Origin of the sequence: Paenibacillus sp. NPDC093718, from assembly GCF_050279985.1 — a bacterium.
In the GTDB taxonomy this organism is placed as follows: Bacteria; Bacillota; Bacilli; order Paenibacillales; family Paenibacillaceae; genus Paenibacillus_AQ.
Genome location: NZ_JBNNUS010000002.1, coordinates 1 through 230686 on the forward strand (window position 1 = coordinate 1; position 230686 = coordinate 230686).

Annotated in this window: 191 protein-coding genes and 4 pseudogenes (1 of these 195 cut by a window edge); 67 read left to right on the forward strand and 128 right to left on the reverse strand. The window is 47.4% G+C overall.

Features of this window, described 5'->3' with window-relative positions:
• Positions 1 to 253: 253 nt before the first annotated feature.
• The gene (locus tag ACQKPA_RS05900) at positions 254 to 613 is read right to left on the reverse strand and encodes a winged helix-turn-helix transcriptional regulator (RefSeq protein WP_427490299.1); all 360 of its coding nucleotides are present in this window, start codon (positions 611 to 613) and stop codon (positions 254 to 256) included.
• Positions 614 to 1037: 424 nt separating this feature from the next.
• On the opposite strand from ACQKPA_RS05900, the gene nfsA reads away from it, so the two are divergent.
• The 4 genes from nfsA to ACQKPA_RS05920 all read left to right on the forward strand — a co-directional run bounded on the left by nfsA (position 1038) and on the right by ACQKPA_RS05920 (position 3903).
• The gene (gene nfsA, locus ACQKPA_RS05905; protein ID WP_427490301.1) at positions 1038 to 1778 is read left to right on the forward strand and encodes an oxygen-insensitive NADPH nitroreductase; all 741 of its coding nucleotides are present in this window, start codon (positions 1038 to 1040) and stop codon (positions 1776 to 1778) included.
• 311 nt (positions 1779 to 2089) lie between these two features.
• Positions 2090 to 2494, forward strand: coding sequence for a hypothetical protein (locus ACQKPA_RS05910; RefSeq protein ID WP_427490303.1), 405 nt, complete (start codon positions 2090 to 2092; stop codon positions 2492 to 2494).
• Between the two features lie 280 nt (positions 2495 to 2774).
• Positions 2775 to 3509: a polyprenyl diphosphate synthase gene (uppS, locus tag ACQKPA_RS05915; protein WP_427490305.1), complete on the forward strand. Its 735-nt coding sequence runs from the start codon at positions 2775 to 2777 to the stop codon at positions 3507 to 3509.
• Positions 3510 to 3594: 85 nt separating this feature from the next.
• Positions 3595 to 3903: a hypothetical protein gene (locus ACQKPA_RS05920; protein WP_427490307.1), complete on the forward strand. Its 309-nt coding sequence runs from the start codon at positions 3595 to 3597 to the stop codon at positions 3901 to 3903.
• 1118 nt (positions 3904 to 5021) lie between these two features.
• Here ACQKPA_RS05920 and ACQKPA_RS05925 read toward each other — a convergent pair.
• Positions 5022 to 5540 (reverse strand): DJ-1/PfpI family protein, encoded by a 519-nt coding sequence (locus ACQKPA_RS05925; protein WP_427490309.1) that lies wholly within the window; start codon positions 5538 to 5540, stop codon positions 5022 to 5024.
• Positions 5541 to 5675: 135 nt separating this feature from the next.
• On the opposite strand from ACQKPA_RS05925, the gene ACQKPA_RS05930 reads away from it, so the two are divergent.
• Positions 5676 to 6056 (forward strand): winged helix-turn-helix transcriptional regulator, encoded by a 381-nt coding sequence (locus ACQKPA_RS05930; protein ID WP_427490311.1) that lies wholly within the window; start codon positions 5676 to 5678, stop codon positions 6054 to 6056.
• A gap of 128 nt (positions 6057 to 6184) precedes the next feature.
• Positions 6185 to 6499 (forward strand): annotated as a pseudogene (locus ACQKPA_RS05935) (effector binding domain-containing protein); the annotation flags it as partial.
• Between the two features lie 422 nt (positions 6500 to 6921).
• On the opposite strand, the gene ACQKPA_RS05940 reads toward ACQKPA_RS05935, so the two are convergent.
• The 4 genes from ACQKPA_RS05940 to ACQKPA_RS05955 all read right to left on the reverse strand — a co-directional run bounded on the left by ACQKPA_RS05940 (position 6922) and on the right by ACQKPA_RS05955 (position 12848).
• Complete coding sequence (locus tag ACQKPA_RS05940; protein WP_427490313.1) at positions 6922 to 9234, reverse strand: helix-turn-helix domain-containing protein; 2313 nt, start codon at positions 9232 to 9234, stop codon at positions 6922 to 6924.
• Between the two features lie 88 nt (positions 9235 to 9322).
• Complete coding sequence (locus ACQKPA_RS05945; RefSeq protein WP_427490315.1) at positions 9323 to 10960, reverse strand: extracellular solute-binding protein; 1638 nt, start codon at positions 10958 to 10960, stop codon at positions 9323 to 9325.
• Positions 10961 to 11001: 41 nt separating this feature from the next.
• Positions 11002 to 11886, reverse strand: coding sequence for a carbohydrate ABC transporter permease (locus tag ACQKPA_RS05950; RefSeq protein ID WP_427490317.1), 885 nt, complete (start codon positions 11884 to 11886; stop codon positions 11002 to 11004).
• A complete protein-coding gene (locus tag ACQKPA_RS05955) occupies positions 11880 to 12848 on the reverse strand; it encodes an ABC transporter permease (protein ID WP_427490319.1) in 969 nt (322 codons plus the stop codon). Before ACQKPA_RS05955 ends, ACQKPA_RS05950 begins: the two co-directional genes overlap by 7 nt.
• Before the next feature lie 830 nt (positions 12849 to 13678).
• Here ACQKPA_RS05955 and ACQKPA_RS05960 point away from each other — a divergent pair.
• The 10 genes and pseudogenes from ACQKPA_RS05960 to ACQKPA_RS06005 form a co-directional block, all read left to right on the forward strand.
• The gene (locus ACQKPA_RS05960) at positions 13679 to 14038 is read left to right on the forward strand and encodes a DUF3221 domain-containing protein (protein WP_427490321.1); all 360 of its coding nucleotides are present in this window, start codon (positions 13679 to 13681) and stop codon (positions 14036 to 14038) included.
• Positions 14039 to 14260: 222 nt separating this feature from the next.
• On the forward strand, positions 14261 to 14632 hold the full coding sequence (locus ACQKPA_RS05965; protein ID WP_427490323.1) for a hypothetical protein: 372 nt from the start codon (positions 14261 to 14263) through the stop codon (positions 14630 to 14632).
• A 389-nt stretch (positions 14633 to 15021) separates the two neighbouring features.
• The gene (locus ACQKPA_RS05970) at positions 15022 to 15858 is read left to right on the forward strand and encodes a helix-turn-helix domain-containing protein (RefSeq protein WP_427490325.1); all 837 of its coding nucleotides are present in this window, start codon (positions 15022 to 15024) and stop codon (positions 15856 to 15858) included.
• A 115-nt stretch (positions 15859 to 15973) separates the two neighbouring features.
• Positions 15974 to 16549: a dihydrofolate reductase family protein gene (locus ACQKPA_RS05975; protein ID WP_427490327.1), complete on the forward strand. Its 576-nt coding sequence runs from the start codon at positions 15974 to 15976 to the stop codon at positions 16547 to 16549.
• Positions 16550 to 16746: 197 nt separating this feature from the next.
• Positions 16747 to 17889, forward strand: coding sequence for a DUF120 domain-containing protein (locus ACQKPA_RS05980; protein WP_427490329.1), 1143 nt, complete (start codon positions 16747 to 16749; stop codon positions 17887 to 17889).
• A 925-nt stretch (positions 17890 to 18814) separates the two neighbouring features.
• A complete protein-coding gene (locus ACQKPA_RS05985; protein WP_427490331.1) occupies positions 18815 to 20500 on the forward strand; it encodes an ABC transporter ATP-binding protein in 1686 nt (561 codons plus the stop codon).
• Complete coding sequence (locus ACQKPA_RS05990) at positions 20493 to 22202, forward strand: ABC transporter ATP-binding protein (RefSeq protein WP_427490333.1); 1710 nt, start codon at positions 20493 to 20495, stop codon at positions 22200 to 22202. The genes ACQKPA_RS05985 and ACQKPA_RS05990 overlap by 8 nt, the downstream gene beginning before the upstream one ends.
• Before the next feature lie 626 nt (positions 22203 to 22828).
• Positions 22829 to 23077, forward strand: a complete 249-nt coding sequence (locus ACQKPA_RS05995; protein ID WP_427490335.1) for an SgrR family transcriptional regulator — start codon at positions 22829 to 22831, stop codon at positions 23075 to 23077.
• Between the two features lie 6 nt (positions 23078 to 23083).
• A complete protein-coding gene (locus tag ACQKPA_RS06000; protein WP_427490337.1) occupies positions 23084 to 23215 on the forward strand; it encodes a hypothetical protein in 132 nt (43 codons plus the stop codon).
• Positions 23209 to 23385, forward strand: a pseudogene (locus ACQKPA_RS06005) (GNAT family N-acetyltransferase); the annotation flags it as partial. The gene ACQKPA_RS06000 and the pseudogene ACQKPA_RS06005, both read left to right, overlap by 7 nt.
• Positions 23386 to 23698: 313 nt before the next feature.
• Here the strand turns inward: ACQKPA_RS06005 and ACQKPA_RS06010 are convergent.
• Positions 23699 to 24418 carry an alpha/beta hydrolase gene (locus ACQKPA_RS06010; protein ID WP_427490339.1) on the reverse strand — a complete coding sequence of 240 codons (720 nt, stop codon included), beginning with the start codon at positions 24416 to 24418 and terminating at the stop codon, positions 23699 to 23701.
• 922 nt (positions 24419 to 25340) lie between these two features.
• Positions 25341 to 25757: a transposase gene (locus ACQKPA_RS06015; RefSeq protein ID WP_427490341.1), complete on the reverse strand. Its 417-nt coding sequence runs from the start codon at positions 25755 to 25757 to the stop codon at positions 25341 to 25343.
• Positions 25758 to 26358: 601 nt separating this feature from the next.
• On the opposite strand from ACQKPA_RS06015, the gene ACQKPA_RS06020 reads away from it, so the two are divergent.
• On the forward strand, positions 26359 to 26850 hold the full coding sequence (locus ACQKPA_RS06020; protein WP_119851200.1) for a hypothetical protein: 492 nt from the start codon (positions 26359 to 26361) through the stop codon (positions 26848 to 26850).
• Between the two features lie 321 nt (positions 26851 to 27171).
• Here ACQKPA_RS06020 and ACQKPA_RS06025 read toward each other — a convergent pair whose 3' ends face one another.
• Positions 27172 to 27588 carry a DUF3888 domain-containing protein gene (locus tag ACQKPA_RS06025; protein ID WP_427490343.1) on the reverse strand — a complete coding sequence of 139 codons (417 nt, stop codon included), beginning with the start codon at positions 27586 to 27588 and terminating at the stop codon, positions 27172 to 27174.
• Between the two features lie 198 nt (positions 27589 to 27786).
• Here ACQKPA_RS06025 and ACQKPA_RS06030 point away from each other — a divergent pair, with 198 nt between their 5' ends.
• The 3 genes from ACQKPA_RS06030 (at position 27787) to ACQKPA_RS06040 (ending at position 29325) form a co-directional block, all read left to right on the forward strand.
• Positions 27787 to 28314, forward strand: a complete 528-nt coding sequence (locus tag ACQKPA_RS06030) for a DUF6886 family protein (protein ID WP_427490345.1) — start codon at positions 27787 to 27789, stop codon at positions 28312 to 28314.
• 161 nt (positions 28315 to 28475) lie between these two features.
• Complete coding sequence (locus ACQKPA_RS06035; RefSeq protein ID WP_427490347.1) at positions 28476 to 28982, forward strand: NUDIX domain-containing protein; 507 nt, start codon at positions 28476 to 28478, stop codon at positions 28980 to 28982.
• Between the two features lie 133 nt (positions 28983 to 29115).
• Positions 29116 to 29325 carry a hypothetical protein gene (locus ACQKPA_RS06040; RefSeq protein ID WP_427490349.1) on the forward strand — a complete coding sequence of 70 codons (210 nt, stop codon included), beginning with the start codon at positions 29116 to 29118 and terminating at the stop codon, positions 29323 to 29325.
• A gap of 994 nt (positions 29326 to 30319) precedes the next feature.
• On the opposite strand, the gene ACQKPA_RS06045 is transcribed toward ACQKPA_RS06040, so the two are convergent.
• The 14 genes and pseudogenes from ACQKPA_RS06045 to ACQKPA_RS06110 all read right to left on the reverse strand — a co-directional run bounded on the left by ACQKPA_RS06045 (position 30320) and on the right by ACQKPA_RS06110 (position 53529).
• A complete protein-coding gene (locus tag ACQKPA_RS06045) occupies positions 30320 to 31699 on the reverse strand; it encodes an extracellular solute-binding protein (RefSeq protein ID WP_427491674.1) in 1380 nt (459 codons plus the stop codon).
• A 39-nt stretch (positions 31700 to 31738) separates the two neighbouring features.
• Positions 31739 to 32608, reverse strand: a complete 870-nt coding sequence (locus ACQKPA_RS06050; RefSeq protein WP_071220686.1) for a carbohydrate ABC transporter permease — start codon at positions 32606 to 32608, stop codon at positions 31739 to 31741.
• A gap of 61 nt (positions 32609 to 32669) precedes the next feature.
• Positions 32670 to 33620, reverse strand: coding sequence for a carbohydrate ABC transporter permease (locus ACQKPA_RS06055; RefSeq protein WP_216531627.1), 951 nt, complete (start codon positions 33618 to 33620; stop codon positions 32670 to 32672).
• Between the two features lie 275 nt (positions 33621 to 33895).
• Positions 33896 to 35569, reverse strand: a complete 1674-nt coding sequence (locus ACQKPA_RS06060; protein WP_427490352.1) for a ribonuclease J — start codon at positions 35567 to 35569, stop codon at positions 33896 to 33898.
• A 136-nt stretch (positions 35570 to 35705) separates the two neighbouring features.
• Positions 35706 to 35801, reverse strand: a pseudogene (locus ACQKPA_RS06065) (MerR family DNA-binding transcriptional regulator); the annotation flags it as partial.
• Positions 35802 to 35994: 193 nt separating this feature from the next.
• On the reverse strand, positions 35995 to 37596 hold the full coding sequence (locus ACQKPA_RS06070; protein ID WP_427490354.1) for an S-layer protein: 1602 nt from the start codon (positions 37594 to 37596) through the stop codon (positions 35995 to 35997).
• Positions 37597 to 37863: 267 nt separating this feature from the next.
• Positions 37864 to 41043, reverse strand: coding sequence for a glycosyl hydrolase (locus ACQKPA_RS06075; protein WP_427490356.1), 3180 nt, complete (start codon positions 41041 to 41043; stop codon positions 37864 to 37866).
• A gap of 54 nt (positions 41044 to 41097) precedes the next feature.
• On the reverse strand, positions 41098 to 43110 hold the full coding sequence (locus tag ACQKPA_RS06080) for a glutaminase domain-containing protein (RefSeq protein ID WP_427490358.1): 2013 nt from the start codon (positions 43108 to 43110) through the stop codon (positions 41098 to 41100).
• Positions 43111 to 43270: 160 nt separating this feature from the next.
• On the reverse strand, positions 43271 to 44929 hold the full coding sequence (locus ACQKPA_RS06085; RefSeq protein ID WP_427490360.1) for an extracellular solute-binding protein: 1659 nt from the start codon (positions 44927 to 44929) through the stop codon (positions 43271 to 43273).
• 71 nt (positions 44930 to 45000) lie between these two features.
• Positions 45001 to 45897 (reverse strand): carbohydrate ABC transporter permease, encoded by an 897-nt coding sequence (locus tag ACQKPA_RS06090; RefSeq protein WP_071220677.1) that lies wholly within the window; start codon positions 45895 to 45897, stop codon positions 45001 to 45003.
• 12 nt (positions 45898 to 45909) lie between these two features.
• On the reverse strand, positions 45910 to 46836 hold the full coding sequence (locus ACQKPA_RS06095) for an ABC transporter permease (RefSeq protein ID WP_074961845.1): 927 nt from the start codon (positions 46834 to 46836) through the stop codon (positions 45910 to 45912).
• Between the two features lie 47 nt (positions 46837 to 46883).
• Entirely contained in the window at positions 46884 to 49955 is a 3072-nt protein-coding gene (locus ACQKPA_RS06100) for an alpha-mannosidase (protein ID WP_427490363.1), read from the reverse strand.
• Positions 49956 to 49995: 40 nt separating this feature from the next.
• Positions 49996 to 52215 (reverse strand): hypothetical protein, encoded by a 2220-nt coding sequence (locus ACQKPA_RS06105; RefSeq protein WP_427490365.1) that lies wholly within the window; start codon positions 52213 to 52215, stop codon positions 49996 to 49998.
• Positions 52216 to 52380: 165 nt separating this feature from the next.
• The gene (locus tag ACQKPA_RS06110; protein ID WP_427490367.1) at positions 52381 to 53529 is read right to left on the reverse strand and encodes a GntR family transcriptional regulator; all 1149 of its coding nucleotides are present in this window, start codon (positions 53527 to 53529) and stop codon (positions 52381 to 52383) included.
• 319 nt (positions 53530 to 53848) lie between these two features.
• Here ACQKPA_RS06110 and ACQKPA_RS06115 point away from each other — a divergent pair, with 319 nt between their 5' ends.
• From ACQKPA_RS06115 to ACQKPA_RS06130, 4 genes are all read left to right on the forward strand, one after another.
• A complete protein-coding gene (locus ACQKPA_RS06115) occupies positions 53849 to 55903 on the forward strand; it encodes a GxGYxYP domain-containing protein (protein ID WP_427490369.1) in 2055 nt (684 codons plus the stop codon).
• A gap of 527 nt (positions 55904 to 56430) precedes the next feature.
• Positions 56431 to 57519 (forward strand): GerAB/ArcD/ProY family transporter, encoded by a 1089-nt coding sequence (locus ACQKPA_RS06120; RefSeq protein ID WP_427490371.1) that lies wholly within the window; start codon positions 56431 to 56433, stop codon positions 57517 to 57519.
• A gap of 3 nt (positions 57520 to 57522) precedes the next feature.
• Positions 57523 to 59052, forward strand: coding sequence for a spore germination protein (locus tag ACQKPA_RS06125; RefSeq protein ID WP_427490373.1), 1530 nt, complete (start codon positions 57523 to 57525; stop codon positions 59050 to 59052).
• The gene (locus tag ACQKPA_RS06130) at positions 59021 to 60253 is read left to right on the forward strand and encodes a Ger(x)C family spore germination protein (RefSeq protein ID WP_427490377.1); all 1233 of its coding nucleotides are present in this window, start codon (positions 59021 to 59023) and stop codon (positions 60251 to 60253) included. The genes ACQKPA_RS06125 and ACQKPA_RS06130 overlap by 32 nt, the downstream gene beginning before the upstream one ends.
• A 143-nt stretch (positions 60254 to 60396) precedes the next feature.
• Here ACQKPA_RS06130 and ACQKPA_RS06135 read toward each other — a convergent pair whose 3' ends face one another.
• From ACQKPA_RS06135 to ACQKPA_RS06185, 11 genes and pseudogenes are all read right to left on the reverse strand, one after another.
• Positions 60397 to 60567 carry a hypothetical protein gene (locus ACQKPA_RS06135; protein WP_194542573.1) on the reverse strand — a complete coding sequence of 57 codons (171 nt, stop codon included), beginning with the start codon at positions 60565 to 60567 and terminating at the stop codon, positions 60397 to 60399.
• A 155-nt stretch (positions 60568 to 60722) separates the two neighbouring features.
• Positions 60723 to 61913, reverse strand: coding sequence for an epoxide hydrolase family protein (locus ACQKPA_RS06140; RefSeq protein ID WP_427490380.1), 1191 nt, complete (start codon positions 61911 to 61913; stop codon positions 60723 to 60725).
• 163 nt (positions 61914 to 62076) lie between these two features.
• Positions 62077 to 62931, reverse strand: a complete 855-nt coding sequence (locus ACQKPA_RS06145) for a protein phosphatase 2C domain-containing protein (protein WP_427490382.1) — start codon at positions 62929 to 62931, stop codon at positions 62077 to 62079.
• 29 nt (positions 62932 to 62960) lie between these two features.
• Positions 62961 to 63710, reverse strand: a pseudogene (locus ACQKPA_RS06150) (DUF4184 family protein).
• A 139-nt stretch (positions 63711 to 63849) separates the two neighbouring features.
• The gene (locus tag ACQKPA_RS06155) at positions 63850 to 64842 is read right to left on the reverse strand and encodes an LLM class flavin-dependent oxidoreductase (RefSeq protein ID WP_427490384.1); all 993 of its coding nucleotides are present in this window, start codon (positions 64840 to 64842) and stop codon (positions 63850 to 63852) included.
• 21 nt (positions 64843 to 64863) lie between these two features.
• On the reverse strand, positions 64864 to 65346 hold the full coding sequence (locus ACQKPA_RS06160; protein WP_427490386.1) for an RrF2 family transcriptional regulator: 483 nt from the start codon (positions 65344 to 65346) through the stop codon (positions 64864 to 64866).
• A gap of 323 nt (positions 65347 to 65669) precedes the next feature.
• Positions 65670 to 66542 carry a sugar phosphate isomerase/epimerase family protein gene (locus ACQKPA_RS06165; RefSeq protein ID WP_427490388.1) on the reverse strand — a complete coding sequence of 291 codons (873 nt, stop codon included), beginning with the start codon at positions 66540 to 66542 and terminating at the stop codon, positions 65670 to 65672.
• Positions 66543 to 66557: 15 nt separating this feature from the next.
• Complete coding sequence (locus ACQKPA_RS06170) at positions 66558 to 68228, reverse strand: ABC transporter substrate-binding protein (RefSeq protein ID WP_427490390.1); 1671 nt, start codon at positions 68226 to 68228, stop codon at positions 66558 to 66560.
• Between the two features lie 31 nt (positions 68229 to 68259).
• Complete coding sequence (locus ACQKPA_RS06175) at positions 68260 to 69156, reverse strand: carbohydrate ABC transporter permease (RefSeq protein WP_427490392.1); 897 nt, start codon at positions 69154 to 69156, stop codon at positions 68260 to 68262.
• 16 nt (positions 69157 to 69172) lie between these two features.
• Entirely contained in the window at positions 69173 to 70045 is an 873-nt protein-coding gene (locus ACQKPA_RS06180; RefSeq protein ID WP_427490394.1) for an ABC transporter permease, read from the reverse strand.
• Between the two features lie 198 nt (positions 70046 to 70243).
• The gene (locus ACQKPA_RS06185) at positions 70244 to 72553 is read right to left on the reverse strand and encodes a helix-turn-helix domain-containing protein (protein WP_427490396.1); all 2310 of its coding nucleotides are present in this window, start codon (positions 72551 to 72553) and stop codon (positions 70244 to 70246) included.
• 228 nt (positions 72554 to 72781) lie between these two features.
• On the opposite strand from ACQKPA_RS06185, the gene ACQKPA_RS06190 reads away from it, so the two are divergent.
• The 4 genes from ACQKPA_RS06190 (at position 72782) to ACQKPA_RS06205 (ending at position 76951) form a co-directional block, all read left to right on the forward strand.
• On the forward strand, positions 72782 to 73978 hold the full coding sequence (locus tag ACQKPA_RS06190; protein ID WP_427490398.1) for a cytochrome P450 family protein: 1197 nt from the start codon (positions 72782 to 72784) through the stop codon (positions 73976 to 73978).
• A gap of 315 nt (positions 73979 to 74293) precedes the next feature.
• Positions 74294 to 75484, forward strand: coding sequence for a styrene monooxygenase/indole monooxygenase family protein (locus tag ACQKPA_RS06195; protein ID WP_427490400.1), 1191 nt, complete (start codon positions 74294 to 74296; stop codon positions 75482 to 75484).
• A gap of 146 nt (positions 75485 to 75630) precedes the next feature.
• Positions 75631 to 76119 (forward strand): DUF2243 domain-containing protein, encoded by a 489-nt coding sequence (locus ACQKPA_RS06200; protein ID WP_427490402.1) that lies wholly within the window; start codon positions 75631 to 75633, stop codon positions 76117 to 76119.
• Positions 76120 to 76123: 4 nt separating this feature from the next.
• Positions 76124 to 76951 carry a cytochrome c oxidase assembly protein gene (locus ACQKPA_RS06205; RefSeq protein ID WP_427490404.1) on the forward strand — a complete coding sequence of 276 codons (828 nt, stop codon included), beginning with the start codon at positions 76124 to 76126 and terminating at the stop codon, positions 76949 to 76951.
• Here the strand turns inward: ACQKPA_RS06205 and ACQKPA_RS06210 are convergent.
• The 4 genes from ACQKPA_RS06210 to ACQKPA_RS06225 all read right to left on the reverse strand — a co-directional run bounded on the left by ACQKPA_RS06210 (position 76948) and on the right by ACQKPA_RS06225 (position 81966).
• Positions 76948 to 77880, reverse strand: coding sequence for a VanW family protein (locus ACQKPA_RS06210; RefSeq protein ID WP_427490406.1), 933 nt, complete (start codon positions 77878 to 77880; stop codon positions 76948 to 76950). The two genes, ACQKPA_RS06205 and ACQKPA_RS06210, sit on opposite strands and share 4 nt — an antisense overlap.
• A gap of 178 nt (positions 77881 to 78058) precedes the next feature.
• Entirely contained in the window at positions 78059 to 79309 is a 1251-nt protein-coding gene (locus tag ACQKPA_RS06215) for a multidrug effflux MFS transporter (protein WP_427490408.1), read from the reverse strand.
• Between the two features lie 127 nt (positions 79310 to 79436).
• Positions 79437 to 80999: an ATP-binding protein gene (locus ACQKPA_RS06220; RefSeq protein WP_427490410.1), complete on the reverse strand. Its 1563-nt coding sequence runs from the start codon at positions 80997 to 80999 to the stop codon at positions 79437 to 79439.
• A 184-nt stretch (positions 81000 to 81183) separates the two neighbouring features.
• The gene (locus ACQKPA_RS06225; protein WP_427490412.1) at positions 81184 to 81966 is read right to left on the reverse strand and encodes a YqzG/YhdC family protein; all 783 of its coding nucleotides are present in this window, start codon (positions 81964 to 81966) and stop codon (positions 81184 to 81186) included.
• Between the two features lie 160 nt (positions 81967 to 82126).
• Here ACQKPA_RS06225 and ACQKPA_RS06230 point away from each other — a divergent pair, with 160 nt between their 5' ends.
• The 5 genes from ACQKPA_RS06230 (at position 82127) to ureC (ending at position 88416) form a co-directional block, all read left to right on the forward strand.
• Positions 82127 to 83632 carry a spore germination protein gene (locus ACQKPA_RS06230; RefSeq protein ID WP_427490414.1) on the forward strand — a complete coding sequence of 502 codons (1506 nt, stop codon included), beginning with the start codon at positions 82127 to 82129 and terminating at the stop codon, positions 83630 to 83632.
• A gap of 6 nt (positions 83633 to 83638) precedes the next feature.
• A complete protein-coding gene (locus ACQKPA_RS06235) occupies positions 83639 to 84715 on the forward strand; it encodes a GerAB/ArcD/ProY family transporter (protein WP_427490416.1) in 1077 nt (358 codons plus the stop codon).
• Positions 84716 to 84720: 5 nt separating this feature from the next.
• Positions 84721 to 85827 carry a Ger(x)C family spore germination protein gene (locus ACQKPA_RS06240; RefSeq protein WP_427490418.1) on the forward strand — a complete coding sequence of 369 codons (1107 nt, stop codon included), beginning with the start codon at positions 84721 to 84723 and terminating at the stop codon, positions 85825 to 85827.
• Positions 85828 to 86062: 235 nt separating this feature from the next.
• Positions 86063 to 86707 carry an urease subunit gamma gene (ureA, locus tag ACQKPA_RS06245; RefSeq protein ID WP_427490420.1) on the forward strand — a complete coding sequence of 215 codons (645 nt, stop codon included), beginning with the start codon at positions 86063 to 86065 and terminating at the stop codon, positions 86705 to 86707.
• Complete coding sequence (gene ureC / locus ACQKPA_RS06250; protein WP_427490422.1) at positions 86704 to 88416, forward strand: urease subunit alpha; 1713 nt, start codon at positions 86704 to 86706, stop codon at positions 88414 to 88416. Before ureA ends, ureC begins: the two co-directional genes overlap by 4 nt.
• A gap of 113 nt (positions 88417 to 88529) precedes the next feature.
• On the opposite strand, the gene ACQKPA_RS06255 is transcribed toward ureC, so the two are convergent.
• Complete coding sequence (locus tag ACQKPA_RS06255; protein WP_427490424.1) at positions 88530 to 89603, reverse strand: acyl-CoA dehydrogenase; 1074 nt, start codon at positions 89601 to 89603, stop codon at positions 88530 to 88532.
• Between the two features lie 75 nt (positions 89604 to 89678).
• Positions 89679 to 91490, reverse strand: a complete 1812-nt coding sequence (locus tag ACQKPA_RS06260; protein WP_427490425.1) for a DUF3658 domain-containing protein — start codon at positions 91488 to 91490, stop codon at positions 89679 to 89681.
• Between the two features lie 208 nt (positions 91491 to 91698).
• Here ACQKPA_RS06260 and ACQKPA_RS06265 point away from each other — a divergent pair, with 208 nt between their 5' ends.
• The gene (locus ACQKPA_RS06265; RefSeq protein WP_427490427.1) at positions 91699 to 93057 is read left to right on the forward strand and encodes a glycosyltransferase family 2 protein; all 1359 of its coding nucleotides are present in this window, start codon (positions 91699 to 91701) and stop codon (positions 93055 to 93057) included.
• Here ACQKPA_RS06265 and ACQKPA_RS06270 read toward each other — a convergent pair.
• Both ACQKPA_RS06270 and ACQKPA_RS06275 read right to left on the reverse strand, forming a co-directional pair.
• Positions 93031 to 93234, reverse strand: a complete 204-nt coding sequence (locus tag ACQKPA_RS06270) for a hypothetical protein (protein ID WP_427490429.1) — start codon at positions 93232 to 93234, stop codon at positions 93031 to 93033. The two genes, ACQKPA_RS06265 and ACQKPA_RS06270, sit on opposite strands and share 27 nt — an antisense overlap.
• Before the next feature lie 24 nt (positions 93235 to 93258).
• Positions 93259 to 93690, reverse strand: coding sequence for a hypothetical protein (locus ACQKPA_RS06275; protein WP_427490431.1), 432 nt, complete (start codon positions 93688 to 93690; stop codon positions 93259 to 93261).
• Between the two features lie 241 nt (positions 93691 to 93931).
• On the opposite strand from ACQKPA_RS06275, the gene ACQKPA_RS06280 reads away from it, so the two are divergent.
• Entirely contained in the window at positions 93932 to 96541 is a 2610-nt protein-coding gene (locus tag ACQKPA_RS06280; protein WP_427490432.1) for a glycosyltransferase, read from the forward strand.
• A gap of 73 nt (positions 96542 to 96614) precedes the next feature.
• Here ACQKPA_RS06280 and ACQKPA_RS06285 read toward each other — a convergent pair whose 3' ends face one another.
• The 14 genes from ACQKPA_RS06285 to ACQKPA_RS06350 all read right to left on the reverse strand — a co-directional run bounded on the left by ACQKPA_RS06285 (position 96615) and on the right by ACQKPA_RS06350 (position 108207).
• A complete protein-coding gene (locus tag ACQKPA_RS06285; protein WP_427490434.1) occupies positions 96615 to 97379 on the reverse strand; it encodes a glycosyltransferase in 765 nt (254 codons plus the stop codon).
• A gap of 16 nt (positions 97380 to 97395) precedes the next feature.
• Positions 97396 to 98094, reverse strand: coding sequence for a galactosyltransferase-related protein (locus tag ACQKPA_RS06290; protein WP_427490436.1), 699 nt, complete (start codon positions 98092 to 98094; stop codon positions 97396 to 97398).
• 24 nt (positions 98095 to 98118) lie between these two features.
• Complete coding sequence (locus ACQKPA_RS06295) at positions 98119 to 99072, reverse strand: glycosyltransferase family 4 protein (RefSeq protein ID WP_427490438.1); 954 nt, start codon at positions 99070 to 99072, stop codon at positions 98119 to 98121.
• Positions 99073 to 99255: 183 nt separating this feature from the next.
• Entirely contained in the window at positions 99256 to 99441 is a 186-nt protein-coding gene (locus ACQKPA_RS06300; RefSeq protein ID WP_427490440.1) for a hypothetical protein, read from the reverse strand.
• A 17-nt stretch (positions 99442 to 99458) separates the two neighbouring features.
• A complete protein-coding gene (locus ACQKPA_RS06305; protein ID WP_427490442.1) occupies positions 99459 to 99968 on the reverse strand; it encodes an NUDIX hydrolase in 510 nt (169 codons plus the stop codon).
• Between the two features lie 32 nt (positions 99969 to 100000).
• Positions 100001 to 100528, reverse strand: a complete 528-nt coding sequence (locus tag ACQKPA_RS06310; protein WP_427490444.1) for a GNAT family N-acetyltransferase — start codon at positions 100526 to 100528, stop codon at positions 100001 to 100003.
• 130 nt (positions 100529 to 100658) lie between these two features.
• Positions 100659 to 101561 (reverse strand): metal ABC transporter permease, encoded by a 903-nt coding sequence (locus ACQKPA_RS06315; protein WP_427490446.1) that lies wholly within the window; start codon positions 101559 to 101561, stop codon positions 100659 to 100661.
• Entirely contained in the window at positions 101558 to 102496 is a 939-nt protein-coding gene (locus ACQKPA_RS06320; protein ID WP_427490448.1) for a metal ABC transporter permease, read from the reverse strand. The genes ACQKPA_RS06315 and ACQKPA_RS06320 overlap by 4 nt, the downstream gene beginning before the upstream one ends.
• 3 nt (positions 102497 to 102499) lie before the next feature.
• Positions 102500 to 103228 carry a metal ABC transporter ATP-binding protein gene (locus tag ACQKPA_RS06325; protein WP_427490450.1) on the reverse strand — a complete coding sequence of 243 codons (729 nt, stop codon included), beginning with the start codon at positions 103226 to 103228 and terminating at the stop codon, positions 102500 to 102502.
• 1 nt (position 103229) lies between these two features.
• On the reverse strand, positions 103230 to 104201 hold the full coding sequence (locus ACQKPA_RS06330; protein WP_427490452.1) for a metal ABC transporter solute-binding protein, Zn/Mn family: 972 nt from the start codon (positions 104199 to 104201) through the stop codon (positions 103230 to 103232).
• Between the two features lie 439 nt (positions 104202 to 104640).
• Positions 104641 to 105237 (reverse strand): AAA family ATPase, encoded by a 597-nt coding sequence (locus ACQKPA_RS06335; protein ID WP_427490454.1) that lies wholly within the window; start codon positions 105235 to 105237, stop codon positions 104641 to 104643.
• Positions 105238 to 105256: 19 nt separating this feature from the next.
• On the reverse strand, positions 105257 to 105685 hold the full coding sequence (locus tag ACQKPA_RS06340) for a GNAT family N-acetyltransferase (protein WP_427490456.1): 429 nt from the start codon (positions 105683 to 105685) through the stop codon (positions 105257 to 105259).
• A 9-nt stretch (positions 105686 to 105694) separates the two neighbouring features.
• Complete coding sequence (locus ACQKPA_RS06345; protein ID WP_427490458.1) at positions 105695 to 106087, reverse strand: VOC family protein; 393 nt, start codon at positions 106085 to 106087, stop codon at positions 105695 to 105697.
• A gap of 77 nt (positions 106088 to 106164) precedes the next feature.
• Complete coding sequence (locus tag ACQKPA_RS06350; protein ID WP_427490460.1) at positions 106165 to 108207, reverse strand: penicillin-binding transpeptidase domain-containing protein; 2043 nt, start codon at positions 108205 to 108207, stop codon at positions 106165 to 106167.
• A gap of 515 nt (positions 108208 to 108722) precedes the next feature.
• On the opposite strand from ACQKPA_RS06350, the gene ACQKPA_RS06355 reads away from it, so the two are divergent.
• Entirely contained in the window at positions 108723 to 110087 is a 1365-nt protein-coding gene (locus tag ACQKPA_RS06355; RefSeq protein WP_427490462.1) for a PLP-dependent aminotransferase family protein, read from the forward strand.
• Between the two features lie 43 nt (positions 110088 to 110130).
• On the opposite strand, the gene csaA is transcribed toward ACQKPA_RS06355, so the two are convergent.
• From csaA to ACQKPA_RS06370, 3 genes are all read right to left on the reverse strand, one after another.
• A complete protein-coding gene (gene csaA, locus ACQKPA_RS06360; RefSeq protein ID WP_427490464.1) occupies positions 110131 to 110460 on the reverse strand; it encodes a chaperone CsaA in 330 nt (109 codons plus the stop codon).
• 180 nt (positions 110461 to 110640) lie between these two features.
• A complete protein-coding gene (locus tag ACQKPA_RS06365) occupies positions 110641 to 111516 on the reverse strand; it encodes an arylamine N-acetyltransferase family protein (RefSeq protein ID WP_427490466.1) in 876 nt (291 codons plus the stop codon).
• A gap of 102 nt (positions 111517 to 111618) precedes the next feature.
• Positions 111619 to 113040 (reverse strand): PLP-dependent aminotransferase family protein, encoded by a 1422-nt coding sequence (locus ACQKPA_RS06370; RefSeq protein WP_427490468.1) that lies wholly within the window; start codon positions 113038 to 113040, stop codon positions 111619 to 111621.
• Between the two features lie 332 nt (positions 113041 to 113372).
• Here ACQKPA_RS06370 and ACQKPA_RS06375 point away from each other — a divergent pair, with 332 nt between their 5' ends.
• Both ACQKPA_RS06375 and ACQKPA_RS06380 read left to right on the forward strand, forming a co-directional pair.
• Entirely contained in the window at positions 113373 to 113942 is a 570-nt protein-coding gene (locus tag ACQKPA_RS06375) for a thioredoxin family protein (RefSeq protein WP_427490470.1), read from the forward strand.
• Positions 113943 to 114193: 251 nt separating this feature from the next.
• Complete coding sequence (locus tag ACQKPA_RS06380; protein WP_427490472.1) at positions 114194 to 115126, forward strand: L-lactate dehydrogenase; 933 nt, start codon at positions 114194 to 114196, stop codon at positions 115124 to 115126.
• 87 nt (positions 115127 to 115213) lie between these two features.
• Here ACQKPA_RS06380 and ACQKPA_RS06385 read toward each other — a convergent pair whose 3' ends face one another.
• Positions 115214 to 115801, reverse strand: coding sequence for a LysE family transporter (locus ACQKPA_RS06385; RefSeq protein WP_427490474.1), 588 nt, complete (start codon positions 115799 to 115801; stop codon positions 115214 to 115216).
• Between the two features lie 118 nt (positions 115802 to 115919).
• Here ACQKPA_RS06385 and ACQKPA_RS06390 point away from each other — a divergent pair, with 118 nt between their 5' ends.
• On the forward strand, positions 115920 to 116474 hold the full coding sequence (locus ACQKPA_RS06390; protein WP_427491676.1) for a helix-turn-helix domain-containing protein: 555 nt from the start codon (positions 115920 to 115922) through the stop codon (positions 116472 to 116474).
• 69 nt (positions 116475 to 116543) lie between these two features.
• Here ACQKPA_RS06390 and ACQKPA_RS06395 read toward each other — a convergent pair whose 3' ends face one another.
• From ACQKPA_RS06395 to ACQKPA_RS06430, 8 genes are all read right to left on the reverse strand, one after another.
• Positions 116544 to 117320: an ABC transporter permease gene (locus ACQKPA_RS06395; RefSeq protein WP_427490476.1), complete on the reverse strand. Its 777-nt coding sequence runs from the start codon at positions 117318 to 117320 to the stop codon at positions 116544 to 116546.
• 15 nt (positions 117321 to 117335) lie between these two features.
• Complete coding sequence (locus tag ACQKPA_RS06400) at positions 117336 to 118115, reverse strand: ABC transporter ATP-binding protein (RefSeq protein WP_427490478.1); 780 nt, start codon at positions 118113 to 118115, stop codon at positions 117336 to 117338.
• 13 nt (positions 118116 to 118128) lie between these two features.
• On the reverse strand, positions 118129 to 119082 hold the full coding sequence (locus tag ACQKPA_RS06405; RefSeq protein ID WP_427491678.1) for an ABC transporter substrate-binding protein: 954 nt from the start codon (positions 119080 to 119082) through the stop codon (positions 118129 to 118131).
• A gap of 52 nt (positions 119083 to 119134) precedes the next feature.
• The gene (locus tag ACQKPA_RS06410; RefSeq protein WP_427490480.1) at positions 119135 to 120589 is read right to left on the reverse strand and encodes an aryl-sulfate sulfotransferase; all 1455 of its coding nucleotides are present in this window, start codon (positions 120587 to 120589) and stop codon (positions 119135 to 119137) included.
• Between the two features lie 28 nt (positions 120590 to 120617).
• Complete coding sequence (locus tag ACQKPA_RS06415; RefSeq protein WP_427490482.1) at positions 120618 to 121160, reverse strand: MarR family winged helix-turn-helix transcriptional regulator; 543 nt, start codon at positions 121158 to 121160, stop codon at positions 120618 to 120620.
• A gap of 288 nt (positions 121161 to 121448) precedes the next feature.
• A complete protein-coding gene (locus ACQKPA_RS06420; protein ID WP_427491680.1) occupies positions 121449 to 122822 on the reverse strand; it encodes a TolB family protein in 1374 nt (457 codons plus the stop codon).
• Between the two features lie 237 nt (positions 122823 to 123059).
• Positions 123060 to 123599 carry a hypothetical protein gene (locus ACQKPA_RS06425; protein ID WP_427490484.1) on the reverse strand — a complete coding sequence of 180 codons (540 nt, stop codon included), beginning with the start codon at positions 123597 to 123599 and terminating at the stop codon, positions 123060 to 123062.
• Positions 123600 to 123633: 34 nt separating this feature from the next.
• The gene (locus tag ACQKPA_RS06430) at positions 123634 to 124116 is read right to left on the reverse strand and encodes a GNAT family N-acetyltransferase (RefSeq protein ID WP_427490486.1); all 483 of its coding nucleotides are present in this window, start codon (positions 124114 to 124116) and stop codon (positions 123634 to 123636) included.
• Positions 124117 to 124248: 132 nt separating this feature from the next.
• On the opposite strand from ACQKPA_RS06430, the gene ACQKPA_RS06435 reads away from it, so the two are divergent.
• The gene (locus ACQKPA_RS06435) at positions 124249 to 125370 is read left to right on the forward strand and encodes a DUF4261 domain-containing protein (protein ID WP_427490488.1); all 1122 of its coding nucleotides are present in this window, start codon (positions 124249 to 124251) and stop codon (positions 125368 to 125370) included.
• A gap of 149 nt (positions 125371 to 125519) precedes the next feature.
• Here ACQKPA_RS06435 and ACQKPA_RS06440 read toward each other — a convergent pair whose 3' ends face one another.
• The 9 genes from ACQKPA_RS06440 to ACQKPA_RS06480 form a co-directional block, all read right to left on the reverse strand.
• Positions 125520 to 126257, reverse strand: a complete 738-nt coding sequence (locus ACQKPA_RS06440; RefSeq protein WP_427490490.1) for an ABC transporter permease — start codon at positions 126255 to 126257, stop codon at positions 125520 to 125522.
• Positions 126254 to 126985, reverse strand: coding sequence for an ABC transporter ATP-binding protein (locus tag ACQKPA_RS06445; protein WP_427491682.1), 732 nt, complete (start codon positions 126983 to 126985; stop codon positions 126254 to 126256). Before ACQKPA_RS06445 ends, ACQKPA_RS06440 begins: the two co-directional genes overlap by 4 nt.
• A complete protein-coding gene (locus ACQKPA_RS06450; RefSeq protein WP_427490492.1) occupies positions 126985 to 127425 on the reverse strand; it encodes a helix-turn-helix domain-containing protein in 441 nt (146 codons plus the stop codon). Before ACQKPA_RS06450 ends, ACQKPA_RS06445 begins: the two co-directional genes overlap by 1 nt.
• 157 nt (positions 127426 to 127582) lie before the next feature.
• On the reverse strand, positions 127583 to 127810 hold the full coding sequence (yedF, locus tag ACQKPA_RS06455; RefSeq protein WP_015735163.1) for a sulfurtransferase-like selenium metabolism protein YedF: 228 nt from the start codon (positions 127808 to 127810) through the stop codon (positions 127583 to 127585).
• Positions 127800 to 129008: a selenium metabolism membrane protein YedE/FdhT gene (gene yedE / locus ACQKPA_RS06460; protein ID WP_427490494.1), complete on the reverse strand. Its 1209-nt coding sequence runs from the start codon at positions 129006 to 129008 to the stop codon at positions 127800 to 127802. The genes yedF and yedE overlap by 11 nt, the downstream gene beginning before the upstream one ends.
• 193 nt (positions 129009 to 129201) lie before the next feature.
• Entirely contained in the window at positions 129202 to 129702 is a 501-nt protein-coding gene (locus ACQKPA_RS06465) for a DinB family protein (protein ID WP_427490496.1), read from the reverse strand.
• Positions 129703 to 129850: 148 nt separating this feature from the next.
• On the reverse strand, positions 129851 to 131020 hold the full coding sequence (locus ACQKPA_RS06470; protein WP_427490498.1) for an MFS transporter: 1170 nt from the start codon (positions 131018 to 131020) through the stop codon (positions 129851 to 129853).
• Complete coding sequence (locus ACQKPA_RS06475; RefSeq protein ID WP_427490500.1) at positions 131017 to 131847, reverse strand: MerR family transcriptional regulator; 831 nt, start codon at positions 131845 to 131847, stop codon at positions 131017 to 131019. The genes ACQKPA_RS06470 and ACQKPA_RS06475 overlap by 4 nt, the downstream gene beginning before the upstream one ends.
• A gap of 167 nt (positions 131848 to 132014) precedes the next feature.
• On the reverse strand, positions 132015 to 133601 hold the full coding sequence (locus tag ACQKPA_RS06480; RefSeq protein WP_427490502.1) for a bifunctional metallophosphatase/5'-nucleotidase: 1587 nt from the start codon (positions 133599 to 133601) through the stop codon (positions 132015 to 132017).
• A gap of 160 nt (positions 133602 to 133761) precedes the next feature.
• Between ACQKPA_RS06480 and ACQKPA_RS06485 the strand changes: the two genes are divergently transcribed.
• The 7 genes from ACQKPA_RS06485 (at position 133762) to ACQKPA_RS06515 (ending at position 139530) form a co-directional block, all read left to right on the forward strand.
• Positions 133762 to 134769, forward strand: coding sequence for a phosphate/phosphite/phosphonate ABC transporter substrate-binding protein (locus ACQKPA_RS06485; protein ID WP_427490504.1), 1008 nt, complete (start codon positions 133762 to 133764; stop codon positions 134767 to 134769).
• 20 nt (positions 134770 to 134789) lie between these two features.
• Complete coding sequence (phnC, locus tag ACQKPA_RS06490; protein WP_427490506.1) at positions 134790 to 135563, forward strand: phosphonate ABC transporter ATP-binding protein; 774 nt, start codon at positions 134790 to 134792, stop codon at positions 135561 to 135563.
• Entirely contained in the window at positions 135560 to 136384 is an 825-nt protein-coding gene (gene phnE / locus ACQKPA_RS06495; protein ID WP_427490508.1) for a phosphonate ABC transporter, permease protein PhnE, read from the forward strand. The genes phnC and phnE (ACQKPA_RS06495) overlap by 4 nt, the downstream gene beginning before the upstream one ends.
• Positions 136381 to 137184 carry a phosphonate ABC transporter, permease protein PhnE gene (gene phnE, locus ACQKPA_RS06500; RefSeq protein WP_427490510.1) on the forward strand — a complete coding sequence of 268 codons (804 nt, stop codon included), beginning with the start codon at positions 136381 to 136383 and terminating at the stop codon, positions 137182 to 137184. The genes phnE (ACQKPA_RS06495) and phnE (ACQKPA_RS06500) overlap by 4 nt, the downstream gene beginning before the upstream one ends.
• Before the next feature lie 76 nt (positions 137185 to 137260).
• The gene (locus ACQKPA_RS06505; RefSeq protein ID WP_427491684.1) at positions 137261 to 137443 is read left to right on the forward strand and encodes a DUF2524 domain-containing protein; all 183 of its coding nucleotides are present in this window, start codon (positions 137261 to 137263) and stop codon (positions 137441 to 137443) included.
• A gap of 466 nt (positions 137444 to 137909) precedes the next feature.
• The gene (locus ACQKPA_RS06510; RefSeq protein ID WP_427490512.1) at positions 137910 to 138485 is read left to right on the forward strand and encodes a sigma-70 family RNA polymerase sigma factor; all 576 of its coding nucleotides are present in this window, start codon (positions 137910 to 137912) and stop codon (positions 138483 to 138485) included.
• Positions 138475 to 139530, forward strand: coding sequence for a hypothetical protein (locus ACQKPA_RS06515; RefSeq protein WP_427490514.1), 1056 nt, complete (start codon positions 138475 to 138477; stop codon positions 139528 to 139530). Before ACQKPA_RS06510 ends, ACQKPA_RS06515 begins: the two co-directional genes overlap by 11 nt.
• 109 nt (positions 139531 to 139639) lie before the next feature.
• On the opposite strand, the gene ACQKPA_RS06520 is transcribed toward ACQKPA_RS06515, so the two are convergent.
• The 5 genes from ACQKPA_RS06520 to ACQKPA_RS06540 all read right to left on the reverse strand — a co-directional run bounded on the left by ACQKPA_RS06520 (position 139640) and on the right by ACQKPA_RS06540 (position 150374).
• Positions 139640 to 142375: an Ig-like domain-containing protein gene (locus ACQKPA_RS06520; RefSeq protein ID WP_427490516.1), complete on the reverse strand. Its 2736-nt coding sequence runs from the start codon at positions 142373 to 142375 to the stop codon at positions 139640 to 139642.
• Between the two features lie 60 nt (positions 142376 to 142435).
• A complete protein-coding gene (locus ACQKPA_RS06525) occupies positions 142436 to 142669 on the reverse strand; it encodes a hypothetical protein (RefSeq protein WP_427490518.1) in 234 nt (77 codons plus the stop codon).
• A gap of 235 nt (positions 142670 to 142904) precedes the next feature.
• Positions 142905 to 143987 (reverse strand): peptidyl-prolyl cis-trans isomerase, encoded by a 1083-nt coding sequence (locus ACQKPA_RS06530; protein WP_427490519.1) that lies wholly within the window; start codon positions 143985 to 143987, stop codon positions 142905 to 142907.
• Between the two features lie 305 nt (positions 143988 to 144292).
• The gene (locus tag ACQKPA_RS06535) at positions 144293 to 145645 is read right to left on the reverse strand and encodes an amino acid permease (RefSeq protein ID WP_427490521.1); all 1353 of its coding nucleotides are present in this window, start codon (positions 145643 to 145645) and stop codon (positions 144293 to 144295) included.
• A 274-nt stretch (positions 145646 to 145919) separates the two neighbouring features.
• Positions 145920 to 150374, reverse strand: coding sequence for a glycosyl hydrolase family 8 (locus ACQKPA_RS06540; protein WP_427490523.1), 4455 nt, complete (start codon positions 150372 to 150374; stop codon positions 145920 to 145922).
• Between the two features lie 286 nt (positions 150375 to 150660).
• Between ACQKPA_RS06540 and ACQKPA_RS06545 the strand changes: the two genes are divergently transcribed.
• Positions 150661 to 151446, forward strand: a complete 786-nt coding sequence (locus ACQKPA_RS06545) for a helix-turn-helix domain-containing protein (RefSeq protein ID WP_427491686.1) — start codon at positions 150661 to 150663, stop codon at positions 151444 to 151446.
• 259 nt (positions 151447 to 151705) lie between these two features.
• Here the strand turns inward: ACQKPA_RS06545 and ACQKPA_RS06550 are convergent, their stop codons facing one another.
• The 4 genes from ACQKPA_RS06550 to ACQKPA_RS06565 all read right to left on the reverse strand — a co-directional run bounded on the left by ACQKPA_RS06550 (position 151706) and on the right by ACQKPA_RS06565 (position 155464).
• On the reverse strand, positions 151706 to 152416 hold the full coding sequence (locus ACQKPA_RS06550) for a lipase family protein (protein ID WP_427490525.1): 711 nt from the start codon (positions 152414 to 152416) through the stop codon (positions 151706 to 151708).
• 130 nt (positions 152417 to 152546) lie between these two features.
• Entirely contained in the window at positions 152547 to 152927 is a 381-nt protein-coding gene (locus ACQKPA_RS06555) for a c-type cytochrome (protein WP_427490527.1), read from the reverse strand.
• Between the two features lie 32 nt (positions 152928 to 152959).
• Complete coding sequence (locus ACQKPA_RS06560; RefSeq protein ID WP_427490529.1) at positions 152960 to 154672, reverse strand: GMC family oxidoreductase; 1713 nt, start codon at positions 154670 to 154672, stop codon at positions 152960 to 152962.
• A gap of 30 nt (positions 154673 to 154702) precedes the next feature.
• The gene (locus tag ACQKPA_RS06565) at positions 154703 to 155464 is read right to left on the reverse strand and encodes a gluconate 2-dehydrogenase subunit 3 family protein (protein WP_427490531.1); all 762 of its coding nucleotides are present in this window, start codon (positions 155462 to 155464) and stop codon (positions 154703 to 154705) included.
• A gap of 125 nt (positions 155465 to 155589) precedes the next feature.
• Here ACQKPA_RS06565 and ACQKPA_RS06570 point away from each other — a divergent pair, with 125 nt between their 5' ends.
• The 3 genes from ACQKPA_RS06570 to tatC are packed head-to-tail and all read left to right on the forward strand — an operon-like array spanning position 155590 to position 157213.
• The gene (locus tag ACQKPA_RS06570; RefSeq protein ID WP_427490533.1) at positions 155590 to 156270 is read left to right on the forward strand and encodes a hypothetical protein; all 681 of its coding nucleotides are present in this window, start codon (positions 155590 to 155592) and stop codon (positions 156268 to 156270) included.
• Positions 156271 to 156287: 17 nt separating this feature from the next.
• Positions 156288 to 156473: a twin-arginine translocase TatA/TatE family subunit gene (gene tatA, locus ACQKPA_RS06575; RefSeq protein WP_071221680.1), complete on the forward strand. Its 186-nt coding sequence runs from the start codon at positions 156288 to 156290 to the stop codon at positions 156471 to 156473.
• Complete coding sequence (gene tatC, locus ACQKPA_RS06580) at positions 156470 to 157213, forward strand: twin-arginine translocase subunit TatC (protein WP_427490536.1); 744 nt, start codon at positions 156470 to 156472, stop codon at positions 157211 to 157213. The genes tatA and tatC overlap by 4 nt, the downstream gene beginning before the upstream one ends.
• 104 nt (positions 157214 to 157317) lie before the next feature.
• Here tatC and ACQKPA_RS06585 read toward each other — a convergent pair whose 3' ends face one another.
• Positions 157318 to 158112, reverse strand: a complete 795-nt coding sequence (locus ACQKPA_RS06585; RefSeq protein WP_427490538.1) for an SDR family NAD(P)-dependent oxidoreductase — start codon at positions 158110 to 158112, stop codon at positions 157318 to 157320.
• A 140-nt stretch (positions 158113 to 158252) separates the two neighbouring features.
• Positions 158253 to 159311 carry a helix-turn-helix domain-containing protein gene (locus ACQKPA_RS06590; protein WP_427490540.1) on the reverse strand — a complete coding sequence of 353 codons (1059 nt, stop codon included), beginning with the start codon at positions 159309 to 159311 and terminating at the stop codon, positions 158253 to 158255.
• A 397-nt stretch (positions 159312 to 159708) separates the two neighbouring features.
• Between ACQKPA_RS06590 and ACQKPA_RS06595 the strand changes: the two genes are divergently transcribed.
• Both ACQKPA_RS06595 and ACQKPA_RS06600 read left to right on the forward strand, forming a co-directional pair.
• Positions 159709 to 160281, forward strand: a complete 573-nt coding sequence (locus ACQKPA_RS06595) for a TetR/AcrR family transcriptional regulator (protein WP_427490542.1) — start codon at positions 159709 to 159711, stop codon at positions 160279 to 160281.
• Positions 160278 to 160721 carry a DUF5367 family protein gene (locus ACQKPA_RS06600; RefSeq protein WP_427490544.1) on the forward strand — a complete coding sequence of 148 codons (444 nt, stop codon included), beginning with the start codon at positions 160278 to 160280 and terminating at the stop codon, positions 160719 to 160721. Before ACQKPA_RS06595 ends, ACQKPA_RS06600 begins: the two co-directional genes overlap by 4 nt.
• A gap of 80 nt (positions 160722 to 160801) precedes the next feature.
• Here the strand turns inward: ACQKPA_RS06600 and ACQKPA_RS06605 are convergent, their stop codons facing one another.
• Complete coding sequence (locus ACQKPA_RS06605) at positions 160802 to 161152, reverse strand: GNAT family N-acetyltransferase (RefSeq protein WP_427490546.1); 351 nt, start codon at positions 161150 to 161152, stop codon at positions 160802 to 160804.
• Entirely contained in the window at positions 161112 to 161354 is a 243-nt protein-coding gene (locus ACQKPA_RS06610) for a GNAT family N-acetyltransferase (RefSeq protein WP_427490548.1), read from the reverse strand. The genes ACQKPA_RS06605 and ACQKPA_RS06610 overlap by 41 nt, the downstream gene beginning before the upstream one ends.
• Positions 161355 to 161568: 214 nt before the next feature.
• Between ACQKPA_RS06610 and ACQKPA_RS06615 the strand changes: the two genes are divergently transcribed.
• Genes ACQKPA_RS06615 through ACQKPA_RS06625 form a run of 3 tightly spaced genes read left to right on the forward strand, consistent with a single transcriptional unit; the run spans position 161569 to position 165542 of the window.
• Positions 161569 to 163167, forward strand: a complete 1599-nt coding sequence (locus tag ACQKPA_RS06615) for a spore germination protein (RefSeq protein ID WP_427490550.1) — start codon at positions 161569 to 161571, stop codon at positions 163165 to 163167.
• A 34-nt stretch (positions 163168 to 163201) separates the two neighbouring features.
• Positions 163202 to 164416: a Ger(x)C family spore germination protein gene (locus tag ACQKPA_RS06620; RefSeq protein ID WP_427490552.1), complete on the forward strand. Its 1215-nt coding sequence runs from the start codon at positions 163202 to 163204 to the stop codon at positions 164414 to 164416.
• Between the two features lie 34 nt (positions 164417 to 164450).
• Positions 164451 to 165542 carry a GerAB/ArcD/ProY family transporter gene (locus tag ACQKPA_RS06625; protein WP_427490554.1) on the forward strand — a complete coding sequence of 364 codons (1092 nt, stop codon included), beginning with the start codon at positions 164451 to 164453 and terminating at the stop codon, positions 165540 to 165542.
• Positions 165543 to 165690: 148 nt separating this feature from the next.
• On the opposite strand, the gene ACQKPA_RS06630 is transcribed toward ACQKPA_RS06625, so the two are convergent.
• Positions 165691 to 167043 (reverse strand): sensor histidine kinase, encoded by a 1353-nt coding sequence (locus ACQKPA_RS06630; RefSeq protein ID WP_427490556.1) that lies wholly within the window; start codon positions 167041 to 167043, stop codon positions 165691 to 165693.
• Between the two features lies 1 nt (position 167044).
• A complete protein-coding gene (locus tag ACQKPA_RS06635; RefSeq protein ID WP_427490558.1) occupies positions 167045 to 167731 on the reverse strand; it encodes a response regulator transcription factor in 687 nt (228 codons plus the stop codon).
• A gap of 205 nt (positions 167732 to 167936) precedes the next feature.
• On the opposite strand from ACQKPA_RS06635, the gene ACQKPA_RS06640 reads away from it, so the two are divergent.
• From ACQKPA_RS06640 to ACQKPA_RS06655, 4 genes are all read left to right on the forward strand, one after another.
• Complete coding sequence (locus ACQKPA_RS06640) at positions 167937 to 168155, forward strand: hypothetical protein (RefSeq protein ID WP_339223865.1); 219 nt, start codon at positions 167937 to 167939, stop codon at positions 168153 to 168155.
• A 19-nt stretch (positions 168156 to 168174) separates the two neighbouring features.
• Positions 168175 to 169215, forward strand: coding sequence for a DJ-1/PfpI family protein (locus ACQKPA_RS06645; RefSeq protein ID WP_427490561.1), 1041 nt, complete (start codon positions 168175 to 168177; stop codon positions 169213 to 169215).
• Between the two features lie 19 nt (positions 169216 to 169234).
• Entirely contained in the window at positions 169235 to 169873 is a 639-nt protein-coding gene (locus tag ACQKPA_RS06650; protein WP_427490563.1) for a DUF2306 domain-containing protein, read from the forward strand.
• 107 nt (positions 169874 to 169980) lie between these two features.
• Positions 169981 to 170694 (forward strand): DJ-1/PfpI family protein, encoded by a 714-nt coding sequence (locus ACQKPA_RS06655; protein WP_427490565.1) that lies wholly within the window; start codon positions 169981 to 169983, stop codon positions 170692 to 170694.
• Positions 170695 to 170920: 226 nt separating this feature from the next.
• Here the strand turns inward: ACQKPA_RS06655 and ACQKPA_RS06660 are convergent, their stop codons facing one another.
• The 9 genes from ACQKPA_RS06660 to ACQKPA_RS06700 all read right to left on the reverse strand — a co-directional run bounded on the left by ACQKPA_RS06660 (position 170921) and on the right by ACQKPA_RS06700 (position 183455).
• Positions 170921 to 171676 (reverse strand): alpha/beta fold hydrolase, encoded by a 756-nt coding sequence (locus tag ACQKPA_RS06660; protein WP_427490567.1) that lies wholly within the window; start codon positions 171674 to 171676, stop codon positions 170921 to 170923.
• A 165-nt stretch (positions 171677 to 171841) separates the two neighbouring features.
• Entirely contained in the window at positions 171842 to 172888 is a 1047-nt protein-coding gene (locus ACQKPA_RS06665; RefSeq protein WP_427490569.1) for a DUF1835 domain-containing protein, read from the reverse strand.
• A gap of 37 nt (positions 172889 to 172925) precedes the next feature.
• Complete coding sequence (locus tag ACQKPA_RS06670; protein ID WP_427491688.1) at positions 172926 to 173411, reverse strand: RrF2 family transcriptional regulator; 486 nt, start codon at positions 173409 to 173411, stop codon at positions 172926 to 172928.
• A 208-nt stretch (positions 173412 to 173619) separates the two neighbouring features.
• Complete coding sequence (locus ACQKPA_RS06675) at positions 173620 to 174774, reverse strand: AI-2E family transporter (RefSeq protein ID WP_427490571.1); 1155 nt, start codon at positions 174772 to 174774, stop codon at positions 173620 to 173622.
• A 240-nt stretch (positions 174775 to 175014) separates the two neighbouring features.
• A complete protein-coding gene (locus ACQKPA_RS06680) occupies positions 175015 to 177231 on the reverse strand; it encodes an AAA family ATPase (RefSeq protein ID WP_427490573.1) in 2217 nt (738 codons plus the stop codon).
• Between the two features lie 73 nt (positions 177232 to 177304).
• The gene (locus ACQKPA_RS06685; RefSeq protein ID WP_427490575.1) at positions 177305 to 177790 is read right to left on the reverse strand and encodes a DUF6530 family protein; all 486 of its coding nucleotides are present in this window, start codon (positions 177788 to 177790) and stop codon (positions 177305 to 177307) included.
• Between the two features lie 318 nt (positions 177791 to 178108).
• Entirely contained in the window at positions 178109 to 179398 is a 1290-nt protein-coding gene (locus tag ACQKPA_RS06690) for a class II aldolase/adducin family protein (RefSeq protein WP_427490577.1), read from the reverse strand.
• Positions 179399 to 179512: 114 nt separating this feature from the next.
• Complete coding sequence (locus ACQKPA_RS06695) at positions 179513 to 182701, reverse strand: FtsX-like permease family protein (protein WP_427490579.1); 3189 nt, start codon at positions 182699 to 182701, stop codon at positions 179513 to 179515.
• Entirely contained in the window at positions 182688 to 183455 is a 768-nt protein-coding gene (locus ACQKPA_RS06700; RefSeq protein ID WP_427490581.1) for an ABC transporter ATP-binding protein, read from the reverse strand. Before ACQKPA_RS06700 ends, ACQKPA_RS06695 begins: the two co-directional genes overlap by 14 nt.
• A 241-nt stretch (positions 183456 to 183696) precedes the next feature.
• Here ACQKPA_RS06700 and ACQKPA_RS06705 point away from each other — a divergent pair, with 241 nt between their 5' ends.
• On the forward strand, positions 183697 to 184368 hold the full coding sequence (locus ACQKPA_RS06705) for a response regulator transcription factor (RefSeq protein ID WP_427490583.1): 672 nt from the start codon (positions 183697 to 183699) through the stop codon (positions 184366 to 184368).
• A complete protein-coding gene (locus ACQKPA_RS06710) occupies positions 184365 to 185390 on the forward strand; it encodes a sensor histidine kinase (protein ID WP_427490585.1) in 1026 nt (341 codons plus the stop codon). Before ACQKPA_RS06705 ends, ACQKPA_RS06710 begins: the two co-directional genes overlap by 4 nt.
• Positions 185391 to 185515: 125 nt before the next feature.
• Here ACQKPA_RS06710 and bahA read toward each other — a convergent pair whose 3' ends face one another.
• The 4 genes from bahA to ACQKPA_RS06730 all read right to left on the reverse strand — a co-directional run bounded on the left by bahA (position 185516) and on the right by ACQKPA_RS06730 (position 190446).
• Positions 185516 to 187780, reverse strand: coding sequence for a bacitracin amidohydrolase BahA (gene bahA, locus ACQKPA_RS06715; protein ID WP_427490587.1), 2265 nt, complete (start codon positions 187778 to 187780; stop codon positions 185516 to 185518).
• A gap of 97 nt (positions 187781 to 187877) precedes the next feature.
• A complete protein-coding gene (locus ACQKPA_RS06720) occupies positions 187878 to 189029 on the reverse strand; it encodes a HAMP domain-containing sensor histidine kinase (RefSeq protein ID WP_427490589.1) in 1152 nt (383 codons plus the stop codon).
• Positions 189026 to 189739: a response regulator transcription factor gene (locus tag ACQKPA_RS06725; RefSeq protein WP_427490591.1), complete on the reverse strand. Its 714-nt coding sequence runs from the start codon at positions 189737 to 189739 to the stop codon at positions 189026 to 189028. Before ACQKPA_RS06725 ends, ACQKPA_RS06720 begins: the two co-directional genes overlap by 4 nt.
• A gap of 134 nt (positions 189740 to 189873) precedes the next feature.
• The gene (locus ACQKPA_RS06730) at positions 189874 to 190446 is read right to left on the reverse strand and encodes a TetR/AcrR family transcriptional regulator (RefSeq protein ID WP_427490593.1); all 573 of its coding nucleotides are present in this window, start codon (positions 190444 to 190446) and stop codon (positions 189874 to 189876) included.
• A 241-nt stretch (positions 190447 to 190687) separates the two neighbouring features.
• On the opposite strand from ACQKPA_RS06730, the gene ACQKPA_RS06735 reads away from it, so the two are divergent.
• On the forward strand, positions 190688 to 191632 hold the full coding sequence (locus tag ACQKPA_RS06735) for a ketopantoate reductase family protein (protein WP_427490595.1): 945 nt from the start codon (positions 190688 to 190690) through the stop codon (positions 191630 to 191632).
• A gap of 156 nt (positions 191633 to 191788) precedes the next feature.
• Here the strand turns inward: ACQKPA_RS06735 and cntE are convergent, their stop codons facing one another.
• The 15 genes from cntE to ACQKPA_RS06810 all read right to left on the reverse strand — a co-directional run bounded on the left by cntE (position 191789) and on the right by ACQKPA_RS06810 (position 213287).
• Positions 191789 to 193003 (reverse strand): staphylopine family metallophore export MFS transporter CntE, encoded by a 1215-nt coding sequence (gene cntE / locus ACQKPA_RS06740; protein ID WP_427490597.1) that lies wholly within the window; start codon positions 193001 to 193003, stop codon positions 191789 to 191791.
• Positions 193004 to 193033: 30 nt separating this feature from the next.
• Positions 193034 to 193780 carry an ABC transporter ATP-binding protein gene (locus tag ACQKPA_RS06745; RefSeq protein ID WP_427490599.1) on the reverse strand — a complete coding sequence of 249 codons (747 nt, stop codon included), beginning with the start codon at positions 193778 to 193780 and terminating at the stop codon, positions 193034 to 193036.
• A 1-nt stretch (position 193781) separates the two neighbouring features.
• On the reverse strand, positions 193782 to 194591 hold the full coding sequence (cntD, locus tag ACQKPA_RS06750) for a staphylopine uptake ABC transporter ATP-binding protein CntD (protein ID WP_427490601.1): 810 nt from the start codon (positions 194589 to 194591) through the stop codon (positions 193782 to 193784).
• The gene (cntC, locus tag ACQKPA_RS06755) at positions 194578 to 195459 is read right to left on the reverse strand and encodes a staphylopine uptake ABC transporter permease subunit CntC (protein ID WP_427490603.1); all 882 of its coding nucleotides are present in this window, start codon (positions 195457 to 195459) and stop codon (positions 194578 to 194580) included. Before cntC ends, cntD begins: the two co-directional genes overlap by 14 nt.
• Positions 195459 to 196391, reverse strand: a complete 933-nt coding sequence (gene opp1B / locus ACQKPA_RS06760; RefSeq protein ID WP_427490605.1) for a nickel/cobalt ABC transporter permease — start codon at positions 196389 to 196391, stop codon at positions 195459 to 195461. The genes cntC and opp1B overlap by 1 nt, the downstream gene beginning before the upstream one ends.
• 32 nt (positions 196392 to 196423) lie before the next feature.
• The gene (gene cntA / locus ACQKPA_RS06765) at positions 196424 to 198028 is read right to left on the reverse strand and encodes a staphylopine-dependent metal ABC transporter substrate-binding lipoprotein (RefSeq protein WP_427490607.1); all 1605 of its coding nucleotides are present in this window, start codon (positions 198026 to 198028) and stop codon (positions 196424 to 196426) included.
• A 37-nt stretch (positions 198029 to 198065) separates the two neighbouring features.
• On the reverse strand, positions 198066 to 199361 hold the full coding sequence (locus tag ACQKPA_RS06770; RefSeq protein WP_427490609.1) for an opine metallophore biosynthesis dehydrogenase: 1296 nt from the start codon (positions 199359 to 199361) through the stop codon (positions 198066 to 198068).
• Between the two features lie 27 nt (positions 199362 to 199388).
• Positions 199389 to 200186: an SAM-dependent methyltransferase gene (locus ACQKPA_RS06775; protein WP_427490611.1), complete on the reverse strand. Its 798-nt coding sequence runs from the start codon at positions 200184 to 200186 to the stop codon at positions 199389 to 199391.
• Positions 200167 to 201048, reverse strand: a complete 882-nt coding sequence (locus ACQKPA_RS06780; protein ID WP_427491690.1) for a diaminopimelate epimerase — start codon at positions 201046 to 201048, stop codon at positions 200167 to 200169. Before ACQKPA_RS06780 ends, ACQKPA_RS06775 begins: the two co-directional genes overlap by 20 nt.
• 256 nt (positions 201049 to 201304) lie before the next feature.
• Positions 201305 to 201961, reverse strand: a complete 657-nt coding sequence (locus ACQKPA_RS06785) for an SGNH/GDSL hydrolase family protein (protein ID WP_427490613.1) — start codon at positions 201959 to 201961, stop codon at positions 201305 to 201307.
• 427 nt (positions 201962 to 202388) lie between these two features.
• Positions 202389 to 203258 carry a methyl-accepting chemotaxis protein gene (locus ACQKPA_RS06790; protein ID WP_427490615.1) on the reverse strand — a complete coding sequence of 290 codons (870 nt, stop codon included), beginning with the start codon at positions 203256 to 203258 and terminating at the stop codon, positions 202389 to 202391.
• Between the two features lie 18 nt (positions 203259 to 203276).
• Positions 203277 to 204731 carry an aldehyde dehydrogenase family protein gene (locus ACQKPA_RS06795; protein ID WP_427490617.1) on the reverse strand — a complete coding sequence of 485 codons (1455 nt, stop codon included), beginning with the start codon at positions 204729 to 204731 and terminating at the stop codon, positions 203277 to 203279.
• Between the two features lie 356 nt (positions 204732 to 205087).
• Entirely contained in the window at positions 205088 to 205786 is a 699-nt protein-coding gene (ric, locus tag ACQKPA_RS06800) for an iron-sulfur cluster repair di-iron protein (protein WP_427490619.1), read from the reverse strand.
• A 372-nt stretch (positions 205787 to 206158) separates the two neighbouring features.
• The gene (locus tag ACQKPA_RS06805) at positions 206159 to 211627 is read right to left on the reverse strand and encodes a pectinesterase family protein (protein WP_427490621.1); all 5469 of its coding nucleotides are present in this window, start codon (positions 211625 to 211627) and stop codon (positions 206159 to 206161) included.
• Between the two features lie 88 nt (positions 211628 to 211715).
• Positions 211716 to 213287 (reverse strand): glycoside hydrolase family 28 protein, encoded by a 1572-nt coding sequence (locus ACQKPA_RS06810; RefSeq protein ID WP_427490623.1) that lies wholly within the window; start codon positions 213285 to 213287, stop codon positions 211716 to 211718.
• A 300-nt stretch (positions 213288 to 213587) separates the two neighbouring features.
• Here ACQKPA_RS06810 and ACQKPA_RS06815 point away from each other — a divergent pair, with 300 nt between their 5' ends.
• Positions 213588 to 214430, forward strand: a complete 843-nt coding sequence (locus ACQKPA_RS06815) for an AraC family transcriptional regulator (protein ID WP_427490624.1) — start codon at positions 213588 to 213590, stop codon at positions 214428 to 214430.
• A 58-nt stretch (positions 214431 to 214488) separates the two neighbouring features.
• Here ACQKPA_RS06815 and ACQKPA_RS06820 read toward each other — a convergent pair whose 3' ends face one another.
• Together ACQKPA_RS06820 and ACQKPA_RS06825 are read right to left on the reverse strand one after the other, a co-directional pair.
• The gene (locus ACQKPA_RS06820; protein WP_427490626.1) at positions 214489 to 216075 is read right to left on the reverse strand and encodes a glycoside hydrolase family 43 protein; all 1587 of its coding nucleotides are present in this window, start codon (positions 216073 to 216075) and stop codon (positions 214489 to 214491) included.
• 16 nt (positions 216076 to 216091) lie between these two features.
• On the reverse strand, positions 216092 to 217204 hold the full coding sequence (locus ACQKPA_RS06825) for a glycoside hydrolase family 88/105 protein (protein ID WP_427490628.1): 1113 nt from the start codon (positions 217202 to 217204) through the stop codon (positions 216092 to 216094).
• A gap of 285 nt (positions 217205 to 217489) precedes the next feature.
• On the opposite strand from ACQKPA_RS06825, the gene ACQKPA_RS06830 reads away from it, so the two are divergent.
• Both ACQKPA_RS06830 and ACQKPA_RS06835 read left to right on the forward strand, forming a co-directional pair.
• A complete protein-coding gene (locus ACQKPA_RS06830) occupies positions 217490 to 218416 on the forward strand; it encodes a pectinesterase family protein (protein ID WP_427490630.1) in 927 nt (308 codons plus the stop codon).
• Complete coding sequence (locus tag ACQKPA_RS06835) at positions 218416 to 219849, forward strand: serine hydrolase domain-containing protein (protein WP_427490632.1); 1434 nt, start codon at positions 218416 to 218418, stop codon at positions 219847 to 219849. The genes ACQKPA_RS06830 and ACQKPA_RS06835 overlap by 1 nt, the downstream gene beginning before the upstream one ends.
• Positions 219850 to 220037: 188 nt before the next feature.
• Here the strand turns inward: ACQKPA_RS06835 and ACQKPA_RS06840 are convergent, their stop codons facing one another.
• The 6 genes from ACQKPA_RS06840 to ACQKPA_RS06865 form a co-directional block, all read right to left on the reverse strand.
• Positions 220038 to 221531 carry an extracellular solute-binding protein gene (locus tag ACQKPA_RS06840; RefSeq protein ID WP_427491692.1) on the reverse strand — a complete coding sequence of 498 codons (1494 nt, stop codon included), beginning with the start codon at positions 221529 to 221531 and terminating at the stop codon, positions 220038 to 220040.
• A 138-nt stretch (positions 221532 to 221669) separates the two neighbouring features.
• A complete protein-coding gene (locus ACQKPA_RS06845) occupies positions 221670 to 222542 on the reverse strand; it encodes a carbohydrate ABC transporter permease (RefSeq protein ID WP_194542446.1) in 873 nt (290 codons plus the stop codon).
• A gap of 46 nt (positions 222543 to 222588) precedes the next feature.
• On the reverse strand, positions 222589 to 223560 hold the full coding sequence (locus ACQKPA_RS06850) for an ABC transporter permease (protein ID WP_427490634.1): 972 nt from the start codon (positions 223558 to 223560) through the stop codon (positions 222589 to 222591).
• Positions 223561 to 224134: 574 nt separating this feature from the next.
• Positions 224135 to 226453: a helix-turn-helix domain-containing protein gene (locus ACQKPA_RS06855; RefSeq protein WP_427490636.1), complete on the reverse strand. Its 2319-nt coding sequence runs from the start codon at positions 226451 to 226453 to the stop codon at positions 224135 to 224137.
• A 266-nt stretch (positions 226454 to 226719) separates the two neighbouring features.
• A complete protein-coding gene (ilvD, locus tag ACQKPA_RS06860) occupies positions 226720 to 228411 on the reverse strand; it encodes a dihydroxy-acid dehydratase (RefSeq protein WP_427490638.1) in 1692 nt (563 codons plus the stop codon).
• A 19-nt stretch (positions 228412 to 228430) separates the two neighbouring features.
• Positions 228431 to 229096 (reverse strand): GntR family transcriptional regulator, encoded by a 666-nt coding sequence (locus tag ACQKPA_RS06865; RefSeq protein WP_427490640.1) that lies wholly within the window; start codon positions 229094 to 229096, stop codon positions 228431 to 228433.
• A 171-nt stretch (positions 229097 to 229267) separates the two neighbouring features.
• Here ACQKPA_RS06865 and ACQKPA_RS06870 point away from each other — a divergent pair, with 171 nt between their 5' ends.
• Positions 229268 to 230686, forward strand: the 5' portion of a protein-coding gene (locus tag ACQKPA_RS06870; protein WP_427490642.1) for a spore germination protein. The gene runs 216 nt beyond the window's last position; 1419 of the gene's 1635 nt are visible here — the first part of the coding sequence; the start codon lies at positions 229268 to 229270; its stop codon lies beyond the right edge, outside the window.

Sequence of the window (230686 nt, forward strand, 5' to 3'; positions counted from 1 at the left end):
AGTTGATTTTGCTTCTCCTGTGCCTTAAACTTCATAGTAGAGCGACCTCCTGATGGGTTTTTTGAGGCTATGACCTCGTGTGCAACCCCATCGTACCGAGGCGCTCGTTTTTGTTCAAACGCCAAATCTTTCGTTTTACAGGAATTCTAACGGGAAACGATAGCTCAATAAAAACAAGAAGGCAGCCGATCAACGTGGATCGGCTGCTTTTGTTCAACTAACGGGCAGTTTAGTTTAAAAATACCTAATAAGATTAATCAAATTTATCTCCAAACTTCTTTCCGAATTCCTCCATTAGATCAATAATTGGAATTAATTGCTCACCTTTTGATGTTAATGAATATTCAACACGCGGTGGCACCTCGGGATAAACTTTGCGACTTATTAAGCCATCTGCTTCTAATTCTCGAAGTTGTTTTGTAAGTGAACCTTGTGAAATATTCCGTAAAAAAGCTTTGATTTCACTATAACGACGCTCTGTGGGCTTCAAAAACCAAAGAATGAGATATTTCCAACGTCCGGAAAGTGCATTCTGGGTATAGGCAATACCATATACTTCTCTCTGTTCCTTTACATACTCTCTGTCAAATCCATCCTTACATATTTTAGACACCTTTTCACCTACTTTCTACTGTTAAGTACAAAAAAATGTACTACGGCAATTTTTATTGCCCTCTTCAAAGAAAGGAGAATTGATTATATTCTAGTGCATGTAATCAAATTATTAAAACGGGAGAAAAGAATTTTTTAGAATAGAGATAAATTTAGAAGGAATGAAAATGCGAGGGGAATGTAGGTTCAACTATTTCTAAAAAAAGCGGAAGACGCGCTGAGTGGTGTTGATGTTGCGATCCTGTCCATGCCTCATACAGGCTTCGAGAAAATCAGGCACCTGATGGTGGCATTGCCCGAGCAGACGGTGATAATCGACATCTCTAAATTTCCCTGGCCGCGACGACGATACGCGATAATATGGGAGTTTCTTACCAATATGGAGTACAGAAATAATAAAAACACAAATAGAGGAGATGTTTAAAATGAATAATACACTTGAATTGCTTCACAATCACACATCCATTCGGTCTTTTACAGATCAACCACTAACAGAGGAACAACGAGAGGCAATCTTTAAGGCAGCTATTCAAACTTCGTCTTCCAGCCTTCTACAGGCCGTTTCCATTATTAGAATTACAGATCGATATCTTCGAAAAAAGGTGATGCAACTTTCTGCCAACCAACCTTATATTGAAGAAGCGGCAGAGTTTTTGGTTTTTTGTGCAGATTTTAACCGAAATCATCAAATTGCCCCGAATGTTGACCTTGAATATATTGAATTTCTTTTAATCGGTTCATTCGATGCTGGGCTAATGGCTCAAAATGCTTTAACTGCAGCTGAATCAATGGGACTCGGTGGTGTATTTATCGGTGCAATAAGACTTAATATTAAAGAATTAACTGAGGCATTAAATTTACCAAAGTATGTGGTTCCTTTAGTAGGACTGTGCATCGGTCATCCTGCTGGAGAGAAGCCAGGACTAAAACCACGCTTGCCTCAATCAATGGTCATGTTTGAAAATCAGTATCAACCACTGGATGAAGAAAAATTAGCAATTTATGATCAACAGATGCGTGAGTATTACCAAAATCGTCCTGTTAGCGCTCCTTTCACAGTGAAGAGAGTAAAGGGATGGAAAGATCATATCGAAGATCATCTTGAAAGAAGTAAACTGCCCTCCATGCTTGAGTATTTGAATAAACAAGGCTTCGCAAAAAAATAATCCATTATATTGAAATATAAGGAGATATAGAAGTGAAGGAGCGGTACCATCTTGGCGTCGCTATTAAACTAACGGGAAACTGATAGTTGAATAAAGAAGAGGAGGCAGCTGGTCAGAGCGATCAGTTGCCTTTTTAAGCTAACGGGCAGGATAGTTCGAATATCCAATATGTGGTATTATAGGGCATACAACACTAAATATAAATTTCTCTCTATTGTTGGGAGGTGGGTATAGTACGAAGGAAATGGAGGATTTTTATAATATCGATAGTAGTACTTTCTATATGCATTGGATACATTCAGTTCCAAAGAATGGTTCAAGACAGTCAAATAAAAGCATGGAGCTCGAATTGGGGATTCGAAGCACCACCGCCAGAAAAGGTTACTACCGTTTTTCATAATGTTGGTCGGGACCCAGACTATTACTTAATATCTGACTATGATGAAGTGCCTATTCAAAAACTCATTCAACAAAATGATTGGACAAAAATTGAGAACAATGGTGGCATTGTATCAGATCATATAAATGTATACAAAAAGCAAATACAAAATCTACACCAAGAATACGAACGTTATGAGAAGCTATTCTTAGACAATCCGGTAAAATTTAATCATGATTCACTATACTTCACAAAGAAAAAAGCAGATGGAAGTTATATTGTTGCTGTGCTTAATATAGAGGAAAGAAGGCTCTATACAATGGAAGTTTTTTATTAATGTGTGAACTTTGCCACATATAACTGATTCATCTAATAGGACACATTAGTTGAAGAAAAACGGGCATAGGATCATTGAGAGTTCCAAGGGTATCTCTTGATTGTTCCACTAACGAAGAACGATAGTAAACAAAACAGGGAGCAGATCACCTTTGATATGCTAACAGCGCCGATTCAGGTGAAGATGACTTTCTTCGAACGCAAGGATCAGATTCTGCTTGAGGCTGCAGCACAGTCAGATAACGGCCGAGCGGAACGAAAGAAACGAAGGAGGGGGAGAAATGAAGTGGTTTGGTTTAAGCCGTGTCAGGGCCGTAAAAGAAAAAATTGATTGGAATAGCCCTACTCCAAAACATATAGCAATTATGATGGACGGGAACGGTCGATGGGCGAAACGAAGAGGGCTGCCGAGATCTGCCGGACATTATGCTGGAATGCAAACGATGCGAGAAACCATCAACATGTGTCACAGAAACGGGATAGATTCACTTACGTTGTACGCTTTTTCCACGGAAAACTGGAAAAGGCCGAAAGATGAAGTGGATTACATCATTAGTTTAGTGGGCGAATTTGTTCAAGATACAAACGTTCAAGAGTTAAATGAGAACAATATTAGGGTCTTCTTCATCGGAGATATTTCGAGATTTCCAGAGGAAACGCAAGAAGCGATGCGCAAAGTCGTAGGTCTGACCTACAACAATAGTGGATTGAAAATCTTTTTTGCAATGAATTACGGAGGAAGAAGCGATATTCTCCAAGCAGCCAGGTCAATGTTGGAGACAAATAAGGGGAAGGAAATCACGGAGGAAGAGTTCGAACGTTTCCTCTATACAGGGCAGAACCCATGCCCCGATTTGCTTATTCGAACTAGCGGCGAGAAACGGTTGAGCAATTTCTTATTGTGGCAGTCAGCCCATACCGAACTTTGGTTTACTGATGAAATGTGGCCTGATTTCAGTGAGGAGCTTTTTTATCAGTCCATTTTGGATTATCAAAATCGAAAGAAAAGAGCTTGACCAAGTGATCGGCTGTTTTTGTTCAACTAACGGGCTGGATAGTCGAACAAGAAAGAAGAAAATTTACATAAAAGAGGGATTAGATATGATTGCTTGGCTTAATCTTGGTAGCCTCGTCCTTGGGGCAATCGCATGGATTCTTCCAGCTATTAATATATCTAGATATGATAAGCGCTCTAGAAATTGGGTTATTCTTTCTATTGTGAGCATTAGTGCTTGTTCTATTTCGTTGTTTTTCCAGATTTGTAGTTTCTATGAACGTGTAAAGGCTGAGGAATGGTATGCTCTTATGGATACAGTAAGTGTTATCGCATCTGTTCCAGCAATTCTGCTCATCGGTACAATCATATTAAATGTAATTACATTGTATATCTATCGTGACAGAGAAACATAATAGATGTCAATTTTAGAAGGATTGAGCCTGTCGGGGGACAAGAACATAGTCCCATTAGAAGTCGCTATTTTAGCGGCTTTTTTATTTTATCGGGAATAGCTATAGTGGATACAAATATTAATTCTGGACAATTGTCGAGGGACAAAAACATAGTAACATTAGAAGCCGCTGATTATGCGGCTTTTTATATTTATGTTATCAAGTTCTTGTCAAAACACAATGACAAGAACTTGATAACATTCCCGACTGATGACAAGATCATGGTTACATTCCCGATATGAATTCATCGACGGCGTTTAATTAAGTAACTGAAACCGGTTCCTTGTCTCTTTTATGGATATCTTCCGTTCCAGCATCCAAAGCAGATTTGTACGTTCGCCAGATGATCATTCCCTCGGATATGACCATAAAAGAAGCCGCCAAACGACTTGGTATTAGTCGGCAGGTGCTGTCTAACTTATGTTCTTGTCCTCCGACATGTGTCGAGGGACAAGAACATAGTCCCATTGAAAGTCGCTATTTTAGCGGCTTATTTATTTTATCGGTTCTTGTCCCGAGTCGAGGACAAGAACTTGTACCGATTGCCGAAAAGGACAAGAACATGTTCCGATTACCGATTAGATAAGTATTTAACTACTTTCCACTTTTTTTCTTCATTAAGCTAACGGGCAGGAAAGTCAAGAAGGGTGGGGAATGTTATCAAGTTCTTGTCATCCGTCAACAATCCATTTGTCGAGGGACAAGAACATGGTACCATTAAAAGTCGCTATTTTATCGGCTTTTTTGTTTTATCGGTACAAGTTCTTGTACCGATTACCGTAATGGACAAGAACTTGTACCGATTACCGTAATGGACAAGAACTTGATCCGATCACCGATTAGATAAGTATCTAACTATGTTTCCATGCAAATTCATTAACTAACGAGCAGGATAGTTGAATATTAATTCCGGTGAACCGTACCACAAGTGATGGTACACACGATCAGAAAAGAAATAGTACTTGATAATCAGTGGTTAGATAAGTTATTTACTAACATAAAATAAGGGATAAGGGAAGATTAAGCATTGAAAAAGCCTCTGTTATAAACCAGAGGCTTTTATCATCTTTTAAGTTAAGTTAGTTTATTGCATTAACTAGCGCTTTTCCAAATTCTTCGGCGCCATCTGGGCCGTCACCTGTGATAATGTCACTATGTGCAATAACATGTTTCTCAACATACTTTACATTATTTGCTTTCAATTGTTCTTTTTGTACGTCAACAGGGTAGCAAGTTGCTTCTCTACCTTCAAGTAATCCGGTTTTCACGACAGAGACTGAACCAGCACAAATTCCAGTAACAAGAATATTATCATTATGTGCTTTCTTTAAATACGTGGATAATTCTTCGTTATCCCAAAGATGATCATTTGTGCCGGAACCGCCAATGACAGAAATAACGTCAAAATCGGATGCTGTAGTATCGGAGAAGACCTTTTCGGAAATTGCCTTACCTTCAAAATCGCCAATAATTTCGCCAGTTTTTGTGCTTGCAATTGTTACTTCTATTCCTGCTTTTTCAAGTGCCTCTTTTGGTTTAAATAATTCATCTTCATTAAATCTTTCGGGTGGTATAATTAAAAGTGCTTTTTTACTCATAATTGTTATTCCTCCTAAAATAGTTTATGTTTAACTCACAAATTTATATTACAACCTGTTTGTTGCTCTGAGAAGAATGCACTTTTTTGTAACAGGGTAACCTTAAAGTAACAATTGAAAGCGGAGGCAGAAAATATGTCGGATACACTTAGAGATGAAATTAAAGAGAAGATAATAAATGGTGATTACAACTGTGAAAAAGAACTTACTTTATCGATTATCAGTGGAAAGTGGAAAGTTGTGATTCTATGGCATTTAGGTGTTGAAGGTCCGCACCGCTTTAGTGAATTGCAAAGGCTATTTCCAAAAATATCCCATAAAATTTTAACTAATCAATTAAAGGAATTGGTGGAAGACGGCATTGTGTATCGAGAGGTTTATCCAGAAGTTCCGCCTAGAGTGGAATACTCCATGACTGGGTTGGGAATGACATTACTCCCAATTGTGGAGATGATGTATGATTGGGGAAAAAAACGAATAGAAGATATCAAAAGAGAAATAGGGAAATCAAGTTAACAGTGATAGAGTGTGTATTTTTGTAGTAAATAACTTATCATTGCATTTCATTAGAGCCGAATCCTACCATAAGTGACGGCAAGTTTTTTTAATATGAAACGACTTAGACCTATTGTCAAGAACATGGCTATGAGATGTGGGTAACGGTAACTGACGAGATCGAGCCATCAAATGATGTTCAAATCAAGCAATTCGATGGAGGATTATATGCTGTGTCGAGTTTATACGGGAATGATATTCCTGTTGCTTGGCAGCGCTTAAACGAATGGGTTCAAGATAGTAAATATCAAGCAGGATCGCATCAGTGGCTGGAGGAACATAAGCCACGTAAAAGGGCTGTAAAACAGCTTATGGATGATATGGATTCATTCAAACAGATCAAGATTAACCGTGACCTAGAACGTGTTAGACAGCGTTATATACAGTCCACAAAACTCACCTGACTAAATTCGTCATTCAATCATTCAGTCCAACATAAATATCATAATAAGTGAATCATAGGAGAAAAAATGGCCGCAGCTGATCCGAAGGATCAGCTGCTTTTTCGTTCATCGGAAGATCTCGGCGGAGCAGAGCCGGAGAGCGAAAGGAGCGCGAAACCTTGGAACTTATAATTTTGATATCTGAAAAAGAATGTATATGTCGAGGGGCAAGAACATATTCCCATTGAAGTCGCTATTTGAGCGGCTTTTTTATGATATCGGTACAAGTTCTTGTCCCGAGCCAAGGACAAGAACTTGTACCGATTGCCGTAATGGACAAGAACATGAGCCGATTTCCGATTAGATAATCATCTAACTATGTTTTAGATGCGGTTTTTTTGTGTTACCGGGGACTCGAGACCTGCTTAAAATGCAGAACATCCTTAATTCATAAGATTGCGGTACTGAATAGGCGTCAGACCTTCATTTCGTTTGAATTTACGAATAAAGTTAGTGGAATCAATATAACCAACCTCGTAGAGAATATCTTTCAGCGTAAGCTCAGTTGTTTTTAACAACTGCTTAGCCTCCTGCATTCGCAAGCAATCAATATAACGCATTAGGGGTTCACCGGTCTGGTTTTTGAAGAATCGAGTAGCATAAGAAGCCGATATGCCGAACTGGTCAGCAATGCATTTTAGAGAGAGTGAGTGGTCTTTGTAGTTTTCCTCAATATATGCTTTAATCTCATCAAGCAGTTCTGTATTCCCGCTTTCTTTCTTACTGCTGGTGGTAATGCAGACTCGAAGGCAGATGTCAGTGATTAATCGCTCCAACTCCTCAATCGTTTCCAGATGGGGAACGAATAGTTTACCTAAAGTCTCGTTGGTTGCTTCATCAAGTTCGATCTCCAGCTCAATGAGCGTTTTGGCCACATTATTAACGATATCAAAGCAGATAAACAAAGCGACTTCCACACTCATGTTCTGATCACGGATGTATGTCATGGCTTTTTGAACCGCATCTGTCACCGCCAGTTGATCGCCCTGTCGAATGGATTTTACCAACTGATCCAAAATCTCAACAGGATAAGACCGTTTGGATACATGGTTTTGGTCGATGTCAGGGTAATAAATGATCCGACAGCCGCCATGCATCAGCCGATAGCGCGCAGCATGGCTTGCTTCGATAAAGGACTGTGAAATCTGATTAACCTCCGGATAAGTGCATCCAACACCAATTGTGACGGTAAATCGGAAATAATGCCGGATGAGAGACATAACTTGTTCAGCGTATTGACGCAGAATAGCTTCTGTATCCTGGCCGTCTTTCAAATTCAGTACGAAGACCATGCTGCGTCCGTCTATGAGCTCTGCGCCGCAGCCTTGACCGATACCGTCGGCTCCTTCCTCCAGGACCTTTATGAGGCTGTCTTTAAGATGGCTTTGCATCGTGTCTGAATATTCTGCACGGAATGATTCATAATCATCGATATATAACAAAAAGACGGCAAAGAATGGATCATACATCGGCAGGTTTGCGGAATGCAGGTAGCTATTAATTTCTTCTCTAGTCTTGTATTTTCCCCGGATCAAAGAGAGTACGAATTGTTCCCGGAGTGAAATAGCTTGATGATGCAGCTGGTGGATCATCCCTTCATTTTCGCGGATCATATTTGTGACAGCGGTTGAGATAACATCCAGTTCGTCCTTTTTGCCTGACGGTGCAGGCAGCTGTGAAGCCGGATTTTGGGCAGCAATCACACGCATAAGCTTCTGAAGTGGTTTATAATTCCGAACCGATAGGGCAGTGGCTAAAGCCACACCGAAAATAAAGATGCCAAATACCGTCAGGTTATAAATGTCTTTTACTTGATCCACTTTATACATAATCTGATCCGATGGAAGGGCTGCGAGGTAGCGGTAGTTCCTTGCTGTGGAATCCTTTTTGGTAACCGTGTACTCCTGATTCTGGTAATGTATATGATTAATGCTCCAGGGGTTTTGGGTTCCGGGCATCATACCTGTTAAAGTATTCATCAGGCCGGCATCAGCTGTGCCGCGGTTATAGGTATAGAGATTCTGGCCCTGGTCACCCAAAATATACACGGAACCGTTATAATCACCAAGGACATTAGCGGCAAGCTGGTTGAAAGATTTTTCAGGAATAAGAAACATGACTGTACCGTAAGGAGTATCGGCACTGGCTACCAATGGGACCGAATAAACGACATAGTTCTGTTCTGCAACCTGATTTACGAGCACCGCATCCATTGGACGCATGACTGGCGATAGTATGGAAGCGCTATCAATTAGAAATTGATTTTGGTCCCAATTTTTAAAACGAAAGATATCGTTGAAAAAATGGTTAATATCATAGGTCCCGCTGGCGGCATAGAGGGTGTCTACTTTGCGGCTGTTATAATGGATGACAATATCCGAAATAAAACGGTTGGTGGTGAGGAACTGTTTCAATTCATCGATCGCTAGGTAGGCGCCGTAGCCCGTTGACGTTGTTTTAAAAGGTGTGAGATCTGTATGCTTCGAAATCTGATGCGCCATCCGGTCCATTTCTTGGATCCTCTGATCCAGGGCATTCCGGAACTGATCGAGTGAATTTATCATGGCGTGGCGGACTTCATCACGCATAGAACTTAATACCAGGTTGTATACTACACCGCTCATGATCGACAGAGAAATTACCGTTATTAATATGTATGACAAAAAATATCGGTAGAATCGCTGGCTTTTGATCATGCGCATCACAGCCTCCCGTCATAATAGATGAGGATACGGCAACGATCGGGAAGAGAGAGGCATCCCGATCGTCAGCTGTACCGTATAATTAATCCTGTTTATAACGATTATACGCATTCTTGTAAATTTCCATATAGCGCTCTAGGCCCATTTGGTTTATAGTGCTTACGTAGTTATCCCACTCATCGAAGGAGGCGCTGCCGGAAACAAATTTGGCTCTCATCTCCGTTACGTAGCTGTTGATGTCTGCTCCCAGCGTGCCCATATCCTCATTTTCCTCGGCTGTAAAAGAGAAGGCGGGCCATACTTCTTCAGGAACATATGGATCGTATTTTTCAGCGGTTTCAACTGCTTCCGGCCGGCTCTCCGCACCCTTGAAAAATTTCTCTTGAACAACATTCGGATAACCGCCGCCCGGCCATACAACATACTTAATCAATGCTTGCTCGAATGTAAGTCCGCTCGGGTTCTTGGTGATTTCATCCGTATATTCAAACTGTCCGTCTGCCGTGACATTATAAGATTTTCCTTCAAAGCCCATGAAGAACATTTTGCTGCCTTCTTCACCGTACAGGTAGTCAATCCAGCGAACCGTTTCAATCGGGTTTGGATTTTTGTCGGTAATGACAAAAGCACCAGGAGTAGCAAGGGGTGAACCGATTGCAGCCCAGATTTGGTCGCCATGCGGCCCTTTTAATGCGGTGGCTCCAATATAATCATCCTGGTTCATCAAAGTATAAGGACTTGTCGTTATGGTTGCTCCATAAACACCTTCCGCACCCTTAGCATAATATTGATTAGCTTGGACAGTAAAAACGTCCTCGCCGATCAATTTTTCCTTATACAGCTTGTTCATGTACTCCAACATTTCTTTATATTTCGGGTCGGTTGGAATAAAGCGGAGTTCTTCGGTTCCCGGCTGGAGATCTACATTGGCATTACGGATTCCGTGATTGCTGAGGCCCCAAGAGCCCTTTAAATAGTTCATCAGGCTATCGACGCCGACACCCATGTAAGGAATTTCGTCCTGTTGTCCGTTTTTGTTCGGATCCTTTTCTTTAAAAGCTTTCAGCATGTTGTAAAAATCATCCGTCGTTTGAGGCTCCTTCAGGCCAAGTTCATCCAGCCAGCTTTGTTTGATCCACATTTTTGCAGAAGAGAGCACAGATTTAAATTCGGGGTCGTAAACGCCAGGGAAGGAGTAGATGTTGCCGTCCGGCATCGTAAGTCCTTTTTTTACGTCAGGGTATTTTTCTAAAAGCGCTTTCAAATTTGGTGCATGTTGATCGATTAAATCATTGAGTTTGATGAAAATGCCCTGTTGACCATATTTCTGAAGATCAGCCAGCGGAATGCCTGCCGTGAAAAAGGCGTGCGGATAATCGCCGCCAGCAAGCAATATGTTACGCTTTTCCGTCATCGTGTCATTCGGAACCATTTCCCATTCGACTTTGATGTTGGTCATTTTTTCATATTCCTGCCATAGCATTGTCGCGTTCCAATCGGGTGCCGTGGTCGGCGCCTTGCCGGCAATCATCTTCAACGTGATGGGTTCCTTAACAATCGGCAGACCCGTTGGGTTAAAGTTGCTTGAAGCTTCTGGAGCTTCTCCCTCCGCAGGTCCATCAGAACCTCCGCCGCTGCAGCCCGCCAGGATGGAAAAAGACATGATGGCAGCCAGCGATACTTTGAGACCGGATTGAAACAGATTCATGGACTTTCTCATAATACGCCCCCTTAATATATGAATAAAGATTGAATAAAGGTTTAACCTTTGATAGCTCCGATGACCATGCCTTTAACAAAATAGCGCTGAAGAAATGGATACAGTAGTAAAATGGGCAGATTGGCCACAATGACAAGTGCGTATTTGATCGACTCCGCCTCCATAATCGTTTTGGCTAGCGACTCCTCACTAGTCTGGATCATATCTTGCATGTTGCTCTGAATTAGAATTTCTCTAAGAAAAAGCTGAAGCGGGTATTTGTCCCTCTCTGTCAGATAGATTAATGCACTGAAGAAGGAGTTCCAGTGAGCAACACTGTAAAAAAGGGTCATGACAGCCAAAATCGGCATCGAGAGAGGTAGGATGATTCTCAGCAAAATTTTGAAGTTACCGCAGCCGTCAATTTGGGCCGATTCCTGAATTTCAAATGGAATGCTCTGCTGGAAGAAGGTGCGCATAATAATTATATTCCAGACAGCCACCGCATTAGGGATAATCAGTGCCCACATCGTGTTGGTCATCCCGAGGTCCTTAACGATCAGATAAGTTGGAATTAAACCGCCGCTAAAGAACATGGTGAAAACAAAAAGCGCAGTGAAGATATTCCGCCCGCGAAAATCTTTTCGCGACAGGGGATAGGCAGCCAAAATGGTCATTCCCACATTAACGATCGTGCCTACAACGGTATAGAGAATTGTGTTCATATAACCATTCAGAATTTCCTTGTTCGCAAATACTTTCTCATAACCCGTAAAATTTATTTCCTTGGGTAGAAGCCATACCTCTCCTTTCACTACGGCAGCCGGATTGCTGATAGACGCCACGGCCACAAAGATGAGAGGGTACAGGACAATGGTCAATACGATGGCCAGAAGAATATAGTTGATGATGTCAAAGAGGCGGTCGCCCGCAGATTCCTTTACCATAGGCTTGTTTGTCCCACCTTTTTGGATATAAAGTTGACCGTAACGAGCAAAATGAAATTAATAATCGAATTAAATAGTCCGATGGCAGCAGAGAAGCTGTACTGGGCGCCTAAAATCCCGCTTCGGTACACATATGTCGCGATAACATCTGAGCTGTCCCGGTTAAGATCATTTTGCATAAGGAAGACTTTCTCAAACCCTACAGCCATAATGGAGCCAACATTCATAATAAGCAAAATGATAATAGTTGGCATAATGCCAGGCAGATTGATGTGCCATATTCGTTTTAAACGAGAGGCGCCGTCCACCTTAGCTGCTTCGTGAAGCTGCGGATCGATGCCGGTTAGGGCGGCTAAATAAATGATGGAACTCCAGCCCATGGATTGCCAGACACCTGAAAAGACATAAATGGTCTTGAACCATCCGGGTTGAGTCATGAAGGCAACCGGGTCACCGCCAAACAATCGGATGATCGTATTGATCATACCGGAATTCGGATCCAGGAAGATGAATAACATACCGACAAGCACGACAGTAGACAAAAAGTGGGGGGCATAGGTTACCGTTTGAATGGTCTTTTTAAAGCGCTTACTTCTTACCTCGTTGATCATGAGTGCCAGCAGAATAGGGACAGGGAAGCCCACCGCTAGCTCATAAAGTCCAATCTCCAGGGTGTTCATAATCAATCTCTCAAAATAGTAGCTGTCAAAAAAGCGTTCAAAATGTTTAAAGCCTACCCAAGGACTGTCGGTAATCCCTTTTGATGCGATGAAGTCTTTAAAGGCGATCTGCACTCCATACATGGGTACATAATGAAAAATAATGTAATATACCACAACAGGAAGGATGAGCAGATACAGCTCCCAGTTCTTCCAGAGCGTTCTGGCACGGGAGAGGGAGCGGGCGGCAGCCGGCTTTTCTTGGTGTGGTTGTTGCACTTCAGTTTTAATCAAAAACCTCATCACCTCCTTCTCCTGGTTTCAAAATGTGTCGAGTTATTGAAAATTAATGTACAGGAGATTGTTTTTTTTGTACATCTGCAGTAATTTCGGTATCGGCTTTTCTTTACAACTGACATGAATTTATGGTGAAAAACAAAAAAATAAGGTCATGTTGAATGAAAGTGATCATATTCGAAAAAAAGTTGTTGACCTTGGTTTGACCAGTGTGATATATCGACTGATTCGCCGCTGAGATATGGTGAACAAAATAAAGTATCCAACAAATTGTTTGTGAAGTGCCGATTACCAGATAAGTGTAGATGAGCAAGAGAATATTCTCTTAGTTAAACTCGTGATGGCGGGTACCGTAAAGGAGAAGACTTGTCCATGAAAAACTAAAAGATTTAAAATACGTACCGGAGTATAACCCTGACGGCGAAAAAGAGAATAATAATTGAAAGGAGTCGTAGCAAAGATGGGCGAGAAGTAAGTGAAGGTATTTATTATAAAGGATTTTTAATCCAGACGCTTAGAGAGGCTGATCCAGACAAAGGCGATTCCCTTGGATATATCATTAATAATTATTTTTTTAGCGATCGAACATACGATACGGTTCAAGATGCCGTTGATGATATTAATCGCAACGAAAAGTTCATTGACGAAGATTACCGTTGTGGTAAATGTCGGGGGGACAAGAACATAAACTAACGGGAGACGATAGTTGAATAAAGAAGAGGAGGCAGCTGGTTAGAGCGATCAGTTGCCTTTTTAAGCTAACGGGCAGTTTAACGCAACAAATTTATTCCAGATTCGTCTAAAAAGTAGGTTGGATTTTACGAGGAGGAGTTGAAATGTTGAGAAAGTTAGTTTTAGGAGCAGCTTTAGTACTTGCCATATGTATGCTTAGTGGTTGCAGTGCTTCGCCCGAAGCCAAAAAGGGAGATTATATTATTTCGAAAGAAGACCAAAGAATCTTAGTAGCGAAGAATATTTCAAAGAAGGATTCTGAAAATAAGACCTTTGCGGACCTCAAAAAGAATAACATCGAATTAATCAACTATATTGTTGAGGATTCCCAACTCTATAATGAGCTTAGGATAGGCGAAAAAGTTAATGTAACCCCCAAAACGAATGACAAAGGTGAATATGTTGTAATGAATTCCGATCCCCCGCAAATTAGAGCTGGTCAGATAGAAAGACTTAAAGATTGATGAGATTATTGTGACGACTAAACAATATTTTATCGTCATTCAACTAACGGGAAACGATAGCTCAATAAAATTAAGAAAGCAGCTGACCAACGTGATCGGCTGTTTTTGTTCAACTAACGGGCAGTTTAGTGGTACAGCATATAATTGAAACCGTTTTAAATGGAACTTATAACTTGTCCCCTGCGTCATAATATTTAGAACAATATTACAGAGGAGGACATAATGAAAAAACAATATGTGTTGATATTAATCATGATTTTAACATTGGTCGGATGCAATGATAAATCAATTTCGCTTACTGGGGAGAGTGATAGTTGGAGTGGCGAATACACAGCAAACATTAATGGAGATAAGGAAAGTGGAAAGTTCATTTTTGGTTATAAAAATGCAACGGGCAAAGAACTAAAAAATTTAGAAATTACCATTAATGATGGAAAACGCGTGCGTAAAGAGGGGGACTACAAAGGAGCAATAATAGAAATGCCTTCTAGTTGTTCAGGCTGTGCAGTAACGAACGAATCGATTCCTATTAAAGTAGAAATTAAATGGGATGACAAAGAAGAAACTTTTCACTTAAAAACAAAAGACGAATAGAGAAATCAAAAGAGCCTTAAAGTCATTTTTATCCTTAGAATGACTACTTGTGACACAATCCTGTCGGGTGACAAAAACATAGTTACATTAGAAGCTGCTGATTATGCGGCTTTTTATATTTATGTTATCAAGTTCTTGTCAAAACACAATGACAAGAACTTGATAACATTCCCGACCGATGACAAGAACATTGTTACATTCCCGATATGATTTCATCGTCGGCAGTAGACGCCCTTTTATTAAACTAACGGGCAGGATAGTGCAATATGCAAAGGAACACGCGCTGTAGCAATAACAGAGTATAATGAACACTTTTCTGATAAACTAGTTTTATTGAACCATCAAATTATTGAAAGAAAAGGGCATATATCAATGAGGTCGAATTCGTTATGAGTACTATCAATTTCACTGTTTTATCGCCACCAGAGTCACTAAAACGTGACATTGAATGTATTCGCATTACGACGTATGAGGGATACGAACCACTGTACGTAAAGGTCTGTCCAAAAGGATTTCCCGGCATTGTTTATCAGATTGCTAACGACGGCTCGTCTGCTATCGATAGTATCTCCGTTCGCACTGGACGGGTTTTCAATATCCCCCCATTCTTTCTTCATGGACAAGGCTCCGAACCTAGTATCATGCATTTCAAGAACAAACCGTATTCATCGATACAGGTTGTGTTAAAGCCGCACGCTTTATATGCATTGTTCGGTTGGGAAGCAAATTCCCTTCACCAAGGCCTCCTGGTTTCCAATCAATTCGGTGCAAGTGAACTCGAATATCAGTTAAAATCAGCATCGACGGACGAAGACCGGACATCCTACCTTTGTTCATTCTTAAAGAGGAAAATGGAAGAAACGGATAAGCGGGATGAATTGATTGAACAGACGTTGGAGTATATCAGAGATCGGATTTCTTCCATTTCGGTGAAAGATATCGTGGCTGCTTTTCATATATCGGAGCGGCAGTTACAAAAGCGATTTGCCCGAGTGGTTGGTATGCCGCCTCAACTGTACATCAGGATTATACGCGTGAATGAGGCTTTGCAGCTCATGAAGTCGGGGCGCTTCGAGCGGTTTGTGGATATAGCCTGCGCGCTAAATTATTTTGACCAGTCGCATTTTATCCGTGATATTAAAGCCTTCTCATGGTTAAGTCCCAAAAGCATCATGATGAAGGTAAGCGAATTCCATTGTGACGAAGCAGGCGCTTCTTATTTATAGCATAATGCCGTTCTTTCATCTTAATCTATTAAAATGAATGGACGGCATTTTACAAGTATTAGTGGCGGACGTAGAAATAAAATGAAATCAACCTAAATCAAAGGAGTGAGAACAAATGAGAAAAATCAAAATGTTAAACAGGGTTTCGATCGATGGCTATTTCGCCAGCCTGAATGATGCAAATTTCGGAATGGATTGGTTTTTACACGACACTGAGGTGGATAAAGCCGTTCATGAAAGCGGGGGCCGCATGGATACGCTCATATTGGGGGGGATTACTTATAGGGGCTTTGAGCACAGTTGGGTGCCGTTTTTGAACGATCCCAATGCCCCTGCGCAGTTGAAGGCTATTGCTGAAGAATTGACACAAATGAAAAAAATCGTATTCTCCAAACATCTAAAGGAAGCCAACTGGGCTAATACATACATTTTAGATGGAGATCTTGTGAATCACGTCCGCCGTTTAAAAGAGGAAGCAGGTATGGACATTCTGGTTATGGGCAGCGGGTCCATCGTGCAGCAACTTGCCGAAGCTGGCATGATTGATGAGTATCTTCTTATTGTGACACCTGTTGTCGCTGGAGAAGGCAAACCGTTGTTCAAGCAGGTAACCCAGTTCGGTCTTTCTCTTATAGAGGCGAAAGCCTTCCAATCAGGGAACGTGGTGCTCCATTATGAGCTTAAGAAATGAACGCTCTAGCAACACTCGGATAAGAAAGTTAAGAAAGCATTTTTGAACTAACGGGAAACGTTAGTTGAATAAAACTTAATGTTGAGCAGGCTGCAGGAGCCTGCTCATATTATTAAGCTAACGGGCAGTTATGTTTCAATCCTAAAAACAGATTAGTGTTATAATTTGGATAAAGAGTCAAAAATGAAACTAATTACATGGGAGTGGTGATGTTGAGGTCACTATTTATATACGGTGATATCGGAGAGAATTTCGATGCAACATCCTTGCCTTTCATAAAGCGATCAGGCGGCATTGACGCAAGAATTGCTGTGTTAGGATTAGGGGGACCATCGTGGGAGCCCTATTTCAACCGAGTTTTTCGTGAACGCTGGATTAGATTAGGGGCACAGCACATTTTCTCAATTACCCCAGACGAGAATATGGAAGTTGAACAAAATGTGTATGAAGATCTGTTCAAATGCTCAGGTTTGTTAATCTGTGGTGGGGACACGCGCAAATATTATAAAGCGTATGTTAGCAATGCAAAAATGAACAATGCAATCAACACATTGTATCGAAAGGGGATCCCTATTGCTGGAGTTTCTGCGGGGGCATTGATATCAACCTCTCCATGTACGATTTGGGGAAGCAAAGTTTCTACCGATCAAAATGAGTTTATTATAAGAAGCAGCTATGACAAGACAATTCAAGAAAATGAATTGGAAACTGGGAACGGACTTGGGCTTATAAAAAACTGTATGGTAGAGCCTCATTTTAGTGAATTCGGCGGCTTCTCGCGACTGATAGCCGCAATGCAAAAAACTTCGGCGAAATTAGGGATTGGGTGCGATGAACCCATTTGTCTTGAAATTACCGACGAAACTCGCGTCAAAATACACGGTATGGGCCGTGCGTATTACGTGATCAATAACACGGATGACTTTACTGTGAAAATATTTGAACCAGGGCAGGAATTTCAACTTAACCGAACGCTTAATGGAAAAGTTGTAAGTGGCCAAGGTAATTTTTCGTATTGGATCGAAACACTTAGCGATTACTACGAATCCAAGACGGGAATGAGATTTTTCCCTGGTACGTTAAATATCCAACTGGATGAACCTTACGATTTACCGACTGACGTAATCCGCTTAGAAAAAGAGGAGTACGGCGGAACGGTTTCAGTTAGTATTCAAGAATGTTCAATATTCGGAAGAAAGGCATTTATTTTAAGAACGGACGGGAACGCATCAGATATCGGTGACCATCCCAGAACAATTGTAGAAGTAGCAACTGACGTAAAATTAAGAGAACGCTATGGACTTAAAGATGGTGACCTAGTGGAAGTGAAGTTAAACTAATTGTTATGCAATAAACGGAAGTTCTTATAGCGCATAGGAGGTTCCGCTAACGGGAAACATTAGTTTAATAAACGCAAGAAGGTAGCCGGTCAAAACGATCGGCTGCTTTTTTGTTGAATACAGACAGAAATAAAAGACGTGTGGTACTGTTGCTATGCAGATTGAAGAAGAGGAAAAGACAAATTGGAAGGCTATTGTCATTCTGCAGATTGCTTTCATGAATCATAAGCATGTTAAGGTGATACGATTGCCATGAAAGAGGGTGAAGATATGAGAGCAGCATTTACCAATGTTCCCGGTTTTGATTCGACGGTGTCGGGGGACAAGAACTTGTACCGATTGCCGTAAAGGACAATAACATGAGCTGATTCCCGATTAGATAAGTATCTAACTATGTTCCCATGCAATTTCATTAAGCTGATGGGCAGGATAGTTCCAATATATGGTATATTTGATTTAATGACATTTCTAAGCGGGAGTGCTTTTGAACCCTGCTTTTGACACCTATATCCAATCGCTGGCTGGTCGGGAGGTGATCGACATCGGTGCCGGAGTCAGCAACTCAACTAGCAGTTGTGTACGATTTGAATCTAGAGAAGAATATGATTTCATGAGCATTAAGGGGAGATTAGATGAATAAATTTCTGATATTCCTGGCTATATAAAGTTTATCTATACCTTTGCTTCATATAGTCTGTCGGATCAATCCAAAACTATATATCGTATGTGTGTGCTCTTTTGCGGAAAAGAATTTGAGATCATACGATCACAGATCGCTCAATTACACGACTTTAAAGTGATCGAATAGGTAGAGCACATGGCTTGATTTTATACGAACAGAGAAAAAAGGGGGCTGCAAGTCATTAGTAGGAGATCGTCTATTCAATCTTATCTATGGGTCATTCGCTTTCTGAAGCCTTACCGGTTGCAGGTTTTAGGTTATATCCTCATCAGCCTTTTTATTATCGGAGTGGAGTTGCTTATACCGAAGTTTATTCAATATTTTGTAGATCACTTGCTTCCCGAAGGTGCCCTGGATGTATTTCTGCTTGCGCTTGGCAGTTTGGCCGGACTGGTTATGTGGGTCATAGCTTTTACTCTGTTCCGCAACAGGCTGCAACGTTACATTCAGGAAAAGGCTGCACGTGATATGCAGTTTGCATTATTTGCTCACTTGCGAAGACTAGGCTTCTCGTATTATGAGAGAAACCCGGTTGGGGAAACGCTGTCTCTGTTTAACTCAGAGGTAAAAGCTGTCCAAGAGATTTATTATCGCTACTTTCCTGGAATGGTAATAACAGGAGTAACATTTCTGGTTTGCTCGGCAATGATGCTGTCAATTCATATCGGTTTAAGTCTCGTTGTTATTCCTTGCTTCCTGTCATACTATTTGATCGGTCCCTATTTTGAGAAACAGGCTGCACGACTCGGTCATGAAACGCAGGTGAAACGAACGGCATTTCAGAAGAAGATTTATGATACGGTGTCCGGGTTGCTGGAGCTCAGAGCCTATCAAGGAGAAGATTGGGATACAGCTCAAGTTATGTCAAAGCAACATGAATTGCATGATAAAACCAATCTGCTTCATTTCATGAGCTATGCGAGAGGGCTTGTTCGCCGAGTGTCCGTTCAATTCGGAGCGGTGGCCGTATTTTCATATGGTGCGTTTTTGTTAAGCCGGGACGCTGTAACGACAGGCGCTTTAGTCGCCTTCATGTTCTATTACTTCCGTATGATTCAGGATATCACTTTCCTTGTGACGATGACTTCGGAACAAAAAGTGTTGATGAATCAGGTTGATAGACTTTTCAGCTTTATGAAGCAACAACCGGATATTCGGGAATATGAATCTGCGAGTTCTCTATCGGCGGTGCAAGGAGAGATTGTTTTTCATAATGTCGCTTTCCGTTATGATACCCAATCCGAATTGATCAAGGGCTTCTCTTTACATATTCGACCAGGGGAGAAGGTCGCTTTTGTCGGTACCAGCGGCAACGGTAAGTCGACATTACTCAAGCTGATAGGCCGCTTCTACGATCCGACGCAAGGGGAAATTCGTCTAGATGGCATTCCGCTTCCGAAGTTATCGCTAAAGCAGATTCGCGGGACAATGGGATATGTGTTCCAGGAAACCTATTTATTCGGCAGCACTATCCGTGAAAATATAAGATTCGGTGCGCCAAATGCAACGGATGAGCAGGTTGAAGCTGCGGCCAAGGCGGCTTATGCCCATGACTTCATTCAACAGTTTCCACAAGGTTATGATACGTTCGTTGGGGAGCGCGGCGTGAGGCTGTCGGGTGGACAGAGGCAGCGCATCGCAATAGCCCGAATGTTTATCAAAAATCCAAGAATTGTGTTGCTCGATGAAGCAACAGCGGCATTGGACAATATCAGTGAATGGGAAGTCCAGCAAGCTTTAACTCGCTTGTTTGAAGGAAGGACAATCATTGCGGTAGCTCACCGGTTATCTACCGTGGAGAATTTCGATACAATTATTGTCATAGATCAAGGCATCATTGCCGAGAAGGGTAATTATGAGCAATTGATGCAACAGCAAGGCGTTTTCCGCCGATTGGCAGCGGGAGAGGAGCGTGCGGTTGGTGAATAATTGGGCATGGATCTGGACATATGCAAGGCAGGTCAATGGCCTACTTGCGCTTACGATATTGCTGTTAGTGTTGGAGATAATAGCCAGTATCGGCGTTGTGGGCATCCAGAAATTTATTATCGATGATTTATTTGTAAACCGTAAGTTCGACTTGTTAGTCCCTTTGATGGCAGGGCTTGCCGGTCTAGCAGTCACTTACAATGTGCTTCATTTATATGCCGCGCTTGTGAGAAACAAAGCAACGTTCAGACTGCAAAAACTGCTGCTTGCCGATATGCTCCGTTATATGCATCGCATTCCGGTAGGACTTTTCCGGGAGGAACGCACCGGCAAATATGTCACCCATCTGACTGATGATGTCAATCAATCTGCGAATCTGGTAGGCGGTACAATCCCAAACGGTATGATGGAAATAAGCGGAGCGATCATTCTTTCCATTATTATCGGAATGGCAAGTCCGGTATTGCTTCTGGCAGTGATACTAACCAGTATCGTTTATATTTTGATGGGCAAGCATTACGCACCACGGATGAAAAAAGCGGCAAAGGACAGCGCCACTAGTCAGACGGAAGTTATTGTTACTATTGAGGAAGGAATTGCTTCCTCCCGTGAGGTCATTGCCTTTCATCGTGAGGAATGGGAAGGTCGGCGTTTTAGGGAGAAGCTGACTGTTCATTTTACCAATTTAATGAAGCAGGTTGATATTTCCAATCGGCAGTCGATGTTTTCTATGCTCATGCTGTGGGGTATTCGATTGCTCGTATTGGGCTACGGAGGCGTGCTGGTTATTCAGGGAAGTATGTCCATCGGTTGGCTGGTAGTCGTGTTTCAGTTCTCTACTCAACTTCTGCAAGCCTATGAGAAGGTATACAACTTCTTTATGGGGGTGGCAGGGAGTATGGCGTCTGTGGAGCGCGTCCGCGAAGTGATGGGAGGAGAAATAATCACGAATGGCGCACTCCAGATTAAAGAGCCACTTTGCAGCCTTGCCTTTCAAAATGTCTCCTTTCAATATACATCAGATAGACAGCCGGTCATTCGCGGGCTCGACATTGATATACCGTTAGGTAAAAAAGTAGCTTTTGTTGGGGCGAGTGGCGGTGGGAAGTCGACTATTGCGCAACTGCTTGTCCGATTCTACGATCCGTATCAAGGACAGATTGCGGTTAACGGTGAACCGTTGACGCAAATTCTACGGGATGACTGGATGAAGCGGATTGATATTGTTTTTCAAGATGCTTATCTGTTTCCCGATACGATTCAATATAATTTGACATTGGGACGCCACATTCATGAGGATAAGTTGAAGGATATCTGCAGAAGCATGAGAATTCACGAGTTTATTGAGTCTCTTCAACACGGTTATGATACAAAGGTGGGAGAGCGGGGTATCCAACTGTCAGGTGGACAGAGGCAGCGTATTGCCCTCGCACGAGCATTATTGGCGGACAGTGAAATTCTCATTCTGGACGAAGCTACTTCGGCGCTGGACTTGGAGACCGAACGACTTGTACTGCAGCAACTCGATATTCTTCGTCAGGGTAAAACAACGATTTTTATAGCACATAGGTTGTCGACAGTTATGAATGCGGACATTATCTATGTTTTGGATGGTGGCCGTGTGGAAGAACAGGGCACGCATGAGCACCTTCTAGAGAGGGGGAAGATTTACTCTCAACTGGCACTGGCTGAACTGAGATAGATGTTTTCTTCTCGTATGACGTCGAAACCACGCACCTTAATTTAACTTGATATTGAGATTTCCTAAGTTGTTTATGTCATTCAAGAAGTTGACCGCTCGGTAACAATGGCCACCGTAGGGTGGCTTTACTCGGAGGCGTGATGTTGAGGCATATAAATCATCGGTAGTCAGCTTATAGTAAAGATCCGGATTACCTTGTTCTAAGGCATCTCGTTCTTCCTGGCTAGTTGTTGTTTCTGAATCACCTGCATATGTCGGAGGACAAGAACTTTTATTCATTGCCGATTAGAATTTTATCTAATGAAGTTCGGTATAATCATCTATTACGCTAACGGGCAGGATAGCGTGGTGCAATGTTTCATTTGTTTAGATAATGTGCAAAGTCAAGAAGGGTTTACAAGGTGAAACAGATATGGATGCCGAATCTAGATACGCAGGCGGTTGAACTGCTGAAGTAGCTAGCGTACAACCACAAAATATACGGACAGGCAGTCTGAAGGCTGAAACGGGCCCAAAGGCTGCCTTTTTGCTCCCTACAGAAAAGCCCGACCGCTGGGATTGAAATGCGCCATCAAAATTTGTATGTTGGATTCATACCATTTTTTAAGCAAAAGGAGCCATGTCCGGTGAGATTGGCAGAGGATTATCTTAGGCTGCGAAGCACTTATTCCGTCGAAAAAGAAGGGGAGCCGTTCCGGGTGACGATCGACGGGCTGGCCGAGGCCCTGTACTGCACGCCCCGTAACGCCAGGCTGATCCTGCGCAAAATGACGGACGCCGGCCTGGTCCGGTATGCGGCCGGGCAGGGCAGGGGCCATCGGTCGGAGCTGACGTTTCTGGCGGACAAGCGGGAGCTCGTGATCCTGGAAGCATAGCATTACGTGAGGCAAGGGGACTTGCAAGGCGCGCTGCTCTGGGTAAAGGAGCAGGCGGGCGAACCCGAAGTGAAGCAGGCGGTTCATGGACTGGCTGACGGCGTGGCCCGATCCATCTTGGCCCACAGGCCCACATGATTGAGGAGGCCCGGCGGCGGGGATACCGGCGGCTGAGCCTGGAGACAGGCTCGATGGCGTCGTTCGAGCCGGCCAGACAGCTGTACGCGGCCTTCGGGTTTGAGGAGTGTGGGCCATTTGCGGACTATACGCTCGATCCTTATAGTACCTTTATGACCCGAGAGCTGTAACCTAAACTTGCGGAGCTTGATGTAAAAAAAGGACATGCTTCCTGCCATCGACAGGGTAGCAATGTCCCTTATATATATCTAATTATAATTCAAAAGTTATCTAATTTAGCTAACGGGCAGGGGAGTTGAATAACAGAACGTTCTGGGATAATCATGATCTAGACTTGTTTTTTGAAAGTTCCAGTAGAATCAAAATGATTCAATCCTTTGCGACAGGAAATCAAGAACTACTTGATTGAATTCTTGAGGTGCCTCGACAAAGGGGAGGTGGCCACAGTCTTGCATGGTTACTTTAGATGATCGTTCTATTCTTTTATGTAAATTTAGATGATCGTTCTATTCTTTTATGTAAAGTTTCCGCAGCCTGTTTGTTAAATGGATGGTCTTGATCAGAAATTATAATGAGAGTCGGTATAATGATCTCGTGTAACCTAATATAAGCAACTGGTTTAACAGCAACTGAGAGGCTCGGAGTAAATCTGCAGAAGTTGTTCGAGTTCTTAATATTATGGATCACCTTCGTTCGAGCTGCTCCTTTCCTTTGGGAAGGGAAGAAGTACTCCCAGAAACGATTCGTTATGAATGACTCTATGGCTTTCTTGCGTCCTTTCAAACGGAGATTGATATAATTTTTTGTTCCTTGCCACATCATATTCATAGGATAAGAATTACCGTTAATCGAAGGTGCCACTAGGATAAGAGCTTTGACTAGATGCGGATAAGCAAGAGCAAAGTCTATAGCAATGCCGCCACCCATGGAGGAACCTACTAAAGTTACATTATGAAGTTTCAAGGTATCAATCAGTGCTTTTAAATCATCTACATTGGAGAAGGAGGAGGTGGGTGTACTGGAAAGACCGTATCCCCTTAAATCATATCGAATCAATTTGTAATGTGCGGAAAAAGAGTCGATTTGTTCATTCCAAATTTGATGATCGTTAAAATTTCCATGTATCAGAACAACAGCGTCACCTTTCCCGGAAACTGCATAATAAAGCCGTCCATCATCTACGTTTAATTTGCCTTCTATCATAACATGAACCTCCAACACTTACTTCATCATAAAAAATCGGCACTATGAAGGTTATCTTCTACAATGGATCTTAGTACTTCGGAAACGGAATAATCCCCTCTGTGACAGTAGCGGTCGATTTCCTCCCAACATTCCTGCGGTAAGGTTAATGAGATTTTCCGAGTTGTGCCTATAGGCTTGCGACCTGCTCCTTTTCGCTTACCTCCTCTATTACCAGTTGAGCAATCTCCATTTTCTATACCTACTAATCTCCTCATCTTCATCACCCTACTTCATGATTCCACAATAATGCTGGACAGTCAATTTATGCTACCTTAATCAAATGTCAAGGAATCAGCTCATTTATTAGTAGCTAATGACGTTAGTTCAATCTTCGAGTGTATATCATGATATTGAATGTTCATGGTGAACAAACTATATTTTTATCGATGTCAGATAAGGTACGAGATCCGATTTCAGTCGTTCAACTAACGGGAGACGATAGTTCAATAAGAACAAGAAGGGAGCCGATCAACGGGATCGGCTGCTTTTGTTCAACTAACGGGCAGTTTTCTTGAGCAAGTTGTTGACTAAGGTGACGGGAAAGAGTAATATTTAACCAATATCCGTAAATCAATGATGGAACAAAAGTAAATCATTAAACTCTTCACAGGAAAGGGTTTCATGACTGAGAAAACCCTAGAGTACTGATTGAAAATGCCAGTTCCAGAGTATGGCTAATACCCATCGGTTTGACCCGTTATAGTCAATTAAGGTGGCTGTGTGAAAATACAGCAACCTGGGTGGCACCGCGATTAATATCGTCCCAGAGCATTTTGCTTTGGGGCGTTTTTTTTTATGAAAATGAGTCTTTGCCCGAATGCTCTGCAGGCACGACGAAGCAGGGCTGCCGCGGGGCAGACCTTGGGCTGGAGGTGAGGGATTAGGCTGGTCGAGAGACTGTAAAGCCTTTGGCTTCAAGCTGGCGAATGACTTCTGCTTCGCGTCGCTTCTCACGTTCTTGCCGGAAATGTTCCAGATAGTCAGCACCAAGTTCTTTATAAGGGGTTTTGGTTGCGAGCATGTGGTAGACGATTCGCAGTAGGGTATGACCTAAAGCGACCAGCGCCTTTTTCTTGCCAAGACGCTTCACCCAGTTCCAGTACCTTGCGGAAAGTCTGGTATTGCGGGTCATGGAAGCAGCCCACGCACATTCACACAACACGGCCTTCAAGTGGTTGTTTCCGGATCTGGCCCTTGTCCTTTTTTTACCGGCGCTCTGGTGATTGCCTGGACTGACGCCAGCCCATGCCACAAGATGGTGATCGTCCTTGTTCGAAGAAGAGGACGGTAGTCGCATGGCGATGGGCACGTTAGCTACCAATTGCCGCTATTTTTGTCGTGAGGCTCATGAGAATGAAGCGGGAAACGACATACTAGGCGAGACAGTGGAACGATCAAACTCGGTTGACTCATTCTAAGGTGAAAGTTTGAAGTCGATGAGGCGCCTTAAACAAACGGGATACGATAGCAGAGGAGCTTGCAGCGATGTGGCTCCTCTTTTCTTATTGAAGTAACGGGCAGTTTATCGTGAAAGGATCTCGATATGGATTTTGATAACATCAGATTCTAATTATGGAGATATGGAAGAGGAAGATTCACGATTCGCAGGAATTCATAATAAAGAATGCATGTAAGAAGTAGGGACAAGGAGTTGCGAGTTAGGTCTTACTATATAATCATAGTTCGATATTACTACTTTCTGTCTGTCCTATTGGACCTAGATCTGTTATTATAAAACAAATAACGGAAAAGGCGAGGACATCAGCATGGCTAAAAAATTGAATATCTTTTTATCTTTTCTAATATCTATTATCATCGCGTTCAGCTGCGGTGTGTATTTCTCGGAAGACTTGGGTTATAGTCGGAGTGAACCAACTATAGTTAAAGCTGGGCAAACAGTGGATGCCGAAAACGAACCTTCCAACGGAGATGGCGAAAAAGGCGCAACGATTTCCACGGCTCAGAATCAAGGAGGTAACGAAACGGCCAACGACGAACCCGAAGCTACCCGAGTGACAGCGGAGAATCGTTTCAGCGACCCAAGAGAGTTCAGATACAGTGTCAATTCAGCGAACGGTATCACGCTGACGTGGCTCGTCGATAATTTGACCGGCAAAACGATCAACTACTATACCGTGAAGGTCAGCACATTTAATCCCGTAGGAGACCCTTCGTATGACGAGCACTCCGGAAAGAACTCATTCAATCTTCAATATGTCGGTCCGGTCATACCGGGGTTAGAACTCGGTGTGTTTGAGCTCTTCACGTATCAAGGTGCTTTGGATTCAATACGTATCGACGAAGTTGACCTGGAATACGCGGACGGCACCAAAGAAACCGTCGTCTACAATCGCACGACTAAGGACGATAGCGGGCTCAATAATAGATAGGAAAGTTTATTGCCACTTGCATAGTATTTTTGTTAGAGGAAAGATCATACATATCCATTTAAGTCCGCGTTTTACGCGGATTTTTTATGGTTTGAATTTTGTTCTTTCTCTCGTAATTTAGATTGAAATATCTTCGAGTGTATATCATGATATTGAATGTTCATGGTGAACAAACTATATTTTTATCGATGCCTGATAAGGTACTGGATCAACTAACGGAGAACGAAAGTTGAATAATGAGAAGGCAGCTGGTCAGAGCGATCAGCTGTCTTGTTAAGCTAACGGGCAGAATAATATAATACGCTAAATATAATTTTGTAATTATTCTGGAGGATATTTATATGTAGCTAGGTGAGTATGATTAATCAATTTAACCCTAGGTCCAGAAGAAATTTCATAGGTCATTCGGTCCTTCCCTATTGGGATCCAGTGTCCACGATCGGTAGGTTCGATTTCAAATGTAATTTCCAATATAAATCCACGGAAATCATTTACTCTTCTTGTTTCAATCACTTCAATTTTCCATGGAGCGATAACAGGTGAGAAATCACTAAAAATCTTCGGATAATAATAGTTATGCAAATCTTTCTCAATAAAAGGAGAAAGTAAGTTCATAAGCATATCCTGTAACCTAAGCTCTTCAGAGTCATGAGTTGGTTTGTCTGAAGAAAAGGTTGTTGTTTGAAAACTATTAATACAAACAAGGGATAGCATAAAAGTGATTAGGATCCTTTTCATTTTTCAATACACCTCTTAACGACTTCATCTAATAAATTAATTATATTGTTACCTTTTCTGAATAAAGTATTTGTTTATTGAATTAACGGAGACTTTAGTTTAACAGCACACGAAAAGAAGCTCCCGGCATTATCGGGAGCCTATTCAGCTAACGGGCAGGATAATTCAATATTTTTATGGAATATAACAATAAATGGGATGAGGGGGGCGCACACGCTTTTTCACTTCAGTGAAGACGATAGTATCAATATATTTGTACCAAAAGAGAAGCAAAATCGTCCGGATTTTCCTGCGGTAGTTTGGGCACTTGATGAAGAGCACGAGTATACGTACTATTTCCCTAGGGGTTGTCCCCGAATTGTGTGTAGGAAAGATGAGGCGACAACGGACCAACATATACAACTCTTCTTTAATAATTCAATTGCCAATACCATAGTTACAGTAGAAAGTGACTGGTATACGAGGATATCAAAGCAAAGCATATTTCGATATCGTTTTGACGATGAGGGTTATGAGCTTTTTGATAAAACAGCTGGCTACTACATTTCTCGCCAAGTAGTGAAACCCAAATCAGTTGAAAAATATGAGAATTTGTTGGAGAGATTAATCCAAAAAGGAATTGAATTAAGAATCACATCAAATTTATATCCGCTTAAGGAAGCAATATTAGCTTCCGACTTCACAGGATATGGGATACATAGATTTAATAACGCCAAAAGACTCTAACTGAATTAAGCTTATTGCGAAACGTTAGTTTAACAAAGACACGAAGGCAGTCGGCAGATTGATCAGCTGCCTTGATTAAGCTAACGGGCAGTTTTTTAGAAATTTTGTGACTCTAAAGTATTGCTTTTAATTCCAATGTATTGAAGAGGTGAAATTTTGAAATGAAAATTATCAGAGAAGAAAAAAACGTTAGAGGGCTCCCGTTGCCTAACGTAACACAATTAGTATTGTCTGAAGTTATTCCTCGTCAAGAATTAATAACGTGCTCGTTTGTACTTGCATTTCAAGAAGACGCATTGTTATTAACTAATTTGAATGAAAGAGGATGGGATATACCTGGAGGGCATATTGAACCTGGGGAAACGCCAATTGAGGCAATGAAAAGGGAACTTTATGAAGAAACAGGTGCTTTGATTGAATCTCCTCACGTTCTCGGATATGAATTGATAAGACTATATAACAAGCCAGAGAATTATAAGTATCCATATCCAGAGAGCTATATGGTCTTTTATTCTGCAAGAATCATAAGGCTTGATGATTTTCAAAATACTTATGAAACAAACGGAAGAGGGCTGTTCAAACCAGAAGAGGCATTAAAAATTGCTTGGGTCGAAGCAAATAAAGCTCTCTATGAAGAAGGGCTACGAAGAGCAGCTAACAATAGGTGATTAAACTAACGGGAAACAATAAAACAACTTTCCAACCACTGGAAACGTTTTAATCAAGGGAGCTAGCTTGGAAACAACGCATTAATATTTTGTAACGGAAGAATAAATGATATTTAAAGATGGAGGAATGATTATGGAGACGAAGGAAGAAAATTTTCCAAATGATAGCACCATGGAATCAATCAAAAGTTTAACAGAGAAAGATGCAAAGACTTTCTTGAACCTTATATATGCACTTTTAAAAGACAACAAAAGTCCGAGCGAACATTTGATTTCAAATGTATTATCCATTTTTGAGAAACAATTACCGAGAGTGGCTAAAGCAAGACAGAAAAAAAACTAATCATCATGCTGCTACAAAACACTGTGAAGATAAAATAATTGAATTTGAGCAACGGATAATGTGTAGGGAAAGTGGTGGGGGTGATCGGTAGCCCGTTAAGCATACGCCCTTTTATTAAACTAACGGGCAGGATAGTGTAGTGCAATCCTTTGACATATGTACAAAATACGAGTTTTGTGAAATAGATGCTAAGTAAAAACGCCTTAGATGGTTTTCTAACTGATTTTTCCGATTTATTGCTTATTCTAACAATTATTACATTTACCCAATTATGTCATCGTTCTCTTTCGTTTTAATCACAACACTAGGTTATTCGGTTTGTTTTAATTCTTAACATCAATTTTCAGTTCATTCATTTAAGTCTTTGAATTGCTTTTGAATCATAGCTTTAATCAATCATCATAAATATCGATCATCTTTCAGTGATCATCCGGATCATTTACCAATAAGTTTATCGCTACACCGTCTAGATTTTTTTGATTTGTTTATTATTGATCATTTCTGTGAATTTAATGTTTATTTATTATTCCAAACTTCAATCCATAATCATTTTATCCTGGAACTCATAATCATCACTAATCATCACTAGCACTTCCTGAACATTGTTATCCTTGTTATTTTTCACGGTGCCTCCCTTCTATACGCTTATCATTTACCATTTATTGTATTTTCATTAGTGATTTCATTATCTATTTTATTTACTGTGAACTCCATGATCGCCATATCCGGAATGATCTACATACGAAATATCACAAAAAAACCGGCCATATAGGTCGGTTTTTTGTCTGCGCATCATCGAGATCATGCACGTTTTACATAATATTGGAATATATTGTGTTGTTTGACTCATATAATCATCATGATTAGGCCCGTCTCTGCAGGGATAGGATTACCTAAGGTTTTCTATAGTCTTTTCATGCGGCGGAATACCCCGTTTCCATGAACTTTACGTTCTAACCACGCCAATGCGCACCTGGTGCAGTCCCCTCCTGCTTTACTTCAGATTTGCCGACCATTTCTCAGCACGAGCCTGCAGATCATCCAGAAACTTCTGAATATCCGGTGCATTTCCGGATGCAGCCTGGCTTATAAATCCGTTAATGGCTGGAGCGATATCGCTCATGTAGAACGGATTGGCTTCATCCATGAGCTCAGAGTGGCCAACATCTGCGATTTCGAGTGCTTTCTTCACAAACTTGTCTTCGGGCGTTACGAAATCAGCGTTTTTAAGTGTCGGAGTACTGGAGAAGTTTTCATACATATATTTTTGCGTCATGTAGCTGGTCAAAAACTTTAACACTTCCCATGATGCATCCACATCTTTCGCATTCTTCGCCATGATGAACGGGTCAACCGCAACCCAGCCTTCGCCTTTAGGCCCCATGTTCAGCACAGGCTCAAAACGGTCCAGCAGCTCCTTGTTCTGCTTCGACCGGTATTCACTCATCGTAGAGCCGCCGGTGGAATCAAGGGCAATGGCGATATTGTTCTTCTCCAGTCCGAAATTCTCGGCTCCCTGGGCATTCACGAAACCTGCTGGCGGCAGTTGGGCGGCTTCTTTCAGCCATTCCAGCACTTTGACCATCTCTGGTGAATTCAAGTGCCATTTAATGTTCTTGATATCTTTCAGCGATCCCTCCGCTCCTTTGGCGCCATAAGCAAGGGTTAATGCAACAAAGGTGGATCCATTTAATGAATTGCCGCTCCAATACAGACCATAATTGTCCTCACCGGTTTTCGGGTTTTTGCCGGTCATTTGCTTGGCTTTCTCCAGAATTTCATCCGGTCCTGGCTGTGCCGAGAGTGTTTCAACACCCCAGTCTTCAAACAACTTCTTATCATATATTGTCATCCGGCGGCCAAGAACGGCAGGAATCCCAAACTGCTTGCTTCCATCTGGCGACTTGGTGCTGTAGGAGTTGTTCATAATGCCTTCCAGATAAATGCTCGGGTCAAACGAAGTATCCTTTTCGATCAAGTCGTCCAGATCACGCAGAAGCCCTTCCTGGTACCATTGCGATGCAAAAGCTCCGCCGGTATACAAGACATCCGCATCGCCGGAGAGCAGCATGGCCGTTTGTTTAGCTTTTACGTTCTCCCAAGGAATTTGATAAACCTCCAGCTTGATGTTCGGATACATTTTTTTGAACGTTTTATCCAAATATTCGTTGAGTCCGATGGTCGGGTTGCCTGTCAGCGCATCGATTCCGTTATCCAGCTGCCAGCCTGCCAGCGCAACGCGAACCGTTCCTTTCATATCCGATACTTTTTCAATTGTAACGCCGCCTGTTACATCTTTACCCGAACTGCCTGAACAAGCGGCCAATGTAAACGCCAGCACGAATGACAGGATAAGCAGCACAGCTTTTTTCATCACATCAACACCCCCGCATAAATTTAGCTTTATTCTGAATTATTGCTTGATACCAGATAGCGCAATGCTCTCGATAATATAACGCTGCAGGAACATATAAACGACGATAACCGGAATGAGGCTCGTAGTCGTGGCCGCCATAATAATGGATGGCTGTTGGTTAATACCGTTGTTATACGTAAACATGGCCAATCCAATCTGGATGGTGTACTTGGCGGCCGATTTCAGGATGAGCAGCGGCCACAGCATATCGTTCCATACGCCTAAGAACAGCAGAATGACCATGGTGGCGATAATGGGCGTACACAGCGGCAGATAAACCCGGCTGAATACGGTGATTTCCTTGGCGCCATCCAGAACGGCCGCCTCCCTTAGACTGCTGGGCAATTGATCGAAGAAGGCTTTGGCTAAAAAGGTACCGAACGCATAGTTCATGGCCGGCAAATAAAAAGCCAGATAGTTGTCAACCAGTCCGAGTTTGCTGAACAGCAAATACTGCGGAATCATCGTCATTTCGAACGGAATCATCATCGTGCTTAGCGCTAGCAGCAGGACGAAGTTTGCTCCTTTAAAGCGAAGCTTGGATAAGGCATAACCGGATAATAGTGCGGACAACGAGCTGATGATGATGACCCCTGCACTTACAAGCGTAGAGTTGCCGATATATCGGAACATATTGATGTTGGTGAAGGCGGCTTCATATGTTCGAATCGATGGCTCCTCCGGCCATATTTTCGGTGGGAATGAAATATTTAATCGTGCAGCCCAATCGAAGCTCGTTACCAGCATCCATAAGAATGGCACAATCATGATGAATGAACCTACCAACAGAACCAGTGTTAGGATCAGCTGTTGAAGTGTAATTCGTTTACGGCGCACAGGCTCTTTGGGCAAGGCAGAACTGCTCATAGTTACCCTCCTGTCTTCTGGAATAAGGTTCCCCTACGGACCCGAATCATGGATAATGGCATTAGTCCAAACTGTCTTTGCGGCGGTTGAGCAGCATGAGGAACACGGTTAGGATGAGTATGATGACGAATAACAGATAGGATACGGCCGTAGCCAGCCCCATCTGCGAAGAGAGAAACGCATTTCGGTAAATATACAGCACCACGGTCATCAAGCTTCCTCCCGGATTACCAGCGGTTCCGCCGATTAACCATACATCCGTAAACCGTTTCATTCCGCCGATGGTTCCCATGATGAGCATGAACACAAAGATTGGACGCAAGTATGGAATCGTAATGTACCACCATTTCCGGTAGGTGCCGGCCCCATCCACTTCTGCAGCTTCATAAAGATCCCGTGGAACGCTCTGCAAACCAGCCAGAAAAATAATCGTGTTGTACCCAAGCGCACCCCACAAGCTCATGAGCACGATACTGTAACGAGCGACTTCCGGGTTCGTGAACCAGCCGACAGGATCAAGGCCAAACAATCCAATCACAAAGTTGATCAGCCCTTCCTTGGACGGAAAAAACAAGAAGGAGAACAGCAAGCTTGTAGCAACGCCTGATACGACATTGGGCAGAAAATATACCGCTTTGAAAAAATTACGTCCCAGATGCCATTTCAGATTATTAATTAAGCTCGCTAAAACAAATGATAGTGCGATTCCAAGCAGTACTGACCATATCCCCATGACAAACGTATTTGAAAGCGCTTGCCAAAATAAGGAATCTTCTAATGCGTATTGGTAGTTGCTCAGGCCCACCCAGGTGCCGGATAAATTGAGACCGGATGTCTGATGAAAACTCATAAACAGTGCGGCGAACATAGGATAAATGGCAAACACGATGACTCCGATAATCAGAGGGGCGCTGAATAGATAGCCCATCCAGTCATTGCGCGTAAATCTGAACTTTCGTTTAGCCCATTTTCCATGCTCTGCTGTCCATTTCCCTTCTGGGGTGGATGACAAACCAATCCTCCTCCTTTCGTTAATAACCGGATCCATTCCGGTAATCGGACAAGACGTTCATGTCCATTCTGTAAATGGTTATGTGGACGAATCCGGATTATGTGTTATTCTTTTTTTCACAGACGTGAATGGAAGAACAACACCGTCAGCGATTCCTTATCGGCAGTGTATGCAGCGGCCCGCATCCGGGTGTATGCCTACATCGACCATGTTTCGAATCTCACTGAAAAAAGCACAGCCTATTTCAGGCTGTGCTTTTTTATAATTCAAAAGGCTTATACTTCGATAATGATGGGCAGAATCATCGGCCTTCTCTTTGTCTCGCTGTATATGAATTTCCCGACATGATCTTTCAAGGTCTGCTTGATCAGATTCCATTGGGTGGACCCGGTTTCCGTTAAATCCTTCATGGAAGACATGACGATATCGTGGATTTGCCCCATGAATTCCTCCGAATCTTTCACAAAAATGAAACCTCTGGATATGAGCTCAGGCTTCGCCACCATCTGCTTTTCCGTTTTACTGAGCGTGGTTACGATAATAAGCATCCCGTCCGAGGACAGCTGTCTACGGTCCCGCAAAACGATGTTGCCTACGTTCCCGATCATCAATCCGTCCACCAGGCTGTTGCCTGAAGGGATTTTTGGACCTAAGGAGGCCATTCCCTGTTGGATTTGTATCGTGTCGCCATTCTGAATGATGAACACATTTTCATTAGGGATCCCCACGGATTCCGCCAGCTGACGATGCTGATACAGCATTCGGAATTCACCATGAACAGGAATTAAATAATCCGGTTTCATCAAGGTGAGCATTAATTTCAACTCTTCTTGGCTGCCGTGCCCGGATACGTGCATCCCTGATGCTGAACCGGACCCATAGATGACCTGGGCACCCAGCACATACAAATTATCGATCACATGAGCAAGGTTCCTCTCATTTCCCGGTATGGCCCCTGCAGCAATGATGACGGTATCGCCGGGCAAAATCTCGATATGGGGATGCTTGGAGTTGGCTAATCGTGATAAAGCTGCCATTGGCTCCCCTTGACTCCCCGTGCATAGCACGGCAATTTTGTCCGGTGGATAACGCTCGCTGTCGCCTGCATCAATCAGTAAGTCATCGGGGATATTTAAGTAGCCATGCTCCTTGGATACGGTGACGACATTAACCATGCTGCGGCCGAGCAGAATGAGCTTTCGCCCTGTTTCAGCGGCGGCATCGATGATCTGCTGAACACGGTTCACGTTCGACGCAAACGTAGAGATGAATACCTGCTGTTTTGCCTGTGCGAATGCTTCCAGGATATGTCCGCCAACGAGACGTTCCGAAGGCGTAAATCCCGGTCTCTCGGCGTTTGTGCTTTCGGACAATAACACCTTTACCCCTTGCTTGCCGATATCAGCCATTCGATGCAGATCCGGATATGGTCCTTTCACAGGAGACATGTCAAATTTAAAATCCCCCGTGTGAACAACATTGCCTTCGGGTGTCTGAAAGACGATACCCACGCAGTCCGGAATACTGTGGCTGGTCGAAAAAAAAGAGGCATGGATGGCGCCCGCTTCAATGGTGGAATTTGCATCGATCGTGTGGAGCTCGGAATCACGCAGAATGCGATGCTCCTTCAGCTTGATTTTAATCAGCTCAATCGTGAGCTTCGTCCCATACACAGGGATCGGGAGCTGCTTCAGCAAATAAGGTATCCCTCCGATATGGTCCTCATGTCCGTGAGTGACAATAAGAGCTCTGACTTTATCCGCATGGTCCAGCAAATAAGTGAAGTCAGGCACAATTAAATCGATGCCGGGCAGGTTTTCGTCTGGGAATTTGGAGCCGCAATCAATGACCACTATATCTTGATCGTACTGAATAAAATACATGTTCTTACCAATTTCGTTCACGCCGCCTAGCGCTGCAACCAGCAATTGATGTTCAGCTATATTCATAACGATGAAGCCTCCTTCTCTCTATCCACCCTAGTCCAATTCTAAGTTGCTGTCGGTTCTCCTATATTATTGAAATTGTCACAGAACTTATGCACCAAGGTAAACAATGGTTCATTCCGTGAGCGTGGTATGAAATAACGGTTGCCGGTTTAAATAAATCAATATCGTCGTAATACCGGAGGGTGCGGATATCGATCTGAAAAAGCTTGGATATTTCACCGATCGTAAACATATCATCTCTCCTCTCCTTAACAGCCTATACCCTTCGTTAAATTTGCACAATAAAATGATAGGATATGCAACAAAATACAACCAACGTCTCATCAGCTATAATCCATGCATGCATTATTATACACCGTGTAAAAAAACAAAAAGACTACCGAACCATCGGCAGTCTTCTAAATAAATCGAGTGCGAGTCGCATCCTACTGATGCTTTCTCTGTTTGTTATGGCCTTTAACCGGCTTATCGTCAACGCTGACAAAGATCGGATTAGAATAAAACCACAGGTCGCTGTAGTTCCGTTTATTAATTTCGGCAAACCGCTGCTCATTGTCTTCGATGTCCGTTTTTGGATCTATGAGTGGGTCGCCATTGCTGGTTTCTCCAGCAACATTCACACCAAGATTAGTCCCTCTTAATCGGAAATATTGATCCTTCGTTGCCGTCGTCCGATAAGTGATGACGTTGTATCCATTCTGATCGGTTTTCCAATCCTTGCTCGTAAACCGTTTAACCACTTTAGTCGAATCGTTGGTGCTCTTGCTGTAAGCCGCCGTACCTGGTTGCGCTTTACCTGTTACGTCGCCTGAGATCAAATCCACATGATCTACGGCTACAGGATCACCGTTGTTATTTTTGCTCGGGCTTTTGAATCGGATTGTAATTTCGATGGGGTTCCCTCTCTTCACTTGCAGGGTACTCCCCATCTCGGCCTGCTTGTTCCCGTGACGAACGCGATAATCCAGTGCGTTAATTAAATCGCCGTGGACGGAGAACGATTTACCCGAACGCATTCCGTCAAGTACGCTTTGCATATCGTTCCCATTCACCCAAGTGTAATTTTTAGCGTATTGCCCGGGCCAATAGCCACTGGAGTACAAACGGTTTTCACTAATTTCAAAATGAGAATCCGAGTTCGCAAAGTTCCAAAATTCGCGTCCTTCGCCAAGCAGCGCATCCCATAAGCCGCCAACCTTGGCAATCATGAAATCAGCGCCGCCGTAGGTTCTGTTTTCCGGCGTGGTTAAGTTTAGTCCGCCGCGATCCGGTTCCATCTGATTCCCCGGCATGCCTTCCATTCCGAATACGACATTTGGCGCAATATTGTTGAAATCCCGGATATCCGCGATCGTGTACACGGTTTTTCTGGAAGGGTGGTTGAGCAATGCATAACTGCTTTTTCCATAGTTTTTCTGAAGCCATGCCAGCGCTGCTCGGGCATCTTCAGGAGTCGTATAGGCCCGGTTGTCTTGTTTATTCCAATCGGCTACGTCTTTGGGATTGAACATCACTTCATCGCGATCAGTGAACAGATATTCGAACTGACGGGCTGCCTTGAGGCTCGATTCTGAACCGAATGTACCTGATATAATACCGATTCCCACATGTTCATAGGTAGGCATGTCCCACTCAAAGCCTGCGAAGATAATCTTGTTCTTGTATTTCCCTGCTTCCTGAAGCTGCTGGATCTTGGGAATCTGGTATTGAGCCATTCCCTTGGAGAACGGAATAGATCCGCCGGCAAGAGGATTTCCCTCGTCGTCCCGTTTAGAAACTCTAAGATGGTCGGAGACCGCGATCCAATCCAAGCCATACTTCTGGAATCCGTTGTCCAGCAATTCCTGCAGGGATTGACTGGCATCATCGGATTGATATGTATGCGCGTGATACTCTCCCGTCATCCATTTGCCGTTTCCTTCCGGACTAATCCTAGCCCCATCTTCCTTGGCATGAACAATCATGCCTTGCGAAAGAATGGACAAGCTGAGCGCCAAAACCATGATGGTTTTCTTCTTTAGCTGCATTTCATGGCACCTCCAAATTGATATCGTTCGTTAAACTTCTTAAGTGTAAGCCTTCATGATGAAGAGAATGTTATCGTAAATCGTTGATTGTGTAAGAATGAAGCTCCCAATTCAATATGACTCTGTTAAAAAAATATCACCCTTGAAACTCGGAATACGAAATTTTTACATCTTTTAGGTTACATATTAAACATTATGTAAACCATTTAAGAGAATGACTACGACCTGAACTCGGCTGTCGTCATTTTCAAAGATATCAATTTGAGATTACAATCTTTTAGACAAAGTTCGACGCACCAGCTTCACCCGTCCATTTACCCCGGAAGGCAATGCAGACTTTCCATATAAGTTCTCCAGCGTATTGGCTGCCCGGATGCTAATGTGATTGCTCCCCTGCTCAACATATGGCGTGATGTTCCAGTGATACGGCGGCCACAGTCGAATCCCTACCTCCATATCATTCACATATAAAGAAGCCGTCTCCCTAATATCTTCAGCTTCCAGCCATAATTCCTCATCTGGAGCCAAGCTAACTTGAGTCAGATCCACTTGCTGCGAGTATTCTCCCGCTCCCGCATAATAAGGATAGCCGGCAGAAGCCCAACAACCAAACATATGTTCCGGACTCGCGTTTAGCCTCATCCGATCTTCTATAACAAAGGGTCCGATCAAAAATGCAGGGAATGAAATCGCCGGCATCGGCTCCAGCAATGAAACCGTCAGAATCTCAAGTTCGTTCTCGCCTGCTAACAAATGCGGGGTGATATCCACGCTAGCATAGTGTTGATCCTGCCAAGTAGAGGGCTGCAGCGCATTCTGTCTTACGCCATTCACAAAGATTTCAAGGTTGCGCCTGCGCTGCAGGAAGCCGATATGGGAAGGGATTTTCTGCTCCACATCGTCCAGAATGAACTCGATCTTCGGTGATGGGTTGATATTGGATTGATCCGGAAGCCCCCTTCCGCTCGGTGATTGCAATCGTTCGGTCAATTCCTGCGTGATGGTAAACGTTGTACGATACGTGTTCACTTGCCCAGGCATCGTAGCGTTCATCCTGGACTTTCGATCATTCAGCGTGAGCTGCCATTGGTCCAGTAATAAAACATTAGGTTCGAGTGTCTGGAAACGCCATCGATTATCAAGAAGGATTACATCCTCGGCATCCCGATCCGTATCGAACATTTGTTCTGTTGAACCGATTGGGCTCTCCTCAGGTACAACCGAGAGCACTCGCAGCTCTCCAGGTGCATAGGTTAGAACGGAATCGCTGGCTAACCGGCGTATTTTCCCGCTTTCCAAGTCCCATTCTTCGATTCGGTGCTTCGCCTCTCTTGCATCAAGCTTCATGGAAACAGGCTTCTCCGACCAGTTCATCAGCCACACATATACCTGATTCCCGAACACACGTTCTAGGCTAATCAAATCCTCATGTTGTCCTTCGGTCAACTTCCATCGCAAAACAGAAGTTTTCCTTAATAACCCGCTTACTCGTTCACACAACGAATCAATCGGATCAGGAAGTGGCAAGTTCTCCAGGGAATAAAACAGCGTATATCCCTTGCCGATGGATCGTAATTCATTATGCTGCGGAGTCGAACCAAATAGCGCATGCACATGCTTCGCCAGTTCCGGATCATGATGCAAGGACTCGCTATGCTGCGGGATTGCTCCTACAGCAACGAGAGTACCGCCTTGCTTCACATAAGAAACGAGCTGTGCGGCAATGTCCTTCGACATGACCTCAATCTCCGGCATAATCATAACCGAATATATGTTCCCACTCTCGTTAAATCGCACCCCTTCTCCATCAATCAGGGTGGCTTCGCGAAGCTGAGATTCGTCTACATAGTCGTAATCAATGGATCTGCGAAGCATCCGATCCGACAGGAGCGAGAATAGAGCATCGGAAGCGGGATGCATATTCGATTGACCGGATACGAACATATTTTCGTATACCGTATGTATAGGTGACAGCAGAAGAACCTCCGGTGTACGTTTACCGCTCGCGCCAAGCAGACTCAGTCGACCGAGATAGTCGGCAAAAGCACGATAATGCGGCCAATGAGGCGCATGCTTGAATTCCGTCGGCGGGAAATCGGTTTTCCGATACCCGGCAAACGAGTAATAGAACGCATGCGGGATGAAGAGGTTAACGCCCAGGAATGCCATGAAATTTGCATCCAGTCGCCGCTCTCGCATGGAATAGCCATGACCGCTTGCACCAAACGATTCGCAGATCACCCGTTCCTTGCTGTTCAGCTGAGCGACAGAAGCTGCCGTCTTCACCGAAACGATCCGATGCGGATTCTCCTTCGTGCCGATTCCGGGCGTTAAATAATCCACGCCAGCGTAGTGAAACTGCTGCAGCACCCGGGTCTGATTGCCTTGCGATCTAGCCTGTCCCCAGACCGGCTCTTCAAGCGTATGACCGATGTAGAGCAGTCCATGCCCTTCACACCATGTACGAATCGCAAGATGATAGCCCTCAACATACCAGCGTGTTATCGTATCATAATATTGCTGCTTCGTTGATCGTCTGCCATCAGCCATGTTATATAACAAAGCGCCTAACCGCGGGATGAGATCATAGCCGTTCTCTTGCTGATACCGCTCTGCCATCCCTTCTGTCCAAGCGAAGACCATGCCCGGCAGGGTAGCGGCTACATCGTGAACCGCCGTCCGGATCGCTTCCACCCCAAAGAAACCATCGTGGATCATTAGCCCGGGTTCGTCGGTGAAAACGCCCTGAATCGTTGCGCCAAAGTATTCCTGCAAGGACTGAAACGGATCATAGGACATTCGGATGAAAGCCTGAACGGCTTCCGGATTCAACGTATCCAAGTAGTACCCTTGGGCAAACGTGATGCCTTCCGCGATCTCGCAGGACCAGCAGGCCAGCACGATATAAGGATCCTCCGAAGTCGGCGTCCATTCCCTACCCCATGCATGTGTAAGATCCTCCGGTTCATCACAGAGCAGCCATTCCCCGTCCTGCCGGGCAGCGCGATAAGCCAGGATGGCAATAAGCTCATTGTGATCATAGCGTGCAAAATCCAGCTTCAATCCTTCTTGCTGTCCGTCATGCGTATATCTTTTCTCTTCAACCCTTAAGTAACGCATGCGATATTCCGGATGCTGACGCGTCAGTTTGCCGCCCAGCGTTCCGCTTGGCCAATTGTCCTCATCGTACAGCCAGACGACCATATTACGTTTCTTGCACTCCAGGGTACAGAACTCCAACGCTTCCATAAATGCCGGCGACAGGTAAGAGGTTTGCATCCCATGACGCGCATGCAGAACAACACCGCCGACACCCGCTTCATACATCGATTGGATCTGGCTTTCCAGCTCCGGCTTCGTGAGTTCATGATTCAGGAACCAGAACGGCTGCGGGCGATACGTGGCATCCGGATTCTCGAATTGCTGCTTCAGTTGCATTAGATCCATATGGGCTATTTCTTCCTGAACATTAACGTTATTCAACATGCATCACCTATCTTATCACGAATTAATTTCAGACCGGGACATAAGCAACTGGATGAAAAACCCACCGACAACGGAGCGATTCTGGAAGTTCATCTGTTTGCCGCTAATCGTGTCATACCAATCGGTCACCGGAACGCGAGCAGAGGTTTCGTTCATGAAATCCCATAAGGGCGCAATCATGGCTTCAAACTGGGATTGCTTGGCACTCATGGAGGCACACCATACCAGCCAATCCGCTTTTGTATACGTATCGCGGCTATCCAGCGGAAGGCCGTAACGATTCTGTCTCAACTTATAATATTCCAGCTCTTGGGCAGCAACTTCTTTTGGAAACAGGTTTAATTCCAGCAGGCGATCCCACACCAAATTGTATTTCATGCTCCAGGTATCGTTGCCGCTGTCGAACGTAAGCTTATAATGATCACCTGCATCAGCCATGGACATCCACTCATTCGCCATATTCTGTGCGGCTTCGAGATAAGCTGCACCTCCCTGGAGACCGAGCCGATCACACATGTAGGAGTATGCAGCAATGCCCAAGATCGCCTTGATGGACAGATTGGCATTGTGCGCCAAATGTCCGGCGAAGTCATCCGTGCACAGCTGATTGTCCGGATCGAGTCCATTCTTTAGCAAATACCCTGCCCATGTGGTAAGGGGTTCCCAGTGCTCCCTGGCAAAATCCGTATTTCCTTCATATTTGCATATCGCGGCAGCCATTAGGAGCATATTCCCGCATTCCTCGATCGGCATCTGGTATTCCAGCTTGTTCTCGCCATACACCTGACCATTGGCTTTCGGGTACGTTCCCACGTCATGAGGCGCAAAATCGAACGGCCAATCAGGGCTCATGGCATACTTATAAATCGGACGCATCATCCCCTTGACCAATTCAGGATTGTATCTCAGGAACAATGGAATCGACGGATAACTGACATCGACCGTCGCGATGCATCCGTTGCTGAAATTCTCCTTGGAAAAAAGCAACACATGCCCCGCTCCATCGGCTACCAATTTATGCGCGGCTACCGCCTGTCGATACGTCAAAGCCAAGATATCCCGGTATTTTTCACCGCCTGCGGCAAGGCTCTCCGCCATCAGCTCGCGATTGAAGCTCTCACATTGCAACATGATGTCTTCATATTGAGCGGCGGACTGTAACAACATGTCATGGAACGTCAATTCGTTTCGCTTCCAGTAAGCATCCAGCGGCTGGTTGAAATATTCGATGGCATGAATATCGTCATACGCAAGCATCAGATACTCAGATACCCATTCATCCCGTACTGGGCCCAGATCGATTTCGGCTGCCATAACGGGGGTATGATTGGATACGGCCCGCGGCTTCTGCTGATCATCTTCCGGAGGTAATTGACCGGTTTGTACATATAACTCACGGCTCGACACAGAATGAATCACCGTCTGGATACGTTCCGTACGGGGAACAGCCAGGACCATATATCCCCAATCGATTCTTGTATCATCTCCGGCAAGCTGCAGGATCGGCTGTTCGACAGTACCCATCGACATCATATTCAATTGTCCATCGATAACGCGATGCTCCCAGGTCACTTGCTGTTCCGGTGTATGCACGCACCATTCGCCTGTGACATCGAAGTAGAGCTTTACATTATGTTCGCGCCCATCCACCGAACGAACCTGAACTGTCACATACGTTACAGGCCGGGACAACAGATCAAGATCATTCAATAATAAAGGCGTGGTGAACTCAACTTGAAGCTCAATACCTTCCCCTTGAAACGTATAACGGGTAGTTACCGGCTCAACCGTTAGATCGGTTTGCTCAAGCGCTTCAGGCTCAAGTCGTTCTGACAGATCCTGCGTGATAACTTTTCCCATAAATCGTCTTGGCGCGCCATCAATGATGGCTAGTCCTGTCATGCCCTGAATCTTGTTCGTCCAATGCCGGGTATGATCATCGTAGAGATGATCCGTAGCGGACCACACGCTGAAATAAGGATCTACGGTGACCAGGGGTACGGATGGAGGTCTGAATTTCGTTGTCATCTGACTTCAACTCCTTCATGTCTTCTTTATTCTTCAAGCTGCCTGGATTTCCTTGCGATTTGGAAACAAAAGCTGGGAGAGCGAAAAAGGCTTCGCTTCCTTGATTGCCAAAGTCATGCGAAGCCTTTCCAATTACCGGCCCCCCTTGATGATGGATATATCAGTTCGGCATCTGAACGGTCACGACTTCTTTCCCCTTCAGATTTTCGTTTGTGAACTGCATCGCCTTATCGTATCCGGTCTTGCGGAGCTGTTCCCTCAGTTCGTTGATAATGCTCATCGCCGCTTCATCCGATTTGGCAAATACCGCTTCCTTCCAGGCATCGCCCATTCGATCCATCGAAGGCTTCAGCATTTCCCATTCAGGCGCCTTCGTAATAACATCGCCCGGGTTATAAGCGGTAATTACGTGAATACCGTTCGGACGAAGGATTTTGCGAGCATTCTCCATCGCTTCAAGCCTTTCTTGTTCCGCCCAGATGTCTCCTCCCGCAGCGGAATTGATGCGGTCAAGCCCTGTCAGCGATTCCAGACCGATGCTGATGCCTTCATTCTTCCGCAGCTTCATGTTGGTGTCCGTGCTGAATTTGTCAAACCATTCCTGGTTGGCAACCGGCTTGCCGTCTTTCATGTCCCAGTGAACGCCCTGAACGCCGTATCTCGCCAGCATGAACCCTTCGTCCGAGGCCATGAAGTCCAGGAACTTCAGCGCTGCGTCGACACAAGCGCCTTTGCAATTCTTCGTGATGGCCGTCACATTATTTCCCTGAATTCCCAGATCGACGGGCCTGTCCGGCTCAACGTCAGCGCGCTCCAACGGGCCGAGCGGAATGTAGTCGCTGCCCGGATGCGAGGAGACATACTCCTTGGAAGCATCCAAAATGGCCGGATAGTGCGCGGCCAGGATGGCGATGCGGCCTTGATTGATTTTTTCCTTGGCAATCGGGTCTGTCTGGGTGAAGGCTTCAGGATCCATCAGCCCCTCTTCAACGAGCTTTCGATAAAACAGCGTGTATTCTTCGTAGCCCTTGGTGAAGAAGTTATGTTCAACCGTGCCGTCGCCTTTGTCGACGTAACTCGCTCCGGAATAAAACATGGTGTTGCCGATGCCAACGGCCCAGCCGTTACTGAAACCGCCCAGCGGAAAAACCGGCTGGCCATTCTCCTGCAGGTTGGCATCCTTGATTTTTTTGAGGAAGTTATAGAAATCGTCCTTCGTCACAACGGATTGCGGATCGACGCCGACTTTCTCGGCGATGTCTTTGCGCACATAGAAACCATAAAGCCAATCCATGCCGTCTTCGTTCGTGGCCGGCTGATTTTGCAGCAGCAAATATTTTTTGCCGTTGTAGGCATCAATCGCTTTCTCATATAATGCCGGCGGCACATTTTCTTCCGCAATCGATTTGGACAGGTTCGGATAATCCTTCAGCTTGTCCGATATATCCACCAATTGTCCCTCTTTGGCAGCCTTAATGATGCCATCCAATTCCCCGCCCCAGGCTGGCCCGGTATAAATGTCCGGCAAATCCTGCGTGGCGAAGATTTGGTTTACCTTCTCCGTCTCACTGCCTTTCGTATATTCCCACTCGAGGGTAACGCCGGTCTTCTCCTTGATTACTTCCTCCACGGGTGTCATGGCATCAGAGCCGTTGGAACCATTCCAATTGTGAAGTATTTTGAGTTTGTATGATTTCTCTCCTTCTGCCCCTTCTCCGTTATCTCCGTTCCCTGATGAATTCGTGCAGCTGATCAGCAAGCCTCCAACCATGATGGACACGAGCAATGCGGATACGCCTTTCGACCAAATCCTCTTCAAACCAATCGCCTCCTGGAATATGGATATCAATGATCTTGGTAAAGCTTTGGACAAATTCCGGTCAGAATGACCTAACCTTTAACTGAACCGATCATAACCCCCTTTACGAAATATCGCTGCAGGAACGGATAAATGCACAAGATCGGGAAAACTGTAATGACAAGCAAGGCCATCCGGAGCGATTCCGGCGTTGCGCCAGCACCGCTGGTTCCGCCAATCGTCTGTCCGCCCTGCTGCGCGGCACGCTGCATCGAATTCGACAGCGCTTCAGCTTCCGTCAGCATTTCTTGCAAGAGGGTCTGCACCGGTATCAAATCTTTATTGGATACGTAGTATGCACCCGAGAACCAATCATTCCAATGGGCAACGCCGATGAACAAGGAGATGGTGGCAAGCACCGGTCCCGATAGCGGCAGTATAATCCGCACGAAGATTTGAAAATCGCCGTACCCGTCAATGCGGGCAGACTCCTCCAACTCCTCGGGTATACCTTGCAGGAAGGTTCGGATAATGACGATATGCATGAAATTGAACAGCATCGGCAGAACATACACCCAAAAGCTGTTGATCAGATGCAGCTTTTGCAGCGTGATGAAGAACGGGATGAACCCGGCACTGAAAATCGTCGGTAAAAAGATGTAAAAGGTGAAAAAGGAGCGGCCCGGCAATGTCTTTTTGGAAAGCGCATAGGCCATGAGCGTACACAGCACGACATGCAGGAATGTACCCAGCACGGTGCGCATGAGCGTAATTTGGTACGCCTTCCAGATGCGAGCGTTGTCGAATACCTGGGCGTAGTTCTCCAGCGTGAATTTACGGGGCAAAAAATAAATCGCCCCCATCATCGAATCCTTCCCGTCGTTAAGGGAATACGCCAAAATGTAAATAAACGGATAGATCATCGAAAATCCGATGATGGCGAGAACGGTGTAATTGAACATCGAGAAAAAAGACCATTTACGTTTCATTACGTCACCTCCTTAGAACAGGGATACATCACTGACTTTGCGGGCGATGCGATTGACGGTCAGAACCAAGATGAGCCCGATAATGCTTTGGAAAAGTCCGACCGCTGCGGCGTAACTGAGACGCCCTTCCCGGATACCGGAATTGATGGCGTGAACGTCCAGCACGCTGCCCATACTGGCAGTCGCAGGACCATTCAGGAGTAGGAGCTGTTCATAACCGGCGCTCATCAGATTCCCCACGGCGAGAATAAATAAGATGATGGCCACATTGCGTATACCAGGAAGTGTCACATGCCACATCTGCTTGAAGCGTCCTGCGCCATCGATCTTGGCAGCTTCGTAGAGCTGCTGATCGATACCCGCAATGGCGGCCATGAAGATAATCGAATTCCAGCCGATGTTCTTCCAGATATCGGACCCGACAATCATCTGATAGAACCAGGTAGGATTGTTCAGGAACTGGATCGATTCGACCCCGAACGATCCCAGCAAGTCATTGACCGGACCGCCATACGGAGTCAGTAAACGCTGCATGAGCGTGACAACCACGATCCAGGATACAAAATAAGGCAAATAAGAAAGAGTTTGAATCGTCTTCTTGAATTTCATCTTCCGAACTTCATTTAACAGGAGCGCAAGCACGATCGGCATCGGAAATCCGATCAGCAGCTTCATGAGACTGATGATGACCGTGTTGCGAATGATGTCACCAGACTGATAGTAATTGAAGAATTGTTCAAAATACTTGAATCCTGCCCAGGGACTCCCGGTGAATCCGCCAACGAAGGTATAGTCCCGGAAAGCAACTTGAATTCCGTATAAGGGCACGTAAGAGAATAGAAAAAACCAGACGATGCCTGGCAGCATGAACAAGTAAAAGAGCTTGTGCTGCCAGATTCGTTTCATGAATCGGTTGTTGGTTAATCGTGACTTGCTCACATTCCCACCTCTCCTTTCAGTGGGGCGGATTGTCCGCCCCGGTTATATTAACGGAATCTCAAACGAAGGGTGATAATTTCAAACGGCGTGAAGGATAGCGCAATGGTGTTGGATGTTTTGTCAATCGGCAGCGCAGTAAGGATGTTTTCCATCAGATCCGCAGTCCAGGCTTCGGCCGCTTCAAATCCGAAATGAATTGCCGTGTTGGCATGTGTTCCCGATGTTTCATACAGACGAATGATGATGTCGTCACCATCCTCGGCTTTCTTGACGGATTCCACCATAATGTTTGGATGATCCGGCCGCAGAAATGCTTGGGATGACAGGAGCTTTCCTGTCTCTTTATCAGGCATGGAAGCCAAGGAAATCGTACGAAGCGGGATATTCAGCTCATTGCCTCGTCGATAGATTTCGGCTTGCACATGGTTCCCTTGATGCGGATATAACGAATAGGTGAATCGGTGCTCCGCACGGTCTGCATCCGGATCCGGATAAGAGCTGCTGCGGAGCAAATGGAGATCCAACACGTTATGGATCGCCCGATGGCCGTATTTGCAATCATTGAGCAGCGCGACACCATAATCCGGCTCCGATAAATCAACCCATTGATGAGCGCAGATCTCATCCTTCGCAAAATCCCACATCGTATTGCGGTGGGTCGGTCTGCTCAGACTGCCGAACTGGATTTCGCAGTGGACCTGATCCGTGCGTATATTAAGGGGGAACGACGTTCTTAACATCCTGCCGTTCTCTCTCCAATCGACGTCCGTCTCGAAATCGATGCGCCGGCTGCCCTCCGTCAGCACAACGGTCTGGGTCAGCGTAGATTCCCCATAAGCGTACTCGAAGACCAGCCCGATTTGCGGGCCGTCCCGCAGTTCCTGAATGCGAAGGAGATTTAACGGCTTCCCCGGATTCGCCGAATAGTCATGACGGAAATCCCATGCATCTCCGTCGTCATGATACACGCGAAGATCGTTACCCGAGTGGCCTTGCTGAATAACTTCGCGAGCTTCCGCCTTATCCAGGATGGATAGAATGCCTCCATTTTGATCAAACTTCACGATCAACTTGTCGTTCTCCAGGCTTCGTTCCGAAACGGTAACGTCTAATTCCGCACCCTGTGTTTCCGGAAGCATTTCGATACCTGACGCCACTTCATCTTCAGCTCCAGCATCGGCGACATCCGATATGACAGCGTAGCCCATTGATGGAACCAACACGTTATACCATCGTCCATTCGCGCGCAGCCACTCCCGGCGTTCCCAAGGCAGCGAATTGAATACGACAGTTCCAGGAGAAGCCTCGGCATCGTGTGAAATGTGGTCTGCCAGATAGCGGTAGGTTTCGGCAATCATGGCTTCCGTTTGTGATAGGAGCTTCTCATACCTCTCTAACGACTCATCGTACACCCGCTTAATTGAAGATCCCGGAAGAATATCGTGGAATTGATACAGCAGGACTTCCTTCCAGATCGTCTCCAGCGTTTCGGATGGATATGTCCTGCCTAACCAGGCAGCCAGCACGGAAGCAAACTCCAGCTCGCGCAGCGCCTTCTCCATCTTCCGGTTGTACCGCTTGCTTCGCGCCTGGCTGGTCAGGGTTCCTTGATGCTTCTCCAGATAAAGCTCACCGCGCCATGTCTGGAATGACTCGCGTTCTTCATTCAATCGCTCAAAGAACTTCCATGAGGGCTCCTGTATGACGGGGGACAGGCCGAGCAGGTTCTTCTCGCGAGCCAGCCGCTCCAAATGCTCTTCGCCCGGACCGCCGCCGCCGTCCCCAATGCCAAAGAGCATCAGGGCATGGCTGGATACATTTTTATCTAAATATTCCCGCTCCGCTTTGGCGATGGAACGCGGGGCTGCCGGGCTGTTGTATGTATCTTCAGGCGGCATATGCGTTAATACGGCGGAACCATCAATCCCTTCCCATAGAAAGGAATGATGAGGGTGTCGATTATACTCGCTCCAGGAGAGCTTCTGGGTCATCATGTAATCCACGCCCGACTTCTTGAGCAGCTGCGGCAGGCTAGCGGAGTAACCGAAAACATCCGGCATCCAGAGCGATTTCATCTCCAAACCGAATTCCTGCTGAAAATACCGCTTGCCGTACAGGATCTGGCGCACCAGAGATTCGCCGCCCGGCACATTGGTATCCGACTCCACCCACATGGCCCCCTGCGGCTCCCATCTGCCTTCGCGGACCCGCTCCTTGATCTGTTCATATAACGCCGGATAATGCAACTTCATCCAGTCGTACAGCTGGGGCTGGCTTGCGCCGAATATATACTCCGGATAGCGTTCCATCATGCGCAGCGCGGTCGAGAACGTCCTGGCTCCTTTTCGGATCGTTTCGCGGATTGGCCACAACCAGGCCAGGTCGATATGCGCATGACCCACCGCGCTGATCGTTAAGACCATATCGCCTCCCTGCAAGCTTAATTGTTTATCCAATTGCTTCTTCGCTTGATTAACCTGCTCCGGTGAGAATTCCGTTAGCATCAGTGATACGTCATAGAGGGCCTGGTAGATTCTCTCTTTGCGTGCGGTTCCGACAGGGAGCTGCTCGGCAGCTTCCAAGAGAACTTCGACATCGTAATAGAGACCTCGAATGTCTTCCCGGCAGATTGCGATGACAGCCTCTTTCAAAGTGCCTCCCTGGTATTTGCCGAAGAGATCGTTATTGCCTGCATCTGCCCATACTTCAATGTCAGATCCGCTCATGTACATGTCATGAAGGCGGACAACACGCTTGCCGGGGAGTCCTAATGAAAAATCGAATTCCGAATTCACGGTAGTCAACCCCTGGACCGGCGATCCTTCCCGGTCCACCAGACACAACTCGCCGTTAATGTCCAATAAAAGGACGAGGTCTTCCTTACGACTATTTTTCGGAAGGCTGCCGGTAAATCGAAACCAGGCACAGTCCCACAAGTTGCCCCAACGTTCTCCTTGGACAAGCGTCATTGGCGTACCCGTCATTCGATCCGTGAACGATACGGGCTCGGGCGTAACCCATGCCTTCACTTCCAACTCGGCAACCGGCTCATATATCGCTTCCCGAAGACGGTTTAACATTTGTTTTAGCCGTTCCGGCCTTATCGGTTCGTATGGCATGATGATTTGCTCCTTTCAAGTGCGTCAATCGGCAGCAGATTCAGTTATGCACTTCGCTTGCTGTCCAATCCACCTGGATCTCTGCATGGTTCACGCCGCCATGTTCATACTGCAGCAGCACGGTCAGCGACTGCGGATCCCATACCCATCCAGCAGGTACGGCTTGATCCTGAATAACGTATTGAACAGATATCGGCTCAAATGGGCAATACAATCTCGCGCTTGCCTGCAGATTGGACGGCCCTCTCGCAATGAATCGGAAGCCTGATTCCGTCTGGACAAGATCCTCGATTCGGGAGGAAGCGGCAATGACGGATACCTTGCCGTCCGAAGGACGTCCGGCCTCAACATCATAGAGCAGCGCTTGTTTCCCGGGGCTTAACGTAACCTGATCCAGAACGGATAGCTTCGAATCGAACAAGTCCACAATCGGGCCCGAGATATTCAACGGCTCTGCGGAGATCGATTCTTCCAGAACCGAGGCGATCAGATAAGGGCCACGCTTGAGCTTGAAATAATGTTTGAAATTCCACGGTCGTTCTGCGCCGTGAAGTGCTTCCAGCGTCGCTTGGACGGCGTGCCGTAGCCGATCCGCCCCCGCTTTGGACAAGGTGAATTCAGCCGGATGTTGATCCAACCAGCACAAGATTCCTTTCCCTGCCGGATGGATGCCTTCCGCTTTCCCTTTCAGGCCAAGCTGCTCGAACAGATGCTCCCGCGGCGAATTATACTTCGAGCCAAACGGTTCATCCTTGTGATCATGGTTCCACCATGAACGAATGCCATGATACGGGTCCCTGTCATCGCCAACATAGATCAAAGCCCCGCCATCCTGCACCCACTGGGCAAGAGCATTGTGAATGTCCGGATACTCCGGTTTGATAAATTCATAGCTCAGAACCAGCACGCGGTATGGAGCCAAATAACCCGGATACCGCCTTACATTATCCAGCTGAAGCGGACGAACCGGGATTCCATGTTTCAGCAGCGGCAGCGACAGACCGTAGAAAGGGGAAAATTCGAGAAGCTCCGTGTCCCCTTCCGCCTGAAATCCTTCAGGGTCCGTACCGTCGTATTTACCGGCATCGGGCGCTTCCGGTTCCGGCTTCATCCGCTGAAACATCGCGGAGTCGGCAATAAGAACGCCAACCTGCAAGTCATCTTCTGCCGATTCGATCACTTCCTGGTCCATGTTGCCCAGCGTGTGCATGACCTGGAGAAGCGTCGTTGCATAGTCAGACGGGATGGACTCCTTACCCGAGCCGTCTTCAGATGGATAAGTTCCTTTAAAGATTCTTCGCGGCCAGGGTGAAACTTCGTAATGGGCCACTCCGGGATGCAGCAGTGAGGCGACAACGGTCTTTAAGTAATTCTGTTTGTAATCCGCCCAAGTGTGGTTCGGGTTATCTTCAATCGGATCATGCAAGAACCACATGCGTCTGTCGGTTCCGCGGACCAGCTCCTGCATCACGCCATATTCAAGGTAAGCGGTTTCAAACGTCCGTTCCTTGCGCAGTCCTTCATACACATTCGGCGTTCGGGATGTACCCGTCCAGATCTGTGCAATGTACCCGTCAATGGATGGAAGCTCTACAAGCCCGGATTGCGGGCTGACGATTCGCCACTGCGTGTAGTTGATCAGGCTATGAGTCGGAACGTAAAAGCGAAGGACTCGGCCGTAACGATGCAGCGCGTAATCCTTCATCTCTGCACATAACCGGTCCAGCACGCGTGTGTATAAATACGCTTTCAATTTGGAAGCCCGGTATTGGGCGTCAGGGGAAGCGTGCGGCGGCATCCATGGCTCTTTGTAATACAGAAGCCATTCCCGCTTAAAAGCTTCCGAATAACCGCCATTTACCCAGAATTCAGGCTCTTCCAGATGAATGGCCTCTACGCCCGCATCAACTGCGACGCGAATTCGATCCGCTAGATAGCGCCCAAAGGAAATCGTTGGCACCATGTAAGGAATAACCGGTTGTTTGCCATGCAGGATCATCTCTCCGTGACGATCGGTCTGTGCTTCATCCCAATGTGATAAGCCGTCAACCTCCCCGTCCAGGTAGTTGTTGTATGTTCCCCATGCGACTCCAGTCATCAGATGGACGACATATCCTTTGTCCTTCCAATTCTGAATGCGCTCCGGCATCGTTTCATCAATTCCGTAGACCATCACAAAATCAGTCTGAAGATCATAGTCGGGATGATACGGAGCCGATTCCTGAAACCCGGTTCGCTCTTCTCTGCGATCTTTTGGCACGTTCTAAACCTCCCTGCTCAGGTTTGATACACTTGTGCTTCTAGGTAATCCATCATTTTCTAGAATATAATATATAATATTAATATATTCAATATGTTTTTTAGTAAGAATGAAAAAAAGCCCTCTCCGTTAGTTAACGGAAAAGGCTCTTTCTTATCGTAATTATTAAGTTTGTGGAACATGACCCGACGTTTGGCGGATCACAAGCTCAGGCTCAATCAGCAATTTGCTGTAGCTCTTCACTTCTCCATGACCGCGCAATACTTCGAGCAGTTTACCGGCAGCCTGATATCCCATTTCCCATTCGAACTGCTTGACATGGGTAAATATGCTGAATTCCTCCACGATGGAAGTCGGATCGTCGAAGCTGACGATCGAAACGTCTTCTGGCACATTTAGCCCCGCTTGCTTGGCCATCTGATAGATTTGTACGCCCAATCTCCCGTTTAGCGAAATATAGGCGGTAACCATGCGATTTCGGATATATCGGTACAATGGATGAGCTTCGGCATCCTTGAGCACACTCAGCGGTTTGAAATCCGTAATCATATGCGCCGGATTGATTAATGCGCCTTTGTCCTTTAATGCATCAATGTAGCCTTCGATCCGCTCCTGAACCGTGACGGTTTGAAGGGGAGAATCCGAGCATATGGCGATGTCCCGGTGTCCAAGCTCCCATAGATGTTCAACGGCGAGTCTCGTGCCGCGCCTTCCATCGGCGGCGATATAATGCGTTTCGACACCAGGCAAGTACCGGTCAATCAGCACAAAAGGAAACCCGGAAAGCTTCATTCCCAGTATTTCCTCGTTGTAGTTTTCCTCGTCGACCGGGAAAATCAACAGGCCTTCGGCTCCGAGAGCCTTCAATTCTTTGATGGCGTCCTTTTCTTTTTGCAGCTTGCCGTCGGTCAACATGATCATGCTCCGATAACCTTCGTCATTCAGCGAAGCTTGAATTCCCTCAATCAGTCTGATCGCGAAATAATCATGGATGGTGGGCATGATCACGCCAATGATGCCCGTGGCCAGCTTCCCCTCTCTTCCCTTAAGGTTCGTCGTTGATGGCTGGCCCGCAGTTAAGATATCGGCCTCCTCCGCTACGAAACTGCCTTTGCCAGGCACCCGGGCAATTAATTTCTCATTCGCTAATCCGGTTAGGGCATTGGCAACCGTTATTTTACTGACATGAAACTGATCCATCAGCTCCTTCTCTGTCGGAATGCGGTCACCTGGCTTCATATTTTCTGTTGTTATGACGTGTCGGATATAGTCCTGGATTTGCTGATACAACGGAATTCGATCGTTTGCACTCATTCTAATCACATCACCAATTCATTCATAATATTTGAAATATATAATATATCCTTACACATACAAGCGCAATAAACAAGCATGAGTCGATCACCGGTACATAACGACAAACTCCTGATATACCTATGTTTAAATTGCCTGATTTTCAAGAAATATAGGAAGTTTTGTCGAACTTCTTGTAAAACCATACTTGAATATATTAAATATGTGTTGATAAGCGAAGTGTTAACCGGCTATTGGGCCGAAAAAGGAGGATCGATGTTTGCGGATGAACACACGCTTTAATTTCTGACCACAGATCATAACAAGGAGTGAATTCGCCATGGCTCGTAGATTCACGATTCTCTGTTTAGCTATCCTATGTGCTTTTTCATTAACGACCAGCGCAGCTTATGCTTCGGAAACGAATCCGCAGTCAGCGCAAACTGACGGCTCCAATCATCGTGAACTGCCAAGTTTCAAGAAGCCTAAGCATCTGGACGTCGCAGATATTTATGATGCACCAGGTGACATCAAATTGTTGTTAGGGACCTTGCAGGGAATCGTTAACAGGGAACAGCCCCGAATCTATTTGATTGAATCCCAGGAAGAAGGGAAAATGACCTGGCTTAACGATATCCATGTGCCTTACACGCTTCATGAAGACTATTGGGACGTGTTCTCCGCATATCGCAGCGAGGCCAAAGGCATGATTGTTTATGATCCGGAAGTTCCTGATACAATTAATGTCGCCACCACGCTCGCAGGCTTGAAGAATGCGGTCGTTGTTAGCCCTGAGCTGGCCGACAAATTGTCCAATGCTCCATACGGCTTGAAGATCCTGGACGATCTTCGCGGCAAATTCGATAATCGGCTTGAAGCATACAGCTGGCAATATGAGCATCTGTGGGAGCAGACAACTCATCAGATGCTGATCGGGCTGGATCCGGATACAGCGATTCGTATTCCTTCCGGACTGCCTGAATCGTTCGTGACGATTGCGGAAGAGAAGCAGCAGGTGCGGGATGCGAGCAACCGTGATACTTATAACCTCGACCTCTCCTCTCTCTTGGGAGAAGCATCCGTTTATCTGCGCTTTGATGATGCTTTCACCCAGGATGGCTGGGGACCGGCGGTACATGAAGTTACGATCAAGGCTGACGACAAAGAGATAGCGTCGTTCATCGCAGGAACGCCTGAAGAAGAGACTTATCTCTATGATCGGCAAAACTCCAAGTTTAGTGAAGGCTCAGGCGGGCACCGCTTTGCCGATAACGGCAGTTATTTTGTATATGAATTCACCCCTCCTGCGGGAACTAAGAAACTGACCGCTGAAGTCGATATGTGGAACCAATACAAGGTTTCGGCGGGGAATATCCGTCCGCCTTCTGCAGAGCAGCAGGAGCCCTATGGCTATTTAAGAGATTACGCCGTTGCCAATAAAGCGATGGTATTCTGGCTCGATTCCAATGTACCTGAGCAAAAAGCGCTTTTCGAGAAAATCATGTCCGATGTGGAGCCGGGCACCCCTTACCTCGGCTGGTTCAGCAATGATGTGGAAGGCGAGTTCAGCTCGGTCGAGATTGCCTCCCGTTACGGCGTTTATGTGCTGGCAGCCGATTGGTTCAGCAATCTGACCGTTTTCTCGGGAACCAAGCCGAAGTTCAAGCTGGCGAAAACACCTACGCAGCCGGCGCTTGAGAACAAAATTTATGTGACCTATACCTTTACGGAGGGCGACAACTTTCAGTATAACCAGCATCGCATGCGCGTCATGTGGGATGACCCGGCCAGAGGCAAGGTTCCGATCAACTGGACTTCAAGCCCATTGCTCTATGAAGGTGCCCCTGCAATATTGAATTACTATCTAAACACGGCAACGGAGAACGATTTGCTCATTGCCGGACCTTCCGGTGCCGGTTACTTCTATCCGAGTCCATGGCCTGACGCAAGCTTCCGTGAGTTTTTGCAGCAAACCGAGAAGTATATGAAAAAGACAGGAATGACAATCCCTTATGTACTGAACCGAGTCGATAGCGAAAATGTGCCGTTATCGCCGTTTAAAGCAAAAGCTTATGAGGAGGAATATAACGTACCTGGTTTATTTATCAGTTATGAAGACAAATACGGGGTTGAAATTATCGGCGACAGCCTGCCCGTGTCTACGATCCGGGGGATCAGTACCGTTCAAGACGGATTGCAGGTGCTCAATGAAGCCAAAGCGAATTGGGATGGTGAATCACCATTGTTCGTCTCGCTCGGTATGCTCGCATGGAGCATGACCCCGTCCGATGCGCTGGCCCTGACCGAACAGCTCGGGGAAGAATTCAAAGTCGTTCGCGCCGATCATTATTTCTCCTTGATCCGCGAAAGCTACAACTTGCCAATCAAGAAATGATGATTTCCAGTTAAACATGTGACAGATGTATAAGGGCATCGCAGGTCCGATTATCATGAGATCTGCGATGTTTTTTTGATGGAATAGAGATCCTTTCCCACCCCATGGTTACGGGATTTAGCAAGATTAATTAATGACATTAATTATAGTTAGTTAATATCATTAATTGATTTCGCGATCACTCATCGCTGCATTTATTTAATGTGGTTAATTAATTTAATTAATACCATTAACTAAATGCGTTCAACTTCCTAATTCATGAAGCAGTAAGAAACTCGCGACTCCATGATCTCCATGCATCCTCCGTAACCAGAACATTTCCTCTCCCTCCGCACAACAGCCCACCCGATTTCGCTGTCTCGCTAGTTTGCATCCAGATGATTTCCCCAGATTATTTCTTGGGTAATCGCAAAAACCACATCCATTCGACAGGAGACCGAAGTCTTCCCCTTATACATAAAATGCGGCAAATGGTGAATACTCACTATATCGATTAGCATGTATTCCCTCATATGGAGATTAGTATAATGCCCACTAGCAAAAAGATATCATTGATTGAGGTCTACTTCATCATGCTGTTGTCCTTGGGTATCACCAATCATGTTATCCTGATTCCGCTTATTCTGCAGTACGCTGGCCGTGACGCATGGATGGGCACCTTGTTGACGATGATCCTGCATATTGGCTGGGTCTACATTTTGTTCTTTATCATGAAACGAACGCAGCAGCAATCGATATTCGCCTGGTTCAAAGATTGTTTTGGTTCGGTCATCGGTTGGATATTTGTGAGTATCATGACACTCTACTTTTTTTGGATGTCCATGGTCATATTAAGAGAAACGGCGACATGGATTCGGGTCACCTACCTGCCGCAAACGCCCAAAACAGTCGTCTCGCTGGCCATTATTCTGTTATGCGTATATGTGGCAAATAACGGCATTCGCTCGATAGCCATCATATCCGGAATCTTACTTCCCATCGTGTGGGTATTGGGCCATTTTGTAGCTGTGTCGAATCTTCAATATAAGGACTATTCATTGTTGACACCACTATTCGTAGAAGGCTACACCCCTATGCTCAAGAGCATGATCGTAGCCGGCGGCGGGTTTATGGAGATGATTGTGCTGATCTTTCTTCAGCATCATATGAAACGAAAGATGAACTACCTCTCCATTGTTATCTTATCCGTTCTTCTCGGAGGCCTCACGCTTGGACCATTGATGGGAGCGATCGCCACATTTGGTCCTGTTCCCGCGATGGAATCCCGATATCCCGCATACGAGCAGTGGATGCTGGTCACGATTACGAAATATATAACGCATGTCGATTTTCTGGCTCTATACCAATGGATTTCAGGGACGTTAATCCGTATCTCTCTTTTCCTGTTTATTATGACTGATGCTATATCCTTTAAAAAGTCCGAGCGACGCTTTTGGTATTTGTTAGGGCTCGGGGTCGCATTATCTGCCTTCTCTTTAATTCCGGTAATCGATAGACAAATCGAGTTATTCGTTCTGGGCAAATATTCATTTGCATTCCTTGGCTTCCTATCCGGGCTGACACTATTCATTGCGATCGTAGTCACATTTAGACCTAAAACAAAAGGGGGCGGGTAGAGGATGACACATCACAGACCTCGAAATCGAATGTTTCGTCGAAATTCAAAACAAGCCCGACCTGCAGTTGACCGTAAGCCTGCTTTCGACACATTGGATGAAAATGCCCTTCGTTCCATGTTTGCCTCTTCCGCCGACGTTGTCATCAAATCCTTCCCGGCAAAGAAGGTTAGTGCGATTCCTGCTTTGCTGATCTACAGTGAAGGAATGGTTGATACCATGGTGATGACTCAATACGTGCTGCCGGATCTGGAAGAAAAACTGGAGTACTTCAAAGATTGGGAACCACTGGCCAGAGAATTGGATAAATCGATGGAATGGAGTGAAATTAACCAGCATGCGGACGTTGTAAAGCTTTTGTTTGAAGGACACTTGATCCTGTTTTTTTCAACCGAAAAACGCTTTTATTCCATCAATATCGCCGCGCGTCCCAATAGACAGCCTGATGAATCCAATACCGAGGTGGCCATCAAAGGGGCGAGAGACGCTTTTACGGAGGACATCACCACGAACGTGGCACTCGTCCGAAAAAGGCTGCGCACGGCCACACTCCATAATGAACAAATGATCATCGGAGATCGCAGCCAGACCCGAGTTTCACTTCTTTATATTTCCGATATCATACGCCCGGAAGTCGTCAACGAGGCTAAAGAGCGATTAAAAGGCATTCATGTCGATGCACTCATAACCAGCGGCCAACTGGAGGAAGCACTCTCCGATTCTACTCTCTCCCTGTTTCCGCTGATGGACTACATCGGCAGGCCGGATTTTGTAATGGAGTGCTTGCTTCGAGGACGTTTCGTCATTCTTGTGGATGGTTCGCCAATGGCGTTAATTGCACCATGCAATTTGATGGAATTATTAAAAACACCTGAAGATTCCTACTTTCCTTACTACTTTGTAATCTTTGAGCGACTTCTCAGACTGCTAGGTCTCTTTCTCGCCATTACGCTACCGGGATTTTGGATTGCTCTGACAAGCTACAACATGGATCAGCTCCCCTTTCTGCTTCTTGCGACTGTCACTGTGTCCAGATTCGGGCTTCCGCTATCCTCCCCAATGGAGATGATATTGATGCTGGGTATGTTTGAACTTTTCAGAGAGGCTGGCATCAGGCTGCCCAAAGCAGTCGGTCAAACCATCGCAGTTTTAGGCGGTCTGATTATCGGTGATGCCGCCATACGCGCAGGCCTTACGTCACCAACCATGCTGGTTGTATCTGCAACCACCGCGGTAGCGACCTTTACTTTAGTCAATCAGACGCTAAGTGGGACGGTCAGCATTATTCGTCTATATGTGCTCATCTGGTCCTCCTTGCTGGGGATGCTCGGATTCTTCATTGGAATACTAAGTCTCATTGCATACCTCTCTGTGTTGGAATCCTTCGGTCTTCCGTATTTAGCCCCTGTGTCACCATTAACCATCAAAGATCTGATGGGTTCCCTATTGAAAAAACCTTGGGCTTTCAACAAAAAACGACCGCAAATGCTTCAAACGATAGATGACACATCTGAAGAAAGGGAACCTACATGAGATGACAATTTGCGTCAGAATCATAAAATTAATGTGGTTAACGGTCATTCTCAATATGTTAACAGGCTGCTGGGACATCAAAGAAATACAAGACATCAATTACATCACTGCCATCGGAATCGATCAAGAGGGGGATGACTTTGTTGTTTACACTCAGATGATGGATTTCACATCCGTAGCCAAAATCGAATCTGGCAAGGCGGAAAAGCCCTCCCAAATATGGACTTCCAAAACAAAGGGCAAAACCCTGGACATGGCGATCAATGCCATCTATGATTCTTCCCAGGAACGAACGGTCTGGAGCCATATCTCATGTATTCTCATTAGTGAGAACGTATTGAAATCGAATGTCCTAACCAAATTGGATACCATCGGCCGTTATCAGGAGGTTCGAATGACCCCGTGGATATTTGGCACAAAGGATTCGATCGAACAATTGATGAATATCCCGGCGTTTTTCAACCTTTCTCCATTAAACACATTGGCCCATGAACCTGTTGAGGAATATAAACAGAGATCCTATATTGAACCCATTCGATATTTTGATTTTATGGCACTGATGACAGAACCAGGCTGGACGATGTTGCTTCCAAATCTCACGATCGATAAAAAGACATGGAGCCTAAACGAAAAAGAAAATCCGAAGTTGGTGGTTAACGGAGTATTTCCTATATCCAAAGGGGGATCGAAAGGCTTATTCACCGATGACAAGCTCACCGGATTGCGATGGCTAGAAGCCGATACGAAACGTTCACACCTCCTGATAACAAATAAGAGTGGTGAACTAGCAGGTGTCGTGGTTTTATCCAACCCTAAAATCCGCAGGAAACTAAACATTGTTAACGGCATGCCTAAATACCAAGTTAGCGTCAGGTTAACAGGAAACGTCGTGGAAGCGCTTGATGATATGAACAAGACGGATATGGAATTACAGGCAGCTAAGGAAGTACGAGAGGAAATTCTGGCTACGTTTAAAAATGGGGTAACTTCAAAAACGGACCTCTTCGGTTTTGAGCACGTATTGTTCAAGAAGGACCCACGGCTTTGGAAAAAAATCAATCAGTCCTCTGCCCAACCGATTGATGCAGGCGCTCTGGAAACCGTTCATGTCGAAGTCCATCTGGATCACGCCGGCATGAAGCTGCTCCCTCATCATAATAGTCCGATAACAACTATTACTAAAGACGAAGCAGACTCCTGACACTCTATAATAAAAGAACCCATAACTAAGGCAGCCTGTTCTTATAGTCAAGAACGGCTGCCTTTGTTTGAAGGGAATTCCGCGTCATATATGATAAAGCGAAATAAATGATTTTTTATGGTATTGGTTTATAACATCCTTGATTAGATGATGACGTCCACATCATCATCCTCAAACAGGTCATCGTATGCAACGTAGAGGCCTATCGCTGATGCGATTAAGACTAGAATAGCTGCAATAAACGCCAATTGTTTAACCGTCGCTTTTTTCGAAGCTGCTTGTTGTCTGCGTTTTCTTTGCGTTCCTTGGCCCATGCTGCATACCTCCCGCTTCCATGCCATTACCATAAAATATGAATCGGACATGAAAATGTTGTTAGGCAAAGCATGCTTATATCGTTTTCGTGATACCGGTGCTCACGGTAAGTTTGCACCCAGTGGCTCGACTACGACTTTAGTCAATCACAAGATCAGCGAAGCTTACTGAAATATTCGCTAATATCCTCAATGAGTGATTTCGGCTCTGCCATGGCAACCATATGACTGCCGCTCTTCCGATTCGACCAGTGGACAATGTTGTTATTGGCCTCGGCAATACGCCGGAATGCTGAACCTCCACCATGGGAAACCCCTGTCGGTACTTTCATTTGATTTGTCGGCATCCCGGCTGCACCCTCATAATAGGTCCAGGAAGACGAAGCAGCTGTCTCCGTAAACCAATATAGCGTTGCGTTCGTGAGGAGCAGATCTTTATGGATGGACTCTAGCGGAACCTCTTCCGCATTAATAGGCCAACCGTCAAATTCTTTAAACCTCTCAACAAGATAAGCTAGTTGAGCCACCGGCGAGTCATTAAATCCATAACTGAGCGTCTGCGGCCGGTTGGACAGATAAGGTGCATAACCACTCCCACCGGAAAACAGTTCAGCCAAGTAGGCAACTTCAGCCAATTCTTCCTCGCTTAGCCCCTCCAATTCATTTGGATCTCCCATGGGGATACCCAGTCCTCCTGTAATATGCACACCAATCATGTGTTCAGCATCAAGGATAGCCAGCTCGGGGGAAACTAGTGCTCCTGCATCATTGCCATGGGCACCGTAACGATCATAACCGAGCCTGCGCATCAATTCGGCCCAATCACGTGCGACGCGTTTGATGCTCCATGGTCTCTCATCTGTCCGCTCCGGAAAAGCCGAGAATCCGAACCCGGGAAGTGATGGTGCCACGATATGAAATGCCATACTTGGATCTCTGCCGTATGCTCTTGGATTACTAAGCGGTCCGATGATATTCATGAATTCAACAATGGAGTTTGGCCAGCTATGCGTGATGATCAGAGGTAGCGCATGAGGCTCGGGAGATCGTACATGAAGAAAGTGGATCTGTTGACCTTCAATGTCCGTTATGAATTGAGGAAACGCGTTAAGCTTCTGCTCGTACTCACGCCAGTCGTATTCCTTTTGCCAGTACTCCGCCAGATCTTTAAGATACGCGACAGGAATCCCACGATTCCACTCACCTCCAGGTAATTGGGAAGGCCACCGAGTATGAGCTATACGTGCTCGCAGATCGTCAATGTCTTTTTGAGGGATGTCGATGTGAAAGGGGCGGATGGAGATTTCAGAATCTTGGTACATGGTATCTTGATGATTGTTAGACATTGGATTACCTCGCTCTCGATTTTTCCTCATTATAAGAGCGAAACACTGACGACAATATGTCAGTGTTTCGCGGAAGATTTATCATCATGTGAGCGTGCCTCTTCATTCCGAAATAAAGAAAGAACCCGACATATATGCCGGTTCTGCAGAAATAATTGACCATCTATGGTTTGTTAAAGTGAAGCACCATGCCTGTTTTATCATCGGATTTTTTGAATCTTGCATAGGTTAAGCACTCAGGGTCAGCCTCTTCGATCTCAAGTAATTCATGTGCATACTGCTCAAGCCCCTTTTCGAGTATACGCTGCGCGATATAACTCCAATAGGATCGATCACTCGGGACATCGCGTTCAGGCCAGAATAAACCATCCGTTAACAAGATCACGTGTTTTAAACGTGACTTGTTGATCTTTCCGTATTCGAGATAATGGGCAGCCTGGGCTTCTCCGTTCAATACGCCATAGCCTCCATTCGTGTTACTCTGAAAGCGATTCTCCCTGATGAGATCAATAACCGTGGCGTGGAGATCTTTCTGATTGGATAATCCCATATTCACGCCTTCCTCCCATCTCGCGATGACCGGAGCTTCTAAATGAGCGACTTGTCTCCAGGTCAACGGACGAACCTCCCCATCTTGGTATACGGCAAGAATCATGCAGTCGCCTGTCTGAATAAATTCAACGCGATCCTCTTGAAATCGTACAAGAGCAAGAGCAGTGCCCCAAAGCCCATCTTTTTTCTCCATGTTGATATTGGCCTGCAGCATAAGTTTTCTTAGCTTTTGGTTCGCTGCCGCAACAAGATCCGTGAGTTGTACAACCCGGTCCAGTGATTCGAAGTAATTCTTCACAGCTTGAGCAGCGATGTAACCTCCGGTTTTCTTCTTGTCGCTGAGGTATGGGACGATGGATGAAACTCCATCTAACACGCCATACAAGGAGGCTCTCTCGTTTATGACAAGTGCATCTTCATTTAAGAAATGGATTCCCTTATGCGTGAATTGCTCAACGGTTACCATAACGTTCCTCCTGTCGATTCTGATTCTAATTACTGGATTTGCTGCTTGCCCCTTGCTGCACGCCAAAAGACAAGGCACGTTACAAACAGGGCCAGCATGAAGCTGCTGATGGCCGGAACGATAAGCTGTAATACAAACGTCATCCCTTCACCATCAACAACCGACATCATGGCCATGAGCATAACCAGAATATAGATCACTACAAATACACACCAAAAAGGCAGAACCGGATACGAATGCTCTCTTTGCGTTGGTGCTACATATAAATGGCGATGAATCCACCATACGATCAGGGTCAGCCCGATCAGACTGCTGCCGTGCTGACATAATTTATACACCGGAATTTGTACGGAGTCGATATGTATCCAATGGGTGAGAAAAGGAATCTGATTCACGATCCAGGCACCTTTATGCGTAAACTGATCCCATAGCAGGTGTGTGGCAACGCCCACCAATCCCAAGAGCGTTACGATAAGCCAACCTTTAAGAGAGGCCGACAGCTTCCCTTCCCGTTCCCATCGGTATGGGAACCATGAAGGCAAATATACGAATAGGACGGGTCGTACCACCGTCTCGAAAATAACGTACAGGAGCAAGATCATGGGAAGGTTGAACAGCAAGATACCAGGACCCTCGTGGCTCCATAAGCCAGACGCACGAAATCGGAGGAAATATTCAAAATCCGGCGCCATTCACCCGATAATGAGGGCGGACACCGGCAGCGATTTCTTCTTCCACCAAGGCATCGTGATGACAGGATGAGCGAACGTAAACGGCATATGATCTCCTAACTGCTGCGAATGTTGAACGTAGCTAATTTTTTACTATTCTAACAGATTCGTACTCGTAAGGGACAAAGAAATTTCACCTTTACAAAAAAAAGGACAGGCATCCGCCTATCCCCTCATCAACTTTATATTACAGCAATTCGCGTGCGAGCAGTCGGTAAACCTCCAGCCGTTTTTCCTGAGAATGCGGAATGCTGCAAATCATGGCTTCCTGGAAACCGTAGTGCGCTTGCTCTTCCTGTAAGCGTGCCGCGATATCCTTTACCGCTCCCACAAGATGGATCTTGCGGCCTTCCTGGATAGCCATCCGGTCGATTTCCGTTAAGGACACATTCTGAGCCTCTTCGGGCGTCAGCACCTGCGTTATCCGGCCCTTGCTCATCATCAACCGGAAAATATCCTGCGGCAGCGCTTCATACTCGGCTTCTTCCTTCGTTTCGGCCGTCGTCACCATATAGGATACGTTAATCTCAGGCTTTTCCATGAATATGGATGGCTGGTAGTTATCGCGGTAATGATCCAATATTTCGTTGCTCATCGCTCCGTTAAAGAATTGCGCGAAGGAGTAGCCGACTCCCATCTGAGCCGCTTTTAACGCACTATTGCCGCTGGAGCCCAGCAGCCACACTTCAGGCAAAGCAACCCCCGTTGGAGCAGCGGCGTTCTTGGCGTAGAGTTCATCTTCCGGGATCTCATCACGAAGGAGTTGCATGGTAACGGCCAGCTTATCATACATGTTATGAAGCATCAGCTGCCGCCCTTCAGACAAAGCGTACATGGCACTCGTATCACCGCCTGGCGCTCGTCCTACACCGAAATCAATCCTTCCCGGGGTAAAAGCACTTAACGTCTTAAACACTTCCGCGAGTTTAAGGGGGGAATAATGCATCATCATGACACCACCGGTGCCGATGCGAATCCGGTCGGTTTTGGCCGCAAGCCGGGCTGCCGTCACTTCGGGTGCGGAGCTGGCAAAGGTATTCCCGCCATGATGCTCGGCCATCCACATTCGGCTGTACCCCAATTCATCTGCCAAGACAGCCAGCTCTTCCGCTTTATTCAAGGCGCCTTCCGCTGTGTTTCCGCTTGTTACGGGTGCCTGGTCTAATACGCTTAATCTCATGAGAGTTCATCCCTTCCTCGGTCAAATGACCATTTTGTTGTTGATCCATTCCTCTAAAGCCGCCACCTTGTCCTTAAAGCGCTCACCGCGCATCTCCCCCGACAGCGAAGCGATGGTCTCTCGCTTTAATACAGCCTTCCAGGATGACTCTGCTTCTTCCATTAAATCGGATAACAGGCAGCAGCTTTCTTCCTTTTCCAAGTCCAGCATGTCTACCAGTATTCCGTGGGATGAATAGAGGGATTGCTGCCCTTCCACCGCGAGGTATACGTCGTATACACGGATATCCTCGGGTTTCTTCTTTAATCTAAAACCACCCTTGATACCGGGAACAGACGTGATGATGTCTGCTGTTACCAGCTTCCTTAACAGTTTCTGAAAATAGGTTGCCGATGTCCCCAGCTGTTGGCTGATCGCTTCCCCGGGCAGCACGGCCTTGTCAGGCAGCATATTCAGCAGAACCAGGGCGTACACCGACTGTTCCACGCCGGTTTTCATATGCATAAACAGCACCTCAATTTACGAAAATATCCGTTCATTATCTAAACTACACATCAATACATCCATTTGTGATTAAAGTGGATAAACATTATCCACGTTATATCTTATATGAATTCGAACCGAAAGTAAAATGAGTATCGATCTGACGCAGATGAGGAATGAAACCAATCCATAACCCACGAGACAAGTTATTAGTTAATATGATGAAATAAACGGATCTAACTCAAGGTATAGTACATAAAAAAGTCGCGCTAGGCGCGACTTTTCTGCTATTGTTATTCCATATCTGTTTTACCGTGAGAATATAATTTGCGTTACGAAACCACCTATACTTCGTCCCATAACCGCTTCAGATTGTCCAGACCCAGCCGGGTTCCTTCCCGGCATTCTTCCATGCCTTCGAATTCCAGCGTAATGTCTCCGTCATAACCTGCAGTCTTAATGAGACGCAGAATTCGGCGAACATCGATATCACCCTGGCCGAAGATCGAGCCTCGAAGGTAATTGCCATGGGATGTTCTGAACCATTTCCCCCCACCCGGGTCCTGATCAAACGGACGATAATAGAAGTCTTTCACATGAATGAGCGAGGCGAGCGGCAAGTTGCGTTTCACGCCAACCAGCGGCTGCTCGTCAACGCATAGAAAGTTCCCGATATCCAGAGTCGTCTTGAAGTTTGGACGGTCGACCGCCTGAAGCACACGCTGCACACGGTCGCTCGCCTGTACGCTCACGCCATGGTTCTCGATCGTGGTCGTAATACCGTACCCGGCTGCGTAATCTGCAATAAGACGACACCCTTCTACAATCATATCCAGATGGGTTTCCACATAATCTATGCCCATCTTCTCAGGCGGCAGCGTGAAAGCTGTCACGTCATGACGCATATGCTTCATTCCCAGTCGGTTGACCGTATCCACATGTCGCTTGATTCGTTCCACCTCCGAATCAAAGTCGTCCCGGCTCTCCTGGACGAAATTAGCGGGCATGGAATAATTGGACAACGTGATGCCGACTTCCGCCGCCCGTTCACGCACTGCATCAGTAAGCTCGGGATTGTCCTCCAGCGTAAATCCATAGGGTACGATCTCCATGTGCTGTCCGCCACTCTCTGCGATCCATTCCACAACATCCAGCACCGTCATCTCGCCTGCACGAATAGCCGGCAGCAAGCTGTAGGTGCTCACACCAACCCTCATTCTAGGATCCCTCCTTTATTTGCTTCTTCCATTATAAGCTTCCTGGTAGATTTCCAGATAGCGGGCTACATTCATGGCCTCCAGTTGCTGAACGTAGCCATCCCAGTCCTTATCCAGATCGGCATCGCCAATCACGAAGCGGGCCATCATTTCATCAACGTAATCATTGATCGTTTTGGACAGATCGGCTACCTCGGACGCCTGCTCGTTGGTCAGAAATAACGGCGGCACGGTGCTGACATCGGTAGGTTTGTGAGGTTCGTATTTATTCTTCGTCTCGTTGTACAAAACGACTTCCAGATCGTCGTTCCCTTTGGCAACGGCGCTCAGACGGAAATCACTCGTCCGCAAGCTCGGACCGGTTTGAATCCAGGCGATATTTTGCACCGTGCCGTAAGACTTTAGCTCAGACCAGACCGCAGGCTCCCCGTTGATGCCGACCTCTCCGTCCTTCGCTTCACGCCATTCCTGGTCCGGGCGGCCATACACGCTTCGCAGCGTATGCTCCCGCTCGTACAGGCCATCCGCCCAACGCAAGGCGAGCTCAGGATGCTTGGCCTTCTTCGTGATGACAAATGCACCCGGATTCATTCCGGTGGAATCCAGAGCAGCATATCGAACTCCATTCGGTCCCTTGAGCGGCGGCACGGTCTTATATTCCAACCATCTTCCGCTTTCGCCGAGGAGTTGGGTAAATATACCCTGGTGGCCGCCGGTTGAAGCGCCAAGAAGCACGGTATCGGGGTTCTCACCGATCTGGATCAGCTGATTGTCATCCTGCGTGAACGACTCCGGAGCGAGCAGCCCCTCAGCGTACAGCTTATTCATATACCGCAAGCCTTCCCTCCACTCCGGTTTGTTGAAGGCCACGTCAAGCTTGTCGTCTTTTATGAATATATGCTTATAACTCGACCCGTAAACCGGATTATAGATGAATGAATTTAATAGGAACGCATCGATGGAAGAACTCCAGGATTTCGGAGAAATCGACAAGGGAATTTCGTCCTGCATTCCATTCCCGTTCGGATCTTGCTCTTTGAAAGCTTTCAGCACCTCGTACAGCTCATCCGTGGTTTCCGGCATCTTCAGATTGAGTTTTTTCAGCCAAGGCTCATAAATCCACATTTTCTGGCTCATGGAACAGTGATAACATTCATTCACTTCCGGAAGCGCATAGATATTGCCGTCCAGCGCCGTGATCGCGGATTGGATCTCCGGATTGTCCTGGAACATATTCTTCGTATTCGTCCCCTGCTTCTCAATCAAGTCATTCAAAGGAAGAAAGGCCCCCTGCGAGCCATATATCATCTGCTGCGCAGGCGAAATATTTAAACCCATAATGACGTCGGGATAATCCTCGCTGGCAAGAACGAGATTCAGCTTCTCCTGTATACTCTGCTCCGGAACGACCTCCCATTCGATGTGCACGTTCGTTTTTTCTTCGTACCACTTGGTGAAATCATTCGTTTCGAAATTCTCGACCAGCGGATTTCCCCGCACCATCACCTTCAAGGTGGTTTTCTCTTGAACCAGCGGATAGGTCCCCGGTTCGGATAAGGCGATTGGCTCGGTACCAGCATTTGGCGCTTCATCCGAGCCCTTCGGGCTCAGTGAACCCGTACAGCCTGCAAGAAGAATGCTGAATGCAGTGAATGCACCCATAATAACCCGCGTTCTTTTTCTCATAACGTCCTGCCCTCCTGAATTAATGGATGGATTATCCTTTTAACGAACCGATCATGACTCCTTTAACAAAAAATTTCTGCAAAAAAGGATATACGATCAATAACGGAACCGAGGTCACGACGATCAGCGAATATTTCAACAGCTCCCGCAGCCCTTGCCGGGCCGCAGCGGTTTTGGCGTCGCCCAGCATTTCGATATTCACCTCGTTCTGAACCAGAATATCGCGAAGCACGAGCTGGAGCGGATACAAATCCGCGCTCTTTAAATAGATCATGGCGTTGAAATATTGATTCCAGTGTCCAACGGCATAGAACAAAGCAATAACGGCCAAGATAGGACCCGAAAGCGGCAGTACGATGCGCCACAGAAACCGGAAATCGGTACAGCCGTCGAGCTGTGAAGCCTCCAGCAGTTCCTGTGGGATGGTCGTCTGGAAATACGTGCGCATAATGATGACATTCCACACCGACAGCGCCCCCGGAATCAGCATCGACCATATCGTGTCAATCATGCCGAGATCCTTCACCAGCAGATAGGTTGGGATCAGCCCCCCATTAAACAGCATCGTGAACACGAACAGCAGCATGAACACGCTGCGGCCCCGAAAATCTTTGCGTGATAACGGGTACGCCGCCATGACGGACAGAATGAGATTGATCACAGTGCCTGCCAGCGTATAGAACAGTGTGTTCATGAAGCCCTTGGCAACCATCGTATTTTTGAATACCGCACGGTAGCCTTCGAGCGTCGGTTCGACGGGCCACAGCCATACCTTTCCTGACAAAACCGCACTGCTGGAACTGAATGAGGCGCTGACTACATAAATGAGCGGATATAACACAACGATTAGGAAAACGGATAACATCGCGTAGTTGACCACCGTAAAAACGCGATCCGAGCCGGATTCCTTCATGGCAGGTGATTGCATACAGGTCCTCCCTTCCTTACCATAGACTCTCCTGCTTCAGCTTTTTGGCCGTTTGATTTACGATCAACAGCAGCACGAAACCGATGATCGCTTTAAACAATCCAATCGCCGTGGCATATGAGAAATTCATCGCTTGGGATACCAATCCCACCTTGTACACGTACGTGTCAATGACTTCGGATGAACGCAAATTCAGTGCGTTCTGCATTAACAGGATTTTCTCGAAGCCGGTCTCCAGCATTTGTCCTGTATTCAGAATGAGCAAAATCATGGCGATGGGCATGATGCCTGGAAGGTCAATGTGGCGCATACGCTGCATTTTCGTGGCTCCATCCATGACGGCTGCTTCATGTAGAGCTGGATCAATTCCTGAAAGCGTTGCCAAAAAAATGATGCAGGAAAACCCGACATTCTGCCAGATATGGGACCAAACATAGATCGTCTGAAACCAGGACGCCTCCGCCATGAAGTGAAACGGACCGATGCCGATCCAGCCGAGCATCGTATTGATGAGTCCTGTTCTGGGATCCATAAACTGCAGCATCAAGCCCACCAGCACGACCAGAGAGATGAAATACGGCGCGTATGTAACCATCTGGACAGTGTTCTTGAATCTCCGGTTCCTTACATAATTCAGTCCAAGCGCCAGCATAATGGGGAACGGAAAACTGGCGATCAGTGTGTACAAGCTGATGGAGAACGTATTCTTCAGCAATCGCCAGAATTCATGCGATTGAAAGAAACGTTCGAACTGGGCAATTCCTACCCATGGACTTCCGTTGATCCCCTTCGTGACGTTGAACTCTTTAAACGCAATTTGCGCGCCATACATCGGCACATACTTGAAAATAATGATGTACAGCAGCGGGAGCAAAAAAAGCGCATACAACTGCCAGCTACGGATGATGCTCTTCCAGCCACTCAGCGGCTACCACTCCAATCTTCAATGAATTCGTCCCGGGTGCGGTCCGTGATTGGAGTATATCCAGTTGGGTCGATCTGCGTAAATCTTCATGTTTCCGGTCGATTATTCAGAATTTTAGAATGGGCTGTTATTCATCAATCAGGCACTAAGCAATTCTTTAGATTAAGCATGTTCTCCTTTACGTTGAAGGCGTCTATACTCGGTAGCGCTAATGCCATTTACCCGTTTGAACGCACGGCTGAAGGTATTGAGTGAGAGATAGCCAACAGAAGCAGCAATGTCGCTCACCGGCCTATCGCTCGACGTCAATTCCCGCTTCGCCTCATCCATTCGAAGCTTCTCCAGGTAATCCGAGAAATTCAAGCCTGTTTGCTCCTTAAAGAAGTAAGATACATAGGCTTCGGAGGTGCGCGTTTCCCGGGCAAGCGCGGTGAGACTTAGATCACTTTCCCAAAAGTGCCCCTTGATATAGGCTAGCAGTCGGTTCGTTAAATGATCATTGTGGCTTTTCTTCCTCTCTTCGTTCTTCCGACAGAGCCGAATGAAAGCGGTATGGAGAATATTCATGGCTTCCGCCGGGGACATCGCCGGATTTAAAGCTCTGATGACGGCATCCATTTCCTCCGTTCTGCCGCTTCCATCATTCCCAGTCTGTTCGCAGCATTTCATCAGGGTACCGCTAAGCTCCTGAGCAAGGAGCTTCTCCACGGCCATCGGTAATTGCCGCTCCGATCTGTTCTTCTCCTTGATCTGCAATAATAGCTGCGTGGCCTCATCCAGATTGCCTGCTTTCACAAGCTGAATCAATCTCATCTCTTCATCGGCCGGATAATAATAGGTGAAGGGCGGCGTTTCCATTTCAGCATGAAATAAGATTGGCGTCTTCTCGCTCCATCCAGCGTGATGAAGCACAAACCTGGCTTCTCCGTAGGAACGGTATAGCTCAGCAATGCTGGACTGGCATTCACCTACAGCCATATACAAGCCCGTATCCGGTATTCCGCTCAAATGCTCATAAATTCCCTGTATATACGCTCGCATCCGTGTCGTAAAATCCGCGTTGTCCGCCGCCGTTCCGGACAGGATCAGGACCAACTGGTTTTCACCAAAATCATGCAGCAGCACTTCCTCCCCGCATAACGCTTGAATCCGGTCGCGGATGTTGATTTTTACAATATCAAGTTCCATCAGCATCTCTTCCATAAACGGCTCCTGGTATCCCCGAATATGAAGAAGGGCAACCGCATGGTGAGATCCCCGAAGTTTGAATTGTGCATGTTCCATGGCTGCGTCTATCTCCTGCATCGAGGTAAAACCTCCCTTCAGAAGCCGGTCAACTACGACATTTCGCAGCATCGGAATCTGCTCTTCCAACCGCTCCTTCAGCGAATGATGGCTTTCGATCAGCTCGGACACGGAATGTCCGATATAATCAACGGCATTACGAGTAATAGCATGCTTTACATCCCGCCGCGATGAGGGTAGAAGCTGGAGAATCTTTAGGAATGGCCTGCTGCTTCGATACGCGAAATAGCCGGCTATGCCAAGCCCTAGGAGAAGAGCCGTGATAAAGATCGCCAATGTCAGCTGTTTGATATAATTTACCTTTTGCAGAACCACTGATTTCGGTTGGGCAGATACATAGCTCCAGCCATTGTATTGGGATGTGGATTTTGTCACCAGCATTTCTTGACCATTTAATCGAATATGGGAGTAGCCTCCTTTATTAGGAAGCGCTTTCAAAAAATCCGGTTCTTTCAAACCAATGGAGCTGATCAGGTTGCCGTTCTGATCTGCTATGTAGGCAAAACCCTCTTGTTCAGGATCGACTTTACGAAGCATGTCCTGGATCTGCATATTATTGATCAGTACAGTGACCACTCCGCTGCTCCCCTTATTCCCGAAGGACTGCATGTAGCTGACAACCGAGTAAGGTTTCCCTTCATATACAACCGAATGCCCCGGGGCATACGTTTTATAATGATACTGCCCAAACAACGCTTGCTTCCACATGCTTAATGGCTGGTTTTCATATTGCAGCTGCATTCGATAATACTGGTCCACCGTATACACTTTACGAGGTGAAACGATCATGTTGCTGTTTCTGTAAGCGATGTAATAATCCACTATGAAGTGATTGAACAATTTGTAATTAAACAAACTCTTTTCCAAATCCCACAGACGATAGGGAGCCGTACCGGCAAACGGTTCTTTCTCAAATTGAAAAGAGAGCACCTTCGATTCGCTCGACATCTGCCGTGCAAGGTTCTCGATTTCAGCAAATCTCTGATCCAGCGCTTCCTGGATTTGCTGCAGAGCTGCGGAGGTGGTTCTCACCGTTTCGCTTTCGATAAGCTCTGCGGTCTTCCCATATGCAAACCATCCAACCAATAGGGAGCCCACCAAAATGACAGCATACGGTACAAAAAATCGAACCAGCAGCGCTGCCTTCTCCCCGGAAACGGATTTCACCGCTTGATTCCCCCTTTCACTTTTCAGATATGATCCAATATAACAAAGAAAACGACGGATAGTCAGTAGACCAAAAGGCACTCTTTAAGAGTCAATCGGATTCCAATTTTCGCAAGTTGGTATGATCAAGTATTTGGAGACTGCCGGCATTTCATCCGTAAATTGGTTATCCCCCTCTCCTTCCCTTATACTGGCTATGAAACTATCATTTTCGAGAGGAGCCCCTATATGACAAATGCGAACGAATCTCTGAAAAATGTATTGTTTACGAAAGAGTTTACCCATAATCCATATCCGGTTTACGAGAAATTGAGGCAAAGCGATCCCATACTGAATCTGCAATTTCCCGATGGACGTTTCGGATGGCTGATCAGCAACTACGAGGAAGCTGTTGAAGCGCTCAAGGATGGCCGATTTAGCAAAGACGTCGCTAAAGCAATGGGTCAGGAACAGACCAGCGTATTCAGCACCAACATGCTGTTCTCCGATCCACCGGATCACAAACGGCTTCGCGGCTTGGTTCAAAAGGGCTTTACGCCACAGAGAATCGCGGATATGCGAGGCCATATCCAAGAGATTGCGGACAACCTGCTGGATGCTGTCTCCACCAAAGACTCCATACATCTCATTGACGAGTATGCCTTCAAACTTCCCATTATCGTAATAAGTGAAATCCTTGGCGTGCCTACGGAGGACCAGGACAAGTTCCGGGTATGGTCCAACTCCATCATCGGCGCCTCCAACCAGGAAATGAACGAGCAAGTGGTCCAGCATATGAATGAATTTATCGCTTATTTGAAGGATTGGTTCGCGAAGGTTCGCGAACAACCGGGCGATGATATGATCAGTCAGCTTGTCATTGCCGAGAATGAGGGTGATCGCTTATCCGAACAGGAGTTATATGGCGTCGTCACCTTGATGATCATTGCCGGTCATGAAACGACGGTGAACCTGATCGGCAATGGCGTACTTGCGTTATTGGAACATCCGGAGCAGCGCAAGCTTCTGCAGGAACAACCCGAACTCATTCATGGCGCAATCGAGGAAATGCTTCGCTACAACGGTCCCGTTGAATTCAGCACCTCCCGTTGGGCAGCGGAAGATATGGATTTTCATGGCGTTCACATGAAGAAAGGCGACTTGGTTGTCATTGCCTTGAACTCCGCAAATCGGGATGCCTCACAATTCGAAAAGCCGGATATCTTTGATATTACCCGGGAGAAAAGCCAGCATTTAGCCTTCGGCAAAGGTATTCATCTCTGCCTGGGAGCCCCCCTCGCGAGACTGGAGGGTGAAATCGCAATCAACACGCTGCTCCGCCGCTACCCCCATTTTGAGCTTCAACGGGGCATCGATGAGCTTGAATGGAGACCGGGCATGATTGTTCGCGGTGTGAAGGAGATTCCGATTTCACTTCATGGCTGATGCTCAACAACATGAATGACTGCCAATATGAAAAAGGCGAATCCTGTTAGGGATTCGCCTTTTAACTGTGTTTTTTATGACAACCAAAGTGTATAGAAATAGGAACTTTTAAAACAGTCGTCTATCGGGCAGGAATTCATATTTAGAAATTATTAATCGGGTTACATATTAATTATTATGTAAACCTTTATTCAGCATATTGCCGTTTATCTTATAGTTCAAATGCCGGAATGAATAATAGTTAATTCCACCCTTTTTATCCAATTCTCATCACTGTATTCTATTTAAAAGCCCATTTTAAGGAGGAGATATGTAATGAGACGTATTGGTATAATCGGCTGCGGTACCGCCGGAATCCAGCTTGCCTATTCGCTGAAGAATGATTTTGATGTCACCGTTCATCATTATGAACAGCCGCAGGACATCCTGAATGGGAGAATTCGATCCACACAGGTTCATTTTCACCCCACATTAGAACGCGAGCGACGTTTTAACATGCCTGCCGAGGATAGCGCGCCTCCAATTCGTTCGATCCACTTTCATTTAGGTCAGCAAAAACTGTTTACAGGTAATCTAACCGGAATCGCCGCATCGGTGGACCAACGCTTGGGCTTCGCTGAATCGATCCATGATTTAGCTTCGCAAGGCGTAAAGTTTGTACACGGGCGTTTGAAGCAGGAAGACCTTCTGGAGCTGACTCATTCCTACAATCTCATCATCGACACAACGGGAAAAGCAGGTCCGCTGGCGCCATTCCCTGTCGAAACGGGACTCACTCCCTACCAAGCGCCTCAGCGGAAATGCATCGTAGGTTATTTTACCGGCGTACAGCCCGTTAAGCCTGAGGGCATTTCCATTACAGTTCTTCCAGGGAACGGTGAAATGTTCGAGATTCCCGCTATTACCGATTCAGGACTTGCCACCATCTTATTCATTGAAGCTGTGCCTGAGGGAATATTGGATGTTTTTAAAGGGATTAAGAATTCTTCCGAGTTTATGGCACGTATGGCGAAAGTAATTGAAGAGCATTTTCATCCAATCTTTGAGCGAATTGATATGGATCGGTTTGCACTGATCGCAGAGAACGCCTTTCTTCAAACCGCGATTACGCCTGTCATTCACAGGCCATATGCTATACTGGGCGGAACATTGATACTTGGGTGCGGTGACAGCGTGTTTCTCAGTGACCCGATCACAGGCCAAGGCTGTAATACCGCTTCTTATGCCGCTGAACAATTATACGAAACCCTCATAACACATAAGGAATCGACATGGGATGAAGCTGTTGGTATAGACTACTGGAACCGTACGAAGCATTATATTACGGCTGTTACGGAATGGACAAACGCGATGACGGAGCCGCTTCCTGAGCATATCGCTAAACTGCTGATGCAAGCTGCATCCGATCAGATGACGGCAGACGGAATTGCGGCCTGGTTCGAAGATCCCACCAAAGCCCATAAAGCATTTCATGAACATTCAATAAACCAACCGTTTCTCCGTTAATCGACAGAAAGCGCGATCCTAAATAAGGAATCCTCATTCCAAGTTCCAGGAGTTATTGAAATGGTAAAAATGGGTAAACTTAGATAGTAGAACCCGTTTAATTCTATACACTTCGAATCTTTACGAAATGGAAGAGGATGAACCGAATGAAGTCAACAAAGTCCAAAGAACACCAATTACAGCGCATACGATACTCGGCACGTAATTTATGGGCCGGAATCTTATTCGGATTAGGTCTAGTCGGTTTTATCGATGAGGCTGTGTTTCATCAATTGCTGCACTGGCATCATTTCTATGACAAATCTACAAGCGATATCGGTCTTGTCTCCGATGGACTGTTTCACGCATTCAGCTGGTTCGCCACCATCGGATCTTCGTTCATGCTTGCCGATCTTCACCGCCGAAATGCGTTCTGGCTGAAACGGTGGATTGGAGGTATGCTGCTTGGAGGCGGGGCCTTTCAGCTTTATGACGGCATCATTCAGCATAAATGGATGCGTCTGCACCAGATTCGATATAACGTCGATATCCGTCCCTACGATTGGGTCTGGAACCTCATTGCTGCGGGCATGATCATAGTGGGTATGATTCTCATCGTGCGAACTCATAACCGTGCTCTTTCCAGGGAGGCATGATCTTATGGTGAGTAACCATTCGTTTGCTCATGGAGCTGGAATGTCCGGAGCCTCTGCCTCATGGACGTCCTGGGATTTAATCATAGGTGGCTTGATCTTCGCACTTCTCATTCTTCTATATATGGTTGCTGCTGCGGTCTCCAATCGAAATTACCGAACTTGGCCGGCCTATCGTTATGTTTGCTGGGGTGCGGGGATGCTTTGCGTTGGTTTACCGCTGATCGGTCCGCTAGCGCGACTCGCCCCTTCGAACTTCACGATCCACATGCTCGGACATCTGCTGCTTGGTATGCTGGGGCCGCTGTTGATTGCATTCTCCGCTCCGATGATGCTGCTGCTCAGGTCTACCCCATTACCATTCGCCAGACGGATCACTCGTTTGCTGAAGAGCAAGCCAGCTCAAATCGTTGCTCATCCGGCGGTAGCGGCCTTGTTGAATATCGGTGGACTATGGGTCCTGTACACAACCGGCCTATTCATGGATATGCATCATAGTCTTTTGCTGCATATCGTGGTGCATTTTCATGTTTTTGCAGCCGGGTATTTATTTACGGTATCTATGATTTACGTAGATGTGGCTCCTCACCGTCGCAGCTTCCAGGCTCGTGCGATCATCCTGATCATCGCCATTGCCGGACATGGAATACTCTCCAAATACTTATATGCCCATCCGCCAGACGGCGTCTCTTCGGAACAGGCCAAGCTCGGCGGAATGCTGATGTATTACGGCGGCGACGCGATTGATCTCATTCTAGTGTTTTGGCTGTGTATGCAATGGTACAAGTCGGCACGCCCGCGATCTGCTGCATCCATGCTCCAAGCCTTGGACTAATCACCGTTTACCGGATTGTGCTTGGTGTCACTCGTCTCCTCCGGCAGCATGTTTGATATGCTTGGTACATTGCGCGGCTTATATTCAATGAGTTCAGAAGAGTAGATGGCAACGGTCATTCTTCCCCCATTACCGAATGCCCGGATGAGGATAGGCTGATTATAGGCGTTCTCAAAAACAAAATCCGGACCTCCCCAGCTTACCGTAGCATCGCGCCCCGGCAGCACATAAGGGACGTTCCGGCTGTGAGAGTAGCGCTTTACAATCTGCAAGCCTGCACGGTCAATGGCGTTATACAATGTAGAAGAAACCTGACAGATCCCTCCTCCTACTCCCTCTGATAACTCACCTCTGACGATAACGCCGGCACGTCTGTAACCTCTGTCCACGGTTCTCATGCCAACCACCTGATTAAACGAGAAGGTCTCTCCGGGGAACACGACTGCACTGTCGATCGCCTGGGCAGCTAATGCTATATTATGGGAACGATTTTTGTTGTTGGAATTAAAATAGGTGACATAGTAACCTATCGGTTTAACCCGAATGGAGGCAAGAAGCTCGGCATCCACCTTTGGATAGATCGGATACCTCGGCGCTTCCACGGTAGCGCCCCCAGTCCCGAACCAATACGAATAATATCGTTCTAGCAGTTTGCGTCGATCCAGTCTATGACCATTCTGCCCCGGAATGATTTGGCCGCTGCTGCCAATCCGGGCATTCCTGGCTTCAAGATAGGTTTTTCGATCAAGCGCATCCACCCATTGATTGTATTTATCCATATCCAGCAGCGGGAATACATCAAGTGCATGTTCGCTTCGGCTCACGCTGGCCATGACTTTGCCTTCTTGCGTTATCATTAAATTGTTGTTTTCCGGTTCATCCCCTTGCAGGAGCATAAACAATAGACCGAGAACTGACAACCATCTCAAGCTGGTTCACCTGCTTTATCTTTGTGTTTTTCTCTACTTTCGGTTTACCTGATACGTCCGGTTTCGTTTACTCTCTGGTATTATGATTGCATTACAGGTAATTCATTCAGATTGTTTTATAAACCAAAGAAACCCGCACCATGTATGTGCGGGTTTCTTTATATGTTCTGACTTTAATTTACAAGGAGACCGACGTCTCTTTTCTATGGCTAAAAGGGATAACAAGGAACAGGAATGAGCTTACGGCCAGCAATTCTGCAATCCCGATGACCGTTCCCATAGGTGCAGCAGTTGTACCGTCTCCCAGGCCAACAAGTGGACTTGCGGCTGCGCCTAATAACAAAGGCAGTAATCCAAGAAGCGCGGACGCACTGCCTGATGTATGAGCTGCTTGCTTCTGCATCGCCAGTGATGTTGTCGTTGCACTGACCATGCCGACGGCAGAAACAATCAGGAATAACATCGGGGCAATCAGCAGCAATCCGCCGCCGAGCCAGGTGATCGCGAACAGCGAAGTCCCGCCAAAGGCGGCAATGATGAGACCCGTTGTCAACAATTTGGTTTCCCCTGTGCGAGAGGCCAATCTACCCGTAATTTGAGAGAACAGCACAATACCAACCCCATTAACGGCAAAGAACAGGCTGTACATTTGAGGGGATACGCCGAAGATATCCTGCAGTACGAATGGTGACCCTGAGATATACGCGAACATCGCGGCTGATACAAACGCTTGGGAGAGCGCATAGCCGACAAATACGCGGTCCCGAATCAGCGTACCGAAGGTACGGAAGGTTTGTTTGATTCCTCCATTGGCCCTTTTCTCCAGATTCAGCGTTTCCGAAAGACCAAACCATACCGCGAGCAGCATAAGCAATCCAATCAGGAACAGGACGACAAAAACGCCGCGCCAAGAGACGAAATTAAGGATAAACGCTCCGAATACTGGAGCGATAATGGGTGCCAAACCATTGATCAGCATCAGCAATGTAAAAAACTTGGTCAGCTCCGAACCGGTGTATAAATCCCGGACGACAGCCCTGGATATGACGATACCGGCAGCTCCACTTGCTCCTTGTACAAATCGAAGCGCAACCAGAACCCATATACTTGGGGCAAACGCGCACAACAAAGAGGTAATCGAGTAAATAATCAAGGATATGATGAGCGGTCCTCTTCTCCCCCGAATATCGCTGAGTGGGCCTGCTACAAGCTGCCCTAGAGCAAGGCCAAGTAAAAATGCCGTCAGGCTTAATTGGGCCAACGATGCTGGCGATCCCAAACTCTCGGAGAGTTTTGGCAGTGCAGGTAGATACATATCAACGGAAAGTGGCCCGAAAGCCGAAAGAGATCCGAGAATCAAGGCAAACTGAAGCCTCTTCCTGCGAGATAGAACCATGGTTGAACCGGCTTCTTTCGTGGACATCGACATACGATCTGTTACTTCCTTTCCTGCAACACATTGATGCATGAGTATAAATTTTTTGCAAAACCATGTTGAATGGCTAAACAACTATCCTATCATAGGATATATTTCGGTCGATTGCCATCCAAATTTTCTAAGCCAGAGGAATCCGCAAGGTAAATGTCGTGCCGATCCCTAGCTCGCTGTGAACCGTTATTCTGCCGCCATGGTCCTCTACAATTTTTTGACACAGGGACAGCCCAAGGCCGGTCCCTTCTTCTTTGGTTGTATAAAACGGATCAAAAATCTTGACCAGATTTTCATCGGCAATGCCTTTTCCGGTATCCTCAACTTCCACGACAGCCATTCGTTCTTCCGCCCTAAGCGAGAGTCGGACAGTGCCGGTGTGCTCCATCGCTTGAAAAGAATTACGGATCAGGTTGATAAGCACCTGGATGATCTTATCACGGTCCATGACAATCTGAATCGGCTCCTCGCTTAAGTCCAGACTAAACAAATGACCGTGCGAAGCTGCTTCGGATTCACACAAGGAATAGACCCGGGTCAAGCAATCCGTTAGTGATTCAACCCTCATATTGCTGGCATGCGGCTTGGAAAAGTGCAAAAATTCTGCCGTCAGCTCCCCTACCCGCGTAATTTCCCCCATAATGACCTCATACCAGGGCTGAATGTTATAACCTTGATTTTTGGAGAGTTGGATGAAGCCTTTAATTGAGGTAAGCGGATTCCTAATTTCATGGGCCATTCCGGCAGCCAATTCCCCGACCATCTTCATCTTTTCCGTTCGGATCATTTCCTCCTGACCTCTCATCCAGGAATTGCGCCGCATTTGAAATATCCGGTCTTCTGCCGTGCTGATCATCTCTTGATAAGTTAAAGCTTCATGCGGGTAACAAGTGATGCTATAGGTCACCTGTACGCCGATACTTTCAAAATTGAACAAGCTGCTGTCGATGTTGACATGCTCGGGGAGCAGCACAGCAAAGCGATCCCCTGCATATCGGGAGGCTGCCAGCATATCGCTCAGGAACAGCTTGCGCAGCGCACGTGAGAAGTTGATCAGAATCTCATTGGCTGTGGAGATGTCCTTCGCATTTAACGATTTAAAATTATTGATGTCCAGTAGCACCAGCTGAAAAGGCTTGTTCAACTCAACGAGATGCTGGACTTTATGCAAATATCCATCATAATTCAGAAGTCCCGTCAAGGGATCGTGATAGGTCAGGTAATCGTTTTGCTTATATAACTTCTTCTTCTCTGATTCGAGAAAGTTTACAAAATGAAAGGAAATCACGACGACAAAGGATGACAAACAATCAAATACAGCGACCAATATGTTGTACTTTGTAATCGGCACATAAGTCAGACGAATGATGGAATATTGAAGGACCATAAGAAGGCACAGCGGCATCGATTCTATGAAACGCTCTTTTTTATGAATGAGGTTGATGATAAGTATGTAATACAACAAGATACACCAATTCAATTGGCTGGCAAAATGAAACGCTCCCAGAAAAAGAAATTGAATATTTCGAAGCCATTCGATCTTTCGATCAAAAATAACGGATGCATACAGTAACGATGCCGTAAGCAGCATCATAGGGATTGACGTTTGATTTCCAAGATAAACCGATGACACCATAATAAAAACCGATATCAATGGAACAAATAGGAGCTTTAGTACTATAAAAGACAAAGCGAATCACTCCTAAACCACTATTACTGGCGCAAAATGTAGAAATCACGGAGGCAAGTTTCACCAAATATGGTACACCATATGTATGCGTCTGAACAGCAGGAAAACACGACTTTCAAAAAAAGCAACCGTGAATCTCTTTCAGGAAATCGTGTTTATTCCTGCTAACAAGCTCGATTTCCGGCTAGATCTCCTCGTACCGAATCGATATGAACTGATGGGTTATCGGATGAAACGAAACGGTTACATATACGCCGAATTCACGAGCCCCCTCCTTAAGCCAAAGTTTAAATTTCTCCTCCGCCAGCTCACTAGAGATCGTGATTCTTCCCATATAGAGGTAGTCAACTACATCCATATTGTATTTACGCTTTGCTTCCGTGACGGCAAGAGTTCCCCACGTTGCGTAAGCAGGGTCTTTACTGTTCACCGCTTGGGTCAAGGACTCTGCAATTGCTGTCAATTCCTGCTGCTTGATTTCTGAAGAAGCGCGATTTGCAGCAGTTAAAAGGTATTGCCAGTTCCCCTTCTCGAATACTAACAGTTGCAGCGTATTGATCGGCCCCTTATAAAACTTTGCGGTTGTATGATCTGTCAGCTCCGATTCCTGAAATGATAGATGTTTCAACTGCTGTTTAGTCTCTAACGGATATAATTCGATTCTGTAGTCATTATCAGGTTTATATCGATTAAGATAATGAATCTCCAAATGCTCGTCCAATCCGCTCTCCATGTCATAACAGCGGCCATACTGATGCGTGAAAGCGACGGGCGGCAACTGCGGCGGCAAGTAGACGGCTGTACCGAAATGTTTCTCACACGTCCTCACAGCCTCCTCTACAAGCTCACCACCGGATTCAAAGATGCCCTGCTGATCATAAGAATCCTGAAGTTTATTAATTCCTTGATCATGACCAGGACTAATCCCAAGCGATAAAACAACGGCAATTAAAATACTGCCCAGCATAGTAAACCTCCTCTTTACGCCTCTAGATAAATCTGGCTCGTCTCTCAAGCCTAAGATTCCCGCTAATGTTCTTCCTAATTCGATATGGGATTCGTTGGATAAACCCAGGGCAAAGTACGCACACTATGACAGACTATGCAGGAATCAGAGGTGTAAAGACGTGGGAATGAAGCAGAAGTTAAAATCCATCTTTCTGGTCAACCATGAGCATGCCGAAAAAGGTCCAGTTCAAGAAAATCAACAGGACCCTCATCCTCAGGAGGGAACAACGCTGACACTGCAGCATATCATCGATCAATTTGATCATGCTGCCGATTTTGTCCATAAATCCTATCTTAATAAACGTCTGCATGTTCTGTATTTCAGTCATTTAGTCAATGAGGATCGGCTGGAGCGTGATCTGCTCCCCCCTGTGTTAACCGCTGAAGCGCCGCTTGCGTTGTTAACGGAACAATCCCAATTCAAACCAGTAACGGATACCAAAAAATGCGTTGAAGGCATTCTTAGCGGCATGGCGGCTATCTTTTACGAGGAAAATGCATTCATGATCGATGTCATATTCCCGGTGTCTCGTACGGTTGCAGAATCCGAAACGGAATCCATCATTATTGGGCCGCACGAGGCGTTTACCGAGCAGGCTTATACGAATCTGTCTTTAATTCGAAAGAGAGTTCAGAGTTCTCATCTCAAAGTCATTAAACTTTCCGTTGGAGAGGTCACGAAATCAGATATCTATGTTCTGTACATCAAGGACATCACCAATGAGAACTATGTTAATGAAGTGATAAAGCGAATTAAGGATATTGAAATCGATGCTATACATGATACGAACATGCTTATTCAGTGCATTGATGATGCTCCGTATTCGATCTTCGCACAATTTCTGACCACCGAGCGGCCGGATACGATTGCATCCAAGCTGGTTTCAGGTCGAGTCGTCGGGATTATGGACGGGAGTCCAACTGCCTTCAGCGCTCCGGTCAACTTTTTTGAGTTCTTCTCATCTTCCGATGATTATTACCAGAGGTGGAGCATTGGTACGGCCACCTTGTTCTTGAGGTTTGCAGCGCTCATCATCACGGTGACATTGACGGCCCTTTACGTCTCGGTGACCTCCTTTCACTATGAAATGATTCCACAGAATCTACTCCTGACATTAACCGAGTCCAGAAGCAGAGTGCCTTTCCCCCCGATCTTTGAAGCGCTTCTGATGGAGACAACTATTGAGCTTCTGCGGGAGGCCGGGGCCAGACTGCCTACCAAAATCGGTCAGACCATTGGTATCGTAGGCGGTATCGTCATAGGACAAGCTGCCGTGCAGGCAGGATTAACCAGTAACATTCTGATTATCGCCGTCGCTTCCTCGGCTATTGCCTCCTTTGTTATTCCCAATTATGTGATGAGCGCTTCTTTTCGCCTGCTCCGATTCGGACTCATTATTATGGCAGGATTTTGGGGCAATCTGGGACTGGCCTTTGGACTGGCGTATATCGTCGTTCACCTTAGCGGTTTGACGAGTATTGGCAGCTCTTATTTATCGCCAATTGCTCCTTTTGAGCCCTATGACTGGAAAGACGTATTTATGAGACTGCCTTTTTCCGCCCTGGCCAAGCGGCCAACTCAAGTTAAAGCGAGAAACAAAGTGAAGTTAAAAATGAAGAGGTGAGGACATTTGAAAGAAAAACTATCCCAATTTCATACGGCGATCCTCATCTATATGATTCAAACGGGCGTCTACGTATTCAGCATCGCGCAGATCGAAGCCCAGTATTTCGGGACAAATGGCTGGCTTATTGTAATCCCGATATCCATTCTGGTCTGTCTCAATATTTACCTAATGTACTGGGTGTATCGGCTGGGTAAAGGGCAATCGATCTTTGAAATACTGGAGAAAAGCATTCCAAAGTTCATCCTGGTCCCCTTCTATCTGGCTTTTAGCATGGTATGGGCACTAATCGGTTGTCTCGTTGCTAAGGAATATGTGCTGATCTTTCAGATGTTTGCCTTCCCGACAACCGACCCGATGGTATTCAAGATTGCGATCGATGTTCTAGCCTTTATGCTGCTGACCAAAGGACTCTATAACATTTCCAAGGCTTCGACCGTTTTCTTCTGGTGCACTATTTGGATGAGTTTGCTGCTTATTTACTATACTGGGGAATTCAGATTCGAGCGATTAACGCCTTATATTTTTCAAGACAACAGCAATATGGCCGAAGGATTCTTTCATATCTATTTGGCATATATGGGATATGAGCTGTGTTTACTATTCTTTCCCTACACCGATAAGAAGACGAAATTATTCAGGGCCGTTATTTACGGTCATCTTATTCGTACAGTATCCTACGTTCTCTTGGGTTTTGTCTCTTTCGGAGTCATTGGCAGTGATATGCTGAAGGTTATGTTGTTTCCATTACTCGATTTATTGGCTTACATCAAGCTGCCGTTCATGGAGCGAATTGAGAATCTCTTTTACGGCTTCTTCTTGTTCACCACCATCATCACCCTCGTCCTTTACTTTTGGGCAGCCGGTGAGAGCACCCAACGAGTTTTCCCGAAGATCAAAATCAATGTTCACTATTTCTTTATCATTCTTTTTGCCTTGCTCATATCCTACATTCCAACCGTATTGAATACCATCCGAGAATGGATTTTGTATCTGGGTTATATCCAGATCGGATTCGCCTATATTGTACCGGTGTTATTACTCATTCTGCGGCTATGGCAGCGGCGAAAAAAGGCAGCGTGATAGATATGTTAAAAAAATGTACATACTTGCTCCTCCTGCTGTGTATCATCCCTCTATCAGGTTGCGGAGATCAACGGATTCTGGAAGATCTGGGTTTCATCCAGACCACCAGTTATGATTTGCTGCCGGATGGCAAGCTGGCCATCACGGTCTCGATTCCGCAAGCGGATCCGGAAACCAGCGCTAAACGGGAGGTATTGACGGCGACCGCCGAGAGCAGCAAAGAAGCAAAAATGATTATGTCCCATAGAACGGGTATGCTGCTTGTAAGCGGACAAATCCGCAACGTATTGTTCGGACTTTCGCTGGCGGAAAATGGACTTCATGGACATCTGGACACCTTGTTCAGAGATCCCTCCATTTCATCACAGGTCAAAGTGAGTGTGGTTGAAGGACATGCAGGTGAACTGTTGATCGACGATTACAGTCAGCATCCGCGTACAGGTCGATATATTGACATGCTGCTAGAAAAAGAAGCACTGGGGCAGACGATTCCAAAGGTAACTTTATTCAACTTTGCCAGGGATTTTTTCGATCAGGGCGTAGACCCCGTTGCTCCGATTCTAAAGAAGCATGAGAATAATTACATTACGACGAATGGAATCGCATTATTTCGAGATGATCGTTACGTTACGAAGATTGAACCGCAGGACGCCATGGTCTTTGCATTTCTAAAGGGTAAATTCAGAGATGGCCAAATGAATATTGAACTGTCGGAGCCTGGCGACACGAAGGAAAACGTCATGTTCAGTTCATTGATCAGCTCACGTAAAGTCAAAGTCACCCGTGGAGCACAAGGCGTTGACAAAGTTACGTATCATATTAAAGTGACCGGCACTGTTCTGGAATACATCGGCGATGCCAGATTGAGCAATGATCAGGAACGGCATGAGCTGGAGGAGCGAATCAGTAAGTATATTTCGAAAAAAGGCGATGCCATCATTACGCTCATGAAACGGCATCAGGTAGATAACATCGGAATAGGAACGGTTGTCCGCAACCGCGTTGGCTATGAGCAGTGGAAAAAGATGAATTGGCGACAGGAGCTTCAGAAGCTGCCGGTGGAATGTTTGGTTGAAGTGCATATTAAAGATTACGGCAAGTTTCGATAATTTGTGAAAGGCCCGAATAGGGTCTTTTTTTGTGCTTTAAGAAATCCTCTATCACTCTTGGAGTAAATCTATAGAGAAGTGAAGTCGATGTAATAATACCTTACATTTATATTGACTATTTATTTGTGTAGTGCTACATTTATCCAAAATAAACACCATTACGTATCATCTTTTCTCTGAAAACCCCTTAATATGTAATGTATTCTAACAAAAATAATGTAAAGGAGTGGCCAGGATGCATCTCACTTACCAGGAAAGAGACAAATTATTGCTTTTCCTCGCGTCGGAATTAGCGCAGAAACGGTTAGCCCGAGGGTTGAAATTGAACTACCCGGAAGCGGCCGCACTCATTTCAGGTTATGTTGTTGAAGGAGCTCGTGATGGTAAGTCTGTAGCCGAATTAATGGAAGAAGCGCGTCATGTGCTGTCAGCGGATCAAGTGATGGACGGCGTCGCCCACTTGCTTAGGGAAGTTCAGGTCGAAGCCACCTTTGTGGACGGTACCAAGCTGGTCAGCGTTCATGACCCGATTCAAGGCGCCTCAGACGCAACCGGCATTATTGCAGGCGAATACGACCTGCGAGATGAGCCGATTGAGCTGGTACCCGGCCGACCTCGCATTACGCGTGAAGTCACCAACAGTGGAGACCGTCCCATTCAAGTGGGCTCGCACTTCCATTTTTACGAATGCAATCCCGCCTTGTTATTCGATCGGAACGGCACGCAGGGATACAGGCTTGATATTGCTTCCGGATTGTCGACCAGGTTCGAACCCGGGAAAACCTTGGAGGTCACGCTTGTTCAAATTGGCGGCAGCCAGGAGATTTACGGTTTTGCAGGTTTAACGAACGGAAAAACCAATGGGATGGTGAGCTTATGACAACAATTGATCGTGCTACCTATGCCAGCATGTATGGGCCTACGACTGGGGATCGGGTTAGACTGGCTGACACCTCCCTCTGGCTTGAGATCGAGAAGGATTATACCGTCTACGGGGATGAATGCGTATTTGGCGGTGGTAAAGTGATACGTGACGGCATGGGGCAGCATCCCCTTGCGACCCGCGCGGAAGGCGCTCTGGATTTGGTCATTACAAATGCCATCATTATCGATACTTGGGGAATTGTTAAAGCGGATATCGGGATCAAGGACGGGTTCATCAGCGGCATCGGAAAAGCTGGAAATCCACTCATGATGGATGGGGTAACCGAAGGTATGATTATCGGTGTGGGCACCGAAATTATCTCCGCCGAGAACATGATCGTAACAGCAGGCGGTGTGGATTCGCATGTGCACTTCATTAGTCCACAGCAAATCGAAATCGCGCTCCAAAGCGGTGTTACTACCTTTGTTGGGGGAGGCACCGGGCCTGCTACGGGAACTCTGGCAACCAATTGTACTTCCGGGGTATGGAATCTGCAGCGGATGCTGCAGGCGACGGATGCTCTTCCGATTAATATGGTTTTTCTGGGCCGCGGGAATAGCAGCCGTCCGGAAGCGCTGGCGGAACAAGTCCATGCAGGTGCGGGTGGACTCAAAATTCACGAAGACTGGGGCAGCACGCCCTATGTGATTGACAAATGCCTAAACGTTGCCGAAGAACTGGATGTGCAGGTTAACATCCATACCGATACGCTGAATGAAGCGGGTTTTGTAGAAGACAGCTTGCGCTCCTTTAACGGCCGGGCGATTCATACCTACCATACCGAGGGTGCAGGAGGCGGTCACGCCCCGGATCTCCTGCGGGTAGCATCCATGCCGAATGTCCTCCCCTCCTCGACCAGTCCGACCATGCCCTATACGGTGAATACGGTTGACGAACACCTGGATATGCTGATGATTTGCCATCATCTTGATCCGCGTATTCCGGAGGATGTTGCCTTCGCGGCATCAAGGATCCGGGCAGAGACCATTGGGGCTGAAGATATTCTCCATGACATTGGAGCGATCAGCATGACCAGCTCCGATTCACAAGCGATGGGCCGCGTTGGTGAAGTCGCTATCCGTACATGGCAAACGGCGGACAAAATGAAACAACAGCGCGGTTCGCTAGGATCGGATACGAAATCGGACAATTTCCGAATCAAGCGCTACATTGCCAAATACACCATTAACCCTGCCATGACCCATGGCATATCCGATTACGTTGGCTCCATCGAAGTCGGAAAAATGGCCGACCTCGTACTCTGGAAACCCGCCTTCTTCGGAGCCAAGCCGGAGATCGTACTGAAGAGCGGTATGATAGTACACGCGGTCATGGGCGATCCGAACGCTTCCATCGCTACACCGCAGCCTTATATGTATCGGCCGATGTTCGGCAGCTATGGCGGAGCGCAGGCCGCCCTAAGCGCAACATTCGTATCTCAGTCCTCCCTGCAGCTGGGCACGCTTGATCCTTTAGGATTGCGCAAACAGCTCCTGCCTGTTCGGGGCTGCCGAACCGTAAGAAAGGCCGATCTGATTCACAATGGTGAGACGCCGGAAATTATGGTCGATCCGGTGACTTATTCGGTAACCGTTAACGGCGAGAAACTGACAAGCGCGCCATCCTCCCACCTGCCTTTATCGCAGCGGTATTTCCTGGTTTAACGAATAAGCGAAATAAGAGCCTATCAAACGAAGCGAATGAAGACATCTCTGGCTAAGCCGAAACATAAAAACCATGAGCAGCTTGGTATGCAGCTCATGGTTTTGCTTCTCCGTCAGAAGTTTCTTAGCAGCGAATGCGAGCATGCCGTCTGAAGATCCCTCCAGCAGCGATTGATTTCGGCGTCTTCCATCGCAGCGGATAAACCCAACAGCGGGAACAGCTGCTGGCCGCAGGATAACGCGGTTTGCGCTGCTGCTATGCTGCGGGCGGTTACCTCTGCTTCTGTTGCATTCGATATTTCACCATTACGCAGCAGCTCCTCCCATGAGCCTTCCACCGTCTTATAAAAATCCGAAACGGATAGCTCCAAAGCAGCCTTACGCTCCGCCAGCTTCCCGTACACATGAGAAGAGCTTCCTCGCTGTATCGCAAGCGATTCTGCTGTCTCTAGGAAATGCTCGGCGATGCCTGCAGCGACCCCAGCAAAAGATACTTGAGCAAACGGAAGAAAGGGATATTGATAGATCGTTTCGTTCTCATACGCTTGGGTTTCCGTAAGGGAAAACGTCATCTCCACCGGCACGAACGCCTCCACAGCGGATATCGTATGACTCGCCGTTGCCCGCAGTCCGAAGGCATTCCAATCCTCCAGAATCTCGATTTGATCAGGATTCAGGATAAAGGATCGAATATGAGACTCGTCCTGTTCCGCAGTCGTTACTTCAGCTGCATCTTGTACCGTGGAACCCGGTTCAATAACTGCATTGGCTGTAAAGGTCGTTGCATAGGTAGAACCGCTGCAATACTTCCAGCTGCCGTTCACAATATATCCACCTTCTACTTGTCTGGCCGAACCTGTCGGCATCCCGCTGCCCGCAATCACCGCTTCGCGGTGCGCGAATACGCGGCGGCTCACCTCCTGGCTCATCAGCGCCGCGAAGAATCCTCCGCCTGCACCAATCGTAACCAGCCATCCCAGGTTGCCGTCGATCCTGGCACTTTCCTGAAAAATGCGCGCAGCCTCCGGCAGTGAGGTCATTCTTCCATCAAGCTCATCGGGCACAAACAGGTGAAACAAACGATGATCATATATTGTTACCAACACTTCAGGCGTTACTTGTCGATGCTTGTCCATCCCAAGCGCTTGTTCTCTTATGGTTTGAATCTGCTGTGCTGTAAATAACATAACTCCACCGCTTTCCACTTTCATTTCTTAGTCTGAATGATATAACAATTCCGACCTTGAGCGAATGTCCTTAAACTATTCTTTCGGGCCCGTTTCATCGATCTGGGTTAAAAGCCTCTCCAGCGAACCCATCAAGGACACACGTTGTTCTTGATGATGTTGATACGAACTCAAAAGGCCATCGATTTGAGATTGTATGCTACTCTTTAAGGCTTCCTGGTTGAAGGATACAGATAATCCCAGACTCTCTGCATCCAGCTGACGTATTTCTTCCATCAGACCTCTCTCCACATGGTTGATCTCCATCAACTCATGAAGCAGCGTTTTCACTTTTACGGCCTTGGCCAAGCGCTGCTCATTGCTCCACTGCTCCTCGGGCGTCGAAGCATCAACAAGGGACACGCTGTAGTTTCGCATCGCAGTCAGCTCGCCGTTATAGGTTAAAGCTCCTTTCTGTATCAGGTGGCGAACCCTATACTCGATAAAGGAGTCGGATACGGTTAAGTCACCCATTCCAATCACCTCGCCAATAATGCGGGCTGACTTCTTGAAGAACCCGTGTCTAGCCTCAAGACGATAAGCGGCTTGCAGTATACCTGCATCATAATAAGATTCAGGAACAGTGCGTAACACCCCGGCTTGAAGGACGCGCAGGAACCCATCGTCGTTCACGAGACGCTGCCAATCCGCACGATAGCCAGCCTGATCCTGCGGCGACAATGGAACTTGCTCTGCTGTGTCCAGCACGTTTTGAAGTTTATCTGAAGTCATCTCAAACGTTCCCCGATACCAACTGTTCGGATCTTGCTGACGATGAATACTTGTCGCATTCACCAACCTAACATCGAGATGATCCGGTATCAGTGATAACAGTCTGCGCAGACCAAGCTGTTCCGAGGCGGAATCCCCTGCCCAAACCAAGCACGGCACCTCCTTAAGCTGCTGTGGCCAGGTCAGCCAATCGAAGGCGGCTTGCAACATCGTTAATTTTCTGTCATCCGCATACGCAATGCTATATCGTTCCTGAAACCACTTATTTCGGGTAGAGAACGAGCGGGAGAAATCATGATCTTTGGGAAGCGGCCCTACCATAAGGTTATCGCCCAATGTAACCACGATCTCTCCCGGTTTCGAGCGCAGCATCATCTTTAACGACCCTGCCGTTGAATCATCGAAGGCAATATGGACACGTGATACATTCCGGCGATGCATCGGGGATTCGTGCAGGTAGGCTTCATTCCCCATCGCCCACTCTTTATCGAATAACTGGAGAAAGAGCTCGAGACTTTGATGCTTGCCATCTGCCAGCAGCCTTGCCGATTCCGTATTCATTTTATCCTTCAGCTTCAGAAGCTTTTCATAGAAATGGTTAATGGCCGTGCTTTGGCCTTTTCGATATTCCTCTCGTGTCATATGCTCCCGAAGGGGAATGAATGGATCATACATGCTTTGTCCCTTCCACCCCGAATAAGCAAAAGTTCGGGCAATACCGATAACACCTATCGCATCCAGACGATCCGCATCCTGTACGATTCTGCCTTCCAATGTACGCATGGCGCTTCCCGTTCCGCCTGAGAATGACATCGTACTGATGATCTCCAACACGAGCTCCTGATCCGATGCTTCTACGCCGGCTTGTTTCAACCAATGCTGAACCCGCTCGTAACCCGCTTCCTTCGATTCATTCAACTTCTCGTCAGCCACATCATGAAGCAGTGCTGACAATTCGCATATGTATACATTTGCGTCTTCAAGATAAGCCAGGATACGGGCGATGCGGGTGACACGCAGAATATGCCACCAATCGTGACCGCTTGAATCCTGTTCGAGCACAGAACGCGTAAAATCTTGAGCTTGCTGAATGATTTGACTATGCGTTGATTTCATCTGAATCAATATCCCCCATCCCAGGCTGCCGGAATCTAAACTCTATTATTTCCGATTTAGCAGAGCGTCGCAACAAAGAGTATGTTTTAGGCGATTGTAACCCCCACGCGTATGTGGGCATACAATAAACAGGACTATGCTATAGATTCATTTTAATCCGTAAATATGCAGTTTCAGTAAGGATACAGAAAGGAACGGTAACAAAACGATGCTTGTGTTTATTCTTCCAGGTTTATATCCCCATTTCAGCGAGAATACCGTATCCTCGGTTAAGCGTTTTTTATCATATGCCCGTCCTATAGTGATTCAAAGCGAAGAACAGTCTGCTGCGATAATGAATGAAGCGCTATTCCAGAAGATGGATCCGTGGTTTATGACGCTCTATGCAGGAGATGCTGTACAACCTCATGCCGAGAAAGAAATCGAACGGTGGCTGCAAACATACACAGACCGCTCGGCTGGCTTTACTGTAAATCACGTTACAACAACAGACCAACCAGCTGCATCTAGCTACAGGCCTGTTCCATCCTTCCGTTTTCCCCGTGGACCGCTGTTATGGCGCACGGAGATTGTAATGAATGGACAGACACCGGGTTTTACAACGAGGGATCTGCTGCCATTCCAAAAGTACGTGTTGATTGATAAACAACTCCAGCTATCAACCCGATATGAGTGGACGGAAAAGGTTTCCGATGGAATCTTATATCCTCATCGCATCGCCCCTGCCTGGATGAAAGAACCGGAAGAATGGAACGCAGTATCACCGCTTCTTCAAGCTACAGCCCAAGGACATTCACCAACATTAAGAGCCGCCACTCCTCCAATGGTGACGATTGCTCTGTGCACCTATAATGATGGCGCATATCTTCCTTGGGCTGTCCGATCCGTATTAGCACAGACCTGTGAAGCTTGGGAACTTGTAATTCTCGATGACGGTTCATCCGATGAAGAGACGACAGCTTATCTTCAGAGACGGCCTGTGGATCCACGAATTAAGATGGTTCGTTTGGAGGAAAATTCAGGAAAATCCAAAGCACTGAATAGAATTCTGAATATGGCGACTGCCCCCTGGTTATTGGAGCTTGATGCCGATGATTGGCTGCCCCCCAATGCGCTGGAAATTCTCATACGGGAAGCAGGCAGGGCGCAGAATGCTGCCGTCATCTATGGTGATCATATGGAATGGCTTGAACGCGCAAATAAAGAACTGATATATCAAGGAGTTAAGGCTGCGCCTTTTCCCCTGTCTTCCCAATTGCTGCTGCACGATGCCCCGGCTGTTGCCCCGCGCATGTTCAATGTCTCTATAATCAAGCAGCAGAAAGGCTGGAATCATAACACCCTTTATGAAGGAAGACTGTATGAAGATATCGGACAATTAATCAAGCTATCCAGAACCCATAAGCTTCGCCATATCCCGGAGGCGCTTTACCACCGAAGATTAAGAATGTCCAGTATGACCCATCGCCACCCTCACCACTATCCAGCATGGAAGAACTCCATAATAGACAAGTTAACTCCATCGAAATTGACAAATAACTCAAAGGGGCAGAATACGAACGAATGAAATGCTGTCATTAAACACGGTGACCAATTGTGAGGTAGGGATATAATTCGAGCTCACTACCTCCACCGTAATGAATCCGTCTACTGAGGATCGCAACACCCCCTGCAGAAATTGATTGATCTGAACAACCTCTACCGTCCTGCCGACGAATGTAGCCAGAATTTCTGAAAAATCCATTCTCTTTTCCTCCTCCCCTCTTTATCAAGCGATAGACAAGATACTGCGAAGCGGGATGATGACTATACTGCCGTTAGGCTCAGCAATCTGAATAAAATCCTCGCCGATCGCTATCAGCGTTCCGAATACGGTACCCCCCGTTGTTACAACAGTAATTCGAGTATTCAGCCTTCCTCTTAAAAAAGCAAGGACACTGCTGCTTGGTCCTGCTCCCAAACCATTCACCTGTTCCTGCAGCGTATTGATACGTGCATTCACCTGCTCCTGCAGCGCAATGATGCGTGCATTCAACTGAGCAACCTGTAATCGGATCTGTTCAATGCTGCGTATGAGTTTGCGACGTAAAATCAGGATTTTCCTCCACACCGAATGAGAAGGTTTCGCAATCTTTTTCTTTCTTCGGCCAGTGATTTCCTTGCACTCACTATCATGACCAAGGTTCCAATATCTCCTCACAAGAGCTTCCTCCCTTTTTGTAGTTCATTGGTACCTTATGTTAGCGTCGGGACAGTGGTAACTCGGAATGTACAAAGATAAGAAAATGGCCTAAAACTATAGGCTTCAGCTGTCCATGGCTCGAGGAACGCTTCCTGATCATTTAAGGATTTTCCGCTGCACCTGGTGTTCTACCCATACAGATGTTTGGGATGATACATATTTTGTTAAATAGACCATTGCACCAGTGAGGAGGCTAATCTTGAATAAACTCAAGCAGCACCGCCGACGCAAGTCTACAACCAATCGATCCACATTACGTCGCGGGAAACATCGCCGCCTGAACCTAAAGTACAACCGCAAGAAGCGAACGGCTTCCCCGTTCTCTCCCGCGGTCTCATTTCCCACGACGTACTCGCAGTCCGTACAACATAGGGAGCCTGTCTCTGTTCAGTCAGCCACAGCGGCGGCTACGCTGACCGCCGAGAAGATCGGGCCAAAGACCAAGGCCCTATACGATGTTATACGTTTTCCCGTTATTGATTGGCAGTTTCGATGGCAGCGGCCCCAACAACTGTCTGAGCAGTTTGCGCAGCAGGGGCATCGGGTGTTCTATGTAACTCCGGAGATGATTAGCATAGGTAAAGAAGATGTATCAAGAGAAGAAATCAGCCGCCAGGTAAAGGTCAAAAATATTGATCGAAATATATGGCTTGTCACCTTATGCGCGAATCGACCGTTAAATCTATACCAAGATGAAATGGATCGTTGGGATATTCAGTATTTAAAATGGTCGGTTGAATATGTTCGGGATAAATTCGGACTATCCCAACTGGTCTCGATTGTGGATCTCCCGTTCTGGACTCCGCTCGTTACCGCGATGGATCAGCATCATATCGTCTACGACTGCATGGATCATCATGGCGGCTTCTCAACGAACGACAAATCCATGCTCCTCTTGGAAGAACAGCTGCTTCGGGAAGCAGAGCTTGTGGTGACAACCTCTCAGCATCTGTATGATTGGGCCGCCCATTACAATCCGGCCACTGTACTTATTCGCAATGCAGTAGATTCCGATTACTTCTCGAAGCCTCCGGATGAGGTTCTGCCCGAACTTGAATCCATCCATCAGCCCATCATCGGTTACTACGGGGCTATCTCGGACTGGTTTGATATTCAACTGGTGGAATCACTGGCCCGAAGCCGGCCGGAGTGGACGTTTGTCCTCATTGGACACACCTTTGGCTGCGATACCTCGGGGATCGAGGAGCTGAGTAACGTATTATTGCTGGGAGAAAAACCGTATCATGAACTTCCGGCGTATCTGCATCGGTTCCAGGTTGCTTTAATTCCGTTCAAGAAGAACGAACTGACGTTAGCTACCAATCCCGTCAAGCTGTATGAATATTTGGCAGCAGGTAAACCCGTCATTTCTACGGAACTTCCTGAAGTAAGGACGGTTGCAGGTAACATCGTCTCGATTGCCGATACGGAAGTGCAATTTGAAGAGGCGATTGAAGCTGCTCTGCTTGAGTCTGAGAACAGCGCAATTGAACAGCGGCGGCAATTTGCCGAATGCAACAATTGGGGTCAACGTTATGAAGCACTTCATGCTTATATTGTGCAGCATCTATATCCCAAGGTCAGTGTTATTCTGGTTGTTCATAATAACTGGTCCTATACGCAGCAATGTCTTCAACGGCTCCTCCAACCGGGTCACTATCCTAACCTGGAGATTATCGTTGTTGACAATGCATCCAAGGATCAGACATCCTCCTATCTCGAGAGCCTGCGTCATCCGTTGATCCAGGTGATAACCTCGTCTACGAATCTTGGTTTTGCCGCCGGCAACACCCTGGGGTGTGAGCACGCCAACGGAGAATTTATCATCCTGTTAAATAACGATACACTTGTTCCCGACGGAAGTTGGATCACTCGTCTGCTCAGACCTTTCCAAGAGGATGCCAAGCTTGCTATGACAGGTCCGATGTCCAATCATGTGGGAAATGATCAAGCGCTGGATCATTTTATAGGGGATGCTGTTCAAGGTGCCAATCCACGTTGGCTTAGCGAATTCTACGAACGTTATCGGCGAAAATACCGATATACGGATCTGCTTGGATTTTTCTGCGTTGCCATTCGGCGGAGTGTGTGGGAACATGTGGGTGCACTGGATCCCGCTTTCGGCCTTGGAATGTTTGAGGACGATGATTATTGCGAGCGCGTCAGGAATGCCGGATACCGCCTGGCCATCGTTGAAGATGCCTTTGTATATCATCACGGGAGCGTTACGATCAATAAGCTGAATAATAATGTCTATAACGAGTTATGGAATAAGAATAAAGCTTATTATGAACAAAAGTGGAACAAACCGTGGAGGATGCCGAAAGGACCGAATAGTATTTTTCATTTAGTAGATCGACCGGACGAAATCGCCTCCAGAGTCAACCAAACCGGGAAGAAAGTAATCCTGGTGCTCGGCCTTACCGTATGGGAAACCAATTCCAGGCGCTGGCAGCAGATCGTGAAGGGATTATGCGAGAACGAGGACCTCTTGGTGATCGTGTATACCCATCTATTTCATGGCAATCAAATCGTGGGAACTCGAAAAATAGGACCCCAGCTGTATTTTACAAACCGGATCGATTTGTTCTCTGAGGTCAGGTTTGATCTAATCATTTATTGCGGCTCTACGGATATCCACCCCCAGGTCCATTCCATTCAATACTGGGCTGATTCCTTAAGCTATCATGAACAACAGCTCATTTCCTTGCATACTCAAGTATCGAAGCTGCAAGTATTGGAACCGAGCGGGGTATCTCAAGCGGTTAGCCATCTGTGCTTGTCTGTTCATGAGGTAATAGAAAGATAAGTTAAAAAAAACAGCCCCTTCATGATAACTGAATGTGACGTTCAGATCATGGAGGGGTTGTTGTTGTATAGATTTATTCGGTTGATTCCTGGCCTTTCCGCCGACTCAAATAGTTCATGACCACCTCAGGATGATGACCCTCATAAGGACGTGTGACGATATCATATTGTTCGGGTTTGAAATTCCAATCCGGCTGTCCGAGATTCATCTGCACATTGACATCGCCTCTGCGGTTATCGTTGAACTTGATTTTGCTGCCGAGTGCATAATGGTAATGGTACACGTTCACATCACTTCGCCCGCGGGGTATGCTCCATATACTCTTGCCTTCTGCCGCCTCCAGCGTGCAGTGATGCTTCTCGTCACGATAGCGTATTCCTTGTTTGGCCCGCCACATTCTGGTGATGTCGTTTGACCAGCGTTCATCACCGGGACTGTTCACCCGGATCGTCCATGGATCTCCCCAGAAATTAACGAAGGGAAACTGATAGATATCCACATCTGATCGGTTCATGAGTTCCGGCAACACTTCAGCAAAACGATCCTCCATCATTTCATCGATATCCAGATTCATAATCCAGTCTCCTTGAGCCTGGTCAATCAGAAAATTACGTACCACGGACTCGTTCCAATCCTCGGTGTATGGCAATCCGCTCTGCTGGACATGAAACAGTCGGATCGTATACCGATGCTGGAGACGTTCAATCTCTTCGATGGTTCCATCTGTACTGCCGCCATCGGCAATGATGATTTCATCCGCGAAGCGGCTTACGCTTTCTACATACAGGGGAATGAAGGTTATTTCATTTAATACCGGGACAATGACTGACAGCTTCATAGCGATTTGCTCCTCCTTATTGAGAAGATTGTTCGAATATCAATTTTCGCATCGCGTTAACATCGCCTCTTGCTAGGCTATACCGCTGATACAGCGCGTAATTGGAATCGTAATTGGGATTCCCGTCAGGTCCTACGAATGGATGCCAAAAATGAACCATTTCCCCTTCTAAGCGGATATGGTGGCCGACTAAGGTATCCAGCGCATAGGCAAAAGCCTCATCTTCCCCGCCCCAACCGACAAATCGTTCATCATATCCACCGACCGTTTCATAAGCTTCGCGGCCAAGCACGTTGAAACCTCCCACAAACGCGGTCGCCTGCTCTACAACCATTTCTGCCTTAACGGCTAATGGCCAGCCGCTTGAATGCTGCAATACCAGCCGTGATGTATTTTCGGATAGACGAAGGATTCGACTAAAGGGGATGACCCACTGCCCGCTATTTACGTAAGTCAAGGATTCCTTCAATAAAGCCGGATCGTATACAATATCGCTATCTGCAATGACAATATTGTCTTTAGTAGCCTGTTGATAGGCACGATTGATGGCTTTGGATCTGCTAAAGAGCTCTCCGGAATCCGTTATTTCGCCTACGCATACTTCGACTTCCGGCATAGCCTGCGCGTAGTAGCCCAATACCCAATCAAAAGCTGAATCCCTGGGTCCGTTACCATCCGATTGATACGGAATCAGCACGGATACACGATTTAACACACGCATCCCTCCTTCATATCCATACTACCTATCCAATTGTAATAATACGCTTAACCAGCGCCCAATCCCGTGTTCAATCGTCCAGAATGACTCAATGTAATGTCTGCACTGCACTCCAATGTCATTCAGCTTGCGCTTCTGCCCCATCCATGAATGGATCAAGTTAATAAAATCTTCCGGATTATCGCTGTCCAGGATCAAGCCATGCGCTTCCGGGTGAGCCGCTGCCTTGACGTTGCCCACATTTGTCCCTAGTACAGGTACCCCGCATGCATAGGCCTCCAGCGCTGTTGCTCCGCTTCCCTCATTCGCCGATGTGATCAAAAGAAGATCCAGCTGATGATAAAAGTTAGGCATATCTTCATAAGCATACGCCCCGGCCGTTTCCATAAATGTAATCCTTTCATCATGACGGAAGTGGTCTCGGATTTGCTTATATATTGTAGTGTAATTTTTAGATCGTTTAGCAGGATCACCGGCCCAACCGACCACAAGCGGGCTGCTGCTACTGCGTAATAGAGTTGATGGTTGAAAGATTCGATGATCTACAAAATGACCGATATATTCCACGTTCGCCTCCGGCGCAACCTTTCGCAGAGCTTGATTAAGCTTTTCGTTCATCGCGCCAATAACCCCGATTCTAGGGATGACAAGCCTGAGAAACTCCGGGTCAGGGACTAGTTCATCTACTTGCCATTCCCGGAAAGTCTCATAATTCTGACTGAAGTAATAATAGGAGACAGCGGCTGAAGCATCGATTCGAATATGCTTGAATATGCAGTAAGCTGCGATCCCCAGGCACAACGAACATATTCGGTCATAGGCCTGATTGATATCATCGCTGCTGTGCTGCTCCAGAAACCGATCCAATTCTCCGATGGACATCAGGTCCAGAGCGGGATGATGCTGTTGAATGACCTTTGCATGCTTTCCTAAGATCCACCACTCCACATCATAGATCAGCAGATGCCTTCCCATAGTTCGAACACTCCTTTATGTTCATATTGGATTATATTCGTTCCCAGGTCTCCAAGTTTGTCACCGCGGCATAAATGATGAATTTGTCCATAATTCACGAAAAAAAGAGCCCCCCATACAGATAAGTTCTGTATCGGCATGGCTCTTCGTACGGATTGTAATTCATGGTGGATCGAGATCGACTTATACTCTTTTATCCACGATATGCTTGTTCTGCTTAAGCTCATTTACATCCTTTCGAAGCATTCTCATCTCTTGAAGCATGGCATCCATTCTAATGATGATTTTGGATGAATTGATCGCGTAACGAATGACAATGATGGCAACGACGATACTTAACACGGTCATGAATATCCCAACAAACTCCATATAATATGAAACCTCCATTAATTATACTGAATGAATCCCTTGAGCAAACTTTGCATCATCGCAAAAACCAGCTCGGAGTCCTGAAGCTCATTCTCCTTAATCCGGTGCAGGCATTCCGTTACACTCATTCTTACTACGTCGATGTGCTCGTATCCCTCGAGCTGCTGATCCGCTTGACTGATTACCTCATCGGTATAATAAACATGGGCAATCTCATTGCATCTCCAGGACGCCGGATAGAGCTTGCCCAGATAATGAAGCTTGCCGCAGGTGCAGCCCGTTTCCTCCAGCATCTCACGGCGTGCTGCCGATTCCAGGTCCTCCTCCTCGCCTACGCCACCTCCGGGTAACTGAATGACGTAGTCATCCACCGCGGCGCGATATTGACGGATCAGCAGCAGTTGATCGCCATGCTTAGCCAGAACAACAACGGACACATGATTTTCTTTCGTATAATACACTTTACCTGACGCTTCCTCGTAAATCGAAATTCCGTTATAACGGATCAACAATTTGGTATTATCCATGCAGGCAGAAGCTCCTTAACAATAAGATGGATTTAAACTTCGAATTCATCTTTGAGGATGGAGAATAAATAGGAATCATGGTAAGCCCCTTTAAACCACAGGTGCTGACGAAGATGCCCTTCCTGCTTCATTCCGATATGGCGCATAACCGCAGCTGACCCGATGTTTCCCGGCCGGCAGGTGGCGTAAATCCGATGAACTCCCAGCTCCTTAAAACCAAAACGGCACATGACGCTAGCAGCTTCCGTAGCATAACCCTGTCGCCAATAGGCGGAATTCAAGCAGTACCCAAGCTCTGCGTTTGTCTTGGATCGGTGAAGACCTACACCGCCGATTAAATGGCCGCTAGCTTTTAGCACGATCGCCAGTTCATAGCTGTCACGGGGGCTCTGCTCTTTCATTTGTTGGATTTCCTTTAAATATTCTAAAGTTTCCTCTTCCGTATTCGGTCCCCACATCGTATACTCGGTCACCAATGGGTCAGAGGCGTAAGCATGAATACTAGCAAAATCCTCCTCCTCAAAATCGCGGATCACCAGTCTTGTTGACTCCATTTGCATATGTACTCACTCCTTGAAATAACCTTCATCACAACACGGCATATTTTCCTGATTATACCACACCCTAGGTTTTGGAAGACAAAAGAAGCCTGGGCATCTCATCGCCCAAGCTTCATGGCGCACCCTTATATTAGGATACACTGTCCAGTTTCTCTTCGCTGCCGTGCGTATGAAATTTATGAAGATAACGGGAGAGCACGCCATGTCTCGGAGAGATCAGGAAGCTGAGAATAAATACAATTCCGGTAGCAAATGCCATAGAGCCCGAGATGGAGGTGTCCAGCCATAACGCGACATAGTAACCCATGAATGCAGAAATGACGCCGAATGCTCCGCTTAACACCAGCATGATGGAGAGTTTATCCGTCCATAGATAGGCTGCTGCGGCAGGTGTTATAAGCATAGCCACCACCATGATTGCTCCCACAGCATCGAACGATGCAACCGTCGTGATGGAGACCAGCGACATAAATACATAGTGCATGAGTACAACTGGAATGCCGATACTTGCCGCCAGAGCCGGATCAAAGGACGTAATCTTCCATTCCTTGTAGAACGCCAAGATGACGATCAGTACAACGAGGAGCACGGCTGCCAGCATAAAGGTAGCTTTTGGCACCTCTCCGATCAGAGGTACGTGCATCACATCCCAAGGCACAAACGTAATTTCCCCCATGAGGGCATGCTTGGTATCCAGATGGGCATTGCCAACCTGGGTTGCAATCAGGATGACGCCAATCGCAAACAAGGTTGTAAATACAACACCGATGGAAGCATCCTGCTGAACGCCCCGGGAATGAAACCATTGAACGAGGACCGCTGTCAGCAATCCGGCAATAATCGCACCGATCAGCATATGAGGTCCGCTTAATTCTCTTGTGACGATAAAAGCCGTTACGATCCCAAGCAGCACAGTATGACTGATAGCATCGGCCATCATCGCCATTCTGCGCAGTATGAGGAACACGCCAACGATACCGCAAGACAATCCGACGAGAGAAGCCGTTAGCAATATCCATCCTGTATAGGTCATTGATTGTTCCTCCTTTCGGACAAGTGCGGACTTAGAACCGATGGGTTTTTTGAGTCCATATGTTCTTTTTTCTGAGAGCGGAGCTGCAGCGCCTGGATTAGCAGCCCTTTCTCAGCACCGAAGACCAGAGAAACCGTGAACAATACGGAAGAGGCTACAACGATAAACGGCCCTGTAGGCCATCCTTTTCCGATCGTGCTGACCAGGGTACCGACAAACCCGGAGCCGCCTCCAAATATGGCCGACAAAATGACCATCATCCTAAAGGATTGAGTCCAATATCTTGCGCTTACGGCAGGTATGATCAGCATGGCCGCCATCAAAATGACGCCAACAGCCTGAATACCAATGACAATGACAAGAACAAGCACCCCCATATAGAGGGAGTTCATCAGACGGCTATTCATCCCTAATCCCCGGGCAAAATCGGGATCAAACAGGAACAGCTTCCATTCCTTAAAGCCAATCGAGACAACCAGAATAACTAAAGCAGCCAGAATGAGCATCGTAAAAACATCCTTACGAACCATGGAGGCAGCCTGACCGAAAATAAAGTTATCCAGTCCGCTCTGATTCCCGCCTGCTGTACGGTTCACAATTGTAAGCAGCATAATGCCCAGTCCGAAAAATACGGATAGAATCATGCCCATGGCCGTATCTTCCTTAATGCGGCTGGAGGTACGGATCCACTGGATCATCCAGGCTCCGATTAAGGCGCTGACAGCAGCTCCGAGTATCATCACCAGCAGATTCTTGCTTCCGGTCAACGCAAATGCAACCACGACACCGGGAAGAGCCGCATGAGACAACGCGTCACTCATCAAACTTTGCCGCTTCCAATAGGCGAGACAGCCGATCATGCCGGCTGCCATGCCCAGAATTAATGTGCTCAATAGCACCCATTGCGTGTTCGGAGATAGTAATGAATGCAGCATGCGTTACGCCTCCTTCATCCAGCGAAGCGAACCGCCGTAGGCGCGGTATACATGTTCCTTCGTGAATACGTCTTCTGTCTTCCCATGCGCAATGACCGTACGGTTCAGAAGCAGCACATGGTCGAAATAATCCTCAACCGTCTGCAGATCATGATGAACCACCATTACGGTTTTACCGGCCAGTTTCAGATCCTTCAGCGTGGTCATAATCGCCCGTTCGGTTGCCGCATCAACACCAGCTAACGGTTCATCCATGAAATAGAGGTCGGCATCCTGGACAAGCGCCCTAGCGAGGAATACGCGCTGCTGCTGTCCACCGGAGAGCTGGCTGATCTGGCGGTCGGCAAAGTCCGCCATGCCCATTTGATCCAACGATGCCATCGCTTTTTCCTTATGGTTCTTGTTCGGACGTTTCAGCCAGCCCACCCGACCGTATAGACCCATCATGACAACGTCCAGTGCATCGGTAGGAAAATCCCAGTCCACGGATCCGCGCTGCGGCACATAGCCGACACGGGTCGTGGTTTTGCTTAAGCTTGATCCAAAGAATGACACATTCCCGGACAGCTTGGGGTGAAGCTCCAGCATGACCTTTAACAGCGTTGATTTACCGGCGCCGTTCGGCCCGACAATGCTGGTTAAAGAGCCTTGCTCCACTTCAAAGGAGACATGATGGAGCACTTTATTTTTACGATAGGATGCATTGAGGTCTTGAACTTGAAGTACAGACATTTTATTCACCACTTCCTGTTAATGCATGATAGATGGTTTCGACATTATGTCGATACATTCCAATATAAGTTCCTTCCGTTGTTCCCGCTTCGCCCATGGCATCGGAGAAAAGCTCTCCTCCAAGCTTTATATCCAGCCCATTCTTGGCGGCACCTTCAATAACAGCATTAATCGAAGCTGGATTGACACTGCTCTCAACGAATACGGCAGGCACCTTGTGCTGCAGCAGGATATCGATCGTTCCGTTAATGTCCGAGAGGCCGATTTCATCCTCCGTACTCAATCCTTGCAGTCCAACTACCTCCAGACCATGCAAGCGGCCGAAATACCCAAAAGCATCATGAGCGGTAACCATCACCCGCTGTTCTTCCGGAATTTGACTCAACTTATCCTTGGCCTCGGCTTTCAATTCATCCAGCTGGGCGAAGTACTTCTGCTTGTTCTCTTCAAAATAGTCAGCGTCATCCGGGGCCAGGGACTTCAGCTTCTCAACAGCCGAATCCAAAGACACTTTCCACAAATCGATGTCAAACCACACATGGGGATCGATGGCTTGCGTATCATCCTGCAGCAATTGATCCTTCGGGATGGCATCTGCAATCGCCAGCACAGGTTTGTTTTTACCGATCTGTTCGAATATTTCCGTCATGTTGCCTTCGAGATGAAGCCCGCTATAGAAAATAACATCACCGCTATCCAGTTTCTTGATATCGCCTTGGGTAGCATTATATAAATGCGGATCGACGCCGGGCCCCATCAAGCTCAGTACCTCAACCCGATCTCCCCCGATAACGGAGAGGGGTTCCGCAATCTGTCCAATGGTTGTAACCACGCGAATTTTCTTATCTCTCTGTTCACCGGCTGCTCCTTCCTGCTTCACTTCTCCCGAAGCGCACGCGGACAACACCAGCAGCAAACTCAGAATGGCGGCTGCCCCTAAAAATATCCGGCTTCTATTCGTCCTCTTCTTCATCTTCTTCTCCTCCACTCCACATCAAAAATGAGTTTGCTCAATCCTTAGACGATCCCGGGAATGCTCAAGCCTCGTCCTGCCACGGTCCAATTATTTTGCTCTAATGCAACATTAATTCCTATGTACAAAAAATAATCCATCTTTAGGTTTTTGTCAATGAAATTTTATAAACTCCTGCACCTCATTCTGTTGGAACTTTTCATTCCCTCTTGATTTTATTGATAATAAACGCAAATCAGAGCTTGTTTTTCACATAGGCAAAATATTTAGCTATATATAAAATATTTTAGCGATTTGATTTTCTTTTACCTTACAGAAACAAAAAAACGACTTCTCTGCAAGAGAAGTCGTTTTTTCTTTAGTTATATTCCCGCTATTACTAAAACTCTACACCACGAACTTTCGAATAAACCTTCAAATGTGAAAATCCGCCCACTTGTTATCCAAAAAATCGGATGTGCGCAAATTTGGTTTTGATTCGATCGAGTTTTTTCTTGGCTGAGCTGCGATGATCAGGCAACAGATTCACATTTGCCAAAGCACCGATCGTTTCTACCACTTCATCGATCGATAGATGATCCGTGTCGATATGATGCTGAAACACTTCATTCGAGAATCCGCTGATGCACCGGTCAATTTGTTGTGCGGCCCATGAATTCGAACCTTCTCCTCTGCTCCGCAGCCGTCTAAGGAGTACTTCCTTGGAAGCGCACAAAGTAAAATGCTGTACTTCCACGCCATCACGTCTCAATTGACTAACGATTTCATCGAAATATTCCGCGTTTGTAATGGTCATCGGAGCAATGATCAATTGATCCGATTCCTGATCCATATACTTAAACATGGAGTAATTAAACTCCCTCCACATCGGATAATGCTGAAAGTCGTCGCGTTTGGCATCCCTCGGCACATTATCGCGAATGAAGTAACCTGCATTCTCCGGATCATACACGTGCGAGTTCGGGATTCTTCGCTGAAGCTCATGCGCAGCCTGGGTCTTACCCGAACCAAATGCACCGTTAACCCATATAATCATAGAGGAATCCCCCTTCTAACTAATCCTTCCTAAGAAAATCCGGCATACGAGTCAATGTTTTTCCATGATCGCGTACAAAACCGTATTGCTCATACAGACCGTGGGCATCCCGCGTAGCCAATATGCCGAATACATTTCGGTAATCCTCGTGGGTGGTAATCGTTTCGATTAATTTCTTCCCCACGCCAATTCCGCGATATGCCTCATCCACGAATACATCACACAGCCAATAGACGGTTGCGCCATCACTTACCACGCGAGCAAAGCCGATCTGTCGGTTGTTGTAATATGCCCCGAAGCACGTAGAACCTTCTAACGATGTTTTGATTTTTTGGTCAGAACGCTCGTTAGCCCAGTAGCTTTGCCGCAAAAAATGGACAATGGCATCTAAATCCAACAGCGAAGGGTCGCTGCTGATAAGGACCTGCTTCATATCAATGTCCGACATCGCACCCACCTAGTCCTTCATCCCGGAACCAAATGCAATTACGTAGCCGTCTGGATCTTGAATCGCAAAATCCTTCCACACGCCCCAGTCCGCTTCCATGAATACAGGTTCCTGTGCCACTTCGGCCCCCCTGGAGGTCAGTTCTTCATACAACGCATCCAAATCATAATGTGTACCTACGTAAGCGTACGTATCCCATCGCGTCGCATGGTCCTTGCCTGCTGGATTGGGTGTGACATCTGCACGGGATTCCGCCTGAATCAGCTTGAATCCGAGCGCAAAATCATCCCTGACCGCCCATACGTCATTCACTTCACAACCCAGCACTTCTTCATAGAACTGTTTGGAACGGGTAAGATCGGATACCAATCGAACTTGGACTGAGAATTGAATCTTACTCATAAGATCATCTCCGACTAGTTTTATTCCATATTACAACCGTCCAATTCGCTTAACAAGAGCTTTTCGTCAGCTTATTTTCAAGGCTGTTTTTTTTCGTAATATTTTTGCAAGATCGGCGCGACTTTGTTCACGACATACGCGCTGCCTCCTCGATCTTCAACATGCTCTATCATCATTGCAAGCAGGAGCTTGGACTCCGTGGTGTCAAACGCAACGAACCATCCGTTCTCCTGTCCTTTTTCGGCTTTGCTGATTTTCAGTTCGGCGGTTCCCGTCTTCCCTGCAAGCTCAATGCCCGAAAGATCAGCACCGTGTCCGCTGCCTTTTGGATCCTGAACCACATCGACGAGCATACGCTTGATAATCCCGGCAGTGTGAGAATCCAACACCTCTCTTGTCTTCTGAGACTTGTTCTCATGCTCTGTTGAATCCAATACAGGCTGAATCAGCTTCCCCCCATTAATGAAGGGAGTATAGGCCAACGCCAAATGTAGAGGACTCATGAGCACTTCCCCTTGACCATATCCGGAATCCGCGAGTTGAATTTCATTTTTTATCCCCTCATTAGCCAAGCTTGCTTTCGGGAAAGGGAAATGAAGCGGCAATCCCTCTTCGAACCCGAATTTTACTGCTTCCTTCAGAAAAGGATCCGCACCAATCTCCAATGCTTCCTGCGCCAGATAGATGTTATCTGAATACACAAGAGCATCTCTCAGGTTCAGGACGGGGACTTCCTTCACGCGTGTCACGTAATAATTTCCCCAGCTCGGGTCTTTGGACCAACGCAAGCCGTTGATCTCCCTGACCTTTCCAGGGGTAGTAACCCCGAGCTTCAGACCAACCGCAGCCGTGATCGGTTTAAATACCGAGCCCGGAGCGTACAGCTTCGTAAAACGATTCAATAGCGGTTTATCCGGATTGTGGTTCCACTCATCCCACTGCTCTGTTGATAATCCAACAATGAAAGCATTGGGATCATAGGACGGGCTGTTAACCAATGCCAAAATTTCTCCGGTCTTGGGGTTGATGGCCGCCGCGGTACCTGCATCCTCACGAAATGAAGCAAATATGGATTTTTGAAGTTCAGCATCAATGGTTAAATGAACATCCTGACCATCTACCGCTTCCTTCTCGGCTACGATTTCTTTGACCTTACTTGAGGAATCCACGATCGATATCCGCTTACCGTCCCGGCCACGGAGCACTTCATTATATACCTGCTCGGATCCTGATTTACCGATAAGTTCAGTTGGTCCATACTGGGCCTCGGGCGCATTGGTCAAATCCTCCTTTGTGACTTGTCGGATGTAGCCTGTTAGATGTGCTGCCGCCGCGCCGTAAGGGTAGACTCGAGCATGTTCATTCTTTTTTACAACGCCTGGAAGATCACTGTAATCCATTCTGCCCTGCTGCGCATTCAGGTTCAGGATGGGTACGAACAGATCGTCTTTCACCCACGGCGCATCAAGCTTGCGCTTCATAACCTCGATCGATATTCCCAGCCGTTCAGCTAATTCAACCAAGGTCTGTTCTCCATCGTCGCCGAGCTTACCCGGAACGATACCGATGACCTCAATCGTACCATTAATGGCCAGACCGCGACCGTTACGATCCAAAATCTCGCCCCTGCTGGATGGTAACGTCTGCACGCTCACCTTATCCAAGGCATCCATAGCCGGCAATATCAAGGAAGGATGCCACACCATTCGCCAAGACAGGCTCTTGGCCTCGGTTGGATCATCCTCTTTTAATAACTCAAACGAAGCTTCTGCCTGCACCCGACCTGCCGATGTTTCCATTTGGATTAGATAGGGATAGAACACCCGCTCATCCCTTGTTTCGCTTGCTTCCTTAGCCGTAAAGTCTGTCGTGATAGTGAGGTCTTCTGCTCCAATCCCCTCATAAATGTTCCGAAATCGTGTTATAAACTCCTCTTTTGTCATCTTCTGTCTGGACTCCAGTGACAGCACATCATACATCAATTCGTAGCTGCCCTGCTCCCACCATTCCACATACTGTTTCACAATCTCTCTCGGATTCGATTCCTTGATGCGGTCACAGCCTGTAAGCATTATCATTAAAATCAGGCACAAGAAGAGCCATGTCCATTTAAAATGCATCGATCCCACTCCTCAACCCCGTAATTAATCGTCATTACATCGTTCTCCTCACGATGAAAATGATTATGATCAGGACACAATCCATCCCAATCAACGTCAACAGCAGCTTGGCATGTTGTTTCCTTTGAATCGTAATCCCGGTTTCTATGAGTGCAACAGCAAGTAAGCTCCACAGAGAAACCTCCATAATTGGAATAAGGAGGATAACCCAGATGATTGAAGCGTTGCTTACCATCAATAATAAACATAGAATGATGGCAATCATCGGAGGGAGCAACTTCACCATTGTTGACTTCTTCGCTCGATATGCCCACATTAGAAACAATCCCATCCCTATAAACGTCAATACATATTCATTGCGGAAAAAAGAGTCCATCAAGATCCCTGCCTTCTCAATAAAAACAATATCTAACCAAAGCATGCTGTATTGTAGAGTATACTTATAGCATATTGTTGTGAGAATGCATGCTTTCCGGCTCTGTACCCGTACAGATCGATTGGAGGTATAACGAGATATGAAATACACCGACATTATTCAGTCAGTTGAACGCCAAATACTGGATGGTCTATTCAAACCCGGCAGCAAACTGCCATCCATCCGTGCTTTGACAGAATCCTATTCATGCAGTAAAAACACAGCCATACGGGCCTATGCCGAATTGGAAAAGAGACATATTATCTATGCCGTTCCCAAGAGTGGTTACTATGTCGTGGAGGGCAGAGGAAACATAACCATCGCCAACCCAGCGGACCAAGTGATCGATTTTCGATCTGCGGGACCTGACAAAACGGTCATGCCCTACCGAGACTTTCAACACTGCATGAACCAAGCGATTGAAATATATAAAGAAGAGTTATTCACCTATTCCCAAATTCCGGGATTGCAGTCACTTCGTGTTGAGTTAGCCCGGCATTTACTCGACTTGCAGGTCTTCACGGTTCCTGAACGGATCTTTGTTGTGTCCGGTTCGCAGCAAGCGCTGCATCTGCTGGTCTCCCTCCCTTTTCCTAACGGAAAAAACAATATTTGCGTGGAGCAGCCCACGCACTTTAGCATGATGGACTCCCTCAAGATTCATCAAGCTGTGACATACGGGATTGAGGTTACGAAGAACGGCATCGACTTTGGGCGGCTCGAGGACATTTTTAAAACTAGGAATATCAAGTTTTTCTATACGGTCTCAAGGTTCCATAACCCTACAGGCTACAGTTATTCCAATGTGGAGAAGAAGAGGATTGTAAAGCTTGCGCAGAAGTATGATGTCTATATCATCGAGGATGACTATATGGGAGATTTGGATCCGGATTCGAAACATGATCCGATGTTTGCCTTCGATCCCTCTGGCAGGGTTATCTACACGAAGAGCTTTTCCAAAGTCATGCTCCCCGGTCTCAGGCTGGGCTTGGCCGTGATCCCCGAAGAGATGAGTGAAATATTCCAGCGGGCGAAGCACGCGGCGGACATACACAGTCCCGTGCTCATGCAAGGCGCGCTCGAAATTTATCTGAAGAACGGGATGTTCCGAGCACATATTCAGAGGTTGAGGCAGACCTATAGTAAAAAAGGGGCTCTGCTCCAGCAGGCTTACCAAACTCACCTGCCGCCCTTCTTATCCTTTACGGGTTCTCAATCCGGATTTTATTCCACGATCCAGCTGCCAGAACCATTAAAAGCATATCAATTGGTTAACTATCTGGAGAATGAGAACGTATATGCTCAGGATGCCAGCAGCATGTTCTTGCCTGAGTTTAAGAACGAATCCATGATCCGGCTGAGCGTATCTCAGGTGAAGGAGGAACTTATCGAAATCGGTGTTCAGAGAATCGCGGAAGGAGCCGCGGAATTGTTGAGAAGACGCAGCGTAGTGAGGTTCATCTAGTCGGTCCAAGCCGCAAGCGACCGGACCGGCAGATGAAACAGGTTTAAGCGATGGGAGTTCCATTCGGCAGTTTGACATCCGGCTTCAGAAGCACGACGTCTCCCTGCTCCGGTACCCCGCCGAGGACGAGCACTTCGGATTGATAGCCAGCTATGCGTCTCGGCGGAAAATTGACGATAGCTATGACTTGATTACCTATGATGGTGTCCGCATCATATCGATTCGTAATCTGGGCGCTGGTGCGCTTGATCCCGAGCGGGCCGAAATCAATCTTCATTTTGATGGCGGGAACGCGTGCTTCCGGGAAAGGCTCTGCCTCCACGATCGTCCCGATCCGAATATCCAGCTTGGTAAAATCATCGATGGTTGCCATGACTATAGATCTCCTTACAGCTAGTTTATAAAGCAACAAGACGATGCTTCACAACACGAATTTTATGTACCATCTTATCATCTGCGTTTCTGGGTATTCAAGTGACAGATTGGTTTAGCGTGTTCTATGCCGCTGAGGATCAGCTTGAGTACTGAAATAATGTGAATCATTCGACGCATTCTATACTCGCTCATTCTCCATAAGCTTCTTCCAATTCTGATGCTGCCTATATACCTTATCCCATATCAGGTCCCGTTCGATTATAGAATAGTTGACGAGCGGCTCATTAAATATGTTCGCCAGGATCTCAAACCATTCCGACTTCGATGAAATCTCTATCTTATCAAGGGTATTGCCGCTCCACTTTCTCCATATGCAGCCTTTGAGTTCGTTCATGCCCTGCTCGTGCCTCTGCCTGACAATAAACAGATCCATCCATGGGGATTCCGGTGATCGGCTATAGAATGTATGGTTTGATTTAAATAGTTCCAAGCTGTTCACAACATCAGGGGCATAATCTACGCCTACATATGAATAATTGGGGTCATGGATCAGTCTCCATCCACGATCCGTTATGCGAGACGGCTCAAGCGTATACTGAAAAGGTCCCTGTATGTATTCTCCGAATTTCAAAGGGATCGGTTCCCATGGCATATCGCCAAGACCGACATCCACGAGCCACCGCTCTTCTTCCCCAAGTTGTTCTTTCAATAGACTTACCGTTATCCCGAGATGGAAGCCGTTAATCCGTGGTTCTTGCCCTAATGGCTGTACTCCTGCCCGATGCCAATATACCTTATAACCTAAGGCTCGAAGAAGTGCCGTAAAGGCTCCATTCAGATGAAAACAATAACCGCTTCGATGATGGATCATAAGTTGTACCGATTCCTGTATATCGATGGATGTCGGTTTCCCAGCAAAAATATCCAAGGTCTGCCAAGGTATTCGTGCCACGTGGGCTTTATGCAGCTCGAACAAATATTCCTTCGTCGGAGACTGAATATCACAGATGCCTAAACGGTTTAAATATGCCCTTACCTCACTTTGGGTGATCATAGCATGCACTCCTACTTTTTTGCTTATCATAAACAAGAAACTGACCCTTATGAAATGGTCAGTTTCATCGTTTTATAAAAGACAGGTATAAACAAGCCGTGTTCAATCCATGTTCCAGGCCTTTTGCAGAAGCCGTATCCCCTTTTCCATGTCAGCTGCGTTCAAGCTTGCAAATCCCATATATAACCTCGGGAACTGGTTCGAAACTTGCTGGTGGTTCATCCACATTTTTCGCAGGTCGTATACGATAACCCCGAGGTTCGCTGCCTTCTCAATCAATTCCTCCGAGGAGACTTCTTTTTTGACGATCAGCTGAATGTGGAGCCCTGAATTCTGACCCGTAATTTCAACAAACCTGCCAAGGTAAGCCTCGATCAACTCAATCAACTGATGATGTCTCTTCCTGTAAAGATTACGCACTTTACGAATATGACGGTACCAATGCCCCTGTTTAAAAAACGCGGTCATTGCCCACTGTTCCACGCGTGAAGGGGCAAAGAATACTTCCCGACGCATGTGGGATATTTGATTCAGCAGCGCCGGTGGCAAAACGAGATAGTTCATACGCAATGTCGGAGTCAACACTTTCGAGAACGTGCCGGCGTATATGACCCGCCCATTATGATCCAATCCTTGCAGGGAAGGAATCGGTTTTCCCTGGTAACGAAACTCGCCGTCATAATCATCCTCGATAATGTATGCGTTTCTGGCATTGGCCCACTCCAGTAATCGTTCCCGCTCCGGATAAGGCATGATGCTTCCCGTCGGGAACTGGTGAGATGGTGTTACATATACGAGCTGTGCGTGGCTGCTCTCCAGCTGGTCAAGCGAAATTCCCTTATCACTAAGCGTAATCGGAAGTAAATCACAGCCATTCAAGTGAAATTGATCTCGTACCAAGCTGTAACCCGGCTCCTCAACCGCAATATGCTTAAGTCCTGGCAGTACTCTGGAAAGCAGCCCCATGCTATAGGCTGTGCCGGCTCCGATCACAATTTGATCAGGTGTTGAAATAACCCCTCTGGAATTTCGCAAGTATTCGGAAACCACGGTGCGAAGCCCGTATTCGCCCTGCGGATCCCCATACATTCCCATTTCATTCACATGCTGTTCCAGCGCTTCCTTCAGCATTTTATTCCAGGTTCGTACCGGAAAAGACGCTGGATCTAATCGAGTGGGATTAAAGTCAATAACACCTTGATTCGAGTGCCCGTAGGAATGCATAACTGACATCGTTGTTATAGAGGGGGGCTGCTGTTGATGATGGCGAGATAGTTCCTTGTATGGATTTATGACATATAGCCCCGACCTCGGTTTGCTGATCACATACCCTTCAGACGTTAACATTTGATAAGCCGTCTCGATCGGCGTTTTGCTTATATTGAGCTGATGCTGGAGGGCACGAACGGAAGGCAATCGTTGTCCGTCGGGAATGGCCCCATTACGGATACCCTCACGAATTTGCAGATATAACTGCTGGTATAATGGGAACTCGCTTTGCTCGGGTAGAAGAATATCAAACAAGTGGGACCACCTCAGGCATTATATTAATAAAATTCACTGTCGTTATGGTAGGTATGTTTAATGAATTATACATGAAACTCAGCCCATGTTGCGCATCCTAATTCACGAATCGCTTCATTCGGTAACACAACACTCAGTACATCTGACTTTTATAAACAGATAAAAACTGACCATTTCTGTATGGTCAGTTTTGTCTTAAGCTAACGTTAACTTGAATGTATTTCAATATGAATCTATTACGTTATGAAAGGACGTATGATCCTATGTCTCATCCCCTCTATCTCCAACATAAAATCGGCCAGGGTTTAAAGCCTCTCCAATTCATGGAGAATATGAAGATTCGGGAAATGAAATTGAGCAGCATCCCCAATACGAAGGAATTATTCAGACAATTATATGATCGCTTCCAGTGGGATAACAAAGAGAATGAGCGATTCTTCACTACTGAGCGAAACCCATTCAACCATCTGCACTGCCTGATCCTCTGTACGGATTGGTGTCCGGATGTCATATGGAATGTTCCTGTCCTATTTAGAATATTGGAATACAGCCGAATCCCGTCCGACGTGCTCATCATGGAAGATCATATGGAAACAATGGACCTTTTTCTAACGGATGGCGGACGCGCACAGCCGATTGCTGTCTTTCTCCATGCAAACACAGGAGAAGTATACGGAACCTGGGGCGCACGACCGGCGTACATCCAGAACGTCATGGACGAGTTCAAAAGGAACCACACCGATAAACAAGCTGCATCCTATCAAGAACAACTGGACCAAACGTACAAGAAAATCGGCGAGCTTTACCATGACGGTAATGAATATCAGAAGGTCATGATTCAGGAAATAAGGCAATTGCTTACTTCGTTTATACCGGATAGAATTGCCGATAAAAACCTATGACCGCGTATGGCAAAAGCGTGATCCCCTCCTCTGATAAAGATGTGTGGTTTCTGGCATTGTCAAAGTTAAAAATGAACACACAGGATGAAATTGATCACAATCCCGCTGCTTAAATCTTCCTGAATATGTTATCATTACTATCGATGAAGCCTTAGGGAGTTACTGTTCCGGCTTCCTTTTATTAGGGTAATTCATCAGAAGTATACCACTCACCAAATTTCATTAACTCAGTACAAGGGAGAGAAACACTTATGACAAAAAATGAAGCTCAGCGTCCGTCCCGCGTGGTGATCATTGGTACTGGAGCTGTAGGAGCAACGACTGCGTACACTTTATTCTTACGCGAAAGAGTATCTGAACTGGTACTAATCGATGCGAACCATGACAAAGCTCTTGGTGAAGCCTTGGATATGAATCACGGCCTCCCCTTTGCCGGAGGCGTTAAGCTGTGGGCTGGAGATTACAGCGATTGCAAGGATGCAGACATCATTGTCATTGCCGCAGGCTCCAACCAAAGACCCGGCGAGACGCGAATAGACTTATTGAAGCGAAATACGGCGATATTTGACGATATTATCCAAAACATCGTGAAATACAATGACCACGGCATCATTCTTGTGGCTACGAATCCGGTGGATATTCTGTCTTACGTCACGTTGAAGAAGAGCGGCTTCCCGGTCAATCGCGTGATCGGTTCCGGTACCTTGCTGGATAGCGCCCGTTTCCGTTATTTGATTGGTCAAAACAAAGGCATTAATCCGCGCAGTATTCACGCCCATATCGTCGGGGAACACGGTGATTCCGAATTGCCGCTTTGGAGCATTGCCAACATCGCGGGGATCGGGATCGATCTGTCAGACAATGAAAAAGAAGATATTTTCGACCGCACCAAGAATGCGGCTTATGAAATCATTAACGCCAAGGGTTCCACTTCCTATGCAATCGCATTGGCGCTCGATCGGATCATTGTCTCCATTTTGCAAAATGAGGGCTCCGTTCTCAATGTATCCACGCTGCTCACGGACTACCACGGTGTGTCTGATGTATACTTAGGCGTACCTTGTGTGGTTGATCGTACAGGCGTTCGGGAAATTCTGAATCTCGAGTTTAATGACGAGGAACTAACCCAATTCCATGCATCTGCTAACAAACTGAAAGAGCAGATCTCCAACATTTTCGAATAAAACTGAGCAAGGCTTTCCGGATTTGTGATTCGGGGAAGCCTTGTTCTTTTGGCTGAGGAGCGATGACATGACGATGTAGCTAGCAAATCAGTTCGTGGCATAAATAGAAAATGCGCTGTAAAGCAGAAGCAGTCCCATCGATATATTAAACGGGCGCTCATATCGGGATAACAGACGCTGGAACAGCGAACCGAATAACGCCCAGGTCATGTTGGCACAAATGCCGACGATTGTGAGCAAGAACGAGTAGGATATCAACTGCGTATGGGAAGTAGAGATCGGCATGACGAAGGTCGATACAGCTGTTATCCCGTATAAAATAACCTTTGGATTCATGAACTGGAAGATGAACCCGAAATAAAAGGTATTAAATCCACGTGCCTTATCATCTGCATGAGGGGGCTTGCTCTGCATGATTTTTATGGCAAGATAGATCAGATACAAGCATCCGATGATATTCATAACAAACCTGATCTTCGGGATGAATGGATATAATACCAGATTGAAATAGCTGGACAACAGCATAATGACCAAGCATCCAGCTGCTACCCCTCCGATAAAGCGCATCGTTTTCTTAAATCCATGGCTCCGTGCATTCGTCATCGAAATGATGTTGTTGGGTCCGGGCGTAAATGAAGCGACAATCGCATAGGTCAACAGCGAAACGATGAACACGCGCTCCCTCCTTTCGCGTATGTTATAGTAGTAATAATTGTACGTCATAGCGTCCGTACGTTATGATTATACAACATGTATGTTATAACGCACAATTAAAAAAAGGCGGTGTATGATGTTGAGACCGGTTCATTTAATATTGGCGAATAATATGAAGCAGCTAAGGGAGCAAAGGAAGCTAAGCCTGGATAAAGTCGCGGAGATGACTGGCATCAGCAAAACGATGCTGGGCCAGATCGAACGAGGAGAATCGAGTCCCTCGATAACAACCGTATGGAAAATCGCGAACGGGTTAAAGCTTTCTTTTACGTCATTAATCAATGAGCCTCATTCCGATACGGTCGTGGTATCTCAAGAAGAGGTCCAAGCGCTGGTGGAGGATAACGGAAAAGTTCGGATTTATCCTTATTTCCCATATGAGGACGGACGACGCTTCGAGATGTATTCATTAGAAATGGAGCATGGCGGTTATTTAAGTGCAGAGGCTCACATTGAGGGGACGGAAGAGTTTATTACCGTTTTCGAAGGAGAACTCACCATTCGTGTCGAAAACGAGGAATATACGGTGACTCCAGGTAAATCCATTCGATTTAAGGCCGATAAACCTCATGTTTACCATAACTCGGGCGCCTCCATAAACCGGTTAAGCATGGTGATCCATTATTCCAAATAACCAGGGAATTTGAAAAAGCAGCAGCCCCATCCATAAGAGGGAACTGCTGCTTCGTATATTGCACCACGCTCAACGACGCAGTGAATTCGTACTAATCACCCCGTAACGGGACAACAACTTGCGCCCGAGCAGTCCAACGGCACGGTCCGTTATGAACCCCATCAATCCCAGACAAATCAATCCGACAAAAATCCAATCCGTGCGGAAGAACAAACGTGAATTCCAGATCAGATACCCCACGCCTTCATTGGACGCGATCATCTCTGCCCCGATAATCGCCATGAACGAGGTTCCCATGGCAAGCCGGATGCCGGTAAACATAAAAGGGACCGTTGCAGGAATGATGACATGCTGCACAATCTGCCACTCGGATGCCCCCATGCTGCGGGCAGAGCGAATCTTATCCTCTTCTACGGATAAGACACCCGTCAACGTATTTAATACCACAATGAAGAAGGTTGCGTACAGAATAAGCATAACTTTCGATGTTTCCCCGATGCCGAACCAGACCAGAAACAAGGTGATGAAGGCAATCGGCGGAATGAACCGGATGAAATTGAGGAAAGGTTCGGCGAAAGCGCGGACCGGTCCCACCTTTCCGATGATGAGTCCGGCCGGAATTGCAATCAGGCTTCCGAGGGTCCAGCCGAGCAGCACCCGGTACGAACTGATCCCGATATACTGAATCAGGGTGCCGTCCGTCAACAATTCATATCCGCCCTTGGCAGTATAGATTGGACCCGGCAGAATTTCAGGCCCATACGCAAGGGAAAGCAACTGCCAGATGCCAAGACCAGCAATCCACACCAGGATATGAAGCGACCATTTCTTAATTTTCTTGCTCATGGGTTCCCTTCCTCTCTACTCGTCAAAATGCGATTGGATTTGGTTATACAGCGCATGGAAAGCCGAATCAGATATATCTCTCGGATAGGCGAGAGGCACCTCGTAGATATCCGTTATTTTTGAGGACGGACCCGCTGACATGATCCCGATACGTCCTCCGAGTAGAAGGGCTTCCTGAATATCGTGCGTCACGAAGATGACGGTTTTATCCGTGTCCTGCCATATGCGTACCAACTCTCTTTGCATCGTCCGCCTTGTCATCGCATCCAATGCGCCGAACGGTTCATCCATGAGCAAAATCGCGGGATCATTGGATAATACCCTCGCCAGCTGTACCCGTTGTTTCATACCGCCTGACAGCTCGCGTGGATATTTGCTCTCATGCCCCGTAAGACCTACTAACGAAATAAACTGGTTGGATATGTCCTTTCGCTTTACGGCAGGTATGCGTTTCATGCGAAGTCCAAATTCCACATTTTCTCTGACGGTCAGCCATGGGAACAAGGAGGAGTCGGCTTGCTGAAATACGACGGCACGATCCTGGCCCGGACGATCCACCTCCTTCTCGCCTACTCTTACCTGACCCGATGTCTTGGATACAAAGCCGGCGATCAAACTAAGCAGCGTCGACTTACCGCACCCGCTTGGACCCAGCAGAACAAAGAACTCGCCGCCTTTTACCGCCAGATTGACGTCCTGGATAATAAAGTGCAAGTCACCTGCCGAGGTTTGCTGTACGTAACTTTTATTCAACTGTTCAATGTGGATTTCATTCTGCCTTGACGCTGCTCTCATCGTCTTCATCTCCTCACTTCAGTTCAATGACTCGATCCGGGAATGCTTCCCTCACCAAATCCAGATTCAATTTCTCGTTCAGCTCGAAATCCTTCTCAAGGATACCGTTATCCACCATATATTCCTTCTGTCCCTGTAATCCTTCGTAGGCTTTTTCCGTAAAACCAAGATTCCATGGATTCTTCGGCAGATCCTTTAGCGTCGCTTCTCTCGGCTGCTTGACTTCTTCATACATCAGGTCAGCCGTTTCCTCCGGATGCGCCTGGGCATAAGCTGACGCTTCATCCAGCGCTTTCAGGAGCGCTATGAAACCTTTCTTGTTGCTGTTGAGCAATTCATTCGAAGCGATCAATCCGGTGCCAAGCCTTACGGGTGTCTTGGACATATCCGACAATTTTTTGGCTTCGGTAAGCGCACCGAACTTCTCGTTCAGCACTGCTCCATATACCCAGGCGGCGTCAATGTCGCCTTTTTTGAGAGCCACATACGCCTCGTCGAAACCTCCCTGTCCGATCAGTTCCACATCCGAGAGCGCAACTCCGTTTTCGGCCAAATACACATCCCATAGATAGGGGATGAAAGTGCCTCTTGAGAAACTTAACCTTTTCCCCTTGAGATCCGCAGCGCTTTCAATCTCTTTACGAACGAACAGCTTCCATTCGCTCGCACTTACATCCGTTGCCGTTCCTGATGAAGCGAAGATGGAGTATTCGCCTTTGCTGACAGCGTTCAGGAGCGGGAAGTCCGCTCCGAACGCAACGTCTACCTGTTTGATGAATAAGGAGTTCACGCCTTCAGCCGGCGTAGCGAAATTTACCAATTCGGCATCAATTCCGTGTTTGTCGAAGAAACCCTTGCTTTTTGCCACACGAAACACGGTATTGGTGGAAATGTCCGCGATTTTTAGTTTGAGCCGATTCCCCTGCTGCTCACCCGAAGCATTGCCGCATCCGCTTAGCATACTCATGATAAGAATCACCGACAGAATCCGAAAACTCCATTGCTTCAAAGATTGGTTTCTACTCATCCCGATCCCTCTCTTTTTGCACGACTTCATCCGTTCTGGCCACGCAAAGCGCGCCCTCACCGTATGAGATTGTACCTTCGACTTCCACGCTCGTAACGGCACCTCTCGGCGCGGCCCCCGGCAGACGGTAATCGGCAACATCCAGCGGGGCAATCTCCGTCTCAACGGGCAATTCAAGCTGAGGTACCCATTCGTATGGAACCCGGTATGCACGATAGACCATGTTGGAGTTGCGGCTGTTTTTATACGGCGAAATATATTCCCACACCAGCTCGAATTCTCGTGTCACTTCGAATATTCGCCCGTCAGCCCCTTCGGTAATCAGGGTGTTGCCATTGGGAAGCCGCTGTGCCGAGCTGATATACGGGCTGTAAAAGCGGTAAGAGTCGAGCGGAGCCTGAAATCCGGCTTCCGTCGGCGTATATTGCCATTCAATCTCTAACGTAACGGGGTTGATTTCCAGGATGCGCGAATGGTCACGCCGGGCTATTTTCAAACCATCCATCGCTTCCGGATTCGGCTTTCCATAACCGCCCCAGCCCCCATTATCAAAGATCAAAATGTTCCCTTCGCCCGGAAGTCCCTGTGGTATGAGATGGGCATGATGCTGTCCGATAATCCATCCGATATGCTTCGTTTCCTCCGTGGAATAATCAGGGCCAAGCTTCCAGACGATGTCCCCGGTTTTTTTATCAATGATGGCAATAATATTCGTTTCTCTGGCATCCCAGATAATATTATCCGGGTGGAAGCGTTCGTCCCCCGAATCATAGAATCTGTTAGGCCCGAGCACCGATGCCGAATTAATGTGCATCCAATCGCCCGCATGAGCTCCAAAGCCGCGGGTGTTCGGATCGCGGGATAATGCGAACTTTGCATCCTCATCAAATCCCAGTTCATCAAAGTGATCGCTAACGGCCCATTCCCACACCACATTTCCTTCCCAATCCACTTCGATGATCGTATCATCCAACAGCTCAATGTCGGATATCTCGGTACGTTTCACATTTTTGTGGGCCAGAATGAGCGTATTGCCCGAATCCACCTTCGGATCTTGCCCTGGAACATAATAACCAACGGGATTGCCCTCTCGCTGATAATCGTGATGCTGGCGTGCCATCCACTGCGGCGGATGCCCCGGATCCTCTATGTATTCATAACGGTCAAATTTCCAGACGATATTGCCGTCCCAGTCGACCTGCACCAGATTGGTTTCATCCTGAAACCCGTATTTCGGGTCGCGCTCTGAGGTGCTTCCCAGCACGTAACCACCCGGAAACAGCTTGTTGGGAAATCCTCGAAGCCCTTTCCACAAATGAACCTCTCTCCCATTCATGTCAATGAGGAAAGCTCCTGTATCCGCTGCTTGATATATCGTGTAACCGCTCCAAGTCTTCTCCGGATTATAAACCGTTGTACCTGTTGGATAAATCGTCGGATGTCCCATCGTCACAACTTCCTTTCAAATTTGATTTTCAGTAAGAAATAAAGGTATTTGAACGTTTCACGGAGCCGCGATTACCTTGAACATTCCTTTCTTTTGGCTGGGTGAATATAGCACACTGTTGAAGCGCGGAATCCGAGAAACCTTCAAGATGTTCACTCAGCTGTTTAAAATAATGAATAAGTTCCCTGAGCTCCTCGTGCGAAAATGCGCCGAAGATGAGGTCAATCATATACCCGCCAACATTTTCATTACGCTGCAGCATCTCTCTTCCTGCATCTGTAATATCTAAGGAAATCGCTCTCCGGTCCGTCTTGCTACGCCTTCTGATCGCGAACCCGGAGATCTCCAGCTTGTCACATATCGCCGTTACCGCACCGGATGTGAAGTCGAGCTGTTCCGCCAGCTCGCCAAGCCTCTGCTCACCGTCCCGGAATATCGTGTTGAGAATCAACAAACCTGGCAAGGAGATGCCTTCTACCGAAATCTTGTCACGTTCTTTGACAAACCTGCGTACCACTTTGCGAAAATGCCAATCGGCCTCCTCCAATAAGTCCCAATTCTTCTCTTCCATGTCGCTCCTTTCTCGGGTCATGAACCTCCGTTTGACAGTCCTTATCCCCCACAGCTAACTCTTGAAAATACAGAAAGACCCCTATCTACCCCTTTTGTCGTATTAACGACAAAGGAGTAAACAGGAGCCTTTGGTTGACCAATCGGCTGACCTTATCATTCAATGCTAAGATAATGAATGATCATTTAATGATGACTGAAGGGTGATACCTGTGGCTAGATTAAACCGATTAATTCCACCTGTCAAGTAGGAATTATTCGAACTGTTCATCTAGAGAACTGATTAGCATTATAAAAACGACAACCGCGCACCAATTTGACGGATATGGTTGACGTCAGCGTACAAGATAAAATAATTGTAGAACGTTTCCCCAATTTGGACAGGACGCGGGTATCTTACGATCAGGGCGGATTGCTGATTCATCTCTGCTGGCTGGTCGGCTGACGGAAAAATGAAACACGCGTCTTGATTTTGCACCTTCACATTGATAATAGTTGGTGATGAGCCGTAAGGCATCAATGGATGAAAAGCTTCGGCGTGGCATACTTCGGTAATAGGGTCACTCGAGGAAATCGCGGATACCTGAAAAAAACCGTCGGCCCCTTCGTATCTTTCTTCACTTACCTGACGCCAGTTTGCAGGATATGGAAAGGATACCCGGTAAACGAGGCTGGTGAAAATGTTTTCCGGAAGCCTTCTGGCGCGAGGAGACCACTGCACGGCGGTAATACGCCCGCCGCTGACGACGTTCACCGGCATCTGATCCCTGATATCCACTATCCATAGCTGACTAGCGCTTTCAACACCTGCGCATCCCGATAAATACGCGATTTTCGCACCGTCCGGCGACCACCCGACAGGGGTGGCAAAACAGTCGGAAACCGCAATCGTCCTTTGATTCTGTCCGGTGCGGCTGTCAATCTGGATAAGCGAATAATAATATGGCTCTTCATAAGCGGTTGCGCTGTAGGCGATGTTCTGGGAATCCGGTGACCATGACGGAAAATAGTTTTTGGCGAGCGGTCCGCCTTCCAGTGTATAGACGGTTCCGGTTGCCAGATCGACGGTTGATATCAGGGAGATGCTTGCACCAGGGAATGTATAAAGTGCGAAGGCACCGTCCGGGGATATCCGAACGTTATGGAGCGGTCCATTCGTATTCCGTGTGATTTGTCTCCGATTCGCGCCATCGGTCCGCATGCGGAAGAGCTGCGTGATGCCGCCGTCATCCGGAGCCGCAAATAGAAGCTCCGTCCCCGAAGGAAACCATTTGACATCGCTAGCTCCAGGTTCTGAGATGGTATAGCTCCGATGTGTTAACGTATCATAAACGACGATTCGGCCGTTTTTAACATACACCAGAGACCGGTTGTCAGGAGACCAGTCCAACAGCGTGTAAGGTTCGATCTGGTCGATCCTGGCTACAGTAAGCGCGGCGGTATCCAGCAAGTGGACCACATTTCCAATTCCGATAAATGCAATTCTCCTGCTGTCGGGCGACCAATAGGGAACGGAGAATTCTGCGCCAAGTCCCCGGGTAAGTTGAACATGAAGTCTATCCTGCGGTCGGTACAGCCAAATGTCGAACGATCCGGCACGATTCGATGTATAGGCGATCCACCCTTGATCTGGATCATGAGAAACTGCTTGCAAGGCCAACATCCTCTCTTGAATCATCTGATACTTCATATATATTCAGTGGAGGATGGTTAGGCGACCGTCCCGATCGGATTTATAATGAGCTTCTTCATCTTTATCTGATTTATCATCGTGAAATTTATCGATGAGGGATTCCGGCTCCTGGGTATTTCAGCGGGATTCTCGGTAATCCTGCGAATTGAATGGATCATGATCTGGAATGGCTCATCATGCGTATGCGTCATATTTTCGAACGAGCTGTTATTTCGATATCAAGGTGCCGCAATAAAAAGCCCCCAGAGCTATAGCTGAGCCAAGTAAGGTATAGTTCCAGGCATAATGGCCACAGTACATCGGCAGTTCTTCACAAAGTACACCGAATCCGGACCGAGGAAAGTTACGTCCATACCACGGGTATCCTGTGCCTAGCAGCGTTCCTAAATAGACGAAGCCCCCCTTCTCAATGAGTAGACATTGCCCTACTACATGCAGCGTGAGTATCCATGGCCTATGTCGAATAAATTTGTAAAGTATGGCCCCCATAGGCAGATAAGGCAACACTGAGAAAAGAATCCCATAATAAATCCAGGAGTACTCCCTCGACCGGTCCGCCGGTTCTGCAAAGAACAAACCATAGCTTGTTGCCGTGACAATAAACGTGATCAGATAGAAACCAATGAACAAAAACGCGGACAAGAAAACGACGTTTAACCATGGATAACGATTCTCCATAAAATCAAAATCACCCCAGATTACGATTGGTGTATTCCGTACTAAGATTCCCAATCCGGTGACGTTCAAGAAGTTCTATCCTAGAGATTATGGGATCAATCCTTTAGGCATTAAATTCAATTGCAGGGTTACCTGAAAACGTTGTTTCGGAATATTCGCCGTTCGTGTATTCTGAGATGATTTTTGTCCAAAATGCTTGGGCTGACAGGTTTTTTTCCAACCAGGCAATACTCCAGCTGCCCTTAAACGTTTCGAATACTTTAAAGGCTGCTTTCTTACCAATTGCCTGCTTTCGGTATTTTTTTAAGATGAAAAATTCCGCCATGGAGTACTTTCGCATGGAATCCCTTGCTGTTTTTATTTCTCTCACCAATACAAATCCGGCCAGCTTCCCTGATTGTATAACAAAGTAAGGATAACGCCCCTCTTCCGTCCAATAATGGTCTAAATACTTATAATCGTACAGGCCATATTCATTAACGTCATTCTCACTCTCAGCTTCATAATGACTCATATCGTATTGATAGAGTTCCATGAGGTTACGTAATACTGTTTTCTGTTCATATGAAACCTTTAAAAGTTCCACCTGCCCACCTCCTTGATCTCTGTATGGATGTAAAAATATATTCAACATGGTGTGTATGGTATTGCTCAACTCCGTGGCAATTGGTAGAATATAACAGTTATATTATCGCACATATATAAGGAGAGGAACACAATGAAAGTTCAACAACAAGCAGCTATGGATTCCATGATCGAATGGCTGGCAAATGAACGAGAGCTCGGTCATAAACCCAGCAAAATCGAATTAGCGGGGGAATTTGATCTTCACGACATGCATTATTATATTTTCAAATATAAGAAGACCCTGTTTGGCAAATGGCTGGTCGGCGTCTGCGGCGGTTATGAACATCCCTCAGACACCGAGCATTGCGGACATGTATTCAGTGAGATGCAGCCCTATCATTCTGCCACGGCGGAACAGGAAGCTGCAGCCATGGTTAACATGATTCGTGAGTATTGGATGAAGCAGGCGGCACTCTATGAGGCAGGGGAAGCTCCAGAGGATAACCCGATGGACTCCAATGAATCATCCGGTATATTTAACGGCTTCGTTCTGTTGAACTCATCGGAATGCGACCTGGAGCAGATCAAAGCAAATCTTCTGCACGATTGGAATATTTCCTCTTCCCCGGAGAATGGCAGCTCCGGAGAGGAGAAGGAAGGTATTCTTGTCTTTGAGGCAGACGGCTGCATGGTCGCGGTCAGCTTCGTTGACGCTCCGGTACCGGATGGCGAAGCTGAGCATTACGCGCAAGGAAATTACCTGTGGCCAGAGGCTGTAGAGGTAACCAAAACCCATGTCAGTCAGCTTATTCTGGCTGTGTTTTCGCGTGCTGCCTCCCCGCTTGATAGCGGCAGGATATACACCAAGCTGGCGGCGAGCTGTTTGAAATTGCCTAATGCCGTCGGTCTCTATTCATCCGGCACGGTATTTCAGCCCGAGCTCTTTGTGGAAATGGCTGAAACCATGAAATCCGACGATCTGTTTCCGCTGTTAAATCTGGTGTACATCGGGCTCGTTCGTACGGAATCCGGAGTCAACGGATATACCTATGGACTCAGAGCCTTTGGTAAAGATGAGATCGAGGTGCTGGACAGCCAGGTGACACCTGCCGAGCTTCGTGAATTCCTTATGGATATTTCTTTATATATCGTTAAACAGAACGTTACACTAAGGGACGGAGAAACCATCGGCTTTTCGGCGGAACAGAAGCTGCCGATTATGCGTTCCGAAGGGGTTTATCTTGATGGTGATACACTTAAAATCAAGTACTGATTCCATGCGAACTTCCCCAATAAAAAGGCTGTCCAAGTCATTCGAAATAACTTGGACAGCCTTTCAAACTCTACAGCCCGTAAGCTTACCGAGTGATCCATTAATTGTTCTCGTTGTATCTAGGGTCGTCCTCTCTTTGAGTCCATCCTCTAATCGTTGTCACCACTCATTTTCTTCCTAAACGCGAAAATGGCTGCGACCATGATAACCGCTGAATATCCAATCACCCACCACAGATGAGGTAAGATCGAAGCATATTCACCTGAAATAGCGGCTCTTCCCGCGTCAACCGCATGGGCGAAGGGCAGAACATACGCAATCTCTTTAAACCAACCGCCGACAAGATTCAGATCAAACCAAGTGCCGCTAAGCCATGCACTCAGATTCGTCAATAACGCTCCACATATACCGCCTACCTGCTTATCATTAAATATACTGCCTGCCAGCAACCCGATTCCTATAAATAATACTGCTGTTGGAAGGAGCACAATAACGGAGAGCAAAACATTCAAAGTTACTTGCAGGCCCAAGAAAGATGCCGCAACAAAGGTTATGGCAACTTGGAGAATCGCCATTGGAATTAATGGTAATGTGTATCCCAAGATATAATCCGGTGCTGTTAGCGGACCCGTATACAATCTCATCAAAAATGAGGAACTTCTATCTTTGGCTATGAGCATCCCAGAGAAAAGTGAAATGAAGGAGAAACCGAACACAGCAACGCCCGGAACAAGATGATCAATGACAAATAGTTCAATTTCAATATTCTGTTGAAGGGCTGAGAGCAGCAACAGAATAACCAATGGGAAGCCGATGCCAAATGCCAAATTCAGTGGATCTCTAACCATTTCTTTGCGGTTTCGTGTGGCAAATGCTGCTGATCTCATCCCGTTGCCTCCTCTAATGCAGCTAATGATACAAATGCATCTTCAAGTGTTAGTGTGTTTGTCTTTGCTGTTAATTCTGCAGCAGTTCCAACTGCTTTTAATCTCCCTTTCACCATAATCCCGATTCGATCCGAAAGCGCTTCTGCTTCCTCCATATGGTGAGTTGTGAGAATGATGGTGATTTTTCCCTTCAGTTTTTTAACAGCCGTCCAAAGCTGCCGTCTTGCGATGACATCCAGTCCGAGTGTGGGTTCGTCTAGGAAAAGGATCGAAGGGTTGGAAATCAGGGCCATGGCAATACTAAGTCGTCTTTGCATTCCTCCTGATAATGTTTTGGCTTTATCTTGAGCCACCTCGCGAAGACTAAAAGTATCCAACATTTCTTCCACCTTAACGGCTATAGATGGACGTTCAAATCCGTAAACTTTTGCAATAAACTCAAGATTCTCTTTCACAGACAAATTCCGAGCAACAGCCGTTTCCTGTGGGGATACATTAATCTTTTCTTTTACTGCATACGGATTGGCGACGATACTGTCTCCTAATAAAGCGGCGTCGCCGCTACTCGGCTTACTGAGGCAGGTTAGCATCTTGATCGTCGTCGTCTTTCCTGCACCATTCACGCCAAGCAGTGCAAACAGCTCGCCTTGCTCGATCTTAAGGTTAAGAGAATCAACGGCGGTTTTGGTCTTGTATCTTTTTGTTAAATTCTTCGTTTGAATGGCAATCACTCATCTTCCTCCTCGTATGTCTGCGCATGTAATATATCCTCTGCAAACTGCAGCAAGCCTTCGCTTTTCATAATGGCAATTCCCTTCTGCGCCTCATCACCCAGAACCAGCAGGCTATCACCAGGGCGTATATCGAATATGTCCCTGGCCTTTTTGGGAATTGCGATCTGTCCACGTTCCCCGACCCGGACCATTCCAAAAATATGTTTTCCCTTCGGCCGCAGGCCGATTTCTGAATGCTTATCGGAATAATGGACCAGATCATCCAATACCACGCCATACAAATCCGCAAGAGCTGTACAATGCTGAATATCCGGTACAGTCTCTCCACTTTCCCACTTCGCAACGGCTTGTCTTGAAACGCCGATCTTTTCGGCAACTTCTTCTTGGGTGAATCGGTGTTTTTTTCGCAATTTCTTCAAATTCATATTAATCATATGGATCACATCCTTTGTTCTCATTATAAAGTCATTTTCCGAGTTAACCAGTAATCAAGGATAACATTTCATGTTGCTTTCAGTTGCCGCAGAACAGTCTCACATAAAAAAAGCCTCCTCTAAGAGGGAGGCTTATTAAGCAATTATGATAATAGTATTACGCCTGGATAAACAGGCTGAATTCCTGGCCGTTTTTGACCGGCTCCTGTGCCATGGTGTAGCCGTGTTTAACGACTTCCTCCGGCACGTTCCGAAAAGCGGACGGACAGTCCGAAATGACCTGAAGCGTCTGCCCTTTTTTCATATCACGGAGTGTTTCGAGTGTGTAGATGACCGGATAAGGACAAGATTCCCCTCGGAGATCCAGTGTGAAATCAACGGACATGGGTTGCATCCCCTTTCTTGAATCCTACGCCGAAGCGGTAGTTTTTTTGCCAGTATGCGGCGACAGCGAATCCGCCCCCGAGTACAAGCAGCGTAACCATCAGTGCAGCCGCCGGACCCATGACGGTGATCAGGTTGATAGGCGAGCCGCTCTTCACGAGAAGGTTAAATACCCCCATATGATCCCATGCATATGCCAATGCAGTTGCACCTATTATATTGCCGATAAACACGGGTAAAAAGACAACTTGTCCCTCCATCAGCCGGTACATCATACCAGTTTCGCAACCGCCGGCCATAACAATACCCAAGCCGAAGAGCAATCCGCCAATAAAGGTGCTTGGGGCGGCAATTTTTGTAATCGGGTCCAGACCGTATACAAGAATAACGATAAGTATAGCGACAGAGCTGACCGCCATACCGACGGCAATCGCTTTTGACATCGTAGCCCGGCCGCTGATCCACAGATCGCGGAAAGCGGAAGTAAAGCAGATCTGCCCCCGTTCGATCAGAATACCGAATGCCGCTCCGAAAAGGGCGGCTGTCCCCAACATCGTGCGGCCTGTTGCGTAGAAGTATACGATCAGTCCGATGTACGCAAGACCCAGCACACCTCCCAATAGGGGTTGCCGGTTCTTACCCGGTTTAACGGAAGGCACGGTACCGCCCATTTTCAGAACGGGCTTCCCTTTCCACCATCTTGTGTTAACCAGCCGAGCACCCAAGAATGTGCCCGCGCCGGTAGCAACGATAAAGATCCAGGAATGAAGGGAGAATTGAGGCACGCCGGTAAAAAAGGCTGCGAGATTGCAGCCCAGAGCCAGCCGGGCTCCGAAGCCCGCGATGATTCCGCCGGCAAATCCCTGAACGTACCGCCGTTTCTGTCTCGGCATTCGGATCTTGAAATTGCTGCTCAGCAGAATCGTAATGAGGGCTCCGATAAACATGCCCCATACGATCCAGCCGTCGGTCCGCGTCCATGTCGTTCCGTTCATATGGACGAGGTCGAAATACGCCCAATCCGATACATCCACTCCGATGAATTCCAGAATATGTCCCCCGAGACGGGTAAACTCACCGGTTACTGCCCACACCGTATGGGTGATTCCGAAGTAGACCGCGCTGAGAATACCGGCCAGAACCATAACCAGATACGGGCTCCAATAACTTCCGAACCATGTTGAATATAACTTTTTCACTTGCTCAATAACTCCTCTTCCGCTAAAGTCACGACACTAACCTATGATAAAACCCACAAATTCCATTTTACTATAAAAACTGCAATGCGGGGATGATATTTGTTCATGAACTAATATCGTTAAAGCAAAAAAGCCGCGATTGTTCGCGACTTCATATGCGTATATGTTCTTGTTCTCCGAGCTATATTCATGTTTAAAGTGGCGGGTTGGCTACTCCCATTTGTATCCAGCCTTCTTTTGAAGGTCCATATACCGCGGGAATATTCAATCCCGCCTGTCGCATAAGAACGGTAACCTGTCCTCTATGATGAGCAATGTGTTTGATCAATCCCATAAAGATGGTAGCATTCGATTCCTCACGTCCAAAAGCATTTTGAATTTGTTTTAAAGTTTCATCCGTCCATTGTGCTTCAAGAGCTGTTACTACTTCAGAACTTATTTTTCTAAAGGTCTCGGCGATTTGGTTCGCGGAGGGTACTTTATCAGAATTTTGTACCTGATCGAGAACAAGCCCGAATTCAGTCAAGTATTCAGGGGCATTTGTTACGAAATGCCAAGCAATTCTCCCCAGCGTCCTGCCTTCAGGATATACTTGCTGTTGTAAGGATTCATCCGTCAAACTGTCTAACACCTTTTGCGTTAATTCTGCTTCTTTCTGCCATTCTGTAATAAAATCTGAAACGGTTGTATACATGATTGGTTCATCCCTTCCTAAGAAACTCAGTTCAATTTTTGATGGAGGATGTGATGATCATCCTTAAGCTCATCATATCTGCTAATAGTGACAAAGGTTGTCATAGTTATGTTTTTTAAACCACCTAGATAAATCCTTGTTGGTTCCCCTATGCCCTCATTGCATATTCAGTATTTTTATCGTTAGCGAACAATCGGACTGCTAGCAAGAGCGACACCAAAACCATGAAAAACCCGGACCAGCCCAGGTTGTCAATGGAGGAGCTGCTGATCACCAACCCGCCGATTCCTGAGCCGAGGGCGAAGCCAAATTGGATAAACGAAGTGTTGACGCTTAAGGCAATATCGGGCGATTGCGGGACCAGGGTAACTAAATACAACTGCTGCGCCGGGGAAGTTGCCCATGTGGCGGCCATCCATAACATGATTAAAGGAACTACAGCGTAGATCGAGCCGTTGAACCAAGACAACAGCAGCAACGTTCCTGCTTGGATGGACAGTCCGGTGTAGATCGTGAATCTGGATCCCTTCATATCCGCTATCCCCCCTCCGAATTTGGAGCCGGCAAAGCTGCATATCCCCGAAATCAATAGAATAACGGAAAGTGCCGTTGCGGATAACTCACTATTCAGCTGCAGATAGGGGGATATAAACGTAAATAGCGATGAATATCCTCCGATATAGAACAGCGTAATGACTACAGCCAGCACCATTTTTTTATCTTTTAATATCGACAGCTGCATTCTAAGTGTAATGGCCTTTTGCTCAGTAATGGACGGAACTTTGGAAACGACTGCCAAGAACGGAATCACCATCAGCAAGCCAGCAATGATGAATAAGGTTCTCCACCCCATGGTTTCGCTTAAGAACGTGCCGATCGGCACGCCGAGCACCAGGGAGCTGCTAAGTCCCATCAATATGGTGCCGATAGCACGGCCCCGATTCCGTTCTTCAACCATACGCGTGGCTACGGCCATTGCAATAACCGTGGCAGTTCCACCGCTGAGTCCCTGGATCATTCGAGTCATCAGCATCATTTCAAGTGAGTCACTAGCATAGACGAGACAGCTGCTGAAAATAAATATGCCGAGCATGACGAGCAGCATTTTTTTTCGGTCCACCCGGATGGTTGCGGCGATCACAACGGGTGCGCCTATCGCTGCGGAAAGGGCGAATGTCGTCACGAATGATCCAGCGGTGGATGTCGTAATGCCTAGATCTTCCGCTACGATGGGAAGAATTCCGCTTATGATGTACTCGATCGTCCCAATGAGAAACACGGCTAGGGCAAGCAAATAAACGATCCATTTATTATTCATGCGCGTTCCTCTTCATTATTTTCAATCGGTATTTGAATTTCGATGAGACAAACCCCCGGCTCACCTGATAAAGGCACATAGGTTTCTCTTCCGGGCTGGTCGCTTCGAACGAGATAACCATGCTGCTCAATCCATTCGGCGAGATCCAAGCAGGCCGATTCGGAGTACACCGAATCCGAGCGGAATAACATCGTGGCCATGGTCTCAGAGGGCAGGAATCGATACTGGAGATGCTCTGGCAGCTTGAAGGTGTCCGATTTCACGGCATAACCGGCTTCGAATTCAAACACATGTTCCTTGCTGCCGGATACGTTCCACAACAACGTCTGCGGACCGTATAATAGAGACTTGGCTCGGCCATCATGCAGCCCATCGAACATTTCGAAAAGGCTTGGGATCTCCTCAACGGTGCCATGGGAAGCATAAGTGATCATGTGCAAGGCTTCAACACGCTTCAAGACAACCTCTTGTTTTTTATTTACTTTTCCTTCACGTTCCAGGAGCTGCATCCTTTCTTTTACCCGGACAAGTCTAGAGCGCTCAATATCAAGCTGCCGCTCGATTTCACTCTCCTTGAGCCTCAGCATGCCGCGAATCTGTTCTGTTGATATATCTTCATGAAGGAGCTGCGCGATCTGCTGTAATGTAAACCCCAATTCCTTAAATATGACGATACGGTTGATCTCCAGTAGTTGTTCGGCGTAATAATACCGATATCCCGTCGATTCATCGGTCATGGCCGGCTTCAGGATTCCGAGCTGATCATAATAGCGCAGAGTTTGTAACGGAATTCGGCTCAGCCTGGAAAACTCGCTGATTTTAAACAATGCTTTCACCCTCTATCTTGATTATTGGTTAGAGTATAAACTCTCTAGTTAGGTATAAAGTCAAGAGGGCTAAATAAATTAGTACGCAAGCGCGATGGTAAGGACGGTTTTCGTGAAACAAGTTGATCGATTTAAAGTCTCTCCTTAAGTTAACGATCACCAGCAAGCTAGTGCCTCTCTATGACAATTTTCCAATTGTGATTACAGGCAGCTGGGATGCTTCCGCGCTCCGAGATATACTGTTCCACTAACTCCGCGGTGTCGATCAGTATCTCCCGTATCACTCTCTTCCCTTGGAACATGCTGTAGTCCCCTCCTCCTCTTGCCCGGTAGCTGTTCAGGACCACATCCAGCTCCATCTCGTCAATCAAGTCTGCGCCGTTATATTTCAACCTGCTGACCCTTGATCCCGGCGCACATGCAATGTTTAATGTATATTCAATGCCTTCCCACATGTCGTAATTATAGTGCTGTGGTTTCGGCTTCACATATGCTGGGTTCACGGCAGGGGTTCCTCCCGGGCCGACCGTAAAATAACAGGCTGTCTGTTCCAGCGCGTCCCGGATGTCGCGTCCGGTCAGACGAAGAACGACCAACGTATTCGGATATATGAAATTCGTAAGGATATCCCGTCTTGTTATAACCTCTCCGAACCCCTTGGAATCTTCACTGAGTAATGCCGCACATGAAACGTTGACTCCGGCATATTCCATCTGCACGCGATGGATGAACTCGATAAAGGGATGCTCTGCTAGCCGACAGGTCGTAGGATCGTTTATGCCCATATCACCCTCTACCCGTCCAATCGGCTCGTCGAGCCATGCCTGGGTCCGTTCTTCCATATCCAGGCTGGAAGCCAGCACCAACGTGTCGGCCGCCGTACCGTGCTCTGGTCGCAGCAGCTCAGCCCGCTTCTCAACGATAACCCAGCGACCTTGTTTCTGTACGAGATCTACACTGATTTTGCCGATGGCCTGTCCATTAAAGCCGGATTGGACAACTGTCACTCCGTGCACCTGCGTGGCCAGCAGTCGATGCTGATGCCCGGTGATGAGCACATCGATGCCCTTCACCTCGGCACACATGGCATAAGCCTGGTTTTCCCCGGTGATGCTTTCCGCCGGCTCCCCGGTTTCCATTTCGCACTCAAATCCGCCGTGGTACGCCACGATCATCACATCGGGCTGCTCCTCCAGACGGATGTGCAGCACCCATTCCTTCACGGTTTCCAATGCGTCTAGGAATTCGAGACCCTGAATGTGGGACGGATTCTCCCAGTTCGGAATGTAGTGTGTCGTAACGCCCAGAACCGCCACCCGGATACCACCGATGTGTTTGATTAGATAAGGCTTTCCAAAGGCGGGCTCCTTGCTATCCTGCAACCGGATTCCGGCAGACAACCAAGGAAACCGGGAATCCTGCACCGCTTTTTCAAGCGTCTCCATACCATAATTGAATTCATGGTTACCCGGAACGGCTGCATCATAGCCCAGCTCATTCAGCGCACCAATCAACGGGTGGATATCCGTTCTGCTATTAACTGCATAGGAAGCCAGCGGAGAGCCTTGAATCAAATCTCCGTTATCGATCAGCAGCAGTTCCGGATGGATAAGCCGCTCTTCACGGATCAGGAACGCCAGCTTGCCGAGCCCCATCTCCCTTTCGTCCCGCGTCCGGTAATCCGTAGGGTACAGATGTCCGTGTAAGTCGCTGGTGGCCAGCACGGTAATCGTCATTTTATTCGTCGGATTCATACCATCTCTCCTGTTCACAACATATTCAAGCCATTCTATCAACTGAAATGCAGATTTATATTAAAATTCCAAAACTTTACAAAGAGTTATCATTTCATTGACAGACCATTAACACTCCCTCCTTATAGTGGAGCAGGTAAGACATGTCATTAACTTATAAATGGAGGTCATTGTTTTGAAAAAATGGATGAAATTCACCATGCCCCTGTTATTGTCCGTCGCTGTCATCAGCGGATGCGGCGGCGGTAATACCGACACCGGCGGCAAAGTCGCGGCGAACGCCGGTCAGGAGAACTCGCAAGGCACAAATACAGGCAGCAGCACGACCACAGAATCAACCGGGTATGTCCCTGATAAACTGACTGTCCAATTCGTTCCTTCCCAGAATGCCGATACCCTTGAAGCCAAAGCCAAGCCGCTCGAAAAGCTGCTGTCCGACAAAATCGGGATCCCCGTTGCGGTCAGCGTATCGACTGACTATAACACGATTGTAGAAGCGATGGCTTCCAAAAAGGTGGACGTCGGTTTCCTGCCGCCAACCGCGTATGTTCTTGCTAAAGAGAGAGGCGCTGCTGAGGTTATTCTGCAGGCCCAACGTTATGGCGTCAAGGATGAAACCGGCGAGCCTACGGATGAGCTTGTGGATTTCTACAAGGCGATGATGATCGTGAAAAAGGATTCCGACATCCAATCCGTGGCCGACCTGAAGGGCAAAAAAATCGCCTACCAAAACGTTTCTTCCTCTGCCGGTTATGTGTGGCCAGCCGCGGTGTTGATGGATAACGGGATCGACCCGCTGAAGGACGTCGAGCCGATTACGGTAAAAGGCCATGACCAGGCTGTCCTTGCCGTGTTGAACGGCGATGTCGATGCAGCTGCCATTTTCCAGGATGCCCGCAATGTCGTCAAGAACGATTACCCCACCGTATTTGAAGATACGCGTGTACTGACTTATACGGAGGAAATTCCAAACGATACGATCACCGTGCGCTCCGATATGAGCCCGGAATGGATTCAGAAGCTGCAAACCGCATTTATCGAGATCGGCCAGGACGAAGCAGGCCACAAGATTATCTCCGAAATTTACACGCATGAAGGCTATGTCAAATCCGATGACAGTCATTTCGAGATTGTCCGTGAATATGGCAACAAGGTTAAGACTGAGTAAACGATAAGGGACTGGGTGCCATGATTGAAATTCGCAACGTTTCGAAAACCTACGCCAATGGAACCAAAGGACTGAACCATATCAATCTGACGATCGGCCGCGGCGAATTCGTGGCGATCGTCGGGCTGTCCGGCGCCGGTAAGTCGACCATGCTGAGGTCGATGAACCGGCTTCACGACATTACCGAAGGCGAAATCGTGATCGACGGTAAATCGATCACAGCGGCCAAGGGCAAAGAGCTGCGCCGCATCCGAAGAGATATCGGCATGATTTTTCAAAACTTCAACCTTGTGAAGCGCTCCTCCGTACTCCGCAATGTGCTCGCCGGACGCGTCGGATACCACTCCACCCTGCTCACCCTGCTCGGCCGATTTCCGAAGGCCGATATAGATCTCGCTTTTCAGGCACTCGATCGGGTAGGCATCGTCCAGAAAGCGTATGCCAGAGCCGACCAGCTGTCTGGCGGACAGCAGCAGCGAGTCGCGATAGCCCGAGTACTCGCGCAGGAAGCCAAGATCATACTGGCGGACGAGCCGGTTGCTTCCCTCGATCCTTTGACCACGAAGCAGGTCATGGATGATTTAAAACGGATTAACGCGGAATCCGACATTACGACGATCGTGAATCTGCATTCGATCGCACTGGCCCGGCAGTATGCTACACGGATTATCGGACTGGGTGCCGGGGAGGTTGTCTTTGACGGACCTGTATCGGAAGCAACGGACGAGCGGTTTACGGAAATATACGGACAGCCATTCGGCAAAAATGAGGTATTGGAGGAAACGGCTGGATGAAGATGGAACTGGAAACAGCGCCATTCAAACAAGCAGGTCAGTCTCCCCTTCTCCGTCCGAAACCGCCGGGCAAACTGAAGCATTACTTAACGGCGGCTTTCCTGCTGCTTCTCGTCTGGGGCAGTGCGCGGCAGACGGACGCTTCCTTCATGGAGCTTGTGGAAGGTCTGCCGAATATGCTCGACCTGCTGCGGGAAATGTTCCCGCCAAAAATGAGCTATCTCGACAACATTTGGGCAGCCATGCTGGAGACGATACGCATGGCGCTGATCGGGACCACGCTGGGCGCCGTCCTGGCCATTCCGGTGGCGCTGCTCTGTGCAGATAACATGGTCAAGAATCGGTGGATCACCTATCCGGTTCGCTTTCTGCTAAACTTGATCCGCGCGATTCCTGACCTTCTGCTCGCCGCCTTATTTGTTGCCATAGTAGGACTCGGTCCGTTGCCGGGGATTTTTGCCTTATCCGTCTTTTCACTGGGTCTGATAGCTAAACTCACCTATGAAGCGCTGGAAGCGATAGATCCTGGTCCGCTGGAGGCGATGACCGCTGCCGGAGCAAATCTGCCGCAGTTGATCGTGTACGGTGCAGTCCCGCAGGTTCGGGCGCATTTCGCTTCTTATACGCTGTACACGTTCGAAATCAATGTCCGTGCCGCAGCTGTGCTCGGTCTGGTGGGAGCTGGCGGGATTGGACATTATTATGAAGTGACACTCGGTTTTTTTGAGTACGACAAGACATGCATGATCATCATCTTCACCCTGATTGTCGTCCTCTTGATCGACTATCTTAGTACGAAATTGCGGGAGAAATTGTTATGAGCCAATCATGGAACGACATCGTTCCCCAACCGAAAAAAAGGCGTCTCCGCTGGCTTATCTACGTTATGCTGGGCGTCATTTATGTCTGGGCCTTCTCCGGTATTCCGTACTCTGGCATTAAAGAGACAGCTGATCAGGTGACAAAGGCTATTTTCTCAGGTTTGCTTTCACCCGATTGGGATTTTGTCTATTTACCAGGCGGAGAGGATTTGCTGCGAGGCTTGCTGGATACACTGGCTATATCCATTCTGGGGACGATCATCTCGGCGGTCCTCTGTATCCCGTTCGCTTTCTGGGCCGCTGCCAACATGACCGGGTCCATATTCGCCACCGGATCAGGCAAAGTGCTGCTCAGTCTGATCCGCGTCTTTCCTGAAATCGTAATGGCACTGTTGTTCATCAAGGCAGTGGGCCCCGGCTCTTTTGCAGGCGTGCTGGCACTCGGTCTGCATTCAGTAGGCATGCTTGGCAAACTGTTCTCCGAAGAGGTGGAACAGATCGATGCGGGCCCGACCGAAGCATTGATCGCAGCTGGCGCGACACGGTTGCAAATAGTTCGGTTCGCCGTTTTGCCACAGGTACTGCCCGGTTTTCTGTCGTATATCCTCTACCGCTTCGAAATCAATCTCCGCTCCGCCACCATCCTGGGCGTTATCGGCGCAGGCGGCATCGGGACACCGCTTATTTTCGCGCTGAGCTCACGAAATTGGGACCGCGTCGGCATTATTTTGCTCGGGGTTATCGTCATGATTACCTTGATCGACTTGATTTCGGGCGCGATTCGAAAAAAGCTCGTTTAGCCGAGGCCATGAATAACTTTGGAAGCATCCTCCATACTAGTGAAGAACAACATCATACAACCAAGGAGGAACCATGATGCTCGACAATTTGGAAAGCGACTATAACTGCGCGAGAGCCAGCGACGATCTCCATCAGCTCAAGCAAGAGCTTGCCGCTCTGCGGGAACAGGGTACAGAAGACCAAGAAACACAGGAACAACTCAACCGATTGGAGAATCAAATCTCCTTCATTATGAACAAATGCGATATTAACCATTAACGTTCAATCTACTCTCTTCTTCGAGATCTGCAATGATCTCGCCATTACCTCCATTACGTAATTGATTTTGAAAGGTACCTGACACCACGAAATCTCTCCATGATTAAAAAACCCGTATCCGTGAAAGGATACGAGTTTTTTTTAGTTTCACTATTATTCCTCAATCTGCTTGATTCTTTTAAATATGTATGAAATATGATTTTCTAACTAAACAAGGCTTTGCTTTCTTATTTTTTTTGACCGCTGTTTTAGTCATTTTAATCATGTCTTCTTCTGTCAACAAGGCTTTTGTGACATAGCCACCTAGATGAACAGTCGAATGAAAGACATACGCAGACGGACTGTATAATAGTTAAGTAGCGGGTTGTCCTACTCGTTCTCGAAAAAAATTAATACAGAAACCGAACCTTTTTTTGATAGAGAGACAATATAGGGTGTAAGCCGCTTACCCAGGAGGGCCCTCTGAATGCAAAGTGAATACATGTTTCAATTACTCAAACAAATGAAAGACGGTGATCAACAGGCGTTTCGTGCGATGTATGATGCCACCTATCAGGACGTCTACCGGACCGTTTCCTTTCTGGTGGATCATCTCCAGGACCGGGAAGATGTCATGAATGAGATTTATATGCAAATGTGGACGTCACTTGCCAATTACGACACGAATCGACCTTTCCATTTCTGGCTGCACGGCCTCGTCATCCGTCAAGTGCAGAGATTTCGGGTCAAGCGCTGGCGGAGATTCCGGATATTCGAGCGCATCCGTGCCTTCGCCCGGGAAGAGTCGCATTGGGATCAACCTTCGGTGTTGATGGACGGGACGAACCAGATGATATCGCAGGCCATCCACAAGCTGACGGATAAACAGCGAATGGTCATTATCCTCCGCTTTTATCACGACTATACGCTGGAGGAGATCGCGACCCTACTCGATATTCCGCTAGGTACAGTCAAGTCCAGATATCATGCAGGCATCCAGGCGCTTCGAAAAAACATATGGAATCTCCCCCCGGAAAGGATGGAAAAGATCAATGACTATTGAACGCAAAATCCGAGAGCATCTGCGCAAAGAAGCAGAAATGTTGGATTGTCCTCCGGCCATTTCCAACCGTATAGAGCAATCCTATTCACAATATTTGCTACGACAAAGGAGCGGAAAAACCATGAAAAAACGTTTTATTGCTAGCATCGTTGCTACTGCCATTTTGATTCCAACCGCAGCGTTTGCTGCCCCTACCCTGATTGAAATGCTGACCAGAACACCGATGACTGCTGAACAAATCAAGACGGATGAGGTTGGCAAAGCAACTCTTGAGAAGCTGTATCGCGCATTTCCCGAAACTAAATCGTTTGAGATTATCGAGGCAAGCACGGTTCAAGGTACCCAAACCAGCATCATCCTCCAGGAAAAAGGGGGGATTGGCAAAAAAATTACCCTGCATACCAACAGCAAGACGGGTGAGATTGAACACGTGATTCAAGAGAATTGGGAGCCTAAGGAGAAGCCACTCACTGCTTTAACCGATCGGGAAATCAAATCGAAGGTTGATCATCTCTTGAATAAAATGTATGGCAACATCGAAGCGTACGAGTTTGCTATGGAGCAAATGGAGAACCCGGATCAGAAAACGTTGATGTTGAATTACACCAAAAAGGGATCAAAAACACCGTTCTACCAGGTTATGGTGCAGAGTAATTCAATCAGTGTTTCTCTGATTGGAGGTGAGACTGCTTCTTCTAACGGTAAAGTGGAAGGTTTCTTCTCTACCAATGGTAAGCCAGATTATTTTGCAGATGCCTATTTGAATGACGACAAACTCTTTTCTTTACTAAACATGAGCCCAATTAAACTCAAACAAGAATTAGCAAAAGGTAAATCTGTAGTGGAGATTGCAGCATCTAAAAATGTCTCGAAGCAACAAATTGTGGATGTCATTGCAAAAACACAGGTTGATTTACAAATCCAAGGTGAAACTAATGGCGAAATTCCTAACAACAACCTTTCACATGAACAAATGTTAAAAGCTATTGAACCAAAAGTATTACAAGTTATTGAATACAAAACGGATACGCCATCCAAGAAATAACTCACTGATCGAACAAAAAAGCCGGATTCCTTCATGTAGGAAGACCCGGCTTTTTTATATGAATCCGTTCTATCTGTGAGAATGCGATATAAACAATTGGAATTTCACGTTATAACTCTTGTAATATTGCTGCATCGCGTAACAAATATTCCGCAACCTCGGCGGAGATATGATTCCCTTTTTGTGCATGGACTTCAGAAATGAAACTGCGTAGGTTTTGTTTTTGCAATTTTTTCAGCAGACTGTTAGCAATCCCTTTGTTATCAATTGTTCCCTCGTCTGCGAAGCGTTGAACCAGTTCCCCAAGAGCGGCATAATCTGTTTTCACTTGAAAATCTACGGATTTTGTAGATGTATTCCCTGCCACATCCATAGCTTTTACCGTAAACGTATGTGTACCCAGCTCAAGTTTGTATAACGGAATTTCAGTTAAATCCGTTAGTACTTTTCCATCCAACATGACTTCGGTCTTTGCTTGGTCGACACCTGACAGCGTGTCTGCCATTTCAAATTTGGGTTGAAACACACCGTTGTTATATTCAGATGTTACAACTTGATGTATCGTGATCTCCGGAGCTGTCCAGTCCACCGTAATATGGCTGGAGGCATGAAAATCGCCTTCTTCCGACGTGGCCGTGATAACAGCCTTTCCTTCCTCTACGGCAGTCACGATTCCATGATCGTCTACCGTTGCCACCTGGACCTGATTTGTGCTCCATGTAATATTCTTATTGGTTGCATGATTGGGCATAACCGTTGCATGGAGCTCTTTACTGCGGCCGGAAGAGGAATTAAACACAAGCTCCGCTTTATCGATCATAATTCCAGTAACGGGTACGTTATCAGAGATATGCTCAACTATGAGTTCATTTAACGCGATGTTCCCCCATACCCGATTCCCGTCATTCACCTTTAATCGAAGTTTATAGGCGTTTACCGTTGGGAAATAAACGCTTTGGCGTTCTTTGGTGCTGTCGTTTAGCTCCCATTCCACCGATGCGCCAGATAATGCCGTCACCCAACGGCTACCGTCAAAATATTCCACATCAAAACTTGTAATACCCTGGCCGATCCCAAAAAACGTGACCAACGTAACCTTGTTGACCGGTACCCTATGATTGCCGTAGTCAAGGGTAATATAACCTGGAAAGGCTACATCTCCGGTACTTCCCCATGCAGAGTTCAAATTGTTGTCGATGATGTTAGTAATGGTGCCTGCCCCCGACGCAAAGGTCGTGGTGACCATATCTTTGGATAGTTCAGGATTGTTATACAATTCAAGCTCGTTCAGTGCGATTCGCCCCGATGGGCTAGCACCGTCATGGACCTTCAATCTAATCTGAGAGAATCGAGTAAGTGGAAATTCCACGGATTTGATCTCATTTGCGCCCGTGTTCAAATCCCAAGTCAGATTGATATTGGTACGTAGGGGAATCCATGCCGAACCATTCCGGTATTCAAGATCAAAGTTCGTAATCCCCATTTCTTGCCCGTATCTAGTATTTAGCTTCAATTGATTGGCCATAAGCGTTTGCTCGCCAAAATCGAGCGTGATATCGTTCGGAAATGAAGGCGAAGTATCGGTTTCCCATGCCGTGTCGTAATCATTATCAATAATATTTTCAATCGGTCCTGAAGATGACGTTTGAAATGTCGTACTTGCAGCTGCCTGCGTAGCTAGATTGTCCACAGGTGTGCTGGCAGGCCGTTTCGGAACGATGACGATCGGATCAGGCATGTTCCCGGCTGGCGGAACACTGCCCTCGTATTCGTGGGCACCGATATCAGGAGCTCCATTATATAACGGGTTTCCGAAATAATCCCTTCCTCCGTTATCGTTTATGCGTATGCCTGCGCCTATTAATGGTGAAGTCGCTTGCAATTGGTACCCATTCACTGTACCCATGCCATTGCCGCCGCTTCCGGGATCAACAAATTTCGGATCTTCCGTTATCTTATGGGCATCAGCCTGCACCAATGTGTTTCCTCCGTAATATGCGTTGTAATCAAACGTTTGACCCGTCAAGTCCCATCCCTTATCGCCGACGCTGTAGTACACATTATTATAATTATGAATGTTGCGCGGGGCTCCCGAAGCCTTGGTGAAGTAATCGCTCATCACCGGGTTGCCTGATGATTTTCCTACGTAAATCGTATTATTGTAATTGTAGACGTTATCAATGGATCCGCTGTAACGGAATATGCTTTTTCTGTCGTTTTGGCTGATGTTGTATCTGACGATGGTATTGATTGTGTTATAAGTGTCGTTTACGAACAGCATGAAGCCGCCAGCGTTATCATGACTGTAATTGTACTGAACCAACGAATTGATGTTTCCTGCATCCACGTCGAAGCCATGCCCGTCTTCCGCGCCGTTCACACTGGCAAACGATTCGTTGAATTGAACGAGGTTATTGTCCGCATACGCCCACCAAATGGAAGCATTGGTTGCCAGATACGTAGCTTGTTGGACGGTGTTGCGCTCGACCACCGCTCCATCGGTGACATTCCACGCGATCCCGCCAGTTGCTGCTCTGATGACGGTATTATTGGATATTTTCACTTGGGTGGACGGCGTCCAAGGTCCATATGGTTTAGGTACCCACGGCCATAAATCGCCCATTCCGTAGCGCAAGATACAATTGGAGCCAATGTAAATGCCATAGGCATCCACGTCCGTCAGTATATTACCGTCAATGAGAATATCGTTAAATGCGCTGGGCGTGGTCGACCCAACCGAATCGAAAATAATGCCTCCGGAGCGTGTTGTATATGATCCATCGACATCATGGATGTTCATGTTTTGGATATAGATGTGATTTAATATACCAGCTTCCTCATTCAAGATATAAACACCCCGCCTTTGGCCCCGCGGATTCTCCCAATCTCGATCAAAAGGCAGCGGCTAGCTGTTTGTCACCTCCAGGTTGTTGATTTCCCAGTACTCCTGGTTTTTCAAAAAGACGGCTTCCAGTTCGGACGTTATCCCTGCGATTAGCGGTTTGCTTCCGGAACCGTACATATCGATAATGATCGGTTTTCCGCTTGAACCGGAACCTTTAGGCCACAGCCTGCCATTCCAGCTTTCCCCGGCTTTGAACAAGATTTTGTCGCCTGGGGCAAAGGTAGTCGCGTTCACTTTGTCTAACGATCTCCACGGAGAGTCTTGACTTGTGCCGTTATTCCTGTCATTTCCCCCTGTACTGTCTACATAATAAGTGGTTCCGGCAGCTAAAGCGTCAGACGGTGAAACGGTAACCCAATTGCAAACCAAGGAAAAAATAGAAACCATACAGATAAACTTTTTGAAAAACGATTGCCTCAATCATCTTCATTCCTTTCATTTTATATTTATGTAAATGCCAAATGGGCAGTTACATTTGAAATTCACTGTACAACTCCTCATTCAATACAACGTGCGCATCGGTTATCCGCTCACGTACGTACTCATCATATTTGTTATCGATATAGTCCTTTAACACTTGTTCTCTTATTCCGTCAAATGCCAGAAACTTGGTACCCCTCTGATCTTTATCCACGCATTGGATGAGATAGAAGCGGCCGTTCTCTTCAATAATTTCGCTAACCTCTCCTGGATGAAGGTCGGCAGCAGCTTGAGCTACCGGGCTTCTGGCGTTGTGCCTGTGACTATCCAAGTTATATACCTGCTCCGTAACTTGGCTATCTTGATTGATGTCCTTTGCTGCTTGCTCAAATGAAAATCCGGATGAAATTTTCTGCCTAGCAGTCTCCAACTTTCTTTTCTCCCGAGTTTTGAGAAGGGTATCGACATTGCGATTGGCATCAAGATAAGATAACGATAATTGTCGCACCTTCACCGTTGCAGGCGCATGATACAACCGTCTCTTATTCGCCTCGTAAAACGAGAGCAGCTGTTGTTCATTCGGCTTCCAGTCATGCTCCATCAGATGGTTTTTGACCGATAAGGCCGTGTTTCCCATCACATACTCAAAATAGGTTTCCTCCGTATATTGGGCGGGTCCGAAAACAACCTGATTTTTCTTGATTGCTTGTTGCCTTCTCTCGTTCTCAAGCATGAGGTTTTGTACAAAACCGTCGTAACTGATATCGGAGAGCACTCCCTGCTCTTTGGCAAGGATCTGTCGAATTTTAAGATGGATGCTATCTTCGAGCGCCTTCTTTTTGATCAACTCAAGCGGAGTTTCATCTCCGTATGGCGTGGACCAAAAATCGGTCGACTGTGCTGCATCATATTTTTCATGGAAATACTTGATAATTCCAGCTCGATTGGCACGAATAGCTCTTTGAAATTCGCTTACATGAATCTCTTCTCCGTCAACTGTCGCGATATAAGTGTCCTCATGATGTGGTTGTGAAAATTCAGGCTTTGCGATAAAAATGATAGTCACGATGATCAAAATTAAGATTCCGGCTGTGTACAGCCATTTCAGACTGCAAAATTTCTGTACCATCATACCCATCAGCACCCTTGTCATTAGCTTTTTTTAATGAACACGCTCCTACCTAGGCGACTCCAATTTATGTATAATTCATTATAATTTCCAGAAGAAAGCGCTATCAATTGCTCCTTTTTTACATTTCTTTCACTTTCTTTACTTGTTCTCACGCATATAAAAAGACGACAGAGGATTGATTCCTCTGTCGCCTTCTCTTTGTATATTCTGTTTTCTTGATTACAGCAATGCGGCTCGTAACCGGATCATGACCCTATTTTCAGCTTGTCCGATTTAACGTGAAATAGAAGCCTGACATCCGTCCGTTATCCGTTTCTATTCCCTTTTTTGAATTTCATGATGGACCAGACAACCAATAGCAGCAGGACGGACAGACATACGCTGATGCTGACCCGGTTCTGTCCGTCTATCAGAAACAGGACAGCGATCACCGACAGGCAGAGCGCAGTTACCCCGGTTATATAGGGGAACCCCCATACCTTAAAGCTGGGCTGCATCGGATAAGCTTTGCGCAGCTTCAGCTGCGAGAAGCAAATGCAGATCCACACGAGCACAACGACAAACCCCGGCACCGCCATCAGAACCCGAAACAGCTGGTCTTGCGCAATCAATCCAAGCATGGAACCCGCTAATAGTATGATCGCGCAGAGTTTCAGCGTATTAAGCGGAATGCCTTTGCTCGTGGTCTTGGCCAGGCTCCGTGGAGCCTCCCCGGCGGCTGCCATGGAATAGATCATGCGCGTCGCACCATAGATACCGGAGTTGGCTGCCGACAGTACGGCCGTCACCAAAATAAAATTCATAATGTGGGCTGTGCCCTGCAATCCCGTAGCGGACAACACTTGAACGAAGGGACTTGCCTCTCCCCCGAGCTGATTCCACGGAATCAATCCGCATATGATCAGAATCGGCAGCGTAAAGAACAATATCACCCGCAAAATAAAATTGCGCACCACTTTCGGCAGGATTTTCTCCGCATTCTCAGTCTCGGTTAATGTGAGACCGATCAGCTCGGAGCCGCCATACGAAAAAGTAACGACAAGCAGAGCCGAGAATATGGCAAACCATCCGTTTGGTAAAAACCCGCCGTGAGCGGTGAAATTTTGAAGGTATGGGGTGTCTGAGCTCGGAATAATGCCAAACATCAGAAGACTTCCCAGCACAATAAAACTAATAATCATGGCGATTTTGATCCCGGCCAGCCAAAATTCCACTTCGCCAAAGCTTCCAACACTCATCATATTAATTAAAATAATGAGCGCAGCACTTGCTAGGCTGAGCAGCCACAACGGAACCTCCGGAAACCAGTATTGAAGAAAGCTGCCTGCCGCAATCACTTCAATCACGCATACCGACAGCCACATGAAACAATACATCCAGCCCATGACAAAAGAAACCCTTTTTCCAAATGCTTCCCGTACAAAATCTTTCATGTTCCGGCCCGGATACACCGTAGCCATTTCCGTCATTGCTCCCATAACCACCAAAAGCAGCAGTCCTGCAAAGATATAAGAGAAAATAACGCCCGGACCGGCAAGACTGATCGTCTCGGAACTTCCTTTAAATATCCCGGTGCCGATTACACCGCCCATCGCCATAAAGCTGATATGCCTTGGCCTCAATTTCTTCTGTAATGAAACTTCATCTTGTTTTGCCATTAACATATCCCCCTGATGACTTTCAAATTAACCTATTGATAAGTATAACCTTTTCTGATAAGGAAACAACTTAAGAAATTCGCAAAGTTAAGAAGGAAGCATGATAGTTCTAATGCCTCTTATTCCTTGATAACGGTTAACAGGTTGTTAGCGAGAGCGGACTTATAAAGAGCCCGGGTGGCCCCAGGCTCTTCATTCATCTCGGTATGATTGCAGCTAGCTTTTGCGATTAATACGTGTACAGTGCTTTTGGGATGGTCATCATCGCATTACTTCATGGCTTCCCCGTCGAGACGATTCTGACATTGCTGATTTTGGACATGTTACCTGAGGTATCGTACGCAACAATAAAATATTGATACGTTGTATTCGGCGTCAAGCCGCTATCCTTAAAGTCCGTCGTATTCGACACTCCAATGACGGTATTATTCCGATAAATCTTATACTCTGATATAGCCGCATTATCAAAAGAAGGTGTCCACTTCAGTTCCACCGACGAGTCGGATACGGCAACCGCTTCTTCGATGGTTGGCTGCATAGGCGCTTCGGTGTCTGCGATGGTCGGTGACCACCAGTTACCCGAAACGACAATCATGCTTAGGAGACGCAGCGTATTTCCAAAATAAACATCTTCGTTCGTAGAAATGGAGGCATTGTGGTCCCATAATCGGTTGAGCCACTCCTGATTCGCCGGATTGATCATGGCGCTGACCATCATCGGCGCAGAAAATGAGGTGTCCGTATAATCCACAAGTGCTTTTGACCCGTCCAGCTTGTAGCCGCCATATATTTTGCCCGGATCATCCCCGGTCATTTGGCGAATCCATGACGTCATTTTATTTAGCTGCTCTTTGGCGCGAGTTTCTCCGGTCATAAGGGCGTCCGTGCCGAGCCGCCAAGGAATGCGCGAAGAGTTATAACTGAAATCCCCGTCTGTTTCAGACTCCAGGAATTCCGGATCTGCCGGTGCATAGCTGCCGTTTTTCTTCTCCACAAAGTCGGGCAGCAGCCCCGCATTCGGACTATACTTTTCGTATACTTCTTCGCTAATGGAATAGGTCTTGTCGATGACCCGGTCCCAATTGGCGTCACCGCTCGCATTTTTGAAGTCCTTCAAATGCTGAAGCATAAAATCGGAAGGACGCGTAGCACTGCCATATTTAGCATCGTCGTCGCTCACCCAATCAGCAAGCTTCAACGTCCATTCGGCGTGATTGACATCGCTCTTCATGATCGCTTCGATTACTTTTTTGGCTTCGGACAGGTAATTGATCTCACCGTCGCTTCCCCACTGGCGATCCGCAAGGAGCAAAGCGTATGCGATATCCATATCACCATCTGTGGCCGAATCAACACCCCCGACATTTACCACGGCCTGACCTGTGTCACCCTGCTTCCAAGCCATAAGCTCCGGGTTGATCTTGCTCGGATGTGCTCTGAAATATCGATATAGTCCGTCAAAATAAGCCTTGGCCTTGGGATCATGGCCCGCCATGTGTGCGGTGATCAGCATTCCGTATCCATGCGCTTCCGAAACGGTCATGGGTTGATAATTGACCTTTAGCTCCTCGTCATACTCCTCTTGAAACCAATCCCCATCGGCATACCAGACGTAGTACTGATCCGGCTCCGAAGATTGGAGATACGGCTTCTTTTTCAAATATTTCTGCTTCCATTCATCATACAACCGGGCAACGGTCGCATCCAGCTGCGCTTGTTGCATATGATTCGGCTTGATCGAGCCGGAGGTGTAGGCCGTATGCTGCGGGAATGGCTTGTAAGGCCCGGTGCCTTGCGAAGAAGGCATCGTTTTCAAGCGGATTTCTGCAGACGGCAGTGATTCAACACCTCCCACGGTGACGGCTGTCACCTTGTATCGATATTCCGTGTCGGGCGTCAGCCCGGTATCGATATAAGTCATTTCTTTAGCTGTTCCAACGTGACGATCGTTACGATAAATATGATACCGATCCGGGGCCTTGCCGGAAGGCGCTCTCCAGGTCAGGTCGATTTGAACAGGAGACACGCCTTTGCCCGCCAAACCATCCACAGCAGATGGAGGCTCATTCCCCTCGGCGTGATCCGAGGTGCTTACCGTGACTGGACTGGAATTATCTCTTCTGCCAACGGACTTGATCACCAGATTATATTGGATATCCGGATTCAATTTGTCGATAACGACACTATACTGCGACGTTCCCGACTTTACCGGCACATAGAGGCTCCAGTGCTTGCTGATCTTGTCATCCTGTTCGTAAATACGGAATCCTCTTACCTGCTCATTGCTGGAAGATGGTGTCTTCCAGGTCAACGTAGCCTTGGGACCTTGGAGCTTAACCTGTGCTCCCTCTACCGGATTCGGTTTGGTGTCTGTTCGTTTGATACCATAATGATCGTATACCTTGAGCCCATTTTTCCCGAATCCGCTCTTTCCTTCATCTTCAATAGCAGCCGTATAGGCATCGAATTTCAGAATTTGATCTGAAACCGACACATCCGTAAACATTTTTTTCTTCGGCTGGTTGTTAATCGCTGCGAAGTAGTCGTCATACGGCTCGTTCTTGTAATAGAATTTGTTTCCAAACGCGTTGGACATCAGATACACCGTTCCTTGAGGATTGACGACGTTGCCTGCTTCGTCTTTTTCCAGTTTTTTCGGATCGATGACCTTGTCCCCATACATTTGGAAGGAACGCATGTACATATGATCGTGAGCCTCGAACACCATATCGATGCCAAGCTCGTCAAAAACAGGAATCAGATTTTTTCTGTAAAATTCAACGCGATCCCCTTCCCATTGCGCGGAATTATCGCCGGCTGCATAAGGAGCTTTGTGAAGCGTGACGAACTTCCACTTCTTGTCGGTCTTCGCCACCGTGTTCCTCATCCAATCAATCTGGTTCCAAAACTGTTCATGCAGATCGTCGTCCCAATCGACGGAGCCGTCTTCATTCAGCTTGCCGTCAAACTGCGAGTTGTACACCATGTAAAGCGCATCGCCGTATTCAAAAGAATAAACCGAGCCGTCATGTGTCGCATCCACCACTTTCCGTGGCAGATTGAAATGGTTGTAAAAGTTATTGTTCGGCGTCGTGGCATCCCCGTCCCAATCCGATACTTCGTGTCCGCCCAGTACGGGTACAAATGGCACTTTCATCAGATGCTCCTGCGCGAGCCCGAGCATCCACTGCCACTGCTCCTCCAAGTCGCCATTATCGACCAGATCGCCGGCATTGATCAGAAATTTGGGGTTGCCTATATGTTCGTAGGCTTTTTTGAAGGTATCCGCCCATGGTTCAAAGCCTGATTTGCTTGAGGCCTGAGAGTCGGATCCCACGATAAAGCGATATGGCTGCGGTGTTGCCGTATCGGTTGTGAACGATCCAACGGAGCTCCATATCGAACCGTCGCCTACCCGGAATACATAATCGGTTCCCGGCTTTAATCCGTTCGCGCTTGCTTTATGGCTGAAAAACTTTTTCTTCTTTCCACTCGTTCTGTCGCTCTTGGTCATATACGTCGAAATTTCCTCCGAGGAGCCGGTGAATTCAAGAAATCCCTCTTTCGGAAACAGGTTTCCGTTTCCCGTTGATTCGGCAACCTGGACTTTCGTTCCGGCCGGCGTATCCGTGTACCAGGCGAAAGCCATGCTCGTTTTTGGATCGCCGTTCAAGGTCATGTTAATAAGTTTCGGCTGAGAGACGGCTCCTACAGTCGTAAAGCTCCACTCGATATTTCGAAGCAGAGGGGAGCCGTCTTTTCCTTGGACCGCGGTTTGGGGTATGGTAACCCTGTAGCTTTTCCCTTGACCCAATCCGCCATGCCCAATGCGTAAGGTCGTTTGGTTTATAACTTCGACGGCGAGGCCTGGAACAGGCTGATTCTGGCCATCCCGTACCGTGATGTCCTGTTTGGCCGTTACCGTGATCGGTTTGTTGAACTTAACCTCAATCGGCGTTGTCACGGCTACCTTTTCGGCACCTTGTTCCGGCACATAGGATAAGTCGATGGCAGGCTGTTCAGGCGTTGTTCCGGATATCGGTTCCCCGGTTACGCGAATGTTCCGAATTTTACTTGAACCTCCTGATCCAATGCCATTCGGATTGTCTTTGGGGTTGGTTGGCTTATTGGAGTTAACCACCCAGCGGATATACAGCATTTGCTTATCGTCTGCATTCGGCAGGGGGAGGTTATTGAGTATGCAGGATTTATTCGGACAATTGTAACTTGAAACGATGTTCATCTGTACAGTTCCTCCCGGAACGTCTGTCCATACCGTTCGGTCGGTGCTAACCTGTACTTTAAAATCGTTGGGCGCGGAACCCGAAGAGCTTTGCTCCGAGGATAGTTTGACATTCTTGTAGGCTGACGTAGGGACCATGGCCAACCAATATTTCTTGCCCTGGCCATTGTCCCAGCCCTGGTAGCTGATGTCTTGGGCTTTACTGTCGTAGTATTCAAAATACCCTCCGACCTGTTGGAGGATGGAGGAAGACATGTTGAGTCCTCCGGTTGCAGGATGGATGCCTCCTTCTCCCTTGTTCTTGAAGACCCATTCGGCGATTAAGGCTTCGGCCGCTTTCCCCGGTCCATCAGAGGCTAGCTCGGGCTTGGACGTTACGGAGTCGGCATGAGAATTTGCCGGCAATGTCCAGGGGATCAACAATAATGCTAAAAACAATAAGAACATTCGCTTTACATTCCGTCCTCTTTTCTTCTTGATTCGCATGCTTTGCAACCCCTTTCCCGTTCAATATGAACGGTTTGGCTTGGGGATTCGATACGACCCCCGCCTACTTGAATATATCCCATGTTTTCTCGGGATTCTCGCGGAATCTTATTTAAAAATGGCCATTTTCAACATATCCTGCTGTTATTTTGATTAACAATTCAACAGGCTTCGGGTACAATGAGGACATCATGACCTAGCCGGATTTCGTGAGAGGTGATTTGACATCAACTTTTTTTGCTCCGATCCCTTTTATATCAGTCGAGAGAGCAAATCCCGATCGAGTATTCCTTCATTCCACTATCACGACGCTTATGAAATTCTGTACATTGTCTCGGGCGAGCTGCATTATTGTATTGGGAGCCAGCCGTTTCAGCTCGTGGGCGGTTCTATGCTGCTCATTCGCAAGAACGACGGACACCGTCTGATCAATCCAAACGGAGCCCCATTCGAAAGAGTAACCCTGCTCTTTCAAGAAGAGTTTTTAGGCGGGTTGTTGACCGAGGATTCGTCTTTTCACCCCCTCTCCCCTTTCCAAGCAGGTTCCGGTTCCATCCGGTTAAAGGGTCAGGAGCAGGGGTATGTCGAAGGGCTTTTTGCTAAGATGGCCGCCGAATCGGCTAACGAATCTCCAGAGTCGAATTTCTATCTCAAAATCCTGTTGTCCGAGCTTTTGGTGTTCATCCACCGTATTCTGAACAGCGGTCGCCAATACATAACTATCTCTACCAACCAGGTTCATCAACGAATCTCCCATATAGCCCACTTTATCAATCACCACTACGATCAGCGCCTCACTTTAGAGGAACTCACCAGCCGATTCCATGTAAGTCCCTCCCATCTTAGCCGAACCTTCAAGGAATCGACGGGGTTTACCCTGATCGAGTATGTGAATCACGTACGGATCAAGCAAGCGTGTCATTTGTTGAAAGAATCCAATATGCAGGTTTCGGATATCGCCGAAAGCGTCGGCTTCGAGAATTCAACCCATTTCGGCCGCACGTTTAAAACCATAATCGGTCTCTCTCCCCTGAAATTCCGTAAAAATCATCAGACGAATATACAGCTGTAAACAACGTTCTGAGCAAGGATGAAATGTGGGCGCAAAGGCGAGCGCTGACGCTTGTCCGGAATCGATTCATCCTCTCCGCTACACCGTGCATATTCCTTACTTTTAGACGCAAAGAAACCGTTCTTTTGTAAAATGGAGGTGCGACCCAAACCATTAACGAAAGGAACGGTTTCTTTTGTACAAACAATACACCATGGACCAACTCTATCTGCAGTGGATGCTTGCACATTTAGTTTACATAATATTTATTATGTAATGTTCATTTTTCAGGGTGCAATTCATGGATTTTGGATATAAGATCGACTGCGTTGGTATGGAATGCTTCGTTTGAATCCGTCCAGGCCGATTTCAGAAAATAAGAGGCATGAAACCGCCATCCTTGATGATCCGGATTAAAATCCAGTTGAATCTCACGCCCCGGCCTTCCACGGTACACCCTGGAACCCGGCTTGCGCCAACTGCCAATTCTAGTGATCCTGTCCAGATTCTGACCCGTGATATATGTAAACCGGTCATTGTAAGGAATATCCTTCAAATAAAACCTTGGACATCCTACAGCAAACACATGGATTCCCCGATAATCAAACTTCTCCTCCAAATAAAGCCCTGCCTTATAAGCGATCACGCCTCCGGCGCTGTGCCCGATCAGGATCAGCTGCTCCGCACCAGCTGCATGCTCATGGATGATCTGTCCTGCATCTATAACCCGCTGAGACTGCTCTCGAACCAAGTCATAGCCGACTTGCGTAAGCTGCCGGGCCAGTAGACGGACTAACGAGGAACCCGATATGCCGTTTGCCATCCCGTACGGAAAGATCATCAAGATTTTGGCATTCGGATATCTTCGGGCAACCTCGCTTGCAGCATCTTCAAAATTATTTCGATAGGACAGGACACCGGCAAAAAAGCAAACCACCGTCCGGCACTTTATCGAACATGTGCTGTAGGAGGATACGAACGTCTCTGTCATGACTTCACAGCCCACCTCCAAAAGTGTACCATTCTTACCGCTGTAACCATGTGAGAAAACCCCCATGACCACAACGCGATTTATATCTGCATTGTAGCATGAGGGTCCTCATACTTTCATATCTTTCGCCTTATTTTTTGGCAGCCAACCATTGGGACAGCACATTAATTTCGTCTTCCGTCAGCCTGCCTTGGAATGCCGGCATTCCATTGCGCCCATTCGAAATGATACCTGCAATTTCGCTGGCATCGTGCTTGGAGCCTACATTTTGGAGGCTGGGAAAGTTTCCGCCCCCGCCTAAGTCGGTAGCATGGCAAGCCATGCAGTTGGCATTGTACAGCGTCATGGCTTCATCATTGGTGGCGTCCCCTCCGGTTGCTCCTTCCTCTGGCGCTTGTCCGCCGTTTTCTGCAGGAGCCGGAGCTGGATCTGCTGCATCATTACCACCACATGCCACCACAGCAAGAGCAAAAGTCAATAGCAATACTAACAGTAATCCTTTTCTGAACATGGTTGAAACTGCCTCCTTTTGTAAAATGCAAGCTATACTAACAGCCCGCCCTTTTTGCTGTATTCCATAATTCCATCTACGGTGCGATAAGCAAGAGCCCCGACCGTCCCGGTCGGATTATAGCCGCTATTATGAGGGAAAGCGGATGCGCCTACCACAAACAAGTTTTCCATATCCCACATTTGCATGTAGTTGTTGACGGCCGAATTGCCAGGGTTCTCTCCCATAATCACCCCGCCGGTATTATGAGTCGATTGGTATGTCGTAATTTCGTAAGGTCCCAGTTCCTTTAATTTCATGATATTCTGGCCTCCCATCTCCTGCACAATCTCCGCGCAGCGATCGGAAAGATACCTGGCCAACTGGCGATCTTGCTCTTCGAAATCAAACGTGATTCGAATCAACGGGTCTCCGAATGCGTCCTTATAGGTGGGATCCAAATCCAGGTAATGATGCCGATAAGGCATCGAAGAACCTTGAGACCCTACGGTCAGTACACTGTTGGCATACTTCAAGGAATTCGCCTTAAATTCTTTGCCCCAACGCGGTGATTCCTCCGGAACAGGATTGTTTTGAATAGGCCTTTGTCCGGTTACCGTATGGGCAATATTCCCCCCATGAATGAACTTCAGGTCCGAGTGATCGAAATTGTCGCCGTTAAAATCGTCCAAGCTCATCCCTAGGCTTCCTGCACCTGCAAACAGATTGAATTTGTCCTCAAAAAATCCGGCGGCATTCCCCTTGATGACCTGATAGGCATAGTTTTTGCCAATCACGCCCGTCCCGCTGGACGAGTCGTATGGTTTGCCGATTTTCGAGAGAAGCATCAAACGGGTATTGTTAAATACATATCCCGTCGATACTACGATATCGGCCGGCTGCTCGATTTCCTCACCGGTCGTTAAGTCCGTGTACATGACGCCCGTTGCCTTACCGCCCTTATGCAGAATTCTACGAACATAGGAATGGGTGCGGATTTCGAACTTTCCGGTTTTTTTCGCAACAGGAATCACGGTAACGACAGGATCCGCTTTCGCCCCATATTCGCAGCCAAACCGCTCGCAGTATCCACAATACTGACAAGCCGCTCGAGAAATGCCATCCGGGTTCGTATAGCTTTCCGACAGATTGGCTGAAGGAACTGTATACGGATTGAGTTTCAGGTTTTTCGCAGCATCCGCAAACATCTTCATGGATGGCGTGTGGAGCATAGGCGGTGTTGGGTAAGGATTCGAACGTTTTCCTGCCAAGGGATTTTCCTCGCCGGAGATGCCGGTCGTCTTCTCGAACTTATCAAAAAACGGCTCGAGTTGATCATAGGTAATGCCCCAGTCCTGGATCGTCATTTCCGGCGGTATCTTATCTTTCCCATATCGTTCTTCCGTCATGCTCCGGATTTTAAAATCATAGGGCAGGAAACGGAACGTTTGCCCGTTCCAATGCACGCCAGCTCCCCCAAGTCCCTCCCCTAACAGAAACGATCCATACTGCCTCATCGGCAGTGCGCGTATTTTTTCGGTGCTCCGAAATGTAATCGTTTCTTTGGAAAGGTCCTGCATCATATCGTACCGAAGCGCGTAACGGAGCTCATCGTGAGCCATGTAATAGTCTTCCGTTACCCTTTCCTTACCTCGTTCCAATCCGACAACGGATAAACCATTCTTTGTCAATTCCGAAGCGATAATCCCGCCTGCCCATCCGACGCCGATAATGACAACATCCGTTTTGGGTAATTTTTTGGCCATATGTGTTCTCCTTTCGCTATAGATGAGCTGTTATAGGTGATCCTTTAAACTCTTCGGCGGGATGACGGTGAAATTCTTCTCAATAATATTCGTGTAAGCCATTTGGTTACCCGGATATTGACGCATCACCCAGCCCTGCATGTTTTTATTGCCGCCATACAGCGGATCACTGTAGACCCCTTCCAATGTGCTGCTGCGGAGCAGGTTAAAGAACCCGCTGGCCGAGATCGTTGTCAATTTGACCTCATCGTTCTGGAAGGCAGTTAACACGGCATCCTGTTCCTCTGGTGACAGGCTAGGGAAATCTTTCTGATACTTCTTTTGGCTGTAGTTCTGAATCTCGCGGAGTCCGATGTAGAATATCTCCCGTCGTCTTAATCGGCCCTGATAACCTTGCGTTTTCTCTCCAACATAGAATGGTGGCTGCATATAATCTCTTGCATTGAACCCCCAATCACCGGCCAGCTGGTGGTCGATGAAGAATGCGGCGCCCAGCTCTTTGGCGCCCGGACCGTTCTCATCCGCAGGAAAAATCCGCTCTACGGCTGCTTCCGTGATCCTGTATTGCTCCTGGTTAAAGAACATTAATGCCTGGTTATAGTTGTTATCATTCTGCTCAGGCGCCGGTGCTGCAGGCGGGGTTTCCCGCTTCGGCAAAAGATATCCGAGTACACCGCCCAGCACGACACCTCCCACGGCATAACCGGAGTTTCTCAGAAACTTCCGCCGTGTCATCGTCTGCGAGCCGTCAGGCTTCGATGGTTTGGTTTGTTGTTCGTTTTGTTCGCTCAAACTCTCAGCACCCCTACTCTTCTTCATTTTTGAATAATGGGTATTGTCCCCATCAAAATTTCATTCATACATTATTCTCCATCCGGGCATGATAAAATTACTAACCAATATGGAGGCGAATGCTCATGAATCAATTGTGGAGCAGGTGGAAAGGTCCGATTGTGGGCTCGGCACTGCTTCTTTCTTTAACAGCCTGCTTAAATCAAAACGACAATCAACAAAACGCGCAATCCGTGGAGCAGCGTAATGGCGATGCCGTTCACTTGCACAGTACTGACGTGATCCCTAGCTATCATGGACCGAAAACCGAAACAACCAATGTCCATGGCAGTACCACAAGCGGTATGGGCATGTCCGTGTACAGCATGATCGGCTCATCCAGCCTGCATGAAGGCGGTGTCTCTTCCCATGTCCAGTCAAGACTTGCAAGTCTAGGCATTGATGGAGTGAAAGCTTTTGTCCTGAATGACACGATTGTTCTGGCGCGCGCAGAATCACAGGTTTCGTCCAACCACTATGACAGCATGCAGCAGAAGGTGTTAAGTCAGACGGAAGGAATGTCGGGCAAAGGCGAGCCGGATGAAGGAGTAAGCGGGGCAAAGACAGCGGATAACGATAATATGTCGCAAGCCAAAGAGCAAGTGAAGAACATGTTTAATGAAGAAGTGCAAATTCTAACGGTAACGAATCCTCAAGCTCCTGCGCTGATCGACCGAATTGCCTCGAAGCTGCATAATGCGCCGCGCGACGAGTCGATCGCCAGAGATATTTCGGAGCTGCTGCATATGGCATCGGATAAAAAATAAGTAAAGGAGTTGATCATATGCCTCTGGGAAACATCGGAGTGACAGGGCTGATCCTCATTCTGTTGATCGCCCTGATTATTTTCGGTCCTTCGAAGCTGCCTGAACTGGGCCGTGCCTTCGGTCGAACACTGAGCGAGTTCAAAAACTCAACGCGTGAACTGGTTTCAAGCGAAGATATCCATGATGGAGATAAATTGAAATGACCCAGCGCGAGCAGGGACAAGAACAGGAGCAGCATATAATAGAGCACTTAACAGAGCTCCGCAAGCGGATTCTCATCACATTGGGCACCTTTTTGGTAGCCCTTTGTGCCGCTTTTCTATATGTCGAACCGCTGTATGAAATGCTGACTCGCGACGTGGAGGGTCAGCTTCAGGTACTGGGACCAACGGACGTGATTTGGGTATACTTCATGATTGCGGGCGTTATAGCTCTTGCGGTGACGATGCCAGTTGCCGGATTTCAGGTATGGCGGTTCGTCGTACCCGGCTTGAGTACTATTGAGCGGCGTGCATCCCTGGCTTATATCCCTGCGATCGGAGCCCTTTTTCTATTGGGTTTGGCCTTTGGCTACTTTGTCATTTACCCCATGGTCCTGTCCTTCCTGGATTCGCTGTCGCACCATTTCATAACAGCATATACCGCCGAGAGATACTTCCGTTTTATGGTGCATATGACCGTACCGTTTGGCGTGCTGTTCGAAATGCCAGTCGTTATCATGTTCTTGACCTCGATTGGCATCCTGAATCCGCTCCGCTTAGCTAAAATGCGGAAAATCGCCTATTTGCTGCTGACGATTGCAGCCGTAACCATTACACCTCCGGATATCGTGTCGGACATCCTCGTCATTGTGCCCCTGTTCCTTCTATATGAGATAAGCGTTGGATTGTCTCGAATTGTATATCAGAAAAGACTGACCAGGCTGGAATTAATAGGTGAGTAAAAACCCGGTTCGAATCAGGGACGCTGCGTATGAATACTAAAAAAGCTTGGAGATCTCTTATAGATCCCAAGCTTTTAATATAAGCAGATATATATATAATAAGGTTAGAAAATCGTAGGCACCATTCCCCCATCCATACGGATTGGAGAACCTTTAAACGCCGATGCGTAAGGACTGCACAGGAATGCAGCCAGTCTACCGATTTCGATCGGCCTAATAAATCGTTCAATTTCAGATTGAGGCAGGTTTGTACTCATGAAAGCTTTCTCTTTTTCCGAAAAGGTCATATCTTCATTGGCGTATATACCCTCGATAATATGCTGCACGTTCTCGGAGAGCGTCGGTCCGGGCAAAATCGTATTAACTGTAACTTCGGTACCTCTCGTTAATTTGGACAAGCTTTTTGCCAAGGATAACAGCATGGATTTTGTCATGCCATACTGCGGCATTTGTCCAGAAGGCATAATGGCTTCTTCACTAGCCATGAAAATAATACGTCCAAAATCGTTCTTTAGCATGCCGGGCAAATAAAATTGGGTTAATCCGTTGGCAGCCAGCACATTTGTGCGGAAGTAAGTATCCCAAACTTCGTCGTTAACATCCTCATACTGCATGATTTCGTATATCCCCATATTGTTAACCAGAATATCCACTTGAGGGTGTTTTACAAATAAAGCCTCTCTTTGCCCGATATCCACCAAATCGGCGGTAGCATTCTGAGGACATGTATTGGGGAAATCCGACTTAATTTCATTAACGGTTCGTTGTACCTCTTCATCATTTCGTCCGTTAATGAGAACATGGACACCCTCTTTGGCAAGTTCAATGGCAATAGCCTTGCCTATCCCTTTCGTAGATCCTGTAACCAACGCTGTTTTATTGTTTAATCCCATATCCATAATTTAAACATATCTCCTTTGTGCTCTGGATAGTGTTCATATTACCTTGGATGGATAGCTGGGTAACTAGCATACCGCGCCAAAGTTCTTGTACAACACGCCAATTGCAAATAAAAATAACCTGCGCTAAGGTGTGAACGCTATGAATCCATTGTCAGCATTTCCTGTCGATGTTCGGATAGCGAATGACTACTACTGAAATGTTCAGTGCGCCAATTTGATGGAGTATCACCTTCCCAAAGACGGAAAGCTCGGTAGAACGAGTTCTGATCTTCATATCCAATCAAAAAGGCAACTTCTTTGATATCGAGCGAGGGGTCTGCCAAGTACTCGATGGCCTGCTCGTGTCTTGCTTGTGTCAATAATTGCTTGAAGCTTGCATTTGCATCCGTCAGCCTGCGCTGTAACGTACGATCACTCATATTGAGCTCCTTCGCCACTGACTGAATGTCAGGGCGCCCTCCTGTGAGACTGCGTTTCATGATCCATTTGACCAGGTCAACAATGGAGCGGCTGCTCTGTAGTTCATCAAGCGAACGGTCCAGAGCGGGAGTCAGAATCTCCAGCAATTCTTCGTTATGCGAGATAAAAGGGCGGTCCAGATCTCTTCGATAGAGCGTTAATCGGTTACGGTTTGCGCCCATACGGATGCGACAGCCAAAATAAGCTTCAAGAGTTTGTACATCACCCATAGGCTGCGAGAATTCAACCAATTGCGCGGTCAGCGGCTGACCTGTGCCCCGTCGTCCAAGCTCCAAAAGACATGCCAGTGTAATACCAACAAGCAGCCCCGGACCAGATTGCTCGCCTAGATTCAGCCATTCCAGCTCGATGCTACAGCGTTCGCCCTCCTCGGTGATGAGCAAGCCTTCGGGTGGACATAGTTGCTTATACCGAGCCATTCGGTTTAAAGCATCCCGATAGTCACGAGCGTGGTAAGGCGCTAAGACGGTCGGCGGATACTTCGCCGTTTCAAAGACGGTCGCAAGCTGGATGATGCCTTGGGCAGTGTCCCCCATGAGATCGGAATAGGCCTGCCAGATTGCGAAATATTGGGCAGTGGTGACTTCGGGTCCAGTTATGACGGTGAGCGGCAATTCCGCTTTGCGAGCCACGTCAAGAGCGGATATCCCTAATTGATGTATTCCTTCCCATAATCCCGGCGGGATTTTAATTCGGTCAGAAGTATAAGGCTTCATATATAAGGCTCCTTTGACTACGGTTTATGATAATTCTAGAACGACCCATATGGGTATCCTTTAAAAGAAAGAAATCCTCATGCTTGACTCCCTACATACGATAGCTTGCTGAGCCAGCATTCGAAACGTTATTATACCGCAAAATCATGACTATTGCAGACCATATAAGTGCTATGATCGTTTTACCCTGTTTCATCCGTTTTCTCCTCCCTCACTTGACGAGTGTAAAAGAGCGGCATCAAGATCAAGTGGAGATAAAAACAACATCATTAAAACAAAGCGCAGAACCGAGGTTCTACGCCTTTATTCCAATCCTCAATTTGACAAATCGAGATCATTTTTTATACATTATAGTTAGTTGTTTGAATAACTCACATACAAGGAAGGTGAAACGGTCATGGCGAAACCGAACGTCATCAGCAAACAAGAACTGCTTGAAGCTGCCCAAAAGTGTGTTGCAGAGAAAGGTATGGATAAATTAACTTTGAAAGCAGTGGCCGATCAAGCACATGTCAGCCAGGGAACGGTCTATTATCATTTTCGAACCAAAGAGCAATTAATAATTGAACTCGTTGAGAGCCTATGTAATGCTTCATGGGTTTCACTGGCGCAAAACAATCGATCTATTGAAGAAGCCATACAAGAAGCCAAGGAAAGATGCGATTATCATTCTTTTTATCATCGATTGTTTTTTTCCTCCCTGGCCGCAAGCTTTCAGATCAAAGAGAACCGCAGCCGAATGGGTTCCATGATTCAAGAAGAAAACAAACATCTGACTGATATTCTTACGGCTCGGTGGGGGGTATCACCCATAAAGAACATATCCATGGAACAGTGGGGAATTTTAATGAATGCTATAATAGACGGGCTGGCCGTGCAGGCTTTGTTGGATGAAGAGTTTCCGAAGGAGGCTGTTTTTACCGCTTTGCACGTGTTTTTTGATTTCATGACCAATGAGGTGAAGCCGTGAACGCACAACGGATCAAAAGCCGGCATGCTGGTCTCTTCTTATTGTGGGGTTTCGCCCTTTGGCTGATCGCGACGATCATCTTTCATTATGGGGGGAACCTGCTGATTGATATCAGGCACCCATTCAGAACCGTCTTGAGTTTTGCTGTCGCCATCCCTTTAATTTATGGATGCGTCGCTCCGTTGTTCTCATTTCTTGAGGTTCCGTATTCAGATCGTACCCGGCGTTCCGTCCAGATTGCTCTGCCTGGTATGTTCATGGACATTCTTTCGATTCTTTTCCATGATGTCGCTTTCCCATTAATCTCAGAGCAGAGCATTCCCCTATTGGCAGCCTGGCTGTTCTGGGCATACAGCTTGATTCTGCTGGTTGGGCTGAGCCCCATGAAGCTTCGTTTCTCGTCGCATTTCATTAAAAAAAAGAAGCTCCTTTTAAAGTAGAAAAAAAAGAAGTCGCCGATACTGGCGACTTCTTGTACCTGTGTATTTTTGTTCTGTTGCTATAAAGCATACTCGATTAACTATGGCAATTGCCGATATTCTTCCTCCAAAATCGACATCAAAATCATATCATGGAATCTTCCGTCCCAACATATCGAGTCCCGTAGAATGCCCTCCCGTTTAAAACCAAGCTTTTCATAGACATGTATGGCCCGAGGATTAAACGCATATACACCAAACTCTATTCGGTGTAAACGTAAACTTTCGAAACCATGACGCAGCATAAGCTTCATGGCCTCCGTGCCGTATCCTTTATTGCTGTGCTGATCGGAAATCGATATGCGGATATTGCAGCTGCGGTTGTTGAGGTCGATTTCGTTCAGGACCACTTCACCAATTAAACCGTCCGTTTCCTTCTCTGCAATCATCATATCCAGGCGATCCTCCATGGGCGTATCCGATTTTATGAATCCAGGCCGCAATCGAATCCTTGGTAAACGCCTGCTGCGTTCCCGTTAATCGGTTAGACTCGGCATCCTGCAATAATCCGAAATATGCATCAAATTCATCTTCCCTAACGGGGCGGAGCACAATGCGGTCCCCTTCGATCCGTGTTTCAAGCTTATTTTTCACTGCCCTAAGCTTCCAAGTCATTCATCTTTTTATTAACGAGATATATCCTATATGATAAGGTACCACCGATTCGTCGATCTGTGCAGTCTACAAAACATTTATAGTTAAACTAACCTGCCTCCAAATATGGATGAATTCCTCACCATGCTAAGAATATTAAACCAGAAATAGGGAACTTTAGATCGTATGAATCTTGTCAAAGCGAGCTGATCCCATGCCCTTTTTTAAACAAACAAAGCGAACCCATTCGAAAACGGCACTGCTTCATCATAACGAGCACACGGGGCAAACCGCCGAATCCTCTCGTCTCTCCGACCGCTTGGATCAGAATTTACATAGAATCAGAGAACAAACCGGCCACAGCCGGGATATCATCATTCGGACCCTAAGTCATATGTTCGGAAGCGATTGTACCCTGGCCGTCATTTATATTGATGGATTGGTTGATACGCTCACCATCAATCACTCGATCATGGAATCCTTAACCTCAAAGGATTACGATGAAAAGCTGCATACCTCTAACCCTGCAGAAATATTGTCGATCATCAAAAACCGTTTCTTATCTATAGGCGGCATTAGCGATTTGGAGCATATGGAATCATTGATCTCCGCCATGCTTGAAGGCAATACTGTCATTCTCATAGACGGTTCATCCCGTGGCATTATCGCCAGCTCTATCGGTGGAGAGGAACGCGGTGTAGAAGAGCCCCAATCTCAGACCGTCGTTCGCGGCCCGAAAGAAGGATTCACCGAAAATATCCGTACGAATACGGCCTTGATCCGTCGTAAAATTAAAAGCCCAAACCTCTGGATCGTGGACCGCAAGATTGGCCGTGTCACCCAAACGGATGTTGCCGTTATGTATTTGAATGGCATCGCCAATGATAAGATCGTGCAAGAAATATTGAATCGTTTAGACCAGATCGATACCGACAGCATCCTGGAGAGCGGGTATATCGAAGAGTTTATACAAGATACAACGTTCACCCCCTTCCCTACCATTACTAATACGGAGCGCCCCGATGCTATCGCTGGTGCGATTCTGGAAGGGAAAGTTGCCGTTTTGGTTGATGGGACACCGTTTGCGTTGATCGCCCCCATCACCATCTTCAAACTGTTTCAATCGAGCGAGGATTACTACCAAAAATTCGATATCGCGACCTTTTTGCGGCTGTTACGCATCATTTCCTTTATGGTATCGATGCTTCTCCCTTCACTTTATATTGCCATCTCCACGTTTCATCAAGAAATGCTGCCAACGACCTTGCTGATCAGCCTTGCAGCACAGCGGGAAGGCATCCCTTTTCCCGCCGTTGTCGAAGCCTTGGCTATGGAAATTACGTTCGAAGTATTAAGGGAAGCCGGTGTTCGAATGCCAAGAGCGATGGGCTCTGCGATCTCCATCGTAGGCGCGTTGGTTCTGGGTCAAGCTGCTGTACAAGCCGGCTTAGTGTCTGCTGCCATGGTTATCATCGTTGCATTTACCGCCATCGCGAGCTTTGTTGCGCCTTCTGTGAGCATAGCCAACTCCGCCAGACTGCTCCGTTTTGGTTTTATGATATTGGCGGCAACTTTAGGGCTCTTTGGAATTATGGCAGGATTAATCGCCATGCTGATCCACCTATCCGGCTTGCGATCATTCGGTTTGCCATATCTTACTCCGTTCGCTCCATTTATCCCATCAGATCAAAAAGACGTTCTGGTCCGTGTTCCATGGTGGGCCATGCTGACAAGACCGACCCTTATCAACCGTACTAACGCGAAACGGCAAAAAATGAACCAGCGTCCATCGCCTTCCGATGGCAAGAAATAACATATAACCGGTATAACTCGGAGGTGAAGAACAGATGAACCGGAAGCTGAATCTCCTGATTCTCATGTTGGCTGCCTCGCTGCTGCTCAACGGTTGCTGGGATAGTCAAGAGTTAAACTCGCTTAGTATTGTATCGGCGACGTCCATAGACCGCAGCGAGGACGAATGGGTCATCTCCTTCCAAGTCGTCATTCCGCAATCCATCGCCACTCAGACGGGCGGCGGATCCGGTGGAAGCCAATCTCCGATCACCATCTTCTCCACCAGGGGCAAGACCATTCGCGAAGCCATGCAGAACGCGAATTTGGAAGCGCCGCGCGCGCTGTTTTTTGCCCATAACTCCGTACTGATTATCAATGAACAAGTCGTTCGGACTGAAGGCGTACGGCAAATCCTTGATTTTTTCCTCCGTCCAGTGGAAAGCCGGGAAACGATGTCGGTTCTCCTGACCAAGGATAAAGCCTCCAATCTATTGGAAGTGCTCATTCCTTTGGAGAAAATAACGGGAAATGCAATTCAACGGGTCATTACCCAAGGTCAAGAAAATCTGTCCCAAGTAAAAAATATTAAATTGATTGATTTCGCATCCATGGTCGCCAATCCGTACAAAAGCGCCATGGCGCCCGAGTTAAGGGTATCCGGCAATCAAGAGGAACAATCTACCTTGGATGCCTTAAAGTCGACCCGTAATCAAGCGGTACTCAAACTTGGCGATTTGGGCGTATTTCGAGGAGACAAGCTGGTGGGATGGATGAAGCGAAAAGAAAGCAGAGGCGTCGCTTGGCTTTCGAACAGCGTCCATAACCTGATCATTGTTACCCCATGCAGCGATCGAGACGATTCCCGGTTATCGAGTTACCGAGTCATCCACTCATCGACCCAGGTAGACCCCAAAATGGTCAACGGTTCGGTCAACATGGTGATCCATATTCAAACAAAGGGGGCTCTTGATGAAACCAGCTGTACGATGGATTTGACGAAACCGGACGTTATTTCGAAACTCGAGGATACGATTGCCGAGCAGATCAAGGATGAAGTGCTTGCTACGTGGAAGAGAATGAAGGATTTGAATGTGGACGTGGTTGGTTTCATGGATATGATTCACAGAAAATATCCCGCAGCCAGCAAACAACTTACAAATTCGGAGAAACCGCTCCAAGAACTGGAACTCAACCTGAATGTTAAAGTCACCGTTGAACACACGAATATGATCAATAAACCCTTCTCGAACTTGATTGAACCCAAGTAGACCGCTATCGATACCTATAACAAGGAGGTCCCAAATGGAGAAGATCGGTAAATACCAAATCATTGCCATGACCATCTTGTTTATGATCGGCAGCACTCCTTTGTACGAACTGGGGATTGAAGCTAAACAAGATGCGTGGCTGGTCGTGGTAGTTGCGATGCTCACGGGAATGTTACTGCTGTTCATTTATTTATATATCCAAAACCAAAATTTGGAGCATGCTCTTCCCCAAATTTTAAATCAGTACTTCGGCAAATATATAGGTTCCATCATTACGGCAGCCTATATCGTTTATTTTGCATATGAATCCATGAGGAATACCCGCGAGTTCGCGGACATTATCAATATCTCCTTTCTCCCCAGCACACCGCTGTACTTCCTGATTCTCTTGATGGTGTTGCTGTCCGGATATGCCGTATGGAAAGGCATTGAGGTATTCTTTCGTGTCACCGAATTCCTGCTTCCTTTCACGCTGATCGGCTATATCCTGATTGTTCTCATGTTCATCGGTTCGAATATCATTCATCTTGAGCGCCTTATGCCCATATTAGAAAACGGAATCCTGCCCGTGCTGCGAGCATCATTGCCGGAGGTGATTAGTTTTCCGTTCGGTCAGGTCGTAGTTTTTCTCATGTTTTGGAGTCATCTCGATGACAAGAAAACGCTGTCCAAGGCATCCTTGTCTTCCTATATATTCGTAGGTATCTTTTTATTGATATTCAATATTTTAAATCTTGCGATTCTGGATCCCACCATCACGAGCATATCGACTTTTCCACTGCTTCGGTCGGTTCGTCTCATCGAAATCGCCGATTTTCTGGAGCGTCTGGACCCGTTAATCATCCTGCTGATCTATATTGGCATATTCGTTAAAATGACCGCATTCTACCTCGGCGCCGTACTCGGTCTTTCCAGCCTGATCAAAGTCAGCCATAAAAAAACAACTGTGATCGTGGGAGCTTTCATCTTTACCATTTCGTTCGTCTCTCCGAACTTTATTTATCATATCTGGATCGGGTTTGCTCAAAATTTGAAATACCATTTCCCTATCTTCCAGATCTGGGTCCCTTTGATTCTAGCGTTGATTATTTTAATCAAAAGACCTCGCTCATCCAAATCCGGCTGATCGGGAATTCAATACATTACAAGAATTTGTATTGAACCCATGCCCCCCTGTAAAGGGGGAAATGTCCGAACCGGATATACTTTTGATTCCTTCAAAAAAAAGCCGCATTTTCGCGGCTTTTTCAACGTGCAATAAATAATATGAACGACTAAAAACCATTTGATTCCAACTGTCCTGAAGCTGCTGCAGGTAGCCATCCTTCAAGCAGTGCTCCTCCTTCCGGATGGTTGCTTGCGGCAAGTTCGCCACCGTGCTGCCTAACAATTCTTTGTGAAATGGTTAAGCCTAATCCGCTGCCACCAGTTAAACGACTTCTGGATGCTTCCCCGCGATATAGAGGTTCAAAAACACGCTCAAGTTCTTCCCCAGAGAAGCCCGGCCCGGTATCCCGTATCGTAAACTTAACCTTATCACCAACTTTATTACACAGGACTTCGATGCTCCCCCCCGCTGATGTGTGTCTTACGGCATTATCCAGAAGATTGTTCATGGCTCGCTCTAATAAATGCATATCTCCATGGATGATGCACCGATCCGTTACATGAAACGAGATGGAAACTCCTTTTTGCCGAGCCAGCGGACTTAGACTGTCCATCGAATTCCGGACGACCTGATTAAAATCCAACGTTTTATTATGCAGTTGCGACTCCACATACTCCATTTTTGTAAAAGTGAAAAGATCCTCTACCAAACGATCCAATTGTGCCGATTTGTCCTTGCAGACTGCAACATATTGGGCCATTTTCTCCGGAGATTGAGCGATCCCTTGCTCCAGACCATCCAAGTAGCCTCGCAAAGCGAACAACGGTGTCCGTAAATCATGCGCAACAGCCGCAATGACGAATCGGCGTTCCTCTTCCAGTTCGGCCTGTTTTCGATAGGACTGCTCAAGTCCCTTGACCATAACAGCGAATCCGTCGCGGACTTCAGCGATTTCGGTGACCCTGGACATGGGTAACCGAACATCCCAATCCCCTGTTGCAATTTGTCTTGCTGCACTTCCCATCTTCTCGAGTGGTTTGAGAACGAATCGCCTCATTTCCATTCCGACAACAAAGATCGCAAGCAGCAGACCGACAAAAGCCGACATCACTTGAAATTGATTGGATTGAGGTAAGTACAGAACAACCCTTCCCAGCAACTGGCCGTCCTCGATGACAGAGAACCGCTCGGTTGATAAATTAGTGCCTCGTCGGTCAGGATTGGAACGATAAATCTCCTGATCTGCTGCGGATTGAATGAGAACATCCATCTTCGCTTCACGCAGCGCGGAATACAATTGGTTTTGCCAGTCTGGATCAGTCCATTGGTCTGTGTCCGATTCAATTCGCTGCGTCATTTCCGATATATTTCGTTGCAGGGTCTCGTTTTGCAGCCGACCTTTTTCGAAGCTGAGTGTCTTGGTTTCCATAAAGTGCGCAGTAACAAAGAAGATCCACGGCAATAATAGGATAAAGAAGAAGCATAACATAGTAAACGTACGAATGCGGAGTGACCTCATATTACCCTCCCTCAAAGCGATACCCTACTCCCCATACGTTGACCAGGAATATCGGTTGGTTCGGATCAGCTTCGATTTTCTCGCGAAGCCGACTAAGATGGACCCGAATCGTATGCCTGTCGCCCACCCCATCCCAAAACTTTGCAAGTAATTGTTCATAGGAGAAAACATGTCTCGGATGTTCGGCAAATAATCGCAGCAGCTCATATTCCCTGGGTGTGAGCACGATGTTATTTCCATCCACTAGTACTTCTCTAGTGGACAGGTTTAACTTGATGCGGCCGTAATTCAAGACCCTGTTATCCAATTGTTGTAGGGAAGCGGAACGCCGCAATACGGCTTTTACTCTGGCAACGATCTCACCCGGCGAAGCGGTTTTGACGATGTAATCATCGCCTCCGAGAGTAAGGCCTCGAATCTTATCCACATCATCGCTGCGAGCACTCAAAAACAGGATTGGTACATTGCTCTCCGCCCGAATCCGGCGGCAAAACTCAAATCCATTTTGTCCCGGCATCATAATGTCAAGAACAATACAATCAACAGAGCTTTCCTTAAATATGTCCCACGCTTGAGCGGTATCGCAAGCGGTTTTCACTTGAAAGTGGTCATTCTCTAGAAAATCCCTTAATAGCTCAACAATATCCTGGTCATCGTCTACAACCAGAATCGTCTTTGATACGCTCATGTTTATCCCACCTTTGCTTTCCTAGTTTATCATTTTTTTTAACAAGAACTAACGCGAGCTTATGTATTGTGATGATTTGTTTATACTTTTGTGATCTTTTTTCATCTTTGTTTGAGATATTCGTTTGGTATGCTTCTATTTGCGCACACGGCCAGCCCCAACTTCGGGTGATCGTCCCGCACACAATGATAAAGGAGGTATACATATGGGTTTGGAAAATAACGCCTTCTCGTTCTTTCCTTTCGGCGCTTTGTTTTGTCTCACGCTGTTTTCTTTCCTGGCGGTTCGAGTATACGCGATTCGTTATCGTTACAAAAACGGTCATCAAAAGAATGACATCGCTATGATTCTGAAGAACCGAATGGCCAATGGTGAAATTGATGAGAAGGAATATCGTAAGCTGAAAGATCTTTTGACTAAATAGAGACTAGGAGGATTGATGGATGCTTAACGTTCAAATTGTGTTGTTTGACGGCTTCGACCTTCTGGATGCGATAGCGCCTTACGAGGTCTTCTGTGCTGCAGCCATGAATGCTGAAAATGCGTTAAACGTAGAATTGGTCACCGCCGAGGGACCAAGATCCGTGCCTAGCGGCATCAATGGGTTGAGGATTGAAGCGAGTGGCAGACTGGACCCGGAACGAGCGGGCATCATTCTCGTCCCTGGCGCGTCCGGCGACGTCGAGGGAGATGGGCCCGATTCGGTTCCGGCTATTCTGGGCCGGGCCATGGATACCGAATTGACCGGCATGATCGAGCAGGCTCTCCAGCACAAAGACAGGATAGTCGCTACAGTCTGCGGCGGTTCACTGGTGCTTGCCATGGGAGGCCTCTTGGAAGGCAGACCGGCAGTAACGAACCATCTGGGCATGGACTTACTTGGTGCAACTGGAGCAGTTCCCATCTCGGCTCGCGTTGTGGACGACGGCAATCTGGTTACCGGCGGCGGCGTAACTTCCGGACTCGATGTAGCGCTGTATCTGGTGGAACGTGAACTTGGGCCTCGTATCGCTCACGCGGTAGAGCAGTTATTCGAATACGAACGAAGAGGCACGGTATGGAAGGATATAGGGATAACGCCAAGCGTTAATAAACCATTGACGAGCGAAGAACCAAACACCGCGGTGAACCAAACAGCGATGACACCCCCGCCCCGCACGCTGCATAGCAGAAGCGCACAAGCATCGGTCTTCGACGGAGAATGGGATACCACTCTCGCTACGCCCGTTGGAAAGCTGGAGGTCAAACTCTCCATATCGACAAGACACGATACGATCCATGGCACGGCGAAGCAAGGAGATGAAACCATCGAGTTTATGAACCCCTTGCTTCAAGATAACAAGCTGGTCTGGTCACTTCGAATCACAAAACCCATGCGCTTGAATCTCAAATTTGAAGTTTTCGTCGATGGTGATCACATGGTTGGTATCGCTAAAGCCGGCCTCCTGCCTGCATCCAAATTAACAGGAAATCGAATTTCCTAGCTTCGGGAGTTGCGAACGGATGAAGAAACGAAAATCGTTATATCTATTGCTGGCCTGTGTCAGCATTCTATTTATACTACACGCCTTGATAAAAAACTATTGGATCGATCCGGGTGCTTTGGGATTTTTAAGCCATAAGACCGGGCTGAAGCGCGAGCTCAATCTCCCTGTTTGGCTTAATGTCATGTACGTTCATGTTGCATTCGCATGTGTGGCCATGGCATCGGGATTGATTAACTTCTCGAATCGAATATTTGAAAGAAGCCGCAGGCTCCATCGCATAAACGGCTATGTATATATCGTATCCGTACTGCTGGTCGTGCTCACTTCCGGATATATGGCCCCCTACGCTACAGGCGGCAAAATAAGCAGTATGGGTTTCAATCTGCTGAATATGATCTGGCTGGTTATTACCATTACGTCGCTCGTCCAAATCAAGAGGAAAAGGATCATCCATCATCGTAACTGGATGATTCGTAGTTACGCCTTTTGCTTCACGAACATGTTGATCCATCTCATTACTTCCCTTTTTCATCAGGGATTCGGGTACGTTTACCCTACTAGCTACACCATCGGTGTTTACGGCTCGATTGCGCTGCTGCTAGTTATTCCTGAAATTATCATCAGAACGAATCGAAAGGAATTGGTATCAGGATGAAAAAAACACTTAGCTTACTCACGTCGTTAGCGCTCTTTCTATGTCTATTAGCCCCAGCAGCAAGCGCAGAAACAAACAAGAATCAAGATTCATCCAAGGGTAAAAGCGTGCATGTACAAATCGTATTATTCGATGGGTTTGATCTGCTGGACGCATTAGCGCCATATGAAGTATTTGCTGCTGCCGGAATGTACACTGGTGGAAAAGTTACTGTAGAATTAGTATCTGCAGAAGGTAAGCGTTCGGTTCCGAGCGGGCTGAATGGACCTGCCCTCGAAGCGCAAGCCGTGTTAGATCCTAATCGGTCCGGAATTATTGTAGTTCCTGGCGCTTCGGGGAAACCGGCGGGGAATACCGCAGATGCTATTCCCAACATATTAAGGCAGGCTAAGGATTCGGGTTTAACAACGATGATGAAACAAGCTATGAGTAATAAGGACGTTACGGTGGCTACCGTGTGTGGAGGTTCATTGCTGCTGGCTATGGATGGATTGTTGAAAGACAGATACGCTGTCACCAATCAGATAGGCATGGTTGCGCTAGGAGCACTCGGTGCAATTCCGGTCGATGCAAGAATCGTGGAAGATGGCCCTCGCTTGGTAACTGGCGGAGGTGTTACTTCCGGACTTGATGTGGCCTTGTATTTGGTTGAGCGTGAAGTCGGACCACAGATTGCGAATGCCATAGAGAAGTTATTCGAGTACGAGCGTAGAGGAACGGTGTGGCAAGCAAACGGCATACCGCCGATTAACTTTGAGACGAGCCAGGAAACGTCTAAAAAAGAGCATCCGTCTGCACCGAAGAAAAAAGTCGGGAAGTGAGGAATCGAGCAATCGGTGAGCTTGGGACCGTGTCGCTCCCACGTTCCGTTTATAAGAGAAAAACATGAAGTAATGAATAGATGTCTTGTCATTTACTACCTTAATAAACTGTATGAAATCATCAAAAAAAGCCGCAATTTGTGCGGTTTTTTTGGTGTACACCTTGCCTCTTTCCCAAGCAAAGAACTTATTTAATCGCTTGTATTTCATGCCGCGATGAGTCCCATTATCTTCTCGCTAAAAAAGCAAGAATCAAACCAGCAAGTTCTTCTGCATGTGTCAGCGTGGCCATATGGTCAGCCCCCACGATGACCTCGAAACGGATGTCTTGAACACGTTTGAACTGTTCCGCAATTCGTTGCATATCCTCCCATTCAACCGTTCCCTGAATAAACAGCGTCCTTGCAACAAGCTCCTCCAACCGCTCGATCGCTGGCGGCATCGGCCATATCACCTCGAAGCTCTTCCACTCACTAAACACTCTGGTCATATACAACGTGTGCATCTCGCGCAAAAAATCCCTTTCAGAGCTGGACATCGTCACACGATAATTCGGCCCGCTCAACGATTGTTCAACCAGACGGTTGACATCGGGTGCGCATGCATTTACTTGGGCCATCCAATCGATGAATGGCTGGGAGTGCTCGAACCCGGTTAGCGATGGTGCGATTAATACTAAATGGTCAACCCTGGAAGGGTAAGTCAAGGCAAAATCCGTGACGGCCTGCCCTCCCATGGAATGACCGACAAGCGAAGCGCTGTCAATTTCCAGATGATCGAGCAATGCTCGCAGGTCTTCAACCAAGCTGGTTGGTTCTTGCGGCGCTGGGGATTTTCCCGTTCCCCGACCATCATACGTGATGACTTGATGGCTCCGGGCTAAATGCGGTGCAATATAGCTCCATTCTCTTGAATCGACACCTGGACTGTGTACCAACACAACAGGTGTCCCACGGCCTTGAGTTTGATAAGCTAAATCCATATGAAAACTCCTCTCTCCAATGGATGATTCATCCAGATTATGATTCTAATATAATTTAAGACTGAACATTCGGTCAATATAAAAATGTTTGAAATCCGAGTTACTTTTCTTAGATGGGTTAAGAACTGTCAAAGTCAAAACAAAAAAGCCGCCCATGGCGACTTCTTAAACATGCGATACTCCTAGCAAGAATTGATAAGGAAAGCCCGGTTGACCCTTGAACGTCAGAACATCATCACTGACTAAACACCAGATTCTGTACATAATGAAGGAATAACTTATACGTTGCTGTGAGATTTCCAATAATTTTGTCACGACTTCTCCAACGTTAACCAAAACATCAGGATGGTGTTTATCTAGCAGCTCCATGACCGATTTAACAATAACCTCGTCCAGTTTATCCTCTTGGCAGCCCATCACTTTTCCCTCTTCCCAGAGTCGAAGCACATCATCCTGCCTTGCCAACTCCATCCATTCTGATGCATATCGCTTCCTTAGATCAGAATTCAGAGGGATCCCCTCACCATAATTTCTAACAATATCGATGTATTTGTCTCGTTCGAACAATGCCTGCGATATTGGAGCATTACCCTGCCCCATATCTGTGAGTATTTGTGTCACATTGACCATATGGACAGGACTCTTCCGCTCCCTCAGCAGATACATTGCAAATCGTAGTCCCGTTTGATCATGGGCGTTATCCCCGCACCATATCACAACTTTTTTGTTCTCCGGTATATTCTTTAGCGTATCTATCATACGCTCGATTTGGTGTTCCTTGTTTATACTGTCTGAATAATATGAATCCCTGTCATGTTCCATCAACCACATTCGCCTTCGGAGCTGCCCTTCCTTTGTACTCAATTCCGTGATGGGGCCGACTGAAAACCAATCATTAAATGCGACCACCCGAGATTCCTCCCGTTTACCAAGTTGACTGAGCGCAACTTTTAATGAGCCGGCTTCAGAGAGACTGATCACAATATGGACGTGAGTTTGAAGTTCCTCTTCTTGCAGTCGCTGGTTGTTAACGGTATCTATGTGCTTTTCCATCAGATTATACAATCTCTGACCGAACACTCTGTCTTCATGCTCACTATTCGTGGAATCGTGCACAGCTGTATTCAGGAGCTGTCGAAGCAAGAGCCAATGTTCTCTTTCTCCAAACGCGCTTAATTTCTCAAAGAGTTTATCGATTACGATCCCTCCCAAACTTTCGGCTTATCCATATCAAAAAACAAGAAGTTTATCACTTCTTGTTTTCAGCACAGCTGCCACGCTTCGATGCCGCGTCCAATACCGACTGGATCGTTTGCTCCTCCAAGTATTGATACAATTGCCGTTCGGCGCCGTCCATCACCTGTTTAACCAGGCATACACACTCACGGGGATTATCCTCGTGCATCTTGGCAGCCTTCTCTTCGGCTAGCAAGCGATGCTGCTGCGAGTTCAGATTGGAGCATTCAAACAACTGCTGTCTTCCTTCAATTACCTGTATCACTTCAAGGAATGTAATCTGCTCGGCCTGCTTGGCCAGCTCGTAGCCTCCGTTCACTCCCGGTACAGCCCGCACGATACCATCCTGCCTCAGCTTGGACATGATTTTGGATAAGTAGCTTTCCGAAACACCCAGCGTCGCAGATAACTCCTTGATTCCGATGTTCTGCTCACGCTCCGAATGAGCCAAGTGGATTAATGCGTGCAGAGCATAATCAACGCTTTTGGAAAACTGTATAACGGTTACCTCCCTTAATTTTGAATTATATAGACCTATGATATCCATTATATAAATTCGAACTCGTTTTTGCAATGAATCCACGCGCTTCTTCAGGGTGAAGCATGGCTAAACTTACCTACTGGTTCCTAGAGAAGATTTCTGAAAAAAAAGCCGCCAAAATGGCGGCTTCTAGAGCAAATCATATGGATTGACACAAGCCAAAAGACTATTTCGGCGAGTTGCTATTCCGAGGATCATATAATCCCGACGTATCCTTGAACCATTCGAAAATATGCGATACACAGACCTTAAGGACTGCATAGCCGGGAACGGCTAACAAAATGCCAACCACACCGAACAGATTGCCGGCCGTGAGTATGACAAAGATAATCGTAATGGGGTGAATCTTGAGCGTTTTACCCATGATTTGAGGTGAGATGAACTTCCCTTCTATTAATTGCACGATCGTCCATACCGCTACCATCTTCAGCAGCATCACCGGAGAAGTAACCAGAGCCACAATGAGCGCAGGCGTAATCGCAATTGCGGGTCCCAGATAAGGCACCACGCTGGTGAACGATGCAATAATCGCCAGAATTAACGCGTAATCCAAACCGATGATCATGTAACCGATATACAGCAGAATACCAATACAGAAGCTCACAATAATCTGCCCGCGGATAAACGAGCTGATCTGATGATTGATATCCTGAAGCACATGCAAAATTCCGGAACGACTCTTCGTCGGCAGGAAAGACAATATTTTCAGAGGGAGCTTCTTGCCGTCTTTCAGCATATAAAACAGTACAAAAGGTACCGTCACGATCGACAACACAACCTCTGTAAATGCACCCAGAAACCCGCCAACTCTGCTCCACGTGTGGTTTAGAAGTTCCGTTGCCTTCTGCGTGACGGTGGTCCACCATTCCTGGGAGTTAATATTCATGGTTTCTTGAATCTGGTTATACAACTCGCTGCCCGTTAGATCTTCAAACTGCTGTCTAACCTTTTCGCTATATGTCGGAAAGTTATCAATCAGCCCCATAATCTGGTTGCGCAGCACCGGAATGACCGCGAGCACCACAATCGTTAGAATACCGGCTATAACCAGATAGAGGATCAGGATGGACCATCCACGCTTGATTTTCCATTTCTCCATCACATCCACCAGAGGATTCAGCAAATAATAGAGTATTCCTGATAAAATGATCGGCAAAACGATCGTCTTGATTAACACGGCGAGCGGATGCAATACAAAAGAAATTTTGCTTAGGACCAATACATTGAGTCCAACCAGCAACAGAACAAACAAAAGAAGCACAAATTTATTGTTCAGAAAAAAGCGCTTGAACCGATCCGGCCAAATACGGGGTTGCTCCATACATGTCCTCCCTTACTTATGTATACATATTCAAGTTGTAAAGCTGAGCATCGATTCACGACAACGAATAAACCGACAAAACGACGCGCTCTTCATTCTTTTAACTATAATGTTTGAACGGGGCACATGTCCAGTTTACCCAGAACGAACGGGGAGATATGTTCAAGTATTCACAGACATCAGTAGTAAACAAGCCCGCATGTCACAATGACACGCAGGCTGAAGCTGTTCAGTATGATGTTACAAGTATCGAGAAATGATCAGCACCAGCTTGGCTGGGAGCTCATTCAGGTTGGTCATATCCAAAAACCTCTCTGCGCCATAGATCTGACTAATGACATCCTTGTCTTGACCGATGGCTGCCGCCAAAAATTTGACTCCTTTTCTTTCATATTCGGATAGCGTCTGCTGCATGTCCTGAATGGCCAGACTTCCGGTATAGTCTTCCATGGCTTTAGGCTGCCCGTCGCTGATGCTGATCAACAGCTTGGTTTGCTTCGGTGAAGCTGCTAACCGTTCCGCCATAATTCTTAAAGCCATACCATCCCGATTATTACTTCTGGCCCGGATTCCCATCAGTCTGAACCGGTCGCGGACATCCGGTTGATCGTAATCGGCATAAGCGAAGATGGACATCTGCTCCAAACGGGAAACATCCGCAGTATCCCCATAAATTAAAACAGGTATATGGCAAAGTTGGCAGAATTCATAGACCGCGATAACCGCCCGCTTAGCCGCCTCCAGTCTTCCGAAAGCAGCCATCGATGCGGATTCATCCACCCTCAAACCGACTACAAGACCAGGGGATTCTGTCGGAGGACGTTTCTTGGCAAAATACCTGAAATCGCGATAGGCCACGCTGTCAGCCTGAAATTTAGAACCATAGTAATGGTTTTTGGCATATTCCGCGGTTATCTCATGCTCCAAGAGCGGCAGCGTCTTTCTGGCGATTTCCCGCACGATAGGCATAAGGCGATTACTCAGACTCGAATATTCCTCCTGCTGATTCGGGTCGTACTCAGGTCGGTGAACGATCAGCTTAACAGCCTGATGAATCGAGTCGGATACGATGGTTCTGGAAACTTGATTCAGTTTTTTGCGGAAGTCCCGCTCCCTCTGCTTCTCCTCATCCGACATGGGTTCGGGATTAGCCTGATGATATTGCGGTGATCCGTCCTCCCCCGAATCCGTACTCTCCGTATCCGCTGAGTCATTCGCGAGTATGGATGTGCTGTCTTCGCTTTCAGCGGACTTTTTTAACTGGAGCCCTTCTTCCTCAGCTTGCCCATCAGGAATGGAATCCAGTTCCATATCGCTCTCCCATGTCGCGATCTCCACTGCCTCTGCATTTCGTTTATTCATTTCAACCGGGACTTCCTCCAGCATATCCAATAAACCTTCGCCTTTCAGCGCTTCTTCCAGCAGTTTGATCTCTTCCGAATCGGTTGTTATCTTGTAAATCACCTTATGATAAAGGGATTCCTTTGCACAAGCACCTTGAGCAACGGCATCCGCCCAATAGAAATAAGAACGCATGCCAGCCACGCCTTTAATGGCATTAGCCCGGGCCGTTTTATCCAAAAGGATGATAACTCTTGCCAGCATGTCCAGCATTTCATCGTTCCGATAACCGGTTTTGGCGATTGCCCGCTCCATCATAACCTCTTTGGTCGGCAGGTCCATCTTCTCCGTATGCTGCACTCGATCACGCAATGCCTCGTTAAGCGGCCTGGATCCGGCGTAACTACGGTTTGCCGTGATCACTGCTATGAAATCCGGATGCCGCTGAACGATCTCCGTTGGGAGATTAAGACTGCCGCCCGGCTCCAATGCGGAATTCAATGCCATTAATACGCCTGCATCCCGAATCACATTCGGTTCCTGGATTTCCAGCAGATAGCCTTTTTGAAAAGCTCGGACGATCTCGGAAGCGTAAAATCGATACTCTACAGCTCCATCCTGAGCGATATTCGCGGCTAGCTTCAATAATTGCTTCATCTTGGCGGAAGCCATCTCTTGTGTAATCTCCAGCGCCTCCATTAAAATCTCCGTCGAGCTTCGAAAGCCATCGCTTTCGTATAATGCTTTCAAGGCCGCTTGGTCGGCAGGTTCCAACTGCTTCAATCGATCAGATGAAATAACCGGTAAAATGGCTCCGAGGATATCCGATTTATCCATATCGGCAAAACAAGTTACTTTGGTATAGGGTAACCTGAAGTTGGCGGACAACGCCTTGGCGAGCTGCGTTTTTCCGGAGCCGGCATCCCCTTCCAATAGAATCGTGGCGATTTTCATCTCGCCGCGATGCCAATTACGCTTGATTTCATTCGTGATTCGCCGTTCTTCCTCGCTTGCTTTATGCGTTAATGGTTTTTTCCAGACAAGACTTATTTCTTCCTCGGTCAATACTCTCCCAGGAGACAGCACGTTAGATTCATTGTCATTCTGGTCTTTCATGACCGCTCACCTCCAAACTCTCGTTAACTCTGAACGCGGGAAAAGTCTCGTAACTTCCCGTTCGGCAGCTTTATTATCGTGCATAACCCAATTCTTCTAACATTCTCGTCAAAGTGCGCAGACGTTCTCCAATCATCTCACCGTTATCGCTCAATGCCTCGTTGAACAGCTTGATATCATCCTGAATCTGTTCATGATCCGTGCAAACCGCAACCGTCATGGCGTTCCCCTGTAATCCGATCCGGTCGATCACCGGATTTTGTGGGTCATATAAATGTTCAAATCTATACGCTTCGCTAAAATGTGTCAGGGCACTGCAAATGAGAATGGATAAATCTAAAATTCGATGAAGGGGTAACTCATCCGATGGACCGGTCCCTTGTTCCTCAGCGGCTCTCCATACTTTGGCGGCTATATGCGCCTTACCATCCCCGTTCTGCTCGATCAATCCCAAAGATAGAGCTCTTACATCTGTCTTATATGCGAATCGTCCATCCACTTTCCCATAGTTATCTGAAATAATCACGGGTTTATGATTTGTAGAAGCAGGTATTTTCATTGTGTCTCCTCTTTTCTAAGAATTAAATCGTTATCACAACTGCACTCATAGCCGCCTATTCAATATAGTTTGAGTACATCAAATTTAATTGTATAAATAAACATAAATATAAATAGTCTATTTATATAATAGACAATATTAATATTGTTGTAAACAACGGTTTGAAAAACACACATATCGAATCGTTTCCGAGAATGGGCCGGATTCCCCAAAAAACGGTGAAGGCCGATGTCGATATGTCTAAACCGGAACAAACGAAAGGCTGCCGCACTATTCCCGCGGCAGCCTTGGTTCAGCTGAAGATATTCCATTCTTTTACTACTCCAGATTAAATGCTGATTCGAGCTCGCGAATCCGATCGTCATCGATGTGTATGACATTCCCAAGCGTTCTAGCCGACAGAATGGACTTGGCGCTGTACTCTGCAACTTCCAATCGATCAAAAGCATTGAGCAGGCTCTGTCCCGCAACGATGACGCAATTATTGTTCACGATGGCGATCGGCGTATCGGGTCTAAACAGCGAAGCGGTACGCTCGGGCTCATTGTAAACCGCATTGAAGGGAAGCTTGGGCATTCCGCGAAGCAAGATGTAACTCTCCGGAATCGTTCTTGAATCGAATACGGTATCCGTTACGGCAAATGCCATGATGTTAGGCGGGTGCGCGATAATCACCGAATCGACATGCGGCTGCATTTTGTAGATCGCTTCGTGGAGAAAGACGGATTTGCTTGGCTGTTTGCCGGCCTCGGCTTTTCCGTTCTCTATACGGACGAGGTCACCCGGCTCCAGATGGTTGCGGTCTTTGCCGTAGGGTGTAATGACAAAATCATGACCAAATAAACGATGGGAAAAAGTGCCCTGCGTGCTTGTAAACAGACCTTGTTTATACGCACGCCGCATGAGTGCGCACATGTCCCGGCGAATTTCTTTTTCTTCCGACGTGCAGGTGTCGCGGATATACGTATCCAGCTGCAGCGTGCTTTTGTTGCGGACGATGTCGTAATCCTCATCAGTCAACAGGACGGGATTTCCGATTCGCCGCGCCTCGATTTCCAGCCTCGCACAGAAGTCCAGGGTTTCAAACCGGTTAAACGCTTGCGGAAGATCCCCGGCTCCGACCACAACGCCATGGTTCTCCAGCATGACCGTGTCGATCCCGCTCTTGAAGACAGCCGCAATGTTCTCCCCGAGCTGCTCGCTTCCAGGCAGGGCGTAAGGTGCAATCCCGATCTCGCCGCAGATCTGTCGTTCGTTCGGAAGCAGCCTGGTATCGGGAATGCGCCGGACAATGCTGAACGAAACCAACGCTGGCGGATGGGCATGAATGATCGCTTTCAAATCCGGACGGGCTTGATAGATAAGCCTGTGGAAGGGAAATTCGCTGGATGGTTTGTGAATTCCCAGGGTCGTACCATCCTCCTTCACGCATACCATATCTCCCCGTGTAAGGGAACCCTTGTCCACCCCGGCGGGGGTTATCCAAATATCTCCCTTCTCGTCCCTGATAGACAGATTACCCCCGGACGTGGTCGTCATACCATGGTTATAAATACGATTGATAAATTGAAGGAGCAGATCTGCCGGATGCAAAAACTCCTGATTCATTCTTACCACCGCCTTATCCGAATGTTTTTGTTTGATTTTGTTTGTTTTTATTATACTGTTTTTTTCTATTGATAAGCGATCAAGATTGTGACAAATCCGAGGAAGGAAATGTCTTTACTTTATAAAATCAACCATTGGATAGTCTGCGGACGGAGAGGTCAGCAGCGGGTGTGGAACACCCTTTAAATGAAAATCGAAAAAGGCAGCGACATAATCTCGATGGGCAGCGATTGTCTGTTTCGGGTCGGCAGTTCCGATAGATTGCTGGACTACTCGCGGCGAAAGGCTCAGCTTATCTTGAAGCTGTGGAAGCAGCGTCTGATAATCTGTAAACGTATAATGTGCTCCCTCGGGAATGCTTAGATCGAGTTTCCATCCGGTCGAATGCTGCCAGAACATTTGACGGTCCATCGCGGTTAGATGGGAATCAACCTCGCCCTCCTTATTGTAGCCTGAATTCATGAGCATGAAGGGGCGATCCAATCCGTGCTGCGCCACCGGGAGCGGGTTATCGGGCATGTGCCCCATCGTTCCGTCCATGTCGATGCCAGCGTCAAAGCGATCATCCTCGTACATCACCTGAGCAGCAGTAGCCCCGCCGGCGGAATGTCCGAATATTCCGATCTTAGACAGGTCCCATGTTTGTTGAAGTCCAGCGGGCAATGGTTGATCCCCTGGATGACGGCCCTCCTTGACGAGTTCGAGTTGGTCCAAAACATATTGGATATCATCCACTCTTACCTCCAGCATCTTCAGTACCGTTTCTGCACTGAAAGGCGGTAATGACTCCGTTGCCACACGTCCATCGGGAAATTGGACCGCAGAGGCTTCATACGTATGATCGACTGTAACGACCACATAACCTCTGCTGGCCAAGTCTTCGACTACAGCCGTCCCGAAGTTTCTTGGAACTGACCCGCCAGGTGAGTAGATGAGGAGCGGCCACCCATCGTCGTTGTTCGCCGGCGTTGCATCTAACCAAGCGTGAGTGCCGATACCGGAGAGATCGACCCGACCGGGATCCAATCCGATCGTGGGGATTGCGTTTTCATCGTAATACTTTGCTGCTTCGGGCTGCATGTACACAGCCTTCTGCTCGCTTTTTCCCGTGGCGGGGTACCATACGCTGATCATGAGCTCCCTGTCTCTGTCCTGTTTCCATGGGTCCACCCTGTTGTCATCCTTGAAATGCATTTCCATCGTTCCCACAGAATATTCTCCAGTAGGTTCCGGCAGCTGTAATTGGATTTTCTCTGCCTGGCCCCTCTCATCCTGCGTTGCAGGGGTTTCCGTGCCGAAGAAGATAGCAATCAGAACCAGAAGACAGACCATGATTGCAACAGCTGCAATTCTAACCACGGGGGCAGACTTTCCATTGACGATCCTGCTGATGGAGTTGACCGTGAGCACATAATAAACCGTGTAGATCAGGAAAAACACAGCGACACAGATCAGGATGGGCAGCATGAGACTGGCGCCTGCCATATTGCTGAATAACCTTGTCAACAATTGCAGGATGACCATGTAGTGGGCGAGCCCGATCGCGAGCGGCAAGGCAAAAATGAAAGCGTTCTGCCTAATGATTGCGATACTGATTTCTTTCCCGCTTACACCTATTTTTTTTAGTATGTCGTACCGTGGTTTGTCTGCTGTTGCCTCTGTCAGCTGCTTGAAATAGATCATACTACCTGTTGCCATGACAAAAACGAGCCCAAGAAATCCTAAAATAAAAACATTAAAAGCAGATTCTTCGATTCCAAGCCGATATTCGGAATAATATGAAGACAAATTCGATTCCGGTGTCTTCAAATTCGCCAGCGCATCAGCTGTATGTTTCGTTGTCTTCTGATCCTGCACGACATACCCGACATAGCGGATTGGTGAGACTTGCGTCTCGATTTTGTCGTAAATGGCGTCATTTACAACGATCATCACATCCGGATAACTCCAATTGATGATTCGTTCTACGGTCATCCCCGCAAAGGCAAGGGTTATCTGTTGATCAGGCAAGTCGATGTCGACCGTTTCGCCTTCATAATCGGACCATTCATAATCCGTATACATGGGCCGGATCGCAATAGCTTCATCCTGTTCGATCGGATCCATTTCGGGGAAACGCAGTACCTTTGCCACCTGGTTGTATTGATCGATCGAGACCACTTTGAGCGGGGTTTCGTCTCCTTCGATCATTCTCTCCGGAAGGAGCTCTGGATTGGAAGCCTCCCCTTTTGTCTCCAGCACCGGAATCGTCATTTGCGCGATAATCGGATGCGCTTCATCCCCGCGTATGATATCATCTACATTTTTATTGAAGGCGTTGTCCTGGGCAATATACATGTAGCTAAATGGCGCGGTAAGCTTCGATGTTTTGTCAAACGTAAAGTATGCGCCTAAACCGACGCTGAAGGCGCACAACGCCGCAGCGGATAATAGGGAAATGACGCTTAACAAACGAGCGTTTCCTTTAATCCGGTACACCAAATTAGAGGTGATGACCAAATTCATGCCTTTATAATAACTTCGTTTTCTCTTCTTGGCGCTTCTCAGCAAAACAATCACCAGCGAGGAGAAGAGCAGAAGCGTTCCAGCGATAATACCAACGGTCATCACGCTCAGATTGACAAGAATTTCTTCGGTGACGGAAAAATCGCGGAAGGCGAATCCATATCCCGCAGTCAAAAAGAGAACTGCACCCACTGCCGATAGAAACGACGCTTTCGGCTCCTGCTCCCCTTCTTGCTCCGCGCGAAACAATTCGATGAGTTTAAAGCTGTAAATCAATCGATAGCCTTGGATCGATGTCGCCAATATAATCGCCATGAACACGATGAGCGTATGAATCAGAGCTCGAAGAGAGAAAGCCATGCCTACCTGTACCGGCGTCCCCAGCAGCTTGATTAAGATCATAGCGAACAGCTTGGACAACAATGTGCCAATCAAGATTCCTATGATTAAAACCGTTACCCCAATGATCAGGTTTTCATAAAACAGCATTTTTCCGATCTTTTTTTTGGGTAGACCAAGTAACGCGTACAAGCCTACTTCCTTTTTACGCTGCCTGGAGAAAAAACGGTTGGAATACATAATAAAGACGGTAACAAATACGATCAAAATGATGGATGCTATCATAAATACGGATCGCATGCTCTGCGATGATTCGATTGAACTCGCAATTTCTTGGCTGTACTGCAAAGAAAGAAAAGTATAATAGATAATGACACTGAACAGGATGGAGATGAAATAGATCGTGTAGTTTTTGAAGTTCCCTTTCATGTTCTTTTTCACGATGTCAAACAAGGTCACTTGCATTCCCTCCCAGAACGGTCAATACATCCAATATTTTTTTGAAAAAGTGTTTGCGGGATGCATCTCCTCTAGACAGTTCGGTGAAAATGCGACCATCCTTAATAAATAGCACCCGCGTGCAGTAGCTTGCCGCAAACGTGTCATGAGTGACCATCAAAATCGTTGCCCGATCATATTCATTCAGGTCTTTCAGGCTTTCCAGCAGTGCTGTCGCCGATTTCGAATCTAGAGCGCCGGTCGGCTCATCGGCCAGCAGCAGGCTGGGGCCGGAAATCATGGCGCGTGAAGCCGCAGTCCGCTGTTTTTGCCCTCCTGAAATCTGATACGGGTATTTGTCCAGAATCGGGGTGATACCGAATTTGTCTGCGATCTCCTCCACTCTATGCTCCAGTTCTGTGACATTCATTTTAGCCAGCGCCAAGGGCAGCAAGATGTTCTCCTTCACCGTTAAAGTGTCCAGCAAATTGTAATCTTGAAAAATAAATCCCAGTTTATCCCGGCGAAAAGCGGATAATTGTTCCTCATCCATCTTCAGTACATCTACTCCGTCAATCACAACGTCTCCAGAGGTAGGCTGATCAATTGTCGCAAGCACATGGAGCAAAGTCGACTTCCCTGCGCCGGACGGTCCCATGATCCCCACGAACTCACCCTCCTGCACGGTCAAATCGATATCATCCAAGGCCGTATAGACATTTCCTTTCACGCCATAAACCTTTCTAACCTGAGCCGCGTTCACTACCATTTTCATGTTGATCTTTCCTTCCTGGTTATCGATATAGAAACAATGTCAGCACGATTTCGAAATCATGTATTACTTATACTGATCTTAATACAGGTCACCCTTACTTTAACTTACAACTTCCCGCTCTACCTTACATTCCTGTCACATTAGACGAAAGGAAGCAGCCCCGGAAACTTGCTTGTCTGCCGCGGGAAGATCGTATACAATGTGTTTAATTTGCCGCTAGTAACGCCCGGGAGGATCGTTTATGAAAATCATGATCGTAGAGGATGACCCGACCATTCGCGGGATGATCCAGTTAGCATTGACCAAATGGAGCCTGGAAACGGTCAGCGTCGATAACTTTGACCAGGTCGCACAAAGCTTTATTCATGACCAGCCTCATCTTGTGATCATGGATATCAACCTGCCTTCGTATGATGGATTTTACTGGTGCCAGAAGATAAGAGAAATTTCCAATGTACCGGTGATCTTTCTTTCTTCCCGCGATTCGCCCATGGATGTTGTTATGTCGGTGAATATGGGCGGGGACGATTATATTCAGAAGCCGTTCCATATGGATGTGTTGACCGCTAAAGTTAATGCGCTGCTGCGCCGAACCTATTCCTATACGGACATTCATTCCAATGTGTTCGAGCATGAGGGGGTCGTGTTCCTTCCGGACAAGGGAATACTCACTTATGAAACCGAACAAGCGGAGCTTACCAAAACAGAGGTCAGTATACTGAAAATCCTCATGCAGCAGAAGGGAAAGGTTGTTGACCGCAAGAAAATCATGCGTCATCTTTGGCAGGATGAAAGCTTCGTGGACGAAAACACATTAACCGTTAACATCGTTCGCTTGCGCAAAAAACTGGCCGGCATCGGCAAGGAAAACTGGATAGTAACCAAGAAAGGGCAAGGTTATATGATCCCATGAGTTTCTTTCAATACATAAAGGACAAACGTTATTTTTTGATGTTGTACGCGGTTATGATGGGCTTTATTTCAATGATCATGGCTGTATCCGTAAACCCGGGTCACGAGTCAGGCAACTTGCTGTATATTCATATCGTTTGCTTTGCCTTGGTCGCAGCTTACTTGCTGATTGGCTATTATTATCGAAGATCCTACTACCGCGAGCTTCAGCAACTGATCCATCTTGACCGGGAAGATTGGCCTGTCGTTGCCCCTGAACCACAAAATTCGCAGCAGCGGCTGTATCTCGAGCTTTTCACCAAATTGCATCGTCAACATGAACGTAACCTTCGGAAACTGAATGAAGAGAAGCTAGATCATCAGGAATTTATCTTGTCCTGGATACATGAGGTGAAACTTCCGATAGCGGCAAGTCGTCTGTTAATGGAAAATAGCACCGGGGAAACAGCAGATTCCCTGGCCGATAAGCTTGAGGATGAACTGGATAAAATAGAAAATTACGTGGAGCAGGCACTATACTATTCTCGAATCGATTCTTTTTCCAAGGATTATTTCATCACGGAAGAACCGTTAGACGCGACCATTAAAACCTGTGCGAAAAAATTCGCCAAAACGTTTATCAATAAACAGATTCGGTTCCATATGGAGGACATTCAACAAACCGTCCATACCGATCGCAAATGGCTCGGGTTTATCCTTGATCAAATCGTTGCAAATGCGTTGAAGTATACGGACGAAGGCGGGAACATCACATTCACGGTCGAAGAAGACCGTAAAGAAAAACGGTTGAACATTGTCGATACGGGGATCGGGATCCAGCCGGAGGACCTTCATCGAGTCTTTGAGAAAGGATTTACCGGTTCCATCGGAAGAAGCCATGCCAAATCGACCGGCATGGGCCTTTACCTCGCAAAGCAATTAGTGCATAAGCTGGGCCATCATTTATCCATCCAATCGGAGGCCGGAGCCTATACCAAGGTCACGATCCATTTTCCTAAAACGGATACGTATCACAGCTTATAAGCGATAACGGTCTGAGCCCGCCACTCAACCTAAATCAAAGGAAGCCGCCAGTATGGCGGCTTCTTCAGCGTATAGAGTTCTTGTCGACTGGCAGTCATCAAAGTCATCCTATCAGAACATACATGTTATGATCGAATGCCAACATCACTAAGCAGAATGCTTCCCCGCTTGGTTAGATTAAACTCGATGCGAATCTTGCTCAACTGCTGCGGGTTGAAGTCCGGATTCATTTTGTGATAATCGTCTAACGGGAAGTCATAGCTTTGAAATACGGGTTCTGAAGTATTGCCTGCATTCGAGAACGGCCATTTGAGAAGTTTACCTTCAATAACAGGCGGCAACTTGGATATGTGGCTGAGGGGAAGACTTGCCTGATGGCCCTTCCTATCTTCAACCGTAATCGTAAAATTGATAAGCTCTTTCGGGTCGCCGCTTTCTTCTGTTTTGCGTGCATCTGCCAGCGAAAATACGATCGAGCTATCCCTCCCTGTTCCCACCCGGTTATCCGGCAAAGTAACCGTATAGGACGCAGGCTCGGACGAACCGTCCGAATTCCAGCCTAAGCGAACCGCGCTGTAATCCGCTTCGCCTATTTTTGCCTTAACCTTTTCTTCCTTCCATTGCTGCAGGTTCTCGCCCATCAGGCTGCCGCCGGGAAGTGTGGTGCTCTGCAGATCGATGTCTTCATGAAAATCGGCGATCAAGGTCGTCTGCGAATCGTAATAATTGCCCACATACAGATTGTCGGGAATCCATTCCTTGGCGTAACCCAAATCCTTGAACACCTCCCGATATTGCCGTTGGTCCTTCAGCGTGGCATCCAGGAACGAAGATATGAACACTTTTGCGATGGTTTCCTGCTCATCCCGTGCCATAATTTGACGTAGGTTAAACAGTTGGTTCCCCAACCCTGCCCCATCCCCTCTGCCCCAGCCTCCGTTAAACTGGCCGTGGTTGGCTCCATAAATATAGACCAGCGATTTCATGTAGTTTGTGCCCTTAGTATAACGAATCCGGTGATATTGCTTCGCACCGTCCAGGCTGTTGACATCCATATCATGAGCTCCATGCAAAGACAGATAATTTACGTCTTGCAGTGGCAGAGGTTTGCCTTGGGGCTTATATTGCCCGTCCGTTCCCGCAATGGAAATGAGCGAGCGGATCGAAAAGTTATAATCAAACTTGATATCCCCATGGTCCGGATGACGGCCAAGCTTGTTATACGCTGCCGCGATCGCGACCGCTTCGCCGCCTCGGGAATGACCGATGAGGGCGATTCGTTCCATATTGACCTTTTGGTAAAACGGGTTGTCCGGATCGCTGTTCCAGCCCTTCCAGGTTTGCAAATGCTCCAGCAGCAGCAGACCCCTTGCAGGGTTTTCACTTAGCAGCGGGCTGATCAGGAATAGATCCTCATATGGGGAGAAATTGAGGAAATTTTCATCCACGGAGACAAATATATACCCTTTGCTCGCGAGCAGCCTGCCGAGATATTCATAACCCGGATCGGAATAATCATTCATTAAATGATTACCATGTACAATCAATACAAGCGGAAAGGTGCCCTCCCCTTCGGGATACCACACTCTTCCGTTTAACGGCATGGCCTCGGGTCCGAATCCAAGCGACTTCGTGCGCAAAGACGACCATTTCTCAACAAACCTGGACGCATCCACCGTTTGGGTGGTTAGGGAACCGCTTTGATTAAATTCTGTCCGATAGTTGTCAGGACTTCCGTAAAACAGGCTTTGGACGGGATACTCACCTTGTTCGGCCGGGTTATTCATCGCTGTGTTTTCATATCGGGTTGAGCTTCTCAACTGTTTCAATGTGATGTCCGGAGCGGCATCATCTCCGGCCCGAATCAGCCAGAAGCTGCCCGCGCCGATCGCGATGGTGATCAAGGACAAACAGGCCATCGCGCTGATTTTCCTGGTTTTAGACACTTGCTTGTAGCTTCCCGCTGCAAATTTATAAGCCAATGCACCAAATAAAGATAAAACAATGGCCAAAGAGACGATGAAGACTGCCGATACGCCCGGCTGCACAATAAAACAGAACAAAAACATGATCAGGGAATACAGCAACATCCAAATATAACGGCTTGGTAGTTTCTTGACCCCGTGCAGCAACATTGATGCTAGGCCGCTTATAAGGGCTGCCGCAAAGAGAAACAGGAATGTGCCTATGCTGAATTTCGCGATACCATGCCCCATCAATAAATAGTTGGCCTGTATCAGAATTAGAATAAAGCCGGTGGCGCCGAGCCCAAGCGACGCACCCTTCCATCCAGGGGATAACGGCCCCCGACGCTTCCGGTTTGCTAGGATTCTTCGAAAAAACGTAACGCCTTTTTCTTTTTCTTTTTCTTTCTCTTTGTGTATTTCCAATCTCTCCAGTCCTCCTGTATCCCTTAAATTTGTTGGTTCTACTTCTGAGGTTACCGGATAACTCTTTCGCTCCACTTTCCTAAATCTTTCAGTAATCTTACAATTCGTTAGGAAGAAAAAGAATGAATTTCGTGTGCCTGTTCGTGATCAGCCTGATGTTACCCCCATGTTTTTCTACCACTTGTTTGGCAATGGCAAGACCCAGACCCGTCCCCCCATCGCTTTTTCGGGCCTGGTCTCCGCGGACAAAGGCATCGAAGACCTTTTCCTTCAACACATCCGGGATTCCGATGCCATCGTCTGTAATGTGAATTTCGACTCCTCTTCCCGTTGCTGCCAATTTCAGTTCAACAGCTGTACCGGGCGGATTGTATTGAATAGCGTTTGACAGGATATTAGAAACCGCCCGATATAACCAGGTCGCGTTGAATGGTACGATGATTACACTATCAGGAATATCGTAAAGGAAATGAAACTTCTGTTCTTCGAACACCTCGTAATACTCGGCTGCAATTTCCCTTGTGAATTCTGTAATGTCGGATGCCTCAACGGCAAATGGATAGTCGGGACTGTCCAGCTTGGACAGCTCGAAGATACCGTCGATCAGCTCCGACATCAGACTGGCTTTGTCGGAAATCAAACGCAGGATTCTTTGCCTTCTCTCTTCCGAATCAACGAGCCCCACTTCCATCGCTTCAATATAGCCCTGAATGGTGGTCATCGGTGTCTTTAGGTCATGGGAAATATCGATCAGCATTCGCTGCTTGCTCTCCGCAAGCTCTAGCTTTTCCCTCTCCATCCGTTCAAGCCGCTCCGCCATATCATTGAAATCGTCCTGAATTTGCGCAAGTTCATAGCTCGCTCGAAAATGTAATCTTTCATGGTAATGTCCGCGTGCAATGTTGCGGATACCATCCGCAATCGATCGGAGCGGGGTCGTGAGCCGGGAAGCCGTCCATCTTCCGAAGACATATACGGTAATTGCAAACAAAGCGAGGAACAGCAGCAGAGTTTTCAGTGCCATTCCATAAAATACCTTCTCATGCTGATCGCCGTCCATGCCTGGCACGGCAGTTGGACTGCCTGTGACTCCAGCCTCCGTCTTGATCGGTCCGGTAGCGTCCATAAAATAATCCATGATCAACGCATTTAATACAAATAGCGAAAACGCGGCAATAAGCGCAATTGTAACAAAGAAAAAAATATATTGGCGAATCAGCGAACGCTGCAGGCGATTAGGCGAATTCATGACTGTAACTCATCTTTCTTCGCAAACCGGTAACCGAGTCCTCGAATGGTTTTGATATAGACAGGCTTCCTGGGACAAGCCTCGATTTTGTCGCGAAGCCTGCTGATTTGGACCATGACGGCATTATCGTCAGCCAAATATAGTTCATCCCAGGCATGCTCAAAAATTTGCTTCTTCGTAAATACGTGTCCCGGCTCCCCCATGAACAGCTTCAATAATTTGTACTCGATCGCACTCAGCGAAATCGGCGTTCCCTTGATGTATAACATGCATTCCCGGTGATCCAGCTGCAAGTCCCCGACACAGGTTTCGGATACCGCTGGAGCTTCCAACGGCTCATTAAACTCACAGGAGCGTCTTAACTGGGCCTGAATTCTTGCCATCACTTCGAGCGGGCTGAACGGTTTGGACACATAATCGTCTGCCCCCAGCTTGAGACCGGTTATTTTATCAAGTTCCTGATTTTTGGCCGAAATGAGTATAACCGGGATTTTATAATCCTGCCGCATCATGCGGAGCAGCTGGAATCCGTCGATGAACGGCATCATGATATCGAAGAGTGCGAGATCCACGTGCTTGCTTCGCAGATGCTCAAGGGCAGCTTTCCCGTCGAAAGCTTCCAGCGTCTTATATCCCTCTACGTCCAGATAAAGTTTAAGCATGTCAATGATATCCGGATCATCATCGACTACAAGTATGGTTTTAGGCATAAAAGCATCCTCCTCCAAGTAATATATGGTTCTCCTTGGGGGGCGAATTTCTTTTTTTGGGTGGTTTCGTCAGCATCGCGGTATGTAAATAACCTCCCGCTTGGATCATCGGAGGTCATATTTTATGATCGATTTTAACGGCGTCCAACGAAACCATATAAGAGAAGCTGGATAAGTTCCGCCATCTTATTTTTATAATTCTCGGCTCTGGCCCAGGAAGCTTGGAGCGTCCCGACGACACTTAATAGTTCCAATAGGGTCTCCAGCGAAACAGAGGAATGAATCGCCCCTTCCTTCTTCCCCAGCTCAATAAATTCCTGAATAAGCGCAATTCTAATTTGATTCGTGTTTTCACTATATAAGCTCGCTAGCACCTGATCCTCAACGGCACCCGGTGTACCAAGCAATTGATAGTCTTGATCTGCACAGATCTCCAATATCCGAGATATCTTGTCTTTGAAGTCGATATTTTGATGCAAAAGCTCCTCAGCCATTTGGATCGTATTTTGCATCAGAACATTCGCACATTCCTTGACTACCCCTTCTTTACTGCCGAAGTAGTTATACAGCGATACCGACGATACGCCGGATTCTTCGGCAATGTCCTTAATGCTAACATGGATGAAGCCTTTTTCTTTAAAAAGCTTTAATGCCGCATGAATGATCGCATTCTTCTTTTGCTGCGTTCTGATTTCGAATTTATTCATCAATCTTCACTCACTTCCCGTGTTGATCACTACAAGTAGTTTAACATAACGCGAATAGTTTTTAAATTTCACAGTAAATATTTAAAAACTTATTGACATCCTGGTTGATGTCCATATAGAATCAAGCTGTGATTTTTAAATTTTGAAACGAATATTTAAAAACTTTGTTAAAGAGACAAGGGATGCGCTTGAGCAAACATGGTTTGATCCAATCGTTTAACCCAAAATGGAGGGACCCACGATGAGAATATTAGTTTACGGCGCAGGGGTTCTGGGCAGTTATTTAGCCCACGAGCTGGTGCGTGGAGGGCACAACGTCACGATACTGGCGAGAGGACGACGAGCAGAGGAGTTGGAGAAGAACGGCAATGTCATTCGGCATTATTTTCAGTTTCAAACCACGGTTAATCATGTAAGGGTCATCCGAGAACTACAGCCGGACGATGTTTATGACCTTATTTTTGTTGTAATGAAATATCCCGATTTCGAGGCTGTGCTGCCTGCCCTTGCGGCGAATCACAGCTGCCATATCGTTATAATGGGCAACAATGCAAGCCCTGGGGAAATGGAGAAGTATTTGCAAACCCATAGTCCGGTAGCGAAACAGGTTGCGTTCGCTTTTCAGACGATTGCCGGCTGGAGAGAGAATGGCCGGATCATTAGCGTGCGCGGTCCAAGAACCAACATAACGATCGGTGGTTTAGGAGAGGATCTGTCATGGCGCACACTGATCGATGAAGCCTTGGTTAACACCAAATATAAATGGACTTACATTACAAATATGGATGAGTGGCTGAAAAGTCATTTTGTTATCATCTTGCCTTTGAATTCCATAGCTTCTTCATATAACGGTAATTTGCGCAGAGCCGCAAAAGACAAGAAGCTTCTTAATCTGGTTATCCATGCGGTAGATGAGGGGCATCAAGTATTGGAGAAAAACGGCTATACGGTTACGCCTGCCGGTCAGAAGCAATTCGCCCGCAACAAAAGAAAGCTGTTCTACATCCTCCTGAAGCTGATGCTGTCAAGCCCAATTGGCAGAATCCTGTTAAGTGATAAGGCTGTGTCGGCAAACGAGATGACCGCTTTACAGCAAGCTTTTGATCATTTGAAGATACGCGCAAACATAGCTACGCCTCATTGGGATGAGCTTCAACATTATTCCCCACCCATAGAGGGATCATAGAAGATGGCTTAGTCGATCTATCACTTAGCCAGATAAGAAACAATGTTCATTAAAAATCTCTGCTCAACCAACGAGCAGAGATGATATGAACCTTCCGACGGGCCTTGACTGACACTTCAAAAGCAGGCTGTCACCGCCTTGAACCTGGTTAAACGGCTACACATCCCCTTCACTCTCCTTGGCAAGGTTGTTGTTCGAGGCCACCAAGCTTCCTCTTCGCTCATACGCAACAATTACCATAGCCATGCTTAATACAGCGCATATCATATACATGACGGAGTATGAAAAATAATCAGCGATGGGCCCCATCACAACCCCGCCCATGGATACGCCAAGGTCAGCCATGGCAATAAACAGCCCGATTAACACATTGCGGTTGGATGAAGGTAATACAAAGGACAAATAAGTAGTTAACGTTGGGTATAGGAGCGCCTGCGTAATGCCCATGAGAATAGCGCCAGTATAAAGAAAAACCGCTCCCTGCTCTGAAGAAATGCTGATGCAAACTGCAGCGAGGGTTAGTAGAAGCATAGTACCCATGATAAAAAACGAATGCCATTTGCCATCCGAAGGAATTCTTTTTCTTAGAAGAAATCGTGAAGCAACAACGACCGCAGCCTGGAGCATCAAATAAATGCCGGCACTGCCGCTGCTTAGCTGCAATCCGTATAATGGCATAAACGTTGTTACAGCTCCAAATACGATCGATGCCGACAGCATTAACACGCTGCATTTGAACAGGAACGGATTTTTCACGATTTGTCCTAAGGAATGAAATACGCCCGAACGATTCGCAGATTGCCCGGATGGTCCCTCTTCTCTATGCATCTTGACGCTATATCCGAACAAACCGGTACAGATTGCGATGGCCACAAAAATGACGGTGAATGAATCCATCCCCCCGGTCTGCCAGAGGCCTAATGCCAGAACGGGGCCGATCACGCCGGGAATATAGGAAAACAATGAATAGAACGAGATTCCTTGCGAACGTTCCTTCTCGGGCAGTGCATCAATGATGCCGATCTGGAGTGCCATCGAAAAAAAAGCCGTTGATACCCCTTGCAGTATTCGAGCAATCAGATATCCTCCTAATCCCGTACATGTGTACAGAATTAAGGCAGCGCCATTAACCAAAAGGATCACTCGCAGCACCTTGACCGGACCGTGCTTTTGAATCAAATGTCCGGCCCAGGGCCGAAAGAACATCGTCGTAAACATGTAAGCTCCCATGACGAGACCGATGGTTGAGCTGCTGGCTCCCCAAGCGGCTCCTTGAAGCGGAATTAATACATTGAGTAAGGCATTCGCACTGAAATAAAGCAGCGCCAGCATATATAAACGCAAAAATGGCCAAGACATTGCTCCACTCACTATTTCTCTCCTCCTGCTAGCGACTGATCCTTAAAACGTAATCAAATGCTCCATTAATTTTTTGGCATAATCCGACTGGACGTGCTTTAATTGCTCAATTTGAACCGTTTCCTCGACCCTGCCGCTTTTGAAAATGAGAACCCTGTCGCATAGATAAGCAACAGCTTGTATATCATGCGTGATGAAGATGTAACTCATCTTATAAATGTCTTTAAGCTCCTTCAATAATCGAAGGACTTGTATCTGTACGGACACATCCAAAGAGCTGATCGCCTCGTCGAGTACGATGCACTTGGGTTCCGTGGCAATTGCCCTGGCAATGCAGACGCGCTGGGCCTCACCACCGGACAACTCATGAGCATATTTCGTTTTATAGGAAGCGTCCAATCCGACCTGATTCAGCAGCAGATCAATTTTGCCCCTAGTATCATCATTCAATGACCTCTGCGCCGTTAAGGGCTCCATGATCGCTTCTTCCACGGTAAAGAACGGGTTGATCGACGAAGTATAATCCTGAAATACGGCACTTATATTGCCAAATCGTACTTGGCGATTCATGACATGCTTTCCTTCCAATAAGACGTGTCCAAGGTCCGGTTTTTCAATTCCCAAGATCAATCGCCCCAGGGTTGATTTACCGCTTCCGCTTTCACCGATGATGCCGAGGCATTCTCCGCTTCCGCATTCAAAGCTTACATCCTCCAAAATGCGTTGCCTATTCCCCGAAAACAAGCCGCCTGCCCGGTAGGATTTATAGACGTTCTCGACTTTCAGCACGTTATGATCCCCCGTTCATGATCTTATTGAAATGACTGCTGAGCTCTAGGCGCGTAGAAACCAAGTATTGCGTGTAAGGATGCCGGGGTTCCGTAAATACCGATTCAATCCTTCCGCTTTCTACAATAACACCGCTTCTCATAACCAGGACTTCATCAGCGATCTTCTTCACGACACCCAAGTCATGCGAAACAAAGATCATGGAGCCTCCCATTCTTTCGCGAAGCTGGATGAATTGTTCCACGACCTCGTATTGCGAGATCGTATCCAGTGCGGTCGTCGGTTCGTCGGCGATTACGATATCGGGTTCCAGTACCAGCGTGAGCGCGATCATCAAACGCTGCAGCATGCCGCCTGATAGTTGGTGAGGATACTTATTCATGATCTCCATTGGATGGGGAAGCATAACGCTCTCCATGGCTTTTTTCATGTTGGCTTCAACCTCGCCCTTGCTCCAGCCGAAGTGCGCCTTCAACGTCTCCAAGAAATGAACGCCGACGACGCTGGACGGATCGAATGCCCCCATGCCGTTTTGCATGATCATGCCGATCTGCTTTCCCCTTTTTTTCCTCATGTCCTTTTCTGAAAGCTGATTCAAATGTTCTCCCTTGAAGATTATCTCCCCGGATTGGCGAATCCAGGGTTTATGCAGCCTTATGATCGATCTGCACGTCAGGGATTTTCCGCTTCCGCTTTCTCCCACAATCGCCAGGCAGGTTCCCGCCTTCAATTGAAAAGAGCTGTCATGGATAATCTCTTTTCCCTCGTTCGCATCCCATACCTTTAGATGATTAACCTCAAGCATATTCATAAGTCGGTTTCTCCACCTCTGCTGTTCGCGGCTGTTTACCGGAATTCATCCGTTTGGGATCCAGGGAGACCTGTAGCCCATCCGCCAGAAAATTAAAAGCCGATACGGCAATCACGATTGCCATGCCCGGTGCTAACATGAGCTCGGGGCGTGAGAACATCACCTCTCTCGCTTCATTCAGCATCATCCCCCATTCGGCGTTGGGAGCCTTGATACCCAGCCCTAAGAATGATAAGCCGGAGATCTGCAGAATCATGGAACACATCGAACCGCTTGCAATGACGGCGATATCCGAAAATGTCACGGGAACGATATGCTTCAGAATGATCCTTCGATTGCTGATGCCGGCTGCTTTTGAAAATTTCACATAATCCATTTCCGCGTACTGCAGGACCGACGTTCGGATAACGCGGGCAAACCACGCCCATTTCATCGCGACAAAGGCAATCAGGATGTTCTCAAGGCCTGCGCCCAGAATGCCAACAACCGCAAGCGTCATGACATAGCCGGGAAATGAAAGCATGATATCGCAAATTCGCATCAGGATTGCGTCTGTTTTCCCTCTGAAATAACCTGCGATGAAACCAACGATCCCTCCAACTCCTACCGACGCCATCAAAGCTGCCAGAACCCATAAAATACTGGGACGTATACCATAGATCAGCCGGGATAAGATGCATCGTCCCAGATGATCGTTACCGAACCAATGCGACCAGGAAGACCCGGCATAACGCAACTTCATATCGACTTGATTCGGATCGTGCGGCGCAAATACAGGGGCGAACAGGCCGAGGATTACGATTGCGGCAATGATGACCAGTGACAGGCTGGCCAGCTTGTCTCTGCTTAGACTTTTAAGTACGTTCATCAGAATTCCTTCCTTAGTTTCGGATTCAACGCAGCATTGATCATATCCGACAAGGTATTAAATAGTACGAAGGCTACAGCCAATATAAGAACATACGCCTGGATAACCGGAAAGTCCCTGCTCAGAATGGATTTCACACTCAGCCGCCCAAGTCCCGGCCATGCAAATACATTTTCGATAACGACGGTGCTGCCCAGAATAATGGGGATGGCCATGCAAAATATGGATACGGCAACTTGAAGCGAATTCCTCAGAATGCGCATGGTAATCTTCTTCTCGGGCAAACCGCAGGCTCTCCCGTATACAACATAGTCTTCATGTAATTGGTTCAGCATTGAGCTTCTTACGTTTCTGAAGTAAATGCCGACATAACTCACCGATATAACCGTCACGGGAAGGATATAGCTTCGATACGAATCCATACCGCTAGTCGGCAGCAAGTCCAGTCTGACGGAGAAATACCAGATCATGATCGAAGCCAGCCAATAGGAAGGCATCGCCGTCAGAAAGAAGGAAACGCCTCTCACCGATCGATCCCATATTCTTCCCTCGTTTAATGCACAGGCAACCCCCAAGATGATAGACATGAAGATAATGTTAATAGACGAAACCAGGGTCAGCTTTAAGGTATTGAGAAATGCCGGGCTGATCATAGACCAAACCGTCTGTCCCGTCACGTAGGATTCTCCAAAGTCCAATCGAAGGCAGGCCATCACCCAATCGGCATACTGTTTCAAGAATGGCTGATTCATTCCAAGCTCTTCACGCGTCTGGGCGATCAGCTCCTCCGTAATTTCCGGAACCTCCTGGGCGCGAAGCACCACTTCGGCAGGATCCATGGGGGACAGATTGATCAACAGAAAAGTCAAAAACGAAATAATCAGCAGAATCGGAACGGACAACAATAACCGTTTAACTACATAACTTCCCATAATGACTCCTTATCGAATAATGAGTTCGTGTCCTATTCAAAATACATTTGCTCAAAAGGAAGCTCAAACTGGGTTTGTTTGAATGCAATGCCTTTTAAATCCTTGGGTGCAAGGACCGTGACGCTTCCGCTTGAAATTGGGATAAACACGGCTTCATCGTGAACCATTGTCATGATTTCAGCGTATAACGACTTGCGGGTCTCCTCGTCCTTGGATACCATAACCTCCTGAATATGTTCATATAGATGATCCGCTTCCGCGATCCCTTTGGTTGTATGTAGATAAGAAGCCTCGGAAGTGAAGGCAGAGATGGTGCTCTGAGGGTCATACGCCAATCCCCAGGTTTGATTAAACAACAGCTCATAATCCCCCGTGGATCTTCGATTCGCGATGGAACTCGACTCTTCGCCGATGATATCCAGCTTGATTCCGATCCCTTTCACCGCATTCTGGATGATTTCCGCCTGCGTTTTTTGCGACGATGAATTACTGTCATAGTATAAGTTCATGGCCAGTTTCTTCCCGGCTTTGATCCTGGCTTCGCCGTCGCTGCCCTTCTCCCATCCGGCCTGCTCCAGAATTTGCTCAGCCCTTCCCGGGTCATAACCGCGTTCCTTCAACTGGACATCCGCATAGTTCACGTTGGACGAGAACAGTTGATTCGCTGCCGCCTCGCTCCCCTCGAATATGTCCTTGCTGATCGTTTCGCGATCGATCGCATGCCAGATCGCTTCACGTACGGCGGTTTCGCTTACCGGACTATCCGAATTGCTGCTGTTGGCCACAATCATTTTTGTATTCATGGCTTCGCTGCGAACCAGTTGGTATGCTCCGGATTCAACCAGGCGATTCATCGCTTGCACATCGATGCTGTCGGCCCCCCGATCATCAGTGAATACAAAATTCACCTCCCCTTTCTGCATAGCCAAAAATGTCGTCTCTCCTGCAGGCAGTACCTTGGCCGTGATTTTTTTGATTTTTGGCGGACCTCCCCAATACTCCTCGTTGGCGGTAAAGGTAGCGTACTCATCGATTTTAAGTTCCGTAAACTGGTAAGGACCCGTACCATGGTGTCCGTTAACGCCATCCTTCGTTTCCCCTTGAATGAAATCCTTGGGTGAGAGGAATACATACGGCCGCGTCATGGACAGTTCGACCAGTGCAGGGTAATAGGCTTCGCTTAAAACCAATTGGACGGTGTGTGCATCCACTACCTTCACGCTCTTGATTTTGGTGGACAGCTTAATCCAGGCGTGTTTTTCGGCATTATGCTGCACGGCGTCGAAATTCAGTTTGACAGCTTCGGCATTGAACGGTTCACCGTCATGAAACTTCACGTCTTTTCTCAAATGAAAGGTATAGGTTCTCCCGTCTTCCGAAATGTCCCAGGATTCCGCCAGCAAAGGCTTGATCCCTTCCGCTGTGTTCTCCACCAGCGATTCATATACCATACCCTGAGCCGGCATGGATCCGGTGTATAAATGAGGATTCATATCATGAATATCTTTTGCTGTTGCATAGATGAGTTCATCCCGGATTACCGTCTCGGTCTTACTTCCCTGATTTGTCTCCCCGCACCCTGCCAGAAGCGCGATTGTGCACATAAACATCCATAGCATGACACTTTTTCTTTTCACGGTTTTCCTCCTGCTATCCACTTGTTTATGGTTTCGTTCATCTGTTTGATAGTTCCGTGCATATCAGCGCCAGATCTTCCTCGAAGCTCTGAACCGTGAAGGCATTGGACAACAACCGGTCCTTGTGAGCAAGTGATACATTTACGATTTTGTCTTCATACGTTTTTATGAAATGATCAATCGTCGGACAATCCACCTTTAAGAATCTGGCTATACCTTGTATGATCTTGATCCGATAATAATCCTCCTTGGGCATCCTCGGAATATCCAGGCAGCCTTCCTTATTGATGAACAAACTCCTGATCGGAACTGCCGAAAAATCAAAGTACTTTCCATCTGGATCCGGCTCAGAAAAAGGATCAATTAACAATGAGGCGTAACGTATATACAATAAATACTCCTGATGAATCGTTTGTAATTGATCAAAGCTATCGATTTCCTGGCGCGATAAGCTCTCGATTCTCACCGGATAGTTATCATCCGTCATGAACTTTAGCAAATTGATGCCCGTCATCCCTAATTGGTCTAGAATGTTCATCATTTCTTTCCACTGGGATAACATATTGCGGATCAGATCTTGCGTAATCGGGCCTTCAGGGAAAAGCTTATAAACGAACTTACGCGAATCCGACTCATCAAAAATGGCGTTTAATGAGAAGTCATTCATGAACAAAGCGGGGTGAACATATAACGAAATATTTCTCGCCTCTGCTTCCAGAGGCGTCTTCATGACTTCGAGAGTTATATCCAATTGCTTATACAGACCGCAGAGCCTGTCGACAAAATCAGAGCGCCCCCGTGTCGAGCCGATATAGACTTTTTTCTTGACCCCCGCGGTGATGACATGATTAGAAACTCGGCCACCCATCCACCTTGTGTCTCCATAATATGTAGAGAAACTAATGACTTCCGCATTGGGATTAAAGCTTCGAATATAACCGGTTATCAAGCTGTTGGAACCGAAAGTCGGTGATATCAGTACGAAACATTTGACCTTCCGCAGAACGTTATGGTGAATCTGTCGCATGACTCCCATATAAGCGTCGGTGGTCACCGCCAAAAATAAAGTGTCCCATTCGCCTTCAATGTTTTCAAATCCCCGAAACACATTATCAATGCGACACTCGCCTTCCATGGAACGATGCTTTTCATTTTGGATGCTTGCAAGAACCCTTTGATCATTTGCCGTAAGGGAGTCGAAGAACTCAGCAGACCGAACCGATTCACGTCCGGCGATCCCAAGGCGACAATGAAATCCCTTTTTAAGAGTCACTGCCAGCTGTAAGGCTGCTGGGCCTGTTCCCAACAACAGGACATGCTTCATCTCTCTCATAAGACACCTCACTTCGGTTACCGTCAGCTAAGCTGTGATTTTTTTATATAAAGCAATGTCAAATATATCGTCTCGGCGCAATACGTTATCCACTAATCCCCATTTACGATTGTCCGTCTCTTTCATGGGATAATTGAATAAAGACTTTAATCGGTTTCCATACCTCATGGCGACAACGACCTGTTCATTCGTCAATGGATATAACTGTTCCAACAACTCGTACTTATCAGCCACCGTCGAGCTAAATATGATGTGGGTGATCTCTTTCAAATCATCAAGGAAATCAACCGATGTCTTTTCCAATCGGATGTTCAACCCCGGACCCAATTTCTCTACAACCTTCACACCAAGCTCAATTGCCTCAACATCAATATCGATCCCGACCACCGCAGCTCCTGTACGCTTTGCGATCAATAGTGCTGTCATCGGAAAAGATCCAGAGCCAACCAACAATACTCTCGATTTAGAAGTGATCAGAAAACTTCCAAACTCTTTCTCAATACATTCCTCGATATTTCTGAAATAATCGGTGATCTCCGTATCTCCCTTTTGCAATTTCAGCGCACGATATTTCTCCAGGATCGCGACGCAGCGCGCCGAATTTTTCCTCAGACCATCAACAAGACCGCTAAATCTGCCGATTCCTTGTTGCTCCATTTCATCCCAAACTGTGATGTTAGTTTCGTCTGTTATAAACGCCGAGTATTGATCAATTAAACGCTCCAGCTCGGAACAGTGACGAGGTGTGTAATCGAATCGGTCAGCGAAGTACTCAAACCTGGTTAAATAATCATCTAATGATTTCTCAAACTCTGCTAACTTCATGAATACCCTCTCCTGCAGATAGGTTAAATTCCGTATCTATGAACGCTGTGCCTTGTGCTACGATTCCGACGGAACCTTCGATTTCCAGATGGGTCAGTCGGTCCTGGTCAAAAAGTGCCTTTACAAGCATTGTCCCGCCGGGCTGATGGATATGAGCTTCGATATTGCGTTTATTCTTCCAGGCTAAATAAGCTCCTATGGAAGCCGTACCGGAGCCGCACCCTCTTTCCCACACCGCACTGTTTAGTTTCGGGACGTATATAAGCGGTGTTAGCTGTCTTGAACTGGCGTTGTACAGCAGAATACCAAGCATGCTTGTGTCCAGAAATGGTCCGATGAGCTTGGCCAAGGATAACATGTTGTTCTTCATCACTGCATCTAAGCGTTCCACTTCAATCACGAAATGAACAAAGTCGCTGTACCGGACGGCAACCGCGTTAACAGGGGCCCCCCCTTCTTGAAGAACTGTTTGATCAATTTTCACCGGGAGCGGCATGTTGACCCGGCAGCGATAATCCTCCCTGTTTTTTGTTATGCGGCATGCCACTAATTGCTCGGCTCCTGAAACCTCTAATCGATATTCAGTTGTTTCGTGACGTTTCATCTGCTGTAGCTCAGCCAGGTATGCCGCCAAGGCCATGCAGGCATTACCGCAAAATTCACCTCCCGCCATTTGAAGTAACGCGTCAGCTTCCTGGTTCATGGATGGCTCAATGAAGCCAACTTGTTCAGCATAAACGTTGTCATAGGACATAATTTTAGAAGCAATACGTTTATGTTCATCACGTGGAAGCATCGTGTTAATTAGAATCGTCATATTCTGTGTTGGATTGCATTTCACAAAATCGATCATCTGCTTCAGCACGTAACACGGGCTCCCCTCTACTCCGAATTATGGTAGTTGGCTTGATTAGTATTTTAATCGTAATTATTACGATTAAAACTGAAAAGAATATAGCATGGCATTTTGTAATAGTCAACAATTATTTCCATGGATTTGAACAACAACAAAACCGCTGGATTCCGTTTCGAATCAGCGGTTTTGTTGTATCAGACGATCTATAAATTAATCCATGATTCATTGGTCTTGCGAGAAAGCGCGATACTGTGTACCTGTATCAACGAATAGCCAATGGACTATTCTGCACGACCCTCAGCCACTCACGTGAGATCAATTGATGCCCGGCTGTCGTGGGATGAATGCCATCCCATATCCAATACTCGGCTCCTGCTCGCTTGGCTGCATGATCAAACGCTTCTTGCAGGGGGACAAACAGCGTTTCAAATTCTTGAGCCAATTGCCGGACAACTAGGCTATATTCATTCAACCGTTGACGCCATTCGTCCCAGTGTTGCACGGTGGCACCCGTTTTCAGCACGAATGGCTCACATAACACTAGCCCTGTCTGTGGAAGCACTTGTTTCGTTTCCTCCAGTATGTGACGGTATGCTTTTTCAAACCTGTCCGTAGCACCGCTTGGCGAGCCTTCGATGATCCGACCTGCGTCGTTAACTCCAACCAACATACTGATTAGGTCAGGTTGCAGACTAATCGCATCTTCATTCCAACGCGCGTACAAATCCGCGACACGATTGCCGCTGATCCCTCGATTTATGAACTGAGGCCTGGTTTCCGCTAGTTCAAATCCCAGCTCAGCGGCAATCAGATACACATAGCCATGTCCATGGATATGATTAAGGTCGTTGTCGCGCCCCCAATTCCCGTCCGTTATGGAGTCACCTTGAAACAATACGATTTTGCTTGTCTTCGTCATCCTCTACCTCCCGCTCTCTTTCAAAGAAGTCGCTTGTTACCGTTTTCATAACAACCCCTCATCTCTTGTAATTATGATGATAAACCAAGCAGTAAAGGGAAAGTACCTGATCGATTGGCTTAAAAATCATATACATATTAGACATTTATAGACTTGCGTGAATTGCTGATGTACTGCCTTGAACGGAATATCTTTTGAAGTTCACGCCGGAGCGTTCCCCCGTCATCATGGGGATCCGGCTCAGGACAAGCTAAAGCTCGGGTTAAAGATAATGACGCGTATGATATGGGTATGGCGACCGTGTTATTGACATGCACTGCCACAGCATATCTAACAAAAAGCAGAAATACATCATCGATGTATTTCTGCTTTCCTGCTTTATTGGACCTGTATATAAAATTACAGCATAAGAGGAGTTGCTGATTTTCTATTGCTTGTTTTCTTTGGCATACAGGCTTTCTTCAGCAACCTGGGCAAGCTCCTCTGCTTTGATACTAATCTCATGGATCGTTGCGGAGAATTCCTGAATCGCCCTTGACTGGGTATCGGTTAGGGTATGGATATCGGAAAAAGCATGATTTAACCGCTGCAAAAATTCCTGAATATTCTTCGTAATGCCATTAATCTGGTCCACGTTCTCTTTGGAGCTTGTCGCCAACTTCCGAATCTCATCGGCAACGACCGAGAACCCCCTCCCGACTTCCCCAGCTCTTGCCGCTTCGATAGAAGCATTAAGACCTAACATATTGCTCTGATCCGAAATCTCCTTCACAACGCTGGAAATCTTCCCAATCTGCTGCGCGCTGGAGCTGACGTCCGTCATTTGGTTCGTTACGTCAGTTACACGCTCGGTCAGGTGAGCAATCGATTGGCTGATATCTTCAATGGACGCGGTGGTCTGTTCGACAATCGCGGAAAAACTCTCGGCCATCTCAAACAGCGCATTCGCTTTTTCAAGACTTGTCCCCATGCCTACACCGCCGATAACCCTGCCCTGTTCGTCATGCAGCGGAATCGCGCGTGCAGCTAGCGGAAATCCAAACAGCTCTTTCGGAACGACAGCCGATAAAGCTTTATTATTGCGGATGGCATCGGTTACGATATCCCCCTCCACAAGCGGGTCCCCAGGCTTGACATTCAGCGAAAAGGTTCTTCCCGGAATGTTGATGATAAGCTTCTCCGTATCATAAATGCCGATCGTGATGTCATCATTCGTAAGACTTTTCAGCAATGGAGCTATCTTTACAAAAGCACGGATCAGCTCATGCTGTGTTTGCTCTTCAGTCACATTATTCATGCCTATCTCCCCCAACCCTTAATACGGGAATTTCCTTTGTCCGTAATGAACCGATATCCATTTCATGGTCGTAAATTCATCCAGGCTCCATTGCCCATTCAGACGACCCAACCCCGACTGCTTCTCTCCGCCAAATGCTACAATCGGCTCGTCGTTAATCGTGACATCATTTACATGGATCATGCCTGTATGGACCTTCTTCGCCATTTCAACCCCGCGTTCAAGATTGGAGGTGTGAATTGCCCCGCTGAGCCCAAAACGTGTGTCGTTGGCGATTGCGATTCCTTCCTCTTCCGTTTCGAACGGGATGATACACACAACCGGGCCGAACAATTCCTCTTGTGCTACCTCCATATCCGGTTTCACATTAACGAGGACGGTAGGCTCCACCATTCTGCCGGTGATTTTACCCCGCACCAGTGGAACTGCACCTTGCTCTATGCCCTTCTCAATCAGCTTCTCCAGTGTTTCTGCCTGCCGATGGTTGATGACGGGCCCGATAATGGTCTGCGGATCGCTCGGATCACCTGTTGTAAGGGTGGAAACCTTCACTTTGTATTTATCTACAAATTCCTGATAGATCGACTTCTGTACGAGAATCCGGTTGGCCGACATACAGATCTGGCCTTGATGCGTGAATCTGCTGAACGTTGCCGCCTGTACCGCATAATCGATATCAGCATCTTCCAGGATAATGAACGCGCTGTTCCCGCCGAGCTCCAGCAGCGGCTTTTTGAAGTGCTTGACGGCCAGCTGGCCAATATGGCTTCCAACCTTGGTCGAACCCGTGAAAGAAATGATTCTCGGAATCGGATGCTCAACGAACGCATCGCCAATCTCCTTGATATCTGTCACCACAACATTCAACAGGCCCTTCGGTACACCCGCTTCTTCGAAAATCTTGCCGATCAAGGTTCCGCCCGTAATCGGCGAATCCTCATGCGGCTTCAGCACGACGCCGTTGCCGGCACCTAATGCCGGGGCGACGGACTTCATGGACAAGAAGAAAGGGAAGTTAAACGGACTGATAACCCCAACCACGCCAGCCGGAATCCGATACAGGCGGTTCTCCTTGCCATCCTCTGTGGAAGGTAAAATTTTTCCCTCCATTCTAAGGGGGAACGTAGCCGCTTCCTTAATCATATTTTTCACAAGACCGATCTCGAATGCCGCCTTCAGACGCGTTCCGCCCAGCTCCTGAACAATAATGGACGTCATGTCTTCCTCATGCGACTCAATATATTTAACAGCATTTTCAAGGATGTCGCGTTTAAGGTAAGGGTTAACCTTGTCCCATTCCAGCTTAGCTTGATAGGCAGCCTGATAGGCATCATCAATGTCTGCAACGCTCGCGATTTGAAAAGCCGTAATGACCTCATCATTATATGGATTGATGTCAGGCAGCGTTTTATCGCTTTTACCGTCTCGCCATTCCCCGCCTATGAATTGTTTTCCCAATTTCGAGTAATCCATATGAACCCTCCTGTGTCGAATAATTCCAACTGATCTATATAATTATCGACTAAATACAGGTAATTGTTAAGTGAATTTTATTTGATCTCTTCTCCCTACCCGGGGAAGGAGTCTGTACGCTAATCATGACAAAACAATAACGCCCTAACCATAAAGGTTAGGGCGTTATTGTACGGTTCGATAGTCATCCGGGCAGACGTTCATTCACTTTCACGGTCTTCAAACAATGTGTTAAAGGCACCCCATCCTTCCAGGCGGGCAGATACGGCCGCTGAGATTATTCAGGGTGCTTTGCTATCTAGCCGGGTAATGATAACCCCCTTCCTCACCCAGTGAAGAAGGGGTTCTAACCAAAGTTATACCGCTTGGCGAATCCGCTCAAACAATATGTTGTTTTCCAGATGGATATGCTCGAAGGTGTCCTTTTCAAGCATGGCCAACCGTTGATAGACCAGCCGATACGTGCCGCAGGCATCCGATGGAAGTTCGAAATCAGCGGTCACTTCCCGAAGCTCTTGAAGCAATCTGCCGGCGTGAGCATGTTCATCTTCCAGCTCAGACACATGCGGCTTAAGCTCTTCTGCAGCTTGGTGGTTAGGCTCTGCAACAAAGTTCAAGATAAGGGGGAATACATGCTCGTCCTCATCTTTCGTATGATCCAGCAGTTCTTTTTTCAGATCCGAGAAAAGCTCCTGCACCCGGAGAAGCTCGGGATGATGCTCACCATGGACGCGGGCCAATTTCGTCACATACGGCGTTAAAGCAGGTAATTCATCCCGCAAGAAGGCATGATGTTTATGCTGGATGTGTTCAATCAGTTCGGATTCCTTCAGTGAAGCCGGACGGCTTTCCTGATAATCGACAAACTTGTTCTCCAGGGATTGAACCTTCTCCAGTACGGCGGCAGGTTCCAAATTACGCTGTTTAGCCGCTTCTTCCAATGGCACCTGCCCTCCACAACAAAAGTCAATCCGGAGTGATCGGAATAAATCCGCAGTTTGCGGGATGGATGTAACAATATCGGATACGTGGCTCTGAAGCGTGAATGAACTCATAGTCAAACCTCCTTAGACTAAATTCCGTCTTTGTGAACTATTTCACTCTTACAACCCAAGTATATGAAATTCCTGGTTCCGTACATGTGATTGCAGTCATACTGAAATGAAACACTATGTGAACGTTCAGGATCGGAGAACAACGGAGCCAGGGCAACACAAAAACAGGGATATCATCATCCCTGTTTTGTGGATTCTAGAATAGAAGCATCATGATTTCCAGCTTGATTCAAAATTTGAGGACTTTAAAACTTATATAATATCTTCCCTTAATGCCTCGGCATGCCGCAGCAGGATGTCCGCCGCCATTTCCGACAGATGCTTGCCGCGCTGTGCCCGGACTTCGTTCTCAAAGCTGACCAGATTCCCCTTCTACAGCTTCTTCGTCAAACTGTTGGCGATACCGGCATTCCCAATCTCTCCGCTGCTTAGGAACCGTTCGATCAAAGCGATCATATTGCCGGTGCTCGTAACCGTCTGAAATTCAATCTCAGCTTCTGCCGTATTGCCCGCAATGTCTGCTCCTTCAACGGTTAAGACATGACTTCCGAGCGGAAGCTGATACAGCGGGATCGCTTCACCGGGTTGAACGGGTTGACCGTCCAGCTTGATGACCGTCCGACTTCCATCAATGCCGGAAACGGAGTCGGTGAGATGGATGTCCGGCGTCCAGTCGCTGGAGACTTTCCATCCTCCCTCTTGTGCCGGTGTCTCTACCTGAATATCCGGTGGGGACAGATCAATGTTCAGTGCAATGGATTGGATGCTTTCCTCAAGACCTGCAGCGTTGACGGAGCGATAGTATATCTCAGCCGATGCCGCTTCCCGATCCAGAATGATCGGCCCAGAGTACGGAATCCAGGTGATACCGTCAAAGCTGTAGACGGTTTCGGTAACGGTCGAACCGTCGTCTTCCGCGCTTAATTCAACGGTAACCGGCACCGTGTACCAGCCGTTCAGGCCGTTAGGTTGTTCCGGCGTTAGTTTGGAGGTTGTGTGCGGCGGCGTATCGTCCGCTTCCCCGTAAGGCTCTGGAAGAACCGGCATCATGGTCGGATCCCAGCCATCCGCCCCCTTCATCATCAATGGAATCGTGTACAGATTGGCTTCGTCCGGCGTGAGCTGCTTCGACCAATTTGCGCGGGTTTCGGCTGCCGCACCAAGTCCGGCATTGTTAAATTCGTAGTATTTGGCGGTATTCTCGTTTTCCGGCCTTCCCCATTTATGCCAGCCTTTATCGTGCACGATTCCTTCCATTTCCGAGTTCATGAACAACACATGGGCAAACGGTCGCCATGGACGTCCAAGATAAACATCTAAGGTTCCGTCCGCTCCCGTAATTTTGCTGTTGATGAACAAATATCCGTAAGACTGATTTTCCGGGGTGCTGGCGGCTGTAATATATCCACCTGAACGGACATTGTGAATGACGCTCCGGTCAAACACGGCGATTCCAGGTCCGTAGATAAAATCCACCGCTCCTTCAATATAACTGTTCTTCACGTACACCCGTTTCCCGGTATTGTTCACAAAGAACGTATCCTGATAACCGATCATGCGGACATTGTTGAAAAATGCCCGATCTCCCCGCAGATCCATTGCGGCCGCCGGGCCTTGGGCACCTGCTCCATTCGCGAACGTGATGTTCTCGGCTGTAAAATCATCGGATTCGACGGCAGTGGCACGCTCATTGAATCCGGTGCCCGTTATCCCGGTATAGGTGATGACCGTCTCTTCCTTGCTCTCGCCGATCAAGCTCACGGCATGCTTCGTTTTGGGTACGGTAACCTGCTCCTCATAGATTCCGTTACGGATATAGATTATCGTTCGGTCCGTATTGCCCTCCGGGATGGAGTCCACCGCGGCTTGAACGCTCGTAAATATACTTGTGCCGTCCTTGGCCACGATGATGACCGAAGCAGGCGTTGCCCCTTGAGGATAGCTTCCGACTCCCGGTCCGTTCTCGTTCACCGACTGGACCGAATAATAATAGGTTTTACCGGTAACGACATCCGTATCGATAAAACCGGGCTGCCGTAAATCAGACGCGATGACTTTACCTTCTTCGTTTCTGGATTCCGACCTTGTAACTTGGTAAGAAGCTGCGCCTTCTACGGCTGACCAGGACAGCTTGACGCGGTCTTTGGCGGGAGTTAATTGAAGATCACCCGGAGGCGGAGCGGTATTCGCAGGGAATGGAATGACCCGAACCGCTTCAGAATTTGCGCTTGAAGCGGTGCCGTTATGTGCGGAAACGACATAGTAGTAAGCCGTCCCGTTCTCCAATCCGCTGTCCTCATAGCGGACATCCTTTTCTTGATCGGCAACGACCGTGTAAGGGCCGCCGTGAACGGTACTTCGCTTGATCTGATAACTCGAAGCGTCAGGTGAGGCGTTCCACGAGATCGCCGCCGATGCATCGCCGGCACTCGCTTTAACGTTCGCAGGCGACTGTAACGGGGCCACCGGACGTACCGCGACCGGCTCGGACGCCTCGCTTTCGCCGGCAACACTTGTCGCCGTCACCGTATAATAGTAGACTTTACCGTTTACAAGACCCGTATCTCTAAAGAAAGGCTCTTCCACACGTCCTGCCTCGATATAAGGCCCTTCCTGGATTTCGCTTCGTTTCACCGTATAGGTGACCGCATGCTCCACCGGCTGCCAGGTAAGATCAGCTTGGGTGTGACGGCTAAGTCCCGTGAGCTCCGTCGGCGCTTGCGGCTTCACGGCATTCACCGAAGGCGTGACACGCACTTGGTTGGAGGGATCACTTTCTCCAAGCTCACTCACGGCGGTAACCACATAATAATAAGTGGTTTCATTGACGACGCTCGTATCCGTATACGATGGGTTGGAAGCACTCAAATCGGCAGCAACGGTCTCGTAAGGTCCCCCGTTTGTCGTACTTCTTTTCACGGTATACGATAGAGCTCCCTGCGCGCTGTTCCAATCCAGCTGAACCTTCCCGTTCCCCGGGATCGCGCGCAAACCTTTAGGTGCGGCTGCCGGCTCCACGTATATCTTGATGTTGTCGAAGTAATAGGTGCCCTTGCCGGTTCCGGGCGTCCTGCCGAACAAGGCGCTTCCAAGCCCTAAGGTCCGCATGTCGTCCCGAAGCTCAACCCGCTCGGCTGCCAGTACGTTGTCCACGTAAATATCCATGGTGTTAGCCGCCGCATTTGCAATGACTTTCAGATTGTACCAGCGGTTGGCGCCCGGTAGGTTGGTCAGCTTGACGTCTTGACCATTCTTGTTCTTGTAAACCAGGGCGTACGCATCCTCCTGAATCGGTAACTGAGGCTTGCGCACCTCAAGAGCAATCGGCGTCTTGGTACCTTCTGCATCCTTGATTTGAAGCAGCACCGAAGTGCCGGGCATGGCCGGTGACATGAAATCCGTCTCGACAACAACCGTGCCTGCCTGTCTCGGGAAGTTGATTGTAAACCCTGTGCTGCCAACAGCATTATCGTATACCTTCAGCGCCTTTTCCGAATCGTTGCCCGTAGAATTGACGGGGACTTCCTCCACGGTGACCGTATGCTCCGCATCCTGAGGCTGCGGGATCACGCCATATCCGTCAGGTACCGAGCCGGCTTCAAGGTTTTCGAAGTCATCGTTCACATAGTACACGGTTTTCGGGCCGCTGCCTGTATCCGCCGTTAGATTCACGTTGGAAAATGTCGCCGTATTGTATTTCCACATCTCGTTGTTCACTTTGGCCGCATCCGCCACAAGGCCGACATAGGCTTGCTTGGGCAAATCGACTTGGACGTTTCCAACCGTGGTCCAGCTGGTTCCATCTTGAGAGATCATTGATGTGTATTGGTTTTCCTTGCGGACAAGCTTGATCCAGTAGGGCAGCTGAAATTCCTGCTCCGGCTGAATTCTTGCAGCTTCTCCCCCCTCTTCTGCGCGGCTAAGGGTGACGCCTCTTTTCCCCGTACGAATGTAAGGGACGACCAGGGATATGAATGGAGCATCCTCCTTCAGGCTCTCGCGGAACATAATGCCGGCTTCTGCTTCCTCATTCGTGGGGGTAATGCTTTTGACCCTGGCAACAATTTCAGCATCGCCTTCTATTTCCTGATAGGCAAAATGAAAGACGTCCTTCGTTCCGCCGATATCGCCTGCCGCCTTGACGGTCACTTCGCCGGGGCCGTTACCAAGCTGCGTGTGTCCCGGAATTCCCGGACTGCCGACATCTGCCGACTTCCAAGGCTTGATGCTCCCTTCGGTGTTCACATGAACGACCACGCTTGTCGAGAACGCCATCGTGCCCGTATCGTCGATCGCTTTCGCAGCCCAATAATGGGTGCCGTCCGCGGCGTCCATCCACTCATAGCGGAACGGCATGCTCTCGTCTTCTCCAACCTTCTCCCCGTTCCGGTAAAACTCGACCTTCGATACGCTTCCGTCTTCATCCGAAACGGTCGCTTCAATCGTCACATTCGATCCGGCCTTGACCACCGTGTTGTTCGCCGGGGCGGTAATGACCGCAGAGGGATTGGCCGACCCGCTGCCTGTAATGGAATTCAAATACAGCTCCAGATTCGTATATCCTTCTCCATTGACCAGATTACGGTCGCTCGGATCTTTCAGGTCCAGACCGCGGGCGGCCTCCCAATCATTCGGCATTCCATCATGATCGTCATCCTCTATCGTAGATTTAACCGGTTCTACGAGCGGATATCCACCCACCTCATTCTGAGAGTTGATATGCATGCCGGTTCGGTGAATAACGTCATGGATGATTCTGGCATCGACGGCATCCCGCTTCGGCAGGGTGGCGCCAGCGCCTTGCATGACCCTTTCATAAGCGGCCTCGGCGGATTCGGTCGGCAATGGATTGGCGAAGGAAGCGGGGGCTTCCAGCTTCACGTAATTCGGATATTTATGAACGCCGGACCAGTTATCCTGTGTATATTCCGGGTGTCCGTCCATGATGTTGCCGTCGATATAGTAGCTTCCGGTGCTCTCCGCATTCATGAACCGAACGACTTCCGTTTCCGGGCCGGGCTTGTAATAATTGTTGATGATATTGGTAACCGCGCCTTTGCCTCCGTAAGAAGCAAAGAAACCCCAGTTGTATATAACGTTATTGCGGAAATCATGGGAGTTGCCTGCCGTGCTGTCAAACGCCGGGTTTCGGCTGGAATTGTGGGCGATCAAATTATGATGGAAGCTGGTGTTCTTGCCGCCCCATATCCCGCCGTAACCGTGTCTGCCTTTGACATGTTTGCTAATATGCATGGCGTCCGCAATGATTGACCACTGCACCGTGACATTTTCGTTACCGTAAGGGCTGAGCACTTCGTCGACGGACCAGCTGAACGAGGAGTGGTCAATGATAATGTCTTTCTTGTACCGTCCGCCAAAAGAGTCTGCTTCCGTTTCATTCATATCGCCCAGCCGGAATCGCATGTAACGGATGATCAGATTGTTTCCATCAAAGGTCGTTGGATACCCGATGACCGTAATCCCATCGCCCGGCGCCGTTTGACCGGCAATCGTCAGATTATCTCCGAGAATCTTAAGGGGAGATTTCAGCTCAATAACGCCGCCGACTTTAAATACAACGGTCCGGTTTCCGGCGCTGACCGCATCACGAAGCGAGCCCGGGCCTGAGTCGGCCAGCGTCGTTACCTCGTACACTTCGCCGCCCCGGCCGCCGGTCGCATATTTTCCACCGCCTTCGGCCCCCGGAAATGCAGGCGTTCGCGAGGAATTGGACGGGGTTACGGTTTCAGGGCTCTCTTCAGCATAAGCGGCTCCGCCGGAAAAACTTGTAAACAGCATGGTGAGGACAAGCATGTGCTTTAACCATTTTGCTGCTTTCAATTGCGTACCTCCTTATCATTGTGAGATGCTTGCAACGGTTATAATTCGATCACCTCCTTTCTAAGCCTTAATGAATCCGAAAGCTATGCTACTTGATCACGACCTCCCCAGGTCCCACTTCAGAAGAAATCATAATCTGCCTGGCCTTACTGGCCTTCATTCCCGAGCATTCGATTTTCCTGGACCGTTCCCCGGTCACCACCAGCAAGCGGTCATCCTGCGAGCCCCCTTCTCCGCTGACATTCGCCACCTGAACATTTCGGCTTTGGTGAAAGTGAAGCAGCTGATTTTGCTGATTGCGAAGGACGATGTCCTGAATGCTGAGGTTCTTTCCATTTCGGCAGACAATGCCTTCCTGACTTGTGATTGCGGACCGCTTCACCGTCAAGTTCTCCACGGGCATCTCCGGCAAGCCGTTGATGAGCAGTGCAGTATGCGCGCCGCTGCACACAATATCCTGAATGACAATATTCCGGAATATGGGGGTTTCCTCGGTAACCGGCAGCATCACTTCCGTTTGATACTCGCCGGAGCCGGCTTTCCCTTCGTAATATAAATTGAAGGAAATCGCATCCCCGTCGATATCCCGCATCCGGATCCGTTCAATGAAGATGTTCTCGACCACGCCGCCGCGACCGCGGCAGCTTTTAAAACGAATGCCGATATCGGTGCCGATGAAGGTGCAATCGGATACGTACACATCCTTGATGCCTCCGGACATTTCACTGCCGACCACGATGCCGCCGTGGCCGTGGTAAACGGTGCAGTTCCGGATGCTGATCCGCTCACTCGGCTTTCCCAGCAGGCGCCCGGCTTCATTTTTGCCGGACTTCAGACAAATCGCATCATCTCCTACATCAAACGAGCTGTTTTCTACGGTCACGTATTTGCACGAATCGATGTCCAGACCATCCCCGTTCTGGGCATACCATGGATTGCGGACGGTAATGTTCTGAATGGTGATCTGCTCCGATGCCCAGGGATGCAGGCACCAGGCTGCGGAGTTTTGAAAGGTCGGGCCACTGAGCAGGATTCGTTTGCAGTTTCTCAAGCTGAGCAGATTGGGCCTCAGGTAGTCTCTCACAGGCGCATAGTCATGTGGATCCTTGCTGCCTGACTGTTCGATTCGAGCCAGGGTTTCCTCACCGTCCCGAGCTGCCGGCGTAGGCCACCACAGTCCCTCGTCATCTACGACGCCGCCGGTGTGTATTAAACGATCCCATTGGCTTTCCGTCAGCTTCCCTTGCTTAACGGGCCTCCAGGCTTCGCCGCTTCCGTCAAAAATACCGCTGCCGGTGATCGCGATATCCTCCAGCCCTTCTCCATCGAGCGGAGACTGGCAGCGGAACATCTGCCTGCCCTCATAGGTGGACATCCGGATCGGATAAGCTTCGAATTGCTTGCTGAACACAACAAGCGCACCGGCAGAGGCGTGAAGCTCAATCCGGCTCTGCAGGCTCAACGGACCGGTGTGCCAGATTCCGGGAGGGATGACCACCTTCCCCCCTCCTGCCTTTGCGCAGGCTTCAATCGCTTGATAAAATGCCTGGGTGTTGTCATATACGCCGTCTCCAACGGCGCCATAGTCCGTAATCGTTACTGTATACTCCGGGATCACGGGCAAGTCAGGACATATTGCTTCTTCTGTTTGTTTGATCATGTGTACCTCCGTTTTGTAAGATTGCTTATTCGATTTATACCGGCAGGACGATTTACCTTCCGCCTGTTTCGGTAGCCATTTCGATGGCATGGCCATGGCGTTCCATCGGCACCTTTATTCCATCCGAGGTTAAAGAAAGCTTCAGCTCCGCTGAAAACATAAACATATACTTTCTTTACTCTTTAAAATTGTTGCCGATTGCGTTCAAAGCCCTTGAAGATCGGCTGCAGGCATGATATATAATTTTCTACGATCACTATCGGTGGTAATCCAACCATGCGAACAAAGGAGTTAGAGAGAATGAATGACCGGCTGCAGCCAAAGTACCACATCGGAGATCATGATTTCTCCATCCAATACATGTCGCGAAACGGTTCCAGCAGCATGCCCCGTCCGCATGAGCATCCCTACTTTGAGCTGTATTACTTGCTTAACGGTGAACGGGTCTACTTCATGGACGATAACGTGTTTACCGTCAAAAAAGGGGACATGATGATTGTGAACCCGCATGATCTCCACTCAACGGCAAGCTCCGATAAGCTGACCTTCGAGCGGGTGCTGATCAGCTTCTCCAGAAGCTTCATCGAACAGGGCGATGCCGGCGTTGCCAAGTTGCTTGATCACGGGACATCCAGGCTCGTTCGCATTCCGCTGAAGCATCAGCCCGAAATCGAACGGCTGCTCCTCTCGATGCTCGCAGAATGCCAAACCGAGCAGACTCACTACAGCTCATTGGTTCGCGCGTGGATGAACGAGCTGCTCATCCGCCTTCATCGGATCGAGACCACGCTTCAATCCCAAACCCATGAATATGAGCATCCGATGCACCAGAAAATTTCGGAGATAGCCCAATATATCAAATCTAATTATTATGAAAAGCTTACGCTGGAGCAGGTCGCCAAGCAGTTTTACATCAGCCCTTCCTATCTCAGCAGAGTGTTCACCAAGCTGACAGGCTTTCACTTTCGCGAGTACCTGCAGGTGGTACGAATTCGCGAAGCCCAGAAAATGCTCGTGAACAGCAGGGAATCCGTACAATTTATCTCCGAGCAAGCCGGATTTGAGCATATTGCCCACTTTAATAAAACCTTCAAAAAAATCGCGGGTACCACGCCTCTTCAGTACCGCAAGCGTCATGGATAGAATCGGGGCTGTTCCAAGGTTGTCACCCGTCTTGGAGCAGCCCCGCAAGCTTCTCTTTCTATCTCTCTCCACTTCCAACCCTAAACCAGTCGATATCCGCATACCCTCTGTCAGCTTGTTCTTCCGCACTTGCCGCGAACAATCCGATCTTGGCTCCAACCCAGTGACCCTTTTCGGCTTCGAACTCCTTATCTCCACACGGCATGAAAGGACCGTCAGCAGCGGCATAATCGAAGCAGCATTGAGCACCGGGATGAACGGTCACCCGAATCGTTACCGTCCCTTCATCCAATCCGTCGGACCACACCACCTTCTCCTTCGAGCCGTTCCCTTGGGCCTGGATGATTTCCATGCCGGAGCCGTCAGCCTTCATCTGGATGGCCGCATAAGCGAATGTTCGTCCGAAAACGATCAAGCCCGCCCGTTCACCGGGCTTTAGTGCCGCTCCATCCAGTTTGGTTTCCGCATGAAATACTTCCGCCGGGAATTTCTGCATCAGCAAGTGAGGAGCATCGTAGATCGTGCGCGAAGGCTGGTTCTCCGGCACCGGGAAGGCGAATAATCGCAAATGGCTTTCCTTCACGAATGCATACCAGGCCGGATCTGGATTGGCCTGCCACTGCCACTGAAGGCCAAGCTGAGCGTCTTCGAACTCGTCTGAATCGTCCGGTGCCTCAATCCTGTGTTCCCCGCCTACGTTTGGCTTCGGATAACGCAGAACCGGTTCGCCGATCCCGTCCCCATTCGCATCGATACCGATCTGCGGCCAATCATCGACCCAGCGCATCGGCTGCAGATGAGTGATTCGCCCGTATGCCCCTTTGTCTTGAAAATGCATGAACCAGCATTCGCCCGAAGCGAGCTCTACCCAGCCGCCTTGATGCGGGCCGTTAATCGGGCTATCGCCTTGATGCAGTACGATTTTGTCCTCATAGGGGCCAAAGACCGAGGTTGACCGAAGCACGGTCTGCCACCCCGTCGATACTCCCCCGGCAGGGGCAAAGATATAGTAAAAATCGTTCCGTTTATACATCTTCGGCCCTTCCATCGTCGGATGACGTTCGGTCCCGTCGAAGACGATCTGACCTTCATCCAAGAGTCGCTTTCCGTCCGGGGACATCCGGCACATTCTTAGAAGATGCTTGATCCCGCATCTGCTTTTGGCAAACGCGTGAACTAGGTAGGCCTTGCCGTCATCGTTCCAGAACGGACACGGGTCGATCAGGCCTTTCCCCTCTTGAACCAGATGCAGAGGCGTCCAACTGCCTGCGGGGTCCCTTGCTGTGCTCATCAAGATGCCGACATCCGGATCTCCATAGAACACCCAGTACTTGCCGTCATGGAACCGAAGGGCCAGAGCCCAGACGCCGTTCCCATGCTGAGGGACGTCATAGCCCGGCAGCTCCATCCGGGGCAGCACATGATTAATAATTCTCCAGTTAATCAAATCCTTCGAGTGCAGAACCGGCAGTCCCGGCAGATGACCGAAGCTGGAGGCCGTCATATAGAAATCTTCCCCGACCCGGATCACATCCGGATCCGAATAATCCGCATGAAGAACCGGGTTCACGAACGTTCCGTCTCCCTGGTCCGACAACCACGGTTTGTTCTGTAATGCTTGCATTGTTGACGATGAGTGCATCATTTAGTTCCTCCTCCTATCACGAATCTGCTAACCGTTCCATTTCCAGACTGGCAAGGATGAAAGGCGCTACGCCAATCTGGGCGTCCGACACCACTTTTTCGCTGATGTAATATTCGTAAGAACCGTTACGGTCGTCGCTGAGCCCCGCTCCATGACATATGGAATGAAGATGCACGCCGGTTTTGCCAGCCTCAACAAACCGCTGAATCAAACCTTCGTAAGCCCGCTCCGCAACAGGTCTTGAAGTCTGTTCCAGATACTGGAGCCGAGCGCCCTTGGCCAAAGCGTATATAAACATGGAGGAGCCGGAGGTTTCAAGATAATTGCCTTCCCGGAAGCCCTGATCGAGCACCTGGAACCACAGCCCACTCTCTTTCTCCTGATAACGTGCCAGCGCCCGGCTTAGGCGTTCGAATATGCCAATAATCGTACCTCGCTTCGGATGATCTACCGGAAAAAATTCAAGACTGTCCACAAGCGCCATCGCATACCAGCCCAAGGCCCGGCTCCAAAAATGGGGGGACCGCCCGCTTTCCGGATCGGCCCATACCTGTTCCTTCGCTTCATCCCATCCGTGATATAGCAGGCTCGTCTTGGAATCCCGGGTTCTTCGCTCCACCAGCAGAAGCTGATGAGCCACTTCGTCAAACAATTCAGAACGGTTGTAGATTTTGGCATACTGCGCCAGAAACGGCGAAGACATATAGAGCCCATCCAGCCACATCTGAAATGGGTATACTTTTTTGTGCCAAAAACCGCCGTCCGTCGTTCTGGGCTGGCTGATCAGCTGGGCGGCCAGCGTATGGGAAGCCTTTTCATAACGGGAGTCATGAAATCTGGCACTTAGCGCAAACAAATTTTTACCCTGGTTGATCTGGTCCAGATTATATTCTTCGATCCTGTACCCCCGAATGTCCCCATCCGCCTGGACAAACAGATCCATATGCCGCTTCATAAAATCAAAATAATCGTCCTTGCTATAAAAATCCCCTGTGCGGGCAATCGCCATGAGCATCATCCCGGGAACATACGCCCACCGGCGGGCAATTTCCGGGTGAAGTCCCTCGCTGTCCGCTTGACGGAGAATGGTTTCCGCCGTCCGGACGGACCATTTGTTCTCTTGCTTCAAAACCGCCTCACCTCAATATCCTTGGAAGTTTTAATCTCAAGCTTCATTATAAAGAAACTTAAACGATAAAAATTCCGGATTTGATGCTGAATCATCCGCATATTTTGCATTTTTTGCTCTGATTCTCAGTCTTCTTTCCCTCTAGAAAACAAGTCTAAGAAGCTGTTATTTCAAATCCGGCAAAAAAGGCAAAGAATGAGTCGATTTAAACATCGGAGCTGTTTTTATTGGAGTCTGCAATTCGATAACATAGATACAAAATCCATAGAAGGAGCGTGTTCATCGATGAAAATCACAGTAGATCCAAGCGGGCAAGGCGACTTCGTGACGGTCCAATCTGCAATCGACTCGATTCCTGAACAGTCCGATTCTCTTGTCATCATCGAAATCAAAAAAGGCGTTTACCGTGAGAAAATCAACATTCCTTCATCGAAACCAGCCATCCGTATGATCGGTGAAGGACCTGAAGAAACGATTCTTACCTATTCTGATAACGCCCACACCTTGGATGAAGATGGACAACCCCTCGGGACCTTTCGCAGTGGAAGCTTGTATATCTACGCCAATGATTTCAGCGCCGAACAATTGACCATCCGCAATGATTCCGGTCCTGGCACGGGTCAGGCTGTCGCTGCCTTTATCGATGCCGACCGAGTGTCCTTTCGGTATGTAAAACTCGTAGGTGATCAAGATACGCTCTATGTGTCCGGCGGACGTCATTACTTTGCCGAATGTTATATCGAAGGCGATGTCGATTTTATATTTGGGCCGGCAGCTGCCGTATTCGACCGGTGCACCATCCACTGCAAGCGGTCCGGTGGTTACCTGACCGCAGCCAATACGCCGGAAGAAGCGGAGTTCGGCTATGTCTTTATCGATTGCAAAATCTCGGGAGCACCCGGTGTTGAGAACGTATACCTTGGCCGGCCTTGGCGTGCTTACGCCAATGTGGTGTTCATCCGATCCGAGATGGACGGCTCGGTTCATCCGCAGGGCTGGCATAACTGGAACCAACCGGATCGTGAAGAAACATCCCGTTATGCCGAATTCGGCAGCCGCGGCCCAGGAGCAGCTCCCTCATTGCGGGTTGCATGGTCCAGACAACTCACTGAGGCAGAGGCTAAACGGTTTACCATCGAACAAGTGCTCAGTGGCCAAGACAGTTGGTTTCCGTTCTTCACTCCCGGTACATCCCATCAGACGAAAGGTTGATGATGATGACTGCACTGGCTCGAGTTCGTCCGGAGGAGGTCGGTATTCCTCCTTCCGCCATCCTCCGTTATATGGAGGATATGACGGAAAGGAATATGAACCTGCACAGCTTTATGCTGCTTCGGCATGGCAAAGTGGCTGCCGAAGGTTATTACTCCCCTTTTCACAAGGATTTAAGGCATCCGATCTTCTCCGTCAGCAAGAGCTTGACATCGGCTGCCGTCGGCATTGCCATCGGTGAAGGACGGATCTCCCTGAAGGACAAGGTCATTCATTTTTTTCCGGATAAACAGCCGGAGACCGTACACCCGTACACAGCCGATATGACCATCCGGCATCTGCTGAGTATGCAAACCGTCCACCGGAAATCAACCAATAAAGAGGCCCGGGACATCGTGTTCGAGTATCTTCATACGCCACCGAGTCATCCCCCGGGAACCGTCTTTGCCTACGATACAACCGGTACACATACGCTGTGCGCCATACTCCAACGGGTCACGGGGACCACCGTGCATGACTATCTCGATGCCCGCTTGTTCCAGCCTCTTGGGATGCAGGATATCGAGTGGGAGACCTGTCCGCTCGGAATTAACCTGGGCGGCAGCGGAGCCTATTGCACCACGGAGGATCTGGCCAAATTCGGTCAGCTCTATCTGCAGGACGGGGTGTGGAATGGGACGAGGATCCTCCCTGAGGGCTGGGTAGAGCAAAGCACGTCCAAGGTCGTCGATAACTCCAGTGCCGGAATTCTGCTGGAAGGACGAAGAGGGTATGGATACCAGTTCTGGCGGACCAGGCGTCAAGCCTACTGCGCTTTCGGCGCTGGCGGGCAATTCGTCCTTGTCATTCCAGACCATGACGCCGTTTTTGTCTCGACGGCCAACACCATGCTGAACCGGGATGAGCACCAAGGAATCATCGATAGCGTATGGACCCATCTGGTCCCTTATATGCAGGAGCCCTGCCCCTTTGATGATGCCGGTTATCAGCGGATGCAGCAGCGTCTAAGCGCTTTGAAGCTCCATCTGCCTGAAGGAAGCTCCATCTCCAGTACGCCCGTGCAGGTCTCGGGGCAGCAATATCGCCTAGCTGCTAACGAGCATGGATGGACAGGTTGCCATTTTACGTTCAGTGAGCAATATTGTGAGCTCATCCTCGTTCATGAAACCGGGTATTCCAAGGTTAAATGCTCCATGAACGACTGGCATATCGGTCCCGATCCTTTTTTCGGCCTTCCCTCCGCCTGTGGTGCTGTATGGGCTGATTCGTCGACTTGTTTGATTCACATTCAGCTGCTTGAACAGCAGCAGATGTTTATCCTCACCTGCCGTTATGACCGCGATGGTCTTGTGCTGCAAATCAAGCCGGCAGGCGCGCTTAGAACGAATCATCTTGATCTCGTGCTAGTCGGAACGAAAATGGACAGTCCATGAACCGAGCGCTCCTAATTTGCCTCTCCATATAAGTTGCATTGATTGATTTGCATTTTATCCAGCCGTGTGAAATGTTCTATCGATCATGAATACAAGTTATAAGTAGTGAGAGACAAAGCAGCCAAGTACGCCAGAGGCACTTCCTTTTACTTGCCAGCTTTGTCTCTCGTTTACATGCGCAATGACCGCTATTTTTGATTCGTGTAAGATTCTTTATATTCTGCTGCCATTTGATCTCCGCCGCTCTTCCTCCATTTCTCCACTTCCGCCTTCCAGCCGGCCTCGTCAATCTGCCCCATAATGAACTTGGTTTGCGCATCGGTGATGATCTGCTCCAGCTCTCCGCCGCGTTCATTGTAAGTCGTTGATTTCAGGGTGAGCGCCGGATTCGGCACAATGTATTTCTCATTCTCATACACGATTCGTTTGTTCTTGTTAAACAGCTCCGTTCCTTTCGGTTTCTTCTCCATGTTGTACAATTCGCCCCGTTGCGGAAACGTATCGCGATAAGGCTTGACTTCTTGAGCGTCCTTCTCCGCATCGATCGTTACGGTAAAATCTCCTTCGACTTTGTAATGTACGCCTTCGATGCCTTTATTAATGACATTGACCATCTCGGGATCCAGCAGCTTGTCAACGAAGGTCAGCACTTTAGCCAGCTCTTCTTCAGACTTGACCGTCGATTTCGGGATTGCCAGGAAGCCGGTATTTCCGCTTTCCCCCGGAACACGAATGCCTTCGGGACCTTGCAGCGGAGATACGTCGACAACGGCTTCCGGAACGACCTTCTCCAGCTTGGTTTGCAGCGATTGACCGTTACCGCCGGAGATCCGGATATTCGCGCGGCCCGATTCATACACCTTATTGAGCTCGGAGGAATCAACCACGGCGAAATCCTGATTGATCAGCTTCTCTTCATATAATCTTCTAAACAGCTTCATGACCTCGAAGAACTGCTCGGATACGAACTCCGGATAGAAATTGCCTTGCTCGTCGATGCCCCATTTATTAGGTGCGCCCTGGGAGACGGCAAGCCGGGTCAATGTCGATGCCGTACCCTGGTTATAGCCTTTGTCGAGCATCATTCCGTAGGTGTCCCTTTTTCCGTTGCCATCCGGATCCTCCTCCGTGCTGTACCGGATAATTTCATACCAATCATCCAGGGTGACAGGCTCCTTCAAGCCGGCTGCATCAAGCCAGTCCTTGCGGTAGCTGACAATCGCCCGGCCCATGTCCCGGAACAGGGGGATGCCGTACACTTTGCCGTTCACGCTGATGTTGTCGTAATAGGCCTGCGGCTGCGCGGCCAAATTCGGGTAATTTTTCAAATGGGATGTGATGTCCCAAAACAGATCGGCTTCGAGTGAGCTGATCGTTGTTGGCGTATAGTTCAGCTTGATCAGCTTCGGAAGCTCATTGGAAGCGACCATGACGTTAACCTTCTCGTCGTATGCAGAGTAGGGTATCCACTGAATCCGCAGATCCGTATTCGTATATTCGCGTATTTTTTCCTCCATCTGATTTTTCGGGTCGGGTATTTCCCCAACCTGATTAACCACCAGGGTGAGCGGATAAGGTCCGTCGCCATTGACCTCGCTCCCGCCGCTTTTGTCTCCGCAAGCCGTTACAACCATCATTCCCGCCAGCATCGCCATAATCGTTGTCATCCATCTTTTCTTCATCATTACCCCTCCATCATATTCATTTCTATTGGAAGCCCTCTTATGAGGTAGTTCAAAACGTCGTCTTCCCATGACGAAGTAATCCGGGAAGACTTTTTGAACTCGGACTCTTACTGGGAAGAAGGCTCATCGAACCGATTATCCTTTCACAGAGCCCAGCATGACGCCTTTCGCAAAATGCTTCTGTAGAAAAGGATACACGAGCAGAATGGGCACGGTGGCAAATACGATGACCGCCATACGAATCGTTAATGGCTGCACGTCCATTTCGTCGAAGCTGGAATCCCCTACCCGGCTCTGTGCCAAAATCACGATTTCCCTAAGCAGGACCTGAATCGGCCATTTCTCGTTATCATTGATGTATAGAATGGCATTGAAAAACGTGTTCCAGTGAGCAACCGCGTAAAACAAACCGAATGTGGCCATCGCTGGCAGCGACAAAGGAAGCACAATTCGAATCAGAACTCCCAAGTCATTGCAGCCATCGATTTTAGCCGAATCCTCCAGCCCGTCAGGAATTTGCTGAAAAAAATTCTTCAGCACGATCAGGTTAAACGCACTGATGGCACTTGGTATCATCAAGGACCACAGCGTATTGGTCAGATTCAACCCGTTTACGACGAAGTACGTTGGTATCATCCCCCCGCTAAACAGCATCGTGATCAATACGCCGAGCAGGATGGGATTTCTGCCCCGGAGATGAGGCTTGGACAACGGATAAGCCATCAGTGATGTAAACGCCAGGTTGATCAGTGTTCCTACTACCGTAATATAGATCGAAACGAGCAAGCTTCGCGGCAGTGTGTCGGACGAGAAAATATATTGGTACGATACGAGCGACCATTCTTTGGGCCATAGAATCAACCCGCCCTTGGCGACTTCAGCCGGACTGGCAAAGGAAACCGCCAGCACATACACGAATGGAAGAACGCATACGATCGCAACGATGAATAAAATCGAATGGTTAATGATGTCAAATAAGCGATTGCCCCAGGTTTGATCTTGACGCACGTTTATTCCCTCCTGTCATTTCTAAAAACGTATCCGCAGCATCCTTCTAGTACACCCCTTCTTCCCCGAATCGCTTGGCCATCCAGTTTGAACCGAGAACCAAAATCAATCCGACAAAGGATTTAAACAATCCGACGGCTGCGCTGTAACTGTACTGTGCCTGCGTCATCCCTTTGGTGTATACATACGTATCGAACACTTCACTCACTTCCCGGTTGGTCGGCGTGATCATCAGGAAGATTTGCTCGAAGCCCGAGTCCAGGAAGTTGCCTAAACGAAGAATCAACAAAATGATGATCGTGCTGCGGATGGCCGGCAGCGTGATATGCCACAGCTGGCGCCAGCGTCCGGCTCCGTCGATCCGTGCGGCTTCATACTGCTGCAGGTCTACGCCTGCAAGGGCGGCAAGAAAGATCACGGTGCCCCAGCCTACTTCCTTCCAGATCGACTGGGAAACAATCATCGTTCGGAACCAATCCTTCTCCAGCAAGAATGCGATTTTCTCTCCCGTTATCTGATAAATGATTTCATTCAGAATGCCGTTCTCGGTCGTAAACAATATATAGAAAACACCTACAACGACAACCCAGGACACAAAATGCGGGATATAGATCAAGGTTTGTACAAACCTTTTGAAGCGCTCCCGCCGCAGCTCATTCAGCATGAGCGCCAATATAATCGGCAGCGGAAAGAAGAAGATCAGATTATATAAAGCTAAAATGATGGTGTTTCGAAAAAGCATCCAAAACTGCGGTTCGCTGAAAAAGCGCTCGAAATGCTTGAACCCGACCCACGGGCTGCCAAAGAACCCGGTATGCGGCTTGTAATCCTGAAAAGCCATCGTCACCCCGTACATCGGCACATATTTAAATACGATAAAATACAGCACACCTGGCAGCAGCATCAGATACATCCACCTGTCCCTGACCAGATCCCTTAGTAAGAGCTTTCTTTTCTCCAGGCGCAGTTCCCTCTTTACTAGCGGGCCTGCTGTGGCCGGAGCTTGATTTGATTTCATAGCACCTCTCCTCAAAGTTTTGTAAGCGTTACTTCCTGAGCCAGCTCGTACAAAACTCACTTCGGAAGCACAAGCTTAGTTTTGTAAGCGTTACTTCCTGAGCCAGCTCGTACAAAACTCACTTCGGAAGCACGGGCATTGCCTGTTTGAACATCGTTCTTGTTGGTTGTATGCGTTTTCATGTATTTATTATCCGTCACCACTCTCGTGTCCGGCTATACTCCGTTCATGACTTCACCCTCCAACCCTCGGTAAGTGCCTTTCCAGCAAGAATTGCAGGATTTCACCAATTTCCCTGCATATGCCGTATTCCACCTTCTATATGCCGCATATGACATACAGATAGGAGCCGGAACTTCGCCATCTACATTAGCCATGCAATAAAAGGTTCCGAATCTATATTTGTAATGGCGCCGTACGGGCGTTCTTTTTGGTGCAAAAAAAGCTGCTCCACCGCAGAACATTCTACGGATGGAACAGCTCCAATAAGTTCTTGTTATGGTTGCTACACAAAATCGAGCCATCATGCAGCCGGGTGTGACTTCATCTTCGGATCGACCTGCTCATTCTCAAGCTAACCCTCTTTACTATGCTGCTCCCGGTACTGGCCGGGAGTTACCCCAAATGTCCGACGGAACGTACGAATGAAGGCGCTAATATTCGTGTAGCTCACTTTCCGGCCGATTTCCGAGACCTTCATCTCGGTCGTGGCCAGCAAATTTTTGGCTATATTCATTCGGTACTCGCTTAAGTATTCACTGAAGGATACACCCATCTCTTTCTTAAATACCCGGCTGATATAAGCCGGATTAAAATTCATGACCGCCGCGCAGTATTCGAGTGAAATGTCTTTATCATACTGCTCTTGCACGATCTCCACGATTCGGCGGGTAATGCTTACGAATTGCTTATCCGCCATATCCTCCAGAATCCCGATCACAGGTTTAAACAATCTGGAGTGGAACCAGCTCGCAATTTCGGTTCGGGTCTGCAGCCTGAACAGATGCTTCAGCTCCTCTTCGCCATTCCATAATTGCTGCATCGACAGCCCCTGCTCCTGGGCTATGCTTACGGTCTTGGACGCGAGCTGCAGCAGCAATAAATGATGCTCTTGATAAAGCCCGTCCTTGCACAGCAATTCATCCAAATAACGCTGAAACTGCTGCTCCACCTTCTCGAGCTGGCGCTCTTCCATGGCAAGCATCATCTGATCCTCAATCAGCCTTAATTTCGTGTACACCGTCTTCTCCGCACTGGCTTGATCCTCCATATCGGCATAGCGCACGATGATATTCGACCCGAGAATAAACCGCATTTTGAGTGCCGCGCTGCTTTCTTTATAGGCACGCTTCGCATCGGACAACTGCTTAAACGGGTGGCTGATGCCGATGCTGCATTCAAGCCCGAGGTATTCCTGAACCTTGGCTTTGATGTGCTGAGCGGTCTCAGAGAACAAAGCTTGCCCGGCTTCGGCATCCTCTTCTTTACAGGTCAGCAGCGTCACTTGGGAATGATTCAGCACGATCGGACTGAAGCGGGCTTCTTCCGGCAAGGTTTCCGAGACGATATTGCTTACCGCAAACAGAAGAAGCTCCCGGTCCTGTTCCTGAAACCGCGACTGCTGAAGGTTATCCAGCTCAAGCTGCAGCACCCCGAGACTTCCCCAGCCCGTGGGAAACCCGTAGCGTTCGGAAGCATACTTGTCATCGGCTCCGGACATTTGTTCAGTAAACAGCTTCAGGACATAGAACTCCCGCAGATGGACCGTTTGGGATTTCATCTGTTTGTCCAGTTCGTTTCTGGAAACCGCAAGTGAGGTCAGGCTCTCCCGAATGAACTCAAACTCATCTTTGCGATTGTCATCGGCCTGCTGCGGCTGAACGTTCGTAGCGAACTCATGGAGTCTGCGGATTGGAGAATACATCCTCCGGCTGCCAAACCAGGAAGCAATCAGCACGGTCACAATAATCCCGAAACAGGCGGCGGCTGTAATCAGTGCAATGTTTTTCGTCTGGTCCGTCACTTTATCCAGCGATACGACAGATACATAAGTCCACCCGTTATAATCCGATTTGGCATACAGCACGCTCACCTTTTTGCCTTCGCTCTCTGCGTGGAATGCACCTTGGAGCTGATCGGACTGCTGAATCCTTGCCGAAACCTCTCTGTTGATCGAACGGTAAGCCTCACGATCCTGAACTGGCGACAGGAATGCATCTCCCTGCTCGTTCAGGATATACTGGGCGGCCCGCAAATTGACGGGCTCCAGCATGCTCCGGATATCTTTGGCAGTGATTTGCAGAATCAGAATACCTGACGGCGACGCGTTCTTCGACAGCAGCGGTATTTTATGCACCAGCCGAAGGGTTGTTGCCGTTTGTTCGGCGCTGTTCCAATGATCTGTCTCCACCGGATTCGCGGTTTTCAAGATTTCTCCCGAGCCCGCTGCCCAGAATATGCTTTCATTGGTATCCAAATACCGCTCGAACTCGGTTTTGTTCAAGCCCTCCAGCGGCTTGAGGGAATTTAAATCCACGACCCATTCATGCTTCAAATTAACGACATACACCTGATTTAATATGGTCTGGGTCTGCAGGTTAAACATTTCCTTCATCAGTTCCCGGACCTTAATAAAATCCTGTCCGCTTAACTTGCTGTCCATCACAGACTTCAGCAGCGAAGAGTTCTCAAACTGCAGGGCGGTTCTTTGCATGGAATCGAGCACTTGCTCGACCCTCATCCGGGTCTGGTTCAACAGATGCATATTTCCCTCATTTACCTTCTCCTCTACATCTTTGGCGGCGATGAAATAAGAGAAGAATCCGATAAGAATCGTCGGGAAGGATCCCAGCAGTAAACTGTAAATGAGTATTTTGGATTTGAATGTTCCCAATATCGTCTGCTCCTTCTTGGTATTGGATGTAAAGAACAGGGCCAACAGGGCATTATAAATCGATATGTACGCTATAATGATAGCGCTTGCAAAAATTATGATTTAAAAATCATAACATACCCTGGCCATAATTTTTAGTCTACCCATGCTTTTTTGCCAGCATTTTGATCTATTTATGTCAAAACACCAGCGTAATCATGACACAAGCTCTTGCGAAGTCGCAAGAGCTTGTTAAGCTACAGCCATATATCAGGGTGTGCATTCCCTTATTCTGCAGAGTCAGTAACCGCACCTCTAGATGCTGAGGACACTAATTTTGCATACTTGTACAATACACCCGTGGAAACTTTGAGTGGAGGCTGGTGCCATGCTTGTGCCCTAGCAGCCAATTCGAAATCCGATACGTCGAACGTCATTTCTTGCGTTTCGCTGTCGATGGTGATCATGTCTCCATTCTTCAGCAGCGCAATCGGCCCTCCTACCTGTGCTTCAGGTGACACGTGACCGACGACGAACCCATGCGAGCCGCCAGAGAACCTCCCGTCCGTTATCAGCGCAACCTCCCCGCCGAGACCCTTTCCTACAATGAGGGCCGTTACCGACAGCATCTCCGGCATACCCGGTCCGCCCTTAGGACCGCAATAACGAATGACTAACACGTCGCCCTTGCGTATTTCATCTCGCAGGATCGCTTCGGTTGCCTCTTCCTCGCTGTCATACACCTTGGCCGGTCCGACAAAACGCAGCTTCTTCATACCCGACATTTTGGCAACCGCACCATCAGGTGCGAGGTTGCCTCTTAACACAACCAATGGCCCATTCGGCTTCAGCGGCTTATCGATGGGGCGAATGATCTCCTGGCTGCCCCGTAACGGCGCTGCTTCCGCCAGATTCTCTGCCAATGATTTGCCTGTGACCGTCAGACAATCGCCATGCAGAAGTCCCTCGGCGAGCAATAATTTCATAACGCCCGGTATGCCGCCGACTTCGTTTAAGTCCTGCATGGCATGTCGTCCGCTTGGCTTCAGGTCTGCGAGGTGGGGAACGCGTAAACGGATTCGCTCGAAATCGTCTAACGTCAAATCTACGCCAACCGAATGAGCAATGGCAAGCAAATGCAGGAACGCGTTGGTTGAACCGCCCAGAGCCATGACGACCGTTATCGCATTCTCAAACGCTTTTTTGGTCATGATGTCTCTTGGATAGATTTCACGCTCCAACAGCGAAATGACCTGCCTTCCAGCCGCAGCACATTCCGCTGCTTTGTCAGGTGAAATTGCCGGCGTGGAGGAGGAACCGGGCAGGCTCATCCCCATAGCTTCTGCAGCAGCGGCCATCGTATTGGCTGTATACATGCCCCCGCAAGAGCCCGGTCCCGGGCAGACGCTGCATTCCACCTTATGGAGCTGATCGTCCGTCATTTTTCCATCATGATATTGGCCGACCGCTTCGAAAGCCGTAACGATATCCACGTTCTTGCCTTCGAGCTTCCCGGGTTGTATCGTACCGCCGTAAACGTAAACCGCGGGAATATTCATCCGTCCGATCGCCATCAGGCAGGCGGGCGTATTCTTGTCGCAACCGCCGATCGCCACGAGACCATCGAAACGTTCGGCCCCCGTTACAATCTCAATCGAATCTGCGATGGCTTCACGGCTGGGCAGGGAGAACAGCATGCCGCCATGTCCCATTGAAATGCCATCCGAAACCGTGATCGTGTTGAAAATAAGCGGAGCTCCGCCATGATTGCGGACCCCTTGTTTGGCCTCTATGGCTAGCTTGTCAATATGCATATTGCACGGAGTCACTTCGCTCCAAGTGCTGGCTACGCCAATCATCGGCTTCTTGAAATCCTCATCCGTAAAACCAACAGCCCGCAGCATCGCTCTGTTCGGTACCCGATTGACACCCTCGCTGATTACCTTACTCCGAATGCGTAAATCCTTTTTGTTTGTCATCCTTCCCTCTCCCCTCTATTTAAAGTAACTCATGGAGTTCCTGCATCGGACGCATGAAATTTTGTTTCATCATGGCCTGTGCCCGCTCACTGTCTTTCTGCTCGAAAGCGCTGATAATCGATGCATGCTCATCGACAGAAGCCTGTGCAGCCGCAATCGGCTGTTTTAAGAACACGTACTTAAACCGCCGGATATGCATCTGTAGAGAAGCACTATATGCAGCGACATAAGGATTATCTGAGAGCTCCACGATGAAGTTATGAAACTGTTCATCCATCTCCATGGCTTGATAAGCTTGCCCGCTCTTCATGGCATTTTCAAAATCCGCATTCATCGCCCGCAATTGCTGAATCTGCTCCGGAACAATAATGGTAGCGGCCACTTCGGCAGCTAATGCTTGAAGAGCAGCCATGGTCGAATACATCTTAAAGATATCTTCTCTCTCAATGGCCGTAACTTTTGTTTCTTTCCCAGGGTGCGTGGACACGAGTCCTTGTACTTCGAGCAGTTGAAAAGCTTCCCGGATAGGTGTCCGGCTTACGCCTAGAGACTCTGCCAATTCAGCATCGAGCAATTTCTCGCCGGGCTGCAACGTGCCATCGATAATCCACCGTTGAATTTGAGAGAATGCTCTTTCCTTTGCGGTCATCCGTGCGGGAGAGACAAAATTCTTAGGTACTGGCATAGTTTATCATCCTTACTATTCATGTTTGTTATATGCAATATATCGCATTCATATATTAAATACAATACATTTTAGATTGCTTTTATTGATAAAAATAACAACCAGAGGAAATACTTAAGCAAAACATCCAAATGCTGTGACCCCCGTTGAATCAGGAGAGGTGTTGGTACAATGTCATTTTCCACATGGGCGGGTTCGAACCAACCCAACAATAGCGATAATATTTCTGCCAATCCGAATGGGAAGAACTCAGAGGATATGGACATATCGGTGAACCTGGAAGAAACGATATCTGAAATCAAGCAAGTCTTGGGTGATAGTGACGATTTTATGGTATATGGATTCCAAGTGTTCGGGCAGCATCCGGCTGTATTGTTATATTTCTCCGATATGACGGATCATGCCGTCATCAATAACACGATTTTGAAGCCCCTTAAATATGGGCCGCGCCATATCGACGTTCATAACCTCCCGCACGATGCGTTAATGGAAACCATAATGAAAGATACGCTTTATCATAGCGAGGGTTATTCGGAAAGGAAAATTTCCGTTATTACCGGCAACCTGCTAAGGGGGCAAACCGTCGTAGCCATTGAAGGGCTGGACGAGGCGATAATCATTGACACACGGCAGATCACGCAGCGCGCTATTGAGCAGCCGGCGACGGAGCAGGTCATCCGCGGGGCCAGAGAGGGATTTATAGAGTCCCTGGGAACGAATATTTCTCTACTCCGCTATCGGCTGCAAACACCGGATTTTCGAGTGAAATCCATGGAGATCGGAACGAAGACCAAATCCAAAGTTGCCATTTGTTACATGGACGGCATAACCAATCCCGGAATCATAAAAGAAGTTCAAAAGCGGCTGGATGCCATTGAAATCGACGCCGTTCTGGATTCAGGTTATTTGGAACAATTCATCGAAGATAACCATTGGTCTCCGTTTCCGCAAATCCAGTATACCGAACGGCCCGACAAAGTCGTGGCGAATCTACTGGAAGGAAGAGTCGCCATACTGGTTGATGGTTCCCCTCTTGCCTTAATCGCGCCTACGGTGTTTAGCCAGTTCTATCAGACCGTTGAAGATTATACCGAACGCTTCGTCCTGATGAGTGCGATCCGAATGTCCCGTCTGGTTGCTCTAGTATTTTCTTTGGTTTTTCCCTCGCTGTATGTGGCGATTATTTCGTTTAATCCGGAGCTGATCCCCACAGAATTTGCGGTCGCCGTTGCCGGCGGACGTGCCGGCGTTCCCTTCCCAGCCGTGATTGAAGTGCTTGTCATTGAAATCTCGATGGAGGTTTTAAGGGAAGCAACCATACGCTTGCCGCAACAGGTCGGCGGAGCTTTATCCATTGTCGGCGTGCTCGTCATCGGGCAGGCTGCGGTAGCGGCCGGTTTCGCGAGTCCGATAACCGTTGTTATTATCGCTTTAACGACCATTGGCTCCTTTGCAACCCCGGCCTACAATGCGGCTCTGGCTCTTCGACTGCTTCGTTTTCCGCTGATCATTCTAGCTGGTATTTTCGGTCTATACGGCGTCATGGTTGGCATCATTTTGATCACCAATCATTTATTGTCACTTAAATCG

Bases quoted from the DNA above. Each gene is read 5' to 3' on its own strand.
- nfsA (WP_427490301.1), top strand. From the start codon at position 1,038: ATGAATAATACACTTGAATTGCTTCACAATCACACATCCATTCGGTCT.
- ACQKPA_RS05910 (WP_427490303.1), top strand. From the start codon at position 2,090: ATGGTTCAAGACAGTCAAATAAAAGCATGGAGCTCGAATTGGGGATTC.
- uppS (WP_427490305.1), top strand. From the start codon at position 2,775: ATGAAGTGGTTTGGTTTAAGCCGTGTCAGGGCCGTAAAAGAAAAAATT.
- ACQKPA_RS05920 (WP_427490307.1), top strand. From the start codon at position 3,595: ATGATTGCTTGGCTTAATCTTGGTAGCCTCGTCCTTGGGGCAATCGCA.
- ACQKPA_RS05925 (WP_427490309.1), bottom strand. From the start codon at position 5,540: ATGAGTAAAAAAGCACTTTTAATTATACCACCCGAAAGATTTAATGAA.
- ACQKPA_RS05930 (WP_427490311.1), top strand. From the start codon at position 5,676: ATGTCGGATACACTTAGAGATGAAATTAAAGAGAAGATAATAAATGGT.
- ACQKPA_RS05940 (WP_427490313.1), bottom strand. From the start codon at position 9,234: ATGATCAAAAGCCAGCGATTCTACCGATATTTTTTGTCATACATATTA.
- ACQKPA_RS05945 (WP_427490315.1), bottom strand. From the start codon at position 10,960: ATGAGAAAGTCCATGAATCTGTTTCAATCCGGTCTCAAAGTATCGCTG.
- ACQKPA_RS05950 (WP_427490317.1), bottom strand. From the start codon at position 11,886: ATGGTAAAGGAATCTGCGGGCGACCGCCTCTTTGACATCATCAACTAT.
- ACQKPA_RS05955 (WP_427490319.1), bottom strand. From the start codon at position 12,848: ATGAGGTTTTTGATTAAAACTGAAGTGCAACAACCACACCAAGAAAAG.
- ACQKPA_RS05960 (WP_427490321.1), top strand. From the start codon at position 13,679: ATGTTGAGAAAGTTAGTTTTAGGAGCAGCTTTAGTACTTGCCATATGT.
- ACQKPA_RS05965 (WP_427490323.1), top strand. From the start codon at position 14,261: ATGAAAAAACAATATGTGTTGATATTAATCATGATTTTAACATTGGTC.
- ACQKPA_RS05970 (WP_427490325.1), top strand. From the start codon at position 15,022: ATGAGTACTATCAATTTCACTGTTTTATCGCCACCAGAGTCACTAAAA.
- ACQKPA_RS05975 (WP_427490327.1), top strand. From the start codon at position 15,974: ATGAGAAAAATCAAAATGTTAAACAGGGTTTCGATCGATGGCTATTTC.
- ACQKPA_RS05980 (WP_427490329.1), top strand. From the start codon at position 16,747: ATGGGAGTGGTGATGTTGAGGTCACTATTTATATACGGTGATATCGGA.
- ACQKPA_RS06010 (WP_427490339.1), bottom strand. From the start codon at position 24,418: ATGATAGAAGGCAAATTAAACGTAGATGATGGACGGCTTTATTATGCA.
- ACQKPA_RS06015 (WP_427490341.1), bottom strand. From the start codon at position 25,757: ATGCGACTACCGTCCTCTTCTTCGAACAAGGACGATCACCATCTTGTG.
- ACQKPA_RS06025 (WP_427490343.1), bottom strand. From the start codon at position 27,588: ATGAAAAGGATCCTAATCACTTTTATGCTATCCCTTGTTTGTATTAAT.
- ACQKPA_RS06030 (WP_427490345.1), top strand. From the start codon at position 27,787: ATGAGGGGGGCGCACACGCTTTTTCACTTCAGTGAAGACGATAGTATC.
- ACQKPA_RS06035 (WP_427490347.1), top strand. From the start codon at position 28,476: ATGAAAATTATCAGAGAAGAAAAAAACGTTAGAGGGCTCCCGTTGCCT.
- ACQKPA_RS06040 (WP_427490349.1), top strand. From the start codon at position 29,116: ATGGAGACGAAGGAAGAAAATTTTCCAAATGATAGCACCATGGAATCA.
- ACQKPA_RS06045 (WP_427491674.1), bottom strand. From the start codon at position 31,699: ATGAAAAAAGCTGTGCTGCTTATCCTGTCATTCGTGCTGGCGTTTACA.
- ACQKPA_RS06050 (WP_071220686.1), bottom strand. From the start codon at position 32,608: ATGAGCAGTTCTGCCTTGCCCAAAGAGCCTGTGCGCCGTAAACGAATT.
- ACQKPA_RS06060 (WP_427490352.1), bottom strand. From the start codon at position 35,569: ATGAATATAGCTGAACATCAATTGCTGGTTGCAGCGCTAGGCGGCGTG.
- ACQKPA_RS06070 (WP_427490354.1), bottom strand. From the start codon at position 37,596: ATGCAGCTAAAGAAGAAAACCATCATGGTTTTGGCGCTCAGCTTGTCC.
- ACQKPA_RS06075 (WP_427490356.1), bottom strand. From the start codon at position 41,043: ATGGATCTAATGCAACTGAAGCAGCAATTCGAGAATCCGGATGCCACG.
- ACQKPA_RS06080 (WP_427490358.1), bottom strand. From the start codon at position 43,110: ATGACAACGAAATTCAGACCTCCATCCGTACCCCTGGTCACCGTAGAT.
- ACQKPA_RS06090 (WP_071220677.1), bottom strand. From the start codon at position 45,897: ATGAAACGTAAATGGTCTTTTTTCTCGATGTTCAATTACACCGTTCTC.
- ACQKPA_RS06100 (WP_427490363.1), bottom strand. From the start codon at position 49,955: ATGCCATACGAACCGATAAGGCCGGAACGGCTAAAACAAATGTTAAAC.
- ACQKPA_RS06110 (WP_427490367.1), bottom strand. From the start codon at position 53,529: ATGAGTGCAAACGATCGAATTCCGTTGTATCAGCAAATCCAGGACTAT.
- ACQKPA_RS06115 (WP_427490369.1), top strand. From the start codon at position 53,849: ATGGCTCGTAGATTCACGATTCTCTGTTTAGCTATCCTATGTGCTTTT.
- ACQKPA_RS06120 (WP_427490371.1), top strand. From the start codon at position 56,431: ATGCCCACTAGCAAAAAGATATCATTGATTGAGGTCTACTTCATCATG.
- ACQKPA_RS06125 (WP_427490373.1), top strand. From the start codon at position 57,523: ATGACACATCACAGACCTCGAAATCGAATGTTTCGTCGAAATTCAAAA.
- ACQKPA_RS06130 (WP_427490377.1), top strand. From the start codon at position 59,021: ATGACACATCTGAAGAAAGGGAACCTACATGAGATGACAATTTGCGTC.
- ACQKPA_RS06135 (WP_194542573.1), bottom strand. From the start codon at position 60,567: ATGGGCCAAGGAACGCAAAGAAAACGCAGACAACAAGCAGCTTCGAAA.
- ACQKPA_RS06140 (WP_427490380.1), bottom strand. From the start codon at position 61,913: ATGTCTAACAATCATCAAGATACCATGTACCAAGATTCTGAAATCTCC.
- ACQKPA_RS06145 (WP_427490382.1), bottom strand. From the start codon at position 62,931: ATGGTAACCGTTGAGCAATTCACGCATAAGGGAATCCATTTCTTAAAT.
- ACQKPA_RS06155 (WP_427490384.1), bottom strand. From the start codon at position 64,842: ATGAGATTAAGCGTATTAGACCAGGCACCCGTAACAAGCGGAAACACA.
- ACQKPA_RS06160 (WP_427490386.1), bottom strand. From the start codon at position 65,346: ATGCATATGAAAACCGGCGTGGAACAGTCGGTGTACGCCCTGGTTCTG.
- ACQKPA_RS06165 (WP_427490388.1), bottom strand. From the start codon at position 66,542: ATGAGGGTTGGTGTGAGCACCTACAGCTTGCTGCCGGCTATTCGTGCA.
- ACQKPA_RS06170 (WP_427490390.1), bottom strand. From the start codon at position 68,228: ATGAGAAAAAGAACGCGGGTTATTATGGGTGCATTCACTGCATTCAGC.
- ACQKPA_RS06175 (WP_427490392.1), bottom strand. From the start codon at position 69,156: ATGCAATCACCTGCCATGAAGGAATCCGGCTCGGATCGCGTTTTTACG.
- ACQKPA_RS06190 (WP_427490398.1), top strand. From the start codon at position 72,782: ATGACAAATGCGAACGAATCTCTGAAAAATGTATTGTTTACGAAAGAG.
- ACQKPA_RS06195 (WP_427490400.1), top strand. From the start codon at position 74,294: ATGAGACGTATTGGTATAATCGGCTGCGGTACCGCCGGAATCCAGCTT.
- ACQKPA_RS06200 (WP_427490402.1), top strand. From the start codon at position 75,631: ATGAAGTCAACAAAGTCCAAAGAACACCAATTACAGCGCATACGATAC.
- ACQKPA_RS06205 (WP_427490404.1), top strand. From the start codon at position 76,124: ATGGTGAGTAACCATTCGTTTGCTCATGGAGCTGGAATGTCCGGAGCC.
- ACQKPA_RS06215 (WP_427490408.1), bottom strand. From the start codon at position 79,309: ATGTCGATGTCCACGAAAGAAGCCGGTTCAACCATGGTTCTATCTCGC.
- ACQKPA_RS06225 (WP_427490412.1), bottom strand. From the start codon at position 81,966: ATGCTGGGCAGTATTTTAATTGCCGTTGTTTTATCGCTTGGGATTAGT.
- ACQKPA_RS06240 (WP_427490418.1), top strand. From the start codon at position 84,721: ATGTTAAAAAAATGTACATACTTGCTCCTCCTGCTGTGTATCATCCCT.
- ureA (WP_427490420.1), top strand. From the start codon at position 86,063: ATGCATCTCACTTACCAGGAAAGAGACAAATTATTGCTTTTCCTCGCG.
- ureC (WP_427490422.1), top strand. From the start codon at position 86,704: ATGACAACAATTGATCGTGCTACCTATGCCAGCATGTATGGGCCTACG.
- ACQKPA_RS06255 (WP_427490424.1), bottom strand. From the start codon at position 89,603: ATGTTATTTACAGCACAGCAGATTCAAACCATAAGAGAACAAGCGCTT.
- ACQKPA_RS06260 (WP_427490425.1), bottom strand. From the start codon at position 91,490: ATGAAATCAACGCATAGTCAAATCATTCAGCAAGCTCAAGATTTTACG.
- ACQKPA_RS06265 (WP_427490427.1), top strand. From the start codon at position 91,699: ATGCTTGTGTTTATTCTTCCAGGTTTATATCCCCATTTCAGCGAGAAT.
- ACQKPA_RS06270 (WP_427490429.1), bottom strand. From the start codon at position 93,234: ATGGATTTTTCAGAAATTCTGGCTACATTCGTCGGCAGGACGGTAGAG.
- ACQKPA_RS06285 (WP_427490434.1), bottom strand. From the start codon at position 97,379: ATGAAGCTGTCAGTCATTGTCCCGGTATTAAATGAAATAACCTTCATT.
- ACQKPA_RS06295 (WP_427490438.1), bottom strand. From the start codon at position 99,072: ATGGGAAGGCATCTGCTGATCTATGATGTGGAGTGGTGGATCTTAGGA.
- ACQKPA_RS06300 (WP_427490440.1), bottom strand. From the start codon at position 99,441: ATGGAGTTTGTTGGGATATTCATGACCGTGTTAAGTATCGTCGTTGCC.
- ACQKPA_RS06305 (WP_427490442.1), bottom strand. From the start codon at position 99,968: ATGGATAATACCAAATTGTTGATCCGTTATAACGGAATTTCGATTTAC.
- ACQKPA_RS06310 (WP_427490444.1), bottom strand. From the start codon at position 100,528: ATGCAAATGGAGTCAACAAGACTGGTGATCCGCGATTTTGAGGAGGAG.
- ACQKPA_RS06315 (WP_427490446.1), bottom strand. From the start codon at position 101,561: ATGACCTATACAGGATGGATATTGCTAACGGCTTCTCTCGTCGGATTG.
- ACQKPA_RS06320 (WP_427490448.1), bottom strand. From the start codon at position 102,496: ATGCTGCATTCATTACTATCTCCGAACACGCAATGGGTGCTATTGAGC.
- ACQKPA_RS06325 (WP_427490450.1), bottom strand. From the start codon at position 103,228: ATGTCTGTACTTCAAGTTCAAGACCTCAATGCATCCTATCGTAAAAAT.
- ACQKPA_RS06330 (WP_427490452.1), bottom strand. From the start codon at position 104,201: ATGAAGAAGAGGACGAATAGAAGCCGGATATTTTTAGGGGCAGCCGCC.
- ACQKPA_RS06335 (WP_427490454.1), bottom strand. From the start codon at position 105,237: ATGATTATATGGGTTAACGGTGCATTTGGTTCGGGTAAGACCCAGGCT.
- ACQKPA_RS06340 (WP_427490456.1), bottom strand. From the start codon at position 105,685: ATGTCGGACATTGATATGAAGCAGGTCCTTATCAGCAGCGACCCTTCG.
- ACQKPA_RS06345 (WP_427490458.1), bottom strand. From the start codon at position 106,087: ATGAGTAAGATTCAATTCTCAGTCCAAGTTCGATTGGTATCCGATCTT.
- ACQKPA_RS06350 (WP_427490460.1), bottom strand. From the start codon at position 108,207: ATGCATTTTAAATGGACATGGCTCTTCTTGTGCCTGATTTTAATGATA.
- ACQKPA_RS06355 (WP_427490462.1), top strand. From the start codon at position 108,723: ATGAAATACACCGACATTATTCAGTCAGTTGAACGCCAAATACTGGAT.
- csaA (WP_427490464.1), bottom strand. From the start codon at position 110,460: ATGGCAACCATCGATGATTTTACCAAGCTGGATATTCGGATCGGGACG.
- ACQKPA_RS06365 (WP_427490466.1), bottom strand. From the start codon at position 111,516: ATGATCACCCAAAGTGAGGTAAGGGCATATTTAAACCGTTTAGGCATC.
- ACQKPA_RS06375 (WP_427490470.1), top strand. From the start codon at position 113,373: ATGAAGATTCGGGAAATGAAATTGAGCAGCATCCCCAATACGAAGGAA.
- ACQKPA_RS06380 (WP_427490472.1), top strand. From the start codon at position 114,194: ATGACAAAAAATGAAGCTCAGCGTCCGTCCCGCGTGGTGATCATTGGT.
- ACQKPA_RS06395 (WP_427490476.1), bottom strand. From the start codon at position 117,320: ATGAGCAAGAAAATTAAGAAATGGTCGCTTCATATCCTGGTGTGGATT.
- ACQKPA_RS06400 (WP_427490478.1), bottom strand. From the start codon at position 118,115: ATGAGAGCAGCGTCAAGGCAGAATGAAATCCACATTGAACAGTTGAAT.
- ACQKPA_RS06405 (WP_427491678.1), bottom strand. From the start codon at position 119,082: ATGAGTATGCTAAGCGGATGCGGCAATGCTTCGGGTGAGCAGCAGGGG.
- ACQKPA_RS06410 (WP_427490480.1), bottom strand. From the start codon at position 120,589: ATGGGACATCCGACGATTTATCCAACAGGTACAACGGTTTATAATCCG.
- ACQKPA_RS06415 (WP_427490482.1), bottom strand. From the start codon at position 121,160: ATGGAAGAGAAGAATTGGGACTTATTGGAGGAGGCCGATTGGCATTTT.
- ACQKPA_RS06420 (WP_427491680.1), bottom strand. From the start codon at position 122,822: ATGTTGGCCTTGCAAGCAGTTTCTCATGATCCAGATCAAGGGTGGATC.
- ACQKPA_RS06435 (WP_427490488.1), top strand. From the start codon at position 124,249: ATGAAAGTTCAACAACAAGCAGCTATGGATTCCATGATCGAATGGCTG.
- ACQKPA_RS06440 (WP_427490490.1), bottom strand. From the start codon at position 126,257: ATGAGATCAGCAGCATTTGCCACACGAAACCGCAAAGAAATGGTTAGA.
- ACQKPA_RS06450 (WP_427490492.1), bottom strand. From the start codon at position 127,425: ATGATTAATATGAATTTGAAGAAATTGCGAAAAAAACACCGATTCACC.
- yedF (WP_015735163.1), bottom strand. From the start codon at position 127,810: ATGTCCGTTGATTTCACACTGGATCTCCGAGGGGAATCTTGTCCTTAT.
- ACQKPA_RS06465 (WP_427490496.1), bottom strand. From the start codon at position 129,702: ATGTATACAACCGTTTCAGATTTTATTACAGAATGGCAGAAAGAAGCA.
- ACQKPA_RS06470 (WP_427490498.1), bottom strand. From the start codon at position 131,020: ATGAATAATAAATGGATCGTTTATTTGCTTGCCCTAGCCGTGTTTCTC.
- ACQKPA_RS06480 (WP_427490502.1), bottom strand. From the start codon at position 133,601: ATGAATCCGACGAATAAAATGACGATTACCGTGCTGGCCACCAGCGAC.
- ACQKPA_RS06485 (WP_427490504.1), top strand. From the start codon at position 133,762: ATGGAGGTCATTGTTTTGAAAAAATGGATGAAATTCACCATGCCCCTG.
- phnC (WP_427490506.1), top strand. From the start codon at position 134,790: ATGATTGAAATTCGCAACGTTTCGAAAACCTACGCCAATGGAACCAAA.
- phnE (WP_427490508.1), top strand. From the start codon at position 135,560: ATGAAGATGGAACTGGAAACAGCGCCATTCAAACAAGCAGGTCAGTCT.
- phnE (WP_427490510.1), top strand. From the start codon at position 136,381: ATGAGCCAATCATGGAACGACATCGTTCCCCAACCGAAAAAAAGGCGT.
- ACQKPA_RS06505 (WP_427491684.1), top strand. From the start codon at position 137,261: ATGCTCGACAATTTGGAAAGCGACTATAACTGCGCGAGAGCCAGCGAC.
- ACQKPA_RS06510 (WP_427490512.1), top strand. From the start codon at position 137,910: ATGCAAAGTGAATACATGTTTCAATTACTCAAACAAATGAAAGACGGT.
- ACQKPA_RS06515 (WP_427490514.1), top strand. From the start codon at position 138,475: ATGACTATTGAACGCAAAATCCGAGAGCATCTGCGCAAAGAAGCAGAA.
- ACQKPA_RS06530 (WP_427490519.1), bottom strand. From the start codon at position 143,987: ATGATGGTACAGAAATTTTGCAGTCTGAAATGGCTGTACACAGCCGGA.
- ACQKPA_RS06535 (WP_427490521.1), bottom strand. From the start codon at position 145,645: ATGGCAAAACAAGATGAAGTTTCATTACAGAAGAAATTGAGGCCAAGG.
- ACQKPA_RS06540 (WP_427490523.1), bottom strand. From the start codon at position 150,374: ATGCGAATCAAGAAGAAAAGAGGACGGAATGTAAAGCGAATGTTCTTA.
- ACQKPA_RS06550 (WP_427490525.1), bottom strand. From the start codon at position 152,416: ATGACAGAGACGTTCGTATCCTCCTACAGCACATGTTCGATAAAGTGC.
- ACQKPA_RS06555 (WP_427490527.1), bottom strand. From the start codon at position 152,927: ATGTTCAGAAAAGGATTACTGTTAGTATTGCTATTGACTTTTGCTCTT.
- ACQKPA_RS06560 (WP_427490529.1), bottom strand. From the start codon at position 154,672: ATGGCCAAAAAATTACCCAAAACGGATGTTGTCATTATCGGCGTCGGA.
- ACQKPA_RS06570 (WP_427490533.1), top strand. From the start codon at position 155,590: ATGAATCAATTGTGGAGCAGGTGGAAAGGTCCGATTGTGGGCTCGGCA.
- tatA (WP_071221680.1), top strand. From the start codon at position 156,288: ATGCCTCTGGGAAACATCGGAGTGACAGGGCTGATCCTCATTCTGTTG.
- tatC (WP_427490536.1), top strand. From the start codon at position 156,470: ATGACCCAGCGCGAGCAGGGACAAGAACAGGAGCAGCATATAATAGAG.
- ACQKPA_RS06585 (WP_427490538.1), bottom strand. From the start codon at position 158,112: ATGGATATGGGATTAAACAATAAAACAGCGTTGGTTACAGGATCTACG.
- ACQKPA_RS06590 (WP_427490540.1), bottom strand. From the start codon at position 159,311: ATGAAGCCTTATACTTCTGACCGAATTAAAATCCCGCCGGGATTATGG.
- ACQKPA_RS06595 (WP_427490542.1), top strand. From the start codon at position 159,709: ATGGCGAAACCGAACGTCATCAGCAAACAAGAACTGCTTGAAGCTGCC.
- ACQKPA_RS06605 (WP_427490546.1), bottom strand. From the start codon at position 161,152: ATGATGATTGCAGAGAAGGAAACGGACGGTTTAATTGGTGAAGTGGTC.
- ACQKPA_RS06615 (WP_427490550.1), top strand. From the start codon at position 161,569: ATGCCCTTTTTTAAACAAACAAAGCGAACCCATTCGAAAACGGCACTG.
- ACQKPA_RS06620 (WP_427490552.1), top strand. From the start codon at position 163,202: ATGAACCGGAAGCTGAATCTCCTGATTCTCATGTTGGCTGCCTCGCTG.
- ACQKPA_RS06625 (WP_427490554.1), top strand. From the start codon at position 164,451: ATGGAGAAGATCGGTAAATACCAAATCATTGCCATGACCATCTTGTTT.
- ACQKPA_RS06630 (WP_427490556.1), bottom strand. From the start codon at position 167,043: ATGAGGTCACTCCGCATTCGTACGTTTACTATGTTATGCTTCTTCTTT.
- ACQKPA_RS06635 (WP_427490558.1), bottom strand. From the start codon at position 167,731: ATGAGCGTATCAAAGACGATTCTGGTTGTAGACGATGACCAGGATATT.
- ACQKPA_RS06640 (WP_339223865.1), top strand. From the start codon at position 167,937: ATGGGTTTGGAAAATAACGCCTTCTCGTTCTTTCCTTTCGGCGCTTTG.
- ACQKPA_RS06645 (WP_427490561.1), top strand. From the start codon at position 168,175: ATGCTTAACGTTCAAATTGTGTTGTTTGACGGCTTCGACCTTCTGGAT.
- ACQKPA_RS06650 (WP_427490563.1), top strand. From the start codon at position 169,235: ATGAAGAAACGAAAATCGTTATATCTATTGCTGGCCTGTGTCAGCATT.
- ACQKPA_RS06660 (WP_427490567.1), bottom strand. From the start codon at position 171,676: ATGGATTTAGCTTATCAAACTCAAGGCCGTGGGACACCTGTTGTGTTG.
- ACQKPA_RS06675 (WP_427490571.1), bottom strand. From the start codon at position 174,774: ATGGAGCAACCCCGTATTTGGCCGGATCGGTTCAAGCGCTTTTTTCTG.
- ACQKPA_RS06680 (WP_427490573.1), bottom strand. From the start codon at position 177,231: ATGAAAGACCAGAATGACAATGAATCTAACGTGCTGTCTCCTGGGAGA.
- ACQKPA_RS06685 (WP_427490575.1), bottom strand. From the start codon at position 177,790: ATGAAAATACCTGCTTCTACAAATCATAAACCCGTGATTATTTCAGAT.
- ACQKPA_RS06690 (WP_427490577.1), bottom strand. From the start codon at position 179,398: ATGAATCAGGAGTTTTTGCATCCGGCAGATCTGCTCCTTCAATTTATC.
- ACQKPA_RS06700 (WP_427490581.1), bottom strand. From the start codon at position 183,455: ATGAAAATGGTAGTGAACGCGGCTCAGGTTAGAAAGGTTTATGGCGTG.
- ACQKPA_RS06705 (WP_427490583.1), top strand. From the start codon at position 183,697: ATGAAAATCATGATCGTAGAGGATGACCCGACCATTCGCGGGATGATC.
- ACQKPA_RS06710 (WP_427490585.1), top strand. From the start codon at position 184,365: ATGAGTTTCTTTCAATACATAAAGGACAAACGTTATTTTTTGATGTTG.
- ACQKPA_RS06720 (WP_427490589.1), bottom strand. From the start codon at position 189,029: ATGAATTCGCCTAATCGCCTGCAGCGTTCGCTGATTCGCCAATATATT.
- ACQKPA_RS06725 (WP_427490591.1), bottom strand. From the start codon at position 189,739: ATGCCTAAAACCATACTTGTAGTCGATGATGATCCGGATATCATTGAC.
- ACQKPA_RS06730 (WP_427490593.1), bottom strand. From the start codon at position 190,446: ATGAATAAATTCGAAATCAGAACGCAGCAAAAGAAGAATGCGATCATT.
- ACQKPA_RS06735 (WP_427490595.1), top strand. From the start codon at position 190,688: ATGAGAATATTAGTTTACGGCGCAGGGGTTCTGGGCAGTTATTTAGCC.
- cntD (WP_427490601.1), bottom strand. From the start codon at position 194,591: ATGAATATGCTTGAGGTTAATCATCTAAAGGTATGGGATGCGAACGAG.
- cntC (WP_427490603.1), bottom strand. From the start codon at position 195,459: ATGAACGTACTTAAAAGTCTAAGCAGAGACAAGCTGGCCAGCCTGTCA.
- opp1B (WP_427490605.1), bottom strand. From the start codon at position 196,391: ATGGGAAGTTATGTAGTTAAACGGTTATTGTTGTCCGTTCCGATTCTG.
- ACQKPA_RS06770 (WP_427490609.1), bottom strand. From the start codon at position 199,361: ATGAGAGAGATGAAGCATGTCCTGTTGTTGGGAACAGGCCCAGCAGCC.
- ACQKPA_RS06775 (WP_427490611.1), bottom strand. From the start codon at position 200,186: ATGAAGTTAGCAGAGTTTGAGAAATCATTAGATGATTATTTAACCAGG.
- ACQKPA_RS06785 (WP_427490613.1), bottom strand. From the start codon at position 201,961: ATGACGAAGACAAGCAAAATCGTATTGTTTCAAGGTGACTCCATAACG.
- ACQKPA_RS06790 (WP_427490615.1), bottom strand. From the start codon at position 203,258: ATGAATAATGTGACTGAAGAGCAAACACAGCATGAGCTGATCCGTGCT.
- ACQKPA_RS06795 (WP_427490617.1), bottom strand. From the start codon at position 204,731: ATGGATTACTCGAAATTGGGAAAACAATTCATAGGCGGGGAATGGCGA.
- ric (WP_427490619.1), bottom strand. From the start codon at position 205,786: ATGAGTTCATTCACGCTTCAGAGCCACGTATCCGATATTGTTACATCC.
- ACQKPA_RS06810 (WP_427490623.1), bottom strand. From the start codon at position 213,287: ATGATCAAACAAACAGAAGAAGCAATATGTCCTGACTTGCCCGTGATC.
- ACQKPA_RS06815 (WP_427490624.1), top strand. From the start codon at position 213,588: ATGAATGACCGGCTGCAGCCAAAGTACCACATCGGAGATCATGATTTC.
- ACQKPA_RS06820 (WP_427490626.1), bottom strand. From the start codon at position 216,075: ATGATGCACTCATCGTCAACAATGCAAGCATTACAGAACAAACCGTGG.
- ACQKPA_RS06830 (WP_427490630.1), top strand. From the start codon at position 217,490: ATGAAAATCACAGTAGATCCAAGCGGGCAAGGCGACTTCGTGACGGTC.
- ACQKPA_RS06835 (WP_427490632.1), top strand. From the start codon at position 218,416: ATGATGATGACTGCACTGGCTCGAGTTCGTCCGGAGGAGGTCGGTATT.
- ACQKPA_RS06840 (WP_427491692.1), bottom strand. From the start codon at position 221,531: ATGAAGAAAAGATGGATGACAACGATTATGGCGATGCTGGCGGGAATG.
- ACQKPA_RS06850 (WP_427490634.1), bottom strand. From the start codon at position 223,560: ATGAAATCAAATCAAGCTCCGGCCACAGCAGGCCCGCTAGTAAAGAGG.
- ilvD (WP_427490638.1), bottom strand. From the start codon at position 228,411: ATGACAAACAAAAAGGATTTACGCATTCGGAGTAAGGTAATCAGCGAG.
- ACQKPA_RS06865 (WP_427490640.1), bottom strand. From the start codon at position 229,096: ATGCCAGTACCTAAGAATTTTGTCTCTCCCGCACGGATGACCGCAAAG.